The organism is Shinella sp. WSJ-2 (assembly GCF_003432075.1).
Taxonomy (GTDB): domain Bacteria; phylum Pseudomonadota; class Alphaproteobacteria; order Rhizobiales; family Rhizobiaceae; genus Shinella.
This window is the reverse complement of the sequence record NZ_QWBU01000001.1, coordinates 1-225,903: the sequence shown is the minus strand read 5'-3', so window position 1 is coordinate 225,903 and position 225,903 is coordinate 1. Positions and strand designations below refer to the sequence as shown.

The 225,903-nt window shown below is 62.4% G+C and carries 211 protein-coding genes, 6 tRNA genes and 2 riboswitches (1 of these 219 only partly in view); of the genes, 112 read left to right on the top strand and 105 right to left on the bottom strand.

The genetic code is table 11. The features are described 5' to 3' along the window. Positions 1-370, bottom strand: the start of a protein-coding gene (locus D0Y60_RS01075; RefSeq protein WP_117366288.1) for a methyltransferase. The gene continues 458 nt to the left of window position 1, outside the view; only the first 370 of its 828 coding nucleotides appear in the window; its start codon is at positions 368-370; the stop codon falls past the left edge of the window. Between the two features lie 152 nt (positions 371-522). Here D0Y60_RS01075 and D0Y60_RS01070 point away from each other — a divergent pair, with 152 nt between their 5' ends. Continuing rightward, positions 523-1,251: a DUF2270 domain-containing protein gene (locus D0Y60_RS01070; RefSeq protein ID WP_117366287.1), complete on the top strand. Its 729-nt coding sequence runs from the start codon at positions 523-525 to the stop codon at positions 1,249-1,251. 309 nt (positions 1,252-1,560) lie between these two features. Then, positions 1,561-2,916: a calcium-binding protein gene (locus D0Y60_RS01065; RefSeq protein ID WP_158565364.1), complete on the top strand. Its 1,356-nt coding sequence runs from the start codon at positions 1,561-1,563 to the stop codon at positions 2,914-2,916. Positions 2,917-2,940: 24 nt separating this feature from the next. Here D0Y60_RS01065 and D0Y60_RS01060 read toward each other — a convergent pair whose 3' ends face one another. From D0Y60_RS01060 to D0Y60_RS01045, 4 genes are all read right to left on the bottom strand, one after another. Further along, positions 2,941-3,207, bottom strand: coding sequence for an aspartate-semialdehyde dehydrogenase (locus D0Y60_RS01060; RefSeq protein ID WP_117366285.1), 267 nt, complete (start codon positions 3,205-3,207; stop codon positions 2,941-2,943). Positions 3,208-3,352: 145 nt separating this feature from the next. After that, on the bottom strand, positions 3,353-4,183 hold the full coding sequence (locus D0Y60_RS01055; protein WP_117366284.1) for an ABC transporter permease: 831 nt from the start codon (positions 4,181-4,183) through the stop codon (positions 3,353-3,355). Continuing rightward, positions 4,180-4,983: an ABC transporter permease gene (locus tag D0Y60_RS01050; RefSeq protein ID WP_117366283.1), complete on the bottom strand. Its 804-nt coding sequence runs from the start codon at positions 4,981-4,983 to the stop codon at positions 4,180-4,182. Before D0Y60_RS01050 ends, D0Y60_RS01055 begins: the two co-directional genes overlap by 4 nt. A 170-nt stretch (positions 4,984-5,153) precedes the next feature. Further along, positions 5,154-5,933 carry an ABC transporter substrate-binding protein gene (locus tag D0Y60_RS01045; RefSeq protein WP_117366282.1) on the bottom strand — a complete coding sequence of 260 codons (780 nt, stop codon included), beginning with the start codon at positions 5,931-5,933 and terminating at the stop codon, positions 5,154-5,156. A 336-nt stretch (positions 5,934-6,269) separates the two neighbouring features. Here D0Y60_RS01045 and D0Y60_RS01040 point away from each other — a divergent pair, with 336 nt between their 5' ends. Together D0Y60_RS01040 and D0Y60_RS01035 are read left to right on the top strand one after the other, a co-directional pair. After that, positions 6,270-8,372 (top strand): OmpA family protein, encoded by a 2,103-nt coding sequence (locus D0Y60_RS01040; RefSeq protein ID WP_117366281.1) that lies wholly within the window; start codon positions 6,270-6,272, stop codon positions 8,370-8,372. Positions 8,373-8,548: 176 nt separating this feature from the next. Further along, a complete protein-coding gene (locus D0Y60_RS01035) occupies positions 8,549-10,624 on the top strand; it encodes an OmpA family protein (protein WP_117366280.1) in 2,076 nt (691 codons plus the stop codon). Positions 10,625-10,705: 81 nt separating this feature from the next. Here the strand turns inward: D0Y60_RS01035 and D0Y60_RS01030 are convergent, their stop codons facing one another. The 4 genes from D0Y60_RS01030 to D0Y60_RS01015 form a co-directional block, all read right to left on the bottom strand. Then, positions 10,706-12,394 carry a sulfatase-like hydrolase/transferase gene (locus D0Y60_RS01030; RefSeq protein WP_117366279.1) on the bottom strand — a complete coding sequence of 563 codons (1,689 nt, stop codon included), beginning with the start codon at positions 12,392-12,394 and terminating at the stop codon, positions 10,706-10,708. A gap of 251 nt (positions 12,395-12,645) precedes the next feature. After that, positions 12,646-13,176 (bottom strand): molybdopterin-guanine dinucleotide biosynthesis protein B, encoded by a 531-nt coding sequence (gene mobB, locus D0Y60_RS01025; RefSeq protein WP_117366278.1) that lies wholly within the window; start codon positions 13,174-13,176, stop codon positions 12,646-12,648. Next, positions 13,173-13,808, bottom strand: a complete 636-nt coding sequence (mobA, locus tag D0Y60_RS01020) for a molybdenum cofactor guanylyltransferase MobA (RefSeq protein ID WP_117366277.1) — start codon at positions 13,806-13,808, stop codon at positions 13,173-13,175. Before mobA ends, mobB begins: the two co-directional genes overlap by 4 nt. 69 nt (positions 13,809-13,877) lie before the next feature. Next, on the bottom strand, positions 13,878-14,783 hold the full coding sequence (locus D0Y60_RS01015) for a DMT family transporter (protein WP_117367000.1): 906 nt from the start codon (positions 14,781-14,783) through the stop codon (positions 13,878-13,880). 385 nt (positions 14,784-15,168) lie between these two features. Here D0Y60_RS01015 and D0Y60_RS01010 point away from each other — a divergent pair, with 385 nt between their 5' ends. Then, positions 15,169-17,712 (top strand): HAMP domain-containing methyl-accepting chemotaxis protein, encoded by a 2,544-nt coding sequence (locus tag D0Y60_RS01010; RefSeq protein ID WP_117366276.1) that lies wholly within the window; start codon positions 15,169-15,171, stop codon positions 17,710-17,712. Between the two features lie 63 nt (positions 17,713-17,775). On the opposite strand, the gene moaA is transcribed toward D0Y60_RS01010, so the two are convergent. Next, on the bottom strand, positions 17,776-18,762 hold the full coding sequence (gene moaA, locus D0Y60_RS01005; RefSeq protein WP_117366997.1) for a GTP 3',8-cyclase MoaA: 987 nt from the start codon (positions 18,760-18,762) through the stop codon (positions 17,776-17,778). Between the two features lie 202 nt (positions 18,763-18,964). On the opposite strand from moaA, the gene D0Y60_RS01000 reads away from it, so the two are divergent. The 4 genes from D0Y60_RS01000 (at position 18,965) to D0Y60_RS00985 (ending at position 23,079) form a co-directional block, all read left to right on the top strand. Further along, positions 18,965-19,339, top strand: a complete 375-nt coding sequence (locus tag D0Y60_RS01000; RefSeq protein WP_117366995.1) for a DUF971 domain-containing protein — start codon at positions 18,965-18,967, stop codon at positions 19,337-19,339. A 49-nt stretch (positions 19,340-19,388) separates the two neighbouring features. Continuing rightward, on the top strand, positions 19,389-21,215 hold the full coding sequence (locus tag D0Y60_RS00995; protein WP_117366275.1) for a monovalent cation:proton antiporter-2 (CPA2) family protein: 1,827 nt from the start codon (positions 19,389-19,391) through the stop codon (positions 21,213-21,215). Between the two features lie 71 nt (positions 21,216-21,286). Continuing rightward, the gene (locus tag D0Y60_RS00990; RefSeq protein ID WP_117366274.1) at positions 21,287-21,871 is read left to right on the top strand and encodes a TMEM175 family protein; all 585 of its coding nucleotides are present in this window, start codon (positions 21,287-21,289) and stop codon (positions 21,869-21,871) included. After that, positions 21,868-23,079, top strand: coding sequence for a low temperature requirement protein A (locus D0Y60_RS00985; RefSeq protein WP_117366273.1), 1,212 nt, complete (start codon positions 21,868-21,870; stop codon positions 23,077-23,079). Before D0Y60_RS00990 ends, D0Y60_RS00985 begins: the two co-directional genes overlap by 4 nt. Here the strand turns inward: D0Y60_RS00985 and D0Y60_RS00980 are convergent. Beyond that, positions 23,076-23,555, bottom strand: coding sequence for a MarR family transcriptional regulator (locus D0Y60_RS00980; protein ID WP_117366272.1), 480 nt, complete (start codon positions 23,553-23,555; stop codon positions 23,076-23,078). The genes D0Y60_RS00985 and D0Y60_RS00980 overlap by 4 nt on opposite strands. Positions 23,556-23,603: 48 nt before the next feature. Between D0Y60_RS00980 and D0Y60_RS00975 the strand changes: the two genes are divergently transcribed. From D0Y60_RS00975 to D0Y60_RS00960, 4 genes are all read left to right on the top strand, one after another. After that, entirely contained in the window at positions 23,604-24,512 is a 909-nt protein-coding gene (locus tag D0Y60_RS00975) for an alpha/beta fold hydrolase (protein ID WP_117366271.1), read from the top strand. A 70-nt stretch (positions 24,513-24,582) separates the two neighbouring features. After that, the gene (locus D0Y60_RS00970) at positions 24,583-25,191 is read left to right on the top strand and encodes a pyridoxamine 5'-phosphate oxidase family protein (RefSeq protein WP_117366270.1); all 609 of its coding nucleotides are present in this window, start codon (positions 24,583-24,585) and stop codon (positions 25,189-25,191) included. Between the two features lie 74 nt (positions 25,192-25,265). Then, positions 25,266-25,652: a hypothetical protein gene (locus D0Y60_RS00965; protein ID WP_117366993.1), complete on the top strand. Its 387-nt coding sequence runs from the start codon at positions 25,266-25,268 to the stop codon at positions 25,650-25,652. Continuing rightward, on the top strand, positions 25,642-26,436 hold the full coding sequence (locus D0Y60_RS00960) for a M15 family metallopeptidase (RefSeq protein WP_117366269.1): 795 nt from the start codon (positions 25,642-25,644) through the stop codon (positions 26,434-26,436). Before D0Y60_RS00965 ends, D0Y60_RS00960 begins: the two co-directional genes overlap by 11 nt. 17 nt (positions 26,437-26,453) lie before the next feature. Here the strand turns inward: D0Y60_RS00960 and D0Y60_RS00955 are convergent, their stop codons facing one another. The 3 genes from D0Y60_RS00955 to fumC form a co-directional block, all read right to left on the bottom strand. Continuing rightward, positions 26,454-27,101 (bottom strand): L,D-transpeptidase, encoded by a 648-nt coding sequence (locus D0Y60_RS00955; RefSeq protein ID WP_117366268.1) that lies wholly within the window; start codon positions 27,099-27,101, stop codon positions 26,454-26,456. A 312-nt stretch (positions 27,102-27,413) separates the two neighbouring features. Further along, positions 27,414-28,484 carry a GGDEF domain-containing protein gene (locus D0Y60_RS00950; RefSeq protein ID WP_117366267.1) on the bottom strand — a complete coding sequence of 357 codons (1,071 nt, stop codon included), beginning with the start codon at positions 28,482-28,484 and terminating at the stop codon, positions 27,414-27,416. 162 nt (positions 28,485-28,646) lie between these two features. Then, on the bottom strand, positions 28,647-30,098 hold the full coding sequence (gene fumC, locus D0Y60_RS00945) for a class II fumarate hydratase (RefSeq protein ID WP_245409083.1): 1,452 nt from the start codon (positions 30,096-30,098) through the stop codon (positions 28,647-28,649). Between the two features lie 472 nt (positions 30,099-30,570). Between fumC and D0Y60_RS00940 the strand changes: the two genes are divergently transcribed. Beyond that, entirely contained in the window at positions 30,571-32,445 is a 1,875-nt protein-coding gene (locus D0Y60_RS00940) for a murein L,D-transpeptidase (RefSeq protein WP_117366265.1), read from the top strand. A 63-nt stretch (positions 32,446-32,508) separates the two neighbouring features. Here D0Y60_RS00940 and D0Y60_RS00935 read toward each other — a convergent pair whose 3' ends face one another. Continuing rightward, complete coding sequence (locus tag D0Y60_RS00935; RefSeq protein WP_117366264.1) at positions 32,509-33,183, bottom strand: HAD family hydrolase; 675 nt, start codon at positions 33,181-33,183, stop codon at positions 32,509-32,511. Between the two features lie 222 nt (positions 33,184-33,405). On the opposite strand from D0Y60_RS00935, the gene rpiA reads away from it, so the two are divergent. Continuing rightward, positions 33,406-34,104, top strand: coding sequence for a ribose-5-phosphate isomerase RpiA (rpiA, locus tag D0Y60_RS00930; RefSeq protein ID WP_117366263.1), 699 nt, complete (start codon positions 33,406-33,408; stop codon positions 34,102-34,104). Positions 34,105-34,122: 18 nt separating this feature from the next. Beyond that, entirely contained in the window at positions 34,123-34,668 is a 546-nt protein-coding gene (locus D0Y60_RS00925; RefSeq protein ID WP_117366262.1) for a DUF2059 domain-containing protein, read from the top strand. Between the two features lie 102 nt (positions 34,669-34,770). Here D0Y60_RS00925 and D0Y60_RS00920 read toward each other — a convergent pair whose 3' ends face one another. Further along, positions 34,771-35,106, bottom strand: coding sequence for a hypothetical protein (locus D0Y60_RS00920; protein WP_117366261.1), 336 nt, complete (start codon positions 35,104-35,106; stop codon positions 34,771-34,773). A 255-nt stretch (positions 35,107-35,361) separates the two neighbouring features. Between D0Y60_RS00920 and gor the strand changes: the two genes are divergently transcribed. After that, complete coding sequence (gene gor, locus D0Y60_RS00915; RefSeq protein WP_117366260.1) at positions 35,362-36,750, top strand: glutathione-disulfide reductase; 1,389 nt, start codon at positions 35,362-35,364, stop codon at positions 36,748-36,750. Here gor and D0Y60_RS00910 read toward each other — a convergent pair. Beyond that, entirely contained in the window at positions 36,728-37,633 is a 906-nt protein-coding gene (locus tag D0Y60_RS00910; RefSeq protein ID WP_117366259.1) for a LysR family transcriptional regulator, read from the bottom strand. The genes gor and D0Y60_RS00910 overlap by 23 nt on opposite strands. Before the next feature lie 549 nt (positions 37,634-38,182). Between D0Y60_RS00910 and D0Y60_RS00905 the strand changes: the two genes are divergently transcribed. Continuing rightward, entirely contained in the window at positions 38,183-39,556 is a 1,374-nt protein-coding gene (locus tag D0Y60_RS00905) for a 3-deoxy-7-phosphoheptulonate synthase class II (protein ID WP_117366258.1), read from the top strand. A 208-nt stretch (positions 39,557-39,764) separates the two neighbouring features. Further along, a complete protein-coding gene (locus tag D0Y60_RS00900) occupies positions 39,765-40,160 on the top strand; it encodes a GFA family protein (RefSeq protein WP_117366257.1) in 396 nt (131 codons plus the stop codon). A 15-nt stretch (positions 40,161-40,175) separates the two neighbouring features. Here D0Y60_RS00900 and D0Y60_RS00895 read toward each other — a convergent pair whose 3' ends face one another. The 4 genes from D0Y60_RS00895 to D0Y60_RS00880 form a co-directional block, all read right to left on the bottom strand. Next, positions 40,176-41,900 (bottom strand): pilus assembly protein TadG-related protein, encoded by a 1,725-nt coding sequence (locus D0Y60_RS00895; protein WP_117366256.1) that lies wholly within the window; start codon positions 41,898-41,900, stop codon positions 40,176-40,178. Next, on the bottom strand, positions 41,900-42,322 hold the full coding sequence (locus D0Y60_RS00890; RefSeq protein ID WP_117366255.1) for a TadE/TadG family type IV pilus assembly protein: 423 nt from the start codon (positions 42,320-42,322) through the stop codon (positions 41,900-41,902). The genes D0Y60_RS00895 and D0Y60_RS00890 overlap by 1 nt, the downstream gene beginning before the upstream one ends. A gap of 139 nt (positions 42,323-42,461) precedes the next feature. Further along, on the bottom strand, positions 42,462-42,992 hold the full coding sequence (locus tag D0Y60_RS00885; RefSeq protein ID WP_117366254.1) for a DUF1003 domain-containing protein: 531 nt from the start codon (positions 42,990-42,992) through the stop codon (positions 42,462-42,464). Positions 42,993-43,048: 56 nt separating this feature from the next. Beyond that, positions 43,049-44,947, bottom strand: coding sequence for an LTA synthase family protein (locus D0Y60_RS00880; RefSeq protein ID WP_117366253.1), 1,899 nt, complete (start codon positions 44,945-44,947; stop codon positions 43,049-43,051). Between the two features lie 316 nt (positions 44,948-45,263). Between D0Y60_RS00880 and D0Y60_RS00875 the strand changes: the two genes are divergently transcribed. The 5 genes from D0Y60_RS00875 to bluB all read left to right on the top strand — a co-directional run bounded on the left by D0Y60_RS00875 (position 45,264) and on the right by bluB (position 51,266). Continuing rightward, the gene (locus D0Y60_RS00875) at positions 45,264-46,943 is read left to right on the top strand and encodes an NAD+ synthase (protein ID WP_117366252.1); all 1,680 of its coding nucleotides are present in this window, start codon (positions 45,264-45,266) and stop codon (positions 46,941-46,943) included. Between the two features lie 95 nt (positions 46,944-47,038). Next, positions 47,039-47,752, top strand: a complete 714-nt coding sequence (locus D0Y60_RS00870) for an NYN domain-containing protein (protein ID WP_117366251.1) — start codon at positions 47,039-47,041, stop codon at positions 47,750-47,752. A 28-nt stretch (positions 47,753-47,780) separates the two neighbouring features. Then, entirely contained in the window at positions 47,781-48,605 is an 825-nt protein-coding gene (locus tag D0Y60_RS00865; protein WP_117366250.1) for a TolB family protein, read from the top strand. A 126-nt stretch (positions 48,606-48,731) separates the two neighbouring features. Next, a complete protein-coding gene (locus D0Y60_RS00860; RefSeq protein WP_117366249.1) occupies positions 48,732-50,243 on the top strand; it encodes a diguanylate cyclase in 1,512 nt (503 codons plus the stop codon). A gap of 68 nt (positions 50,244-50,311) precedes the next feature. Further along, positions 50,312-50,535: riboswitch (cobalamin riboswitch) on the top strand. 44 nt (positions 50,536-50,579) lie between these two features. After that, positions 50,580-51,266, top strand: a complete 687-nt coding sequence (gene bluB / locus D0Y60_RS00855) for a 5,6-dimethylbenzimidazole synthase (RefSeq protein WP_117366248.1) — start codon at positions 50,580-50,582, stop codon at positions 51,264-51,266. Positions 51,267-51,271: 5 nt separating this feature from the next. Here the strand turns inward: bluB and D0Y60_RS00850 are convergent, their stop codons facing one another. Next, positions 51,272-52,372 carry a DUF2865 domain-containing protein gene (locus D0Y60_RS00850; RefSeq protein ID WP_158565362.1) on the bottom strand — a complete coding sequence of 367 codons (1,101 nt, stop codon included), beginning with the start codon at positions 52,370-52,372 and terminating at the stop codon, positions 51,272-51,274. A gap of 270 nt (positions 52,373-52,642) precedes the next feature. Between D0Y60_RS00850 and D0Y60_RS00845 the strand changes: the two genes are divergently transcribed. After that, positions 52,643-53,704: a phytanoyl-CoA dioxygenase family protein gene (locus D0Y60_RS00845; protein WP_158565359.1), complete on the top strand. Its 1,062-nt coding sequence runs from the start codon at positions 52,643-52,645 to the stop codon at positions 53,702-53,704. A gap of 153 nt (positions 53,705-53,857) precedes the next feature. Next, positions 53,858-55,441 (top strand): ABC-F family ATP-binding cassette domain-containing protein, encoded by a 1,584-nt coding sequence (locus tag D0Y60_RS00840; RefSeq protein WP_117366245.1) that lies wholly within the window; start codon positions 53,858-53,860, stop codon positions 55,439-55,441. Between the two features lie 57 nt (positions 55,442-55,498). Here D0Y60_RS00840 and D0Y60_RS00835 read toward each other — a convergent pair whose 3' ends face one another. Beyond that, positions 55,499-57,811 (bottom strand): NADP-dependent malic enzyme, encoded by a 2,313-nt coding sequence (locus D0Y60_RS00835; protein WP_117366991.1) that lies wholly within the window; start codon positions 57,809-57,811, stop codon positions 55,499-55,501. A 233-nt stretch (positions 57,812-58,044) separates the two neighbouring features. Here D0Y60_RS00835 and D0Y60_RS00830 point away from each other — a divergent pair, with 233 nt between their 5' ends. Beyond that, positions 58,045-58,881, top strand: a complete 837-nt coding sequence (locus D0Y60_RS00830; RefSeq protein WP_117366244.1) for a UDP-2,3-diacylglucosamine diphosphatase — start codon at positions 58,045-58,047, stop codon at positions 58,879-58,881. A 108-nt stretch (positions 58,882-58,989) separates the two neighbouring features. Further along, positions 58,990-60,207 carry an MFS transporter gene (locus D0Y60_RS00825; RefSeq protein ID WP_117366243.1) on the top strand — a complete coding sequence of 406 codons (1,218 nt, stop codon included), beginning with the start codon at positions 58,990-58,992 and terminating at the stop codon, positions 60,205-60,207. Here D0Y60_RS00825 and dgcA read toward each other — a convergent pair. Further along, positions 60,177-61,160, bottom strand: a complete 984-nt coding sequence (gene dgcA / locus D0Y60_RS00820; RefSeq protein WP_117366242.1) for an N-acetyl-D-Glu racemase DgcA — start codon at positions 61,158-61,160, stop codon at positions 60,177-60,179. The genes D0Y60_RS00825 and dgcA overlap by 31 nt on opposite strands. Before the next feature lie 134 nt (positions 61,161-61,294). Here dgcA and D0Y60_RS00815 point away from each other — a divergent pair, with 134 nt between their 5' ends. The 4 genes from D0Y60_RS00815 (at position 61,295) to D0Y60_RS00800 (ending at position 65,419) form a co-directional block, all read left to right on the top strand. Continuing rightward, positions 61,295-62,449, top strand: a complete 1,155-nt coding sequence (locus D0Y60_RS00815) for an ABC transporter permease (protein ID WP_348627850.1) — start codon at positions 61,295-61,297, stop codon at positions 62,447-62,449. A gap of 8 nt (positions 62,450-62,457) precedes the next feature. Then, entirely contained in the window at positions 62,458-63,243 is a 786-nt protein-coding gene (locus D0Y60_RS00810) for an ABC transporter ATP-binding protein (RefSeq protein ID WP_117366240.1), read from the top strand. Positions 63,244-63,303: 60 nt separating this feature from the next. After that, positions 63,304-64,674 (top strand): MlaD family protein, encoded by a 1,371-nt coding sequence (locus D0Y60_RS00805; RefSeq protein ID WP_117366239.1) that lies wholly within the window; start codon positions 63,304-63,306, stop codon positions 64,672-64,674. Positions 64,675-64,801: 127 nt separating this feature from the next. Then, positions 64,802-65,419 (top strand): ABC-type transport auxiliary lipoprotein family protein, encoded by a 618-nt coding sequence (locus D0Y60_RS00800; RefSeq protein ID WP_117366238.1) that lies wholly within the window; start codon positions 64,802-64,804, stop codon positions 65,417-65,419. A 61-nt stretch (positions 65,420-65,480) separates the two neighbouring features. On the opposite strand, the gene D0Y60_RS00795 is transcribed toward D0Y60_RS00800, so the two are convergent. Further along, positions 65,481-66,458, bottom strand: a complete 978-nt coding sequence (locus D0Y60_RS00795; RefSeq protein WP_199564086.1) for a Tim44 domain-containing protein — start codon at positions 66,456-66,458, stop codon at positions 65,481-65,483. Between the two features lie 289 nt (positions 66,459-66,747). Further along, positions 66,748-72,729 (bottom strand): kinesin, encoded by a 5,982-nt coding sequence (locus D0Y60_RS00790; protein ID WP_117366237.1) that lies wholly within the window; start codon positions 72,727-72,729, stop codon positions 66,748-66,750. A 529-nt stretch (positions 72,730-73,258) separates the two neighbouring features. Here D0Y60_RS00790 and D0Y60_RS00785 point away from each other — a divergent pair. Together D0Y60_RS00785 and D0Y60_RS00780 are read left to right on the top strand one after the other, a co-directional pair. After that, a complete protein-coding gene (locus D0Y60_RS00785) occupies positions 73,259-73,627 on the top strand; it encodes an Hpt domain-containing protein (protein WP_117366236.1) in 369 nt (122 codons plus the stop codon). A gap of 205 nt (positions 73,628-73,832) precedes the next feature. Beyond that, on the top strand, positions 73,833-74,153 hold the full coding sequence (locus tag D0Y60_RS00780) for a 2Fe-2S iron-sulfur cluster-binding protein (RefSeq protein WP_023512203.1): 321 nt from the start codon (positions 73,833-73,835) through the stop codon (positions 74,151-74,153). Between the two features lie 469 nt (positions 74,154-74,622). Here D0Y60_RS00780 and D0Y60_RS00775 read toward each other — a convergent pair whose 3' ends face one another. After that, positions 74,623-75,234, bottom strand: a complete 612-nt coding sequence (locus D0Y60_RS00775; protein ID WP_245409051.1) for a DUF922 domain-containing protein — start codon at positions 75,232-75,234, stop codon at positions 74,623-74,625. Positions 75,235-75,391: 157 nt separating this feature from the next. On the opposite strand from D0Y60_RS00775, the gene folP reads away from it, so the two are divergent. The 3 genes from folP to folK are packed head-to-tail and all read left to right on the top strand — an operon-like array spanning position 75,392 to position 77,162. Next, positions 75,392-76,264: a dihydropteroate synthase gene (gene folP, locus D0Y60_RS00770; protein ID WP_117366235.1), complete on the top strand. Its 873-nt coding sequence runs from the start codon at positions 75,392-75,394 to the stop codon at positions 76,262-76,264. A 21-nt stretch (positions 76,265-76,285) separates the two neighbouring features. Beyond that, entirely contained in the window at positions 76,286-76,654 is a 369-nt protein-coding gene (gene folB / locus D0Y60_RS00765) for a dihydroneopterin aldolase (RefSeq protein WP_117366234.1), read from the top strand. Beyond that, positions 76,644-77,162: a 2-amino-4-hydroxy-6-hydroxymethyldihydropteridine diphosphokinase gene (gene folK / locus D0Y60_RS00760; protein WP_117366233.1), complete on the top strand. Its 519-nt coding sequence runs from the start codon at positions 76,644-76,646 to the stop codon at positions 77,160-77,162. The genes folB and folK overlap by 11 nt, the downstream gene beginning before the upstream one ends. On the opposite strand, the gene D0Y60_RS00755 is transcribed toward folK, so the two are convergent. The 5 genes from D0Y60_RS00755 to D0Y60_RS00735 form a co-directional block, all read right to left on the bottom strand. Continuing rightward, positions 77,155-77,703 (bottom strand): hypothetical protein, encoded by a 549-nt coding sequence (locus D0Y60_RS00755; RefSeq protein ID WP_117366985.1) that lies wholly within the window; start codon positions 77,701-77,703, stop codon positions 77,155-77,157. The two genes, folK and D0Y60_RS00755, sit on opposite strands and share 8 nt — an antisense overlap. Positions 77,704-77,850: 147 nt before the next feature. Beyond that, a complete protein-coding gene (locus tag D0Y60_RS00750) occupies positions 77,851-78,912 on the bottom strand; it encodes a TIGR01620 family protein (RefSeq protein WP_117366232.1) in 1,062 nt (353 codons plus the stop codon). Beyond that, entirely contained in the window at positions 78,909-80,372 is a 1,464-nt protein-coding gene (locus D0Y60_RS00745; RefSeq protein WP_117366231.1) for a YcjX family protein, read from the bottom strand. Before D0Y60_RS00745 ends, D0Y60_RS00750 begins: the two co-directional genes overlap by 4 nt. 67 nt (positions 80,373-80,439) lie before the next feature. Beyond that, a complete protein-coding gene (locus tag D0Y60_RS00740; RefSeq protein ID WP_158565357.1) occupies positions 80,440-80,964 on the bottom strand; it encodes a histidine phosphatase family protein in 525 nt (174 codons plus the stop codon). Between the two features lie 73 nt (positions 80,965-81,037). Then, positions 81,038-83,008 (bottom strand): EAL domain-containing protein, encoded by a 1,971-nt coding sequence (locus D0Y60_RS00735; protein ID WP_117366229.1) that lies wholly within the window; start codon positions 83,006-83,008, stop codon positions 81,038-81,040. Between the two features lie 375 nt (positions 83,009-83,383). Between D0Y60_RS00735 and dksA the strand changes: the two genes are divergently transcribed. Beyond that, positions 83,384-83,803: an RNA polymerase-binding protein DksA gene (dksA, locus tag D0Y60_RS00730; RefSeq protein WP_117366228.1), complete on the top strand. Its 420-nt coding sequence runs from the start codon at positions 83,384-83,386 to the stop codon at positions 83,801-83,803. Between the two features lie 201 nt (positions 83,804-84,004). On the opposite strand, the gene D0Y60_RS00725 is transcribed toward dksA, so the two are convergent. Next, the gene (locus D0Y60_RS00725; protein WP_117366227.1) at positions 84,005-85,000 is read right to left on the bottom strand and encodes a flagellar biosynthetic protein FliO; all 996 of its coding nucleotides are present in this window, start codon (positions 84,998-85,000) and stop codon (positions 84,005-84,007) included. Between the two features lie 310 nt (positions 85,001-85,310). Between D0Y60_RS00725 and D0Y60_RS00720 the strand changes: the two genes are divergently transcribed. Continuing rightward, positions 85,311-87,914: a PAS domain-containing sensor histidine kinase gene (locus D0Y60_RS00720; protein ID WP_117366226.1), complete on the top strand. Its 2,604-nt coding sequence runs from the start codon at positions 85,311-85,313 to the stop codon at positions 87,912-87,914. A gap of 273 nt (positions 87,915-88,187) precedes the next feature. On the opposite strand, the gene D0Y60_RS00715 is transcribed toward D0Y60_RS00720, so the two are convergent. Beyond that, complete coding sequence (locus tag D0Y60_RS00715) at positions 88,188-89,114, bottom strand: pseudouridine-5'-phosphate glycosidase (RefSeq protein ID WP_117366225.1); 927 nt, start codon at positions 89,112-89,114, stop codon at positions 88,188-88,190. Between the two features lie 46 nt (positions 89,115-89,160). Beyond that, the gene (locus D0Y60_RS00710) at positions 89,161-90,108 is read right to left on the bottom strand and encodes a carbohydrate kinase family protein (RefSeq protein WP_117366224.1); all 948 of its coding nucleotides are present in this window, start codon (positions 90,106-90,108) and stop codon (positions 89,161-89,163) included. A gap of 235 nt (positions 90,109-90,343) precedes the next feature. On the opposite strand from D0Y60_RS00710, the gene recA reads away from it, so the two are divergent. The 5 genes from recA to D0Y60_RS00690 all read left to right on the top strand — a co-directional run bounded on the left by recA (position 90,344) and on the right by D0Y60_RS00690 (position 97,216). Further along, complete coding sequence (recA, locus tag D0Y60_RS00705; RefSeq protein ID WP_117366223.1) at positions 90,344-91,429, top strand: recombinase RecA; 1,086 nt, start codon at positions 90,344-90,346, stop codon at positions 91,427-91,429. Between the two features lie 364 nt (positions 91,430-91,793). Then, entirely contained in the window at positions 91,794-94,454 is a 2,661-nt protein-coding gene (gene alaS, locus D0Y60_RS00700; RefSeq protein WP_117366222.1) for an alanine--tRNA ligase, read from the top strand. Positions 94,455-94,564: 110 nt separating this feature from the next. Further along, complete coding sequence (locus D0Y60_RS00695; RefSeq protein WP_147324478.1) at positions 94,565-95,797, top strand: GGDEF domain-containing protein; 1,233 nt, start codon at positions 94,565-94,567, stop codon at positions 95,795-95,797. Between the two features lie 11 nt (positions 95,798-95,808). Continuing rightward, positions 95,809-95,970, top strand: a complete 162-nt coding sequence (locus D0Y60_RS24665) for a hypothetical protein (RefSeq protein ID WP_158565355.1) — start codon at positions 95,809-95,811, stop codon at positions 95,968-95,970. Positions 95,971-96,343: 373 nt separating this feature from the next. Further along, positions 96,344-97,216 (top strand): GyrI-like domain-containing protein, encoded by an 873-nt coding sequence (locus D0Y60_RS00690; protein ID WP_117366220.1) that lies wholly within the window; start codon positions 96,344-96,346, stop codon positions 97,214-97,216. 121 nt (positions 97,217-97,337) lie between these two features. On the opposite strand, the gene D0Y60_RS00685 is transcribed toward D0Y60_RS00690, so the two are convergent. Continuing rightward, complete coding sequence (locus D0Y60_RS00685; protein WP_117366219.1) at positions 97,338-97,976, bottom strand: glutathione S-transferase family protein; 639 nt, start codon at positions 97,974-97,976, stop codon at positions 97,338-97,340. Positions 97,977-98,087: 111 nt separating this feature from the next. Continuing rightward, the gene (locus D0Y60_RS00680; RefSeq protein WP_117366218.1) at positions 98,088-99,302 is read right to left on the bottom strand and encodes an NADP-dependent isocitrate dehydrogenase; all 1,215 of its coding nucleotides are present in this window, start codon (positions 99,300-99,302) and stop codon (positions 98,088-98,090) included. A gap of 214 nt (positions 99,303-99,516) precedes the next feature. On the opposite strand from D0Y60_RS00680, the gene D0Y60_RS00675 reads away from it, so the two are divergent. The 8 genes from D0Y60_RS00675 to D0Y60_RS00640 all read left to right on the top strand — a co-directional run bounded on the left by D0Y60_RS00675 (position 99,517) and on the right by D0Y60_RS00640 (position 107,022). Beyond that, positions 99,517-100,092 (top strand): hypothetical protein, encoded by a 576-nt coding sequence (locus D0Y60_RS00675; protein ID WP_117366217.1) that lies wholly within the window; start codon positions 99,517-99,519, stop codon positions 100,090-100,092. Between the two features lie 67 nt (positions 100,093-100,159). Continuing rightward, positions 100,160-100,993, top strand: a complete 834-nt coding sequence (locus D0Y60_RS00670) for an RNA methyltransferase (RefSeq protein WP_117366216.1) — start codon at positions 100,160-100,162, stop codon at positions 100,991-100,993. Positions 100,994-101,039: 46 nt separating this feature from the next. Next, positions 101,040-101,828, top strand: a complete 789-nt coding sequence (gene murI / locus D0Y60_RS00665) for a glutamate racemase (RefSeq protein WP_117366215.1) — start codon at positions 101,040-101,042, stop codon at positions 101,826-101,828. A 120-nt stretch (positions 101,829-101,948) separates the two neighbouring features. Then, positions 101,949-103,460, top strand: a complete 1,512-nt coding sequence (locus D0Y60_RS00660) for an ATP-binding protein (protein ID WP_117366214.1) — start codon at positions 101,949-101,951, stop codon at positions 103,458-103,460. A 222-nt stretch (positions 103,461-103,682) separates the two neighbouring features. Continuing rightward, a complete protein-coding gene (gene rpsD, locus D0Y60_RS00655; protein WP_117366213.1) occupies positions 103,683-104,300 on the top strand; it encodes a 30S ribosomal protein S4 in 618 nt (205 codons plus the stop codon). 74 nt (positions 104,301-104,374) lie between these two features. Next, a complete protein-coding gene (locus D0Y60_RS00650) occupies positions 104,375-105,304 on the top strand; it encodes a glutaminase (protein WP_117366212.1) in 930 nt (309 codons plus the stop codon). A gap of 43 nt (positions 105,305-105,347) precedes the next feature. Continuing rightward, a complete protein-coding gene (ttcA, locus tag D0Y60_RS00645) occupies positions 105,348-106,214 on the top strand; it encodes a tRNA 2-thiocytidine(32) synthetase TtcA (RefSeq protein ID WP_117366211.1) in 867 nt (288 codons plus the stop codon). Continuing rightward, positions 106,204-107,022: an inositol monophosphatase gene (locus tag D0Y60_RS00640; RefSeq protein WP_117366210.1), complete on the top strand. Its 819-nt coding sequence runs from the start codon at positions 106,204-106,206 to the stop codon at positions 107,020-107,022. The genes ttcA and D0Y60_RS00640 overlap by 11 nt, the downstream gene beginning before the upstream one ends. Before the next feature lie 117 nt (positions 107,023-107,139). Here D0Y60_RS00640 and D0Y60_RS00635 read toward each other — a convergent pair whose 3' ends face one another. The 7 genes from D0Y60_RS00635 to D0Y60_RS00605 form a co-directional block, all read right to left on the bottom strand. Next, positions 107,140-108,345 carry a multidrug effflux MFS transporter gene (locus tag D0Y60_RS00635; protein ID WP_117366209.1) on the bottom strand — a complete coding sequence of 402 codons (1,206 nt, stop codon included), beginning with the start codon at positions 108,343-108,345 and terminating at the stop codon, positions 107,140-107,142. 125 nt (positions 108,346-108,470) lie between these two features. After that, the gene (gene grxD / locus D0Y60_RS00630) at positions 108,471-108,806 is read right to left on the bottom strand and encodes a Grx4 family monothiol glutaredoxin (RefSeq protein ID WP_117366208.1); all 336 of its coding nucleotides are present in this window, start codon (positions 108,804-108,806) and stop codon (positions 108,471-108,473) included. A gap of 151 nt (positions 108,807-108,957) precedes the next feature. After that, entirely contained in the window at positions 108,958-109,269 is a 312-nt protein-coding gene (locus D0Y60_RS00625) for a hypothetical protein (RefSeq protein WP_117366207.1), read from the bottom strand. 249 nt (positions 109,270-109,518) lie between these two features. Then, the gene (locus tag D0Y60_RS00620) at positions 109,519-109,761 is read right to left on the bottom strand and encodes a hypothetical protein (RefSeq protein ID WP_117366206.1); all 243 of its coding nucleotides are present in this window, start codon (positions 109,759-109,761) and stop codon (positions 109,519-109,521) included. A 6-nt stretch (positions 109,762-109,767) separates the two neighbouring features. Then, positions 109,768-110,001: a BolA family transcriptional regulator gene (locus tag D0Y60_RS00615; protein WP_117366205.1), complete on the bottom strand. Its 234-nt coding sequence runs from the start codon at positions 109,999-110,001 to the stop codon at positions 109,768-109,770. A gap of 16 nt (positions 110,002-110,017) precedes the next feature. Beyond that, the gene (gene purL, locus D0Y60_RS00610) at positions 110,018-112,255 is read right to left on the bottom strand and encodes a phosphoribosylformylglycinamidine synthase subunit PurL (RefSeq protein WP_117366204.1); all 2,238 of its coding nucleotides are present in this window, start codon (positions 112,253-112,255) and stop codon (positions 110,018-110,020) included. A 103-nt stretch (positions 112,256-112,358) separates the two neighbouring features. After that, positions 112,359-113,780 (bottom strand): PLP-dependent aminotransferase family protein, encoded by a 1,422-nt coding sequence (locus D0Y60_RS00605; protein WP_117366203.1) that lies wholly within the window; start codon positions 113,778-113,780, stop codon positions 112,359-112,361. A gap of 94 nt (positions 113,781-113,874) precedes the next feature. Between D0Y60_RS00605 and D0Y60_RS00600 the strand changes: the two genes are divergently transcribed. After that, positions 113,875-114,090 (top strand): DUF1127 domain-containing protein, encoded by a 216-nt coding sequence (locus D0Y60_RS00600; protein ID WP_117366202.1) that lies wholly within the window; start codon positions 113,875-113,877, stop codon positions 114,088-114,090. Between the two features lie 7 nt (positions 114,091-114,097). Here the strand turns inward: D0Y60_RS00600 and D0Y60_RS00595 are convergent, their stop codons facing one another. The 5 genes from D0Y60_RS00595 to purC are packed head-to-tail and all read right to left on the bottom strand — an operon-like array spanning position 114,098 to position 116,536. After that, complete coding sequence (locus D0Y60_RS00595; protein WP_117366201.1) at positions 114,098-114,490, bottom strand: hypothetical protein; 393 nt, start codon at positions 114,488-114,490, stop codon at positions 114,098-114,100. A 47-nt stretch (positions 114,491-114,537) separates the two neighbouring features. Next, positions 114,538-115,209, bottom strand: a complete 672-nt coding sequence (gene purQ, locus D0Y60_RS00590; RefSeq protein ID WP_117366200.1) for a phosphoribosylformylglycinamidine synthase subunit PurQ — start codon at positions 115,207-115,209, stop codon at positions 114,538-114,540. Beyond that, entirely contained in the window at positions 115,206-115,463 is a 258-nt protein-coding gene (locus tag D0Y60_RS00585; RefSeq protein ID WP_117366199.1) for a hypothetical protein, read from the bottom strand. The genes purQ and D0Y60_RS00585 overlap by 4 nt, the downstream gene beginning before the upstream one ends. A gap of 19 nt (positions 115,464-115,482) precedes the next feature. Beyond that, complete coding sequence (purS, locus tag D0Y60_RS00580) at positions 115,483-115,725, bottom strand: phosphoribosylformylglycinamidine synthase subunit PurS (protein ID WP_117366198.1); 243 nt, start codon at positions 115,723-115,725, stop codon at positions 115,483-115,485. A 46-nt stretch (positions 115,726-115,771) separates the two neighbouring features. Next, positions 115,772-116,536: a phosphoribosylaminoimidazolesuccinocarboxamide synthase gene (gene purC, locus D0Y60_RS00575; protein ID WP_117366197.1), complete on the bottom strand. Its 765-nt coding sequence runs from the start codon at positions 116,534-116,536 to the stop codon at positions 115,772-115,774. 224 nt (positions 116,537-116,760) lie between these two features. On the opposite strand from purC, the gene D0Y60_RS00570 reads away from it, so the two are divergent. Beyond that, positions 116,761-117,081: a DUF1476 domain-containing protein gene (locus D0Y60_RS00570; protein ID WP_117366196.1), complete on the top strand. Its 321-nt coding sequence runs from the start codon at positions 116,761-116,763 to the stop codon at positions 117,079-117,081. A gap of 69 nt (positions 117,082-117,150) precedes the next feature. Here D0Y60_RS00570 and D0Y60_RS00565 read toward each other — a convergent pair whose 3' ends face one another. Together D0Y60_RS00565 and D0Y60_RS00560 are read right to left on the bottom strand one after the other, a co-directional pair. Then, positions 117,151-119,739: an EAL domain-containing protein gene (locus D0Y60_RS00565; RefSeq protein WP_117366195.1), complete on the bottom strand. Its 2,589-nt coding sequence runs from the start codon at positions 119,737-119,739 to the stop codon at positions 117,151-117,153. A gap of 85 nt (positions 119,740-119,824) precedes the next feature. Beyond that, positions 119,825-120,385: an alpha/beta hydrolase gene (locus D0Y60_RS00560; RefSeq protein WP_117366194.1), complete on the bottom strand. Its 561-nt coding sequence runs from the start codon at positions 120,383-120,385 to the stop codon at positions 119,825-119,827. A gap of 168 nt (positions 120,386-120,553) precedes the next feature. Between D0Y60_RS00560 and D0Y60_RS00555 the strand changes: the two genes are divergently transcribed. Continuing rightward, positions 120,554-121,354: a DUF2189 domain-containing protein gene (locus D0Y60_RS00555; RefSeq protein ID WP_117366983.1), complete on the top strand. Its 801-nt coding sequence runs from the start codon at positions 120,554-120,556 to the stop codon at positions 121,352-121,354. Positions 121,355-121,452: 98 nt separating this feature from the next. Here D0Y60_RS00555 and purB read toward each other — a convergent pair whose 3' ends face one another. The 6 genes from purB to D0Y60_RS00525 form a co-directional block, all read right to left on the bottom strand. Further along, positions 121,453-122,760, bottom strand: a complete 1,308-nt coding sequence (gene purB, locus D0Y60_RS00550) for an adenylosuccinate lyase (protein ID WP_117366193.1) — start codon at positions 122,758-122,760, stop codon at positions 121,453-121,455. Positions 122,761-122,839: 79 nt separating this feature from the next. Further along, the gene (locus tag D0Y60_RS00545; protein WP_245409050.1) at positions 122,840-123,364 is read right to left on the bottom strand and encodes a hypothetical protein; all 525 of its coding nucleotides are present in this window, start codon (positions 123,362-123,364) and stop codon (positions 122,840-122,842) included. Position 123,365: 1 nt separating this feature from the next. Further along, positions 123,366-124,094: a DUF2259 domain-containing protein gene (locus D0Y60_RS00540; protein ID WP_117366192.1), complete on the bottom strand. Its 729-nt coding sequence runs from the start codon at positions 124,092-124,094 to the stop codon at positions 123,366-123,368. Positions 124,095-124,096: 2 nt separating this feature from the next. Next, positions 124,097-124,774, bottom strand: a complete 678-nt coding sequence (rpe, locus tag D0Y60_RS00535; RefSeq protein ID WP_117366191.1) for a ribulose-phosphate 3-epimerase — start codon at positions 124,772-124,774, stop codon at positions 124,097-124,099. A 68-nt stretch (positions 124,775-124,842) separates the two neighbouring features. Beyond that, the gene (locus tag D0Y60_RS00530) at positions 124,843-125,844 is read right to left on the bottom strand and encodes a P1 family peptidase (protein WP_117366979.1); all 1,002 of its coding nucleotides are present in this window, start codon (positions 125,842-125,844) and stop codon (positions 124,843-124,845) included. 2 nt (positions 125,845-125,846) lie between these two features. After that, complete coding sequence (locus tag D0Y60_RS00525) at positions 125,847-126,923, bottom strand: ABC transporter substrate-binding protein (RefSeq protein ID WP_117366190.1); 1,077 nt, start codon at positions 126,921-126,923, stop codon at positions 125,847-125,849. Positions 126,924-127,093: 170 nt separating this feature from the next. Here D0Y60_RS00525 and D0Y60_RS00520 point away from each other — a divergent pair, with 170 nt between their 5' ends. The 8 genes from D0Y60_RS00520 to D0Y60_RS00485 all read left to right on the top strand — a co-directional run bounded on the left by D0Y60_RS00520 (position 127,094) and on the right by D0Y60_RS00485 (position 134,967). Further along, positions 127,094-127,591, top strand: a complete 498-nt coding sequence (locus tag D0Y60_RS00520; protein ID WP_117366977.1) for a flavin reductase family protein — start codon at positions 127,094-127,096, stop codon at positions 127,589-127,591. A 78-nt stretch (positions 127,592-127,669) separates the two neighbouring features. After that, positions 127,670-128,545 (top strand): MoxR family ATPase, encoded by an 876-nt coding sequence (locus D0Y60_RS00515; RefSeq protein ID WP_117366975.1) that lies wholly within the window; start codon positions 127,670-127,672, stop codon positions 128,543-128,545. Positions 128,546-128,548: 3 nt separating this feature from the next. After that, entirely contained in the window at positions 128,549-129,790 is a 1,242-nt protein-coding gene (locus tag D0Y60_RS00510) for a VWA domain-containing protein (protein ID WP_117366189.1), read from the top strand. A gap of 10 nt (positions 129,791-129,800) precedes the next feature. After that, positions 129,801-130,127 (top strand): XdhC family protein, encoded by a 327-nt coding sequence (locus D0Y60_RS00505; protein WP_117366188.1) that lies wholly within the window; start codon positions 129,801-129,803, stop codon positions 130,125-130,127. Further along, entirely contained in the window at positions 130,127-130,825 is a 699-nt protein-coding gene (locus D0Y60_RS00500) for an XdhC family protein (protein ID WP_117366187.1), read from the top strand. The genes D0Y60_RS00505 and D0Y60_RS00500 overlap by 1 nt, the downstream gene beginning before the upstream one ends. Continuing rightward, on the top strand, positions 130,822-132,432 hold the full coding sequence (locus D0Y60_RS00495; protein WP_117366186.1) for a molybdopterin-binding/glycosyltransferase family 2 protein: 1,611 nt from the start codon (positions 130,822-130,824) through the stop codon (positions 132,430-132,432). Before D0Y60_RS00500 ends, D0Y60_RS00495 begins: the two co-directional genes overlap by 4 nt. Positions 132,433-132,435: 3 nt before the next feature. Next, a complete protein-coding gene (locus tag D0Y60_RS00490) occupies positions 132,436-132,756 on the top strand; it encodes a TfoX/Sxy family protein (protein ID WP_117366185.1) in 321 nt (106 codons plus the stop codon). Positions 132,757-132,858: 102 nt separating this feature from the next. Continuing rightward, complete coding sequence (locus D0Y60_RS00485; RefSeq protein ID WP_117366184.1) at positions 132,859-134,967, top strand: TonB-dependent receptor; 2,109 nt, start codon at positions 132,859-132,861, stop codon at positions 134,965-134,967. On the opposite strand, the gene D0Y60_RS00480 is transcribed toward D0Y60_RS00485, so the two are convergent. The 5 genes from D0Y60_RS00480 to D0Y60_RS00460 all read right to left on the bottom strand — a co-directional run bounded on the left by D0Y60_RS00480 (position 134,964) and on the right by D0Y60_RS00460 (position 139,779). After that, entirely contained in the window at positions 134,964-135,383 is a 420-nt protein-coding gene (locus tag D0Y60_RS00480; RefSeq protein WP_117366183.1) for an NUDIX domain-containing protein, read from the bottom strand. The two genes, D0Y60_RS00485 and D0Y60_RS00480, sit on opposite strands and share 4 nt — an antisense overlap. Positions 135,384-135,392: 9 nt before the next feature. Continuing rightward, a complete protein-coding gene (locus D0Y60_RS00475; RefSeq protein ID WP_117366182.1) occupies positions 135,393-136,898 on the bottom strand; it encodes a DEAD/DEAH box helicase in 1,506 nt (501 codons plus the stop codon). Between the two features lie 190 nt (positions 136,899-137,088). Next, a complete protein-coding gene (locus tag D0Y60_RS00470) occupies positions 137,089-138,366 on the bottom strand; it encodes a peptidoglycan DD-metalloendopeptidase family protein (protein WP_245409049.1) in 1,278 nt (425 codons plus the stop codon). Between the two features lie 97 nt (positions 138,367-138,463). Continuing rightward, positions 138,464-139,246, bottom strand: coding sequence for a ferritin-like domain-containing protein (locus D0Y60_RS00465; RefSeq protein ID WP_117366181.1), 783 nt, complete (start codon positions 139,244-139,246; stop codon positions 138,464-138,466). Between the two features lie 65 nt (positions 139,247-139,311). Continuing rightward, positions 139,312-139,779, bottom strand: a complete 468-nt coding sequence (locus D0Y60_RS00460) for a peroxiredoxin (RefSeq protein WP_117366180.1) — start codon at positions 139,777-139,779, stop codon at positions 139,312-139,314. Positions 139,780-139,943: 164 nt separating this feature from the next. Here D0Y60_RS00460 and D0Y60_RS00455 point away from each other — a divergent pair, with 164 nt between their 5' ends. After that, entirely contained in the window at positions 139,944-143,336 is a 3,393-nt protein-coding gene (locus D0Y60_RS00455; RefSeq protein ID WP_158565353.1) for a DUF3971 domain-containing protein, read from the top strand. Between the two features lie 46 nt (positions 143,337-143,382). Here the strand turns inward: D0Y60_RS00455 and tyrS are convergent, their stop codons facing one another. Further along, on the bottom strand, positions 143,383-144,636 hold the full coding sequence (tyrS, locus tag D0Y60_RS00450; protein WP_117366178.1) for a tyrosine--tRNA ligase: 1,254 nt from the start codon (positions 144,634-144,636) through the stop codon (positions 143,383-143,385). 90 nt (positions 144,637-144,726) lie between these two features. On the opposite strand from tyrS, the gene D0Y60_RS00445 reads away from it, so the two are divergent. Both D0Y60_RS00445 and D0Y60_RS00440 read left to right on the top strand, forming a co-directional pair. Beyond that, complete coding sequence (locus D0Y60_RS00445; protein ID WP_117366177.1) at positions 144,727-145,863, top strand: anhydro-N-acetylmuramic acid kinase; 1,137 nt, start codon at positions 144,727-144,729, stop codon at positions 145,861-145,863. 90 nt (positions 145,864-145,953) lie between these two features. Further along, on the top strand, positions 145,954-147,132 hold the full coding sequence (locus D0Y60_RS00440; protein ID WP_117366176.1) for a GGDEF domain-containing protein: 1,179 nt from the start codon (positions 145,954-145,956) through the stop codon (positions 147,130-147,132). Between the two features lie 58 nt (positions 147,133-147,190). Here the strand turns inward: D0Y60_RS00440 and D0Y60_RS00435 are convergent, their stop codons facing one another. After that, positions 147,191-147,868 carry an alpha/beta hydrolase gene (locus D0Y60_RS00435; protein WP_117366175.1) on the bottom strand — a complete coding sequence of 226 codons (678 nt, stop codon included), beginning with the start codon at positions 147,866-147,868 and terminating at the stop codon, positions 147,191-147,193. 213 nt (positions 147,869-148,081) lie between these two features. Here D0Y60_RS00435 and D0Y60_RS00430 point away from each other — a divergent pair, with 213 nt between their 5' ends. The 10 genes from D0Y60_RS00430 (at position 148,082) to D0Y60_RS00385 (ending at position 158,087) form a co-directional block, all read left to right on the top strand. Beyond that, positions 148,082-149,239, top strand: a complete 1,158-nt coding sequence (locus D0Y60_RS00430) for a cysteine desulfurase family protein (protein ID WP_117366174.1) — start codon at positions 148,082-148,084, stop codon at positions 149,237-149,239. Positions 149,240-149,377: 138 nt separating this feature from the next. Continuing rightward, on the top strand, positions 149,378-150,847 hold the full coding sequence (gene sufB / locus D0Y60_RS00425; protein WP_117366173.1) for a Fe-S cluster assembly protein SufB: 1,470 nt from the start codon (positions 149,378-149,380) through the stop codon (positions 150,845-150,847). Then, entirely contained in the window at positions 150,847-151,233 is a 387-nt protein-coding gene (locus tag D0Y60_RS00420; protein WP_117366172.1) for a hypothetical protein, read from the top strand. Before sufB ends, D0Y60_RS00420 begins: the two co-directional genes overlap by 1 nt. A 314-nt stretch (positions 151,234-151,547) precedes the next feature. Beyond that, the gene (gene sufC / locus D0Y60_RS00415) at positions 151,548-152,306 is read left to right on the top strand and encodes a Fe-S cluster assembly ATPase SufC (RefSeq protein WP_117366171.1); all 759 of its coding nucleotides are present in this window, start codon (positions 151,548-151,550) and stop codon (positions 152,304-152,306) included. Between the two features lie 22 nt (positions 152,307-152,328). Beyond that, positions 152,329-153,603, top strand: coding sequence for a Fe-S cluster assembly protein SufD (sufD, locus tag D0Y60_RS00410; protein ID WP_117366170.1), 1,275 nt, complete (start codon positions 152,329-152,331; stop codon positions 153,601-153,603). A gap of 15 nt (positions 153,604-153,618) precedes the next feature. Then, positions 153,619-154,857: a cysteine desulfurase gene (locus tag D0Y60_RS00405; RefSeq protein WP_117366169.1), complete on the top strand. Its 1,239-nt coding sequence runs from the start codon at positions 153,619-153,621 to the stop codon at positions 154,855-154,857. A gap of 11 nt (positions 154,858-154,868) precedes the next feature. Continuing rightward, positions 154,869-155,249, top strand: coding sequence for an SUF system Fe-S cluster assembly protein (locus D0Y60_RS00400; RefSeq protein ID WP_117366168.1), 381 nt, complete (start codon positions 154,869-154,871; stop codon positions 155,247-155,249). Positions 155,250-155,328: 79 nt separating this feature from the next. Beyond that, positions 155,329-155,718: a Fe-S cluster assembly scaffold SufA gene (sufA, locus tag D0Y60_RS00395; RefSeq protein WP_117366167.1), complete on the top strand. Its 390-nt coding sequence runs from the start codon at positions 155,329-155,331 to the stop codon at positions 155,716-155,718. Positions 155,719-155,833: 115 nt separating this feature from the next. Further along, positions 155,834-157,696 carry an ATP-binding protein gene (locus D0Y60_RS00390; RefSeq protein WP_117366166.1) on the top strand — a complete coding sequence of 621 codons (1,863 nt, stop codon included), beginning with the start codon at positions 155,834-155,836 and terminating at the stop codon, positions 157,694-157,696. Next, positions 157,680-158,087 carry a response regulator gene (locus tag D0Y60_RS00385; protein ID WP_147324477.1) on the top strand — a complete coding sequence of 136 codons (408 nt, stop codon included), beginning with the start codon at positions 157,680-157,682 and terminating at the stop codon, positions 158,085-158,087. The genes D0Y60_RS00390 and D0Y60_RS00385 overlap by 17 nt, the downstream gene beginning before the upstream one ends. Positions 158,088-158,159: 72 nt before the next feature. Here D0Y60_RS00385 and gcvP read toward each other — a convergent pair whose 3' ends face one another. From gcvP to D0Y60_RS00365, 4 genes are all read right to left on the bottom strand, one after another. After that, on the bottom strand, positions 158,160-161,021 hold the full coding sequence (gcvP, locus tag D0Y60_RS00380) for an aminomethyl-transferring glycine dehydrogenase (RefSeq protein ID WP_117366164.1): 2,862 nt from the start codon (positions 161,019-161,021) through the stop codon (positions 158,160-158,162). After that, positions 161,021-161,383: a glycine cleavage system protein GcvH gene (gene gcvH / locus D0Y60_RS00375; RefSeq protein ID WP_117366163.1), complete on the bottom strand. Its 363-nt coding sequence runs from the start codon at positions 161,381-161,383 to the stop codon at positions 161,021-161,023. Before gcvH ends, gcvP begins: the two co-directional genes overlap by 1 nt. 44 nt (positions 161,384-161,427) lie before the next feature. Continuing rightward, on the bottom strand, positions 161,428-162,567 hold the full coding sequence (gcvT, locus tag D0Y60_RS00370; protein ID WP_117366162.1) for a glycine cleavage system aminomethyltransferase GcvT: 1,140 nt from the start codon (positions 162,565-162,567) through the stop codon (positions 161,428-161,430). Positions 162,568-162,718: 151 nt separating this feature from the next. Continuing rightward, positions 162,719-162,821, bottom strand: a riboswitch (glycine riboswitch). Between the two features lie 157 nt (positions 162,822-162,978). After that, the gene (locus D0Y60_RS00365) at positions 162,979-163,260 is read right to left on the bottom strand and encodes a hypothetical protein (RefSeq protein WP_147324476.1); all 282 of its coding nucleotides are present in this window, start codon (positions 163,258-163,260) and stop codon (positions 162,979-162,981) included. Between the two features lie 226 nt (positions 163,261-163,486). Between D0Y60_RS00365 and D0Y60_RS00360 the strand changes: the two genes are divergently transcribed. From D0Y60_RS00360 to D0Y60_RS00335, 6 genes are all read left to right on the top strand, one after another. Continuing rightward, positions 163,487-163,723 carry an Lrp/AsnC ligand binding domain-containing protein gene (locus tag D0Y60_RS00360; protein ID WP_117366160.1) on the top strand — a complete coding sequence of 79 codons (237 nt, stop codon included), beginning with the start codon at positions 163,487-163,489 and terminating at the stop codon, positions 163,721-163,723. Positions 163,724-163,781: 58 nt separating this feature from the next. Next, entirely contained in the window at positions 163,782-164,768 is a 987-nt protein-coding gene (locus tag D0Y60_RS00355; protein ID WP_117366159.1) for an RluA family pseudouridine synthase, read from the top strand. Continuing rightward, positions 164,768-165,427, top strand: a complete 660-nt coding sequence (locus D0Y60_RS00350; RefSeq protein WP_117366158.1) for an HAD-IA family hydrolase — start codon at positions 164,768-164,770, stop codon at positions 165,425-165,427. Before D0Y60_RS00355 ends, D0Y60_RS00350 begins: the two co-directional genes overlap by 1 nt. Beyond that, a complete protein-coding gene (locus tag D0Y60_RS00345; RefSeq protein WP_117366157.1) occupies positions 165,427-166,212 on the top strand; it encodes an ATP12 family chaperone protein in 786 nt (261 codons plus the stop codon). Before D0Y60_RS00350 ends, D0Y60_RS00345 begins: the two co-directional genes overlap by 1 nt. A 74-nt stretch (positions 166,213-166,286) precedes the next feature. After that, entirely contained in the window at positions 166,287-166,940 is a 654-nt protein-coding gene (locus tag D0Y60_RS00340) for a hypothetical protein (RefSeq protein ID WP_117366156.1), read from the top strand. A 90-nt stretch (positions 166,941-167,030) separates the two neighbouring features. Beyond that, positions 167,031-167,420 carry a DoxX family protein gene (locus D0Y60_RS00335; RefSeq protein WP_117366155.1) on the top strand — a complete coding sequence of 130 codons (390 nt, stop codon included), beginning with the start codon at positions 167,031-167,033 and terminating at the stop codon, positions 167,418-167,420. On the opposite strand, the gene sugE is transcribed toward D0Y60_RS00335, so the two are convergent. The 7 genes from sugE to D0Y60_RS00300 all read right to left on the bottom strand — a co-directional run bounded on the left by sugE (position 167,417) and on the right by D0Y60_RS00300 (position 172,051). Beyond that, positions 167,417-167,731, bottom strand: a complete 315-nt coding sequence (gene sugE, locus D0Y60_RS00330; protein WP_117366154.1) for a quaternary ammonium compound efflux SMR transporter SugE — start codon at positions 167,729-167,731, stop codon at positions 167,417-167,419. The genes D0Y60_RS00335 and sugE overlap by 4 nt on opposite strands. Before the next feature lie 161 nt (positions 167,732-167,892). Beyond that, the gene (gene fghA / locus D0Y60_RS00325; protein WP_117366153.1) at positions 167,893-168,729 is read right to left on the bottom strand and encodes an S-formylglutathione hydrolase; all 837 of its coding nucleotides are present in this window, start codon (positions 168,727-168,729) and stop codon (positions 167,893-167,895) included. 18 nt (positions 168,730-168,747) lie between these two features. Next, on the bottom strand, positions 168,748-169,404 hold the full coding sequence (locus D0Y60_RS00320) for a DUF1345 domain-containing protein (RefSeq protein ID WP_117366152.1): 657 nt from the start codon (positions 169,402-169,404) through the stop codon (positions 168,748-168,750). Then, complete coding sequence (locus D0Y60_RS00315; RefSeq protein ID WP_117366151.1) at positions 169,401-169,874, bottom strand: YaiI/YqxD family protein; 474 nt, start codon at positions 169,872-169,874, stop codon at positions 169,401-169,403. The genes D0Y60_RS00320 and D0Y60_RS00315 overlap by 4 nt, the downstream gene beginning before the upstream one ends. A gap of 98 nt (positions 169,875-169,972) precedes the next feature. Further along, positions 169,973-170,440 (bottom strand): GNAT family N-acetyltransferase, encoded by a 468-nt coding sequence (locus tag D0Y60_RS00310; protein ID WP_245409048.1) that lies wholly within the window; start codon positions 170,438-170,440, stop codon positions 169,973-169,975. Beyond that, complete coding sequence (locus D0Y60_RS00305) at positions 170,437-171,564, bottom strand: S-(hydroxymethyl)glutathione dehydrogenase/class III alcohol dehydrogenase (protein WP_117366149.1); 1,128 nt, start codon at positions 171,562-171,564, stop codon at positions 170,437-170,439. The genes D0Y60_RS00310 and D0Y60_RS00305 overlap by 4 nt, the downstream gene beginning before the upstream one ends. 82 nt (positions 171,565-171,646) lie before the next feature. After that, the gene (locus D0Y60_RS00300) at positions 171,647-172,051 is read right to left on the bottom strand and encodes a helix-turn-helix domain-containing protein (protein WP_117366148.1); all 405 of its coding nucleotides are present in this window, start codon (positions 172,049-172,051) and stop codon (positions 171,647-171,649) included. Between the two features lie 201 nt (positions 172,052-172,252). Here D0Y60_RS00300 and D0Y60_RS00295 point away from each other — a divergent pair, with 201 nt between their 5' ends. Both D0Y60_RS00295 and D0Y60_RS00290 read left to right on the top strand, forming a co-directional pair. Further along, entirely contained in the window at positions 172,253-173,158 is a 906-nt protein-coding gene (locus tag D0Y60_RS00295) for a DMT family transporter (RefSeq protein WP_245409047.1), read from the top strand. Between the two features lie 103 nt (positions 173,159-173,261). Then, positions 173,262-174,500, top strand: a complete 1,239-nt coding sequence (locus tag D0Y60_RS00290) for a hypothetical protein (protein ID WP_117366969.1) — start codon at positions 173,262-173,264, stop codon at positions 174,498-174,500. Here the strand turns inward: D0Y60_RS00290 and lipB are convergent. Next, positions 174,473-175,219, bottom strand: coding sequence for a lipoyl(octanoyl) transferase LipB (lipB, locus tag D0Y60_RS00285; RefSeq protein WP_117366967.1), 747 nt, complete (start codon positions 175,217-175,219; stop codon positions 174,473-174,475). The genes D0Y60_RS00290 and lipB overlap by 28 nt on opposite strands. Before the next feature lie 195 nt (positions 175,220-175,414). Here lipB and D0Y60_RS00280 point away from each other — a divergent pair. Then, a tRNA-Leu gene (locus D0Y60_RS00280) sits at positions 175,415-175,499 on the top strand. Between the two features lie 51 nt (positions 175,500-175,550). On the opposite strand, the gene D0Y60_RS00275 is transcribed toward D0Y60_RS00280, so the two are convergent. Continuing rightward, positions 175,551-175,799: a DUF982 domain-containing protein gene (locus D0Y60_RS00275; protein WP_158565351.1), complete on the bottom strand. Its 249-nt coding sequence runs from the start codon at positions 175,797-175,799 to the stop codon at positions 175,551-175,553. A gap of 112 nt (positions 175,800-175,911) precedes the next feature. Further along, positions 175,912-176,406 (bottom strand): peptide deformylase, encoded by a 495-nt coding sequence (locus D0Y60_RS00270; protein ID WP_117366146.1) that lies wholly within the window; start codon positions 176,404-176,406, stop codon positions 175,912-175,914. Between the two features lie 299 nt (positions 176,407-176,705). Here D0Y60_RS00270 and mgtE point away from each other — a divergent pair, with 299 nt between their 5' ends. Next, complete coding sequence (gene mgtE, locus D0Y60_RS00265) at positions 176,706-178,142, top strand: magnesium transporter (protein WP_117366145.1); 1,437 nt, start codon at positions 176,706-176,708, stop codon at positions 178,140-178,142. 74 nt (positions 178,143-178,216) lie between these two features. Then, positions 178,217-178,603 carry a MerR family DNA-binding transcriptional regulator gene (locus D0Y60_RS00260; protein ID WP_117366965.1) on the top strand — a complete coding sequence of 129 codons (387 nt, stop codon included), beginning with the start codon at positions 178,217-178,219 and terminating at the stop codon, positions 178,601-178,603. Between the two features lie 61 nt (positions 178,604-178,664). On the opposite strand, the gene D0Y60_RS00255 is transcribed toward D0Y60_RS00260, so the two are convergent. The 3 genes from D0Y60_RS00255 to D0Y60_RS00245 form a co-directional block, all read right to left on the bottom strand. After that, positions 178,665-179,138, bottom strand: coding sequence for an isoprenylcysteine carboxylmethyltransferase family protein (locus D0Y60_RS00255; RefSeq protein ID WP_117366144.1), 474 nt, complete (start codon positions 179,136-179,138; stop codon positions 178,665-178,667). A gap of 5 nt (positions 179,139-179,143) precedes the next feature. Then, complete coding sequence (locus tag D0Y60_RS00250; RefSeq protein WP_117366143.1) at positions 179,144-180,163, bottom strand: DUF1624 domain-containing protein; 1,020 nt, start codon at positions 180,161-180,163, stop codon at positions 179,144-179,146. A 98-nt stretch (positions 180,164-180,261) separates the two neighbouring features. After that, on the bottom strand, positions 180,262-180,951 hold the full coding sequence (locus tag D0Y60_RS00245; protein WP_117366142.1) for a DUF599 family protein: 690 nt from the start codon (positions 180,949-180,951) through the stop codon (positions 180,262-180,264). A 573-nt stretch (positions 180,952-181,524) separates the two neighbouring features. Between D0Y60_RS00245 and D0Y60_RS00240 the strand changes: the two genes are divergently transcribed. Then, the gene (locus tag D0Y60_RS00240) at positions 181,525-182,925 is read left to right on the top strand and encodes an L-serine ammonia-lyase (protein ID WP_117366141.1); all 1,401 of its coding nucleotides are present in this window, start codon (positions 181,525-181,527) and stop codon (positions 182,923-182,925) included. A gap of 74 nt (positions 182,926-182,999) precedes the next feature. Further along, on the top strand, positions 183,000-183,437 hold the full coding sequence (locus tag D0Y60_RS00235) for a DUF1489 family protein (RefSeq protein ID WP_117366140.1): 438 nt from the start codon (positions 183,000-183,002) through the stop codon (positions 183,435-183,437). A gap of 10 nt (positions 183,438-183,447) precedes the next feature. Here the strand turns inward: D0Y60_RS00235 and D0Y60_RS00230 are convergent, their stop codons facing one another. From D0Y60_RS00230 to D0Y60_RS00205, 6 genes are all read right to left on the bottom strand, one after another. Next, positions 183,448-183,717 carry a hypothetical protein gene (locus D0Y60_RS00230; RefSeq protein WP_117366139.1) on the bottom strand — a complete coding sequence of 90 codons (270 nt, stop codon included), beginning with the start codon at positions 183,715-183,717 and terminating at the stop codon, positions 183,448-183,450. Positions 183,718-183,879: 162 nt separating this feature from the next. Further along, on the bottom strand, positions 183,880-185,358 hold the full coding sequence (locus D0Y60_RS00225; RefSeq protein ID WP_117366138.1) for a D-alanyl-D-alanine carboxypeptidase: 1,479 nt from the start codon (positions 185,356-185,358) through the stop codon (positions 183,880-183,882). A gap of 119 nt (positions 185,359-185,477) precedes the next feature. Next, positions 185,478-186,239, bottom strand: a complete 762-nt coding sequence (locus tag D0Y60_RS00220) for a hypothetical protein (protein WP_117366137.1) — start codon at positions 186,237-186,239, stop codon at positions 185,478-185,480. A gap of 261 nt (positions 186,240-186,500) precedes the next feature. Next, positions 186,501-187,100, bottom strand: a complete 600-nt coding sequence (locus tag D0Y60_RS00215) for a transglutaminase-like cysteine peptidase (protein WP_117366136.1) — start codon at positions 187,098-187,100, stop codon at positions 186,501-186,503. 481 nt (positions 187,101-187,581) lie between these two features. Then, the gene (locus tag D0Y60_RS00210) at positions 187,582-188,193 is read right to left on the bottom strand and encodes a PilZ domain-containing protein (protein WP_117366135.1); all 612 of its coding nucleotides are present in this window, start codon (positions 188,191-188,193) and stop codon (positions 187,582-187,584) included. 136 nt (positions 188,194-188,329) lie between these two features. Continuing rightward, positions 188,330-188,974 carry a PAS domain-containing protein gene (locus tag D0Y60_RS00205; RefSeq protein WP_158565349.1) on the bottom strand — a complete coding sequence of 215 codons (645 nt, stop codon included), beginning with the start codon at positions 188,972-188,974 and terminating at the stop codon, positions 188,330-188,332. Positions 188,975-189,269: 295 nt separating this feature from the next. Between D0Y60_RS00205 and D0Y60_RS00200 the strand changes: the two genes are divergently transcribed. Together D0Y60_RS00200 and D0Y60_RS00195 are read left to right on the top strand one after the other, a co-directional pair. Continuing rightward, a complete protein-coding gene (locus D0Y60_RS00200) occupies positions 189,270-190,010 on the top strand; it encodes a rhomboid family intramembrane serine protease (RefSeq protein WP_117366133.1) in 741 nt (246 codons plus the stop codon). Between the two features lie 181 nt (positions 190,011-190,191). Next, positions 190,192-190,620 carry a CBS domain-containing protein gene (locus D0Y60_RS00195; protein WP_117366132.1) on the top strand — a complete coding sequence of 143 codons (429 nt, stop codon included), beginning with the start codon at positions 190,192-190,194 and terminating at the stop codon, positions 190,618-190,620. Positions 190,621-190,695: 75 nt separating this feature from the next. Here the strand turns inward: D0Y60_RS00195 and D0Y60_RS00190 are convergent, their stop codons facing one another. The 3 genes from D0Y60_RS00190 to folE all read right to left on the bottom strand — a co-directional run bounded on the left by D0Y60_RS00190 (position 190,696) and on the right by folE (position 193,126). Beyond that, complete coding sequence (locus tag D0Y60_RS00190) at positions 190,696-191,661, bottom strand: patatin-like phospholipase family protein (RefSeq protein WP_117366131.1); 966 nt, start codon at positions 191,659-191,661, stop codon at positions 190,696-190,698. A 364-nt stretch (positions 191,662-192,025) separates the two neighbouring features. Then, positions 192,026-192,478 (bottom strand): phosphoribosyl-AMP cyclohydrolase, encoded by a 453-nt coding sequence (gene hisI, locus D0Y60_RS00185; RefSeq protein ID WP_117366963.1) that lies wholly within the window; start codon positions 192,476-192,478, stop codon positions 192,026-192,028. A 36-nt stretch (positions 192,479-192,514) separates the two neighbouring features. After that, positions 192,515-193,126 carry a GTP cyclohydrolase I FolE gene (gene folE, locus D0Y60_RS00180; protein ID WP_117366130.1) on the bottom strand — a complete coding sequence of 204 codons (612 nt, stop codon included), beginning with the start codon at positions 193,124-193,126 and terminating at the stop codon, positions 192,515-192,517. Between the two features lie 345 nt (positions 193,127-193,471). On the opposite strand from folE, the gene D0Y60_RS00175 reads away from it, so the two are divergent. The 4 genes from D0Y60_RS00175 (at position 193,472) to D0Y60_RS00160 (ending at position 196,266) form a co-directional block, all read left to right on the top strand. Continuing rightward, positions 193,472-193,918, top strand: coding sequence for an iron-sulfur cluster assembly scaffold protein (locus D0Y60_RS00175; protein ID WP_117366129.1), 447 nt, complete (start codon positions 193,472-193,474; stop codon positions 193,916-193,918). Between the two features lie 6 nt (positions 193,919-193,924). After that, positions 193,925-194,293, top strand: coding sequence for a membrane protein insertion efficiency factor YidD (gene yidD, locus D0Y60_RS00170; RefSeq protein WP_117366128.1), 369 nt, complete (start codon positions 193,925-193,927; stop codon positions 194,291-194,293). 3 nt (positions 194,294-194,296) lie between these two features. After that, on the top strand, positions 194,297-194,824 hold the full coding sequence (locus D0Y60_RS00165) for a DUF1697 domain-containing protein (RefSeq protein ID WP_117366127.1): 528 nt from the start codon (positions 194,297-194,299) through the stop codon (positions 194,822-194,824). Positions 194,825-195,015: 191 nt separating this feature from the next. Next, positions 195,016-196,266 carry a sensor domain-containing diguanylate cyclase gene (locus D0Y60_RS00160; protein WP_117366126.1) on the top strand — a complete coding sequence of 417 codons (1,251 nt, stop codon included), beginning with the start codon at positions 195,016-195,018 and terminating at the stop codon, positions 196,264-196,266. On the opposite strand, the gene D0Y60_RS00155 is transcribed toward D0Y60_RS00160, so the two are convergent. Then, the gene (locus D0Y60_RS00155; protein ID WP_245409081.1) at positions 196,263-197,135 is read right to left on the bottom strand and encodes a pseudouridine synthase; all 873 of its coding nucleotides are present in this window, start codon (positions 197,133-197,135) and stop codon (positions 196,263-196,265) included. The genes D0Y60_RS00160 and D0Y60_RS00155 overlap by 4 nt on opposite strands. A gap of 74 nt (positions 197,136-197,209) precedes the next feature. On the opposite strand from D0Y60_RS00155, the gene prmB reads away from it, so the two are divergent. From prmB to D0Y60_RS00135, 5 genes are all read left to right on the top strand, one after another. Beyond that, on the top strand, positions 197,210-198,127 hold the full coding sequence (gene prmB / locus D0Y60_RS00150; protein ID WP_117366124.1) for a 50S ribosomal protein L3 N(5)-glutamine methyltransferase: 918 nt from the start codon (positions 197,210-197,212) through the stop codon (positions 198,125-198,127). A 427-nt stretch (positions 198,128-198,554) separates the two neighbouring features. Continuing rightward, entirely contained in the window at positions 198,555-199,970 is a 1,416-nt protein-coding gene (locus tag D0Y60_RS00145; protein ID WP_117366123.1) for a M10 family metallopeptidase, read from the top strand. 598 nt (positions 199,971-200,568) lie between these two features. Next, positions 200,569-201,696 carry a hypothetical protein gene (locus D0Y60_RS24545; protein ID WP_147324475.1) on the top strand — a complete coding sequence of 376 codons (1,128 nt, stop codon included), beginning with the start codon at positions 200,569-200,571 and terminating at the stop codon, positions 201,694-201,696. 141 nt (positions 201,697-201,837) lie between these two features. Continuing rightward, a complete protein-coding gene (thrS, locus tag D0Y60_RS00140) occupies positions 201,838-203,811 on the top strand; it encodes a threonine--tRNA ligase (protein ID WP_117366122.1) in 1,974 nt (657 codons plus the stop codon). Between the two features lie 74 nt (positions 203,812-203,885). After that, the gene (locus D0Y60_RS00135; protein WP_117366961.1) at positions 203,886-204,722 is read left to right on the top strand and encodes a lysophospholipid acyltransferase family protein; all 837 of its coding nucleotides are present in this window, start codon (positions 203,886-203,888) and stop codon (positions 204,720-204,722) included. On the opposite strand, the gene D0Y60_RS00130 is transcribed toward D0Y60_RS00135, so the two are convergent. After that, entirely contained in the window at positions 204,719-205,714 is a 996-nt protein-coding gene (locus D0Y60_RS00130; protein WP_117366121.1) for a hypothetical protein, read from the bottom strand. The two genes, D0Y60_RS00135 and D0Y60_RS00130, sit on opposite strands and share 4 nt — an antisense overlap. Before the next feature lie 99 nt (positions 205,715-205,813). On the opposite strand from D0Y60_RS00130, the gene D0Y60_RS00125 reads away from it, so the two are divergent. Both D0Y60_RS00125 and D0Y60_RS00120 read left to right on the top strand, forming a co-directional pair. Beyond that, positions 205,814-206,398 (top strand): nitroreductase, encoded by a 585-nt coding sequence (locus D0Y60_RS00125; RefSeq protein ID WP_117366120.1) that lies wholly within the window; start codon positions 205,814-205,816, stop codon positions 206,396-206,398. A 4-nt stretch (positions 206,399-206,402) separates the two neighbouring features. Further along, positions 206,403-207,011 (top strand): flavin reductase family protein, encoded by a 609-nt coding sequence (locus D0Y60_RS00120; protein WP_117366959.1) that lies wholly within the window; start codon positions 206,403-206,405, stop codon positions 207,009-207,011. Between the two features lie 6 nt (positions 207,012-207,017). Here the strand turns inward: D0Y60_RS00120 and D0Y60_RS00115 are convergent, their stop codons facing one another. The 6 genes from D0Y60_RS00115 to phaC all read right to left on the bottom strand — a co-directional run bounded on the left by D0Y60_RS00115 (position 207,018) and on the right by phaC (position 213,669). After that, a complete protein-coding gene (locus D0Y60_RS00115; protein ID WP_117366119.1) occupies positions 207,018-207,821 on the bottom strand; it encodes an endonuclease/exonuclease/phosphatase family protein in 804 nt (267 codons plus the stop codon). A gap of 24 nt (positions 207,822-207,845) precedes the next feature. Next, positions 207,846-209,252 (bottom strand): Si-specific NAD(P)(+) transhydrogenase, encoded by a 1,407-nt coding sequence (sthA, locus tag D0Y60_RS00110; protein ID WP_117366118.1) that lies wholly within the window; start codon positions 209,250-209,252, stop codon positions 207,846-207,848. 138 nt (positions 209,253-209,390) lie between these two features. Further along, the gene (gene radC, locus D0Y60_RS00105) at positions 209,391-210,188 is read right to left on the bottom strand and encodes a DNA repair protein RadC (RefSeq protein ID WP_245409080.1); all 798 of its coding nucleotides are present in this window, start codon (positions 210,186-210,188) and stop codon (positions 209,391-209,393) included. A gap of 40 nt (positions 210,189-210,228) precedes the next feature. After that, a complete protein-coding gene (map, locus tag D0Y60_RS00100; protein ID WP_117366116.1) occupies positions 210,229-211,056 on the bottom strand; it encodes a type I methionyl aminopeptidase in 828 nt (275 codons plus the stop codon). 30 nt (positions 211,057-211,086) lie between these two features. Continuing rightward, complete coding sequence (gene sfsA, locus D0Y60_RS00095; RefSeq protein WP_117366115.1) at positions 211,087-211,806, bottom strand: DNA/RNA nuclease SfsA; 720 nt, start codon at positions 211,804-211,806, stop codon at positions 211,087-211,089. 6 nt (positions 211,807-211,812) lie between these two features. Beyond that, positions 211,813-213,669 carry a class I poly(R)-hydroxyalkanoic acid synthase gene (gene phaC / locus D0Y60_RS00090; RefSeq protein ID WP_117366114.1) on the bottom strand — a complete coding sequence of 619 codons (1,857 nt, stop codon included), beginning with the start codon at positions 213,667-213,669 and terminating at the stop codon, positions 211,813-211,815. 125 nt (positions 213,670-213,794) lie between these two features. Between phaC and D0Y60_RS00085 the strand changes: the two genes are divergently transcribed. From D0Y60_RS00085 to recJ, 4 genes are all read left to right on the top strand, one after another. Continuing rightward, positions 213,795-214,142, top strand: coding sequence for a hypothetical protein (locus D0Y60_RS00085; protein ID WP_117366113.1), 348 nt, complete (start codon positions 213,795-213,797; stop codon positions 214,140-214,142). A 174-nt stretch (positions 214,143-214,316) separates the two neighbouring features. After that, positions 214,317-215,537: an LL-diaminopimelate aminotransferase gene (locus tag D0Y60_RS00080; protein WP_117366112.1), complete on the top strand. Its 1,221-nt coding sequence runs from the start codon at positions 214,317-214,319 to the stop codon at positions 215,535-215,537. Positions 215,538-215,595: 58 nt separating this feature from the next. Further along, positions 215,596-216,918, top strand: a complete 1,323-nt coding sequence (locus tag D0Y60_RS00075) for a homoserine dehydrogenase (RefSeq protein WP_117366111.1) — start codon at positions 215,596-215,598, stop codon at positions 216,916-216,918. A gap of 90 nt (positions 216,919-217,008) precedes the next feature. Then, positions 217,009-218,817 (top strand): single-stranded-DNA-specific exonuclease RecJ, encoded by a 1,809-nt coding sequence (recJ, locus tag D0Y60_RS00070; RefSeq protein WP_117366110.1) that lies wholly within the window; start codon positions 217,009-217,011, stop codon positions 218,815-218,817. A gap of 35 nt (positions 218,818-218,852) precedes the next feature. Here the strand turns inward: recJ and D0Y60_RS00065 are convergent. The 5 genes from D0Y60_RS00065 to gloA form a co-directional block, all read right to left on the bottom strand. After that, positions 218,853-218,927 (bottom strand) — tRNA-Glu (locus tag D0Y60_RS00065). 140 nt (positions 218,928-219,067) lie between these two features. After that, positions 219,068-219,142, bottom strand: a tRNA-Glu gene (locus D0Y60_RS00060). A gap of 131 nt (positions 219,143-219,273) precedes the next feature. Then, positions 219,274-219,348 (bottom strand) — tRNA-Glu (locus D0Y60_RS00055). A 140-nt stretch (positions 219,349-219,488) separates the two neighbouring features. After that, positions 219,489-220,826, bottom strand: a complete 1,338-nt coding sequence (locus D0Y60_RS00050; protein ID WP_158565347.1) for a YcbK family protein — start codon at positions 220,824-220,826, stop codon at positions 219,489-219,491. 351 nt (positions 220,827-221,177) lie between these two features. Beyond that, positions 221,178-221,618, bottom strand: coding sequence for a lactoylglutathione lyase (gene gloA, locus D0Y60_RS00045; RefSeq protein ID WP_117366108.1), 441 nt, complete (start codon positions 221,616-221,618; stop codon positions 221,178-221,180). A gap of 196 nt (positions 221,619-221,814) precedes the next feature. On the opposite strand from gloA, the gene D0Y60_RS00040 reads away from it, so the two are divergent. From D0Y60_RS00040 to D0Y60_RS00020, 5 genes are all read left to right on the top strand, one after another. Further along, a complete protein-coding gene (locus D0Y60_RS00040) occupies positions 221,815-222,393 on the top strand; it encodes a cold-shock protein (protein ID WP_117366107.1) in 579 nt (192 codons plus the stop codon). Beyond that, positions 222,393-222,908 carry a DUF192 domain-containing protein gene (locus D0Y60_RS00035; protein WP_117366106.1) on the top strand — a complete coding sequence of 172 codons (516 nt, stop codon included), beginning with the start codon at positions 222,393-222,395 and terminating at the stop codon, positions 222,906-222,908. The genes D0Y60_RS00040 and D0Y60_RS00035 overlap by 1 nt, the downstream gene beginning before the upstream one ends. 92 nt (positions 222,909-223,000) lie before the next feature. Continuing rightward, positions 223,001-223,077 (top strand) — tRNA-Pro (locus tag D0Y60_RS00030). A gap of 128 nt (positions 223,078-223,205) precedes the next feature. After that, positions 223,206-223,511, top strand: a complete 306-nt coding sequence (locus D0Y60_RS00025) for an ETC complex I subunit (RefSeq protein ID WP_117366105.1) — start codon at positions 223,206-223,208, stop codon at positions 223,509-223,511. 9 nt (positions 223,512-223,520) lie between these two features. Next, positions 223,521-223,597, top strand: a tRNA-Arg gene (locus D0Y60_RS00020). Between the two features lie 59 nt (positions 223,598-223,656). Here the strand turns inward: D0Y60_RS00020 and D0Y60_RS00015 are convergent. Beyond that, on the bottom strand, positions 223,657-224,046 hold the full coding sequence (locus tag D0Y60_RS00015) for a BA14K family protein (protein ID WP_245409079.1): 390 nt from the start codon (positions 224,044-224,046) through the stop codon (positions 223,657-223,659). 330 nt (positions 224,047-224,376) lie between these two features. Between D0Y60_RS00015 and D0Y60_RS00010 the strand changes: the two genes are divergently transcribed. After that, the gene (locus D0Y60_RS00010) at positions 224,377-225,351 is read left to right on the top strand and encodes a GlxA family transcriptional regulator (RefSeq protein WP_117366103.1); all 975 of its coding nucleotides are present in this window, start codon (positions 224,377-224,379) and stop codon (positions 225,349-225,351) included. A 49-nt stretch (positions 225,352-225,400) separates the two neighbouring features. Here the strand turns inward: D0Y60_RS00010 and D0Y60_RS00005 are convergent. Next, positions 225,401-225,903, bottom strand: a 503-nt coding sequence (locus D0Y60_RS00005; RefSeq protein ID WP_147324474.1) for an amino acid ABC transporter ATP-binding protein, incomplete at its 5' end; no start/stop codon positions are given.

The following is a 225,903-nucleotide window of genomic DNA, read 5'->3' as shown; positions in this document are numbered from 1 at the left end:
CCGTCAGGCCCGTGCCGCAGCCGAGGTCGAGCACGCGCTGGAACGGACCCAGCTTGAGGTCCTGGAAGCGCTGGCGCACCAGAAGCGGCACGCAATAGCCGAGCTGTTCGACGAGCACGTCCTCGAACACTTCGGCATGCTGGTCGAAGAGGGTGGCGACATAGGCGTCGGGCGCCTTTTCCGGCGTCTCGCCGCGGCCCATCGAGGCCAGGCGCACGGCCGCGCCGCCATGGTCTTCCGGGTCGAGCGCCAGCACCTCCGCATAGGCTTTGGCGGCGGCATCGAAATCGCCGGATTTTTCCAGCGAAAGGGCGCGGTTATAGGCTTCCGCGAGCGCGTCTTCATCGATCTTTTTCATGCGGCGTCTCATACGGGCCGCCCGGCGTTTTGGCAATGGAGGCGGATGCGCGCAAACGGTCGCCCGAGATGGGGGCATTCGCCCCTAAGTGTAAATAAGCATTTATCAATTGGCGAAAGAGGCGCATGATCTTCCCAAGACCAAAAAGACAATTGGAGGAAAGAATGCCCGCCGATATGTCCCCCTTGTTGCTTTCCGCCGAGGCCAAGCGCACAGGCAGTCCCGCTCTGCCCGCGACGCCGATGGAAACGATTAACACCATGGTGCACTATTATCGCGGCGAGCTTGGCCGGATGGCCGGCTGGCGCGACCGGATCGACCGAACGTCGAACTGGGCGATCACGGTGGTGGCTGCGCTGCTTTCCGTGTCGCTTTCGACGCCGACCTCGCATCACGGCGTGCTGCTCTTCGCCATGCTGCTCGTCTCACTGCTCCTGATGATCGAGGCGCGGCGCTACCGATTCTTCGACGTCTATCGGGCGCGCGTGCGCCAGCTCGAGCGTTTCTATTTCGCCGAGATCCTCAATCCGCGCGCTGCGCTCGATCTCGACTGGGCCGCGCCGATTGCGAAAAGCCTGCGCAAGCCGGAATTCCTGATCAGCTACCGCGATGCGACCTGTCGGCGGCTCCGGCGGAACTATTGCTGGCTCTATCTCATCCTGCTGCTCGCCTGGGCGCTAAAGATCTCCTCCTCCATGATGCAGAAGCCGGCGACGGCCGGTCGCGACATGACGCTGGCCGTGGAGCACGTGGTGGCGAATGCCGCGCTTGGACCGATATCGGGCCTGGTGGTGATCGGCTTCGTCACGGCCTTCTACGCCGTCATCGCCTATTTCTCACTGAAGGTCGACATGTCAGACACCGAACTGGCCCATGGCTCGGTGCACGTTTAACTCGGGCCTTCTCGGCGGTCGCTGAGCGGAGAGAAGAGGCGGAGACCGTTCAAGCCCTCACGCGGGTATCCGGGTGAGCGCGTTTGCGGCTTCAGTTTGAGCTAACGCTGATATTGGATTCGTGCTTTAGTAGCGGCACAGATGGGTCCTGATGGCGCGGTTTTGCAATGCCTTCGAAACCTCTGCCAGATTCGCCATCCGGCTTCTTCCGCTTGATCAAAGACGGCGCTGCGTCAGCAGGCGCGCGCTGCCGGGCCGAAACAGTCGCCTCAAGCGGCTGTGCCCGAAGAGCCGATGGAGGAATGTGCAATGGCCTCTTATACCTACACAAGTGATTTCACCGTCACCGCGGCAAGCACGAATGCGATCAATATCGCTGCATATGATAATGTGTATATCGCGCAGGGTGCGACGATCTCGACGACGGGCAGTTTCAGTTCGTCGATCAGAGGCGATTCTCATGATCGGATTACGGTCGCAGGCGATATATTCTCCGATTATATAGGGATATATTTCGCGTCTTCGGACGGCGGGAGCAGAGTGACTGTGAATTCGACGGGCGGTGTCGCCGGAGGTTCCTATGGAATATACGCGGCAGGGTCGTTCAATACGATCGTGAATGCCGGAGCTATCTCCGCATATTGGGCCGTTACATCAAGTGGTGACAACAATTCGATTACCAATACGGGGCTTATTCAAGGTGATTCCATCGCGATCAATCTGGGAGGGCTCAGCGGCCAAACCAACAGGATCTTCAATACGGGCGAAATCATCTCGACGGCCTACGCCCTCAGTCTTGGTAATGCCTCCGATACCGTGATCAACAAAGGGTTCATCGGCGGAACGATGTCCCTTGGTGCCGGCAACGACGTTCTGGACAGCCATCTCGGCCTGCTCGACGGAGAAGTGCGTGGAGGAACGGGCAATGACAGCATTACCGGCGGCGCACTGAACGATCTGCTCTATGGCGAAGACGGAAACGACACGCTCGATGGGGGAGCCGGTGACGATCTGCTGGATGGGGGTGTCGGCACCGACAGCATGACGGGTGGCATAGGAAACGACCGGTACTACGTCGATACTGCCGCCGACCTGATCATTGAAGCCGTGGGGGGAGGCAAGGGCGACCGGCTTTTTGCTTCAGCGAGTTATACGCTGCGCAGCGGTATTGAGGTCGAACGTATGGAAACGACCAGCGCCAGCGGCACGACATCGATCAACCTGACGGGCAATGACTTTGCGCAAACGATATTCGGCAATGCCGGCGCCAATGTGCTCAAGGGCGGTGGCGGCAACGACGTCCTGCGTGGCTACGGCGGCAAGGATACACTGGTCGGCGGTGCCGGCAACGATACCTTCGTCTTCAACACGACGCTCAATGCAACGACCAATGTCGACACGATCAGCGATTTCAACGCCCCGGCCGATACGATCCAGATCGACAATGCGGTTTTCCTCGGGCTGGCGACGGGCGCCCTTGCGGCGAGTGCCTTCAAGGATCTCGTGGTCGGCACGAAGGACGCGAGCGACCGCATCCTCTATAATTCGAACACTGGCGACCTCTTCTTCGACCGCGACGGTTCGGCAACGACCTATGCGCCGATCAAGTTCGGTTTTCTGACGGGATCGCCGACGATCACCGCAGCGGATTTTTTCGTCATCTGAACAGCCCGCCGGAGCAGGGGCCCATCAGTTGATGATGAACTCGCCCTTCAGCGCGCGCCACTCCGTCGCCGAGATCAGGCGGCGGTGGATGTAGCGGACGGAGTGGATGGGGCCGTCGAGCTTTTCCTGCCAGAATTTCAGGAAACTCTTCATTTCCGGGAATTCAGGGGCGAGATCGTAGTGCTGCCAGATATAGGTCTGCAGGAACTGCTGGTGATCCGGCATGCGGTAGAGGATCTGGGCCGTGGTCATGCCGTAGCCCTTGAGCTGCATTGCCATGTCGTTCGTCATAGGGACCTCATCGCGTGATGAATGGTGGTCCCTATGATTGAGCGCCCGCAAGGTTAACGAGAGCTTAAAATGCCGTAGCGTGAACAAAGATTTCTTGCGAAATCAAGGTCTTGGCAGCACGCGTTTTGGAGTGCTGCCAAGAATGTCATCGCTTCAGGTGGCGCGTCAGGCGGGTTTCGAGCCATGCCCAGATGTTGCGCAGCAGTTCCACCATCAGCAGATACATCAGCGCGGCCCAGAGATAGGCCTGATAGTCGAAGGTGCGCGAGAAGGCGAGGCGGGTTTCGCCCATCAGGTCGAGAACGGTGACGATCGCGACGATCGCCGAGCCCTTGATCATCAGGATGATCTCGTTGCCATAGGGGCGCAGCGCCACGATAAGGGCCTGCGGCAGGATGACTTTGAAGAAGGCGACCTTCTTCGGCAGGCCGAGCGCATCCGCACCCTCATGCTGGCCGCGCGGCACGCTCTGGATGGCGCCGCGCAGGATTTCGGCCTGGTAGGCGGCGGTGTTGAGCGTGAAGGCGAGAAGCGCGCAGTTCCAGGCATCGCGGAAGAACCACCAGACGCCCATGGCCTTCAGCTCGGCGGAGAAGCTGCCTAGACCATAATAGACGAGGAAGAGCTGGGTGAGCAGCGGCGTGCCGCGGAAGAAATAGACATAGCCGTAGGCGATCCACGACAGGACCGGGTTCTTCGACATGCGCGCAAAGGCGAGCGGCAGCGAGATGAGACCGCCAAGTACGACCGAGCAGACGACCAGCAGCAGCGTGACGCCGAGACCGGAAAGGTAGTTCGGGCCGTATTTCGCGAATTTTTCCGGATCCCAGCCACCGACGATCATCATGAAGATGCCGATGGCGAGCGCCAGCCAGACGCCGAGGAAGGCATTCCCGAAGAAGCGGCCGGCGGTGAAGGCCTTTGGCGGCGCCGGCGGCGGAGCCTGCGGCTCGATCAGCGTGGTGACGAAGCTCATCGTGCGGCCTCCGAACGCTTGGCCCAGCCCTCGATGCCGGAGAAGACCAGCGAAGAGAGGAAGGCGAGGACAAGGAAGAGCACGCAGGCGATCATGTAGAACTCGAAGGCTTCCTTGGTGACGCGGGCGGCGACGCTCGTCTGGCGCAGGATATCCGGCAGGCCGACGACGGAGACGAGAGCGGTGTCCTTCAGCAGCGCCATCCACAGATTGCCGAGGCCGGGCAGGGCGACGCGGATGAGCTGTGGCAGGATGATGAGCTGCATGGTGCGGCCGTGATGCAAGCCGAGCGCATAGCCGGCCTCGTACTGGCCGCGCGGAATGGCCTTGAAGGCCGACAGCAGCACTTCCGAGCAATAGGCGGAAAACACCATGGCGAGCGCGATCATGCCGGCGAAGAAGGCGTTGATCTCGACCGTGCCCTCGTAGCCGATAGCGGTCATGAGGTTCTGCACGACGATCTGCAGGCCGTAATAGATGATGAAGAGCGTCAGAAGCTCCGGCAGCCCGCGGAAGAGCGTGGTGTAGATATTGGCCGAAAGCCGGAGCGACTTTTCTTCCGACTGCTTCGCCAGCGCGATGAAGAAACCCAGGAAAAGCCCGACGGGCAGCGTCGCGATGGCGAGGCTGGCCGTGACGAGGAAGCCGAAGGCGATCTCGTCGCCCCAGCCCGCGGCGCCGCAGGCGAGCAGCGTGTTGCTCGCGAAAAGATTGAAGATGCCGACCGGACCGCAGAGGGGATCGATGATCCCCAGAAATGCGGATACCGCCTCGACGATGGCGGTGAAGAACCCGCTCATGCCAGAATTACCCCCGATGCGCGTTTTACGCTTCTTGTTGCGGCGCTTTCCGCGCCCGTTTTCTTTATGTGCAACTTCTCAAACAAAAGGAGCGGGAGAGCAAGCCCTCCCGCCCGTGCATTCTGGTGATGGGGTCAGAAAAAACCCGCATAAGCCGGATGTGTCGTGCCTTACTCGCCGTAAACGTCGAAGGGGAAGTACTTGGCGTTGATTTCCTGGTACTTGCCGTTGGCGCGGATCGCTGCGATCGCCGCGGTGAACTTGTCGGCCAGCGGGTCGCCCTTGCGCACCGCGATGCCCGCGCCTTCGCCGTTGATGACCGGGTCGATCGGCAGCGTGCCGAGCAGCTTGCAGCAGGCGCCGGCGTCGGTCTTCAGCCATTCCGAGAGCACCACGACGTCGTCGATGGCGGCGTCGATGCGGCCGTTGGCGATGTCCAGCTTATACTCGTCCGAGGTGGGGTACATCTTGAGCTCGGCATCCTTCATATGCGCCTGGGCATAGTTGGAATGCGTCGTGGACCCCTGGGCGCCGAGCGCCTTGCCGGCGAGCGCCTCGGGGGTCGCTTCCTTGATGTCGGAATCCTTCGGCACGATGATGGCCGGCGGAGTGTTGTAGTACTTCTTGGAGAAGTCGACTTTTTCCTTGCGCTCGGCGGTGATCGACATGGATGCGACGATGGCGTCGAACTTCTTGGCGATGAGCGCCGGAATGATGCCATCCCAGTCCTGCGTCACGAAGGTGCATTCGGCCTTCATTTCCTCGCAGAGCGCCTTGGCGATATCGATGTCGAAGCCGGTCAGCGTGCCGTCGGCCTCGAGATTGTTGAAGGGCGGGTAGGCGCCTTCCGTGCCGATCACGATCTTTTCGCCTTCAGCCATCGCGGAGGTCGCGAAGAGGGCGATGACCGCAGCCGAGGCTGCGAGCGTGAAACGTTTGGAAATACGCATTGTGATCCTCTCTGTTGAAGGCTCTCGGGTTTTTCTTGTTGTCCGGGCCTTGAATGGAAGCGGGCAGGCCTGCCCGCTTGGGTTGGATAATCGAACTGTTTCTCATAAAAAATCAACTGCTTTTCCGTCGCGTCCGCGTCCCGTTTCCCAGACAATTTTATAGCCGCCACTGGTCTTGGCGACGGCGCGACCTATCTCGCCGATCGATCAGGTCGTTCAGGCGCGGTTCACACCTGGCTGACTAGGCCTGTACAGGAAACGGGCGTTGCCGGCCGGCCGCAAGAGCCGGAAAGCAGCGCTTCACAGAGATAGACGGGACACCGTGAGGACAGAACGATGACTTTCCGCTCCAGACTTTTCGCCACCGTGGCTCTGCCCCTGCTGTCAGCCTCGCTGATTGCAACGCCGACGCTGGCCGACGCGCTTGTGAAATCCTTCGACGTGGCCCAGGCCAGTGACGAGGGACAGCCGAGCGAGGAAGAGCTGCTGAAACAGCAGCAGGAAGAACAGCAGCGCGCCGAGCAGGAAGACCAGCAACGCCAGGCCGACGAGCAGAAGGCCGCTGAAGAAGAACAGCAGCGTCAGGCCGACGAGCAAAAGGCTGCCGAAGACCAGCAGAGGGCCGAGGAACAGCAGGCCAAGGAACAGAAGGCCGCTGAAGAAGAACAGCAGCGTCAGGCCGACGAGCAGAAGGCCGCTGAGGACCAGCAGCGGCAGGCCGAGGAACAGAAGGCGGCTGAAGAAGACCAGCAGCGCCAGGCTGATGAGCAGAAGGCTGCCGAGCGGAAGGCTGCTGAGGATCAGCAACGTGAAGCCGACGAGCAGAAGGCTGCCGAGGACCAGGAGCGGCAGGCCGAAGAACAGAAAGCCGCTGAAGAAGAGCAGCAGCGGCAGGCCGATGAGCAGAAAGCCGCTGAGGATCAGCAGCGTCAGTCTGATGAACAGAAGGCGGCTGAAGAAGACCAGCAGCGTCAGGCCGATGAGCAAAAAGCCGCCGAGGATCAGCAGCGTCAGGCCGACGAGCAGAAGGCCGCCGAGGAGCAGCAGCCTCAGACCGACGAGCAGAAGGCTGCCGAAGAGCAGCAATCCGAGCAGCCTGCCACCGAACAGAACCAGCAGGCCGGCGAAGAAACACCCGCCACCGAACCGGTGCCGGAGGTGGTCGACACGCTGACGGAAGAGCAGAAGCAGGAGATCGCCCAGGATCCCGCCAAGACCGATGAGACGGTGGTCTTGCCGGTCGAAAATGGTGCCGCCGTGCTCGATAGCGACAAGGACGCCGACAATGCGGGCGGCCAGAAGAGCCGCGACAACCGCCGCAAGCAGCGTGAGGAACAGCGCGCGCAGGAAGAAGAGGTGCCGGTTCCCGACACGGACGACAGCGCGCAGGCGGCGATTTCCGAAGAGGTGCGCGAGGCGGTGCCGGGCCGTATCGAGGCGGCTATCAAGGAGGAAGGCAAGCGCGTCGAGGAGGCGCCGGAGTTTGTAGTTCCCGAGACCACAAATATCGTCAACAACACGGTCATCAACAACACGACGATCGTCAACAACAACAATACGATCGACAACAGCGTCACGCAGGTCAATGTCATCGAGCGCGTCGAGAACCGCACGGTTCTGGAGGTAGGCGACCAGCTGATCGTGCGCGGCGACGATCGTCCGCGCCTGCGTCGTGATTCCGAGAACGTCTTCTACGACAACCTGGCGCGTGGTCGTGTGCGCGAAACGATCCAGCGCCCCGGCGGCATACGCATCGTGACGATCTACAATCGTTACGGCGATATCATCCAGCGCTCGCGTGTCGGTCGTGACGGGCGTGAATACATCCTCGTCTATGCGCCGGAACTTGAGGACGATGCGCCGCGTCCGGGTCTTGTCGATGTCGGCTACGAGCTGCCGCCGATGCGCCTGCGCATCCCCGTCAGCGACTACATCATCGACACCTCGAGCAATCCGGACCGTGACTATTACGAGTTCCTCTCCGAGCCGCCGGTCGAGCGCGTCGAGCGCGTCTATACGATCGACGAGGTGAAACATTCGGCACGTCTGCGTGACAAGGTGCGCCGCATCGATCTCGACACCATCACCTTCGCGACGGCAAGTGCCGAGGTGCCGATGTCGCAGGCCCGCACGCTGCGCAGCGTGGCCGATGCGATGCAGAAGGTCCTCGACAAGGATCCGGGTGAAACCTTCCTGATCGAAGGCCATACGGATGCCGTGGGATCTGACAAGTCGAACCTTGTGCTTTCCGACGAGCGCGCCGAATCGGTCGCCAGCCTGCTGACAGAGGTTTACGGCATCCCGCCGGAAAACCTGCAGACGCAGGGCTATGGTGAGCGCTTCCTGAAGGTGCGCACCGAAGCGGCCGAGCAGCAGAACCGCCGAGTCACCATCCGCCGCGTCACGACGCTGGTGCGCCCCATGGCGAAGGCGAACTGATCGCGCCTTCATGCGTTATCAAGAGCCGCCGGCGTCGTGTCGGCGGCTCTGTCGCATTCAGCGCGGATTCATGTGAGATGGTCTAACGTCGATTCCGACCGGGCGAATATGTGAAAACACGAATTTGCCTCAAACGATTGATCCATTGCCGGAAAATCGGCAAAAGAGGAAACGCCATGGGTAAGAGAACGACACTTCTGGCGACGGTGGCTTTGCCTATCGTCTCGCTTGTCTGGCAGCCGGTTCAGGCCGCGATGATCCGTCCTCCGGTCGTCGACAGCCGCATGCCCAATGTCATCACCGTGCAGGAGAGCGACGGCTCCGAGGAGGAGCGCAAGCCGCGCAAGAAGAAGGAACGTCAGGAAGACGGGGAACAGCAGGGCGAGCGTCGCAAGCCGAATCGCGACAATGCCGGCCTCGGTGATGGCGAGCAGCGACAGGAGCGCCGTAAACCCAACCGCGACAATGCGGGTCTAGGCGATGGCGACCAGCAGCAGCAGGAACGTCAGGAACGGCGCAAAAAGCGCGAATCCGCCGAGGGCGATGATCAGCAACAGCAGGACCGTCAGAAGGCTCGCGAGGAGCGCCGGAAACAGCGCGAAGCGGCCGAAGGTGACGATCAGCAGCAGCAGGATCGTCAGAAGGCCCGCGAGGAGCGCAAGAAGCAGCGCGAAGCGGCCGAAGGTGACGATCAGCAGCAGCAGGATCGTCAGAAGGCTCGCGAGGAGCGCAAGAAGCAGCGCGAAGCGGCTGAAGGTGACGATCAGCAGCAGCAGGACCGTCAGAAAGCCCGCGAGGAGCGTCGGAAACAGCGCGAAGCGGCTGAAGGTGACGATCAGCAGCAGCAGGATCGTCAGAAGGCCCGGGAGGAGCGGCGGAAACAGCGCGAAGCGGCTGAGGGCGACGATCAGCAGCAGCAGGACCGTCAGAAAGCCCGCGAGGAGCGCCGGAAACAGCGCGAAGCGGCCGAAGGTGACGATCAGCAGCAGCAGGATCGCCAGAATGCCCGCGAAGAGCGCAGGAAAAAACGCGAAGCGGCTGAAGAGCAGCAGCGCGAAGAGGACACCGCCGAGCGTCCGCGCCGCAAGCGTGACGAGGATCGCGAACGCATTGCCCGGGATCCTTCCAGGACGAATGAGACGATCGACCTGCCGTTCGTCGATGGCGCGGCCGTGCTCGACAGCGACAAGGATTTCGACAACCGCAAGGGTTCGGCGCGCGAGGAGCGTCGCCGCAAGCGAGCGGAAGAGCGTGAAAACGTCAAGATCCGGATTCCCGAATCCGACCGCGACGCGCAGGTCGGCTGGCAGGACGGCGACCGGGTGCGTTACGAATCCGGTGAGCGCGAGCGTGGCGAGCGCCGCGATCGCCGCCCGCGTTACGAGGAACGGGACGGCTGGCGCGTCGAACGCGAAGTAGATGACCGCGTGGTCATCAACTTCAACGACGGTATTATCGTGCGGTCGGATGACGGTCGCCGCCTGTCGCGCCGGGCAACGGAGACCTACTATGAGGACCTGCCGCATGGTCGCGTCCGCGAGGTCATCGTGCGCCCGAACGGCGACCGGGTGGTGACGATCCGCAGCCGTTACGGCGATGTCATCCAGCGCTCGCGCATCGATCGTTCGGGCAGTGAATATGTCATGTTCTACGCCCCGGAAATCGATCGCGATGCACGGCCGACCTTCGTGGATCCCGGTGAGCGCCTCCCGCCGATGCGCTTGACGGTGCCGCTCGACGACTACATCATTGATACGTCCTCTGATGACAGCCGTGACTACAGCGATTTCCTGGAACGGCCGCCGGTCGAGCCCGTCGAGCGCGTCTATACGCTGGACGAGGTGAAGTATTCGGCGCGTATCCGCGACAAGGTGCGCCGTATTGATCTCGATACGATCACCTTCGCCACGGGTTCCTCGGAGATTTCGATGAACCAGGCGTCGTCGCTGCGCAAGGTCGCCGAGGCGATGAACAAGGTGCTAGACAAGGATCCCGGCGAAACCTTCCTGATCGAAGGTCATACGGATGCCGTCGGCTCGGACGAATCGAACCTTGTGCTCTCGGACGAGCGAGCCGAGGCCGTCGCCAACGTCCTGACCGACGTCTACGACATCCCGCCGGAAAACCTGGCCACGCAGGGTTACGGCGAGCGGTTCCTTAAGATCGACACCGACGGGCCGGAACAGCTCAACCGTCGCGTCACGATCCGTCGCGTGACCCCGCTGGTCAAGCCGGTCGCGATGGCCGAGTGATCGGCGAGGCAAGGACGAAATATGAAGAAGGCCGCCGGAGCGATCCGGTGGCCTTTTTTCCTGGAGCCTATGACGTTGCGGTCAGTTCAGCTGAAGGATGCCGGCATCCATGCGCCGCCTAATATGGCGGTCGACTTCCGCCCTTTCCGGGCAGGTATGGAACTCGCCCCGGCACATGGTGCTGAGAGAGGCGAGATCGTCGAAAACCTCGGAGCTTGGCAAGTTAGTGGCCGCCAGGATGCGAGGGATGAGGAACGGCGCATCCAGCACCTCGAGCTTGCGATAATCGATCGGTGTCCCGAAGCCGTGGATTGAGTAGAAGGTCTCGTAGACGGGCGAGCGGAAGGTTGTAAACGGATTGTCGCCGGTCGCCCGCTCAAGGATATGGGGCTTCGTCGCGATCGACTGGTGATCGCCGAATTCGAGGAAGACGCTCCCCCGTGGGCCGGGATTTTCCTTGATCGTGTCGCGATAGGCTACCAGATCGTTGCGTGAAGCGGTCACGCGGCGCAGATATTCGTTGGCGCCGGCGTCGTTCGCATAGACATGTTCTCCCGCCACCCTCGGCTCGAGTGTGGTCTCGTAGGGCGAGTGTGTGAACATCGTTTGGACCAGCACGAAGAGCGGTCGCTTGTCTGTCTTGCGGTGCTGCGCAATCATGTGTTCGGCTTTTTCGAAATAGCGCGTATCGCGGATCCCCATGACTGGCAGGCCCATCTGGTCGGCGTCGTAGATTTCCTGGAAGCCCAGCGACTTTAGAAACGGGCCTTCATTGATCGAATTATACTGCATGGGCATGAACACGGCGGTGCGGTAGCCGCAATGGCCGAGGATGTCCGGCAGCGAGCCTTTTACCTTGTCCACCAGCAAGTGGTTCACATATGGGCCGAGCCAGCCGAAATCGGCGGTCGAAAGGCCTGTTAGCACTGAGAAATTCGTCATCCACGTCCCGCCGCCGAAAGTCTCCACGAACAGCGGGCGGATCGCGCCGTCGCCTGACTTGTAGGTTTCTGTGACGGCCTGCGGGATGGAAAGCTGCGGGAAGACGAGCGGAGAAGTTTGGCTCTCCGACAGGACCAAAAACAGGTCGGGCTGTTTTTCCGGGCTCGTGCAGAGCGAGCGGTTGACGAAGGGTCGCCCCGCCTCGCCGGGGTCGAGTGGTTGCGCGAACTGCATCGGTTTCATCAGGCCGGGAATGTGCCACAGCGATAGGAAGAAGGCAGACGCGTTGTAACCGCCTATGAACGGCACGAAATCGGCGTCGCGTGTCGTGGGGCGGTGGGCGACGACCGCGGCTACGAGGCTTGCCGCAACGATGCCACTGCGCACGCCGACATCCCATGAGATAGGGGCCTCCCGCCGGAACAGGATCGTCAGGAATGTGACTATGACCGCCAGTCCGATAGCGGCCACAGCGACGGCGGGCAGATAGTAGCGCACCAAGAAGGAGAGCGTCGAGACATCGGAGCCAATGAAGACGACGTCATAGACGTGCAACGCCAGCCCCTTGGAATGGAACTTCATCGCGGAAATGAAGGTGAAGAGGATCGCGACGAGCGTTGCGCCGTAGAGTGAGAAGAACGGGCGTCTGGAGAACAGGAATATGATCGCGGCGAGGCTCAGCGTCGCGGCAAAGTTATAGGGCAGATATCGCCATCGCGTGTCAAAATGTAGGACGAACACAAAGTATAGGACGGAACCCAGAGCAATTGCGTAGGGATTCGTGAATAGGCCGAAACGACCTTGGGATCGGTGTTTTGTGTAGGTCATGATAAAATTCTACGTTTCTACCCAATTAGACCTACCTACAAGGGTATTAAGTTGCAATAAAACCGTCACATAGATTAATTTTTAAGGTTAATTTAACCATGTTGTCGGGTGATTTTGCGCAATATGACGCATCGTGTTCTCAATTCTACACGATGTTGAACCAAAAAATGACGACACTCGATCTGGCCGAGGCATATACGGGATGCGAGGTCCCGCGCCGAAAACCTGCCGGACGAGTTGTGCAGCCTGCGTTAGCGAGGTGACAGCCGGGGCTCGCGAAGGCCCGTGATCGCTACGACGAAATCGGCGATGGCTGCGGTGTCGTCGAGGTCAAAGACGGGCAGGGTGCTGTCTGTGACCGTATGGTCGGCGGCGATGGCGGCGATATGCGGGTCTTCGGGAGCGAGCGGAATGCGGTTGGCGGATTCCAGGCGTCGCGCCTCGATCTTTGGGATCGGCTCGCGCTTGTAGCCCTCGATGAGCACGAGATCGCAGGGCGCGAGGCGGGCGAGGATGTCCTCGAAACTGGGCTCGGGTGCGCCGCGCAGCTCGTGCATGATGGCATAGCGCGTGCCCGAGACGATGGTCACTTCGTGCGCGCCGGCCTGGCGGTGGCGATAGCTGTCGGCCCCGACCTTGTCGATATCGAAATCGTGGTGCGCATGTTTGATGGTCGAGACACTGTAGCCGCGGGCGACGAGTTCGGTGACGAGGCGCACGGCGAGGCCGGTCTTGCCGGAATTCTTCCATCCGGCGATGCCGAAGATTTTGGGACGCGTCATCTCTCCAGCACCCAGAGCCAGTTTTCCGCCTTATCGAGATCGTCGGGCGTGTTGATGTTGAAAAACGGATCGAACTCGCCGCGCGCGGTCTCGATCAGCGGGAAGGTGATTTCGCGCGCCTGGTGGCGTTCGAGATAGCTGCGCACGCGCAGCGCCCCGCCGCCGGAAAGCCACGCGCCGAGATCGTCGGCCAGCGCCACCGGCCAGAGCGCGAAGACCGGGTGGAGGCCGCTGGCCGAGTGCGCGACGGCGATCCTGTCCGGCGTATCGATGACCTTGCCAAGCCGGCTGACGAGATCGGTCGGGAAAAATGGGCTGTCGGTCGGCACGGTCGCGACGTGGCTCGCTTCGGGATGGTGGCGCCTGACATGGTCGAGGGCGGCGAGCACGCCACCGAGCGGGCCGGCGCGGGCGGCGTCGAGATCGGCAAAGACGGGAAATTCCTCGCCGCGCTCGAAGAGCACGGGGCCGTTGGCATTCACAGCGACGGACGAGACCTGCGGCCGCAGCCGCCGTGCGGCGCGATCGATGAGGGCGGCACCGCCGAGACGGATGCGTGTCTTGTCCTGCCCCATCCGCGAGGACAGGCCGCCGGCCAGGATGACCCCGGGTATCGCTTCTGAGAGTGCCATCGTGCTCCCGTCGTGTTGGCTCCCCTTCGGTCTATTCGCTGCAAGGCGCGGTCGCAAGCCTCTGCGATGTCACGGCGATTCGGGCGTGGACTGCTGGGCGATGGGTTCCGCCCGGCGGCGGTTTTCTCGGTAGAAGGTGTAGAGGCCCGAGGCGATGACGATGACGGCGCCGACGGTCATCCAGAGATCGGGCAAGTCGCCGAAGAACAGGAAGCCGATCGCGATCGCCCAGAGGAGGCTCATGTAGCGGAAGGGCGCGACGAAGGAGATTTCGCCGACCCGCATGGCGTTGACGATCGTCTGATAACCGATGAGGAGCAGAATGCTCGCCGCAGCCAGACGCCCGATCACCGCCGGCGACATGGGCTGCCAGCCGCCCATCGGCACGATCAGCGCACCACCGACAAGCGTAATGACGACCGCGGTGATGACGCTGATGAACAGGGTGGAGACATCGCTGCGGATGCGCCGCGTGGCAAGGTCACGTGTCGCCGCGCCGATCATAGAGGCGATGGCGTAGATGGCGGCGAGCGAAAAGCCTTCCGGCCCAGGCCGGATGACGATGAGCACGCCGATGAAGCCGACGACGATGGCGAGCCAGCGCCGCCAGCCGACCTGTTCGCCCAGGAAGAGGGCCGCCCCCAGTGTCACGGCGAGCGGCAGCGACTGGAGAATGGCCGAGATGTTGGCGAGCGGCATGACGCCGAGGGCGGAAATGAAGGTGAGCGAGGCAAAGATCTCCGCCGCGAGCCGCAGGGCGACCGGCGGCTGAAGCAGGATGCGCCAGGAGCCGAGCGCGCCCATCCGCCAGGCGATGACCAGCACCAGCGCACTCGTCATCAGCCCGCGCACGAACAGGATCTGGCCCGTGTTCATCGCATGCGTGACGGATTTCACGAGGGCGTCGTTGCAGGTGAAGGCCGCCATGGCGATGGCCATGAACAGGGCGCCCCTGGCGTTTCCGGTAAGGTTCATCGGGTGTGATTCCGCGAGATTGGTCTTTCCCTCATAAGCCGAACGCGCGTGGCCTGCCATCATCCTCAAGGCTGGAACAAATAGGGTGATTGGCGAAAGAAGCGGCGATTGGGAGGATTTTGGGCAAAAACCGCGATCATTTCGGCGCAAAGCCTTGAGTTTCTGCCGGTTTCTCGAAGGCATTCATTAAGCTTCCCCACCTATCGTTGCGTCATCCCAAATGCGTGTTCGCATGATGCGACGGGTGAGGGCTGGCCGTCTGATGCAAGACAGGCCCAGTCCCTTGAGCAGTTTGCGGCCGCACTCCCCTTGGTCTCCAGAGTGGCCGTTTCGGCTTTAAAGCACCCGACGGGACATGGTCGTCATAAGAAACGTCGGGGAAACCATGTCCTTCATCGACCGCCTGCTCCAGCAGCGCCGTATCGTCACCAAGGTGTTGCTGTTCGTCATTCCGCTCGTCGCGCTCATCGCCGGCATCGGGCTCGTTGGTTATTTCACCGCGAGCACGCTGAACGGCCATATGACGGTCACCCGCGAGACGATCAACAGCCTGTCGCATTTCCAGAACCTGCGCACGGGCCTGCAGGATTTCGCCGACAAGCCGGGACAGGAGACGCGTGACGCACTCTTCGCCCGCATCGATGAGCAGGAGGCCGGCATCCGCGATCTCGACGCGCTGCTGCCCAATGCGGCGGAAAAGGCCAAGATCGCCTCCGTCGTCGCCCTTGCCGGCACGATGCGCGGCCAGACCGAGACACTCTGGTCGATCGATCAGGAGCGCAACGCCGTCACCGCCGGCCTCGAAAGCGCGCTGGCTGCGATGGCCAAGGATGGAGACTTTGCCGAAAAGCAGATTGCGGTCATCCGCACCGAATCGGGCGAGAAGGAAGCCTTCGCCAAGGCGCTGCTGTTCGATGCCGCGGCCTATCAGGGGCTGGCCGAACGGATCGGCAAATTCCGCAAGCCGGTCGCGCTTGCCATGAAGCCGGAAGACAAGGTGAAGGCGGCCGAGACCTATCTGCCGCAGCTCCTAAAGCAGCTTGCCGAATCCAAGGCGATCGCCTCGCCGAAGGCACTGGAACAGATCAAGCCGCTGGAGGCCGAAATCGCCGCCGTGCAGGCAATCCTTGCGGGTACTGATGATGCCGAAGGCAAGAAGGCGAAGTTCATTCCCGTTCTCACCAAGCTTTCCAAATTCGATGCCGATTTCCTGAAGGAGGCCGGCAAGAATTCCGATACCGCCGCCAAGCGCTTCGTTGGCATGGATGCGGAGATCGCGTTGCTCAAGACGCTGATCACGCTGATGGGCGATACGTTCAAGGGCATCGACCAGACCCGCCTGCATATCAGCGAGCTGCATCGCAAGCTCGACCAGTCGAGCCGCGACGCGGTTCTTGCCGACGTGAAGGCCGTTGCCGCCAGCGCCGCCGAGCTTGCTAAGCTCGGCGCGAAGAATGCCGCTCTGCGCGATCTCTCGCAGAAGCTGGAGCCTTCGCTCGCCAGCATCGAGAAGGGCACGCAGGACCTGATCGCCGTCGGTGAAAAGTGGCAGGCGGCACGTGTTGCCGCCTATGCCTCCGTCGCCGATGCCAGCCAGACGCTCGAGCAGTTCGTGTCGAGTGCTCAGGAGGCCGGCAAGCAGGATAGCCAGCGTTCAGCCAATGTCTCGATCATCGCCATGGTCGCCGGCACGCTGCTCGCCATTATCGGCGGCCTGATGCTGGTCGAAACCCTGCGTGGTCCGCTGAAGCGCGTCACCGAATCCATGGCGCGTCTCGCCAGCGGCGATCTGGAAATCAGCATAGACGGCCGCAACCGCGGCGACGAGATCGGCGACATGGTGCGCTCGGTCGCCGTCTTCCGCGATGCCGCCCGCGAAAACGTAAGGCTCGAGCAGGAGGCGGAAGCCCAACGTCAGCTGACGGCCGAGGAGCAGGCCCGCCGCGCCAGCGAGCGCGCCCGCATCGAGGCCGAGCAGACCGAGGCGCTGACGGCACTTTCCGACGTGCTCGGCCAGCTTGCCGCCGGCAATCTCGAAGAGAGCATGACGGAGGCGCTCGCCGCCGAATATGTCGCGATGGCCCGCACCTACAACAATGCCGTGGAGGCGCTGCGCCACACGCTGTCGGACGTCCGCGCGACGACAATGGAAATCAACGGCGGCACCGGCAACCTTGCCGCCTCCGCCGATGATCTCGCCCGCCGCACCGAACAGCAGGCGGCGGCCCTCGAGGAAAGCTCGCGGGCACTGCGCCAGCTGACCGACATCGTCCGCTCGACGGCGGAAAGCGCCCAGAAGACCGCCGTTTCTGTCGACGAGACGCACAGCTACGCCCAGCGCTCCGGCGAGGTCGTGGCCAAGGCCGTCACCGCCATGGGCGAGATCAACCGCTCCTCGGAGAAGATCAGCACGATCATCGGCGTCATCGACGAGATCGCCTTCCAGACGAACCTTCTGGCGCTCAACGCCGGTGTTGAAGCTGCCCGGGCCGGCGAGGCCGGCCGTGGCTTCGCTGTCGTCGCGCAGGAGGTTCGCGAGCTTGCCCAGCGCTGCGCCGGTGCCGCCCGCGAGATCAAGGGCCTCATCTCGGAAAGCTCCGCGCAGGTGCGCAACGGCGTTTCGCTGGTGACGGAGACGGGCGAGGCGCTCTCGGTGATCAACGACCACATCTCCTCGATCCATACGCTCGTCGGCAAGATCGAGGCGGCCGCCGCGGCCCAGTATCAGGGCATCAACGAGGTGAACCAAGCGGTGCACCAGGTCGAGCTCATCACCCAGCAGAATGCCGCGATGGTGGAGGAGAACACCGCCGAAATCCACGGCCTGCGCCGCCGGGTTCAGACCCTCAACGAGAAGATCGACCACTTCAAGACGCGCGATCTCGATACGCGTGTGGAGGATGGCTACGGCCGGCCCTACGCGGCTTGAGCTATCGTGGCGGACAAAACAAAACGGCCGGGCGAGAGCCCGGCCATTTTGTTTGAAGGGCTTTCAACCGCCCGTAACGCTCATATGCCGGGCGACCGCGGGGCGGTTGCGGCGGTCGATGATGAAGTCGTGGCCCTTGGGCTTGCGGCCGATGGCCTCGTCGATGGCCTGCGAAAGCAGGGCGTCGTCATCGGAGGCGCGCAGCGGCAGGCGCAGGTCCGCGGCGTCGTTCTGGCCCAGGCACATATAGAGCGTGCCGGTGCAGGTGAGGCGCACGCGGTTGCAGCTCTCGCAGAAATTATGCGTCATCGGCGTGATGAGGCCGAGCCGGCCGCCGGTTTCCTCGACCGTGACATAGCGGGCAGGTCCGCCGGTGCGGTAGGCGTTCTCGGTCAGCGTGAACTCTTCGGCGAGGCGGGCGCGCATTTCCGAGAGCGGCAGGTAGCGGTCGGTGCGGTCTTCCTCGATCTCGCCCATCGGCATGGTCTCGATGAGCGTCAAATCCATGCCGCGGCCGTGCGCCCAGCGCATCAGGTCGGGGATTTCCTGGTCGTTGAAATCCTTCAGGGCGACGGCGTTGATCTTGATCTTCAGGCCGGCGGCCTGTGCGGCGTCGATGCCTTCGATGACCTTGGAAAGCTCGCCCCAGCGGGTGATGGTCTTGAATTTTTCCGCGTCGAGCGTGTCGAGCGAGACATTGATGCGGCGCACGCCACAATCGGCGAGTTCTGCCGCGTGTTTGGCGAGCTGCGAGCCGTTCGTCGTCAGCGTCAGTTCGTCGAGCGTGCCGGCATGGACGTGGCGACCGAGTTCGCGCACGAGATGCATGATGTTCTTGCGCACAAGCGGCTCGCCGCCGGTCAGGCGCAGCTTGCGCACGCCCTTGGCGATGAAGGCGGAACAGAGCCGGTTCAGCTCTTCGAGGGTGAGCAGGTCCTTTTTCGGCAGGAAGGTCATGTTTTCCGCCATGCAATAGGTGCAGCGGAAATCGCAGCGGTCTGTCACGGAAACGCGCAGATAGGTGACCGCCCGCCCGAAGGGGTCGATCATCGGGGCTGCGGATTGCGCGACCGGGTCTGCGCCGTTCCAGGGGCCTGCATAGGAATTCAAAACACGTCCTCCATGACCGACATGTCGTGCGCGCGAGGCGCAGCGTCAAGGCGATGCGGCGATTATGACAGTATTTTCCGCCTTGCACATCCCCGGCTTGCGGCATAGTCCTTCGCGAAATCGAATAGGAAAGGGCATGGACATGAGCGATCTCTGGCCGACCGAACTGCGTGTCTCCAAGGACCGCCAGCGCCTCCTCGTCACCTTCAACGACGGCGCGAGCTTCGATCTTTCCGCCGAGATGCTGCGTGTCCTGTCTCCCTCGGCGGAAGTACAGGGCCATGGGCCGGGCCAGAAGGTGACCGTGCCGGGCAAGCGCAACGTCGCGATCATCGCCATGACGCCGACGGGCAATTATGCCGTACGCATCGGCTTCGACGACTTTCACGATACCGGCATCTTCACGTGGTCCTATCTCAGGGAACTCGGGGAAAAGGGCGAAACACTCTTCGCCGAATACGAGCGCGACCTTGCAGAGAAGGGCATGAGCCGCGATATGTCGGAAAAGCCGCGATAATTTCAGGACTGCCAAAGGGCGCGTCCACCGCAAACGAACGGAGAGCCCCTTGGCAGCAGAAGCGAACGCAAACGATCTCACCCAGGTTGTCGTGCTGCTGGCGGCCGGTGTCGCCGCCGTGCCGGTCTTCAAGAAGATCGGCCTTGGTTCGGTGCTCGGCTATCTCGCGGCCGGTCTTGCCATCGGTCCCTTCGGCCTCGGCTTCTTTGCCGATCCGCAGGCGATCATCCATGTCGCGGAACTCGGCGTGGTGATGTTCCTCTTCATCATCGGCCTGGAAATGCAGCCCTCGCGGCTCTGGGGCATGCGCAAGGATATTTTTGGTCTCGGCGCGGTGCAGGTCATGGGCGCCATGGCGGCACTCACCGGTATCGGGCTTTCCTTCGGCTTCCCGCTCATTCCCTCCTTCGTCGCCGGCACCGGCTTCGTTTTGACCTCCACCGCCATCGTCATGCAGATGCTGCAGGAGCGCGGCACGCTATCGACGCTGAAGGGCCAGCGCATCATCGCCATCCTGCTCTTCGAAGACCTCGCCATCGTGCCGCTGCTCGCCATCGTGGCACTTCTCGGCACCGGGGCCGCCGCGACGGATGCCTCGGACCGCTGGCTTTCCGTTGGTATCGCCATTGGAGCCATCGTCGCGCTGGTTCTGGCGGGGCGCTATCTGCTCAATCCGCTGTTTCGGGTGCTGGCCGCCTCCGGTGCGCGTGAGGTGATGACGGCGGCCGCACTGCTAGTGGTTCTGGGCTCGGCGCTCGCCATGCAGGTCTCCGGTCTCTCCATGGCGATGGGGGCGTTCCTCGCCGGCGTTCTGCTTTCCGAATCGGCGTTCCGCCACCAGCTGGAGGCCGATATCGAGCCGTTCCGCGGCATCCTGCTCGGCCTGTTCTTCCTCGGTGTCGGCATGGCGATCGATCTCTCGGTCATCGCCGCCAACTGGCAGCTCGTGGTGGCGAGCGTCATAGGCTACATGGTGGCGAAAACGCTGCTGATCTATGTCGTCGCGCGCCTGCTCGGCACCTGCCACAGCGAGAGCCTGGAGCGCGCGGTGCTTATGGCGCAGGGCGGCGAATTCGCCTTCGTGCTCTATGCCGCCGCCGTGGCCGCCGGCATTCTCAACGGTGAGGAAAACGCCATCCTGACGGCGACGATCATCATCTCGATGATCCTGACGCCGCTGATGGTCATCCTGCATGACCGCATCGTGCCGAAGCAGCAGCCCTCCACCGAGGGGCTGACGCTGCCGGAGAACGTCGAGGGCACGGTGCTGATGATCGGCTTCGGCCGTTTCGGCCAGATCGTCAGCCAGCCGTTGCTTGCGCGCGGCTACACGCTCTCGCTTATCGACAAGGATGCGGAATTCGTGCGCGACGCCTCGGATTTCGGCTTCAAGGTCTATTACGGCGATGGCTCGCGCATCGATATTCTGCATGCGGCCGGTGCCTCCACGGCGAAGGCGATCCTGATCTGCCTCGACGACAAGGAGGCCGCGGTGAAGATTGCCGAGATCGTCCGCGAGGAGTTCCCGCTCGTGCCGATCCTGGCGCGCGCCTACGACCGCGGTCATGCGCTGGATCTCATCCATGCCGGCGTCGACTTCCAGATTCGCGAGACTTTCGAATCGGCGATGATCTTCAGCCAGGAGACGCTGAAGGCACTCGGTGAGGACGAGGATCTGGCGGCGGAGGTAGTGGAGGAGTTCCGCGATGTCGATCGCCAGCGGTTGGAACTGGAAACCGTTGGGGGCATCTATGCCGGGCGTCAGCTCATCCGCGGCAACGCCTCGCCCGCCGACCTTGTCGCCGCACGCACGGGCCGGCAGCGCGCGGCAGCGGAAGAGGAGCGCCATCGCCACGAGGAAGAACAGGCGAGTTGACGTTACGCAATCTTTTGTAGCGACTCAGCGCAACATGCGTCATGTCTAATGAAAACGGACATGAGGTGCGTATGAACAAGGGCCGGCTCGAAGCCTTCAGCGATGGCGTGATCGCCATCATCATCACGATCATGGTGTTGCAGCTTGCTGTGCCGAAGGAGCCGACCTTCGCGGCGCTTTTGCCCATGCTGCCGATCTTCCTCGGCTATCTCCTGAGCTTCGTCTATGTGGCGATCTACTGGAACAACCATCACCATTTGCTGACGATCTGCGGCAATGCCAGCGGCGGCGTGCTCTGGGCGAACATGCATCTGTTGTTCTGGATGTCGCTCATTCCCTTCGCCACGGCCTGGATGGGCAACAATCCCTCGGATGCCCTGCCAACGGCGCTCTATGGCGTGATCCTGCTTTTGACGGCCATCGCCTATGAAATCCTGCAGATCCGTATCGTTGCCGTGCACCCGGATGCCGAGCGTGTGCGCAGCGCGCTCGGGCGGGATTTCAAGGGGCGCTTCTCGCCGGTCTTCTATCTCGCAGCGATCGGGCTTGCCTTTGTCTCGCCGGTGATTTCCCATGTGCTCTATGCGGCGGTAGCACTTCTCTGGATCGTTCCCGACCAGCGCCTGGAACAGCTCTATAAAAAGGATGCGCCATGACGGCGACAAATGACGAACGTTTTGCCACTTCCGCCTGTCTGCGTGCCCGGGGCACCGCCAAGGAAGGCAAGGTGGCCTTTGCCGAGCTTTTCTTCGATCTCATCTTCGTGCTGACGATCATCCAGCTTTCCCATTCGCTGGCCGCCCACTATTCGCCACTCGGCCTCGTCGAGGCCGCACTGTTGATGCTGGCGATCTGGTGGGTGTGGATCTACACGACATGGGCGACGAACTGGCTCGACCCGGAAAAGTCGCCGGTGCGCATCCTGCTCTTCGTGCTGATGTTCTTGGGGCTGATGCTGTCCATCGCCATCCCCACGGCCTTCGATGCGGGCGGGCTTCTCTTCGCAATCACCTATGTCGCCATGCAGACCGGTCGCTCGGCCTTCACCGCCTATGTCATGCGCCGCGACTGGCCGGAAAACAGCCTCAACTTCACGCGTATCACGGTCTGGACGCTGTTTTCGGCGGTGTTCTGGATCGGCGGCGCCTTCGTGGAACATGAGGCGCGCCTTGCGCTGTGGATCGTCGCGCTCGGCCTCGAATATGCCTCGCCAGCGCTCGGCTTTGCCGTGCCGGGGCTTGGACGCTCGACGGTCAGTGACTGGCAGGTTTCGGGCGAGCACATGGCGGAGCGCTGCGCGCTCTTCGTAATCATTTGCCTGGGCGAGACGATCCTCGTCACGGGCCGCACGGTCGCCGGCATGGAACTGCTCGACGGCTTCACCATCTTCATGTTGATGACCGCGTTCCTGTCGACCGCCACCATGTGGTGGATCTATTTCCGCTTCGGCCATGGCGAGGCGGCGCATCTCATCGAGCATTCGGCGACCCCAGGCCGCATCGCCCGCATGGCCTTCACCTATGCGCATATCCCGATTGTTGCCGGCATTATCCTGTCGGCGGTGGCGGAGGAGTTCGCGCTTGCCCATCCGCACGGCCATGTCGATGCCAAGACGGCGAGCGCCATTCTCGGCGGGCCGATCGTCTTCCTCCTCGGCAACATCTGGTTCAAGGCGGCTATCCGCGGTCGCTCTCCGCTGTCGCATATCGTCGGCATCGCTGCCCTTCTTGCGCTCTCGGTTCTGGTGCCCTTGGTCGAGCCCTATCAGCTCTTCATGGCGGCCGCCGCCGTGCTGTTCGGCGTGGCGCTCTGGGAATTCCAGTCGTTGAAGTCGACGCGGGCTGACGCGGTCGCGAAAGCCTAGCCTTCCTCTTCGTCATCCGCAGTCTCCAGTGTCTGGAGAATGCGGATGATGTCTTCCATGGCGTCCGCCACTTGAAGGCAGCGGTCTTCCGGCGTCTGCGACATGATGCGCTCGATGAGGCCGGTCTGGATGGACATGGCCTTTTCCGTCAGCGCCCTTCCGTCCGCGGTCAGCGACAGGCGCAGCACGCGCTTGTCCCTGGCATCGGGATTGCGCTCGATGAGGCCGCGCTTTTCGAGCTGCGGCAGAAGCATGCTCATATTCGAGCGGCCGACCAGCAGCTTGCGCGCCAGCTCCTGCTGGGAAATGCCCTGGAAACGATAGAGATTGACGAGAATGTCGAGATGCGGCGGCTTGATGCCGAGGTCCGCGATCGCCCGCGTCACCGCCTGCTGCATCAGCTGGCAGGCGCGCGCCACCCCGATCCAGCTGCGAAAGCGCGGATGATCCCAGGGGAAGGCTTGATTTTTGTTCATCGTTGTACTTTATTGTTCAGCATTGAACATTTTTGATGGATTCCCACTATGGCATCCTTTGGCTTGAAGGTCATCCGCCTCGTGCTTTCGGGCGTCGCCGCGGTGTCTCCCGATGCGGCCGGCCGCGCCGCGTTCCGCCTCTTTGCGACCACGCCGGGCCGCCGCCCGCGCACGGCAAAGGAGAGGGAGCTTTTTGCGCGCTCCGAGGGCTGGATGCGCCAGGCGCAGCGCGTGACGCTGGACTTCGCCGGCGGCACGGCGGTGGCCCATCGTTTCGCGGCGCGTCCGTGCGAAGCCTTCGCCGGTCGCGTGCTGGTCGTGCATGGCTGGGGCTCGCGCGCGGCCTACCTCTCGGCTTTGACGGAGGGGCTGGTGGCTGCGGGCCATGAGGTCGTGGCGCTCGACCTGCCGGGCCATGGCGCCTCACGCGGGCGCACGCTGACCTTGCCGATGGCCGTGCGCGCCATCGATGCGGCCTGGCAACGCTTCAGCGGCTTCGACTATTTCTGCGGCCATTCTTTCGGCGGTGCGTCGCTTGCCTGCGCGGCAAGCGGCCTCGTGCCCGCGGTGCCCGCACACCGGCCGCGCCGGCTCGTCACCATCGGTTCACCAAGCGAAATGGCGTGGCTGTTCAAGGATCTCGGACGCTACCTGAAGCTCGGTCCCAGAGCGCAGCTGGCGCTGGAAGCCCATGTCGAGCGCATTGCCGGCGCGCCGCTTTCGGCCTTCGATGCGGCGAGCGGGGCAGGGCGGCTCAGCACGCCGATGCTGGTCCTCCATGCCGAGGACGACAAGGAGGTGCCGGCCCATCACGCCCGGCGCTATGCCGCCTCCGGCCCCAATGTGACACTGGAATGGGCCAATGGCTTCGGCCATCGCCGTATCGTCTCCGCCGAGCCCGTGATCGACCGCATCGTCGGCTTCTTTGCTGAGGATGGGCGGCTTATCGCCGCGTGATCGCTTTCCGTCACGCTCCTGTCATGCAAGGGTGCGATGCGCCGCAAGGGTGCAGGCACAGGAGAGCAGCATGACGGTGGTCACGTCGGTCGAACAATTGAACGCACTTTACGGAACGCCGGGAGACGCCTCGCTCGTCAAGGTGACGGATTTTCTGCTACCGGAATACCGCACGATGATCGCGGCCTCCCCGTTCGTGGCGCTTGCCACGGTGGGGCCGGAAGGGCTCGACTGCTCGCCGCGCGGCGATGCAGGCGCGGTCATCCATATCGAGGACGAGCGCACGCTGATGCTGCCGGACTGGCGCGGCAACAACCGGATCGATTCGCTCTCCAACATCGTGCGCGATCCGCGCGTCGCCCTGATGTTCCTCATTCCCGGCTCCAACACGACAATGCGCCTCAACGGTCGCGCCGTGGTGCGCATCGATGATGCGATCACGCAGCGTTTCGTCATGGATGGAAAACATCCGCGCTCGGTCGTTGTCATCGCGATCGAGGAAGTCTATTCGCAATGCGCCCGCGCCGTCCTGCGCGCCGATCTCTGGAACCCGGAGAAGTTCCGCGACGTCGCCTGCCTGCCGACCGTCGGCCAGATGCTGGCTTCCGCCAAAAAGGGGTTCGACGGCGTGGCTTACGATAGGGAATGGCCGGGGCGCGCGGCAAAGACTCTATGGTAAGCGTGCGAATATCCCGCCTTCCCGAGCCGTCTTGTTCCTGGTTATGAATGGCTTTTGCCGAATTGGAGTTTGAGATGCGGACAAGACTTTTTGCGGCGGTTTTCGCCGGCATGCTGGTGGCCTCGACGGGCGCTGCCAAGGCAGACGAGCTTATCGAGAGCTATGGCGCCTATATCGGCCAGGACGATCTTTACAATTCCAACAATGAGCGCCTGACGCAGCCTTGGCAGGTCATCCGGCAGGATCGTGCCAATGTGCATCGCTTCGGCGTCAGCCAGCCCGGCGACGACACCGACAGTTTCTTCGCTTCCGCCCGCAACCGCGAACTTGCCGAGCGCATGATCAGCCATGGCCGCATCGAGCGCAGCGCCGCCCGCCGCCTGCTGCAGGGCGATGTGCGCATCCAGGTGGAAATCTGGCGCGGCGCGGATGGCGACTATATCAACATCAATGTCGATTAAGCCGCTTCTCGCGGGCGTTGCCGCAGTCTTCCTTGCGATGCCCGCGGCTCGCGCGGCGGAGCCCGATCTCGCGGCCCGCCTCAAGCTTTTGGTGGAAGCCTATCCGGAAAGCCTTTCCGGCGTCGAGGGCAACAGGCTGTTGTTCAAGGACGGCGGCCCGGCGCTCGATATCGATGACGGCAAGGCGAAGGATCACCAGGCGGCGCTCGCCTCTGGCGATGTCGAGGATAGCCTGCGGCAGATCTATCCGCTCGGTGCCTGCGAGAAGAAGCCGGAGGTCGATTTCGATCCCGGCCGCATTCGCAGCGATGCGTTGATGATGCGGCTCTATGGCGCCTCGGCGAAGGCTGTCGGGGACGATCTCGTGGCCGTCAAATGGTTCGGCGAGACCTTGCGCGTGACGAAGAGGCAGGGTGCTGCAGCCGCGCTGGAGAAGGTGCGGGATGCGCTTGCGGCGAAACCCGAATTGAAGCGTTACCTCAGCCCCTCGGCCGGCGTGTTCAACTGGCGCAAGGTTTCCGGCGCGAAGAACATGTCTGTGCACAGTTTTGGCGCGGCGGTCGACCTCAACACGAAATTTGCGGATTACTGGATCTGGTCGGGCGGCAAGCCGGGCAAGGTGCCGAAATACGCCAACAAATATCCGCTCGAGATCGTCGAGATTTTCGAGCGTTACGGCTTTATCTGGGGTGGGCGTTGGTATCACTACGACACCATGCATTTCGAATACCGCCCGGAACTCATTGCCATCGCAAAAGCGGCAGACGCTTCGGCCTGCCGCTGATCTTTCCGTCTGGTCGCTTAGTTGCGAACGATAACCGTCGTGCCGGCGGTGACCTGAGCGTAGAGGTGTTCGACGTCCTCGTTCGCCATGCGGATGCAGCCGGACGACTGCGCCTTGCCGAGTGAGGACGGCTGGTTGGTGCCGTGGATGCGGTAGACGGTGGAACCGAGGTAGATGGCGCGCGAACCGAGCGGGTTGTCGAGGCCGCCCTTCATCGAGACCGGCAGGATCTTGCCCTTCTTGGCTTCGCGCGCGCGCATGTCTTCCGGCGGCGTCCAGGTCGGCCATTCGGTCTTGCGTGTTACCTTTTCCGTGCCGGTCCAGATGAAGCCTTCGCGGCCGACGCTGACGGCATATTTCATGGCGAGGCCGGAGCCAAGCACGTGGTAGAGGCGGCGCTCGGAATTGTCGACGATGATCGTGCCGGGGGCGACGTCTTCGGTGAACGCAACGAGTTCACGGGCGATCGGGGCGCGGGAAACGGCGGCGATCTTCTTTTCCGACTTCATCGGCTTGCCGCCGGAGAGGACCTGCAGCCAGCCAACCTTCTGGGTGGATGAAGAGAGCGACGCGACTTCGATCGGGTCGATGGCATTGTCGGCGGCCGAAGCGACGCCGCAGGTAGAAAGAATGCCTGCGATAAGAGCGAGTGCGAACTTGTTCATAGTCTTGGTCCCTATCTGGAGCGCCGGTGGGGTTCGTGCCTGGCGTCGTGTTCTGATGGGGACGTTGTACGGTGTTGCCTGATCTAGCGATGTTCCGGCGGGAACAGGCCCTTAGAAGGGCTGGATCCAGACCAGGCTGCTCAGCATCAGGGCGGCAATCATGGTGATTTCGAGAAATCCGGTTTGCATGGCGTAGTCCTCCTGTGTGCCGCAAAAACGCGCCGGTGTCGCCGTGGTTCCGCCGGATTTCAAAAAACACTGTAAAAGCAAACGGCGCCCGAAGGCGCCGTCTCGAAGGGCATATCTCGAGGTCTATTTGCGATAAATCAGCCAGCTCTTGGAAAAGTCCTTCTTCATTCCATCCTCATAGGCCATGGTCCGGTTGCGGCCGCCATTTTTCGCGCAATAGAGGGCGATATCGGCCTTCGAATAGAGTTCGCCGGGGCCTTCCGCCCCGGAGGCCATGCAAAAGCCGAGCGAGATGGTGATTGGGCCGTAGTTGACGCCGGTCTTGGAGTTCTTGAAGGGCGTGTGCTCAAGGGCAGTGCGGATGCGCTCGGCAATCGCCATTGCCTCCTCCTCGGTGTTGCCCTCGACGATCATCGCGAACTCCTCGCCGCCGGTGCGGGCAACTAGGATGTCCTTGCGCACATTGGCGCGGATGAGGCTGCCGATCGAGGCGAGAATCTTGTCGCCGACGGGATGGCCGTAGGTGTCGTTGATCTTCTTGAAATGATCGATATCGGCGATGATCAGCGCCGTCACGTGGCGCGTCATCGTCGAATTGTAGATAGCGGAGAGCTTGTCGTCGAAGGCGCGGCGATTGGAAAGCTGCGTCAGCGAATCCGTGTTGGCGATGCGCTTGTATTCGTCGAGTTCCTTGCGCACATTGTCCATCTCGACGGACTTCTGTGCGACATTCTCCACCATCACCTTGCCCTGGTTGATGGTGTCGCCGGTCGCCTCCGTCAGGACGCCGATGACGCCTTTGATGATATCGACGCTAGCCGAATTCTTGTTGTTGATGCGCACGAAGGTTTCGTCGAGCAGCTTGTTGTAGCTTTCGAGCGAGGTCTGCTCCTGCTTCAGGAGGCGCAGCAGTCCTTCCAGCTCGCCGACGATCTTTGTATGGGCGCCATCGATGGCCGGCACACCATGATGGTGGCCGAAATACTGCATGCCGATTTCGTCGAGTTCTTCCTGCGATGCCTTGCTGCCGAGGGCGGCGAGTTCGCGCGTCAGCTTGGGGTTTGAGCCGATATAGGCCTCGTAGAACAACTCGTAGTTTCGAGGAATGGGCGATACACCCATTATGCGCATGGCATACGTCACCTGCGCCGCGATATCCGGCACCTGGACCTTTTGCGCAACTGCCGTGTTCATTTCGGCTGCTCCTGGCTCTTTCGTTAGCTCCCGCAAAATACTGCGAAAATGCTTTGCGAAGGATTAACGATTGTGTCTCCCGTTGCGTAAGTGGTGCGAGAAAAAAGGCCGTAAATCCGGGGATTTACGGCCTTCATCAATAGAGTATGAGGGATTTCTTCCTCAACCCGGCATAATCATTTTTTCCGGGCGTACAACTTCGTCGAACTCTTCGTTGGTGACGTAACCGCCACCGACGGCCTCTTCACGCAGCGTGGTGCCGTTCTTGTGGGCGGTCTTGGCGATCTTGGCGGCGTTGTCGTAGCCGATCTTCGGTGCAAGTGCCGTGACGAGCATCAGCGAGCGGTCGAGCGCCGCCTTGATGTTGTCCTCGCGCGCCTCGATGCCGACGACGCAATTGTCGGTGAAGGAGATCGCGGCATCCGACAGGAGCTGGACGGATTGCAGGAAGTTGTAGGCCATCAGCGGGTTGAAGACGTTCAGCTCGAAATGGCCCTGGCTGCCGGCGAAGGTCAGCGAAGCGTGGTTGCCGAACACCTGGGCGCAGACCTGGGTGAGGGCTTCGCACTGGGTGGGGTTGACCTTGCCGGGCATGATCGACGAGCCAGGTTCGTTTTCCGGCAGCGCCAGTTCGCCGAGGCCCGAGCGCGGGCCGGAGCCGAGGAAGCGGATGTCGTTGGCGATCTTGAAGAGCGCGGCGGCGGCCGAATTGATCGCGCCATGCGAAAAGACCATGGAATCGTGGGCTGCGAGCGCCTCGAACTTGTTCGGCGCGGTCTTGAAGGCGATGCCGGTGATCGAAGCGATGTGCTCGGCGACTTTTTCGGCAAAGCCGATCGGGGCGTTGAGACCCGTGCCGACGGCGGTGCCGCCCTGGGCGAGTTCGCACAGGCCCGGCAGCGTCATCTCGATGCGCTTGATGGAGGAGGCGACCTGCGCGGCATAGCCGGAGAATTCCTGGCCGAGCGTCAGCGGCGTTGCGTCCTGCGTATGCGTGCGGCCGATCTTGATGATGTGATCGAAGGCCTTGACCTTGGCTTCGAGCGCGGCGTGCAGGTGCTTAAGCGCCGGCAGAAGGTCATGGACGATACGCTCGGCGCAGGCGATGTGCATGGCCGTCGGATAGGTATCGTTCGACGACTGGCTCATGTTGACGTGGTCGTTCGGGTGCACCGGCTTCTTGGAGCCCATGACGCCGCCGAGCATTTCGATCGCCCGGTTGGAAATTACTTCATTGGCGTTCATGTTGGACTGCGTGCCCGATCCCGTCTGCCAGACGACGAGCGGAAAATGATCGTTCAACTTGCCGTCGATGACTTCCTGCGCGGCCTCCGTGATGGCCTTGGCAAGCGCCGGATCGAGGCGGCCGAGTTCGGCATTGGCGCGGGCGGCAGCCTGTTTGACGATGCCGAGCGCACGCACGACCGACAGCGGCTGCTTTTCCCAGCCGATCTTGAAGTTGCCGAGAGAGCGCTGGGCCTGCGCGCCCCAATAGCGGCTGTTGTCCACTTCGATGGGGCCGAATGTATCCGTTTCCGTGCGCGTCGATGTCATAATGCTTCCCGCTTCTCCGAGCCCATGCGTTACGGTGTGCCGCCGGCCTTGCCGCCGCATGGGACGCGGCAGGCCGGGCGAGCGCGGGCCGTTTGGAAGGCCGCGCTGGCGCGAAAAATCGCGCAAATCTCTGGCCTATCTGCGACCCGGTTGCAAGCGCGGAATGGCGGGAGAAGTCGAGACTTTCGGTTAAAATCGATTAGGCGGCGGACGGACCGGGACCACGCATAGGGCTGCTCGCAACGCTGTGCTTTTTCCATCACAATCGCCGGCTTGTTTTTTCGATGCCTTTCGGCAGACGGGCCGGAATTCTCACTTTCCGCGCGAAATTTCGCCGCCAATTCAAATTTTTACGCATGCTCGTCCGTCTGGTTTTCCAGGTGTCGGCGTCACGCAGACGTGAGGTTTTACAGGGCTGGCGGGAAGGGGCGTTTCCTTTTCATTCACCATCCTTTCCTATAACTTACCGGCCTGCTGGTTCGGGCGCCGCCAGAGACCGCGCGTTGCGGTTCATACGGGGAATGGATTACTTATGAAGCTGACAAAGACTGCCGTGCTGGCCGCCGCGCTGGCTCTTTCCTGCGCCACCATCACGCTCCACGCTGCGCCTGCCAACGCCCTGACGCTGTTCGATATCTTCCGCGGGAAGAAGAAGGAGCCCGTGCGCGAAGACTTGCCCGGTGTCACGACCGGGCTTCCTCTGCCGGCGGAAACGAAGCAGGCGGCTAAGCCGCTGCCGCGCGTTACCGGCCCGCGCTACTATACCTACAAGGCTGACGGCCTTAAGCGCGTCGCCGTCGAGAAGCTCGCCGACCCGGTCGTGACGAGCTCGATCACTGTCGATATTCCTGCGGCCGGGGATGCCGGCGTGCGCGCCGCCTTCGCCAATGTCAATGTGCGCACGACGCCCGACGCCGCCAAGGCGGTCGAAGCATTCTACGGCACACAGAAGAAATTCGTCTGGATCGACGGCACTGGCATCAACGAGAAGGCGAAGAGCGCGATTGCCGTCCTCGCCGATGCCGCGACCGTGGGCCTCGACCCTTGGGACTACGCAGTCAAGATCCCCGCCGACAGCTTCGACGCCGCCGACATGAACAAGCGTTATGACGAGCTTGCGACTTTCGAGATCGCGCTGTCGTCCGCTGTCGCCACCTATGTGCAGGACGCCGTGCGCGGCCGCATCGATCCGAACCGCATCTCCGGTTACCACGATTTCAAGCGCAAGGACGTCAATATCGTCGCGGCTCTGAAGAACGTGGCGATGAGCAGCAACGTCAAGGGCTATCTGGAAAGCCGCTCGCCGGCGAGTGCCGATTTCCAGGCGCTGAAGGCCGAGCTTGCCAAGCTGAAGGCCGAAAGCGGCGCGGACGATCGTGTCGTCATCGCCGATGGCACACTGTTGAAGCCCGGTCAGAGCAATCCCGAACTGGCGAACATCGTCAAGGGTATCGTCAAGCACGGCTCGGATGCGCTGAAGACCGAACATTCCCTCACGATTGCCGGCTACAAGGACACGCCGGAATACACGCCGGAACTGGTGTCGCTTGTCGAGGCGTTCCAGAAGGAAAACGGCCTGAAGCCAGACGGCGTGGTCGGGAAGGCTTCGATCCGCAAGATGGTTGGCGGCGACAGCTCTGCCGACAAGATCGCCAAGCTGGAAGTGGCGCTCGAACAGGCGCGCTGGCTGCCTGTCGATCTGGGCGCGCGCCACGTCTTTATCAACCAGCCGGCCTTCCAGGTCTATTACTACGAGGATGGTCAGGAAAAATTCTCGATGCGCACGGTCGTCGGCTCGAAGTCGAACCAGACCTATTTCTTCGAGGACCGCATCCAGACCGTAGAAGTGAACCCCTATTGGGGCGTGCCGCAGTCGATCATCATCAACGAGATGCTGCCCAAGCTGCGCAACGACCCGAATTATCTTGACCGCATGGGCTATGAAGTGGCCGTGGGTGGCAGGGCGGTTCCGTCGTCCTCCGTCAACTGGTATGGCTCGACATCGGGCATTTCCGTTCGCCAGCCGCCGAGTGGCGACAATGCGCTGGGCGAATTGAAGATACTCTTCCCCAACAGCCATGCCATCTACATGCATGACACGCCGTCGAAGAGCTTCTTCAAGAAGGACATGCGTGCTCTCAGCCACGGCTGCGTGCGCCTTGCCGAACCCCGCAAGATGGCTGCTGCCGTGCTCGGCGTGACGGAAGCCGACATCGCCAAGGAAATTGCAGGTGGCAAGAACAAGGGTATCAACGTCAAGGCCGATATCCCGATCTACGTCGCCTATTTCACGGCATGGCCGAACAAGGACGGCGCAGTCGAATATTTCGACGACGTCTATGGTCGCGACGACTATATGCGCAAGGCTTTCGCCGCAACGCAGAAGGCGCGGCAGGTTCAGGGCTGACAGCGTCCAGGGGCAACGAATATCGAAGGCGCCGTATCCTGAAGGACGCGGCGCCTTTTTTGATCAGCGTGCGAGCAGGCGTTCGATGAGGTCGGGCGTCAGTTCGTCGAAATGCGTGACGACATGGCTTGGCTTGAGTTCCGCGATCGGCACGTCGGAATAGCCGAAGGGTACGCCGACCGAGGGCACGCCGGCATTGCGGGCGACCAGGATGTCATTGAGGCTGTCGCCGACCATCACCGTGCGCTTCGGATCGGCTTGCGCCAGGCGGACGGTGCCGAGCAGGTGTTCGGCATCGGGCTTGCGGACAGCGAACGTGTCGCCGCCGGTGATCGCGGCAAAACGGGCGGTCAGGCCGAGGCCGTCGATCAGGCGGCGGGCAAGGCCCTCCATCTTGTTGGTGCAGACGGCAAGGCGGTAGCCGGCGTCCGCGAGGCGGTCCATTGCCTCGACGAGGCCCGGATAGGGCACGGAGACGCCCGGCATTGCTTCAGCATAGTGCTGGACGAAGACATCAAGCATCCGCTCCAGTTCGCCGTCGGTGATGTCACGGCCGCGCAGCGAGAAGGCGCGCTTGATCATGACCTGCCCGCCATGGCCGACGAGATAGGTGAGATCGCCATAGCCGACCGGATCGAGGCCTTCGAGACCGATCGTGTGGTTGAGGCTCGCCACGAGGTCGTGTGCGGTGTCGATGAGCGTACCGTCGAGATCGAAGACAACGAGAGAAGCGGACATGGGAAACCTTGCAGGAGAGATGGGAGGCGGGTTTCTCCGGTAGGCGATGGAGGCGGCATTTGCAATCGCCTTGTGCCGTTACCTTTTATCGACACCGTGAACCACCGGCTTCGCCGCGATTTTGGCTTTCGTTTGCCGGGCGGTGCGTGTAAGTGTCTCACCGGAATTTCCGGCCGCTTCGCGTGAAGGGCCGGCGGGTTGCTTTTAAGGAGTGCGTGGCGGATGGACGCCAGGGAAATGAAGATCAAGGCCGCGGAAGCCGCTCTTGCCCATGTGGAAGACGGCATGCGGCTCGGCATCGGCACCGGCTCGACGGCGGAAGAATTCGTCCGGCTTCTGGCGGAAAAGGTTGCTGGCGGCCTCAAGGTGGAGGGCGTGCCCACCTCCGAGCGCACGGCGCGGCTTTGCGTCGAACTCGGCGTGCCTCTGAAGTCGCTCGATGAACTGCCGGAACTCGACCTGACCATCGACGGCGCCGACGAGGTCGACGGCCAGCTGCGCCTCGTCAAGGGCGGCGGCGGCGCGCTCCTGCGCGAGAAGATCGTAGCGGCCGCCTCGGCCCGCATGATCGTGATCGCCGACGAGACCAAGGTGGTCGAGACGCTTGGCGCTTTCAAGCTACCGATCGAGGTCAATCCGTTCGGCCTCGTCTCCACGCGCATCGCCATCGAGAAAGCAGCCGCGCGCCTTGGGCTTTCCGGTCCGCTCACGCTGCGCGCCTCCGGTGACGGCACCTTCATGACGGATGGTGGACACTATATTCTCGACGCATCTTTTGGCCGCATTCCTGATGCAGATGCGCTCGCAAGCAGCCTCAATGACATACCCGGTGTCGTCGAACACGGACTCTTCATCAATATGGCGTCGCTTGCCATCATCGCCGGTCCGGCTGGTGCGCGCACGCTGACGGCGAAAGAATAGACAGGAGCATAGACCGACATGATCAACTTTGCTGGTTTCGGCCGGACCCTCGCGGTAACCCTCATCGTTTCGGCAAGCCTCGTCGGCGCCGCCAAGGCGCAGGAGGTCTCGGAAGAGCAGTTGAAGACCGCGCGCACCGCCATCGACGCCATCGCGGCGACTGCAGGCTTCGACAACATCCTGCCGAGCCTTGCCATGCGCGCCAAGGCGGCCCTCATTCAGGCTTCCCCGAACCATGAGGCGGAAATCAACGCGACCGTTGACGAGCAGGCGCTGGCACTTGCACCGCGCCGCGCCGATCTCGAAAAGGAAGCCGCGACGATCTACGCAAAGACCTTCACGCAGGACGAGCTGAAGGCGATCGCCGACTTCTACTCCTCGCCGGTCGGCAAGAAGCTCCTGTCGGACGGCCCGATCGCCACGCGCAGCCTGATGAAGGCCGCCGAAATCTGGGCTGCCGGCATCGGCCGCGACCTGCAGGTCGAAAGTGGCAAGAAGCTGCAGAACATTCTCGGCGCCCCGGCAACCGCCGAAGGTGGCGAAGCGAAGCAGCCGCAGCAGTAAGCGAACAAACATAAAGGCGGCCTCCGGGCCGCCTTTTCATATCCTTCGTGATGAAACGGGCCGCCTCTTTCAGAGACGGCCCGTTTTTCATTCTTCGCCGGCTTATTCGTGGATCGTGTATTCGCCGAGTTCGCAAAGGTTCTGCGTGTCCGTGGTCGTATCAAGATCGGACTCCTCGGCGAATTCGAAACGCATGTCGTAGTTACAGACGTCCCGACCGTCGGCGATCGTGATTTCGATCGTCTCGCCGGGGTTGAGGACCTGTTCGCCGAAGACGTCGTCTTCCCACTTATCGACGCCGACGGGCGAGGTGTGGAAACGGGTCAGGACGGAGTTGGTGCCATTCTTCAGCTGGAAGACGAGGTCTTCCGCGAGAGCCGGGCCTGCAAGCATGGCGAGTGCCAGTGCCGATGCTGCGAAAACTTTAGATTTAGCCATATCTATCATCCGGTTAGCCCACAATCGGGCGATCGATTCCTACGGTGCCTTTATCTCGCCGTAAATGGGATTCGCCTGCTTTTTTAGAAAAAACTGTTGGGCGTCGCGCTGCGTTCACGGTCCGCGGTGCAGATCGTTGCGCAACACTCTTTTCCTTTTGGTTGCGGCGTTCCTATATGAAGAAAACCGGTCGGTGGATTCGCGCCGCCGCATCCCTTTCGGCCGTCCGGCCAGCCTTGCCCGCAGGAGATCACAATGACGGCATTCGACTACGACCTCTTCGTCATCGGCGGAGGCTCCGGTGGCGTGCGCAGCGCGCGTTTGGCCGCCAGCATGGGCAAGAAGGTCGCGATAGCGGAAGAGTTTCGCTTTGGCGGTACCTGCGTCATCCGTGGCTGCGTGCCGAAGAAGCTCTATGTCTACGCCTCGCAGTTTCCTGAGCATTTCGAGGACGCGGCCGGTTTCGGCTGGACGGTCGGCGAGACCACCTTCGACTGGCAGGCGCTCGTCGCCGCCAAGGAGAAGGAGATCACCCGTCTCGAAGGCCTCTATCGCAAGGGTCTCGACAATGCGGCCGCGACCATTCTGGCGACCCGCGCCGTGCTGGTCGGCCCGAACACGCTTCGCCTAACGGCGACCGACGAACTGGTGACGGCCGAGCGCATCCTGATCGCCGTCGGGGGGCATCCGACGCCGCACCCCGACCTGCCGGGCCATGAGCTCTGCATCTCGTCCAACGAGGCCTTCGATCTGCCGGACATGCCGAAATCCATCGTCATCTCCGGCGGCGGCTATATCGCTGTCGAATTCGCCAACATCTTCCACGGTCTCGGCGTCGAGACGACGTTGATCTATCGCGGTAGGCAGATCCTTTCGCGCTTCGACCATGACATGCGCCAGGGCTTGCAGGCGGCGATGGTCGCCAAGGGCATCCGCGTTCTTTGCGAGGACCTCATTACCAGCGTTTCGGAGACGGCGGATGGCAAGCGGTCGGTCGCGACCAAAGGCGGCGAGACGCTGGTCGTCGATCAGGTCATGCTGGCGCTGGGCCGCGTGCCGAACACAGGCAGCCTCGGGCTGGAGACGGCTGGTGTGAAGACCAGCGAGCGTGGCGCCATTATCGTCGACGAGTTCTCGCGCACCAACGTGCCCGGTATCTTCGCGCTGGGCGACGTGACGGATCGTGTGCAGCTGACGCCGGTCGCCATCCATGAGGCTATGTGCTTCATCGAGACGGAATTCCGCGGCAATCCGGTCTCGCCGGATCATGACCTCATCGCCACCGCCGTCTTCTCGCAGCCGGAAATCGGTACGGTGGGCCTCAGCGAAGAGGATGCGGCGAAAAAGTTCGACGATCTCGAAATCTACCGTGCCGAATTCCGGCCGATGAAGGCGACGCTGTCGGGCCGGCAGGAAAAGACGATCATGAAGCTCGTCGTCAATGCGGCGGACCGCAAGGTGGTGGGCGCGCATATCCTCGGCCACGAAGCGGGCGAGATGGCGCAGCTGCTCGGCATTTCGCTGAAGGCCGGCGTCACCAAGGACGATTTCGACCGCACCATGGCGGTGCATCCGACGGCATCCGAAGAGCTGGTGACGATGTACCAGCCGAGCTACCGCATCAGGAACGGCCAGCGGCTCTAAGCGGCGGCGCCTTTGCCACCGCCGGACGGCGGCCGGCAAAACGGTCCTCGTGGCTCTTGAAGAGGGCGGCGAGGCGGTCGAGCGCGAGGCGCATTTCCGGCCGGTGCCGGTCGTCGTCGTTGACGGCGAGCCACAGCGGGTGGGTGAGGGCCTCGATCGGCTCGCCCTCGCGCATCAACCCCGGCATCGTGTCTCCCACGAAGGTCGGCAGCACGCCACGCCCCGCGCCGCCGGCGATCAGCCGGGCAAGGATGTCGGGTGCGTTGGTCCAGGTGTGGATCTGATTCTCGTGATGGCGGAAAACCCATTTTTCCGGCTCCGAGACCGCGACTTCCGTGCCGATAGACACCCAGGGCAGATCCGTTTCGAAAGCGTGGCCCGACGCGCGGTAGACGGCATAGGTCACGTCCACGGATTTGCGCACGGCGAGATTGCCGGTCTTCGGCGCGGCGTGGAGGAGGAAGATCATGCCGTGGCGATAGGCGAGGTCGTCGCCGGGCGGAAGCCGCTTGCAGCAGAGACGGAAACTGTCTTCCGCGCCGCGCAGCGCGCCCGTGTTATCGGCAACGAAACCCGTCAGCCAGATATCGCCGGCAATCGAGACGATGGGTAGCGCGAAGGCTTCGCCATGCCAGCGGGTGATATCTGCCGTCGTGCGGCGGATCGTCTGCACATGCTCGAACAGCACCATGCCGTCCGGTGCCAGCCGATAGCCCTGCTGGCTGCGGACGAAAAGCGTGCGGCCCATGGTGCGCTCCAGCGCCAGCATGCGGCGGCCGATCGTCGGCGCGCTGATGCCGGTGATGCTTGCCGCACCGGCAAGTCCGCCCTCGGCGGCGACATGGAAGAAAAGCTGCAGGTCGCTCCAGTCGACTTCCGACATATCCGGTCCCTCGTTTGGTCTCCTTTCATAGCGCAAAAGCCGCCGCCGGTATCGCTCACCGGTGAAACGGACGTTTCATTTCCGCATCTACGAAGACGACAGGACGGTGGCTACTTCCATGACGAACACCGCAAACGAGGAGTTTCGTCATGACCCCGGAATGGATGATTGCCTTCGACCGACAGAAGGCTGCAATGCGACGCTTACAACGCGATCCTTTCGCCGACCCGCTGGAGCGGGAGGAATGGCGCGGCCTGCAAGGGGTGAACACTCTGTTCAGCCGATGGCTGGGAAACGACAGGCCGCAACCGCGAAAGGCAAGGCAAAAGCCTGTTTCGAGCTGGATATTCGCATTCGGGACCGCATCGCGTCGCTCCCGGGCCTGATCGTCTGCCTGCCGCCTGTCACATGAAAACACCGGCGCCGCAATTGCCTCGGCGACCGCTGGAAGTTCGGCTATGCAAGAACCATCTAACGGTTTATAAGCCCGCATCTTCAAAACGGAGGGCGCCCGCAGGCTTTCGCGAGCGCTCAGGACAGGTGAGTATCATGGCACAGAATTGGACCCCGACCAGCTGGCGGCAGAAGCCCATCCAGCAGGTTCCGGAATATCCGGATCTCGCCGCATTGGCGGCGACTGAAGAGCGCCTTGCGAAGTTTCCGCCGCTCGTCTTCGCCGGTGAGGCCCGCCGCCTGAAGGCATCGCTTGCCAATGTCGCAGAAGGCAAGGGTTTTCTGCTGCAGGGCGGCGATTGCGCCGAGAGCTTCGCCGAACATGGCGCCGATACGATCCGCGACTTCTTCCGCGCCTTCCTCCAGATGGCCGTGGTCCTGACTTTTGGCGCCCAACAACCTGTTGTTAAGGTCGGTCGTATTGCCGGCCAGTTCGCCAAGCCGCGCTCCTCGAACATCGAGAAACAGGGTGATGTGTCGCTGCCGTCCTACCGTGGCGATATCATCAACGGCATCGAATTCACCGAGGAAGCCCGTATTCCGAACCCGGAACGCCAGATCATGGCCTACCGTCAGTCGGCCGCGACGCTGAACCTGCTGCGCGCCTTCGCGATGGGCGGTTACGCCAATCTCGACAACGTGCACCAGTGGATGCTCGGCTTCGTCAAGGATAGCCCGCAGGCCGAGCGCTACCGCAAGCTCGCCGACCGGATTTCCGAAACGATGGACTTCATGAAGGCCATCGGGATCACGCCGGAAACCAATCCGAACCTGCGCGAGACCGATTTCTTCACGAGCCATGAGGCATTGCTGCTCGGCTACGAGCAGGCGCTGACACGCGTCGATTCGACCTCGGGCGACTGGTATGCCACGTCCGGCCACATGATCTGGATCGGCGACCGCACGCGCCAGGCCCACCACGCGCATATCGAATATTGCCGCGGCATCAAGAACCCGCTCGGCCTGAAGTGCGGCCCGTCGCTCACCGGCGATGGCCTGCTTGAGCTGATCGATCTCCTGAACCCGAGCAACGAGGCCGGCCGCCTGACGCTGATCTGCCGTTTCGGCCACGACAAGGTCGCCGACAACCTGCCGAAGCTCATCCGCGCCGTCGAGCGCGAGGGCAAGAAGGTCGTCTGGTCCTGCGATCCGATGCACGGCAACACGATCACGCTCAACAACTACAAGACCCGTCCGTTCGAGCGGATCCTGTCGGAAGTCGAAAGCTTCTTCCAGATCCACCGCGCGGAAGGCACGCATCCGGGCGGCATCCATATCGAGATGACCGGCAACGATGTCACGGAATGCACGGGTGGCGCACGCGCGCTGTCGGGCGATGACCTCGCAGACCGCTACCACACCCATTGTGACCCGCGCCTCAATGCCGACCAGGCCCTCGAGCTCGCCTTCCTTCTTGCCGAGCGCATGAAGGGCGGCCGCGACGAAAAGCGGATGGTTGTGAACGGTTGATCCCTATCCGTTCACGCTTCGGTTCCGTAAATTAGCGGCGCTGATGCAAGCATTCAGGAATGTGAATTTGACAGGACCGGGCCCGCTGACAAAGCTGGCCCGGTTTTCGTTTGCTTGCCCGCGCCATGCCTTGCCGCGCGAAAGCGGCCCGGGTGGCGCATCACCACCTAAGATCATTGAATTCTGAACGGTTCTCGAAGGGGGAGACATGAGCGAGACGCATTCGGGACATTGCCTGTGCGGTGCGGTGCGGTTTCGCACGTCCGGCAAGCTGCGAGAGGTGACCGCCTGCCATTGCAGCCAGTGCCGCCGGCAGACGGGGCATTTTTATGCGGCGACCAATGTGCAGGATGACGGCTTGGCGGTGGAGGGGGCCGAGAGCGTCACCTGGTACCGCGCCAGCGAGACGGCAAGCCGCGGTTTCTGCCGCACCTGTGGTTCGGCCCTGTTCTGGAAGGGCGACGGATCGGATTATACCTCGATCATGGCTGGCGCCTTCGACCAGCCGACGGGGCTCAAGATCGGCGTGCACATCTTCTGTGCTGACAAGGGCGATTACTACGAGATTGCTGACGACGCGCCTCAATACGCTCAGGGCAGGTGAGGCGCGCTGCCGTCTTTATTGCACCAAAGCCGGGCGCTGGCAGCGCACACCAGTGACACGGATATCCGCTTCCCCGACCCGGACGCCGACGACCAGCAGCAGGTTATAGAGCAGCTCGTCGATAGGCGCCGTCACCATTGCCAAGGTGGAGGCAAGGGCGGATGTCACCGCTTTCGGGGTACCAAGCGTGAGGAACAGGATCTGGATGTCGAGATCGAGGTTCTGAAGCAGCGTCGTGACCGAGGAGGTCAGCGTGTGGCGTGTCGAGACCGTCTTGACCGTCCGCCCGGCGATTTCGGTCGGGGAGAAGGCGAGGCGGGTACGGCCGAGGTTTTTCGCCTCGACATGGGCGATGGCATCGATGCGTACGAGGCCGGAATCGAGGATACGCGCTTTCTGGACACGGGCGTCATCGGAAAAATCCGAGAGGACCGAGGGATCGACCTTGCCGAGCGCGATCTCAGCGACGCCCGGTACAGCATCGACCGAGACATTGGCATTCTCCGCCTTGCCGCCGAGGCAGCGGATGTCGGCGAGCTTGGCTTCCGACGCGGCGACCTCCACGTAGAGCGGTAGCTTGATGCGCAGGCCGGCGAGTGCCGCAAGCCCGTCGAAACTGACTTCCACCGCAAGCCGCGTCTGCGCGCTGCGGACGGCGCTGCCGGGTTCGCCCAGACGGTGGGCGGGCGTCTCAACCGGCGGCTCGCCAATGGCGAGGCGGACGGTGACTGCGGCAAGACCGGGCAGCGACGTGCCGAGATCAAGCGCTACCTGGTTCTTGCCATTGGCAAGGGCGGCTGCGGCCGAGATTATCTGCAGCGCGTTGACCGCCATCTGCCAATCGCCGCCGGTGGCGACGGCGAGGCCCTTCTTCGGATCGATGTTGAGAATGCGCGATAGCGGCAGTTTGACCTTGCTGCTCGCCGTTGCGTGCTCGATCAGCCGGAGCGCCGATTTGGTTGTGGCGGAAAGTCCATCGACGGCCCTCATGGAAGCGAGAAGTTGCGGCATGGTAATGCCAGCATTCAGCACGTCCTCATAGGTCGCTGCCGTAAGGTTGAGCTGCGTCGCAACGGCCTTGAGGAATGGATTGACGGCAATGTCGGTATCGACGAGCGCACGGTAGTCCATCACCTTCAGCGAAAGCTTGGTGCCCAGAAGCTGGCCGAGCAGCGCGTTGAGAATGCCGTCATTGAGGCTGGCAAGCCGGGTGCCCACCGAAAAGGCCGCGATCTTGTTGCGGGCGGCCGAGCCGACGGCCGACAGAACCGGCGGCTGGTGCGTGAAGATCGACGCGATGAAAAGATCAGCGGGTCGGGTGAGCGTTACACGTGCGGCGTCGGCATCGGTGCTGGCCGGCTTGAAGCGTGCTTCCGGGGTGATATCGGGATCGGCGCTATAGCGACCGCGCTCGATCTGTGCCGTCGCGAGCGTCCTCTTGGTGCCGGGCGGCAGCGCGATAGCCTGAATGACGGTATCACCATCCTTGTCGGTAACGGTGACAGGCATGCCGTTCAGCGCGAAATAGGCGGCCGCCGATTTCGCGGCCTCCCCGATATTGGCGGCCGCGGCGATGGCGGCGAGATCTGCGGAGGCCTGCAACTGGCGTTCTTGCACGGTGAGATAACCGAAGTCGACTCCGAGCGCGATGGAGAAGACCAACAGGGGCAGGCTGAGAGCGGCGAGTGTGCCGATATTGCCGGAGCGATCAGCAAGGACGGTGGAGGGGCGCTTCATCATCACATGCCCCCTACGCGCACAGTGGCATAGCGCTCGATCTTTTCCTGCGGCAGGGCGAAGGTGAACATCTTCCAGATCGGGAGGTCGCTGGAATCGTAGGAGATGGTCACCGTGAACTGATCCGGATTTCCGGGATCGTCGGCCACCTGCACGTTCATCTTCTGCCGGTTGAGGAAGGAGTAGTTGAAGCGCGAGGCATCGAGATAGTGATTGACCAGTGTGACGCGCTCGTTCGCGTTGAGGCCGGCAACCGCTGTGCGGGCGGCATCCGCCGCAATCTGCTGCACCGAATGGGTAACAGAAAGGTAGATGCCGTAAGCGATCAGCGTAAAGAGGACTAGGAAGAATAGAGGCGCGATGATCGCGAATTCCAGTGCCGATGTGCCGGCGCGATCCTTCGACAGGCGGGACAAAACGTACATGACATCTCCTCCTTGAGACTGTCTGACGACTTGGCATTCCCGCATCCGGAAGTGGATGCACGCTTATGATGCAATCTGAATCTTAATTTCTCCTATAGATTGGTAGGCTGGATTTATGCAACCACAACTGTGTCACGTATTACCCCTTGTCGCGCAGAACGTCATGCAACCGCAGCACCTCCATTTTCAAGGCGGCAATCTCGTCGAGAAAATGCGTGTCAATCTTGTGGTGAAGCGCCATGAGCTCGATCTCGGCCTTTAGGTTTACTTCATAATCCTTGGAAGCCTCGAAGCGGTCGCGGGCGGCTTGTCGGTTCTGCGACATCATGATGATCGGCGCCTGGAGGGCGGCGAGCATGGAAAGCACGAGATTGAGGAAGATGAAGGGGTAGGGGTCGAAGGCGTTCTTGCTCAGCAGGATGGTGTTGACCACCGTCCATGCAAGTAGGAAGACGAGGAAACCGATGATGAAAGCCCAGGAGCCGCCGATGCGGGCGATGGCATCGGCGACCCGCTCGCCGGTTGCCTGCTTCGACTGATAGGCGACATTCCTGTCTTCCGACAGGATGCGCCCCTCGCGGGAATGAAGCAGGACCTCGCGCTCGGTCTCATCGAGTTGGTCGGCGGGCTTGCCGAACAGAATCTGGGCGGCGTCGTCGAAAGGTTTCATGGCGGGGCTCCGCAAGAGAATCGGAGCCCCAGTCTAGCCTCGTTTTGTGGGCGGAATCAGTAGCCTGCGCTCATCAGTTCGGCATGGGAGTTGAAGAAGCGCTCCAGGCCATACTGCTTGCCGAACATGATGTCGTGCTGGAGGAAGCGGAAGTCGCGTACCAGCGGGTCGATTTTCTTCTTACGGGCCCAGTCCGGTGTGCCGTTGCCTTTGGCGTCGATCAGCATGTAGCGGTCGATGACGCGCAGCTTGTCATGCACGGCGCCGAGGAAACCCGTATAATAAGGATGCTCGAAACCGGCTTCCTTGAGGATGTAGTAGGAAAGGAAGGCCGGGCTGATCGTGCCGACATCCTTTTCCGCACCCGTCTTGTTCGACCAGATGACGAGCGGGGTTTCGTGTTCCTTCTTCATCTGCTCGGTCGAGCCCTTGCGCGAGGCGGTGATGCCCTTCATGTAGCCGGAATTCTGGTAGACCGTGTTGAGCGGTGGCAGGTGGTCGCCGAAGACGACGATGATCGTCTCGCGGTCACGCTCCTTGGCCCAGTCCATCAGCATCTTCAGGCTCTGGTCGGCTTCCTTGACGCCCTGTGCATAGCTTGCGAGCATGCGGTTGTCGCGCGCGTCCAGCTTACCTTCGGGTGTGATGTCCGTCTTCGTGTAGCGGCCGTCGTCATAGGGGCCATGGCCCTGTAGCGTCACGGTGAAGAAAAAGAACGGATCCTCCTGCAGATCGGCCTGACGGATGATCTCCTTGGTCAGCGCCTCGTCGGATGTGAAGTTGCCACGCTTGGCGAGCGGCGGCATCTTGTCCACGTCCTTGAAGGTCTCGAAGCCGAAGGCCTTGTAAACGCTCGAACGGTTCCAGAACCAGCCCGAGAACGGATGGATGGCGCGCGCTGTATAGCCTTCCGCGCGGAAGAACGTGGCCAGCGAGGGGATCGGCTTGCGGATATATTGCTGGTAGGGAATGCTGCCGGTCGGCAGGAAGGCGTTGGAGAAGCCCGTCAGCGCCTCGAATTCGATATTGGCCGTCAGGCCGCCGAATTCCGGCGAGAAAACGTTACCGCCCTCGTTTTCGCGGATGACCGGCATCGGATCCTGCGAAAGCTTGACGCTGTCGATACGCATCGGATCCCACAGCGATTCACTCATCACGACGATGACGTCGGGCTTGGAGCGATGCGTCGTTCCGAAAGGCAGCGGCTTGGAAGGAATCTTGTCGATCGCATCGACCATATAGCCCGAGGGTGCCTGAACATTGGCCATCGGCAGGTTGATGGCGAACGCCATGACGAAGCCGTTGTGGCGATAGTTCTCCGCCTGGTCCCACATGATCGGGAACACCTTGAGGCGGTCGCGAACCCAGGAGAAATCGTTGTAGTCCATGATGGAGGCGAAGCCCGCGAGCAGCGGCAGCGCGATCGCGAGGCGGGAAAGACGCTCCTTGCGCGTCAGCGGCCGAAATCGGCGCCAGGCGAACACCCAAAGGCTGACGAGGCCGACAATTGCGATGAGGATGGCCACGGCAAGGCCGGCAGCCGTCCAAGGGCGGTCCTGTACGAGAACCGGCATCAGTTCCATGATCTGGCGGCCGAACAAGAGGTCCGTCGGATAGAGCGGGTCCGTCAGGAAAACCTGCTTCTGCTGCGATATGACACCCATCAGCACGACAAGAGGGGCGACGAAAAGCACGCCCTTGTGCTGGCGGCCGATGATTGCATCCAGCGCGAGATAGGTCAGGAAGAAGACGCCCGTCGTGGTCCAAGCCGGCTGTTCGAGATTGGTGAAATAGATCCAGGTCTGCTCAAAGGAGCCGCGCGTGATAAGTTCGACGACGACAACCGTCAGCAGTGCCAGAAGGCCGGAAACGGCAAGCGAGCGCAGGACGGCAAGCGCCTTTGCATGGCGCGCAAGGAAGCCTGCCTCGACGACAAGTCCTTCTGTGGCATCCATTGCCACGGCTGCGGGAGTGAACAGGGCCAACGCCGTCTCCAAACTTCATGAAACTTTCGTGTATCTGTCATACGGATGTCATCTTGAACAGGACATGAACGGTTTCTGAAACGTTCTCAGCATGCTTTGGTTCCGCCTGTTGCATAGCCGCACCGGCGGCGGGAACCCGCTGAAAACAGGGCCTTGGCGCATGAGCGCCCGCAAAATCGTCCGGCTTTTCATTCCCAAAACGTGCATCATGCTCTAAACAGCTTCTCGACCGTTCGAGAGTGCGGCTGCGCAGGATCGGACACAATGCAAAGACGGGTCTGCAGATATGACTTCCGAGACTGAAAAGGCGACGCTCCGTATCGCGGTTGCGCAATTGAACCCTGTTGTCGGCGATGTCACCGGCAACCTCGCCAAGGCGCGCGCGGCCCGCGAGGATGCTGCACGGCAGGGTGCTGATCTGCTGCTGCTCACGGAACTCTTCATCTCCGGCTATCCGCCTGAGGATCTCGTGCTGAAGCCCGCCTTCCTGAAGGCCTGCCGTCGTGCCATCGACGAACTCGCCGCCGACACCGCAAACGGCGGACCCGGCGTCATCATCGGCTTTCCCCGCCAAGACGAGACCGGCCGCTTCAACGCCGTTGCCGTTATCGACGCCGGTAAGGTGATTGCCGTTCGGGACAAAGTGGATCTGCCGAACTATGGCGAATTCGACGAGAAGCGCGTCTTCGATCAGGGCGCGATGCCGGGTCCGGTGAACTTTCGCGGTGTACGGCTCGGCATTCCGATCTGCGAGGATATCTGGGGCGACCTCGGCGTTTGCGAGACGCTGGCAGAAAGCGGCGCGGAAATCCTGCTCTCGCCGAATGGCTCGCCCTATTATCGCGGCAAGGTCGATATCCGCCACCAGGTCGTGCTGAAGCAGGTCATCGAGACGGGCCTGCCGCTGCTCTATGCCAACCAGCTCGGCGGCCAGGACGAGCTGGTCTTCGACGGCGCGAGCTTCGCCTTCAATGCGGACAAGACGCTCGCCTTCCAGATGAGCCAGTTCGAGGAGACCGTCGCGCTGGTCACCTTCAAGAAGGACGGCGATGGCTGGGTCTGCGACGGCGGGCCGATGTCGCGCATTCCGGAAAAGGAGGAGGCCGATTACCGCGCCTGTCTGCTCGGCTTCCGCGATTACGTCAACAAGAACGGTTTCAAGAATGTCGTGCTGGGCCTTTCCGGCGGCATCGACTCGGCGATCTGTGCCGCAATCGCCGTCGATGCGCTGGGCGAGGAGCGGGTGCGCTGCATCATGCTGCCCTATCGCTATACCTCGCAGGATTCCCTCAAGGACGCCGCCGATTGCGCCAAGATGCTCGGCTGCCGCTACGATATCGTGCCGATCGAGGCGCCGGTGACCGGCTTCCTTTCCGCCTTGTCGGAGACTTTCGAGGGAACGGAAGAGGGCATCACAGAGGAAAACCTCCAGAGCCGCGCGCGCGGTACGATCCTGATGGCGATCTCAAACAAGTTCGGCTCTATGGTCGTGACGACCGGCAACAAGTCCGAAATGTCGGTGGGCTACGCCACGCTCTACGGCGACATGAACGGCGGCTTCAACCCGATAAAGGATCTGTACAAGATGCAGGTCTATGCGCTCTCGCGCTGGCGCAACACCCATCTGCCGCCAGGCGCGCTCGGCCCGACCGGCGAGGTCATTCCGAAGAACATCATCGACAAGGCGCCGTCCGCCGAGCTTCGGCCGAACCAGACCGACCAGGATTCCCTGCCGCCCTATCCGGTGCTTGACGACATCCTCGAATGCCTTGTCGAGATGGAGATGAGCACGGAGGACATCGTCGCGCGCGGCCATGACGTCAAAACCGTGCACCGCATCGAGCACCTGCTCTACATTGCCGAATACAAGCGCCGCCAGTCAGCGCCGGGCGTGAAGATCACCAAGAAGAATTTCGGCCGCGACCGCCGCTACCCGATAACCAACCGGTATCGTGACCGCGGGTAGTGCCGCGTTAACCGCACGCAAGCAAAAGGCGGCCCTTCGATTGCGACCTGGCCGCCGTTTGCTACTATTCCCATATGCTTGGGAGATGGTAGCGAATGGGCGAACAAAATACGGTGCTTTTCATCGACGCGGAAAACATGCCGCCGTCACTCGCCGCCGTCATTCTCGATGAGGCCAAGCAACAGGGTTTCCTGTTTCATCGTCGCGTTTACGGTGACTTTTCTAGGTCGGCTCTGGCCCCATGGCTGGAAATGGTCCCGCGTCACGCTCTGACGGTCTGCCAGACGGTTGCAGGTGCGGCGGGAAAGAACGGCGCCGACATCGCTCTTGTTATCGATGCGATGGACCTGCTTCACACCACCGATGCAACTGTGTTCTGCCTTGCCACGTGCGATGGTGATTTCACGCAATTGGCGATGCGGATAAGGCGGGGCGGCGGGACATTCGTCGGTATGGGCACGACGCATGCCTCTGCGCGCTTTCGAAGCGCCTGCGATGTCTTCAAGGTTGTCGATGCCCCGAAAAGCCAAGCCAGGCAAACGGCCCGGCAGATGAAACCGGCGCGTACCTTGGCGGCGGACGTGCTGCAACGGGCTTTCGTCGCCGCGCCGCCGCTTGATGACGAGTGGGTTGGCTTGCCTGATCTCATGAAAGCCCTGAAAGCCTGTCAGCCGGATTTCGAGGTGAAAGCTTACGGCCACAGCCAGCTTTGCAAGCTGCTGGCCGTCTCGGGTGTGGAGCTCGCCGACAAAAACAGGAAAGCGCGGTTGAGAAAGCCTATGTTGAAGAAGGTGGTCGATAACGGTTAACATTCCGATTCAATGGTTGGAGTGAGATATGCGCAGCTCGGTCGAGATCCACAACATCGTCACCGGCGAAACGCGTGTCGTCTGGCAGACCGGGCAGCTGGTGGAGGCGCCGAATTTTTCGCGGGACGGGCGTTTTCTCGTCATCAATGGCGATGGGCTGCTCTATCGGCTGGCGCTCGACGGCGGTGCGCCAGAACGGGTCGATACCGGCTTTGCCGTCTGTTGCAACAACGACCATGGGCTTTCGCCCGACGGACTTATGTTGGCGATCAGCGACAAGGTGGAGTTCGGCAAGTCGGCGATCTATGTGCTGCCGGCCGAGGGCGGTGTTCCCCAACTGGTGACGCCGAACCTGCCGTCCTATTGGCACGGCTGGTCGCCGGACGGGCAGACTTTGGCCTATTGCGGCATCCGCGACGATGTCTTCGATATCTACACCATTCCAGTCTCCGGCGGTGAGGAGAAGCGGCTGACCTTTGGGGAAGGGCGCAATGACGGGCCGGATTACTCGGCGGATGGGGAATGGCTCTATTTCAATTCCAGCCGCACCGGCCGCATGCAGATCTGGCGGGTGCGCCCTGACGGCTCCGAGCCGACACGCATCACCGACAGCCCCTATGGCGACTGGTTCCCGCATCCTTCGCCCGATGGAAAACACCTGCTCGTGCTTTCCTATGACGGCGATGTCTCCGATCATCCACGCGATCTAGACGTGCGGCTGCGCCTCATGGACACGGACGGCGGTAACGCGCGGATTCTGTTCGATCTTTTTGGTGGGCAGGGCACGATGAACGTGCCGAACTGGTCGCCCGACGGCAGCGAGTTTGCCTTTGTGCGTTATGCGCCGGCCTGATTCACAACTTACAGTGAACGTAAGTTAAGCTTTCGCTCACCAGGCTGTTTAAGCGATTTTTGCGGTCTGCCAATTAGCCTCTGTTCAACAATACCCGGAACCGGGTGGGGACAGGCAGGGTTGTCGATGACGGACAGGACGGACGAGAGGCCGCCGGGAAAACGGCGCGGGGTGGGTTTTGCGATCCGCGCTGCGGCTGTCATGATCGTCGGGCTTTTCGGTGCCGCCAACTTTTTCGTCCTCGACTACGCCATCGAACGCGCCGACAGCTTTGTCGCCGAGACCGAGCGCACGCTGGTCCGCAACGAATTCAGCCACCAGATCGATCAGGTGGTACAATACCAAAGCCAATTGTCCTTCTGGGACAAGAGTTTCGCAGCGCTTGCCCATGGCATGCCGGACGACAACTTCGTACGCGACCAGATGCGCGACTGGATGTGGTCCGATTTCGGCTTCTCCTGGATGATTCTGTCATCGCCGGACGGCGAAAAAATCCTCGGCGTGCATCGCGGCGAAAAGGTTTCCGACCGCAAGGCGCGCGAAAAACTGCAATGGATGAGCGATCTCACCCGCCGCGCCGAGCGGGCCTATCGCGAGGCGCTGTCACCGGATCGCGGTGGCTGGCAGGTGGCGCGCGCTAAGGAAGACCCGGATCTTCTCACCCCGGCGCTGCCGCAGATCCACGTTTCGGGCATGCGTCTTATTGACCGCGTCATGAGCATCGTCGTCGTGCAGGCCGTTGTTCCGAAATCGCTCTACATTCCCGCAAGCCGGCTGGAGCCGACGCTGCTCATCACAGTCAAGCCTGTATCGCAGAAGATGCTGTCCAATGCGGAGCGGCGGCTCGGCGTACACGATCTCGGATTCACTCCTATCGTCACCGAAGAGCCGGGCCTCGTGATGACGCCGGTCGGAGGCGACGCCTATAATCCGATGGTCGCCTCCTGGCGTCCCAACATGCCGGGATCCTTCGTGTGGCGCTCCGCCCTGCCGCAGATCGCCATTTTCGTGCTGGTCTTCGCCAGCGTCATGCTCTTCGTGACCTTGCGCTTTTCCGGGCTGGTCAAGGCGCTCCAACGCAGCGAGGAGAAGAATGCCTTCCTCGCCCGGCACGATCCTTTGACGGGATTGAAAAACCGCAGCGGCTTCGACGAGGAGGTCCGCCGCACCATCGTGAAAGCCAACGGCAAGCCCTTTGCGATCCTTGCGCTGGACCTCGACAAGTTCAAGGCTGTCAACGACCGCCATGGCCATGCGGCCGGCGATGTCGTGTTGCAGGCGGTCGCCCGGCGCTTTTCCGAGCGCGTCGGCACCCAGGGCTCGGTGGCGCGCCTCGGCGGCGACGAATTTTCCATTCTCCTGAATGGTGATTTTTCCCGCGAAGCCCTCGTGCAACTTGCCGAAGCTCTGGTGCTCGATGCGCAGATGCCGATCGCCTATGACGGCCAACTTCTGCTCATTGGCGGCAGCGCCGGCATCGCGCAGTTCCCCGATCATGGCGGCAGCCTGCACGACGTCATGGTTATGGCGGACGCCGCGCTCTATGCAGCCAAACATGCGGGCCGCAACCGCGCCGTTCATGCCGGCGATATCGACGCCGACGCGGTGGCTGAAGCGGGCGCGGCGCGCGCGGCTTAACGTTAGCCCTCAAGTCGTTATGAGACAGGCGTGCGACGCCGGCAGACTTGATCGCGCCGGAAAGCCATGCGCATATCCTCCTGTCAGGTGCCCGTTTTTAAACGGGAGAATCGGGAATCCGGTGCGGGCGCAATGCCCAGGTCCGGAACGTGCCCAACGCTGTAACGGGGATGGCTTGCGCCGTAAAAGCTTGAATCGATTCAGGCTTTTGCCACTGGTTCTTGAACCGGGAAGGCAGGCGCGGGCCGCGGGAACCGAAGTCAGAAGACCGGCCTGACGAGATAGACCGAACCGCGCGGACGGCGGCAGGTTGGACGCATTGTTGGGGAGAAAACGATGCGAACAGAACTCTCGGACGCGCTCGTCCGGGCGGATGCCTTTCCTTTTGAGGAGAGGCGAGCCGTCTATCGCGCCATCGAAACACGCCGCGACGTGCGCGACCAGTTTTTGCCCGACGCCTTGCCCGACGATCTCGTCGGCCGCCTGCTGCACGCCGCGCACAGCGCGCCGTCGGTCGGCTTCATGCAGCCGTGGAATTTCCTGCTGGTGCGTGGCGAGGAAACGCGCCGCGCCGTGCATGGCGCCTTCCTTAAGGCCAATGCCGAGGCGGCCGACATGTTTTCCGGCAAGCGACAGGCGCAGTACCGCGCGCTGAAGCTCGAGGGCATCCTGAAGGCGCCGCTGTCGATCTGCGTGACCTGCGATCCGACACGCGGGGGCTCGGTGGTGCTGGGCCGCACGCACAATCCGCGCATGGATGTCTATTCCACAGTCTGCGCCGTACAGAATCTCTGGCTCGCGGCGCGGGCAGAAGGGGTGGGCGTCGGTTGGGTCAGCATCTTCCACGACAGCGATATCCGCGCAATCCTCGGCATTCCCGCGCATGTCGAAATCGTTGCCTGGCTCTGTGTCGGCTTCGTCGATCAGCTCTATGCCGAACCGGAACTGGCGGTGAAGGGATGGCGGCAGCGCCTGCCGCTGGAAGAGCTGGTCTTTGAGGAGCGCTGGCCGGCGGCCGGATAAGCCGATCAGTTGACGCCGGCATCGGCCGGGCGGCCGAGATCGATGGCGGACTCATTTTCCGGCAGGAAGGCGGGACCGACGGTGCGAACCTTGTGGCGTGTCGGATCGTAGACGCGATCCTCGATCTGGGCAGGGGTCTTTATGGTTTCCTGCTTGTCCTGCCGGGTGGTGATCGTCGTGATCGAGCCGGTTTCCGGCAGAGCTTCCTCTGTTGTGGCCGCCGTCTCGCCCTTCATCGCCTTCTGGCGCTTGATCATTTCCTGATAATAGGCGGAGAGATTGCAGCCGCAGGTGCCGGCTTTCGAGAGGTCGCGCGTGCGGTAGCTGAAGGCATGTTCGAGATCGCGATAGGGACGGCCGGTGACGGTGGACGTCATCTGCTCGGTTTCCTGGCCCGGCGTCATCGACTGGTAGAAAAGCTGCGTTTCCGTCTGCGGGCACATCATCGCGCAGACCTTCTGGTCGCGGCGGAAATCAAGCGGTGTCGCGCCCGAGGAAATCGGGAAGAACCCGCCATCGCAGGTGCGCACGCAGACGGTGCGCAGATTGCCGTGGCCGGCGCTGCCCCCCAGCGAGCGCAGCTGTAGCCGGCCGCTGTCTTCAGGCATGATGCCAAGCGGGAGGGTGCGTGTGTCGTCCTGCAGGGTGCGCAGAGTCTCGGTCGCGGCGATCGGCATCACCTTGGCTTCTTCATTGCAGCCGTTCGTTTCCAGCGCGGCGAGCAGACGGTTGCGCGACCCTTGCGAGGATGTGCCGTCGGCGAATTCGCGGCGCTTGCGGTCGAGGATATAGAGATTACGCTCCATCTTGCCGATGACCGTTTCGAGCGTGTCGCAGGCCGCTTCGTTTTCGCCGCCGAAGACGGTGATGCTGCCGGACGAACAGCCGAGGCGGCGCTGGTCGCTTCTGGCTTTGCGCAGCTGGATGTTCTGGCGGGCGATGGCGCCGGCATATTTGCGTGCGCTCGTCGTGTCGACCACGACACGGGGAAGATTTGCCAGTTCCGCCTGGATGCGCTCGCATACGTCGGACGCCGACGCGACGCCCGAGACGAGCAGGGGCAGGCCGGTTGCGATCGCAAACAAGAAGCGGAGGCGTCCTTTCACGTCCTGATATCCTGCAAGAGAGACTGGAGGGCGGTCTGACGCCCGCCTTGAGCACATGCACCTATCATAAGCCTCTGCGCGCGCCGTGCAACGCGCTCCCGGATTTGTGATTAACGCCCGGAGAGATAATATGAATAACGTAATCACCTTTGCGCGAGCGGCGCAATTGATCTCGCGCGGGGCTTGGTGTAGCACTCTCGGCATATACAACAGTCGGTTATGGTGCGGATCGCCCAACCGGCGGCACATTCATCCCGCAGGCAGGTGACTATGAAGATATCGTCAGTCTTGTTGAGCCCGATCTACGCGCTCGCGCTCGCATCGGGCGCGAAGTCCTTTGCCGATAACCCTGTCATTGGCAGCAAGTGGCTCAACAAAAAGGGCCTGCATGAAAAGCGCGTTTCGCTGGCCATGCGTATGGCCGCCTGGCGCCGCAGGAAGCTGGAAAACCTCGTCGCGCCGGACCACCGCCGGCAATATGCCGAGACCGGCTTCGTCAAGATCGAGAACTTTTTGTCGCCGGAGGTCTTTGCCGCCGTTACGCGCGAGCTGGCCGAGCGGGATTTCGAGCGTTACGATATGAAGCAGGGCGCGACGGTCACCCGCCGCGCGATCATCGACGATAGTGATCTCGAAACGCTGCCGGGCTTCAAGGCCGCACGTAACGACCCGCGCCTTGCCAATCTGCTGCGCTACGTTTCGTCCCATGACGGCCAGCCGCTGCTGGTGGTACAGATCGTCATGGCCCTGCCGTCCGTCGTTGCTGCCGGTTCGACGGATCCGCAGACGGCGCTGCACAGCGATACGTTCCAGCCGACGGCGAAGGCTTGGCTGTTCCTGCGCGATGTCGGTGAGGAAGACGGCCCCTTCGCCTATGTGCCTGGTTCGCATGAAATGACGCCGCAGCGTCTCGCCTGGGAGCGCGGCATCAGCGAAAACGCCGATGCGATCGAAAACATCTATTCCGCCCGCGGCTCGCTGCGCATCATGCCGGACGAGCTTGGTGCGCTCGGTTATGGTCAGCCGGTAAAGATGACCGTTAAGGCCAACACGCTCATTGTCGCCGACACGCACGGCTTCCATGCCCGTAGCCCGAGCTACAAGACGACGACTCGCATCGAGATATACGGTTCGCTTCGCCGCAATCCGTTCCTGCCGTTCACCGGCCTTCACATCGCCTCGCTGCCGTTCATCGCATCCGGCATGAACCGCTGGATCATCTCGGGCATGCGACTGCGCAGCAAGCTCGGTATCAAGGGCTCGCCCTGGCGCGATGCCGGCCTTGGCAAGGCTGACGAATGGTCCAAGCGTCTCGACCAGCCTCCGGCCTGAGGTCTTCGAATAACCCGATCGGCGGGTTGCTCTTGCAACGCCGCCGATCGGGCTCTACATAGGCCCCGTCGTCAACGCCGACCGGATGGTGCAGCATGGATTTCAACCCGACCACAAATCGACTTCGTTTTGTCCTCGGGGAAATTCGTATCCATGCCGTCCATTACTCTCTCGAAAATTTCGTGGTCCACGCCTGACGGCCACGCGCTTCTCTCCAATCTCGATCTGAGCTTCGGTCGTGAACGCGTCGGCCTTGTCGGACGCAACGGCGTCGGCAAGACGACGCTGCTCAAGCTGATAACCGGCGATCTGCAACCGCTTTCCGGCACCCTGTCCGTCGATGGCTCGATCGGCATGCTGCGTCAGAGCGTGCAGGTCGGGGCAGAGGAAACGATTGCCAGCCTGTTCGGCATTGAAGAAGGGCTTGACCTAATGCGCCGTGCTGAGCGTGGCCAGGCGGAAGCCCAAGCATTGGCAGACGCCGACTGGACGCTGGAGACGCGTCTTGCTGCCGCCCTTGCTCATGTCGGGCTGGATGCCGTGGCCGACACCCACCTTGCGGCGCTGTCGGGCGGCCAGCGAACGCGCGCGGCGATTGCGGCTCTTCTTTTTTGCAAGCCTGATTTCCTGCTCCTCGACGAGCCGACCAACAATCTCGACCGGGAGGGACGGCAGGCCGTGATCGACATGCTTGCCGGTTGGCGGGCCGGTGCCGTGGTCGTCAGCCATGACCGCGAGCTGCTGGAAACGATGGATGCCATCGTCGAGCTCACCTCGCTCGGCGCCACGCGTTATGGCGGCAACTGGAGTGCCTATCGCGAGCGCAAGGCGCTGGAACTGGCCGCGGCGCAGCGGGAATTGTCCGATGCGGAGCGGCATGTGGCTGACCTCACACGCTCGGCGCAGGCCGTGGCCGAGCGCAAAGCGCGCAAGGATGGCGCCGGCAAGCGCAAGAAGGCGAAAGGCGACATTCCGCGCATTGTGCTCGGCGCCATGAAGGAGCGCAGCGAGGTGACCGGCGGCGTGCAGGCGCGCCTTGCCGAAAGCCGGCAGGCACAGGCGGCGGAGGCCGTGGCGAGCGCGCGGGGTCGCATCGAGGTTCTGCAACCGCTCACCGTTTCCGTGCCGCCGACCCATCTCGCCGCCGGCAAGACGGTGCTGAAGCTCAACGGCGTGACGGCCGGGTATCGCGCGGAATCTCCGGTCCTTCGGCGACTTTCTCTCACGGTCACCGGACCGGAACGCATTGCGGTGACCGGGCCGAACGGCTCCGGCAAGACGACGCTGCTCAACCTCTTGACGGGGCAATTGCAACCCTTCGAGGGGCGAGCACAGGTCTTCACCGATGTCGCCATGCTCGACCAGCGCGTCAGCCTGCTCGATGCCAGCCTCACCATCCGCGACAATTTTCGCAGGCTCAATCCAGAAGCCAGCGAGAATGCCTGTCGGGCAGCGCTGGCGCGATTCATGTTCCGGGCCGATGCGGCCTTGCAGATCGCTGGCAGCCTCAGCGGCGGGCAGTTGCTACGCGCCGGTCTTGCCTGCGTGCTTGGTGGCGGTGCACCACCGCCGCTGCTCATCCTCGACGAACCGAACAACCATCTCGACATCGATTCCATCGAGGCGGTGGAGGCAGGGCTTCGGGCCTATGACGGCGCATTGATTGTTGTCAGCCACGACGAGGCGTTCTTGCAGGCGATCGGCATCACGCGGCGGGTGGAGCTGCTCAAGCCCTAGAAAACGCAAACGGCCGCCGGAGAACCGGCGGCCGTCTTTCCAATCATTCCGTTGACTTCAAGCCGGGTAAGAGGCTTCCACAACGGCGAGTGCGGCCATATTGACCACGCCGCGCGACGTCGCGGACGGCGACAGGATGTGGGCGGGCAGGGCGGCACCCAGCAGGATCGGGCCGACATGCAGGCTGTCCGTCATCGTCTTGACGACGCCGAGCGTGATGTTGGCGGCATCGAGGTTCGGGAAGACCAGCAGGTTGGCTTCGCCCGTCAGTGTCGAGTCCGGCATGACGCGCAGGCGCAGCGCCTCGGAAATGGCGGCGTCGCCGTGCATTTCGCCATCGGCTTCGAGGTCCGGCGCCTGTTCCCGGACAAGCTCCATGGCGCGGCGCATCTTGAAGGCGCTGTCCGAGTCGCGCGAACCGAAGTTCGAATGGGAAACCAGAGCTGCGCGCGGCGTGATGCCGAAGCGGCGAATTTCCTGCGCGGCCATGATGGTCATCTCGGCCACTTCCTCGGCGGTCGGCTCCATCGTCACATAGGTGTCAGTGAAGAAGGTCGCGCCACGCTGCGAGATCAGCAGGCTGAGGCCCGAGAAATCGAGCACGCCGGGCTTCTTGCCGATAATCTGGCTGACATCTCGCAGGTGGCGGGCATAACGGCCTTCGACGCCGCAGATCAGGGCATCCGCATCGCCGCGTTTGACGGCCAATGCACCGATGACGGTTTGGTTGGTGCGTACGATGGTGCGGGCGGCTTCCGGGTTGACCCCCTTGCGGCCGACGAGGCGAAGATATTCGTCGACATAGTCGCGGTAGCGCGGATCGTCTTCCGGATTGACCACCTCGAAATCGACATTCGGACGCACGCGCAGGCCGTAGCGCTTGAGGCGCGTTTCGATGATCTGCGGGCGGCCGATGAGGATCGGCAGGGCGGTGTTTTCCTCCAGCAAGACCTGGGCGGCGCGCAACACGCGCTCGTCTTCGCCTTCGGCAAAGATAACGCGCTTCTTCTCGGCCTTCTTCGCGGCGGCGAAGATCGGCTTCATGATGAAGCCGGAGCGCCAGACGAAGCGGTTGAGCTGGTCGAGATAGGCGTCGAAATCAGTGATCGGACGGGATGCCACGCCGGTCTCTGCCGCCGCGCGGGCGACGGCCGGCGCGATGCGCAGGATGAGGCGCTGGTCGAAGGGCGAGGGGATCAGATAATTCGGGCCGAAGCTCGGCGTATCGCCGGAATAGGCGCGGGCGGCGACGTCGGAGACTTCCTCGCGGGCAAGGGCTGCGATGGCGCGCACGGCGGCCATCTTCATCTCTTCATTGATCGTGCGCGCGCCGCAATCGAGTGCGCCTCTGAAGATATAGGGGAAGCAGAGAACGTTGTTGACCTGGTTCGGGAAATCCGAGCGACCGGTACAGATCATGGCGTCCGGGCGTACGGCTCGGGCCTCTTCCGGCATGATTTCCGGCGTGGGATTGGCGAGCGCCATGATCAGCGGCTTTTCTGCCATGCGGGTCAAAAGTTCCGGCTTGAGCACACCGGCGGCGGAGAGGCCGAGGAAGACGTCGGCGCCGTCGATGCTCTCGGAAAGCGCCCGCTTGTCTGTCTCCTGCGCATAGACGGCCTTCCACTGGTCCATCAGGACCTCGCGGCCCTTATAGACGAGGCCTTCGAGGTCGTGCACCCAGATGTTTTCAACCTTCGCGCCGAGCGCCACGAGCTGGTTGAGGCAGGCGAGCGCCGCCGCACCCGCGCCGGAGGCAACGATCTTGGCCTCGCCGAGCGCCTTGCCGGCCAGCTCCAGGCCGTTCAAGACGGCGGCTGCGACGATGATGGCTGTGCCATGCTGGTCGTCGTGGAAGACGGGGATGTCCATCTTCTCGCGCAGCTGACGCTCGACTTCGAAACATTCCGGCGCCTTGATGTCTTCGAGGTTGATGCCGCCGAAGGTCGGCTCCAGTGCCGAGACGACATTGACCATCTCGTCGACGGTGGGGGCGTCGATTTCGATGTCGAAGACGTCGATGCCGGCGAATTTCTTGAAGAGGACGGCCTTGCCTTCCATGACCGGCTTGGAGGCCAAAGGACCGATGTTGCCGAGGCCGAGAACGGCCGTGCCGTTCGAGACGACGGCGACGAGATTGGCACGTGCCGTGTATTCGGCGGCCGTTTCCGGATTGTCGCGGATGGCAAGGCAGGGCGCGGCGACGCCGGGCGAATAGGCAAGCGCCAGGTCGCGCTGGTTGCCGAGCGGCTTGGTTGCGGTGATCTCGAGCTTGCCGGGGCGGGGATGGCGGTGGAAGAAGAGAGCCTGCTGGTCGATGTCGCCACTGACTGGGCCGTTCTGCGTCCTCGGTTTGTCACCCGTGCTCATGATGTTTCCTGCCATATGCTGTTTTCGTTGCGGCTTCACATGCCACGAACGCGTCGCGACGTGAAGTTCCCGTAACCTTCCATAAAGCCGCATTCGCCGGCCTGTGCAATGCCTATTTGAGGACGGAAAAGGCATAGGTGTGTCATCAATTTGAAACAGGAGTCTGGTTTCAACGGGACGAAAGCCGCCGCTCCCGAACGGAACGCGGCGGCCGGCCACCGGAGACGAATCACATGACCCCGACGCCTGCCGATCCCAATGTCCGCCACTTCCGCACACTCTTCATTTCGGATGTGCATCTGGGCTCGAAAGCGGCCAAGGCGGATTTTTTGATCGACTTCCTGCGCTATCACGAGGCCGAGACGATCGTGCTCGTTGGCGATATCGTCGACGGCTGGCGGCTGAAGCGCAACTGGTACTGGCCGCAGTCCTTCAACGACGTTACGCAGAAGATCCTGCGCAAGGCGCGCAAGGGCACGCGCATCATCTACATCCCCGGCAATCACGATGAATTCCTGCGTGATTTCCCCGGCACGCATTTCGGCGGCGTAGAAGTGGCCGAGCGCATGATCCACGAGGCGGCCGACGGCAAGCGCTATCTCGTGCTGCATGGCGACGAGTTCGACGTCGTGGTGCGCCATGCCCGTGTCGTCGCCTATCTCGGTGACTGGGCCTATGACGCGGCGATCGCCATCAATGTGGTTTTCGCCGCCATCCGCCGCCGCCTCGGGTTGCCATACTGGTCCTTCTCGTCCTGGGCCAAGCAGCAGGTGAAGACGGCGGTGAACTTCATCGGCGAGTTCCAGAAGGTGGTCGTCGAGGAAGCGCGCCGCAACGATGCCGACGGCGTCATCTGCGGCCATATCCACCATGCAGTCATCACCGAGATCGACGGCATCCGCTACATCAACAGCGGCGACTGGGTGGAAAGCTGCACGGCGATTGCCGAGCATCACGATGGCGAGATGGAGCTGATCACCTGGCAGACGCTGACGGCGGTGCCAGAGCCCGTGTCGATCGCCAGCCGGAGCCTTGGCGTGGTTGCAACAGCAGGGGCAGAGGCCGCCTGACACTTTGAGACGGGGGCGGTCGACACGAAATCACCCGGCAGAAATAGCGGATTGGCGTACGTACATCGGCGTGCTAGAGCGAGGATATTCCAAGACAGGTTCCCCGCTATGACCGCCCCTTCCGGGTTCACCGTGACATCAGGCGCGCCGCCGTTCTTCGTCGCGCGCATCGCCCTCGTTTTCAGCGCCCCGATGATGGTGAACGGCATCGCCTTGCCGTTCTTTCCCGTTTGGCTCGAAACGCTATCGATGAGCGATTTCCAGATCGGCATCATCCTGGCCGTGCCGATGTTTGTGCGCGTCTTCAGCGCGCCGGTGGCCGGGGTCATCGCCGACCGGATAGGCGAACGCTCGATCATGCTGGCCTGGTCGGCCGTTCTGTCGCTCATGACGGCAATCGCGCTCTTCGCGACGGGATCGTTCTGGCCGATACTGCTGCTCTACACGCTGCAAGGCGCGGTCTATTCGCCTTATGTGCCGATAACCGAGGCGATCATGCTGTCGGGCGTGCGGCGCTGGAATTTCGATTACGGCCGGATGCGCCTCTGGGGTTCGCTCGCCTTCATCGTCGCCACCATGATCGGCGGCTGGCTCGCCGGCCTCTATGGTGGCGCCATGGTGCTGCCGGCGATGGCGGTGGGCTTTGTTTTGACCATGCTCGGCGCGGTGATCGCACCGCGGGTCGGCAAGCCGCGCCGGCCATCGCCTATTTCGGCGATCGCCACCATGCCGACGAAAAGCACGCTCCGGCAGGCGGATGTGCAGTTCATGCTGATCGGCGTCGCGCTGGTGAATTCCAGCCATGCCATGCTCTTCGCTTTCTCGGCGATCTATTGGCAGAAGATGGGCTTCAGTGGCGTGGATGTCGGCATCCTCTGGAGCGCCGGGGTCATGGCCGAGATTCTGTTCTTCCTCTTCGCCGTCCAGCTCCGCCGACGCTTCAATCTGTGGTCCATGATGATCGCCGGCAGCAGCGTTGCCGTCCTGCGCTGGATCATCTTTCCGATGGACATGTCCTTCGCCGGCTATTTCGTGCTGCAGTGCCTGCACGCTTTCACCTATGCCATCATCCATATGAGCGTGCAGAGCCGCCTCGTGGATCGCGTGGCGGAAGAGCAGGAAGCCTCCGCGCAGGGGCTCTACTACTTCTACACTGGCATCTTCACGGCGATCGCGACCTTCCTGTCCGGCTATGCCTTCAACTGGTACGGCGTGCACGGCTTCTACCTGATGTCTTGCATCGCCGCGGCCGGTCTCGCCTGCGTCGTCGCCGGCCGGTTTTTTGCCGCGCGCCTTCAGCCCCAGAGTGCCGCTTCCGGCGGATAGACCGACGATCCTTCGTATTGCAGACCAGGCACTCGGTCGTGCGCCAGCAGCAGGGGGCCGTCGAGATCGACGAAATCGGCGCCCTGCGCCAAAAGTACCGCCGGCGCCATGCCAAGCGAGGTGCCGACCATACAGCCCACCATGATCTTCAGCCTGTGTTCGCGGGCGGCTTCGCGTAGCGCCAGCGCTTCCGTCAGGCCGCCGGCCTTGTCGAGCTTTATGTTGATCGCGTCGTAGCGGTCGACGAGCTTTGCCACATCCTCCGTGCGATGAACGCTCTCATCCGCGCAGACCGGGATCGGCCGCGCCTGGTCGGCAAGCGCCGCATCGTTTCCGGCCGGCAGCGGCTGTTCGACGAGCGCGATGCGGGCCTCCGCGCAGATCGCGAAGTGATAAGCGAGGTTTTCGGGCGTCCAGCCCTCGTTGGCGTCGAGGATGATCGCGCTGTCGGGCGCCCCGGCGCGCACGGCCCTGATGCGGGCGGCATCGTCGGCGGTGCCGACCTTCACCTTGAGCAAGGCGCGGCCGGCATGCTCGGCGGCCTGGCGCTGCATGGCCTCGGGCTCGCCGAGCGAGAGCGTGTAGGCGGTGACGAGCTTCCGCGGGGCGGCGGCATTGATGACCTGCCAGGTCGGCACGCCCGAAAGTTTCGCCTCGAGGTCCCAAAGGGCGCAGTCGATGGCATTGCGGGCGGCTCCAGCCGGCATGATGCGGGCAAGGGCCTCGCGGCCGATGCTGTCCTCGACGGCACCGCGCATCTCCTCGATTGCAGAGAGCACGCCGGGCACCGATTCGCCGTAGCGGGCATAGGGCACGCATTCGCCCCGGCCGACCTGCCCGGAGGCTTCGATTTCGCAGACGACGACGTCGGCCGTCGTCTTGGCGCCGCGGGAAATCGTGAAGGCTCCGGCAATCGGGAAGGTTTCGGCGGTTGCGCGCAATCTGCGGTGCATGGGGCGGGATCCTGGCTGGCCCCGAAAAATTCGAGGCGAAAACGGGCTTTTGCCGGTTCATTCGGTGACAGATGGCCGGCGAGCCGATAAGACAGGCGCATGTTGTGCCGCAAGCACGGAAAGATGCAAGAGACTTGACCACAGCCGCCAGCCCCTCAGCCGATATCGTGAGCGAAAGCCTGCCGGAGAATGGCGGGGAGGTTTGGCGCCTGTCCGGCCACTGGGTGAACACGACCGCCGTTACCGGTGCCAAGCGCCTTGCCGACTTGGCCGCGGGCAAGGGCGGTGCGCTGGAGGTCGATCTCAGTGAGGTCTCCGAAATGGATACGGCCGGCGCCTGGCTGCTGCGTCGCGCCATCACCGAGCGGCAATCCGGCGGCGCCGAGGTGCACCTCAGAGACGGCGAGGGCGAGCGTTATGCAGACCTCGTGTCCGCTCTGCCCGAAAAGCTTGCCGAGCCGCGCACGGAAAAGGCAAAGCGGGTCACGTTGTTCGAGCGGATCTTCTCGCCGGTCGGCCGCGTCATGGTGGATGCCTGGGAGGATATGGTCGCAGCCATGTTCATTCTCGGCTCGGCGGTGCGCGGCGCGCAGCTGAAGCTCGGCCGCCGGAGCGGGCTTTCACCGGCGGCGATCGTGCATCAGATCGACCATATGGGTGTGCGCGCCGTGCCGATCATCCTGCTGATGTCGTTTCTTATCGGCGCGATCATCGCCCAGCAGGGCGCATTCCAGCTGCGCTATTTCGGGGCGGAGGTCTTCGTCGTCGATCTCGTGGGCATCCTGCAGCTGCGCGAAATCGGTGTTCTCTTGACCGCGATCATGATTGCCGGCCGCTCCGGCAGCGCCATCACCGCCGAGATCGGCTCGATGAAGATGCGCGAGGAGATCGATGCGCTGAAGGTCATGGGCCTCAGCCCCGTCGGCGTGCTCGTCTTCCCAAGGCTCGTGGCGTTGACCGTCGCACTGCCGCTGCTCACCATCATTGCGAACTTCGCCGCGCTGTTTGGCGCGGCCTGCGTCGCCTGGGCCTATTCCGGCATAACCTTCGACACGTTCCTGTCGCGTCTGCGGGAAGCCATCGATCTCTCGACCGTGGTTTCCGGCATGATCAAGGCGCCCTTCATGGCGTTGATCATCGGTATCGTCGCCGCGGTGGAGGGCCTGAAAGTCGGCGGCAGCGCCGAATCGCTCGGACGCCATGTCACGGCGGCCGTGGTGAAGTCGATCTTCGTCGTCATCCTCGTCGACGGTCTCTTCGCCATGTTCTATGCAGCCATCGATTTCTAGGGGCACAGATGGATCAGGCTCCTGAAAAACAGGATAATGTCGTACTTTCGGTCAAGGATCTGACCGTGGGCTTCGGCAGCAATATCGTGCTCGATCGGCTGAACCTCGATATTTATCGCGGCGAAATTCTCGGCTTTGTCGGCGCCTCTGGCACCGGCAAGTCCGTGCTGATGCGCACGGTGCTGCGTCTCCTGCCGCGCCGTTCCGGCAATATCCGCATCTTCGGCACGGATTTCGACAAGGCGACGCAGGCCCAGCGCCTCGCGCTTGACATGAAGCTCGGCGTGCTCTTCCAGCACGGCGCCCTGTTCTCCTCGCTGACGGTGAAGGAGAACATCCAGGTGCCGATGCGCGAATATCTCGACCTGCCGCAGGCGATGATGGACGAGCTGGCCAAGCTGAAGATCGAGTTGGTCGGTCTTGCCCCGGAAGCCGCCGACAAATATCCGTCCGAACTCTCCGGCGGCATGATCAAGCGCGCGGCACTGGCGCGCGCGCTCGCGCTCGATCCGGCGCTGGTCTTTCTCGACGAGCCGACCTCAGGTCTCGACCCGATCGGTGCAGCCGAATTCGACGAGCTGATCGCCAAACTGCGCGACACTCTGGGATTGACCGTGTATATGGTGACTCACGACCTCGACAGCCTGTTTTCGGTTTGCGACCGCATCGCGGTGCTCGGGCAGAAGAAGGTCATGGTCGAAGGCACGATCGAGGACATGCTGGCCTTTGACGATGCGTGGGTGCAGTCCTATTTCAAGGGCAAACGTGCGCGCTCCATCGTTCGGAAGGCGTGAACAAGTGTCCGGGAGCCGCGATGCCCCGGAATAGGAACTGCGAGCGGGATAGCCTCAAGCATGGAAACGAAAGCCAATTACGCCATCGTCGGTTTCTTCACCGTGCTCGTGATGGCCGCCGCCTTCGGCTTCGTCTACTGGATGTCGCAATACGGCCGTAGCGGCGACATGGCGCAGCTCGCCATCCGCATTCCGGGCTCCGCCAACGGTCTCAGCATCGGCTCGCCGGTACGTTTCAACGGTATTCCGGTCGGCTCCGTCCGCAGCCTTGCCATCGATGCCGACGACCCGCGCTTTTCCGTCGCCATGACGGAGGTGGCGACGAGCGCGCCGGTCAAGCAATCGACCACCGCCGTGCTTGAAGTGCAGGGCCTGACGGGAGCCGCCTATATCGAGCTCTCCGGTGGCACCGCTGCCGATCCGAACATTCTCCAGAAGGCTTTCGACACCGAGACGGCCGCCGTGCTACAGGCCGAGCAGTCGAGCGTGACCAATATCCTGTCGACCGCCGACAAGATTCTGAAGCGCGCCGATGCCGCCATCACCGACATTCAGGGCTTTGTCGCAGATGCGCGCGGACCGCTGACCACGACGATCAACAATGCCGAACAGTTCTCCGATTCGCTTGCCCGCAACGGTAAGAACATCGATGAGTTCCTGAAGAGTGTCGGCGGTCTGTCGGAAACGTTCCGTAATCTTTCCGGCCGGCTGGATTCGACGCTTGCGTCGGTCGATTCCCTCATCAAGGCCGTCGATCCCAAGAAGGTCGAGGATTTCGTCGGCAATGTCGACAAGATCAGCAAGGATATTGCGGCTGCCTCCGGTGACGTGAAGACGACAGTTGAGGGCTTCCGCAAGACGGCCGAGACCTTCGATACGTTCGGCAAGAATGCCAATGCGGCGCTCGACAAGGTCGATACGCTGATCGCCGCCGTCGACACGCAGAAGGTCTCTGGCGCGATCGACAATATCTCGGTGGCAAGCGCCGATGCCCGTAAGGCTGTCGCCTCGGTGACAGGCGTCGCCAACCGTATCGGTGAGCGTCAGGGCGATATCGACCAGATCATCACCGATGTTAAGCAGATGACCAACAAGCTGAACGCCGCCTCCACGCGCGTCGATGGCGTGCTCGCCAAGCTCGACGGTTTCCTGGGCGAGGGAGATTCCGAATCGCTCTTTGCGGAGGCGAAGGCCACGCTGCAATCGATCAAGCAGGCCGCCGATACGCTGAATGGTCGCATCGGGCCGATCGCCGACGGCCTCCAGCGCTTCTCCGGCTCGGGTCTGCGCGATGTGGAAACGCTGGTGCAGGATACGCGCCGCACGATCCAGAACCTCGACAGCGCGATCTCGGGCTTTGAGCGCGATCCGCAGCGCCTGCTGTTCGGCGGCGAGACGGTGAAACAATATGACGGCCGCACGCGGCGCTGAGTTGCAGGTGTGGCTGTATTTCCACAATGGCGGCCGGGATGTTTCGGACGTGAATTTGTCCGGTATCGCAGCCGTGACTTGTTGGTGTACCGCTGCTAGACATTGAGTCTGTGGATTTGAGGACGAGATGACAGTACCGGGTATGGAGTTGTTGCGGAACGGAACGGCGGCGCGCGCTGCCCTGATCGCCGTTCTGGCGGCAACGCTTGCCGCGTGCGGTAGCAAGGCAGCGAACAACGATACGTTCAGTCTTTCTGCGCAGTCCTCCGTCGAAGGTCCGTCTGCCAAGAGCCGCCAGCTTCTCGTGCCGCAACCTTCGGCTCTGAAGGCGCTCGACAGCGAGCAGATCGTCATCCGCCCCACGCCGTCGGAAATCCAGTATCTCGCCAAGGCGCAATGGAGCGACAGCCTGAGCAAAATGGTGCAGGCCAAGCTCGTCCAGGCGTTTGAGAATACCGGTCGTCTCGGTGGAGTCGGCATGCCGGGGCAGGGCCTTGCAATCGATTACCAACTCGTCACCGACATAAGGTCCTTCGAGGTACAGGCGTCGGGTGCAGATACGGCCGTCGTGGAAATCTCGGCCAAGCTGCTCAATGATCGCAACGGCACGGTTCGCTCGCAAAAGGTTTTCCGCGCGACGGTACCGGTTAGCGGCGCAGGCAATCCAGCCTTTGTGAAGGCGCTCGACGCTGCCTTCGCGCGGGTGACCGCCGATATCGTCGGCTGGACGCTCTCCACTATCTAAATATGATTTTTCAAGGCGTTGGGAAACGGTGCGCAGTGTGGGCTGCGCACCGTTTTTGCATTCAGGCGTCGGCGACGCCCTGGATGGCAGAGACTTTCCACTCGCCGCCGTTGCGGCGCAGGAACGTCCAGATCTCGACGGCTTCCGTCAGATTGTCCGGGTCGCCGGAAACGAGGCGGCCGGTCGCACGGTCGCGCATCACGTCGATGCTTTCGTAACGCATCGCGACGGTCGCATATTCATCCGACCCTTCGCGCCAGGCTTCGGCCACGTCGCCTTGAACGAGGTGGATATCCCTGACCTCGTTCTTCAGACCTTGGGTAGCGTTGTCGCTCAGCTCCTCGGCGAGATAGGACATGGCTTCTGGCGTCGTGATCTGGCGCAGCGTGCGGAAGTCTTCGGCCGCATAGGCCGCTTGCAGTTCCTTCAGCATGCTTTCGAACTGTTCGAGATCCGCCTGCTGGACGCCGATTTCGTCATTGTTTTTCGGCTGAGCGGGTGCTGCCTGTCGGCTGCCGCCACCGATGCGCGGGATTTCGAAATCGGAGGCGCCGCCCTGATATGCGCTGCGGGCCTGGCCGCTGCCGGCATAGGCCGGCGCGTTGCGCTGCGCGAACATGCGCCGCAGGAAGAAGAACAGGCCGGCGATTAGCGCCACCTGCAGGATGAGGCCGAGAAAGCCGATGCCGCCGCCCAAGCCGGAGCCTAGCAGCATGCCGACAAGGCCGCCGAGCATCAGGCCGCCGAGCAGCCTGCCGCCAAAGCCGCCGAACAGGCCGGGGCGCGGGTTCGTTGCGGTCGTGGTGTTGCGGCCGGCGGAGGGCTGTGCCGACTGCTGGCGCGTCATGGTGCGGTCGATCGGCTGGGCTTCCGTCGGCGAGGTGCGCGTCGTCGACGGCGTCGAGAATGTCCGCGTGCCGCGGCTGCCGAAACCACCGCCGGCGCGGCGCGCTTCGGCGACGTCAACGACCGTGACGATCGTCATCAGCGCAATCGCCAGCGTTGCCAGCCCGCGTCCAAATCCCTGGATAAATATCATATTTCGTCTCTCTTCCCCTTGGCACCCTCAAGAGCATTTCCAGCCGAAGCGAATTCGCTTCGGCGTCGGACAATGCGATAAAACAAACCCTTGGAGCATTTCCGGCGAACCGCAGTTCGCCGGAAATGCTCTGGGTGCGTCGAGACGCATATAGAGGCAAGGCACGCGGATTATAAGGTTTCGGCGTGGGGAAACGGCGCGAAGGCCTCACATCTGCGTTATCGGCGCGTTATCAAAACAAAACGGCCGCCTGAGGGGCGGCCGTCGCTATTTTCGATCTCGATTGCTCTTAGCTGAAGCGGCCTGCCGCATGGGCCAGCATGGTATAGACCTTGCCGGTATCCGAGGTGAGGTAGGTCTGAGTCATCACCTTGTCGCGGTCGTTACGGGCGACGTCGGCAAGCAGCTTTTCGAAGTCCGAGATGTAACGGTCGACTGCAGTGCGGAATTCCGGCTCGCGCTCGTACTTGCGTTTGATTTCGTCGAAGGTCTGCTGGCCCTTTAGCGTGTAGAGGCGACGCGTGAAGACGTCGCGCTCGCCACGCTGGTAACGGCGCCACAGGTCGACCGAGGCATCGTGATCGATGGCGCGGGCAATGTCGACGGAAAGCGAGTTCAGCGATTCCACAACGTGGCGCGGGTTGCGCGTGTCGGCCGGGCGGGCGGCCTGGGCCTCGCCGCGCGGCTGGGCGAACTGCGCCTCCTCGCGTGAGACGGCGCCGCGCAGCAGGTCACGCATCCACCCACCTTCACCCGCTGCCTTGGGATCGGTCTCGGCGGGCAGGGGCTGTGCACGCTGCGGCACGGTGGTGCTGGCCGCACGTTCGAGGCCGAGGGTGCCACGCAGCTGGGCCGGCTCTTCGCGGCGCGGCTCGACGGCACGGGTTTCCTGCACCGGCTGCTGCTGCACCACGGGCTGCTGGACGGCCGGACGGGAGACTTCGAGCGCCGAGGAGGACTTGCCGATGATGTCGGACAGGTCCTGCAACGCCTTGATCTGCTCGCTGACGGCACGGCGCATCTGGGCGGCGTTTTCCTTGGCTTCTTCCGGAAGGTCGAAGGCGCCGCGCTTCAGTTCGCCACGGGTCTGGTCGAGTTCCTTGCGGATTTCGGAAGCAGCACGGCGGATTTCTTCGGTCGCACCGGAGAACTTGCCGATGGCCTCCTCGACGGCCTCGCGCATGGATTCGCGCATGACGGTCGTGGCGGCCTCGGACTTCTTGCCGGACTCCGAGAGCAGGCGGTCCACATCGGAAAGCGAGGCGCCGACGCTGCCGCGCAGGCGGTTTGCCACTTCCTTGGTCCGCTCCTCGGCGCGCACGAAGGCGCCCTCGACGGACTGGCCCGCCTCTTCGCCCGCCTTGACCAACGAGTCCCGCAGGGTGCTGGCCGCGGCTTCCGCGCGCTTCTCGGTTTCGCCGAGAATGCGACCCACTTCCGCAAACGAGCTCTGGATACCGCCGCGCAGATTGCCGGCGATCAGGTTGGAGCGTTCCTCGGCGCGGGTGAAGACACCCTCGACCATGCCTTCGAGCGACTGCATGGTCTTCTCGATCTCTTCCGAGCGCTGGACGAGGCCGATGGAGAGCGAACGCAGCGCGTCCTGGCGCTCTTCCAGCGTCGAGACGAGGTTCGACTGGGCGGCGGCGAGCAGGTCGGAGGCCTGCGACAGGATCTTCGAGTGATCCTCGAAGCGACCGACGATGCCGCCGATCTGCGAGAGCGTACCGGCCGAGATGTCGGACAGGCGATCGACCTTGCCCTCAAGCAGGCGCGAGGTGGTGGCGACCATGTCGGCGGCGCGTTCGGCGGAAGTGGTGAAGCGCTCCGATGTGCTAGTGAGGCGGCCGTCGATGGCGCCGAGCGTCTGGCTGGCGGCGTCAACGAGGCCGGCAATCGCGCCGTTGCTCTCGGAGAGGCGGGCGATCAGGCCTTCGACATTGGCGGCAAGGCCGTTCTCGATGTCGCGCATCGCGCCGGCCGCTTCTTCCGTTCTGCTGGAAATCGCAGCAAGCGTATCAGCCGTGCGGGCGGAGATCGCGTTGATCAGCGCGGCATTCTCGTTGCGCAGGCGCTCGGCGCTGTCGCGGGCGACGCCGCTGATGCTTTCGGCGGTCTCGCGACCCACGCCGGCCATCCGCTCGACGGCTTCGCGGCCTACGGCAGCATAGTTATCGATGACAGGACGGGCTTCCTCGTTGATGAGGCGCGACAGTTCTTCCGTGCGGCTCGCCAGCATAGAGTTGAGTTCACGCGTGCGGTCGTCAAGCGTGGAGCGAATGGAGGCACCGCGGGCTTCCAATGCCTTCTCTACGTCTCCGAGGCCTGTGCGAAGCGACTGCGTCTGGCTGGCGAGACGGTTTTCCGTTTCGGCAAAACGAGCGACGGCAGCGGACGTGGTCTCGTCGACCGCGCGCGTGAAGGCCTCGTTGCGAGCCGAGAGGTTTTCGGCAAACTCATCGCCCGTCTTGGCGATGGTTTCCGCGACACGCTGGGCTTCGACGCCCATTTCCTGGGCTGCACGGGAAACCGCGCCGCGCAGCGAACTCGACAAATGGGCGAATTCCTCGCCGGTCTTGGCAAGCGACTGGGCGGATCGGACGGCTTCCGCGTCCATGTCCTGGGCGGCTTGCGAGACGGCTTCGCGCAGCGTCTGGGCAAGGCCGGCGGCCTTGCCGTCGATCGTGCGGTTGACACCGTCGAGACCGATGGTGAGCGCCCGGTCCATCGTGCTGAGGCGTTCTTCGATACGGCCGGTTTTCTCGTCGATGGTCGCTGCAATGCGCTCGGAGGCTTCGGTGGAGACGCGTTCAATATCGCCGGCGCGCTGGGTGAGCGTGCCTTCGATCTTGTCTGTCGCCTCGCCGGTCACGCGGGCGATTTCGCTTGCGCGTTCGGCAAGCGTGCCTTCGAGCCGTGTTGCGGCATCACCGGTAATGCGTTCGATCTCGGCCGCGCGGCCGGAAAGCACATTCTCGATGCGCTCCGCGGTGTCGCCGCCAACACGCTCCAGGTCGGAGGTGCGGCTCGATAGCGTGAGATCAATGCGCTGGGCAACGTCGCCAGCAATGCGCTCGATTTCGGAAGCGCGCCCGGAAAGGGATGCGTCGATGCGCTGGGCGGCGTTTTCGGCGATCAGGTCGATTTCGAGCGCGCGGCCGGTCAGGGTGTTGTCGATGCGTTCGGCGGCTTCCGTCGTGACGCGTTCGATATCGCTGAGACGGCCAGAAAGGGCGCCTTCGATACGGCTGGCGGCATCGGCACTGACGCGCTCGATGTCGCCGACGCGGCCGGCCAGCGCTGCTGCGATGCGTGCCGTCGTTTCGTCGCCGATGCGATCGACTTCGGCGATCGGGCGGGACAGCGCGTCGGAGACGCGCAGCGACACGTCGCTGCCGACGCGATCGAGATCGACCAGACGCTCGGACAGCGTGTCGGAGATGCGGCTGGCTGCGGTATCGACGGTGCCCGAGACATGCTCGACGCTCTGTTCGATGCGCGCTTCCAGTTTGCCAAGGTTTTCTTCCAGGCGACTGCCCGTTGCATCGAAGCGGCTTGCGACGCTGTCGACCGTCGTCTCCATGCGGGCGCCAAAGGCGTCGGCGGCCTCGGCGATTTTTGCCGTGGTTTCGCCAAGGCGCTCGGCAACCGCACCGGCACTTTCGCGCACGCGGTGGTCGAGCAGGGCGGCGCTGCCGTCGATGGTACGGCGAAGCGTTTCCTCATGCTGCTCCAGCGACATTTCCAGCATGCCAGCCGAAGTGGCGATCGAAGTGCCGATATTGGTGGCCTGCTCGTTCAGCGTGTCAGCAAGCTGGTTCTTGCCGTCGGTGATAGCGACGTTTATCGCGTTGATTCGGTCGTCGAGCGTGGCGCGGATCTGCTCATGCGTGTTGACGAGCGAGCCGGCAAGCTGCGAGGCTCGGCCGGACAGGGCTTCGGCAATCTCCGCGGCGCGCCCGGAGAAAGCATCGGCAAATTCGGCAGCTTGGCCATGGAGGACGCCGCCAAGTTCGCGGCTGCCTTCGGTCAACACGGTCTCGACGCGGTTTGCAGCGGCGTCGATCGACGACTGCATGGCGCCCGCGCTGTTGGAGAGCACCGAGGCTAGGTTCGCTGTGCGGCCGGTGATGACCTCGTCGATCTGGCGGGCGGCACCCGTCAGCGCGTTTTCGACGCGGCCGGCGGCGGAGCCGACCGACTGCTCAAGCTGGCTGCCGGTTTCGTTCAGCATGGCCGACAGGGCAGCCGTGCGTTCGGTGAGCGCGCTGTCCAGGCGGTTGTGGCTGGCGGCGATCGTCGAGGTGATCTCGTCGGCGCGCGCGCCAAGTGCTTCTTCCATGCGCACCTGGGCGGCTTGGATGTCGGTGGCGATTGCCGTGCCGCGATTGTCGAGCGCTTCTGTCAGGCGGCGTTCGCTGCCCGAAATGCTTTCCGCCAGCGCATCCGCGCGGGCGCCAAAACCGCTCTCGATCCGGTTCTGCACATCGGAAAGACCGCCGAGCAGGGCCGCCGATTTTTCGGACAGAACCGCGGCGACGCGCTCATGCGCACCGGTAACGGCGCTGTTAATGGCGTCCGCATGGCCGGAAACGGCGCTTTCGAGCACTTCCTGGCTGGTGGCGAGCGTCGTCGCCAACGCAAAAGACTGGTCTGTCAGCGTGTTGCCGAGGCGATCGATCCCGGAGGTCAACAGGCCGTCGATCGCATCGCGACCGCTGGCGACCGTCTCGTTGATGCGGCCGAGGCTTTCCATAAGTTTCGAATCGAGCGAACCGGCGCGCTGGTCGAAGGCCTGGGCGAATTCCTCGACACGGTTGTCGAAAGCGCCAGCGATCTGGCCGACCGTCGCCTGCAGGCGCTCGTCGAAGAAGCCCGAGCGCAGGTCGAGATCCATTACCGTGTCGTCGGCGGCATTCTTGAGGCTCTGGCGGAATTGCGCGCCCTTTTCGTCGAGCGCGGCATTCATCGACTGGAGAACCTGGTCAAGACCATTGGTGACGGCATGCTGGCCGACGGACAGGCTTTCGCTGATCTCGCGGGTGCGGGCGATCAATGTCTCGTTAAGCTGCTTGGCGCGCTCGTTGAGGGCGGCGTTCAGCTTCTCGGTGTTGGTGTCGAGCGAGGAAGCGCGCGTTTCGAACTGCTGCAGCAGGTCGCGGCCGCGGGAATCGAGGTTCTTCGTCAGATGATCGAGGCGGGCGTCGAACTCGTTGGCGAGCGCCAGGCCCGAGGAGGAGAGGGTGGAGAGCAGACTGTCGGTGCGGGCCGAAAGCATGGCGCCGATCGTCTGCGTCGCGCTGTCGGACTTTTCCATCAGCATGGCGGCGCGGGTGTCGAGCATAGAGGCAAAGGCCTCGCCGGAGGTCGCAAGACGCTGGGTGATGTTGTCGCCGGCGCTGGCGAGCTCGTCCTTCAGCTGCTCATGCGCCCCCGAAATCGAGGAGCGGATGCGCTCGGCATGGCTGACGATGGCTTCGCGCTCGGAGCCAAGTTCCTGCACCAGCGTGCGCACACGCATTTCATTGTCGGTATAGCTGCGCTCCAGTGCATTCACTTCGGAATGTACGAGCGTTTCAAGCTCGGTGGCGCGCGCGATGGTGCGCTCGATGCCTTCGTTCATCGCCGAGACTTCGCGGCGAACGGCCTGGCCGACAGTCATAATGCGATCGGTGGCGACCGTTTCCGGTTCGGAAAGGCGCAAAGCCACTTCTGCCATGGAGCGGGCGGCGCTGCGCAGTTCATGGGCGCGCGAGATCATGATTGCAAAGGCGAAGAACAGCATGATCGGCATGACGATGGCGACGACCATGCCGATGGCGCCGGGAAGGGCGACGAGATCGGCGACCGAGCGGATCTCCCAGATCTTCGGCGCATAAAGCAGGTTGGCAACGCCGAGGCCGCCGACGACCCAAAGGATCGAGGCGACGACGGCGGTGCGGATCGACGAGCGGCTGGAGCGCACGTCCAGCGATTTCAGGATCGCGGCCGGCGATTTGCGCGAACCGTCATTGGCGGGCGTGAAGGCGGGGGTCTTGGGTGCGGGCTCGGGCGCCAGGTTGCGGGGCGTTTCGCCCGCTGCCGGGCGGCTTGCCGGCTTCTCCTGGGTCTTGGTCGAAACACGGCTTGCTGGTTCAGACACGCGCGCCTCCGAAGTATCCTTCTTCGAGGGCGTCTCCGGCGTCAGATCGTCGAAATCGATCTTCAACGCCTCTTCCAATGCCTGGAAAGCCTTTTCGTCGATCGTCTCGTTGGACTTGTTCGTCGCCATGCGGTTACGCCTCGTTACCATTCTCCGGGACGGGCCTCATACGCGCTGCCGCTGCTCAGGCGTCTTCGAACCGTCCGGTGGGTGGCCGGTCTTGCTGCTTACCCTCATGGCAAGCAGCGTCCAGGCCGCCGTTCATTCCAAATGCGCTCGATAAACCGAAATCGTGGCGTAAAGTATCTCCGCGCACGGCTTATCCACCGGGACTATCCCGGTCGTATCGTAGTGACACATTAGCCTGTATCACACAATTGATTGCCATCTCCCTTCGCTCGAAACTTAACAGGAAGTTAAAGTGGGCGGACTTTGTACCGCAATGGAATAACAGGGAAAACCGCAATTTTTCAGCCGTTAACCATAGTTTGCGATTCATGCCCATATTGCGCCCTCTTTTAATCGGATAGGCGCGCCGGCCCCGCAGAATGGTGTCCCATGACTTCCACCGGATCCCGGTACAGGTTCATGGCCGTATCCGGCTTCTGCGTGCATCACAACGAAACAAGCGTGCATCGCATATAAAGGAAATTAGCAAATGGCAGCGCTCAACATCGCCTTCGAGGCCCCCGACAATGCCGGCGGCATGGGGCCTTCGAACGGACGTCCGATCGATCTGGTACACCTGGCGCGCCAGACGATGGGCGACAAGGCCCTCGAACTGGAGGTGCTGCAGATGTTTGCGCGCCAGGCGCGCGAAAGCATGAAGGAACTGGCGACGAGCGAGGGGGCCGCGCGTGCCGCCGTGGCACACCGCCTCAAGGGCTCCGCCCAGTCCGTCGGTGCGGATGCCATTGCCAAGGCTGCCGCCGCGCTCGAGGACAATCCGGCCGATGCTATTTCCCTTGCCGGCGTGACGGCCGCCGTCGTCGAGGCGGAAAACTTCATCCTGAAACTCTGCCGCTGATCGTCGCAGACGGGCGCGTCGCTACCCGGCGCGGCGGGAAAACTCCATGGCGCGGCGGGACGGGCACGGCCTTGTCCGACGCGCGATGTTGACTGGAGAGGGGTTTTGTTGGAAACGTCCGGCGGAAAACCGGCGTTTCGGAAAACCCTTTCGCCGGTCGTCCCTTTGCCCGCTTCGGGCTGTTCTTGAGAATCCGGAAGCCATCATGAGCAAACTCACCATCGTCGCCTTCGACGGCACGCGCCACGAACTGGATGTCGCCAACGGCTCCACGGTCATGGAAAATGCCGTGCGCAACTCCGTGCCGGGCATCGAGGCGGAATGCGGCGGCGCCTGCGCCTGCGCCACCTGTCACGTCTATGTCGATGACGCGTGGAGCGCCACTGTCGGCCCGCCGGAAGCAATGGAAGAGGACATGCTGGATTTCGCCTACGAGGTGCGCCCCACCTCTCGGCTTTCCTGTCAGATCAAGATGTCGGATGCGCTCGACGGGCTCGTGGTTCACGTGCCGGAACGCCAGGCCTGACATCATCCCCCGACGCTGAGCTTGAGTGGCGGTACCGCGACGGCGCCGCCCTTTTTGCATGCATGCTTTTCTTCACAGTCGCGAGATATGTAGATGTCACGTGATCTTCTCTTCCACAAAGAAGAAATCATTCGTCTGAGTTTTCTTTAAGAATAGATGAGGAAAAAAAGAGCCTCGCCAGTCGATCAGGACGAGCGAGGCCAGTAGGGCGCATCGCAGCGAGGAGAGGGAGGAGACACCTGCTGCTGAGATAAGGACGCGCCAGGAGAACCTGTTACAAACCGTTTCATGCAACTGCGGGAAGGAAATGTCTTTTCCCGCTCACTGTTGATATGAAAGTACGGTGATTTGCGGAATTGCGCTATCGCTAAAACTAACCATTCATTTCATGGACAGAAGCGTGTCCGGCCTTGTGCCGGTCCAATTCCATTAAGTCTTTTTCAGGAAATACATGCGCGGCCTCGCGCGCTTATTCGGCCTGGCTCTTCAGTCGGTGCGTGAGGAGCCGCATCATGCGGTCATTGAAGCTTTTCGATTCGACTTTGTCGAAACGGGCCTGGTCGGCATCGTGTTTCGAGACCGCGTCCGCCGTTGCCCGGTCGACGCGGGCCTGCATGCGCTCGCAGTCGCTTTCCGGCCGCAGCGTCTTCAGCGTCTTTTCCAGCGCGCGGGCATGGGTGCGCGCGATTTCCGCGTGGCGTTCCTCATGGCGCTTGATGTCGGCCGAGAGCGTATCCCAGATTAAGGCCAGTGAGGCGGTGGCGCGCTTCCGGTTCTTCCACTTGGGCAGGATGATCTGGGTGGAGAGCGTCACCTTGACGTCACCGACCGCGCATTTGCCGCCGCGGCGCACATAGGTGACCGAACCGCCCCATTTGATGCGGGTGGCGCCGGGATGGCGCGAACCGGAATGCTTCATGACGGGACCGCGCTTTGACAGTTCCTCGTCCAGTTCGGCCGCCGTGCGCCCGCCGATCGAGAAATAGGCGAAGGATTTCGAGGTGATGGTCTCGGCGGCAGCGGGCTGGAAAGCGGCAGTGGCGAGAGCGGCAACGGCCATCAGGCGAGCGATGGTCTTCATTCTGATCAGCATTCCTTTCGCCATCGGGCTTTTGCAATCGACGGAGCCCGACGCAGTGCCGGCCAGAGGCCGGTTGAACTTCCCTTAAGCTTGGGGCATAGGCTCGGCGAGCGCAACACCCTTTCGGGAACGCTGGTTAATCGCGAAGGAAACCGCCATGGTCTCGCCGTTCGATCCCTTTCGCTGGGCGCTCGCCCATGGCCGGCATCTGGAGCTCGGCCCGCGCGGCGTCCTGATGGCGATCGTCAATGTCACGCCCGATTCCTTTTCGGACGGCGGGCAGTTCGACAGCGCGGATGCGGCGATCGCGCAGGCGATCCTCTGTCTGGAACAGGGGGCCGGGATCATCGATATCGGTGGCGAATCGACCCGGCCAGGCGCTGCCAGTGTCTCGGCGGCCGAGGAGCAGGAGCGTATCCTGCCCGTCATCGAAGCGCTCGTCGGCACGACGGATGCCATCATCTCCGTCGATACCTACCGCGCGGAGACCGCGCGTCTTGCCGTCGCTGCCGGCGCCCATATCGTCAATGACGTGCACGGCCTGCAGCGCGAGCCGGATATTGCCCGTGTCGCGGCCGAAACGGGGGCGGGGCTGTGCATCATGCATACCGGCCGCGACCGCGAAAAAAGACCCGATGTGGTCGAGGACCAATATCTCTTCCTCGGCCGCTCGCTGGAGATCGCCCGCGAGGCCGGTATTGCTCGCGATGCGATGGTGCTCGATCCCGGCTTCGGCTTTGCCAAGGATACGGAAGAGAATCTCGAGCTGATGGCCCGGTTCGGCGAGCTTTTCGGCTTCGGCCTGCCCATCCTCGCCGGCACCTCGCGCAAACGCTTCGTTGGCGCGGTGACGGGCCGCGAGGCGTTGGAGCGCGATGTCGGCACGGCCGCCACGACGGCGCTGCTGCGTGTCGCAGGTGCGGCGGTGTTTCGGGTGCACGATGTCGCAATCAACAGGGATGCGCTTGCCATGGCGGATGCTATGCTGGAGGCAAAGCGCACGGTGAAGGCCCGCGAAGAACGCGCCTAACCACAGCCAGACAGGAAAACCATGACCACCACCTACACGATCACGCTCAAGAACTGCGCCTTCTTCGCCCGCCATGGCCTGCATGATGCGGAAGAGTTCCTCGGCCAGCGCTTCTTCGTCGATGCGGAGCTCGAAGTCCGTCCCTCACAGCCGCTCTCCGACGATGCTATCGAATCGACCGTCGATTACGGCGTGGCCTTCCAGGAGATCGAGAAGATCGTCACTGGCCAGCGCCGTTATCTCATCGAGGCATTGGCGCAGGAGATCGCCACGGTGCTCTGTGCCCGCTTCCCGCAGATTTTCCGCGCGCGCATTACGGTGCGCAAGCCGAATGCGCCGGTGCCGGGCGTACTGGATTACGTTCAGGTGACCGTCGATCATGTCGTCTGAAATCTTCCGCCGGGCCTCGCTCGGCCTCGGCGGCAATATCGGTGATCCCGTGAAATCCATGGCTGAGGCGCTGCGCGCGCTGAACGCGCGGCCGGATTGCCGCGTCACGGCCGTCTCGCGGCTCTACCGCACACCGCCCTGGGGCAAGACCGATCAGGACTGGTTCTTCAACGCCTGTGCGCTGGTGGAGACGTCGCTTGCGCCCGAGGCATTGCTCGACACCTGCCTCGGCATCGAACGCGACATGAAGCGCGAGCGCAAGGAACGCTGGGGGCCGCGCACCATCGATATCGACGTTCTGACCTATGAGGGTGTGGCGCAGTCCGGCGGGCGGCTGGAATTGCCGCATCCGCGCATGACGGGGCGTGGCTTCGTGCTGATGCCGCTTTCGGATATTGCACGCGATCTGATCGTCGCGGGCCGCACGATCGGCGACTGGCTTCAGGATGCGGATGTCGCGGGCATCGAGCCGGCGAGTGCCGGCTCCGAATGGTGCCCGCTTACTTGATCGAGCCGACGGCGATGTCGTCGAGATTGCGGTCGAGTGCGACTCCGATGACCGGAACCATCTTCTCGCCGACCTTCACCGAGATGGTAATGGCGAGCTTGTTGTCGCTTTCGAGACGGGCGATCATCGCGCCGTTCAGCTTCTGGCGGTTGATACCGACGACGACCTTGTTACCGGCGACCTGGCCGGAGGTGATGTCGAGGCCCTTGCCGGCTGCGCCGTCGAGGAACTTGCCCTTGTAGGTTCCCGCCGTCTTGGTGATCAGCGCCGACATCGGCTGCTTGAAGACGCCGACGCGGCAGAAGCCGTCGAGCTGGATGCCGGCGCCCTTGGCGGGTGCGGTGTCGCCCGTCAGGTCGCAGGCGAACTTGGTGCCCTTGTACTTGCCGGCGACGATCTCGCCCTTGCCGGACCAGCTGCCGGTGACCTGCTCGAAGAAGGCCTTGTCACGCGTGCCGGCCGAGGCCGGAAGGACAAAAGTGGAGGCTGCAACGAAGGCCGCTACGGAAGCGCGGGCGATCAAAGAAGTGCGCGGGTACATGAACGATCCTTGATGGGCGACGGCCATTCGGCCTCATTTGGTGCGACGAGATTTGCGCGAAAATGGTTAATGGACGGTTTCCGGCGCCCTTGTCGTTCATCATTTGCTAGGATTGTCGCCCCGCAAAACCGGGATGTTGCAAGACGGTCACGTCTCGTCGCGCCGGCCGTTGCTTGAGCCCGGCGTCAGGTCACCGATGAAATCGCCGATACCGGGGCGTTTCAGCGCGCGAAACGGCATGGGGCGGCAGAGGTCCATGGCGGCGATGCCGATCCGGGCCGTCATCAGGCCGTTGATGACGCCTTCGCCGAGGCGGGCGGAGAGTTTCGAGGCGAGCCCATGGCCGAGCACCTGCTGCACTAAGCTATCGCCCATGGCGATCGAGCCGGTCACGGCGAGATGGGCGATGACGTCGCGCATCAGTCGGAGCATGCCGAGCTTGCCCGGCCGACCGCCATAGAGTTCCGCCATGCCGCGCACCAGCCGGCTGCTTTCGTAGATGACATAACCGAGATCGACCAGCGCGCGCGGACTGACGGCGGTGACGATGGAGACGCGTTTGGCCGACCCAAGGATGAGGGCGCGCGCCTCGCGGTCGAGCGGCGCCATCAGCTCGCGCTCCGCAAGGTCAACGAGATGGGCCGAATCGATGATCTCGCCTTCCGTTTCAGCGAGCCGCGTGCGGCCGCGCGCCGTCTGTGGGCGGGCGGAGAGGAGGGTGACGAGGCGGGCAACGATGGCGCGGCCTGCCGCCGGCTTCGGCGACGCGATGGCCTCAGCCACGTCGCGCTTCAGGTCCTGCACGGCGGCGAGGCGGCGCAGGCCCCAGGCCTCGCGCAGCACGACGCCGAGAAGGGCGAGCACGGTAACGACCGTCGCGCCGATGGCGAGATAGCCCAGCCAGTCGTTGCGGCTGAACAGGTCGCGGATCAGCGCATCGACCCAGAGGCCGACGGCCAGCGAGAGGAGTAGTCCAAGCGCACCGATGGCGATGCGGCCGAAGGTGAGGCGGCGGGGGCGCGGTGTGGCGACCGGCGGGGCGAGATCCGGCAGGTCCGTCGTCGTTGCGATGAAGGGATCATCGGCATCCGGCGTCAGGGTCACGGCATTGTCAAAGGCGGCCGGCTTGCGCGGCTCGCCGCGCACCGGCGGCGCGATGCTATCCGGTGGTAGCGAGAAGGCTGCGGGCTTGCGCGGGCGGTCGTTCATGCCAGCCGGTCTCCGATGAGATATTGCAGCGCGCGATCGAGCCTTATGTGCGGCACCGACAGTTTCAGGCCCCCGCCGGTCTCTTCGATATGCGGCGGGCGGAATCGCACGAAGTTGAGAAGACCTTCGGAATGCTGTTCAAGCGCTTCGAAAAGTGAATCCGGATTCTCCGGCAAATCACCTGGAAATATGGCGGTTTTCCTTTCGCCGTCGAAGATTTCGCCGTTGATTTTTTCGCCCTTCATCGGCACGCCGACGATCACAGGCAGCTCCTCGCCATTGTGTTTGACGGTCGCCTCGCGGGTAGCGCGCACGGAGGCGAGCGCCATGACCTCGATGCCGGCGCCGCTCATTCCGATGCGCTCGATGGCACGCTCCACCAGTCGCCGCGTGACGGCTTCGAGCCGCGCATGGCTCTCGTGGTGCAGGTGGTCCGCCTTGGTCGCGGCAATCACGATGCGGTCGATGCGGCGGGTGACGAAAGAGGACAGGAAACTGTTGGTGCCGGAGCGGAAGCAATCGAGTACGTCGCCCAGCGCCCGTTCCAGGTCATGCACCGCCTCCGCGCCGCGATTGATCGCCTGAAGCGCGTCGATCAGCACGATCTGCCGGTCGAGGCGGGCGAAGTGCTCGCGGAAGAACGGCCGCACCACATGGGTCTTGTAGGCCTCGTAGCGCCGCTCCATCATTGCTTGGAGCGAGCCCTTGGCAGGGGGGCCGTTTGCGAGGTTCGGCAGAGGGGCGAAGGTTAGCGCTGGCGATCCCTCGAGATCGCCGGGCATCAGGAAGCGGCCGGGCGGCAAGGTTGAGAGCGAACGCTCGTCGGATTTGCAGGCCTTCAGATAGGCGGTGAAACTTTCCGCCAGCGCCCGTGCCGTTGCTTCGGACGCCGCAGCAGTGGGATCGACGGTCCCGGAAAGCGCCAGCCAGTCGCGGGCAAGCTCGGCGCGAATGCCGGAGCCGGCGAGCGTTACCGTGTTTTGGCTAAAAGTACGGAAATCCTGCCCGAGCAGCGGCAGGTCGAGCAGCCATTCGCCAGGATAATCGACGATGTCGATGGAGAGTTTTCCGGGCGAGAACAGCCGACCCCAGCCGGAGGCGCTTTCATAATCGAGCGTGATGCGCAGCTGCGAAATGGCACGCGTCGAATCGGGCCAGAGGCGATCGGCGACGAGCGCGCGGATATGATCCTCGTACTGGAAGCGTGGCACGGCGTCGTCGGGCTGCGGCTCTAGCCGGATTTTCGAGACGCGGCCGGAGCGGCCTGCCTCGAACAGCGGTAGGCGGCCGCCGTTCAAGAGGTTATGCACCAGCGAGGAGATGAACACCGTCTTGCCTGCGCGCGACAGTCCCGTCACGCCAAGCCGGATCGACGGATGGACGAGATTGGCGGCGCGGCCGGTCAGCGCGTCGAGCGCGAGCAGGGCTTCATCGGTGAGATTGGTCAGGCTAGGGGGCAAGGTCTCTTTCCAGCATCGATCGCGATATAGGAACCGAAATCCGGCGAAAAAAGAGGCCGCCGTGTTCTCAGCGCGCGGGGCGCGGCGTCATGAACCCGGCAAGGCAGGCGCCGGTATAGTCGTCTTCCGTCGGCCGCTTGTCGAAATCGAGGATCGCTAAGCCGGCGGTGGGAAAGCCGAAGGGCGCCGCCGTCTCCGCGATCTCCTTGCCGACGAGGCGGTGGAAAAGCTCTTCGATCATCGGATTGTGGCCGACGATCATGATGGAAGTCTCCTGCCGCCCGGCGAAGGCGAGTTCGGCATAGGTATCGATCGTGCCTGAATAGAGCGAGTCGATATAGTCGATGGACAGTTCCTCGCTGACGGTGCGCTGGAACGGCTCGGTGGTTTGGCGGCAGCGCACGGCTGTGGATGACAGAATGAGATCGGGTTTGTAGCCTTGGTCGGCCGCTTCCTCGGCGATCACTTCGGCTTCGGCAAAACCGTCGTCGTCGAGCGTGCGGTCGAAATCCGTCTTGCCGGGTTCGGCCCAGGCTGCGCGTGCATGGCGGAGGAGATAAAGCCGGAAGGCCGGTGCGCCGAAAGATGCCAAGTCTGTCCTCCATCGCCTGCGGCCGGACATCTGCGCCGCGTCCAGACTTTCATGTCTTTCCTCGCGGCAAAGATCAACCGGTTTTGCGCAGGACCGGATTAAGGATCGTTTCGGCTGTCGCCCGATAGGCGAGCGTATCTTCCAGCTTCTGCGGCCGGGCGAAGTAGTAACCCTGCATCATGCGGCAGCCGAGCGCGCGCAGCGCCGCCACCTGCTCGGCCGTCTCCATGCCCTCGACCACGCAGACGCAGCCGACATTGCGCGAAAGGTCAACAATGGTCTTGACGATGCTGCGGCTGAGCTCGTTCGTCGCGATGTCGATGATGAAGCTGCGGTCGATCTTGATCTTGGTGAGCGGCAGCCGGTGCACGTAGCTGAGGCTGGAATGGCCCGTGCCGAAATCGTCAAGCGCGATGCCAATGCCCCGCTCGGCAAAGCGGCGGATGTTTTCGGCGGCGAGGGTGAAATTGCGCATGACGGCGGTCTCCGTCACCTCGATATCGAGGCGGGCCGGGTCGATTCCGCTTTCGGCAATGATGTCGAGCAGGGCATCGACCGTCTTGTTGGAAACGACGTCGCGCGTGGAGAGGTTGACGGAGAGGCGGATATGCTCGGGCCATGTCTTCGCCGCCTCCAGCGCTTTTTGCATCAGCACCTCGGTGAGCTTGCCGATGATGCCGGCGCGCTCGGCGGCGCGGATGAACACGCTGGGCGCAACGGTGCCGATGGTGGGGCTCTTCCAGCGGGCCAGCGCCTCATAGGCAGAGATACCGCTGGTATCGGCGTCCACCATCGGCTGGAAAGCGAGATACATTTCCGTTCTAAAATCCGCAGCGCGCAGCGCCTGCTGGATACGGCCAAGCTCGTTGATCTCTGCCTCGTGCTCGGCGGAGAACACGACGGTCGTGCCGCGAAAATTCTGCTTGGCGAGGTAAAGCGCGAAATCTGCACAATCGAAGAGGCGATCAGCGGTGGTGCCGGCGTCGCCGAGGATGGCGACGCCGAGCGAGCCGGAGACACGCGCCGTCTGGCCGCTGAAAATATAGGGTTCCTGCAAGGCCGCGCAGATCCTGTCGCCGAGCGCGTGCAGCTGATCCGGGCCGGGCTGCCCTTCGAATATGAGGCCGAACTCATCGCCGCCGAGGCGGGCCGGGAAAATGTTGTGATCGGCGAATGCGCTCAGTCTTTCGCCAACCTCGATCAGAAGCTTGTCGCCGATGCTATGGCCGAACGTATCGTTGACCGGCTTGAAGCCGTCTAGGTCAATGAGGCCGAGCGCGAGGCTTGTGCCGTTCTTCTCCGCAAGCGCCAGGCGTTTCTCGAGCTCGGCGCGGAACTGGCGACGGTTCGGCAGGTTGGTCAGGCTGTCGAGATTGGCGAGGCGATGGTTCTCGTCGCTGAGGCGCTGGGTTTCCGCCTGACGGGCGGTGAGCTCTTTCTGCGACTGGATGAGGGCGCGAAAATCCCGGTAATAGGTCAACAGTATGAACACCATGGCGATGGTGACGAGCGCGACATTGAGCGCCAATGCGGTGAAGACCGGATTGCCCGACGTGCCGAAAAAAATGGTAAAGGGGCCGAGCACGATGGCCGTCAGGGCCAGTGCTGCGGCGCGCAGATGCATAAGGCAGAAGATGCAACCGATCACCGTGTTGGCGATATAGAAGGCGACATGGGACTGCTGGTAGGCATCGCCATAGGGAAAGAGGCTGAGCGACCAGGCGCAGAACCCGGCGCCGAGCAAGGCTGTGAGGCGATAGGTCGAGCGCAGGCGACCGATTGCCTCCTCGTGCGTATAGTGCCGGTGACGGCTGAACCACCAGTGCACCAGCCGGAACAGGCTGACGGCATACAGCATGGAGGGGATATAGAGTGTCAGAAGCGCGGGTGCAGCCTGAAAGTGGGTCACCGTCAGCGCGACCGTGTTCGTCACCAGCATGAAATAGAGCAGCGGCACCTGCTTGGTAAAGGCGGCAAGCTGCGCCTGAACCAATTCTGGATCACTTGCCTCGATCGTCAGAAATGCCCTCGAATTGCGTAACATCAAAACGCGTCCCCCACCCCACGGCAAAGGGAAACACGACTTGCTAAAATAATTCTGAATCTGGCCGCTTGAACAGGCTCGGGAAAGAAAATGCGGGCATGATCCGTCTTAGGAACAAATATCCTGTGCCTGAATTGAGGGCAGATGGATGTGAAAGCCCATCGCGAAGGCAGCGTTCTCGAGGGTGGGCGGCCGCCGAATTGGAGCCTCTAACGGGTCGGTTTTGCCATCCCGTTGTAATCTTGATGAAATATTAGTCTGGCAAGGTTTAAATTAAGGCATGCGCGAAAACCGTGGGTAAGTCCCGACAGGCTTGAATCGCGTTACCCGTGGGGATATACAGCGCGCCTTGAGATGTTCTTCAGGAGAATCGCGTTGAGTGAGAAGATCGATCTTAGCAGTTTCGTCCTCGATGAGGGCGAAGAATTTATGAATGCACGCCAGCGCGCTTACTTCCGTGCGAAGTTGAACGCCTGGAAAAACGATATCCTGCGCGAAGCGCGCGAAACCCTCGATCATCTGGCGGAAGAAAGCGCCAACCACCCGGACCTCGCGGACCGGGCATCCTCGGAAACCGACCGTGCCATCGAGCTTCGCGCTCGCGACCGCCAGCGCAAACTGATCTCCAAGATCGACGCCGCGCTGCAGCGTCTCGACGAAGGCACCTACGGTTATTGCGAGGAAACCGGCGAACCGATCGGCCTCAAGCGTCTCGACGCTCGCCCGATCGCAACGCTGTCGATCGAGGCGCAGGAGCGCCATGAGCGTCGGGAGAAGGTGTATCGCGACGAGTAAGCGTTTTCAGCGGATCTGAGGAGGTCCGCGGCCTGCGTTGACTGGGATCGAACATCGGTTGCGTCCGGTGCAGCCAGGTTTAGGGCTGTGGTGCATCGTAAAAATCAAAAGCCGCTGGAAACACACCGTTTCCTGCGGCTTTTTCTTTGGGAGGAGAATGCCCGAGGGGCATTTCTCGAGGCTGTTAGACGAGCGCTGATATCAACTCTTACGGTTTGCCGCGATCTCGCCGAGCAGGCGCGCCATCTCCGCCTCTGTTTCCTCGCGGCTCTTGGCGACGGGCTGTGCCTGTACGCCTATCGGCGTAGCCTGGGTGGTAATGGCGGCAGTCTGCGTGGCAGGCGTTTGTGTGACGGGCCGGGCGCCGCCTGCTGTAGCCGCATTGTTAACCATTTCAGCCTCGAGGATTTTCTCGAACTCGCTGACCAGCGCCGCATTGTCGGCGGCTGTCGTCACCGGCCGGGTGACCGTGGCCGTCGTCACCGGACGCTGCGCGGGCTGGCTGGCCGCAGCCAGTGCCGTCGTGGTCTGTGCGGTCGTGGTGGGCTGCGTCGCGAGAACGCGCTGGCGGCTTTGCTCCAGCACGTCTTCGGCGCGTCGCTCCGGCGTGCGCTGCTGGGCGTTTACCGGGATTTGCTGCGGGGTGGTGACTGGCTGCGTCACCGGGCGGGCCTGCGGCGCGTGGACGGTTGCCTCGTCGTCGCCGGCATAAAGCACCTTGCTCATCGAAGAGACGCCATCCGGAACGGTAACGGGCCGGCGCTCACCGGCGCTTGCCGTCGTGGATGCTGCTGCACGGGAAACGGCTGCCGTCTCCTTGGCGCGCACCGGCGTTTCCTGCGATACCGGCGCTGGCTCGACGCGCTCGACTTTCTGAACAGGCTTTTCGGCCGGCTGCTCGACAGGAGCGCCTGCGCCGATACGTGTCTCGATGACGATGTCCGTCGGCCCGCCGATCATGATGAGATGCTCCACTTCGTCGCGACGCACGAGCACAAGGCGGCGGCGCGTATCGATGGCTGCGGCATCTAGCACGGCCAGGCGCGGCGTGCGGTTGCGCCCGCCACGGATGAACGGCGAGGAGGGGCGGCCGCGGATGATCCACAGAACCAGAGCGAGGCACAGCAGGCCGAGCAGCACCACGATGGCGGCGATGACGAACTTCGTGCCGTTCTCCGCAAGAATCTCCTGGAACATAACGCGCACTCCTTAATCGCTAGATGGGGTCGGCAGATCAACCTATCAGCTCGAAGGCTGCATTTGACGGCTTTTCGCAGGCACCTACAAGCGCTTGCTGCCGCTTGTCCAGCGCCCATTTCCCCGGCCACTGTCGCGAAAATAGCGCGGGATGCCGAAATTGCGATGGTTGGAGCGGCAATATTCCCTGTGAATTCGCGAGCTTGCTTTCCCTCGACGGCTTTTTGCGCTTCCCTCCAGCAGTTAAAAATGATTCTGGCATCAGATCTGGCGACAAACACTGCGCCGGACCGTTGCGAATGAGGGACTAATGACGATGAAGCGGCCTGGCGAGGACAACCTGCCGATCGTGGACCGCAATACGCGGCCGGCGGTGGCGCTGCGCGTCGTCGTACTCGCCATAGTGCTCGCGGCATCCGCCGGTGCCTTCATCGTCTTCAAGAACCAGCTCGACAATGAACTTGTGCTCGGTGTGCTTGGCGTCCTCGCAATGGCCGGTATCTTTTTCGTCGTCTCGGCGCTGATCGGCTTCATCGAGATCATGCCGCAGGCGGCGGGCTCCGACGAGCTTGCGCGCGCCTTCCTCGATTCCCATTCGGATGGCACCGTGGTCACGGACCGCAAGGGCCGCATCGTCTATGCCAACGCCGCCTACGGCGCGCTAACGGGCGCCTCGGGTGCCGCGGAGGTGCAGACGCTCGAAACTCTGCTGTCGCGCAACCGTGACGCAACCGAGGCCGTCTATCGCCTCACCAACGGCTTGCACGAGGGCAAAGAGGGCGCGGAGGAATTCCGGGTTCAGAAGGCGCTCAACCCGTCGTCGTCAAGCGGATCGGGCGCCCATTGGTATCGTCTGAAGGCGCGGGTCCTGCCGAACCGCGACAAGGCGAAACAGCCGCTCTACATCTGGCAGATTTCCAACATCACCTCGGAGCGGGACGACCAGGAACGTTTTTTCAAGGAATTGCAGAACGCGATCGACTATCTCGACCATGCGCCGGCCGGCTTCTTTTCCGCCGGCCGCAAAGGCGAGATCGTCTATCTCAATGCGACGCTCGCCGAATGGCTCGGCATCGATCTGGCAAAATTCCATCCGGGTTCGTTGTCTATTGCCGATATGGTGGCGGGCGAAGGGCTTGCGCTCATCCAGTCCGTTCAGGCCGAACCTGGTCACAAGCGGACAGAAACGCTGGATCTCGATCTTCGCAAGACCAGCGGCCAAAGCCTTCCCGTGCGCATCGTGCATCGGGTTTCCTCCACGCGTGACGGTGCACCCGGCGAAAGCCGCACCATCGTTCTCACGCGCGAGGGGGGTGGAGAAAGCGAGCAGTCCGCATCCGCGGCCTCCATGCGTTTCACGCGCTTCTTCAACAACACGCCGATGGCGATCGCTTCAGTCGATGGTAGCGGTCGTATCCTGCGCACCAATGCACCGTTCCTGAAACTGTTTTCCGGCGTCGTTTCGCGCGACGACATTGATCGGGGCGCCAAACTCGAGACCATCGTGCACGAGACGGATCGCCTGCGTCTGGAATCCGCGTTGGACGCCGCCAAGGACCGCCAGGGCGATATCCCGCCGCTCGATTCGCTGCATCCGGCCGACGACAGCAGGCATTTCCGCTTCTACATAAACGCTGTCATCGACCAGAGCGACGAGGCGCCCGAAGAGGCGGCCATCGTCTATGCTGTCGAGATCACCGAGCAGAAGGCGCTCGAGACACAGATGGCGCAGACGCAGAAGATGAATGCAGTCGGTACGCTGGCCGGCGGCATCGCGCACGATTTCAACAACGTGCTGACGGCGATCCTGCTCTCCTCCGATCACCTGCTGCTTTCCGCCCGCCCGGCGGATGCGAGCTTCGCCGACCTCATGGAGATCAAGCGGAACGCCAATCGCGCCGCCGTGTTGGTGCGTCAGCTGCTCGCCTTCTCGCGCAAGCAGACGATGCGTCCGACCGTCCTGAACATGACCGACGTCGTCGGCGACCTGCGCATGCTGGTCGACCGCATGACGGGCACCAACGTCAAGATCGACGTGGAGTACGGCCGCGATCTCTGGGCGGTCAAGACCGATCTCGGGCAGTTCGAACAGGTGCTGATCAACCTCGCCGTCAATGCGCGCGACGCGATGCCCGATGGGGGCACGATCACCTTCCGTACCCGCAACGTGCCGGCCGAGGAAGCCGCCGCGCGCAACCTGCGCGACCTGCCGCCGGGCGATTATGTCGAAGTCGATGTCGCCGACCAGGGAACGGGCATTCCGCCTGAAATCATCGACAAGATTTTCGAGCCCTTTTTCACGACGAAGGAAGTCGGCAAGGGCACCGGTCTCGGCCTTTCGATGGTCTACGGCATCGTCAAGCAGTCCGGCGGTTACATCTATCTCGATTCCGAAGTTGGTAAGGGCACCACCTTCCGCATCCTGATGCCGCGGCATATTGAGGACGTCGTCCCGGTCGAAGCCGCTGATTCAAGTAAAGCCGGGGTCCAGCAGCCGGTCGCGGTCGCCGCGACGCCTGAAAAGGAGCCGCGCGACCTCACCGGTGGTTCGGCCGTCGTGCTGCTGGTCGAGGATGAGGAGGCAGTGCGCCGTGGCGGTAAGCGCATGCTGGAAACCCGTGGCTACACGGTGCACGAGGCCGGATCCGGCGTCGAGGCGCTGGATATCATGGAAGAGCTGAACGGCGCCGTCGACATCGTCGTCTCCGACGTCGTGATGCCCGAAATGGACGGTCCGTCGCTGCTGCGCGAGCTACGCAAATCCTATCCCGACATGAAGTTCATCTTTGTCTCCGGCTACGCGGAAGACGCCTTTGCCCGCAACCTGCCCGCCGACGCCAAATTCGGCTTCCTTCCGAAACCGTTCTCGCTAAAGCAGCTGGCGGAAGCGGTGCGGGAGATGCTGGACGCTTGATGGTTGGCGGTCGTACGGACCGATCTGGACTTACGTTGAGGCGGGACGATAATGTTGGCCCCACCCATTTACGCTACGAAACGAGAGCGCCGGCCCCATACACTAACGTCATCCTCGGGCTTGACCCGAGGATCCATCCGCACGCACTGAGTTTGCCGCGTGGATCCTCGAGTCGAGCCCGAGGATGACCAAGGAGAGGTGGGTGGACGGCAGGAGGAATGCAGCTCCGATGGCGGAGCAGGGCGGCCGGCGCAAACCAGCCGCCCGATAGGATCAATCGACCAGCGCCACAGCGATCTCCGCCGCCAGCCGCGCATTGTTTTCGACGAGCGCGATGTTCGTCTTCAGGCTGCGGCCATCCGTCAGGTGGAACAGGTTGTCGAGCAGATAGGGCGTCACGGACTTGCCGGCGACTTCGTCGCGCTCGGCATTGTCGAGGGCGCGGGCGATGTAGATCTCCATCTCGTCGCGCGGAATCTCATCTTCCTCCGGCACGGGGTTGGCGATCAGCATGCCGCCGTCGATGCCGAGCTGGTCGCGCACCTTCTGGAAGTTGGCGATCGCCGCCGGGCTGTTCAGCGTCAGCGGGCTCTTCAAGCCCGAGTCGCGCGACCAGAAGGCCGGGAAGACGGGGCTGTCATAGGTGACTACGGGCACGCCACGGGTTTCCAGCACTTCCAGCGTCTTCGGTATATCGAGGATGGCCTTGGCGCCGGCACAGACGACGATGACGCCGGTGCGCGAGAGTTCATCGAGGTCGGCGGAGATGTCGAAGGTTTCTTCGGCCTTGCGGTGCACGCCGCCGATGCCGCCGGTCGCAAAGACCGTGATGCCGGCGCGCGCGGCACCGATCATGGTGGCGGCGACGGTGGTGGCGCCCGTGCGGCGCTCGGCGATCGCGAAGGCGAGGTCGGCGCGCGACAGCTTCATGGCGCCCTGCGTCTGGGCCAGCGCTTCCAGTTTTGCCTCGTCGAGGCCGATATGCAGCACGCCGTCGATGACCGCGATGGTCGCTGGCACGGCGCCCTGTTCGCGAATGATGCGCTCCACGCTGCGTGCCATCTCGAGATTGCCCGGATAGGGCATGCCATGGGTGATGATCGTCGATTCGAGGGCGACGATCGGGGCGCCGCGCGCCTTGGCGGCTGCGACTTCGTCGGAATACTGCATCGGCAGGAGGGGGGAAACGGGTCGGGTCATGCGATGTCCTTACAAAATCCTGGGAGGAAATTTGGGCAAAAAAGTCTCATGACAGGATTTCGGCCTGCGGCACAAGCGAAAGTGCGGCGGCAAGCGCCGCCTGCGACATTTCTTCGGCGACGGCGAACGGTGAGCGCACGGTGATGGTCGCCGCCGCCACACCGTGGCGAAGGGCCTCCGTGATACCTTTGCCGGCGCGCACGGCGTTGAGAAAGCCGGAGGCGAGCGAATCGCCCGCACCCGTGACATCGCCGAGTTCAGGAATTGCTGGCGGAACGACCGATACTGCCTGCGTTTTATCGAAGGCGATCACGCCGCATCCGCCGCGCGTTACGACACCGGCGGAAAGGCCGACGGCGCGCAGGATCTTTGGCCAGTCGGTCGGGTTTTGCGCTTCCTCTCCCGTCAGGGCGCGTGCTTCCGCCTCGTTCATGAAAAGCAAGGCGAGGGTATCGAGGCTTTCGCGGAAGCGCACCACCTTGGCCGGCGAAATGGCGATACCGGCGAGCGGTACGTTGGCGGCTTTGGTAATCTCGGACATCTTAGAGAGCGTGTCGGCAGGCAGGTTGGCGTCCGTCAGGATCAGTCCCGCAGCCGCCATCGCCTCGCGCACGGCGCGCTGCTGCAGCCGGCGCGGCGAAAACAGCCTGTAGAGCTCCATATCGGCTAGCGCGATGACGAGGTTGCCGTCCCGTTCGATGATGGCCGTATAGCTCGGCGTTGACCGATCGAGGAAGACGAAGGGCGTGTCTTCGACGCCTGCGGCCTCAGCGGCCGCCGACACGATATCGCCATCCGCGTCACCGCCGCGCGGCGAGATGAGCCGCACAGCATGGCCGAGCCGGGCTAGATTGCGCGCTGCATTGAACGCACCGCCGCCCGCCTCCACGAACCAGCTGCCGGGATTGCTCGCCCCGGGCGCCGTCTCGCCGTCAATGCGTCCGCGCCTGTCCACGTGGGCGCCGCCCATCACCAGAATCGTTTTGTCCGTCATCGTCTTCCTTCACATCCGGCAGGCCGATTCGCTGGGGTAGCGCTCCATCGAGTACCGGTTTGTTCCTTTTCCTGCGTCGGTCTTATCCACTTGAAACGAAAATAGAACACGCCCCCGATTCACGAAATCATTCAAATGGATGAATGCATCTTGCAAAATGAGAACAAAATGTGTACATACGGTTCATCGACGGCTTCGTTGCCTGTCTTGCTTCAATAACCTAAAGGTGGACCAAATGGCACAAAACACTTTGCGGCTCGTAGAGGAAAAATCAGTGGATAAAAGCAAGGCACTCGAAGCGGCTCTCTCCCAGATCGAGCGCTCGTTCGGCAAGGGCTCCATCATGAAGCTCGGCGGCAAGGACAGCGTCATCGAGGTCGAGACGGTTTCGACGGGCTCTCTCAGCCTCGACGTGGCGCTCGGCATCGGCGGCCTGCCCAAGGGGCGTATCATCGAAATCTACGGTCCGGAAAGCTCGGGCAAGACGACGCTGGCGCTGCAGACCATCGCTGAAGCCCAGAAGAAGGGCGGCATCTGCGCTTTCGTCGATGCCGAACATGCGCTCGATCCGATCTATGCCCGCAAACTCGGCGTCGATCTCGAAAACCTCCTGATCTCGCAGCCCGACACCGGAGAGCAGGCGCTTGAAATCACTGATACGCTGGTGCGTTCCGGCGCCATCGACGTGCTGGTCGTCGACTCGGTTGCGGCGCTGACGCCGCGCGCCGAAATCGAAGGCGAGATGGGCGAGAGCCTGCCGGGCCTCCAGGCCCGCCTGATGAGCCAGGCGCTGCGCAAGCTGACGGCCTCGATCTCCAAGTCGAACACCATGGTCATCTTCATCAACCAGATCCGCATGAAGATCGGTGTCGTGTACGGTTCGCCGGAAGTGACGACGGGTGGCAACGCCTTGAAGTTCTATGCTTCCGTCCGCCTCGACATTCGCCGTGTCGGCGCCGTAAAAGAGCGTGACGAGGTCATCGGCAACCAGACCCGCGTCAAGGTCGTCAAGAACAAGATGGCGCCGCCCTTCAAACAGGTCGAATTCGACATCATGTATGGCGAAGGCGTTTCCAAGACCGGCGAACTCGTCGATCTCGGCGTCAAGGCGGGCATCGTCGAGAAGTCGGGCGCCTGGTTCTCCTATAATAGTCAGCGCCTCGGCCAGGGCCGCGAAAACGCCAAGACGTTTCTGCGTGACAATCCTGACGTCGCTCGCGAGATCGAAACGACGCTGCGCCAGAATGCCGGTCTGATCGCCGACCGCTTCCTGGAAAACGGCGGGCCGGACCCGAACGACGGCGGCGACGGCGAGCCCTGATCGCGCCGCGGCGGCTGACCCGGCTGTCGCAAATGCGTGCCGCGGTTTCGTGAATGCGGCATGCGCGTAATGAAAACGTGGAAAACCGGCCTCTTCTTCGCGAAAGGCCGGTTTTTTGATGTCTGGACAGGGGCGGGGGCGGGCGATAAAAGCCTTCAGTTCTCGCGCGCGCCCGCGTTTTCGGCCTTTCCCCGGGAATGGCGGCAGGTGCGTGTAGTTTCGACGGAATTCGCGGATGGTGGCCTTTTAGGGGCCTCCGGCGGGCACTCCGGCCGGCGGAGCGGTTTCGCGTCTGCTGAACATGACTTTGGTGGATGGTGCGCCCGGCTTGGAGCGCAGACAATGGCAAGATGAAGGACGCGATATGAGCGGCGTGAATGAGATCCGGTCGACTTTCCTCGACTATTTCCGCAAGAATGACCACGAGGTCGTGTCCTCCAGTCCGCTCGTGCCGCGCAACGACCCGACGCTGATGTTCACCAATGCCGGCATGGTGCAGTTCAAGAACGTCTTCACCGGCTTGGAGCAGCGTCCCTATTCGCGTGCCGTGACCGCGCAGAAATGCGTGCGCGCCGGCGGCAAGCACAACGACCTCGACAATGTCGGCTACACCGCACGTCACCACACCTTCTTCGAGATGCTCGGCAACTTCTCCTTCGGCGACTACTTCAAGGAACGCGCCATCGAGCTCGCCTGGAACCTGATTACCAAGGAATTCGGCATCGACAAGAAGCGTCTTCTCGTCACCGTTTATCACACCGACGACCAGGCCTTCGACCTGTGGAAGAAGATCGCCGGTCTCACCGACGACCGCATCATCCGCATTCCGACGAGCGACAACTTCTGGGCGATGGGCGATACCGGCCCCTGCGGCCCGTGTTCTGAAATCTTCTACGATCACGGCGACCATATCTGGGGCGGCCCGCCCGGCTCGCCGGAAGAGGACGGCGACCGCTTCATCGAGATCTGGAACTTGGTCTTCATGCAGTTCGAGCAGGTGACGAAGGAGGAGCGCATCGACCTGCCGCGCCCGTCCATCGATACCGGCATGGGCCTAGAGCGCGTCGCGGCGCTACTCCAGGGCAAGCATGACAATTACGATATCGACCTCTTCCGCGCGCTGATCGACGCCTCCGTCGAGGCGACCGGTGTCAAGGCCGAGGGCGAGGCACGCGCCAGCCACCGCGTCATTGCCGATCACCTGCGTTCCTCGGCCTTCCTGATCGCCGATGGCGTTCTACCGGCCAAGGATGGCCGTGGCTACGTGCTGCGCCGCATCATGCGTCGCGCCATGCGCCATGCGCAGCTGCTCGGCGCCAAGGAGCCGCTGATGTGGAAGCTTCTGCCGACGCTGGTCGGCGAGATGGGCCGTGCCTATCCGGAACTGCAACGCGCCGAAGCGCTGATCTCCGAGACGCTGAAGCTTGAGGAGACGCGTTTCCGCACCACGCTTGAACGTGGCCTCAACCTTCTCTCCGACGCGACCGCGACCCTTCACAAGGGCGACATGCTGGATGGCGAGACCGCCTTCAAGCTCTATGATACCTACGGCTTCCCGCTCGACCTGACGCAGGACGCGCTGCGCGCCCGCGAAATCAACGTCGATCTCTCCGGTTTCACCGATGCCATGGAGCGCCAGAAGGCTGAGGCTCGCTCGCACTGGGCCGGCTCCGGTGACAAGGCGATGGAAACGATCTGGTTCGAGCTCAAGGAAAAGCACGGCGCGACGGAGTTTCTAGGCTATGATACCGAGACGGCCGAGGGCGTCGTCCAGGCGATCGTACGAGACGGCAAAGCAGTCGAGAGTGCCGCAGCCGGCGAAGAGGTGCAGATCGTCGTCAACCAGACGCCGTTCTACGGCGAATCCGGTGGCCAGATGGGCGATACCGGCATCATCTCGTCCGACAATGCCAAGCTCAGCGTTTCCGATACGCAGAAGAAGGGCGAGGGCGTCTTCGTCCACGTCGCGACCGTTGCCGAGGGCACGCTGAAGGTCGGCGATGCCGTGGCGCTGAATGTCGATCACGCCCGCCGTTCGCGCCTACGCGCCAACCACTCTGCGACGCACCTCCTCCATGAGGCGCTGCGCGAAGTGCTCGGCACCCACGTCGCCCAGAAGGGCTCGCTGGTTGCGCCCGAGCGCCTGCGCTTCGACGTCTCGCATCCCAAGCCGATGACGGCCGAAGAACTGCGCGTCATCGAGGACATGGCCAACGAGATCATCGTGCAGAATTCGCCCGTCACCACCCGCCTGATGACGGTCGACGATGCGATTGCCGAAGGCGCCATGGCGCTTTTCGGGGAGAAGTACGGCGATGAAGTGCGCGTCGTCTCGATGGGCACCGGCATTCGCGGCGCCAAGGCGAACCGCGCCTATTCGGTCGAACTGTGCGGCGGCACGCATGTCGCCTCTACCGGCGAAATAGGCCTCGTGCGCATCCTTTCCGACAGTGCGGTCGGTTCCGGCGTGCGCCGTCTGGAAGCGCTGACGGGGGAGGCGGCCCGCGCCTACCTCGCCGAGCAGGACGAACGCGTGAAGGCGCTGGCCGCGGCGCTCAAAGCCCAGCCGGGCGAAGTGCTCGCCCGCGTCGAGGCCCTGGTTGATGAGCGCCGCAAGCTTGAGCGCGAACTCACCGAAGCTAAGAAGAAGCTCGCGCTTTCCGGTGGCCCCTCGGGTGGTGACGATGGTGTTCGCGACGTTGCCGGTATCAAGTACCTCGGCAAGGTCGTCACCGGCGTCGAGCCGAAAGACCTGAAGAGCCTGGCGGACGAGGGAAAGAAGAGCCTCGGCTCCGGTGTCGTCACCTTCGTCGGCGTTTCACCGGATGGCAAGGCGAGCGCCGTCGTGGCCGTTACGGATGATCTGACCGGCCGCTTTAGCGCTGTGGACCTGGTGCGCCGCGCCTCAGAAGCGCTTGGCGGCAAGGGCGGCGGTGGCCGCCCTGATATGGCGCAGGCCGGCGGTCCAGACGGCTCCAAGGCTGCGGATGCCGTGGACGCGGTGGCTGCCGTCATCGCCGGCTGATCCAGCATAAACATCCTGTATCGCTATGACGGCGGGCTTCTGGCCCGCCGTTTTGTTTGCGAAGTCTTCAAGCTTTGCGCCTAGCATCTTCGTCGTGCGGAGAGCGTGTTTTGACTGAAGATATCATCAGTATTTCAACCTTGATGATCTGTACCTTTCTGTCGACCATGGTCGTCGGAATTTTCATGTTGCAGGTCTGGCTGACCGACAGGCGCCATGCGGCGGCGGGCTACTGGTGCCTGGCCATGTGGGTCGGCTCCGCCTGCACGTTGCTCTATGCGATGCGTCCCATAGGCTATCCCCTGCTGACAGTCGGCGCTGCCAACATGCTCACCGCATTGGGCTATGCCCTAATGTGGGCCGGCTTTCGCGTCTTCGAGCGGCGCCCGGTCTATATGATGGTCGTGGCGGCGGGGCCGGTGCTGTGGAGCCTTGGTTATCTCTTCGTGCCTGCGATCACCGAGAACGTGAACAACCGCATCATTCTCTCCTCGGTGATCATCACGGCCTATTCCGTGTGGATCGGTCTGGATCTCTGGCGCGGGCGTGGCGGCCAACGACTGCCAAGCCGCACCATGTCCGCCATCTTTTTCCTGTCGCATGGCATCATTTATTCGCTGCGCATCCCGATGGCCATCGTCTCGCCAGCTCCGCTCGGCAATGGCACTGCGCATTCCGCCTGGTTTGCGCTGTTTTCGCTGGAGCTCTTCGCCCATACGATCCTCGCCGCCATCGCCATGCTCGTTCTCATCAAGGAGCGCGGCGAGGCGCTCTATCGGCAGGCGTCGCGCACCGACGCGCTGACGGGCATCGCCAATCGCGGCTCGTTCTTCGAGGATACGCGTTTCCATCTTGCCGGCGGCAACGACGGTACGTTGATGATCTTCGACCTCGACCGCTTTAAGGCGATCAACGACACGCATGGTCATGTGGCGGGCGATACGGTTCTGAAGTGCTTCGCCGCGCGCATCTCGGCCTCGCTGGAGGAGGGCATGTTGTTCTGCCGCTTCGGCGGGGAGGAGTTCGCGCTTTTTGCGCCCCGGCACAACATTTCGCGGGCGGAGCTTTTCGCCGAACGGCTGCGGCAGGAGGTTGCGGCGCTCACTGTCCTGAGCGAAGGGCGTGAGATCGGCGTCTCCGTCAGCATCGGCCTTGCTGACGTCGCGACCTTCGGCACGGATTTCGACCGTCTGCATTCGGCCGCCGACGGTGCGCTCTATGCCGCGAAGGAGGCCGGACGCAACCGCGTCATGCGGGCGGCCCCTGCCGCCATGCTGTCCGGTTTTGCGGGGCGCATGTTCAAGCCCGCTGCCCATCCCAACGGGGTCGCGTTCGCCGGCTAGGTGTCAGCAATATGTTCGCGCATTCCCCACGCGCTGGTGAGGATGACGTGATCGCGCAGGCCGTGCACTTCCAGAAGACGGTGCATATCCGATTTCAGGCCGGCAATGTGGAGCTTGGCACCGAACCGATAGCTTTGCGCAACCACCCTTCGACGAATCTAGTGGCGGTGTAACCCATTAGAGGCATGTCGGTGCAATGGGTATGATTGCGGTGCAAAGACTGCGATCCGGGAGACGCCGTAGGCAATAGCGATGGCCACGGAGATCGGCAGCACCACATCGCTACCGTCCATCCCGGAAGTGCGCCGGATCGCAAACGCTCGGCACCGTAGCTCCGCGAAAAGGGTAGCGAGCTTTGGGTGTCGGCCATGGACGCCTCGAAAGGCTGTCGGGCGGAGAGGTCGGCGCAGCTATCTCATGCCTATTCCCTCGCTGATGCAATTGCCCGATCTCGAGCCTGTCGAAATGGTGGAATACGCAGAAGCGCAGGATTTGTGAAATCGCTCCGTGCTTGTTTGAATGCGTCCCGACGAGAAAGGAAACGGCATGAGCGAGAATGAGATATGGGCCGCCTACGAGAAGCGTCTGCTGCGCGTCTCCGCCTATATTTACGAGCATCTGGACGAGGATCTCGACCTCGACCGGCTCTCGGATATCGCCTGTCTTTCCGCCCATCACTGGCATCGTGTCTATCGGGCAGTGCACAACGAGACGCTGGCGATGACCGTCCGGCGGCTCAGGCTGCACCGCGCGGCGGGCGATCTGGTGAGAAGCGACCGCTCGGTCCGGGACATCGCCGCGCGCTGGGGTTATCCCAACCTGCAATCATTCACGCGAGCCTTCGCAGCGGCCTATGGCATGCCGCCGGCGCGCTACCGCAGGAATGGCCCCCATCGCGCTTTCGAACCCGAACACGGCAAGGAAACGTTCCGCATGTACGATATCGTTATTCGCACCATTCCCGAGCAGACGCTGCTCTCGGTTCCCCATACAGGGTCCTATATGGGCATCGGCAAAGCCTTCGAGGCGCTTTACGGCGCCTTGTATTCCCGCAACATTTTCACGCCCGACATGCGCATGATCGGCCTCTTCCTCGATGATCCCGATTTCGTGCCAGAGGACAAGCTCCGCTCCTATGCCTGCGTGACGGCGAATGCGGATGTCCCGGCGGACGCGCCGCTCGAACGCCGCATGCTGGCTGGTGGTGACTACGCCGTGCTGCGCCACAAGGGTCCCTATGCCGATATGGGGGCGGCCTATCGCTGGCTCTACGCCACCTGGCTGCCGGCCTCCGGCCGCTCGATCCGCGACGAGGTGATGCTCGAGGCCTATCTCAACAATCCGCGCGACGTGCCACCGAACGAGCTGATCACGGAAATCTGCCTGCCCTTGCAGCCGGCAAGGAAGGCCGAGGCCTGAGCTCGAGGTAGAGCATTGGGAGCCGTGACGCCGCTTGTCTCGGCTCGTCATCCCCATCGACGTCATCCTCGGGCTTGATCCGAGGATGACGAAGGAGAGCTGGAGAAGCAGTTGCACCTTCCTAACTGGCTTTCATCGCCGCAAGCTGGCGATGCATCTCCTCGTCGTCGATCGCCTTGGCCTTCAGATAGGCGGGGCGATCCTTCAGGCGGTCCCAATAGGCCTGATATTCCGGCCGGGCCTCCAGCGAACCGAATTGCAGGCCCCAGCTGATATGCGAGCCGACATAGACATCGGCGGCGGTAAAGGTATCACCCGTGATATAGGGTGTGCGGCTGACGGCATAGGACAGCGCGTTCAGCACCGATTCGTAGCTGCCGCAGCCGATGCTGCGCTCACGCTCCTTGGGCACGCTCAGCCCGAAGGCCTTGAGCGAGACCGCCATTTCCACCGGGCCGGCGGCGAAGAACATCCAGCGGTAGTAGTCCGCGCGCTGGCTTATGGGCGGGGCAAGTCCGGCTTCGGGGAAGGCGTCGGCCATATAGGCGCAGATGGCGGCGGCTTCGGTCACGACCACCTTGCCGTGGCGGATGGCCGGGACCTTGCCCATTGGGTTGACCGCGAGATAATCCGGCGCCTTCATCGAGCCTTCATAGGTCAGCCATTCGGTGCGGTAGGGCGCGCCGACCTCCTCCAGCATCCAACGGGCGATGCGCCCGCGCGACATCGGGTTGCTGTAGAAAACGAGCTCGTCGGCCATGGTGTCCTCCTCGAATGGCGAGGGGGAGAATAGAGCGCGGCGGGGCGGTCGCAAGCCTGCCCAAAAGAAAAAGCCCGGCGCGATGGCCGGGCTTTCTCGGTGTTTTAAGGCTCAGGCCGCCATGGCCTTGCGCAGGTTCTCGTCGATCTTGTCGAGGAAGCCCGTCGTGGAGAGCCACGGCTGGTCGGGACCGATGAGGAGCGCGAGGTCCTTGGTCATGAAGCCCGATTCGACGGTGTCGACGCAGACGCGTTCCAGCGTTTCGGAGAACTTGGCGAGCTCCGCATTGCCGTCCAGCTTGGCGCGGTGGGCGAGGCCACGGGTCCAGGCGAAGATCGAGGCGATCGAGTTGGTCGAGGTTTCCTCGCCCTTCTGGTGCTGGCGGTAGTGACGCGTCACCGTGCCGTGCGCGGCCTCGGCTTCGACGGTCTTGCCATCAGGCGTCATCAGAACCGAGGTCATCAAGCCGAGCGAGCCAAAGCCCTGGGCCACGATGTCGGACTGGACGTCGCCGTCATAGTTCTTGCAGGCCCAGACGTAACCACCGGACCACTTGAGCGCCGAGGCGACCATGTCGTCGATCAGGCGGTGTTCGTACCAGATCTTCAGTTCCTTGAACTTGTCGGCGAATTCGGCGTCGAAGACCTGCTGGAAGATATCCTTGAAGCGGCCGTCATAGACCTTGAGGATGGTGTTCTTGGTCGAGAGGTACACCGGTACCTTGCGCTGGATGCCGTAGTTGAACGAGGCGCGGGCGAATTCGGTGATCGAATCGTCGAGGTTGTACATGCCCATGGCGACACCGGCGGAGGGCGCATCGAACACGTCGTATTCGATTTCCTTGCCGTCTTCGCCGACGAACTTCATCGTCAGCTTGCCCTTGCCGGGGAACTTGAAGTCGGTGGCGCGGTACTGGTCGCCGAAGGCGTGGCGGCCGACGATGATCGGCTTGGTCCAGCCGGGAACGAGGCGCGGCACGTTCTTGCAGATGATCGGCTCGCGGAAGATGACGCCGCCGAGAATGTTGCGGATCGTGCCGTTCGGCGACTTCCACATCTTCTTCAGCTTGAATTCCTCGACGCGGGCCTCGTCCGGCGTGATCGTGGCGCACTTGACGCCGACGCCGTGCTTCTTGATGGCGTTGGCGGCGTCGATCGTCACCTGGTCGTCGGTGGCGTCGCGGTTCTCCATGCCGAGATCGTAGTATTCAAGGTCGATGTCCAGGTAGGGGTGGATCAGCTTGTCCTTGATGAACTGCCAGATGATGCGCGTCATCTCGTCGCCGTCGAGCTCGACGACGGGGTTGGCGACCTTGATCTTTGCCATGGGGAGCCTCGTGCTTGTAGGGGCGGAACGCCCCGGATCGTGGACTTTAAAGAACCGATTGGCCCTATAGCATCCGAGACCCGGAAGGCAAAGCCAACGAAGGAATGAGGCGGTTTATTTTCGTTGCGATGCGGAATAACTTTTGCCCAAATTCCGTTTCAGGAAGGTTCGCTCGCGGGGCCCGTCCGGGTGCCGCCATCCAATGGAGAATATCATGTCGCGTTTCGGTCTCGTGGCGCTCGCCGTCCTCTTTCCCATTGCCGCGCACGCCGCCGATTTCAAGGCGCCTGTGGCGGAGATCATGTCGGCGGCGACCAACAACTGGCAGGACATGGGCACCGACAGCGATACGCCGCCTGACTATGTCGATTACTTCAGCGAAGATTTTTTGAAGCGCCTCTACAGCAAGGATTTCGTCACGAAATACCGTGCGGCGGCGAAATTCCCCGCCTATGACGATGGCGGCTCGCCCTTCGACTACGACCCGATTATCGGCGGCCAGGATGGCTGCGCGCTGAAGGATGTGAAGACCACCGAGGGCCAGCCGGCCAATGGCGCTGAAGACGTGACCGTAACCTTCGATAACAGCCATTGTTTCGGCGAGCGCGCGCCCGACTGGAAGCCGGAGACGCTGGTCTTCAAGGTGATGGAAGAGGACGGCCATGCCGTCATCGATGATATCGAGCGCCCGAGCTTCGAGGAGGGCGCGTCCCTAAAGAAGGAAATGGTCGAGATCGCCGAAGCCGGCGCCAATGGCGGCAATGCGGAAAAGCCCGAAAGCGACGAATAGCAGCGGATGCTTTTCATTTCCGGCCGTTTATGCCAGTGAGGCGCCAACTTTCTAGGGAAAATTTGGCATGGCAGGCACGAACAGCGAACGCACGATGATCGCCGAAGGACCGGCGATCATCCTCGTTCATCCGCAACTCGGTGAAAATATCGGCATGGTGGCGCGCGCTATGGCGAATTTCGGCCTGGCCGAACTGCGCCTCGTCAATCCGCGCGACGGCTGGCCGAGCGAGAAGGCGATCTCCGCCGCCAGCAAGGCCGATCACGTCATCGAGGCGGCAAAGGTCTATGCCTCGCTGGAGGAGGCCGTCGCCGATCTCGAATTCGTCTATGCGACGACGGCACGCGACCGCTACGGCTACAAGGAAGTTCGCTCGCCGGTCGTGGCGGCGGACGATCTGCGTGTCCGCTTCCGGGCAGGAGAGAAGACCGGCATCCTCTTCGGCCGCGAGCGTACCGGCCTCACCAATGAGGAGATCGCGCTGGCCGACGAGTTGGTGACCTTCCCGGTCAACCCTGCCTTCGCCTCGCTAAACCTCGCCCAGGCCGTTCTGCTGATGAGTTACGAGTGGATGAAGAGCGGTCTCGCCTCCGTCGAGGACACACCATTCGACGCTCTGCCGCAGCGTCCGGCCAAGAAGGAGGAGTTGCAGGGTCTCTTCGACCATGTGGAAGAGACGCTCGATGCGCGCGGCTATTTCCGGCCTGCCGAAAAAAAGCCAAAACTGGTGGAGAACCTGCGCGCTATTCTGACGCGCCCCTCCTTCACCGGCACGGAGATCCAGGTCCTGCGCGGCATCATTTCCTGCCTCGATCGTTTCACGCGGGAATCGCCGCGTGGCGTGACCAATCCTAACCGCACCCGCAACCGCCGGCCGAAAGAGCCCCGTGACCTCGACTGAAACATTTCCAGAAAAAGTGGGAACCGGTTTTTCGTCCGGAAATGTGATGGAACAGACACCGAAGCCTATCTTGATGTTCGACAGCGGCATTGGTGGTCTCACCGTGCTGCGCGAGGCGCGTGTGCTGATGCCCGAGCGGCATTTCACCTACGTGGCCGACGATGCCGGCTTTCCCTATGGCGGCTGGGGAGAGCCGGCGCTGAAGGCGCATATCATCGCGCTCTTCGGAAAGCTCCTGAACGAGCACGACCCGGAAATTTGCGTCATCGCCTGCAACACGGCCTTTACGCTCGTCGGTAGCGATCTGCGCGCCGCATTCCCCCATATGCAATTCGTCGGCACCGTGCCGGCCATCAAGCCCGCCGCCGAGCGCACCAGCTCCGGCCTCGTCTCGGTGCTCGCCACCCCCGGCACGGTCAAGCGCGCCTATACGCGCGATCTCATCCAGTCCTTCGCCACGCAATGTGACGTGCGCCTCGTCGGTTCGGAAAACCTCGCCCGCATGGCCGAAGCCTATATCCGTGGCGAAACCCTGTCCGACGAGGCCGTGCGCGCCGAAATCATTCCATGCTTCGTCGACGAGATGGGCCGCAAGACCGATATCGTCGTGCTCGCCTGCACGCATTACCCGTTCGTCGCGAACCTCTTCCGCAAGCTCGCGCCGTGGCCCGTCGACTGGCTCGACCCCGCCGAAGCCATCGCCCGCCAGGCCCGCCGCCTCGTGCCGCCGCTGGAAACACTGGCACCGGGCGAAGACATCGCCGTCTTCACCTCGGGAAAGCCGGACTTTTCGACACGGCGCCTGATGCAGGGTTTTGGGTTGCGCGTCGTCTGACGTGGCTTTCCCTGTGGGTTTTTCAAAAGCCACGCGTGACGGCGGTCCGTTTCGTGTTAGGGCTTGCCGGATGTCCGGTGGCGGCCGGGCGAATCGCATATTTCAGGAACGAGGAACGGGATGAAGGTCGGCATCGACATGGGAACGGTGCAGGGCGGCGCACCGGCCAAGCTCGATATCGAGGAACTCTTGGCAACGCGCTTGCTGGTGCAGGGCAATTCGGGCTCGGGCAAGTCGCATCTTCTGCGCCGCCTGCTCGAACAGTCGGCACCCTGGGTGCAGCAGGTCATCATCGACCCCGAGGGCGACTTCGTCACGCTGTCCGATCGCTTCGGCCATGTGGTGGTGGATGGCCAACGCACGGAAGCCGAACTGGTCGGCATCGCGACCCGTATCCGCCAGCACCGCGTGTCCTGCGTGCTCTCGCTCGAAGGCCTCGAGGCAGATGAGCAGATGCGCGCAGCCGGCATTTTTCTCAACGCCATGTTCGATGCGGACCGGGACTACTGGTATCCGGTGCTCGTCGTGGTCGACGAGGCTCAGCTCTTTGCGCCCGCCGTCAGCGGTGAAGTCTCCGAGGAGGCAAGAAAACTTTCGCTTGGCGCTATGACCAATCTTATGTGCCGCGGCCGTAAACGCGGCCTTGCCGGCGTTATCGCCACGCAGCGCCTTGCCAAGCTTGCCAAGAACGTCGCGGCCGAGGCCTCTAACTTCCTGATGGGCCGCACCTTCCTCGATATCGACATGGCGCGCGCCGCCGATCTGCTCGGCCTCGACCGCCGGCAGGCGGAAATGTTCCGCGACCTGCCACGCGGCTCCTTCGTGGCGCTCGGCCCAGCACTTTCGCGTCGCCCGCTGCCTGTGACCATCGGCGCGGTGGAAACCTCCGCGCGCTCGACCAGCCCCAAGCTGATGCCGCTGCCGGATGCGCCGCAGGACGTCGAGGACCTGATCTTCACGCCCGATCCCGAAGAGTTTACCCGCCCGCTGGTGCGCCGCGCGCCGCCCGCGCCGCGCCCGACGACGGATATCCTTGCCGAATTGTCTCGCGCACGCCCAGAACCGGTCCAGACCGAAACCAAGGCACCTGCGCCAGAGATATCCGCCGAAGAACGCGAAAGCCTGCTCGATCAGGCCCTCGCAGAAATCCTCAGCAATCCGGAAGCGGCCTTCCGCGCCGATGCGGAGCTGTTCCAGGATTTTCTCGTGCGTTGCCGCATTCGGCGTGTGCCCGGCGCACCGCTCTCGCTGCCGGCCTTCCGCCGCAAGATGGCAGTGGCGCGCTCCGGCGTCGATGCCGAGACGGCGGCCACCGAGATCTGGGGCAGGGCGCTCGAACTGTCGCGCAATGTCACCGAGGACTTGCAGGGCGTGTTCCTGCTGGTTGCCCAGACGGCAGTACGCGGGCTTGCCTGCCCGTCGGACGCCCGCATTGCGCGCGCCTACGGCACGCATTCGGCTCGCCGGGCGCGGCGTCTGCTCGGCTATTTCGAGGAGCAGGGGCTGGTCGTCGTGCACAGCGATCTCGCTGGCCATCGCATTGTCGCCTTTCCGGATCTTGGCTGCGAGACACTGCCGGGCGACGCCAATGGGCCGGACCTTGTCGATTCCCACCGCGATGCGGCGGAATAGGCGGATTTTCCGGGCTTTGTTCGTTGACAGTTCTGTAAAACTCGCCTAATGACCCCGCCAACGCCGGGCAGAAATGTCCGGTGTTTCATTTGACATGTCCCGTGGATTCTCCGGTCGCGATCGTGAGAAGCCTGTCGGAACCTAAGACGGTTCAGAGGAGGGCGTGTTTCCTTCAGCCGGTCCGGCAACGGATTGGCGATAACAAGACTAAGAGGAAATGCGATGAGCAAGCGCGCTGCATCCAAGTACAAAATCGACCGCCGTATGGGCGAAAACATCTGGGGTCGTCCGAAGTCCCCGGTCAACCGCCGCGAATACGGCCCGGGCCAGCACGGCCAGCGCCGCAAGTCCAAGCTTTCGGACTTCGGTGTTCAGCTCCGCGCCAAGCAGAAGCTGAAGGGCTACTATGGCGATATCCGCGAGAAGCAGTTCCGCGCGATCTTCGCTGAAGCCGAACGCCGCAAGGGCGACACCCCGGAAAACCTGATCGGCCTGCTCGAATCGCGTCTGGACGCGATCGTCTACCGCGCCAAGTTCGTTCCGACGGTCTTCGCTGCCCGTCAGTTCGTCAACCACGGCCACGTCAAGGTCAACGGCGTCCGCGTCAACATCGGTTCCTACCGTTGCAAGCCGGGCGACGTCATCGAAGTCAAGGAAAAGTCCAAGCAGCTCGTCACGGTTCTCGAATCCGTTTCGCTGGCTGAACGCGACGTTCCGGACTACATCGAAGTCGATCACAACAAGATGGTTGCGACCTTCGTTCGCATCCCGGTTCTGTCCGACGTGCCTTACGCCGTTGTCATGGAACCGCACCTGGTCGTCGAATTCTACTCGCGTTAATTCGCGGTCGACACCTTGCTTAATCCGGAAAAGCCGCCAAGAAATTGGCGGCTTTTTCTTTTGGGGAAAATCGCATGACGGATTTGCAGGCCATCATTGAGGACATCCACGCCACGCTGTCGCCGCGGCGCGGCGAGGGCAAGGTGGCGAACTACATTCCCCAACTCGCCCATGTGGACCCCGAGAAATTCGGCATGGCCGTGGTGACGGTCGATGGCGACGTGCATCTCGTCGGCGATGCGGAAGAACCTTTCTCCATCCAGAGCATTTCTAAGGTTTTTACGCTGACGCTGGCGCTCGGCAAACACGGCGAATCGATCTGGAAGCGCGTCGGTCGCGAACCCTCCGGCTCGGCCTTCAACTCCATCGTCCAGCTCGAACAGGAAGGCGGCATCCCGCGCAATCCCTTCATCAATGCCGGCGCTATCGCCATCACCGATCTTGTACTGGCCGGCCACACGCCGAAGGAGGCAATCGGCGAGATCGTGCGCTTCCTGCGGTATCTCGCGGATGAAGAGGATATCATCATCGACCAGTCGGTGGCGCGTTCGGAACAGGCGACGGGCTTCCGCAACTATGCGCTCGCCAATTTCATGCGCTCGTTTGGCAAGCTCGACCATGCGGCTGAACTGGTGCTCGGCGTTTATTTCCACCAATGCGCGCTGGCCATGAGCTGCCGGCAGCTCGCCAAGGCAGGTCTGTTCCTCGCCAACAGCGGCACCAATCCGCTGACCGGCCATCGCGTCGTCTCGCATCTTCGGGCGCGGCGTATCAACGCACTGATGCTGACCTGCGGCCATTATGACGGCTCGGGCGATTTCGCCTATCGTGTCGGCCTGCCCGGCAAGAGCGGCGTCGGCGGCGGAATTCTGGCCGTGGCACCCGGAAAGGCGTCCGTTGCCGTCTGGTCGCCCGGTCTCAACGACAACGGCAATTCGCTCATCGGCTCGCTGGCGTTGGAAATGCTGGCGGCGCGCACCGGCTGGTCGGTCTTCGGGGCTTGATTGTGCCGCCGGTTCGGGGCATTGCAAACCCATGACGGCACCTATGACCCTGGCATTCGCTGACCCCGACGACGAAACACCGGACGAAGGCCGTCATCCGCTTTTTGCGGATGCGCCGTCCAGCGTCTCCTTCAACAAGCTGCGCAAGCGCCTGCTGCGGCGGGTCCGTCAGGCAATGGACGATTTTGCCATGCTTAAGGGTCAGAAGCGCTGGCTCGTCGGTCTCTCCGGCGGCAAGGACAGCTACGGCCTCCTCGCGCTGCTGATGGACCTGCAATGGCGCGGCCTGCTGCCGGTGGAGCTGATCGCCTGCAATCTCGACCAGGGGCAGCCAAATTTTCCAAAACATATCCTGCCGGAATATTTGAAATCGATCGGCATCAAACACCGCATCGAATACCGCGACACCTATTCCATCGTGAAGGAGAAGGTGCCGACGGGGGCGACATATTGCTCGCTGTGCTCGCGGCTGCGCCGCGGCAATCTTTATCGCGTGGCCCGGGAGGAGGGTTGCGATGCGCTGGTGCTGGGGCACCATCGCGAGGATATCCTCGAAACCTTCTTCATGAATTTCTTCCACGGCGGGCGGCTTGCCGCGATGCCGCCAAAACTTTTGAATGACGAAGGCGATCTCATGGTGCTGCGTCCGCTCGCCTATGCGGCTGAGGACGATCTGGCGAAATTCGCCACGGCCATGCAGTTCCCGATCATCCCCTGTGATCTCTGCGGTTCGCAGGACGGCCTTCAGCGCAACGCGATGAAGGCGATGCTGGCGGATATCGAAACGCGCATGCCCGGCCGCAAGGACGCCATGCTGCGCGCGCTCGGCCATACCAATCCCTCGCATCTTCTCGACCCCAAGCTTTTCGATTTCTCCTCCCTCGAAACGGTAAAAAGCAATGACGATTGATATCAATGCCCTGGCGCTTGTGCTTGCACACGCGGCCGAGACGGAAATCCGCCCGCGCTTCCGGGCGCTCGCCAAAGGCGACGTCCACACCAAGGCCGACGCGAACGATCTTGTGACGGTCGCCGACGAGGCGGCGGAACGCTTCATCAAGCGCGAGGTGGCCGCGCAGTTTCCGGGCGTGCTGTTCGTCGGCGAGGAATCGGTCGCGGCCGACCCGGCGCTTCTGTCGAAGCTAGGCAATGCCGAAACCGCTATCGTCGTCGATCCCATCGACGGCACCTTCAATTTCGCCTCCGGCGTACCGCTCTTTGGCGTGATGGCGGCGATCGTCTCCGGCGGTGAAACCGTCGGCGGCATCATCTACGACCCGATGGGCGATGATTTCGTCATGGCCGAAAAGGGCTCCGGCGCCTGGCAGACCGGCGATCACCGCCCGGCCGTGCGGCTGAAGGCCCGCGGCGGTGCCGCCCTTGAAGACCTGACCGGCATGGCCTCCACTAGCTTCGTCGACCGCGATCGCCGTGCGCGCATCCTGTCGAACCTCGCCAAGGTGGCCTTCGTCTCGAACTACCGTTGCGCCGCGCACGAATATCGCACCTTCGCCGGCGGCCACCTGCATTATCTCATGTACAACAAGCTGATGCCCTGGGATCACCTGGCCGGTACGCTGATCGCCCAGGAAGCCGGTGCCTATGCCGCCCGCTTCGATGGCTCGGCGTACCAGCCCCACCACACGGAAGGCGGCCTTCTGGTGGCGCCGGACAAGGACACCTGGGAATTGTTGCGCCGGGAAGTCTTCGTCGATTGAGGCTCTATTCCTAAAGCAAAAGACCCGGCTGCATCAGCAGCCGGGTCTTTTTTTGTCTAAAAATCTCTCTGTCATGCTCGGGGCAAGCCCGCGGATGACAGAGGAGTGGTCGTTTCCTTAAACCGGCTTGTTATGGGCCTGGAACAGCTTTCCGCGCTCGGCGATCAGCACGAAGATCAGGCCGATGATCGAGAGCGTGAAGAAGCCGGTGACGAGCGGCAGCGCCGTGCCGTTGAAGGACTGCCCGATGATCGCGCCGATCACCGTGCCGCCGGCCGTGCCCATGAAGCCGAGCACGGAGGAGGCGGTGCCGGCGACATGGCCGAGCGGCTCCATGGCGAGCGAGTTGAAGTTCGAGCCGATCCAGCCGAACTGGAACATCGCCAGCGCGAAGAGCACGATGAAGATCGGGAAGGGCACGTGACCCGGCCAGACCAGCGTGAGGGCAAGCCATAGCGTGTTGACCGTCAGGAAGCCCATGAGGGCGCCGTGCGACAGCTTGCGCATGCCGAACCGGCCGACCAGCTTGGCGTTGACGAAGGATGATAGCGCCATGAAAGCGGCGACGGCGGCAAAGGCGACTGGAAACCAGACGCCGAGGCCGTAGATGCCGACATAGATCTGCTGCGCGGAGTTGATGAAACCGAACAGCGCACCGAAGATGAACGTGCTCGCCAGCGTGTAACAGAGCGCCACGCGGTCCGTCAGAACGATGCGGAAGCCGCCGAGGATGGAGCGCACCGTGAAGGGACGTACGTCGTCGTCATGGAGCGTTTCCGGCAGGCGGAAATACATCCAGGACCAGACGATCATTGCGACGACCGCCATGAAGGCGAAGATCAGGTGCCAGTTGCCGAACAGCATGACGACCTGACCGATGCTCGGCGCCATGACGGGGATGACCATGAAGACCATCATGATCAGCGACATGACTTCCGCCATCGCGCGTCCGCCAAAAATGTCGCGGACGATCGAGACGGTGATGACACGCATCGCCGCCGAGCCGATGCCCTGGATGAAGCGCAGTGCCAGAAGGGCGGCAAAGCTCGGCACGAGGATCGCCATCAGCGACGAGACGACATAGATGCCCAGGCCAACGAACATCGGCATGCGGCGGCCGAAGCGGTCGGAAATCGGGCCGTAGAGCAACTGCGCGAAGGCGAAGCCGATCAGATAGGCCGAGATGACATATTGCCGGTGGTTTTCGTTCTCAACGCCGAGGCTCGCGCCGATCTCCTGGAGACCGGGCAGCATGATGTCAATGGCGAGCGCATTGAGCGCCATCAGGAACGCCATGAGCGCAATGAATTCTATCTTGCCCATGCCTTTGAGGCGCTGGGCCGATTCAGGGGAAAGTCCAGACATATCAATTCATTCCATAAAAGAGAGAAGGCGCCGCTGGGGTGCGGCGCCTTTGAAAAGCTTGCCGGCCGGAAGACCGTGAAGCGTCAGGCAGCGCCCTTGATCGAAATACCCTGTTCCTGAAGGTGAGACTGCAGCTCGCCCGACTGGAACATTTCACGCACGATGTCGCAACCGCCGATGAACTCACCCTTAACATAAAGCTGCGGGATGGTCGGCCAGTTGGAATAATCCTTGATGCCCTGGCGGATGTCGGCATCAGCGAGCACGTTGATGCCCTTGTAGTTCACGCCCACGTAATCGAGGATCTGCACGACCTGACCGGAGAAGCCACACTGCGGAAACTCTGGCGTGCCCTTCATGAAGAGCACGACGTCGTTGGTCTTCACTTCGTTGGCGATGAAATCTTGGATGCCGCTCATAGTCGTATTCCCTAGCAAATCGGCTTCAAGGGCCGATGCGATGAACCATGCGCCCTAGATAACAACCTCGGGTGACAAATGCCAGAAGGCCCTCTGGAAAAAGTAAGCGGGGTTGCCTTAGCAAATCCCGGGTGTTGCGCCGTTGCCGCGCCTATTGTGTGCCGTCGCAGCGGCTTGCGCCGGTGGTCGTCACGCTGCCATCGGCAAAATCCAGGGTCTTTTCGACCGTGATGACCGTGCCAAAGCCGTTTGCCTGAAACTCTGCGAAGCCGGGGCATGTGTCGGGCGTACCCTCGACCGTGCGCTCCCAGAAGACGAGCTTGCCGTTCTTAACCTCGAAGGCATCGGAGGGGGCGTCGAGCAGCACCGTGCCCTCGTCCAGATCGTGCACGACGACATCACCCTGCGGGCCGGTCGAGCGGCTCAGCACGAGGATATTGCCTTCCAGCGCATAGAACCACAAGGGATCGCCGGGTTCACCGATGACATCGTCCGCTTCATCTGGATCGAAGCGGCATTCCGACGCCGTGCCGGGCTCGATGGCCGTTACGGCGATCTGTGCGCCAGGCTCGTCGCCATAGCCTTTGACAGCGACGAGGTAGCTGTCGCTGGAATGGCACTCGACCTCCTGCGCCGCGCCACGGGCAAGGCAAGGAGAGACAGGCCAAGCGAGAGGATGGCAAGACGCATGGCGGGACCTGAGGCTGCGGAATCAGCGGCTGCGCTGGCGGGAGCGACTGGCCGCCGTGCGTCGGCGGCTCGTCTGTTTACGGGCCGGCTTGAACGCGGCCTCTAGGATATCGCCGAGGATGCCGCCGGAGGCCTTCGTGCGCGTTGTCGTCTTGCGGCGCGTGCGCTTGGTGGTCGTGGTCTTGCGCACGCCGGTCTTCTTCAGCACCTCTTTCAGGGCTGCGTCCACCACGCCGGAAACGAGTTCGTCGAGAAGGCCCGCCATGGCGGATCAGTCCGGAATGGAGGTTTGGAGGGCAAGCGCGTGCAACACGCCGCCCATATTGCCCTTCAATGCGTCGTAGACCATCTGGTGCTGCTGCACGCGGGTCTTGCCGCGGAAGGCTTCCGCGACGACCTCAGCTGCATAATGGTCGCCGTCGCCGGCAAGATCGCGGATGACCACCTTCGCTCCGGGAATGCCGGATTTGATGAGGTCTTCGATATCGCCGGGTGACATGGCCATGAAACTGCTCCCTTATTTATTCTGCGGCGGCAGCGGCGGTGCCGTTGCCATCCATGAAGTCAGGGAACCACGATTCATGGGTGTTGCGCAATTGCTCAATCGGCAGCGAGAACAGGCCATCCACGGCCAGCGCATCGCCGCCGACCGTGCCGAGGCGGCGGAACGGCACGCCGGCACCTTCCGCATTGGCTGAGATGAAGTTGGCGAGATCGGCCGGAACCGCAAGCACATAGCGGGCTTGGTCTTCCCCGAAGAGCAGCGCATGGGCCGGGCCGTGCGCCTCGGAGAGGTCGATCCTGGCACCCTTGCCGGAGGCCATGGCAATTTCAGCGAGTGCGATGACAAGGCCACCCGAGGAAATGTCGTGGCAGGCCGTGACCTGGCCGTTGCGGATGGCCGAGCGCACGAAGTCGCCGTTGCGGCGTTCGGCATGCAGGTCCACTTCCGGTGCCGGACCGTCGATCTTGCCGACGACATCGCGCAGATAGACGGACTGGCCGAGATGGCTGCCGTCGGTGCCGATGAGGATCAGGTGGTCGCCGTCCTTGGCGCCGCCGATCTTGGCCATGACGGACCAGTCGGGCAGCAGGCCGACACCGGCAATAGTCGGGGTCGGCAGGATCGCGATGCCGTTCGTCTCGTTGTAGAGGGAAACATTGCCGGAGACGATCGGGAAATCGAGCGCACGGCAGGCTTCGCCGATGCCCTGGATGGCCTTGACGAACTGGCCCATGATCTCCGGCTTTTCCGGGTTGCCGAAGTTCAGGTTGTCGGTGGAGGCGAGCGGCTCGGCGCCGGTCGCCGTGATGTTGCGCCAGCATTCGGCCACAGCCTGCTTGCCGCCTTCGAACGGATCGGCCTCGACATAACGCGGGGTGACGTCGGAGGAGAAGGCAAGCGCCTTGGAAGCGTGGCCTTCGACGCGCACCACGCCGGCATCGCCGCCGGGAATCTGCAGCGAATTACCCTGGATCAGCGTGTCATACTGCTCATAGACCCAGCGGCGGCTCGACTGGTTCGGAGAGCCGACGAGCTTCAGCACGGCCTCGCCGTAGTTGGCGGGCTCCTCTACGAGAGCGGCCGGCAGCGGCGCGGGCTTGCCCGGCTCGCGCCAGGGGCGGTCGTATTCCGGGGCCTCGTCGCCCAGTTCCTTGATCGGCAGGTTGGCGACTTCCTCGCCCTGATGCAGGATGCGGAAGCGCAGGTCATCCGTCGTGTAGCCGACGATGGCGAAGGCGAGACCCCACTTGATGAAAATCGCCTTGGCGATCTCTTCCTTGGCGGGCTCGAGAACCATGAGCATACGCTCCTGGCTTTCCGACAGCATCATCTCGTAAGCGGTCATCTGCTCTTCGCGAACAGGTACGAGATCGAGGTTAAGCTCGATGCCGAGGTCGCCCTTGGCGCCCATTTCGACGGCGGAGCAGGTGAGGCCGGCGGCACCCATGTCCTGGATGGCAATGACGGCGCCGGTCTGCATCAGCTCGAGGCAGGCTTCCAGCAGGCACTTCTCGGTGAAGGGGTCGCCAACCTGAACGGTGGGGCGCTTCTCTTCGATGGATTCGTCGAACTCGGCCGATGCCATGGTCGCGCCGCCCACGCCGTCACGGCCGGTCTTGGCGCCGAGATAGACGACCGGCAGGCCGACGCCCTTGGCTTCCGAGAGGAAGATGGCATTGGACTTGGCAAGGCCGGCGGCGAAGGCATTGACGAGGATGTTTCCGTTGTAGCGCGGGTCGAATTCGACCTCGCCGCCGACGGTCGGCACGCCGAAGGAGTTGCCGTAGCCGCCGACACCGGCGACGACGCCGGAAACGAGGTGGCGGGTCTTCGGATGGCTCGGCTCACCGAAACGCAGCGCGTTCATCGCCGCGACCGGGCGCGCGCCCATGGTGAAGACGTCGCGCAGGATGCCGCCGACGCCCGTCGCCGCACCCTGATAGGGCTCGATATAGGACGGATGGTTGTGGCTTTCCATCTTGAAGACGACGCAGTCGCCATCATCGATATCGACGACACCGGCATTTTCGCCCGGACCCTGGATGACGCGCGGACCCTTGGTCGGCAGCGTGCGCAGCCAGCGCTTGGAGGACTTGTACGAGCAGTGCTCGTTCCACATCGCCGAGAAAATGCCGAGTTCGGTGAAGGTCGGCTCGCGGCCGATCAGCGAGAGGATGCGGTCGTATTCATCCGGCTTCAGCCCGTGGGCGGCAATCAGCTCCGGGGTGATCGGGCGGGTGTTCGAAATGGTCATCGTCGCTCGTCTTGTCGTGGAGGGCAGGATTGCGGTCTCTTTACCCCATGCTGCCCTGCAGCGCGACAGGAAAATGACGGTGAAACACAGGCAAACGCGGCTTTCAGGCCGGGCTGTCATAGCCTGTCGGGCCGTTTTCCAAGAGCCGCCGAAGCCGCATCAGGCCGCCGACGACCGCCTCACGTTCTGTCGGTGAGGAGAGGCCGATGCGCACGCGATGAAAGGTCTTTTCCGAGCGGCCGGCTTTGAACTCATCCTCGTCGTCGATCAAGATGTCTTCGGCGAAGGCCGCCTGCCGGAATGTGCCCGACAGCCAGGGATCCGGCAGCTTCAGCCAGAGGAACGGCACGCGCGGATGCGAGTTGAAATCCAGCCCCTCGAAGATGTTGCGCGCATGCGCCTCGCGGATGCCGACCTCCTCGGAGACTTTCGCGCGGATGGCATCGGCCATGCCCGACAATACGAGGCGGGCAGCGAGCTCGGCGAGTAGGAAGGGCAGGCCGCCGCTTACCATCTTGTGGGCGATGCGCACGCGTTGCGCCAGATGCGGAGGGCAGGCGATCCAGCCGCCGCGCACGCCGGCCGCAACGCTTTTCGACAGGCCGCCGACGAGGAAGGTACGCTCGGGCGCGATTTCGGCCAGCAGCGGAATGTCGTCATTGGCCGTAGCGCCATAGAGATTGTCCTCCACCAGGAAGACATTGTGCCGCTTGGCAATGGCGGCAATCGCCCGGCGGCGTTCTTCCGGCATGGTGACGAGCGTTGGGTTCTGGGCGCCGGACATGAGGAAGGCGAGCTTGGGGTGCTGCTGTACGCAGATCCGCTCGAAATCCTCGGGGATGACGCCGTGGGCATCCGAATCGACCAGCGCGGTCTGGCGGCCGAGCAGGGCGGTGCCGCGGCTGACCTGCGAATAGGTGACATGTTCGAAAACGATGCGGTCGCCCGGCGCCGTGATGACAGAGACGGCGGCAATGACAGCGGCATGCGCCCCGAGCGTGGGGACAATGCTTTCCTGTGCCGGCTGCCAGTCGCCGCGCTTCAGCCATTGGCAACCGGCCTCCAGCCAGTGCGCCGGAAAATTCCGCGTGTAGCTCGAAATCTCGTTCGGCTGTTCGCGGCAGATGGCCGAGAGAATATCGGTGACAATGGCCGATTGTCCCACATCCGTGGCGGCCGTCGTGTCGAAACGCAGCTTCCCGGGCGGTGCATTGGTGGCGCGGGTGCCGACAAGGCGCGCGCTGATCGGGTCGATGCCCGAGGCCGTATCGTCATTGTCGGGCGAGCCCAGGACATAGGTGCCGCGCCCGACCTCGCCGCTGACGAGACCGCGCTCGCGCACCATGCTGTAGGCGCGGCTGACCGTGCCGATCGTCACGCCGATATCATAGGCAAGGTTGCGCTGCGGCGGCAGCTTGCTGCCGGAGGCGAGCGTGCCGGTGTTGATGGCCTGCTCGATCTGGTCGGCGATGCGGACATAGAGCGGGCCATCGGAGGCCTGAAGATTGGGGAGCCAATTTGTCATGGTGGCAATTCTTATATTGCACCGTTCGCGAAGTCAATTATCTCCTGAATGCACCGATTGTCACACTCCCAGTGACATTTCAGGAGAAAGTTTCATGGCAATTGATACAATTTTCGTGCAGGGCGACGTCGAGCGCCCGAGTTCCAGCCGGAAGTCGCTCTATCGCGCATGGCTTGCCGTGCGGGCATGGAGGCTGAAGCGCCGCACACGTCAGGACCTCATCGAGATGACGGAGGATCAGCTGCGCGATATCGGCATCACCCGCAGCGAGGCGCAGCGCGAAATCGGCAAGTCGTTCTATTGGGATTGACGGCTGCTCAGCAGCCCTTGCCGCCAGCGGCCCAGCGCTGAACGTCGGCCGCGATACGCGCGCCGACCGGTTCGGCCATCAGGGGACCGAAGGCATCGAGCTTGGCCGGGCTTCCCTCCGCCTGCACAACTAGCAACGGACGCGATTCCGGCGAGTTGCGATGGACGACGAGAATGCGCGGCCGGCCGGAGAAGGAGTTCAGCTCCGGCGCGAGGCGATAGGCCTTGAAGGCCGGATCACCCGATTTGAACCAGCAGCCGTTGGCGCCGAGCGCCACGCGTTCCATGGTCGCCAGCGCGCTGCCATTAGCCTTCGGCGGCGGCGTTTTCGTCTGACAAGCAGCCAGCGCCGCAACGGCAACGAGCAGCAGGAGAAGCTGGGCGGAGAGACGAGGGCGCATGGAAAGCCTTTCGGGTATGGATATGCACCCTTGATAGCAACGGCGGGTTAAGCAGCGATTACGTCGAGAACCGATGCGAAGAGACCGCGGCCATCGGAACCGCCATGGGCGGCCTCGATGAGGTTTTCCGGGTGCGGCATCAGGCCGAGCACATTGCCCTTGGCGTTCATCACGCCGGCAATGTCGTTGATCGAGCCGTTAGGATTGGTGCCTTCGGCATAGCGGAAGACGACCTGGCCGTTGCCTTCGATAGCGGCGAGCGTTTCGGCATCGGCGAAGAAGTTGCCGTCGTGGTGGGCGACGGGGCAGCGGATGATCTGGCCCTTGTCATAAGCGCGGGTGAAGTCCGTCTCGGCATTCGCCACTTCCAGCTTCACTTCACGGCAGACGAATTTCAGCGAGGCATTGCGCATCAGGGCGCCCGGCAGCAGGCCGGCTTCGAGCAGAATCTGGAAACCGTTGCACACGCCCAGAACCTTCACGCCGGCTTCCGCCTTGGCCTTGATCGCCTGCATGACCGGCATGCGGGCGGCAATCGCGCCGCAGCGCAGGTAATCGCCATAGGAGAAGCCGCCGGGAATGACGATGAGGTCGACATCCGGCAGGTCCGTTTCCGTCTGCCAGACGGTGACCGGCGCGGTGCCGGAAATCTTGGTCAGCGCCGCGATCATGTCGCGGTCACGGTTAAGGCCGGGGAGCTGGACGACGGCGGACTTCATGGGTGTGATTCAAACCTTGCCTTGGCCTCGGCGAGTTCATGCAGTTCGAGGCGGTTTTCGATACGGTCGAGACGCTGGTCCACGCGGTCCAAGCGCGAATAGATGTGGTGAACGTCTTGCTGGGCTGCAACAATCGCTCCTCGCGTCGTGATCATCTCACTGCGAAGATCGGAAAGTCCGATGTCGAATTTTTCCATCCGGGTATGGATGCTTTTCAGCACTTCGTACATCAGTTCGTTCGTGACACCTGCCATTGCCTATCTTTCGCAGCCGTCAGGCAAGAGCGATAGTGTAATTCTCGATTACCGTGTTGGCCAGAAGCTTCTCGCACATGGCCTTGAGGTCGGCTTCGGCCTTGGCGCGGTCGGCGGTGGCGAGTTCGAGGTCGAACACCTTGCCTTGGCGGATGCCGCCGACGCCGTCGAAACCGAGGCTGCCGAGCGCGCCTTCGATGGCCTTGCCCTGCGGGTCGAGAACGCCGTTCTTGAGCGTGACCGTTACGCGTGCCTTGATCATGTCTTCCTCTTCAAACCAAAACTCTGAAGCGCCGGGCAGGCGCCGATTATTTCACCAGAACCGGGCCGGTGCCGCGCGGCGGCTCGTTCTCGTTGATGATGCCGAGACGGCGGGCGACTTCCTGATAGGCTTCGAGAAGCCCGCCGAGATCGCGGCGGAAGCGGTCCTTGTCCATCTTCTCCTGGGTTGCGATGTCCCACAGGCGGCAGCTGTCGGGCGAGATCTCGTCGGCGATGATGATGCGCATCATGTCGCCTTCGAAGAGGCGGCCGCATTCGATCTTGAAGTCGACGAGCTGGATGCCGACGCCGAGGAACAGGCCGGAGAGGAAGTCGTTGACGCGGATGGCGAGCGCCATGATGTCGTCGAGTTCCTGCGGGCTTGCCCAACCGAAGGCCGTGATGTGCTCTTCGGAGACCATCGGGTCTTCGAGCGCATCGGCCTTGAAGTAGAATTCGATGATCGAGCGCGGCAGCACGGTGCCTTCCTCGATGCCGAGGCGCTTGGAGAGCGAGCCGGCGGCGACGTTGCGCACGACGACCTCGAGCGGGATGATCTCGACTTCTTTGATCAGCTGCTCGCGCATGTTCAGGCGGCGGATGAAATGGGTCGGAATGCCCATCTTGTTCAGCTGCGTGAAGAGATACTCGGAAATGCGGTTGTTCAGCACACCCTTGCCGTCGATGACATCGTGCTTCTTCTTGTTGAAGGCGGTCGCATCGTCCTTGAAGAACTGGATCAGCGTGCCCGGCTCGGGACCCTCATACAGGATCTTGGCCTTGCCCTCGTAGATACGGCGGCGACGGTTCATGGATTTGTCTCTGCTGTTGGCGCGCTTGGGCCCGCGCACATATCGGTCTTTTGCGCTCCCATAAACGAAATGCCGCAGTTTAACAATCGCCGTGAGGCCCGATCCCCCGTTTTCCGGCCTTCCGCCAAGTTTCAGTGGCGGCGAAAGTTCGCATTGCACTTTTGTCGTCGTTTTGATTTATGGGCGTGGAAGCCTAACGGTGACAGAATCTACGGGAGTCATAGATGACCAGCATGCAGGATCGGGAAAAGGCCTTCGAGGCCAAGTTCGCGCTGGACGAAGAACTGCGTTTCAAGGCCGAAGCACGCCGCAACAAGCTGGTCGGCCTGTGGGCTGCCGGCCTGCTCGGCAAGACCGGTGAAGAAGCGGACGCCTACGCCAAGGAGGTCGTTGCCGCTGATTTCGAAGAAGTCGGCCATGAGGACGTCGTGCGCAAGGTGAAGGCCGATCTCGACGCCGGCGGCGTTGCCCGCAGCGAAGACGAGATCCGCGTTCAGATGATCGAGCTTCTCGCCGTTGCGATCTCGCAGCTTGAAGCCAAGTAATCGCGTCTCATCATACTGGTTTGAAAAGCCGTCCGGTTCCGCCGGGCGGCTTTTTTGTTGCGTTGTATATCAGCGGTTGACGGCGCGGCGCACTCCGTTCTGAAGGTCGCGCACGTTGCCCACCTCAAGCCGCCATTCTTCGCGCCGCACGAAATCAGGAATGGCCTGTGCCGGCATGGGCCGGGCAAGCGCATAGCCCTGCAGGATATCGCAGCCGAGGTCGCGCATGATGGCGACATGGGCCGGCGTCTCGACGCCTTCCGCCACGACCTCGATATTGAGAGAACGGCCGATCTCGACGATGGTGCCCACCAGCTTGCGCTGGCCTGGCGAGCGGCTCACCGGCTTGACGAGCTGGCGGTCGATCTTCAGCCGGCGTGGGCTGAGCTTCATAAGGCTCACGATGGAGGCATGGCCGGTGCCGAAATCGTCGATTTCAATATCGATGCCTAGCTTGCGCATCTCTGCAAGGTTTTCCAGCACGGTGCGGTCGCAATCGTCGAGGAAGATCGATTCCAGGAGTTCGAAAGACAGCGATCGCGGCTTGATATCCAGCGTGCGCAGCGAACGGGCCAGTTCCGGATCGTGCAGGCGCTTGGACGAGACATTCGCCGAGATCTTGCCGATGCCCAGCCCGAGCGACTGCCATTCGCGGAAATCCGCGAGCGACTTTTCCAGCACGATCCGGTCGATCGTCGCGACGCAATCGAGATCCTCGGCGATCTTCAGGAAGGTGTCGGGGGTGAGGATGCCGCGTGTCGGATGGTCCCAGCGTGCCAAGGTCTCGACGCCGATGATATCGAGCGTACGCGCGCAGAACTGGGGCTGGTAATAGGGCAGGAAGCGGCTCTGTTCTATGCCGGACAGAATTTCGTCGGCAGTCTGCTTGTTGATGATGATCTGCGCCTGGAAATCACTGGTAAAGAATTCGTGCCGGCTGCGGCCGCGGTTCTTGGCGCGATAGAGCGCGAGATCGGCATTGACGAGCAGCTGCTTGGCGTCGATCGCCGCGCCCGACTGGCTGGCGATGCCGACGGAGGCGCCGAACCGGCAGATATGGCCGTTGAAGGTCACGGGTTTGCGCATCGCCTCGACGATCGCCTCGGCGAGTACCGCGAGATTGCGGCCGTTCGGACCAGAGGAAAGGAATACGAATTCGTCGCCGCCGATTCGCGCAACGAAGTCGCCATCCCCCTTTAGTTCACGGAGCACGCCGGCGGCATGGATCAGCATCTGGTCCCCGGCGAGGTGGCCAAGGGTGTCGTTGATTTCCTTGAATCGGTCGAGATCGATATGCAGAACGGCAAGGCGGCTGCCGGCCTGCCGCGCCTCGTTGGCGGCGTCGTCGATGGCGGCGTCGAGATAGCGACGGTTCGGCAGGCCGGTCAGATGATCGTGCAGTGCGGTATATTCGATGCGCGCCTTGGCGCTTTCAAGCTCGCCCGCGCGAGCCTCGGCCAGTTCCTTGGCGCGCGTCAGCTCTTCCTGCAGCAAGACGTCTTCGGTCACGTCCCAATTGGCGCCGATCAGTCGGGCCACGCCGGTCGTATCGACATAGGGGGCGGAACGGCCGCGCAGGTGTCGGATCTCGCCATCACCACGGATAATACGGAATTCGTTGGCGAAATCCCTGCCGTTGAAAATCCCATTCTGGACCTTTGCTGCCGCTTCGCGCTGGTCCAGCGGATGCAGCGCGCGTTCCCATGTCGTGGCATTGGGCTCTTCGGTCAGGCCGTACATCTCGATCATGCGGTCGTCCCATTGGACTTCGCTAGTCTTGAGATTGACCTCGAAGACGCCGATGCGCGAGACGTCTAGCGCCAGTTCGAGGCGGCGCGACATCTGGGCGAGTCGTTCTTCCGCCTCCTTGCGCTCGGTAATATCTGTGTCCGTGCCTGCGATGCGGCTCGGCTTGCCGTCCGCGCCATATTCCACGACGGCGCCGCGGCTTTCGACCCAGACCCAGTGACCTTCCTTATGTCGTTCGCGATAGGAAAAGACGCTGAACCCTGTCTGTCCGGTTTCCTGCTTCTTGATCTCCGCGATGACATGCGCCCGGTCGTCCGGATGCACGCTTTGAATCCAGCTTTCCAGCGAACTGTCGATCGCGTCGTCGGGCTGCAGTCCGCGTATGGCGCGCCACTGGCGGGAGTAGAAGAGATCGCCGCGAGAGAAATCGTGGTCCCAGACGCCTTGTCCTGCGGATTCCAGCGCGTTGTTCCAGCGCGCCTCGCGCTCGGCGAGTTCCAGCGCATTGCGCTTGCGTTCATCGATATCGATGATCTGCACGATGATCGCGGGCGGCGTGCCTTCGCCGGGAAGGGCAGGCGGCTCCATGAAAGAGGCGAGAACCCAAAACTCGCTGTTATCAGGTCTTTGAAGGCGGATTTCCCAAGGAGCCTGTTCTGCCGATTTGGGGCGCATTGCATAGGCGATGATCGAGCGGTCCTTGGCGGAGACGCAAGCGTCGAAACGCGGCAGATCTTCGAGTGCGCAAACGGCAAAGGAACGCAGCAGCGTGGCATTCGCCTCGATGATTCGGCCTTCCGTATCGAGTGCTGCGAAGCCGAAACCGGATCGCGCGAAAAGCTGGCGATACAGCGGTTCACGTTCCGTTTTTTCCACGGCAATGGAGGTCGAACCTGGCGGTTTGGCCATGAAACGCGGCGCCTGCAAAGAACTCAATCGGGGCAGCGTGCAGGATTTCTATGAAATTCCTCTTAATGGCGAATTGGACGCACCGTCAGGCCGGCGGCTTGAGCTTGCTCAGGAACTGCGCGAACACCATGGTTCCCTCAGGCCAGGGACCATGGCCGGACTGGGTGTTGATGTGCCCGGCCTCACCGGCATCGAGTAGCAGCGAACCCCAGGCGGCGGCGATGTCGTCGGCATGCTCATACGCCCCGAACGGATCGTTGCGGCTGGCGACGACAAGCGATGGGAAGACGAGCGGCTCGCGTGAATAGGGCCCAAAGGACGTCAGATGTGCGGGCTCGATATCCGGCTTGGTGAGATCCGGCGGCGCGACGAGGAACGCGCCCGCCACCTTGTTGCCGAGATGCGGCGCAGCATGGATGGCCGCCGCGACTCCCAGCGAATGCGCCACCAGCACGACGGGCTTGGAGGCCGCCGCGACTTCATCAACGATCCGCTGCACCCAGTCTTCGCGCACCGGCTTTTCCCATTCCGCTTGCTCGACGCGGCGCGCCGAGGCCAGCTTCGACTGCCAGCGGCTCTGCCAATGGTCGGGGCCGGAATTGGTGTGCCCGGGCACGATGAGAATGTCTGCTTCTGAGGCTTTCATGCGCCGGATGTGCGTTCACGAAGTGCTGAAGTCAAGAGGGTGGGACAAATCTGTTGGCGGGTGTATGATTCCGTTCTCAATGCCAATCACGGTTCACCGTGGTGGCGGACAATTGCCCTCCACACGTGCTGATGCCGTGACGGCTGAAAACCGGCAGGAGGAATGGTCATGACGACTTTTCATGTGATGGCGGGCGCCAGTGACATGGTGGCGCGTCCCGCCGTGCGGCGGATCGGATTGTCCGATATCGGCGACGCGCTGGCGCGCGGCTTCGACGACTTTCGCGCCAAACCGTCCCATTACGTTTTCCTGAGCCTTATCTATCCGATCTCGGGCGTCGTGCTCGTCACCTGGAGTTCGGGTGCGAACATGTTACCGCTGATCTTTCCGTTGATTGCGGGTTTCGCGCTGCTCGGTCCGTTTCTTGCGCTCGGTCTCTACGAGATCAGCCGGCGGCGCGAGCGGGGCATGGATACATCCTGGCGTCACGCGCTGGAGGTGCGCAACTCGCCGGCCCTGCCATCGATCCTCGTCGTCGGGGCCATGCTGGCGGTGTTGTTCGTGGCGTGGCTGGTCTTTGCCCAGATGCTCTATACCAGCCTGTTCGGACCGGAGCCGCCGCGGTCGCTGGCGCTTTTCCTCGCCTCCATCTTCAGCTCCGAAAACGGACTGCTCCTGATGCTGGCGGGCAATGCCATCGGCTTCTGCTTCGCGCTGGTCGTGCTCGCCACGACCGTCATCGCCTTTCCGCTGATGCTTGACCGGGATGTCGGCGCCGTCGCCGCCATCGAGACCTCGTTGCGCGCCACGCTGGTCAATCCGCTACCGATCGCCTGCTGGGGTCTCATCGTCGCGGCATTGCTGGTCGTCGGCACGATCCCGCTTTTCGTCGGGCTTGCCGTTATCATGCCGATCCTCGGTCACGCCACATGGCATCTGTACCGCAAGATCATCGTTGACGAGGGATAGTTCGGTTCCGGGGGCGGCGCCGTGAGGAGGAGAGCGGAGACCGCCCGCCAGAGGGGAGCGATGGCGCCGTTGGCGCCATCGCTACAATTCAGCCGTGATCAGACCGTGCCAAAAACGCGGCGGAAGATCGTGTCGACATGCTTGGTGTGGTAGCCGAGATCGAACTTTTCACGGATCTGCTCTTCGGTAAGGGCGGCGCGTACTTCGGCGTCGGCCAGCAGTTCTTCCAGGAAGTCCTTGCCCTGTTCCCAGACCTTCATCGCGTTGCGCTGTACGAGGCGGTAGGAATCCTCGCGCGAAACGCCGGCTTGGGTCAGGGCCAGCAGGACGCGTTGCGAATGGACGAGACCGCGGAACTTGTTGAGGTTCTTCAGCATGTTGTCCGGGTAGATCACCAGCTTCTCGATGACGCCGGCAAGCCGGTTCAGCGCGAAGTCGAGCGTGATGGTCGTGTCCGGGCCGATGCCGCGCTCAACGCTGGAATGCGAGATGTCGCGCTCGTGCCAGAGCGCCACGTTTTCCATGGCGGGCGTCACGGCCATGCGCACGAGGCGGGCGAGGCCCGTCAGGTTTTCCGTCAGCACCGGGTTGCGCTTGTGCGGCATGGCCGACGAACCCTTCTGGCCCGGCGAGAAGAACTCTTCGGCCTCCAGAACTTCCGTGCGCTGCATGTGGCGGATCTCGATCGCGACATTCTCGATCGATGAGGCAATGACGCCAAGCGTGGCGAAGAACATGGCGTGACGGTCGCGCGGGATGACCTGCGTGGAGACGGGCTCGGGCGTCAGGCCGAGCTTGGCGCAGACATGCTCTTCGACATACGGATCGATATTGGCGAAGGTGCCGACGGCGCCCGAGATCGCGCCGGTCGCGATCTCCGCGCGTGCAGCGACGAGGCGGGCGCGGTTGCGGTCCATCTCGGCATAGAAGCGGGCGAGCGTCAGGCCCATCGTCGTCGGCTCGGCATGGATGCCGTGGCTGCGGCCGATGCGGATCGTGTCCTTGTGCTCGAAGGCGCGGGCCTTCAGCGCGGCCAGCACGCGGTCCACGCCGGCAAGCAGGATATCGGCTGCGCGCACGAGCTGGATGTTGAAGGTCGTGTCCAGCACGTCGGACGAGGTCATGCCCTGGTGCACGAAGCGGCTGTCGGGGCCGACGAATTCCGAGAGATGCGTCAGGAAGGCGATGACATCATGCTTGGTGACGGCTTCGATCTCGTCGATGCGGGCGACGTCGAATTCGGCCTTGCCACCCTTTTCCCAGATCGTCTCGGCCGCCGATTTCGGGATGACGCCAAGTTCCGCCAGCGCGTCGCAGGCATAGGCTTCGATTTCGAACCAGATGCGGAACTTCGTTTCGGGCGACCAGATGGCGACCATGTCCGGTCGGGAATAGCGAGGGATCATCGGTTCTAGACTTTCCTTGGGAGGGTGGGAATTGCCGCCGCTTTAGCAAAGATGGCCGGCAAGCTCAACGCCGACAAACTCAACGCATGCGCCGGGGCATGGATAAGGCGAGCCAGAGGCTGGCGCCCGCCAGGATCGGCAGGCCGACCGGCAGGTAGAGACGCAGGCCCATGACAAAGAACTGGTAGGTGGCGCCGGCCGACGTGAAGAGGAACTGATAGACCCAGACGCGCGTGCCGAAGGGCTGGTGCCAGCGCGCATAGAACAGCCGGTAGTCCATCGCGAACCAAAAGGCCGTCAGGGCGACCGTCGCGAGGCTGAGCAGGGCGAAATGGGCAGCAAAGCGCGTCTCGGTGCCGCGCCTGCGCGTGAGAAAGCGGGCAAGCGGCAGGGCGATCAGCCAAGCGCAAAGCCCGCCCGCGAAATAGATGAGAAGCAGCTTTACGAGATGAAAATTCGCGTCGCGGCCTTCCATATGCAGGGAAAGAAACGCGCAGGCCACCATCAGCAGGCCCCAGGCGACCGCCCCACCGAGGCAGAGCGCAAGCGAGGGGAAGATGGGTACACGCCCGCCCAAGGGCGTATTGGATGCGGGTGCGCCCATGTCAGGGCCGGAAGGGTACGGCGACCCAGCGGCCGTCGGCACCTTCGAAGCCGAAGCTGCGGACGAGGACCAGCGCCACATGGACAGGCTCGGCGGCCAGCGGATGGAAGGTCATGGCGCCCGATATCTGGTAGGAGATCGGGCATGCGCGGCTTTCGGGCACGCGTGTGTCTTCGTGCAGCACCGTATCGGCCGCTTGGCCATCACGCTTGACGAGCTTCAGGCGAAAGCCCTTGCCGCCGTCGGGCGTGATGTCCTGACAGTTTTCCGACACCGGCAGCGGGATATCCTCGAGCGCCAGCGCATAGCTGCCGCCCGGCGTCGGCTCGACGGCATAGGGCAGGTATTTGATGCGATTGCGATCCGCGCCGACCTCGCCCATCGGGTTGAAGGCGGCGAGAACGCCGGGGGTGTCGAGCACCTTGTGTTCGGCAATCAGCGCCTTCGCCTTGTCGCGGCTTTCTGCCCGCGCCTTGCCAAGGCCCGCCGTCTCGTCGTCGATGCGCACGCGGATCGGCGTGCCCTTGAGATAGGCGTCTTTCTCGGTATCGATGAAATAGACGGTGGAATAGGGAAAGCCTGATCCGTCCTGTACGCCGAATTCCTCGAAGGCGAAGACCTTTCCATCCGGCGAAAAGCCGAGCGGCTGGAAGCTCGCGAAATCGCCGGCCGAGGCGGTGGCCGCCGTCAGCAGAGGCCCCAGCAGGATAGCCGCCGCTTTCCGCACCATCGTCACGCCCGCGCACCCTCCGCATTGCTGCGCAGAGTGTCGATGGTTTTGCGATAGGCGTCAACATGACCGCCCGAGAAGATCGCCGAGCCGGCGACGAAGACATTGGCGCCGGAGGCGGCCGGCAGGGCGATCGTATCGACAGCAATGCCGCCGTCGACCTGGATCTCGATCGGACGGTCGCCGACCATCTTCTTTACGCGACGCAGCTTTTCCTGCATGGCCGGAATGAATTTCTGGCCGCCGAAGCCGGGATTGACTGTCATGACGAGGATGAGGTCGATCTTGTCGAGCAGATAGTCCAGCACGCTTTCCGACGTGGCCGGATTGATGGCCACGCCGGCACGCTTGCCGAGCGCACGGATCGCCTGCAGCGACCGGTCGAGATGCGGGCCGGCCTCGGCATGCACGGTGATGCCGTCGCAGCCGGCCTTGGCGAAGGCTTCGAGATAGGGATCGGCGGGCGAGATCATCAGGTGGCAATCGAAGAAGGCGTCAGTGTGCGGGCGCAGCGACCTGATGACATCGGGGCCGAAGGAAATGTTCGGCACGAAATGGCCGTCCATAATGTCGAGATGGATCCAGTCCGCGCCGGCGGCGACGACATCGCGCACTTCCTGACCGAGCTTGGCGTAGTCGGCGGCGAGGATGGAAGGGGCGATCCGCATGGGAAGGGTCATGTCAGGCTCCGTGGCAGGAATTTTGCCGTCGCCATATCATTCCCGGCAGGGGGGAACAACGGGCGAATTCACCGCCCCGCCCAGCTTGGCAGCACATCGCCCTCCATCGGCGTCGCATCGTGCACGCCGCGGGCGATGGCGCGCGCCATGGTGGCGGCGGCGGCGGCGCAGAGCGCGATGAAATCCTCCGGTGCCGGCGTACGGCCGCTCTTGCCGGTGGCGAGCGCGAAGACGAGATCGCCGTCGAGCGGCGTATGCGCAGGCCAGAGCGCGCGGGCAAAACCGTCATGGGCGGCGATGGCAAGCCGCTTTGCCTCCGCCTTGGTCAGCACGGCATCGGTGGCGATAACGGCGATGGTGGTGTTTTCCGTGCCGCTCGGGCGGGCGGAGAGTTTTGTGCGCGGGAAACGGGCTTCGACCGGAAAGGGCGCGGGGAGGCCAAGGCCGCCGAATTCGCCGTCTTCCTCAAAGGGGGCCGCCCAGAAATGCCTGGTCTCGCCGACGGTCGCGGAGCCGAGCGCATTGACCGCGACGAGCGCGCCGACGGTGAAACCTTCCGTGAGCACGGTCGAGGCCGAGCCGAGGCCACCCTTGAAGGTGGCGGTGAGCGCCCCGGTGCCGGCGCCGACGCTGCCGGTCTCGAAATCGGTGCCGACATTTTCGAGTGCCGCATAACCGAGTTCGCGGTAGGGCGAATAGCGACCCCAGTCCTTGCCGCCGCCATTCATCAGGTCGAACAGGATGGCGGCAGGAACGATGGGCACGCGATGCGGGCCGACCGCAAAGCCGCGCCCCATCTCGCGCAGTCCCGCTTGCACGCCGGTTGCCGCATCGAGCCCGAAGGCCGAGCCGCCTGACAGCACGAGGGCATCCACCGTCTGCACGGTGTTGTGCGGTTCGAGGAGATCGGTCTCGCGTGTTCCGGGCGCACCGCCGAGCACCTGAACGGCCGCCGTCGCCGGTTCTTCGCAGAACACGACGGTCACGCCGGATTTCAGGGGATGATCCCCCGCATTGCCGACCTTCAGGCCCGCGACGTCAGTGATGAGGTTTCTCGCGCCCGGTCGCATCGTCATTCGCTTTCGGGCGTCGTGCCGGCAGGGACGAAGGCCCCATCCTTCCAGACGAGCAACTGATACGGATTGGCGCTCAGTTCGTGATCCGCGCCGAAAGCAAGGGGACCAACGGCGGTGTCGAACCGGCCGGCTGCGAGTTTTTCGGCGAGATCGCCGCCCTCGGCGGCGGCGGCCGCAAGCGCGATCACCGCGGCATGGGCGGGAAGCACATAACCTTCGGCGACGATATCGCGTGCCAGCATGGCCTTGGCCACCGGCTCGCCTGCTGGCAGGGATTGATAGTCCGGCAGCGCGATGGCCTCGACGCCATCCGTCATCGGCACGGTCGGATCGGCTCCAACCAGCGCCTCGCCGCCCAGCAAGGCGAGCGGTGCCTTCTCCGCCGCGGCGTCGCGGGCGATGACCGCCACATCCGTCCGGTCACCGCCGACGAATACATGGGTGACGCCGGTCTTGGCGAGCCGGCGCACGAGGGTGAGCTGCTGTTCCTGCGCCGGGCGGTACGTATCGACGAAGGCCGCCTTCATGCCGACCTCTTCCAGCCGCAGGCGAATGGCCTCGACGAGCTCGCGGGCATGGATCGTGCCGTCGTCGATCAGCGCGAAGGGCGCGGATTTCCAGTCGCGCGTGATGACCTCCACCGCCTTGTCGGCCTCCGCCTTGGGGCCGGGAGCCAGGCGAAAGAGCGGCCATTTCTTCTTCAGCGCATCTTCCATGAGAATGCCCGAGCGCACGGAAAGCGTGATGGCCGGCACCTTCGCCTCGGAAAGCGCGGGAAGCGCGGCGGAAAGACCCTCGGTGCAGAGGAAGCCGACGGCCGCGACGGCATTGGCCGAGAGGATCGCCTTGGCGATACCGTCGCCATCCTTCTCGTCGCAGCCCTCAGGGATTTCCACGATCGTATCGCCGTTCGCCTCGGCGGCGACGCGGGCGCCGTCGCGCACCTGCTGGCCGAGAATAGCAAGCGGTCCTGCATCTGGTGCAACCACCGCGATGGTGAGGCCGACTGCCGGGGCCGGGGAGGCGGCGAGGAGGGCGCTGCCGAAAAGGCTCGCAAGAAAAATGGTCTTCATTCTCAATCCATCGGTCGCGATATGCCCTTTGTACGGTCGGGGCCTGCAAGGTCAAAGGGAAATATGGATGCGATTTGCCGCTTGTCTCTGACAAGACAGGAAAATTCGACATCGGGGCTTACATTTTTCTTCACTTTCGCCATGTATCACTGACGATGAAGGAGAACGCCGTGTTGGACAGATTGATGCTGGATGCGTCGCTCTACCGCGATGCGATGAGCCGCTATGCCGGCCATGTGCAGATCGTGACGACGGCCCATGAGGGCGAGAAACGCGGCGTGACCATCACGGCCGCCTGCTCCATCTCGGACAACCCGGCCATGGTGCTCGCCTGCGTCAACGCCTCCAACGCGAAAAATGCGATATTCTCGAAAAGCGGCAATTTCGCGCTCAACACGCTTGCCGCCGACCAGATGCACCTCGCCAACGCCTTTTCCGGCCGCGATCCCGCGCTATCTGCCGAAGAGCGTTTCGCGATGGGCGAATGGGAGGAGCTAGTGACTGGCGCGCCGGTACTGAAGGGCACGCTTGCCTCCTTCGATTGCCGGCTGATCGAACTCAAGGTCATGGCGACCCACATGATGCTGATCGGCGAGGTGAAGGGCGTAACCTTCGGCGAGCACAAACCGGCGCTTGTCTATATGGACCGGGGCTACCACACGCTATAGTCTCCTCCTCCCGAATGGAGGAGTTGCGTGCCCTATCAGCCTGGACACATCCCGCAATCGATCGACGAAACCGTTGAAATGCTGGCCTCGGGCAATTATCTGGCCGGGCGATCGTTGGCGACGGTGTTGTTTCTGTCGCTGCGCATGAAGCGGCCGCTCTTTCTTGAGGGCGAGGCCGGTGTCGGCAAGACTGAGATCGCCAAGGTGCTGTCGGCAGCGCTCGACCGGCCGCTGATCCGTCTGCAATGTTACGAAGGCCTCGACATTTCCTCTGCTGTCTATGAGTGGAACTATCCGGCGCAGATGCTGGAAATCCGGCTTGCGGAAGCCTCCGGCACCACGGATCGCAGCCGCATCGAGGCCGATATCTTCTCCGAGCGCTACCTCATCCGCCGCCCCGTGCTGCAAGCCTTGTCCGTGCCGGACGGCCGGGCGCCGATCTTCCTCATCGATGAGCTGGACCGCACCGACGAGGCCTTTGAGGCCTTCCTCTTGGAAGTGCTCTCCGATTTTCAGGTGACCGTGCCGGAGCTCGGCACGATCCGCGCCGTCGAGCCGCCCATCGTCATTATCACGACGAACCGCACCCGCGAGGTGCATGACGCCCTGAAGCGACGCTGTCTCTATCATTGGGTGGACTATCCTGAAGCCGCGCAGGAGCTGGAGATCATCCGCCGCAAGGTGCCAGGCTGCAACGAAACCCTGTCCAGGCAGGTCGTTGCCTATGTGCAGAAACTGCGCGCGCTCGATCTCTTCAAGAACCCTGGTGTCGCCGAAACAATCGACTGGGCGACGGCGCTCACCGAACTCGACCGCGTGGCGCTCGATCCCGAAACCGTGTCCGACACGCTCGGCACGCTGCTCAAATATCAGGACGACATCGCGCGCATCGACGGTGCCGAAGGGCGCAAGCTGCTCGATGACGTCAAGGCCGGGCTGGCGGCGACGGGCTGAGCGATGGCGGCAAGGGCGGAAAACCAGGTTCTAGGCACCACAGCGGACGGCCGTCTCGCCGACAATATCGTGTTTTTCGCCCGCGTGCTGCGTAAGGCGGGGCTGCGGCTTGGCCCCGCGGCCGTGACCGATGCTATCGAGGCGGTGCAGGCGATCGGCATCGGCGAGCGGGAGGAATTCTACACGGCGCTGCATGCCACGCTCGTCAAGCGCCATGAGGACGATGCCGTTTTCGACGAGGCGTTCCGCCTGTTCTGGCGCTCGCGCGATCTTGTGGGAAAGATGATCGCGCTGATGTCGCCGGTCGTGACGCGGCAAGAGGAGCGGGAAAAGCGCAAGGCGGGCGAAACTCGGGTTTCCGATGCGCTGTTCGGCGGGCGTGAGAACGAGAAGCGTCAGCGCGACGAGCCGGATATCGAGATCGACTCACGCCTGACCGCCTCGGGCAGCGAAGTGCTGCGCCGCACCGATTTCGCCCAGATGTCCGCCACCGAGCTTGCTGCCGCCAAGCGGGCGATTTCCCGTCTCGTCCTGCGGATGGATGCCGTGCGCACACGCCGCTTCCGCCCGTCGACCCGGCCGGTCGCCGTGGATGCACGCGCCACGATGCGTCATGCCATGCGCACCGGCGGCGCGCTCATCCTGCCGCGCCACCGGGAGCACAGGACGGTGCATCCGCCGCTCGTCGTGCTCGCCGATATCTCGGGCTCGATGAGCCAGTACACCCGCATCTTCCTGCATTTCCTGCATGCGCTCGGCGAAAGCCGGCGGCGGGTGCATGCCTTCCTGTTCGGCACGCGGTTGACGAATGTCACTCGTCCGATGCGCAATCGCGATCCCGATGTTGCGGTGGAGGCCTGTAGCCAGACGGTCAGCGACTGGTCGGGTGGCACGCGCATCGGCGAGACGCTGAAGGAATTCAACCGGCTCTGGTCGCGCCGCGTGCTGGGGCAGGGGGCCGTGGTGCTCATCATCACCGACGGGCTGGAACGTGACGGCATCGATCTGCTCGAAAAGGAGATGGACCGGCTGCATCGTTCGTGCCGGCGGCTGGTCTGGCTCAATCCGCTGCTGCGCTTCGAGGGGTTCGAGGCGCGGGCACGCGGGGTGAGGGCAATGCTGCCACATGTCGACGAGTTGCGGCCGGTGCACAATCTGAACGCCATGGCCGATCTGGTGGCGGCACTCTCCGGTGCCGCGCCCCGCGGTGCGGGCGATCCCCGGCGTTTCCTGCCGGATGCGTGAGGAGGACAGGATGGACGCAAACGAAACGCTCGACCCGCTGACCATCGCCGAACGCTGGATGGACGACGGGCGCATGGTGGCGCTCGCCACCGTCGTGGAAACCTGGGGCTCGGCGCCGCGCCCGGTCGGCAGCCATCTGGTCATCGATGGCGAGGGCAATTTCCACGGCTCCGTCTCCGGCGGCTGTGTGGAAGGGGCCGTGATCGGCGAGGCGATGGAGGTGATTACCGACGGCGAGCCGCGTATGCTGGAATTCGGCGTGGCCGATGAGACCGCCTGGCGTGTCGGCCTGTCTTGCGGCGGGCGCATCCGGGTCTATGTGGAGCGTGTCGGCTGATGGATCCCTTTCTCCTGCGCAAGCTCAACACGGAGCGCGCCGCCCGTCACGCCGTCATCCATCTCACCGATCTCGGCGATGGCCGTGACCGGGTGATCCGCGAGGGCGATCCGGTAGCCGGACCGCTCGGCGAGGCGATTGCCGCCGCCTTCCGTTCCGGTAAATCCGGGCTGGTCGAGGCGGAGGCGCGACAATTCTTCCTCAACGTCCACCTGCCGCCCGCCCGCATCGTCATCATCGGCGCGGTGCATATCAGCCAGGCTCTGGCGAAAATGGCGGAGATCGCCGGCTTCGACGTCACGATCATCGACCCGCGCACCGCCTTTGCCACGGAAGAGCGTTTTGCCGGCATCGACCTTGTCGCGGATTGGCCGGAGGACGCGCTGAAGACGCGGCCGCTCGATGCCTATACGGCGCTCGTCGCGGTGACGCACGATCCGAAGATCGACGATGTTCCCTTGTCGCAGGCGCTGACTGCGGGCTGTTTCTATGTCGGTGCGCTCGGCAGCCGGAAAACCCACGCCAAGCGCGTCGAGCGCCTGACAGCGCTTGGGCATAGCGAAGCGGACATAGCGAAGATCTCTGCGCCCATCGGCCTCGATATCGGCGCCGCAAGTCCTGCCGAGATCGCTGTCGCGATCCTCGCCGACACTGTCGCGCATCTCCGCCGCCGGTCGCTGCGCGGTGCCGCGCCATGATCTTCGGTGAAATCGCGGTCGCCGACGCGGTTGGCACGCGGCTGGCGCATGGCGTGCGCACGGTCGGGTTGTCGCTTCACAAGGGCCATGTGGTGACGGCGCAGGATCGTGAAGCGCTTGTCGCTGAGGGCGTCGCAACCGTTATCGCTGTACGGCTGGAGCCTGACGATATCGGCGAAGACGAGGCGGCGTCGCTGATCGCGGCGGCCATTCCGCCGGATCATCTGCGGTTCACACCGTCTGCAACGGGGCGCATCAACCTGCATGCCACGGTGAACGGGCTTTTCGTCGCTGACCGGGCGGCCATCGATCGCTTCAATCGGGTGGACCCGGCGATCACCATCGCCACCCTGCCGGACCATGCGAGCCTGAATGCCGGCGACATGGTGGCGACGATCAAGATCATCCCGCTCGCCGTGCCCGGCAGTCTTGTGCGCAAGGCGGCCGGGGTGATGGCGTCGAGCCGGGCGCTGGAGGTCAAGCCCTTCGCGTCCTGTCGCGTCGGTCTCGTCGCTACGGAGCTGCCGACGCTCAAGCCGTCGGTGATGGACAAGACCCGCCGGCTCGTGGAACAGCGGCTGCGACCTTCCGGTAGCCGGCTGACGAATGAGGTGCGCGTGCCGCATCGAGCGCCGGAACTGTCTAAGGCCGTGGCCGAAGCGGCGCGGGACAACGATCTCGTCCTGGTGTTCGGCGCTTCGGCAGTGACGGATATCAACGATGTCATTCCCGCCGCCATTCGTGCGGCGGGAGGGGTTGTCGAGCATGTCGGTATGCCGGTCGATCCGGGCAACCTGCTGGTCCTCGGCCGCATCGGCACGGTGCCGGTGATCGGGGCGCCGGGTTGCGCGCGCAGCCCCAAGGAAAACGGTTTCGACTGGGTTCTCGCCCGCATCTTTGCCGGCGAAAATCCGGGATCAGAGGAGATTACCGGCATGGGCGTCGGCGGCTTATTGACGGAAATTCCAAGCCGGCCGCAGCCGCGCGATCTGCGCGCGGCGGAGCGGCCGCTCTCCGTTACTGCACTGGTGCTGGCCGCCGGCCGCGCCAGCCGCATGAACGGCAGCCACAAACTGCTGGCGGCCTTCGATGGTCAGGCGCTGGTGCGGCGTTCGGTGGAGGCGGCGCTTACCGCCGGACCGGCGCGTGTGCTGGTCGTGACGGGCCATCGGGCCGAGGAAATCGAGGCGGAACTGTCTGGGCTGGATGTGGACGTCATCCGCAATCCCGATCATGCGCAAGGCATGTCGACTTCGCTTCGCGCAGGGGTTTCGGCTCTTGGACCGGGCTGCGATGGTGTCGCGGTCATGCTTGCCGACATGCCGCATGTCACGGGCGCGGACGTGCGCCGGCTGCTGGACGTCTTTGCGGCCGCGGGCGGACAAGCTGTGGCGCGCGCGGTCTCGGGCGGCAAGCGCGGCAATCCCGTCGTCCTTCCGCGCGCAACATTTTCCGCGCTGCTCCAGCTTGAAGGCGATGTCGGTGCGCGGCATATCGTCGAAAGTGCCGGGCTCGACATCGTGGATGTCGAAATCGGCGAAGCGGCGCATGTCGATGTGGATACGCCAGAGGCGGTGCTCGCCGCCGGCGGCATTCTGAAGGGGTAGGACATGGACCGCGAGGCCATCGAGGAGATGTTTCAGGCGTTGGGGCCGGTGACCATCAAGCGTATGTTCGGTGGAAAGGGCATCTACCATGAGGGCCGCATCCTCGCGCTGGAGGTGCAGGGTGAAATCCTGTTGAAAGCGGATGCCCGGAGTGCGCCCGATTTCGAGGCCGCCGGCAGTCGGCAATGGGCCTATGACGGCAAGCAGACCGGCAAGCCGGTGAAAATGCCCTACTGGTCCATTCCCGATGCAGCGTTCGACGATCCGGACGAGATGGCGGTCTGGGTGGGCCGCGCTTACGAAGCGGCGCTCCGGGCGAAATAAGCGCCGGTATTTCGTCGCAATTAAACTTGACTTTATTTGTCATGTTGACCATTACCGAGGAGACCGCGCGTCGCGTGCGGCCTGCAGTCGGGTGAGGTTTCCATGCAATATAATCGTTTTCATGCGTCTACGCTTCTGGCGGGCACGGCCATGGCGCTCGCGCTTTTGGTTCTGGCCCCAGCCCATGCGCAGGATGCCGAAACGACGGTATTGCAGCAGATCAACGTCGAGGGGGACAGCGACGGCGACGGGATCGCCGATATCCCCGCTGCCGTTTCCAAGTCGGATCGCATCAAGGTGCAGGAGCAGTATGCCGGCGACGCGATGCAGGTTTTACGCTCCACACCGGGCACCTTCACTCGCGAGCCGGCCGACCAGCCGGGCATCACCGTCAACATTCGCGGCATGCAGGGCAATGGCCGCGTCAACAGCATGATCGACGGCGTGCCGCAGACCTTTAGCAATCTTTCCGGCCACGGCGGTACCTTCGACACGCTGCTCTATGTCGAGCAGAACATGCTTGTCGGAGTCGATGTCACACGCGGCGCCGTGTCCGGCGCCGAGGGCATGGGCACACTATCGGGATCCGCCAATTTCCGCACGCTCGATGTGGATGACGTGCTGCTGCCGGGCAAGGATGTCGGCGTGATGTCGAGCATACGCGCCGGCACCAACGGTTTCGACTATTCGCGGCTTCTCACCGGTGCGGCTCGTACGGAGCTCGGCGAAGGCGAGATGAGCGTCGTTGGCGCGATCAGCGACACCAAGAAGAGCCCATACGAGAACGGCGCCGGCATAATCTATCCCTTCGGCGGCGATCAGCATGCGAAATCCGGTCTGTTCAAGGTGAACCTGGCGCCGAACTCTGACCACAAGCTGCAGCTCGGCGGCATCTGGTACGGCAATGAATTTCTGCCCGGCACGTCCGGCTACAATTGGGTCGTCAACAACCAGACCTATACTGCGAAATATTCCTATTCGCCCGGTGACGATCTCTTCGATCTGCGCGCCAATGCCTATCTCAATATCACGGATATGGAATTCGATGGCACCAACGGCAATGTCAGTTCCTTCGACGGCCGCAAGGGTACAAACACGTCGACCGGCTTCGACATTTCCAACCGCATGCGTTTCGATCTCAATGACGAGACCGAGCTGAAACTCTACTACGGCGCCGCCTATAGCCGAGACCGTTACAAGGGCAATGCCAAGCGCGGTGCGAACCCTGACGGGACGCTGGTCAAGGCAGGCACATTTGCCGAGGCCACGATCAGTCGCGGTATCTTCGACGTAACCGGCGGCCTGCGCTATGATTACTGGTCGCTCGACGGCATCACCGGCTACCACGCGCCGGGGAGCAATGGTTGCCCAGGAGGAGGGGAGCCGTGCCCGATCGACACGCTGTCCCGCTCGGGCAGTGACCTCAACCCGAAGGTTACCATTTCCGCGCGCCCGTTCGACTGGCTGGAGCCCTACATCACCTATGCCCACACCTCGCGCCCGCCAACGGCGTCCGAGGTCTTCTATCCCGGCGGCCACAGCTTCGACGGCTCGTCCGATCCGATCAACAACAATCCGAACCTGCTGCCGGAAAAGAGCCGCGGCATCGATCTCGGCGTCAACCTCAAGGGCAGCGACCTCCTTACGAGCGGCGACGCGGGCTGGCTGAAGGTCGGTTATTTCCACAACCGCATCCGCGACTACATCACCTTCGATCTTGACACCGACGGCACGATGCGCTGGGTCAATGTTGACGGCACGACGATCATGAAGGGTGTGGAGATTGAGGGCGGCTACGACGCCGGACGCTACTTCGCCGGCTTCTCGGTGACGATTGCCGACACTGCCCAGCCGGAAGGCGTTGCCGCCGGCGTCGGCGATGTCGGCAAACTCCCGGACGATTTCGCAACGCTCGACGTCGGCATGCGCTTCTTCGACGAAGCGCTGACGGTCGGCGGGCGCATGCGTTACACCGGCAAGAGCAAGCAGGCCTATATCAACGAGGCCATGGCCTACAATCTGCCGAGCTACACACTGTTCGATGCAAATGCTTCGTGGCAGATCAACGAGAATGCAAAAGTGTTCGTCAATGTCGAGAACGTCTTCAACAAGGATTACATGAAGGCGAATTCCGGCCTGATGGACAATTACAACGGCATCAGGAACGGCCGCGGCCGCACTTTCATCCTGGGGGCAACCGCCCGGTTCTAAGCCTCGCGGGCGCGCAGTGCCGCCACGGCATCCGCCGCAAAGCGCGAAAGCGGCGCGGGGAGGGCATCGAGCGGGAACCAGCCGAATTCCGGGAGCTTTTCCGGCTCCACGACGCGCGCCTCACCGGAAAAATCCTCGCAGACATAGATGAGCGACAGCCAGTGCTGGCGCTCCTCCGTGATGATCTGTTCGGAGATGCAGAGGAAATCGGCGGCGCCGATGGTCAGGCCGGATTCCTCCTCGGCCTCGCGGCGTGCCGCGTCCACCGCCCGCTCCATATGATCGACCTTGCCGCCGACGATACTCCACGTGCCGGCTTCCGGCGCGCGTAGACGCCGGTAGAGCAGCAGCTTGCCCTCACGCAAAATGGCCAGGCCGCATCCGAGGCCTGGCACATCGATACCGGGTATTGGCATTCTCTCAGATCAGGCCTTGCCGGCGATCAGCATGAAGGCCGGAACGTCGTCGCCAAAGCCGAGCGGCGTCGGACCATCATCCTCGTCGCGGCGGTAGCGGTTGCGGCGGTCACGGCTGTCGTCGTTGGCCGGGCGCGGGGCGGCATGGTTTGCGGCCCGCGGGTTGCGAGCGGGATTGTTCTGCGGCCGCCCTTCCGCCTTGCGTTCAGCTTTCACGGCTTCAACCTTTTCTTCAATCTCAACGGTCTCGATACGGGGTTCCTGGACGCGGGCTTCGCCCTTGTTGCGTCCGCGGGAACGATCACGGTCGCGGTCACGACCACCGCGATCGCGCCCGTTGCGGGGCCGTTCGCGCTCCTCGCTCTCGGCAGCCGCCGGCAGGTCCTCGAGGCCGCCGTTCAGCCACTCGACCTTCTGGTCGATCAGCTTTTCGATGGCATCGACGAACTTTCCGTCGCGCTTGGAGACGAGGGTGAAGGCGGCGCCCGAGCGGCCGGCACGACCGGTGCGGCCAATGCGGTGGACATAGTCCTCGGCGTGGATCGGGACGTCGAAGTTGAAGACATGGCTCACATCAGGGATATCGAGGCCGCGCGCGGCGACGTCGGAGGCCACGAGAAGCGTGAGCTTGTTTTCCTTGAAATTGGCCAGCATCGTCGTGCGGGCACGCTGGTCCATGTCGCCATGCAGCGCGCCGACGGAGAAGCCATGGCGGTCGAGCGAGCGGAAGAGATCGGCGACATCGACCTTGCGGTTGCAGAAGATGATCGCGTTCTTGAGGTCTTCCTGAGCGCGAATGAGGTCGCGCAGCGTGGCGCGCTTCTCGTAATCCTTGCTGTGGGTGGCGACGAAGCGCTGCGTCACGGTCTTGGCCGTGGAGGACGGCGGCGCCACTTCGATCCGCTCCGGGTTCTGCAGGAAGCGGTCGGCCAGCTTCTGGATTTCCGGCGGCATGGTGGCCGAGAAGAACAGGGTCTGGCGTGTGAAGGGGATGAGCTTGGCGATGCGCTCGATATCGGGGATGAAGCCCATGTCGAGCATGCGGTCGGCTTCGTCGATGACGAGGATTTCGACGCCGGTCATCAGCAGCTTGCCGCGTTCGCAATGGTCGAGCAGGCGGCCGGGCGTGCAGATGAGGACGTCTGCGCCACGCTCCAGCTTGCGGTCCTGTTCATCGAAGGAGACGCCGCCGATGAGGAGGGCAACGTTGAGCTTGTGATTCTTGCCGTACTTTTCGAAGTTCTCCGCGACCTGTGCGGCGAGTTCTCGCGTCGGCTCGAGGATCAGCGTGCGGGGCATGCGGGCACGGGCGCGGCCCTTTTCGAGCAGCGTCAGCATCGGAAGAACGAAGGAGGCAGTCTTGCCGGTGCCCGTTTGGGCGATGCCGAGAATGTCGCGCCGCGCGAGCGCTGGCGGGATGGCGCCAGCTTGGATCGGGGTCGGGATTGTGTAGCCCGAGTCTATAACGGCGGACAGGACTTTCTGGCTCAGGCCAAGATCAGCAAAAGTGGTCAAAGGAAAAAGGTTTCCGTTCCGGTTCTTACGAACGCAATGGGTTGCAGCGGGCACATCGCCGCTAGGATGCAGCGCACTTAGGCCCAAAGCGCCGGAAAGTCAAGGAAATCAGCGAATTTGGTAAATCCGCAAGCAATTTGAACCCTCTGGCCATCGCTTTCGGCTTTAGAAGGTGGGCGGCTTGCGTCCGTCAATCCATATAAGTGGTCAGTTTCATGCCCGCCGTCAGGAAGCGCATAGGGTCGATTGCCTTGCCGTCGCGGCGGACCTCGTAGTGCAGATGCGGACCGGTGGATCGGCCTGTCGTGCCCGAGAGACCGACGGCGTCGGCGGCTTCGATATGGTCGCCGACCTTGACGAGGACGCGCGAGAGATGGGCGTAGCGGGTGGTCAGACCGTTGCCGTGGTCGATCTCGACCATATTGCCATAACCTCCGTTGCGGCCGGCGACGACAACCGTTCCGGCGCCTGTCGAATGCACTTCGCTGCCCGTGCTGACGCGGAAATCGATGCCGGCATGCAGCGCCAGTCGGCCGAGGAACGGGTCAGTGCGGTTGCCGAAACGGCTGGTGATGCCGGCGCCTGGCGAAGGGTTTCCGAAGGGCAGCTTGCGGGCCGAGCGGCGCGCGCTGTCAAGGCGATCCAGCGCGTCGTCGAGGTCGTTGATCGACGCCTCGAAAGGATCGGTGAAGGTTTCCGGCTCGACGAAGGGGCCGCCGATGCCGGTCTCGGCATCGTTTCCGGCCGTTTCCGCGACGTCGAAACCATTGCGCTGCAGGATCGTCTGGATGGCATTGGCTGTCTCGGACGCGCCCGCTGTCAGCGACTGGATGCGGCCAATCTGCTCGTGCTCCAAGTCCTTGAGGGAGAGTGTCACGCGGGAGAACAGCCGGTCGGCCCGGTCTGCGACCGATTCGCCCGTTGATGCATAGGCGAGCGCGGATGATTTTTGCGACGCCCCACCGGTCGAGCCCATGATGGCATCGATTGCACTGGAGGCATCGGCGCGGCGGCCGTCCGCTATGGGGTTTTCATCGGGCTGCGGCACGTCGCCAGAAGGGGTGCCGGTCTCAGCGCGATTGAGCAGGGCGTCGAGCTTGCCGTGGCGTTCGGACAGCGCCAATTGCTGCTGCATCAGCTTTTCAACCTTTTCTTCCACAACCTGCTGGTCAAGAAGCTGGCGGCTGGTGACGCGGTCGACCTGGGCGCGAAGAGCCGAGATGCGGTCTTCGTAATCGTGCTGCATGCGCGCTTGACGGGCCATGGTGGCACCGATCAGGTCGTCGCGCAGTACGAGATAGGAGGTAGCGGCAAGATAGCCGACGGTGAAAACGCCAGCAAAGCAAAAGGTGACGGCCGCCATCCAGGGACGGATCGTCATATGACGGATCTTGTCGCCGCTTGCCAGGATTACGACATGCTGCTTCGCGCGCTTTCCGAATACGCGGTTTTCAGGACGCTCCGCCACTACAAACTCCCCGACCGATTCCTTTGGTCTCGTGTGGGGAATTACACATTGTTAGGGTTAATAAAGCCTTTCGCCGGGTTGCCTTGGCGATGAAATATTAGCTCTGACTGACGGAAACCAGCGAGCGGTAGAATGAGGGCGTTAGGCCGGCTTCCGCGCGGGCGACATCGTTGAACGGCGGCTTGAGCGGTCCGCGGAAATTGCTGCGTACCAGCTCCCTGAAGGTTGCCGAAGGGTCTTTCTTCTCGCGGGCGCAGAGGAAGCGGAACCACTTCGCCCCCACAGCCACGTGACCCTTTTCGTCGTTGTAGATGATGTCGAGGATATCGGCGCTGGCATGGTCGCCGGTTTCGCGCATCTTCATCTGCAGCGTCGGCGTCACGTCTAGGCCGCGTGCCTCCAGGATGAGCGGCACGACGGCGAGGCGGGCGGTGAGGTCGTTGCGCGTGTCATGCGCAGCCTTCCACAGACCGTCATGCGCCGGCAGGTCACCATACTCAGCGCCGAGTTCGCGCAGCCGGTCGCGGATCAGCCTAAAATGTTTCGCCTCTTCGAAGGCCACCTGCATCCAGCCGTCGAAGAAGGAATGTGGTACGCGCTCCGTGGTGAAGCGTGCGACGATATCGAGCGCAAGGTCCACTGCGTTGAGCTCGATATGTGCGAGCGCATGGAGCAGTGCTATGCGGCCCTTTTCCGTGTGCAGGGAGCGCTTCTCCATGTGCTTTGGCGGAATAAGCTCGGGTTTCGTTGGCCGACCGGGCCGCACCGGAAGGGCGGGGTCGAGTGGTGACCGCATGGACAGCGTGCGGGCAAACCAGCGCCGCGCCGTCTCCTGCGTCAGGTCGGCCTTGAGGTCGAGATCGGCCGAGGCGATGGCCATGGTGGCGCCACCGCGCAGGCTTTCGATAGGAGGAAGGTCTGCCACGTGAAAACCCTGCCGGAAAACTAGAGTTTCTTGGCCGCGTCGAGAACTGCGTCGACGTGTCCCTTGACTTTCACCTTTGACCAGACCTCGGCGATCTTGCCCTTGGCGTCTATGAGAACCGTCGTGCGCTCTACACCCATATAGGTGCGACCATACATGCTCTTTTCTTTCCACACGCCATAGGCTTCGAGGGTCTCGAGGCTCTCATCGGAGGCGAGCGGTACGCCGAGCTCGTATTTCTTGACGAACTTGTCGTGCTTCTTCACCGGATCGGGCGAAAGACCGATGAGGGCGACGCCGGCTGCGTCGAAATCCGGCTTCGCGGCGGTGAAATCTTTGGCTTCCAGGGTGCAGGCCTCGGTGTCATCCTTCGGATAGAAGAACAGCACGACGGGCTTTCCCCTGAAGCCTGAGAGGGAAATCGTGCCGCCGCCATCGCGTGGAAGGGTGAAATCCGGCGCTTCGGCGCCCGGTACCAGTTCTGCCATGGGATTTCCTTTCTTTGGCCGGTTTTTTGAGTCAAGCAGCCGGCCTCCCGCATATATAGTGGCTGACAGAATCGTCCAGCGACGTCAGGGCGATGCGCGGCGATTCCGTGGGATAACGTTGCGACGGTGTGATGTTGCGACTTGGGAAAGGAAACCAGCGCGAGATGGACGAAGTCCGCGGCGAGAAAGTCGTGTTCCGCAGAAAGGACATCGTTCCGCTGCATGACCTGCCGTCCGCGCAGGCGCATGAGCCCATCGTGCTGCATGCGGTGGATGCGAGCCGCACCAATATCTGCATGCGGCTGGCAGCGGCGACCGTCACCCTCCTTCTGCTCATCGGCACCCTGATCGTCGGCTTGGTCGAGATGGGAACTTTCGACAGCACGCTGAACGCCCGTGCGGTCGCCGCGATCAACAAGGCGCTCGGACCGCGCTACCGCGCATCGGTCGATCACACCGTGGTGCGCCTTTCCGGGTTCGGCCGGCTCGCGCTGAAGGCCGAGGATGCCCGTATCATCGATGTCGAATCCGGCCAGGAGCTTGCCACGACCGCCTCGGTCGGCATGGTGCTCGATCCGACGGCGCTTTTGTCCGGCCGCGTCGCGGTGTCGAGCCTCGATGTAGACGGCGCCATGTTCAATGCCGCGCTCTTGCCGAAGAGCGCGCCGCTCGATCTCGCGGCGCTCCGCATCTCCGACATGCCCGACTATCTCGAGACCACCTTCGAGCGCCTAGACGGCATCAGCACGTTGATCGAGGCGAATGGCATGCAGACCATTCGCATTTCCGATCTTGGCGCGACGTTCCGCGGCCCGGACGGCAAGCCTGTCACGCTCGATGTCGCGAACCTGCAATTCACCCGTGAGGGTGGCCGGAGCATGTCGATCGACGGGCACTTCACCATCAATGGCGAGCAGGGCGAGATCGACCTCACCACGTCGGGCGCGGCCGGCGCCGTCCGCACGATCAACGGTGCGATCCGAAATGTCGATCTCGGCGACTTCATGCTGAGCTATGACCCGCAGGGTGCGGTGCATGCCGGTGTCGATACGGCTGCGGATGTCTCCGTCAGCGCCTCGCGCGAGGTGGAGGGGGCAAAGCCGTCTCTCAGCCTTGATGTCAAACTTTCCGCCGGTTCCGTCTATGGCGATGGCGTTGCTGCCGAGTTGCGCCCGTCGTCCGTGAAGGTCAGCTATAATTTCGACAAGGGCTCGATCGAGCTTGCCTCGACGGATGCCGGGGTGGGCCAGTCGATGTTTCCCTTCACCGGGGGGCTGATCGATCTGGACCGCGTTTCCGACAGGACGGAGAAGGGCTTTGCCATCGACCTCGTCTTCAGCAACGCGATCACCCGGCCTTCCGACACCGGCGAGGCGCCCATCCGTTTCGACGCGAAGGTGAACGGCTATTATCTCGCCAAGGCGAAGAGCCTGCGCTTCGAGGAAATGGCGGTGGCGAGCGACAAGGGCAGCATCGCCGGTTCGCTTGCCCTGCAATTCGGCGACAAGGAGCCTGAGGTCAGCTTCGTGATGATCGCCAGCGAACTGCAATCGGCCGCTGTCAAGCAGTTCTGGCCGTTCTGGATGGCCAAGACGGCGCGCAGCTGGGTGGCGAAGAACATTTTCGGCGGAACGGTCACCAATGGCCGCATCGAATTTTATCTCGCAGCCGGCCGCAAGCGCGAACCGGGCGTGCCGATGCATCTCACCGAAGACGAGCTGAAGATCGACTTCGACATCAAGGGTGCGCGTATGAACATCGCCGGCGATATCCCGCCGCTGCGCGACACATCCGGCACCTTCCGTCTGCGCGGGCCGCGCACCGAGATCGGCATCGCCGGCGGCACGGCCTATTTCCCGTCCGGCCGCTCTGTGGCGCTGACCGGCGGTACATTCGTGCTGCCCGACAACTATACCAAGCCGTTGATGGCCGACATGGACATTGATGTCGCCGGCAATGCTGATGCCATTGCCGAGCTTGTGACCTACCGGCCGATCCGCGCGCTTCCGGCGACCGGCTTTGCGCCGGAGGATTTCAGCGGTCAGGTCAAGGCCAAGGTCAAGGCGCATTTCGGCGTGATCTCCGCCCATAAGCCGCCGCCGCCGCAATGGACGGCAACGCTCGACCTCGACGATGTCGATGTGCGCAAACCGATTGCCGGCCGCGATGTGACGGCGCTGCACGGCGTGCTCACCATCGATCCGCAGCAGGCGAACCTCAAGGCGAAGGCCGATATCGACGGCGTGACGCTCGATCTGGCGCTGGTCGAACCCGTCAACAAGGCTGCCGGCATCACGCGCCAGACGGTGCTTTCGGCAACGCTGAGCAACAAGGACAGACGCAAGCTGCTGCCGGGTCTCGACGATGTCGTCGAAGGCGAGGTTTCCATCCGGATGGAGCAGGACGGCGACGGCCCCCGCACCGTGGAAGCCGACCTTGGAGCTGCCGCCGTCTCTGTGCCCTGGCTCGGCTGGACGAAGGGGGCGGGCATCGGCGGCAAGGTGACGCTGACGGCGGATACCAAGGACGGCACGACGCGCGTTTCCGATTTCCGTTTCGCCGGCGACGGTTTCAAGGTGGCGGGCGATCTTGTCTTTAACGGTTCGACGCTCGATTCGGCCAGTTTCTCCACGGTGCAGCTATCGGCGGACGATCGGTTCCGGCTGGTGGTGGATCGCACCAAGGCGGGCTATGCGGTCGCCGTGAACGGTGATTCGGCGGATGTGCGGGCCGTACTGGGACGTCTGAAGAATGCAAGCGGTGGCGGTGACGGCAAAGGCAAACAGGGAACGAGCATCAAGGCCAAGCTGGCGAGGGCCGTCGGTTTCAATGGAGAAAGCCTCAACAATGTGAGCCTCAGCTATGCGGCGACGGGAAGCCGCATCTCCGCCGTCGATCTTTCGGCCGTGACGGAAAACGGAGCACCGGTCGTCGGGCAGATGGTGCAGAGCGGTGGCTCGGATGCCATCCAGTTGACGAGCGGCGATGCCGGCTCCGTTGCGCGTTTTGCCGATATCTACCGCAACATGCGGGGCGGGCTCCTCAATGTACGCCTGCGCGAAACCACCGGCGGCGGCTGGCGCGGCTCCGTCGACATCCGCAATTTCGCGCTCGTCAACGAAGAGCGACTGCACTCGCTGGTCTCCACGCCGACTGGCGGCGACGGGCGGAGCCTCAATGATGCGGTGCGCAAGCAGATCGACGTCAGTGCCGTCAAGTTTTCGCGCGGTTTTGCCCAGGTGCGCGTCGGCGGCGGGACGCTGGCGCTGGAAAACGGCGTGGTGCGCGGCGAAACGGTCGGTGCGACCTTCCAAGGCGTCGTGCGCGATGCCAACGGCCAGACCGAGATGACCGGTACATTCATGCCAGCCTATGGGCTCAACCGACTGTTTGCCGAGTTGCCGCTGATCGGCATCATTCTCGGCAACGGCAACGACCGTGGGCTGATCGGCATCACCTTCAAACTGTCCGGTCCCTTCGACAAACCGCAGCTCAACATCAACCCGCTGTCGATCATCGCACCGGGCGTTTTCCGCAACATCTTCGAATTCCAATGAAAAAGGCCGCCCGGAGGCGGCCTTTTCGTCCGTGTTTTCGTCTGCCTCAGGCGGGACGCACGAGGATGTGCTTCTTTTTCCCCAGCGACAGCTTGATGACGCCGTCGGCCGAAACATCCGCAGTGCCGATCATTCGGCGCTCGTCGGAGATCGCGGTATCGTTGATGCGCACGGCACCGCCCTGAACATGGCGGCGGGCTTCGCCGTTCGAGGCGGCAAGGCCGGCCTTGACGATCAGCGAGAGCAGGCCGATGCCAGCCTCCAGTTCACCCGCGGCGACATCGACCGACGGCAGGTTTTCGGCGATCGCGCCTTCCTCGAACGTCTTGCGGGCGGTCTCGGCGGCCTGTTCGGCTGCGGCGCGGCCGTGCAGAACCGCCGTCACTTCGGTCGCGAGGATTTTCTTCACCTCATTGATCTCTGCACCGCCAAGCGCCGAAAGGCGGGCGATCTCGTCCATCGGCAGCGTCGTGTAGAGTTTGAGGAAGCGCGAGACGTCGGCGTCTTCCGTGTTGCGCCAGTACTGCCAGAAGTCATAGGCCGAGAGCATGTCCGGATTGAGCCAGACGGCGCCATTGACCGACTTGCCCATCTTTGCGCCGGACGAGGTGGTCAAGAGCGGCGAGGTCAGCGCATACAGCTGCGGCGTGCCCATGCGGTGGCCGAGGTCGATGCCGTTGATGATGTTGCCCCACTGGTCGGAGCCGCCCATCTGCAGACGCACATCGTAGCGTTTGTTGAGTTCGACGAAGTCGTAGGCCTGCAGGATCATGTAATTGAATTCGAGGAAGGACAGCGACTGCTCGCGGTCGAGGCGAGTCTTCACGCTGTCGAACGACAGCATCCGGTTGACCGAGAAGTGACGGCCGACATCGCGCAGGAATTCCAGGTAGTTGATGCCGAGCAGCCAGTCGGCATTGTTGATCATCAGCGCGTCCTTCGGACCCTCGCCATAGGTCAGGTAGTTGGCGAAGACCTTCTTGATGCTTGCAATGTTGTCGTTGATCGTCTGCGGCGTCATCAGCTGGCGCGCTTCGTCCTTGAACGAGGGGTCGCCGACCATGCCCGTGCCGCCGCCCATCAGCGAGACCGGGCGATGGCCGGTCTTCTGGAACCAGTGCAGCAGCATGATCTGGATGAGCCCGCCGGCATGGAGACTGGGCGCCGTCGGATCGAAGCCGATATAGGCCGTCACGGTTTCCTTGGCCAGGAGGTCGTCGAGGCCGGTTTCATCGGAAATCTGGTGGATGAAGCCGCGCTCTTTGAGCGTGCGAAGGAAATCGGATTTGAATTCGGACATGGCCTGTCTCTCTGGTGGGATTGTTTCGGGCGGGCATTTATCACCTTTAATGGGCATTATCACTTCAAAAGTGAGTCTGGAGCGAAGGGCATGACGGGAATGCGAACGGCGATCGGTCTGATGAGCGGCACAAGCCTCGATGGTATCGATGTCGCGCTGCTGCGCACGGATGGCGAGGCCATCGTGGAGCGCGGCCCCTCGCTTGGGCGTTCCTACGACGCGGCCTTCCGCCGCCGGCTGCAAGGTGCGCTGGAAACCGCCAAATCCATCAAGGACCGGAGGGAGCGCCCAGGCAATCTCAGGGAAATCGAAAGGGAACTGACCCTGCGCCACGCCGAAGCCGTGCGTGCCTTGCTGGCCGAAAACGACCTCAAGGCAGTCAACGTCGACGTCATCGGCTTTCACGGCCAGACGGTGCTGCACCGGCCGAACGACGGCCTGACGGTTCAACTGGGTGACGGCAGTCTGCTCGCAGACGAGACCGGCATCGACGTTGTCTATGACATGCGCGCCAACGACATGGTGCATGGCGGGCAGGGCGCGCCGCTCATCCCTGTCTATCACGCCGCGCTCGCCGCAAGCCTTTCCAGCGCCCGAGGCAAGGCCGTAGTCTTCGTGAATATCGGCGGCATTTCCAACCTCACCTTCGTCGGCCAAGGCGGCGAAACCATCGTCGCCTTCGACAGCGGGCCGGGCAATACGCTGATCGACCAATGGGTCGAGGCCCATGCCGGCATTCCCTATGATCAGGGCGGGATGATCGCCTCGGAAGGGCAGGTCGATGCTAATCTCGCTGCGCGCTATCTGGGCCATGCCTTCTTCACTGATCCGGTGCGCCGCTCGCTCGACCGTAACGATTTTCGCCCGCCGGAAGGCCGCGATGCGAGCTTGGAGGATGGTGCACGCACGCTGGCGCATGTCACTGCCGCCGCGATCCTGCGCTCGGCCCGTCATCTGCCGGAAAAGCCGAAGCTCTATGTCGTCTGCGGCGGCGGGCGGTTGAACCGGGTTATCATGGACGACCTTGCGGCGCTTGCGCAGATCGAGGGGGCCGAGGTCGTGGCGGCCGAGGCCGTCGATCTCAATGGGGACAGCATGGAGGCGGAGGCCTGGGCTTATCTGGCCGTGCGCTCGCTGCGTGGTCTGCCGCTGACATTTCCGGGAACCACTGGCGTCAAAGCACCGGTGACGGGCGGCCTGCTGAGGAAATCTGCCGTAGCCGGTTAACGCAATTTTTCCTGCCGGTCCCTAGCATCGTCATAGATCATTCCGGGCGTGACGCGCGGAATGGTTTTGGTGTTGTGCGTAAGGTGGCCAATGAGCGGCGCAGGCTTCCTGCTGGCGGTGAATTTTCTGATCGCCCAGTGTTTCTTCATGTTCTTCCTGGCGGTCTCCGCCCGGAGCCGCAATCGTGTTGCCGCCCGCTGGTTCGCCGGCAGTTTTGCGGTCGCTTCCTTGTCCGCTATCTTCGAATTCCTCATCGCCTATGTTCCGCCGGTAAGGCTCTGGGCGCTGCTTGCCTTCGCCTCGATGCTCGCCGGCATGTTCATGCTACGCGTCGGTATCGGTCATCTCTATAGCCTGAAGACCAATCGTACGGTTCTCGCCGGCATCTACCTCTGCTTCGTGGCGCTTGGTGCTTTCATCTATGACCTGCCGCGCGGCACACTTCAGCATGCGCTGCCCTATCAGACACCCTTTGCGATGGCGCTCGGCATGAGCGCCTGGGCCGCCTGGCGGGCGCCGGTGAAGTCCTTTGTGAATCGGGCGCTTGTCGTGCTCTTGGTCGCCACCAGCCTGCATTTCATCCTGAAAGGCTTTGCCGCCGTGATTGCCGGTGCAGGAGCTACGGCGAAGGACTATCTCGGCAGCCCGTTCGCACTCGTCTCGCAGAGCATGGGCGCCGTACTCATAGTCGCCGTCGGGTTGATGCTGCTCTGTGTGCTCGTGCTGGAAATCGTCGCCGACGAGAAGGTCAATGCCGAGGTCGACCCGCTTTCCGGCCTGCTCAATCGTCGCGGTTTTGACAATCGCGTCGACGCATTGATGGCGCAATCGGGGCCACACAGCATCTTGATCAGCGACTTGGACCGCTTCAAATCGGTCAACGATACCTACGGTCACCAGGGCGGCGACGCCGCGATTCGCGCATTTGGAGAGATGCTGAAGGCCACCGCTCCCGAAGGCGCCCTCGTCGCTCGTATCGGCGGCGAGGAATTTGTGCTTTTCCTGCCGCGCACCGGCAAGGAAGCTGCTTTGTTGTTTGCCCATGCGCTGCGGGCGACGCGTTCCGTCTCGCCGGTTCCCGGCCTGCCGTCAACCGTTCGTGTCACCGCAAGCTTCGGTGTTGCGGAAATCGGTCGCAACGAGCCGCTGCGTTTTGCCATGCGCCGCGCCGACGATGCGCTCTACGCCGCCAAGAATGCAGGGCGCGACTGCGTGCGCGAGGCCGAGGCACCGGCCGTGGTGCTCGAAGTCTTCAAACAGGCGAACTGATCACAAAAAAACCCGATGGCGTAACCATCGGGCTTTGTGTTTTCAGGCTGTCTGCCGGTCAGCGGATGCGCTTGGCGGCCGGTTCCGGCGTCAGTTCGCCGGCGAGGCGACGGTCGAGGTAGTCCTCGCATTCCGCCATCAATGTTTCCGTCTGGCCGTTGAAGAAGTGGTTGGCACCTGGCACGGTCTTGTGCGTGATGAGGATGCCCTTCTGGGTCTTCAGCTTTTCTACGAGGCCGTTGACGTCCTTCTCCGGGGCCACCTTGTCCGAGTCACCGTTGATGATGAGGCCGGAGGACGGGCAGGGGGCGAGGAACGAGAAGTCGTAGATGTTCGGCTGCGGCGCGATCGACATGAAGCCTTCGATCTCGGGGCGGCGCATCAGGAGCTGCATACCGATCCAGGCGCCGAAGGAATAGCCGGCGACCCAGCAGCTCTTGGAATCCGGATGCAGGCTCTGCACCCAGTCGAGCGCGGAGGCCGCATCCGACAGTTCGCCCGCGCCATGGTCGAATTCGCCCTGGCTGCGGCCGATGCCGCGGAAATTGAAGCGCAGCGTCGTAAAACCGCGCTTCTGGAACATGTAGAAGAGCTGGTAGACGATCTGGTTGTTCATCGTGCCGCCGAACTGCGGGTGCGGGTGCAGCACGATGGCGATCGGGGCATTCTTCTGCTTGGACGGCTGGTAACGGCCTTCAAGGCGACCGGCGGGTCCGTTGAAGATGATTTCGGGCATTCTTACTCCGGAAGCTCGGGTCCGAAAACGGATTCTTGTCAACTGAAGTCTTGACGAAAGCAGTCAGCTTTTCTAGAACCTAGTTTAGAACCATTCGAAACTGTATCGGCGCCCGGTTGGCGCCATGCGATTGGTGTCATAAGGCAAGCCCGACGGAAATTTCAAGGAAAATGCACGCCGCATAGAACTTGATTGCGCGGGTACGGATGAAGAATGGCCAAGACGGAGCGGACATATCTGGACTGGAACGCCACGGCACCACTGTTGCCGGCGGCGCGTGAAGCCGTTGTGTCCGCGCTCGATATGGTCGGCAACCCGTCCTCCGTGCATGGCGAGGGCCGGGCGCTGCGCATGCTGGTGGAGGCGGCCCGCCGTGACGTTGCCGCGCTCGTGAATGCCGCTCCGGCGCATGTCATCTTCACCAGCGGCGCGACGGAGGCGGCGAACCTCGCTTTGACGCCCAATTATCGTATGGGGCGCACGCCGCTCGCCATCGGCCATCTCTATGCCTCCGAAATCGAGCATCCCGCGATCCGCGAGGGTGGCCGGTTTGTGCGCGCGGATGTCACGACCATTCCCGTGACCCGCACCGGTCTCGTCGATCTCGAAGCGTTGGAAACGCTTCTGAACGATCACGACAAGGCCAAGGGCCTGCCGATGGTCGCCGTTATGCTCGCCAACAATGAGACGGGCATCGTCCAGCCGGTGAAAGCCGTCGCCGAGATCATCCGTCGCCATGGTGGCCTTCTCGTTGTCGATGCGGTGCAGGCCGTGGGCCGCGTTCCTGTCGATATCGAAGCGCTCGACGCGGATTTTCTGATCCTCTCGTCGCACAAGCTCGGTGGCCCGAAGGGTGCCGGTGCGCTCGTCTCGCGCGGCGAGGTCCTGATGCCGGCCGCGTTGATCCGCGGTGGCGGGCAGGAGAAGGGCCATCGCTCCGGCACTGAAAACCCGGCTGCTCTTGCCGGCTTTGCCGCTGCCGCTCGCAGTGCTGCCGCCGATCTTCCCGAACGCAATGCCCGGATCGCCGGCCTGCGCGATGGTCTCGAAACCGGCATGCGGCTGGCGACCAATGACGTGATCATTCACGGCGCGGATGTCGAGCGCGTCGCCAATACCTGCTTCTTCAGCTTGCCCGGCCTGAAATCCGAAACCGGCCAGATCGCCTTCGATCTCGAAGGCATCGCGCTGTCGGCGGGTTCGGCCTGCTCCTCGGGCAAGGTCGGCCAGAGCCATGTGCTCACTGCGATGGGTTTCGACGCGGCACTTGGTGGGCTTCGCGTCTCGCTCGGGGCGGGCTCGACGCAGGCGGACGTGGACCGTTTTCTGGCTGCGTTTTCGCGCGTTGTGTCGCGCCGGCGCGCGGCCTGAGGCAAATCTGGCGAAAACGCAAGTTTTCGCTTGCCAAAAGGTGGGAAAAGCCCCCTTTGGCGCTTACATAACCGGCGGAAGACCCGCCACACGTTGACAAACTGCCGGACCTTGGATCCGGCAAGATTGGAGAACGATATGCCTGCGGTGCAGGAAACGATCGATCAGGTCCGTCAGATTGACGTCGACCAGTACAAATACGGCTTCGAGACGACTATCGAAATGGAAAAGGCCCCGAAGGGTCTTTCCGAGGAGATCATCCGGTTCATCTCGGCCAAGAAGAACGAACCCGACTGGATGCTCGAATGGCGCCTTGAGGCTTACCGCCGCTGGCTGACGCTTGAGGAACCGACCTGGGCGCGTGTCGATTATCCGAAGATCGACTTCAACGACCTCTACTACTACGCCGCCCCGAAGAACCAGAGCGGCCCGAAGTCGATCGACGAGGTCGATCCCGAACTTCTGAAGATGTACGAGAAGCTCGGCATTCCCTTGCGCGAGCAGGAAATCCTGGCCGGCGTGCAGACCTCGAAGATCGCCGTCGATGCCGTCTTCGACTCGGTTTCGGTCGTCACGACCTTCAAGGAAGAGCTGAAGAAGGCCGGCGTGATCTTCATGTCGATCTCGGAAGCCATCCGCGAGCATCCCGAACTGGTGAAGAAGTATCTCGGCACCGTCGTCCCGACGACCGACAACTACTACGCCACGCTGAATTCCGCGGTCTTCACCGACGGTTCCTTCGTCTTCGTGCCGAAGGGCGTTCGCTGCCCAATGGAACTGTCGACCTATTTCCGTATCAACGAGAAGAACACCGGCCAGTTCGAGCGCACGCTGATCATCGCCGAGGACGGCGCCTATGTGTCCTACCTCGAAGGCTGCACCGCGCCGCAGCGTGACGAAAACCAGCTGCACGCTGCCGTCGTCGAGCTGGTCGCGCTCGACGATGCCGAGATCAAGTATTCCACGGTCCAGAACTGGTATCCGGGCGACAAGGACGGCAAAGGCGGCATCTACAACTTCGTCACCAAGCGTGGCGATTGCCGGGGCAAGAACTCCAAGATCTCCTGGACGCAGGTCGAGACCGGCTCCGCGATAACTTGGAAGTACCCGTCCTGCATCCTGCGCGGCGACGGTTCGCGCGGCGAGTTCTACTCGATTGCCGTTTCCAACGGCCATCAGCAGATCGACAGTGGCACGAAGATGATCCATCTCGGCAAGAACACGTCGAGCCGCATCGTCTCCAAGGGCATTTCCGCCGGCTTCTCCAACAACACCTATCGCGGCCAGGTCTCGGCCCACCGCAAGGCGGAGAACGCGCGCAACTTCACCCAGTGCGACTCGCTCCTGATCGGTGACAAATGCGGCGCGCATACCGTGCCCTATATCGAGGCGAAGAACGCAACGGCCCATTTCGAGCACGAGGCGACCACCTCGAAGATCTCGGAAGACCAGCTGTTCTATTGCCTGCAGCGCGGCATCCCGACGGAAGCGGCCATCGCCCTCATCGTCAACGGCTTCGTCAAGGAAGTCATCCAGGAACTGCCGATGGAATTCGCCGTCGAGGCGCAGAAGCTGATCGGCATCTCGCTGGAAGGTTCGGTCGGCTGATGCCGTCTGCGCGTACCATAACGCTTTTCCGGCCGGTCGGGCTTGAGGAGTTGAAGCTGATCGAGGCGGCGGAATGGAAGGGTTTTCCGCCTCGTCTGCCGGATCAACCGATCTTCTACCCGGTGACCAATGAAGGTTATGCGGCGCAGATCGCGCGTGACTGGAATACCAAAGTCGGATCGCGGCACGGCTATGTGACGCGCTTCGATGTCGATGCTGCTTATGTCGCACGCTTTGAGAAGCAGGTGGTTGGCGGTCGCGAGCATGAAGAGCTTTGGGTGCCGGCGGAGGAACTGGAAGAGTTCAACCGCCATATTGTTGGAGCCATCGAAGTGACGCAGGCATTCGTGCCCGGTGATGCTTCTTCGATCGGTTCCCTGGACTGAAAAGCCTGGCGGTTTGCCGCCGGGTGGTCGGACGGTCGGCGTCCAAATGAAATACGCTGCTTACGCGTTGTATTCGCAAGTGCGGATGCTCATTTGGAGGCAACGACATGGATCCGGCCAATCTGACGTATTACGCCGTGGTTTGCGGTGGACTGGCAGCGTGTGCCTAACGTTTGGAACGTGGTCATACGCACGGTGGTGGGGCTCAGCCTCGATGGCGTTGCTGCCATGATGCTCCGGTGGTCCATTTCTTCCTCGGCTTCTGAAACGAAGACGAGAGCGTTTGGGCGCTCTGAACGCAGGACCAAGACACCATGCTGGAAATCAAGAATCTGCACGCTCGTATCGCCGAAGACGGCACCGAGATCATCCGTGGCCTGAACCTCACCGTAAAAGCCGGCGAAGTCGCCGCCATCATGGGCCCGAACGGCTCCGGCAAGTCGACGCTCTCCTACATCCTGTCGGGCCGCGAGGACTATGAAGTCACCGAGGGCGAAATCCTCTACAACGGCGAGAGCATTCTGGAACTCGACCCGGCCGAGCGCGCCGCCAAGGGCATTTTCCTCGCCTTCCAGTATCCGGTCGAAATTCCGGGCGTCGCCACCATGCAGTTCCTCAAGGTCGCGATGAACGAGCAACGCAAGGCGCGCGGCGAAGCCGAACTGACGACGCCGGACTTCATGCGCCGCGTCAAGGAAGCCTCGGCCGAACTGAAGATCGCGCCGGAAATGCTGCGCCGTCCGCTGAATGTCGGTTTCTCCGGCGGTGAGAAGAAGCGCGCCGAAATCCTGCAGATGTCGCTGCTCGAGCCGAAGCTCTGCGTTCTCGACGAGACCGATTCCGGCCTCGACATCGATGCGCTGAAGATCGTCGCCGACGGTGTGAACGCGCTGCGTTCGCCCGATCGCGCCGTCATCGTCATCACCCACTACCAGCGCCTGCTCGACTATATCGTGCCGGACACCGTCCACGTCCTCTACAAGGGCCAGGTCATCAAGTCCGGCGACAAGACGCTGGCGCATGAGCTGGAAGCCAACGGCTATGCCGACATCATCGGTGCCGCTGCTGCCTGAAGCATCGTGAAGGAGTAATCTCATGAACATGCAGACAGGCATGAAGCTCTCGGTCGCCGAGACTGCGCTCTGCGAAGCCTATGACCACGCCATCGGCGATCTGCCGGGCGACGGCGCGGTGCTTGCCGCGCGCGACACGCTGATCAGCGATTTCAAGGATGCCGGCCTGCCGACGCGCCGCGTCGAGGCCTGGCACTATACCGACCTCAAGGCGCTGCTGCGCGCCGTGCCGGCCTTCGATCCGGCCGCCTCCGCCGCCAAGACCAGCCCGCTGGTCGAGGGATCGACGGTTCTGTCGGTCGTCAACGGCCTTGCCGATGCCCGCGCGACGGTCGAGGGCGTGACGGTCCGCACCTTCAAGGATGCGCTGGCCGATGGCACCGCCGCCGAGGGTCTTGCCGCTCGCGACGGTGACGATGCGATCGGTCGCATCAACGGCTCGTTCGTGCGCGACGGTTTCGTGCTCGACATCGCTGCCGGCACGGAACTCGCAGCCCCGCTGGAAATCCAGACGGTGCAGAATGCCGGCCAGACGCATACGCGCTTCCCGGTCGCTTTTGGTGCGAACACCAAGGGCACGCTCATCGAGCGCCACACGGCCGTCGGTGAGACTGCCGCTCTCGTCACCTCGATCAGCGATATCGCGCTGGGCGATGGTGCCGACATCACCTGGGTCATTCTGCAGACGCAGGGTGCAGCCGATACGCATCTCGGCCAGATCCGCATCACGCTCGGCGCCGATGCGCAGCTGCGTCTCTATGTGATCAATGCCGGCGGCAAGCTCGTGCGGCAGGAAATCCATGTCGTCGTCGCAGGCGAGGGTGCGGACCTGAAGCTGCGCGGCATCAACCTGCTGGGCGGCGAGACGCACAATGACGTGACCTTCACGGTCGGTCATGACGTGCCGAACACGACCTCGACGGAAGTTATCCGCAACGTGATCTTCGATCGCGCGCGCGGCGTCTTCCAGGGCCAAATCCGGGTCGCTCCGGATGCCCAGAAGACCGACGCCAAGATGTCGTGCAACACGCTGCTTCTGTCCGACGAAGCCGACTTCTCCGCCAAGCCGGAGCTGGAAATCTTCGCCGACGACGTGCAGTGCGGCCATGGCGCGACCGTGATCGACATCGACCATGTCCAGCTCTTCTATCTGATGGCGCGCGGCATTCCGGAAAACAAGGCGCGCGCCATGCTGGTCAACGCCTTCGTCGCCGAGATCGTCGAGGAACTGGAAGACGAGCCGCTGGTCGAGGCGCTGGAAGGCGTCATCGCCGCCTGGCTGGAAAAGCACGCCTGATAAAGGACTACCGAGATGGAACACGCTCCCGCAAAGGCCTATGACGTCGAGGCGATCCGCAAGGATTTCCCGATCCTGTCGAAGACGGTCTATGGCAAGCCGCTGGTCTATCTCGACAATGGCGCCTCGGCGCAGAAGCCGCAGTCGGTGATCGACGCGATCGCGCATGCCTATTCCAACGAATATGCCAATGTGCATCGCGGCCTTCACTTCCTGTCGAATGCTGCGACCGATGCCTATGAGGCGGCGCGCGAAAAGGTGCGCCGTTTCCTGAACGCTTCCTCGGTCGACGAGATCATCTTCACAAAGTCTTCCACCGAGGCGATCAACACCGTTGCTTACGGTTACGGCATGCCGACGCTGGGCGAGGGCGACGAGATCGTGCTGTCGATCATGGAGCACCACTCCAACATCGTGCCGTGGCATTTCATCCGCGAGCGGCAGGGCGCCAAGCTGGTCTGGGCGCCGGTGGACGAGACGGGCGCGTTCCACATCGAAGAGTTCGAGAAGTGCCTCACCGAGCGCACCAAGCTCATCGCCATCACGCATATGTCGAATGCGCTCGGCACCATCGTGCCGGTCAAGGAAGTCTGCCGCATCGCCCGTGAGCGTGGCATTCCGGTTCTGGTCGATGGCTCGCAGGGCGCCGTGCACATGCCCGTCGACGTGCGCGATATCGATTGCGACTGGTACGTGATGACCGGCCACAAGCTCTATGGCCCCTCGGGCATCGGCGTGCTCTACGGCAAGATGGATCGCCTGAAGGAGATGCGTCCTTTCCAGGGCGGCGGCGAGATGATCGTTGAGGTCACGGAGGATGTCGTCACCTACAACGATCCGCCGCACCGTTTCGAGGCCGGCACGCCGCCGATCGTGCAGGCGATCGGCCTTGGTCATGCGCTCGACTACATGGAAAAGATCGGCCGTGCGGCGATCTCGGCCCACGAGTCCGATCTACGCGACTATGCCCATGAGCGGCTGTCTTCGATCAATTCGCTGAAGATTTTCGGCACGGCGCCGGGCAAGGGCTCGATCTTCTCCTTCGAGCTGGAAGGTATCCATGCCCATGACGTATCGATGGTCATCGACCGGGCAGGGGTCGCGGTGCGTGCAGGCACCCATTGCGCGCAGCCGCTCTTGAAACGCTTCGGCGTCACCTCCACATGCCGGGCATCGTTCGGCCTCTACAACACGCGCGCCGAAGTCGATGCCTTGGCCGACGCGCTCGACCACGCCCGCAAGTTTTTCGCCTGAGGAGGTGAACCATGTCCCTCGATGCAACCCAAGAGAAGGTGGATGTCCGCGACGGCATCGTGCATTCGGCCATTCCCGCCGACGAACTGGCACGCCTCAGCGACGACATCATTTCCGCGCTGAAGACCGTTTATGACCCGGAAATCCCGGCCGATATCTTCGAGCTCGGCCTGATCTACAAGATCGATATCGAAGACGACCGCATGGTCAAGATCGACATGACGCTGACCGCCCCGGGCTGCCCCGTCGCCGGCGAAATGCCGGGCTGGGTGGAAAACGCCGTGAGCGCCGTGGAAGGCGTCTCGGGCGTCGAAGTCAAGATGACCTTCGATCCGCCGTGGACGCCGGACCGCATGTCGGAAGAGGCGCAGGTCGCCGTCGGCTGGTATTGATCCCTTAACGAGGGAACACTAAATTTGGATTCGGAAACCATCGGGCCTTGAACCCGACCGGTCGAAGGAGATGCGGCCCATGGCCTTTGCAGTGATGACACTTACCGATGCGGCCGCAAGCCGCGTCAAGGCGATCGTCGACAATGCCGGCGGCGACGCCAAGGGCATTCGCGTCGGCATCAAGAAGGGCGGCTGCGCCGGAATGGAATATTCCGTCGATCTCGTGACCGAGCCCAATGGCAAGGACGACCTGATCGAGCTAAACGGCGCCCGTGTCTGGGTCGCGCCGGAGGCGGTGCTCTATCTGCTCGGCACGCAAATGGATTTCGAAGTAACGACGCTGCGTTCCGGTTTCACCTTCCACAACCCGAACCAGACGTCTGCTTGCGGCTGTGGCGAATCGGTCGAGTTGAAGCCCGCCGACCTAGCGGCACTCGCCGCGGCGGGCCAACCGACGGTGCGCGCCTGATTTCCAGTCGCCGCGGGATAGCCATTCCTTGCGACTTTTCTTTGCGTAGGCTTTTGCCTAGTCTCCCTCCGCCGGCTTGCTATGCCGGCGGTGTCGCAACGGGAGGCGCGCGACGATGGACTTTGCCGCCGCACTTTATCAGAACTTGCCGTTTCCCGTGCTGATCGTCGATGCTACCGCGCATGTCGTGTCGCACAACGATGCGGCGGCACGAACCTTCGGCTGGAGCAAGGACCGCCAGATCCCTTCCGGGTCGCCTGTTATCGACGGAACCGACGTTGTTGGGCTGCTGGCCAGTCATGCCGCAACTGGTCGCGAGAACGCCTATCCATTCGTCTTTTGTCATGATAACGGCTCGCGCTTCGAGGCGACCGCCCATGTCATCCCCGTTCCGGACGAGACGGGCAATACCTGCTATGCGCTTCTCCTGCGCAGTCTCCTGAGCGGTGGCAGCCACGGCGAGCAAATCCTGCTCGGCCAACGTATTGCGTCGGCGCTCGACACGATGAAAGAAGGTTTCGCGATATTCGATCAGGAAGAGCGGCTGATCATGTTCAACCGCTCCTACAAGGAACGATGCGGTGCCGCGCGAGATGCGGTGCGTGTCGGCGCCACGCTGGAAAGCATTGCGCGCGCCAGCGTCCGTGCCGGCATGTTCCCCGGCGTGGTGGAGGGCACGCCCGCGGCCGAAGCGGTGGTGCGCGAACGTCTGGAAAGCCACCGCAAGACGGACAGCGGCGGCAGCGTCTTCGAATTCGGCAAGGATCGCTGGATCCGCGGCGAGAGCCATGTCGCAGAGACCGGCGACATCGTTGCGTTGCGCGTCGACATTTCGGAACTGAAGCGTACGGAAGCGGCGCTGGAGGAGAAGCGCCGCGACTATCTTTCGCTGCTGCAGATCCTGCCCGACATGATCCTGCGTTTCGACAGGAACCTCTCCATCCGCTTTGCCAACGACAAATACGCCGCCCATGTCGGTTCGACGACCGATGAGTTGCTCGGCCGCTACCTGCCGGATGTCGCATGCGCGCCCGAGCAGACGGCTGATCTCATGAACATCGCAAACTACACGCGCGATGCGCCGGTGCGTTCGCTCGAGGTCTGCGTCGAAGGGCGGGACGGTCAGGTGGAGTGGATGTTCTGGACGGCCGTGGCAATCTTTGACGACGATGGTGTCGCAGAGATTGTCAGTGTTGGTCGCGACATTACCGAGTCGAAGCGTCAACAGCAGCAGGTGGAAGCTCAGACGAACGAGTTGCGGCGTAAGAACGAGGCGCTCGACCAGTTTACCGCTACGGTATCCCACGATCTGAAAGCGCCGCTGCGACATCTCTCGATGTTTGCTGAGATGATTTCCGAGGATCTGCATCGCGGTGAACATGACGAACTGGCGCACTATGCCGACCATGTGCGCAAAAGCGCCGCGCGCATGCGACGCATCATCGACAGCCTGCTCGAATTTTCGCAGATCGCTTATCGCATCGCCACGCCGAAGCCGGTCGGTCTGTCTGATGTAGTGCGCGACGCGCTGGTGCTGCTCGAAACTCATATCCAAGAGGCGGGCGGTAAAGTCGATGTGGCCGCACTTCCAGAGATCATGGGCGATCAGGAGCTCCTGAAGCGCCTTGCGCAGAACCTGATCGGCAACGCGCTGAAATACCGTAAACCCGAGGAGGCACCCGTTGTGCGTGTCTATTGCCGGGAAACCGATGAGGCTGTCGATCTCATCGTGGAGGATGACGGCATCGGCATAGACCCCCAGCACGTCGGACGGATTTTCGAAGTTTTTCAGCGTCTTCACAGGGATGAGACGGTTTATCAGGGCACAGGCGTCGGTCTGGCACTGGCGCGTCGCATCGTTGAAAGTCACAACGGTGTGATCGCGCTTGACACGACCTATGGTCCGGGCGCACGCTTCATCGTAACGTTTCCGCAACCCGCAAAGTCAAGGGGGAGCGATCGTGGTAGGCTTGGCTAGGAAGCTGATCGTCGTCGATGACGATCCGGTGGATGTGCGCTTCGTGATGCGTGCCTTCAGTGATGCCGGCAGTGCCATCGAGATAACCCATGTCACCGATGCCGACATGGCAAGTGATCGCCTCGCGACGGAAGTCTTTGATTACATCCTGCTCGATATCAACATGCCCGGCACAAATGGCATGGAGCTTTTGAAGCGCCTGCGCGGCGATGCCCGCACGGCGGTGACGCCTGTCATCATGCTTTCGTCGTCGTCGAATACGGTTGACATCAACCGGGCTTACGAGAACGGCGCCAATGCCTACGCCGTGAAACCCTCGACGGTGAGCGGCTACCGCGATTTTGCCGTGGGCTTTACTCGCTTCTGGGTGGACGTCGCCGTTTCGCCCTAACCAGTCCCTGCCCGAAAATGAAAAGCCCCGGCCGATGGGATCGGCCGGGGCAAGCATTTTTACGCGCCGCGATTACTCGGCGGCGTCTGCATAGTCCTCAAGTGGCGGGCAGGAGCAGACGAGATTGCGGTCGCCGTAGACATTGTCGACGCGGTTGACCGGCGACCAGTATTTGTCGACGCGGAAGGCGCCCGGCGGGTAGCAAGCCTGTTCGCGCGAATAGGGACGATCCCATTCGCCGACCAGGTCTTCCACCGTGTGCGGGGCGTTCTTCAGCGGGTTGTTCACCCGGTCCATTCGGCCTTCCTCGATGGCGCGGGCTTCCTCACGGATCGACAGCATCGCATCGCAGAAGCGGTCGAGTTCCGCCTTGGTCTCGGATTCCGTCGGTTCGATCATCAGCGTGCCGGCGACCGGCCAGCTCATGGTCGGGGCGTGGAAGCCGCTGTCGATGAGGCGCTTGGCGACGTCGTCGACGGTCACGCCGGCACTGTCGACCAGCGGGCGCGTATCGATGATGCATTCATGCGCCACGCGGCCCTTGGCGGAGTTGTAGAGCACGTCATAGGCGCCCTTCAGGCGGGCAGCGATGTAGTTGGCGTTGAGGATCGCGACCTTCGTCGCCTGCGTCAGTCCCGCACCACCCATCATCAGGCAGTAGCTCCAGGAGATCGGCAGGATGGAGGCGGAGCCGAAGGGCGCGGCCGAAACCGCGCCGGCTTCGCCGGTCGTCGGGCTTGCCGGCAGGAAGGGCGCCAGATGCGCCTTGACGCCGATCGGGCCCATGCCGGGACCGCCGCCGCCATGCGGGATGCAGAAAGTCTTGTGCAGGTTGAGGTGGCTGACGTCGCCGCCGATGTCGCCGGGGCGGGCCAGACCCACCATGGCGTTCATATTGGCGCCGTCGATATAGACTTGGCCGCCGTGCTTGTGGACGATCTCACAAATCTCGCGCACGTTCTCTTCAAAGACGCCGTGCGTAGAGGGATAGGTGATCATGCAGCACGAGAGGGTTTCCGCATACTGCTCTGCTTTCGCACGAAAATCCTCCATGTCGATGTCGCCATTGTCCGACACCTTCACGACCACGACCTTCATGCCGACCATCTGGGCAGATGCCGGATTGGTGCCGTGTGCGGAGGTCGGGATGAGGCAGACGTCGCGATGCGTATCGCCATTGGCGAGATGATAGGCGCGGATGGTCAGGAGGCCGGCATATTCGCCCTGCGCACCGGAATTCGGCTGCATGGAGACGGCATCGTAGCCGGTGATGTCGCAGAGTTTCTGCGACAGGTCCTCGATCAGATGGCGATAACCCTGGGCCTGGTCGGCGGGAACGAAGGGGTGGATCTCCGAGAATTCCGGCCAGGTGATCGGCAGCATTTCCGCTGTCGCGTTGAGCTTCATCGTGCAGGAGCCAAGCGGGATCATCGAACGGTCGAGCGCGAGGTCGCGGTCGGAGAGACGACGGATGTAGCGCGTCATCTCGCTTTCTGCGCGGTTCATGTGGAAGATCGGATGCGTCAGGTATTCGCTGGTGCGCAGCAGGTCTTCCGGCAGGCGGTAGCCCGGCTCGAACTCCGCCACCTCGAAGTCGCCGCCGAAGGCGCGCCAGACGGCTTCCAGCGTGACGGGGCGCGAGCGCTCGTCGAGGCTGATGCCGATGCGGTCGTCGCCGATCTTGCGCAGGTTCACTTCTTCCGCGACGGCCGTCTTCAGGATGATGCCCTGCAGCTTGCCGACATGGACGGTGATCGTGTCGAAGAACACTTCAGGCTCGACGGTGTAGCCGAGCTTTTCAAGACCCATGGCAAGGCGCACGGTCTTCTGATGCACGCTCTGCGAGATAGCCTTAAGGCCCTGCGGACCGTGGAAGACGGCATACATCGAGGCCATGACGGCGAGCAGCACCTGCGCGGTGCAGATGTTCGACGTGGCCCTTTCGCGGCGGATGTGCTGTTCACGCGTCTGGAGCGAAAGGCGATAGGCGCGGTTGCCGCGCGCATCGATGGAGACGCCGACGAGGCGGCCCGGCATGGAGCGCTTATAGGCGTCCTTGACGGCCATATAGGCGGCATGCGGACCGCCGTAGCCGACCGGCACGCCAAAGCGCTGGGTGCAGCCGATGGCGATATCCGCGTTCATGTCGCCGGGCGACTTGAGCAGCGCCAGCGCCAGCGGGTCGGCTGCCATGACGGCAATCGCCCCGGTCTGGTGCAGACGGGCGATCAGGCCGGTGAAATCGCGCACATGGCCGTAGGTGCCGGGATACTGGAAGATCGCGCCAAAAACATCGACCGGGTCGAGCTCGGTGAAGGGATCGCCGACGACGATGCTCCAGCCGAGCGGCTCCGACCGGGTCTTCAGGAGCGCGATGGTCTGCGGATGGCAGTTCTCGTCGACGAAGAAGGTCGTCGCCTTGGACTTTGCGACACGCTGCGCCATGGCCATGGCTTCGGCGGCAGCCGTTGCCTCGTCCAGCAGCGAGGCGTTCGCCACGTCGAGGCCTGTCAGGTCGCAGACCATCGTCTGGTAGTTGAGCAGCGCTTCGAGGCGGCCCTGGCTGATTTCCGGCTGGTAGGGCGTATAGGCCGTGTACCAGGCGGGGTTCTCCAGGATGGTGCGCTGGATGACCGGCGGTGTGATCGTGCCGTAATAGCCCTGGCCGATCAGCGAGACGAGCTTTTTGTTGCGGCCGGCGGTTTCGCGCAGCTTGTCGAGCGCCTCGCGCTCTGTCATCGGCGCGCCCCATTCCAGCGGCTTTTCCTGGCGGATCGATTTCGGCACGGTGTCGTCGATCAACGCATCGAGGCTCGGATACCCGATCACCTTGAGCATGGCCTCCATCTCCTTCGGCGAGGGGCCGATATGGCGACGGTTGGCGAAGTCGTAGGGCTGGTAATCGGTAAAGGCAAAGTCCTTGGGGAGAGACATCAGCCGACAAGCTCCTTGTAGGCGGCTTCATCCATCAGGCCGTCGGCATCGGCCACGTTGGCAAGCTTCAGCTTGAAGAACCAGCCGGCGCCCTGCGGATCGCCGTTGACGAGGGAGGGATCGGCGGTGATCGCCTCGTTGACTTCGACGATCTCGCCGTCGAGCGGACAATAGACGTCGGAGGCCGCCTTCACGCTCTCGACGGTGGCCGCATCGCCGCCCTTCGAGAACGTCGCGCCGACCTCCGGCAGTTCGACGAAAACGAGGTCGCCGAGCTGTTCGGCCGCATGGACCGTGATGCCGACGGTCGCAACGCCGCCTTCGATCTTCAGCCACTCGTGTTCTTCAGTGAATTTCAGCATGTTTGTTCCTCTCTGGCGATGGGTGGGTGGCAGTCGCGCCTATCTCAGCGCTTGAAGGTGTTCTTGACGAAGGGCATGGCAGCGACGGTCACGGGCAGGAATTTGCCGCGCACGCCGGCATAGAGCTGGGTGCCCGGAGCGATCGCCGCCTTGGTCACGTAGCCCATGGCGACAGGGCCATCGATGTTGGGGCCGAAACCACCCGAGGTGACCGTGCCGACGACATTTTCGCCCTCGGGATCGGTGGCGAGCACGGCGCCGGCGCGCACGGGCGCACGGCCCTCGGCCCGAAGACCGACGCGGCGGCGGGCCGCACCGGTTTCAAGCTGGTCGAGGATGATAGCGGCGCCCGGAAAGCCGCCTTCGCGCTCGCCACCCTTGCGGCGAACCTTCTGGATGGCCCATTCCAGCGCGCCTTCAACCGGCGTGGTGCAAGTGTCGATATCGTTGCCATAGAGGCAGAGGCCGGCTTCAAGACGCAGTGAGTCGCGGGCGCCAAGACCGATCGGCAGCACGTCCGGATGGTCGAGCAGGCGGCGACAGACGGTTTCGGCGAGATGCGCGGGAATGGAGATCTCGAACCCGTCCTCGCCGGTATAGCCGGAGCGAGAGACGATGCAGTCGGCATCGTGCAGGTCGCAGGCGCGCACATCCATGAAGCGCATGGAGGAGACGTCGGCCCAGAGTTCGGCCAGCACGGATTCCGCCCGCGGTCCCTGAAGGGCAACCAGTGCACGGTCGTCATGCAGCGTCAGTTCGCAGACATCGCCGATCTTCGCCTGCATATGGGCGAAGTCCTGATCCTTGCAGGCGGCGTTGACGACGACATAGAAGTGATCGCCGCGGTTGGCGATCATCAGGTCGTCGAGGATGCCGCCTTCATCGTTGGTGAAGAGCGCATAGCGCTGGCGGCCTTCGCCGAGGTCGACGACATCCACCGGCACCAGTGTTTCCAGCGCGCGGGCGGCGTCCGCATTGTCGCCGGAGCGGGCGCGCACGGTGACCTGACCCATATGCGAGACGTCGAACAGGCCGGCGGCGGCGCGGGTGTGCAGATGTTCCTTCATCACGCCGGCGGTGTACTGCACCGGCATCTCATAGCCAGCAAACGGCACCATGCGACCGCCGAGCGATACGTTCAGCGCGTGAAGCGGTGTTTTCTTGAGTTCAGACGATCCGTCCAAAAGGCGCCCTCCAGTCCCTTGGCGCCCAGTTCAGGGGCGCCGGCTCACAATCCGGCGCAGCTGCGCCGTTCTCCTGAGCCCCCTCTGTCCCTTCGCCTGAGATTGTTATCCCTTCGGCGAGCGCTTTCGCGCTTCTCTCCAGAGTTCTGACGGCACCTTGCTGGTCCTTTTGCCTGAGAGTTTCCGGGGCGGTTGCTCCTTCGGCACCGGCGCTGCCCTGTCTCAAGGCGGCCGGTTTCTCCCAGCGAGGTTGGCTCCAGATAACGGCCTTGCCCATGTTTTGGCAAGAGGTGGCGTCGCTACCGAGCACATTTTTGTCGTTCAGGGAAAGGGGCAAAGAAAAGGCCCCATGAGGGGCCTTAGTCGGTTGGAGGACGGCTGTAGTTCTTTGAGGGTTCTTTGAGGGGAGGATCAGGCGGGTTCGGCTTCCTGTTGAACGGCAGTGCCATTCTCGTCGTAGAGGCGTTGCGCCTCCGCGACCGTCACCTGCGGTGACCTGCCGGGTGCGGTGATGAGGGCGAGCGCGAGCGCCGGCGGCTGGATGACGTTGAGCACCGCGACGGTGCGCGCATCCCCATGGATCTTCGCGTCCTCGCTCCAGGTGTGAATGCGCTGCTCGAACAGCGTGTTCGCGCGGGTCTGCATCTTCATGCCCTGGGCGGCATAGGCGGCGGTGGCGGGCGAAACTGTCACGATCTGAGTCATGGCGTTCAACGAGAGTTGGTTCAGCTACGTGCAATTTATCATTTGCGCCTTTCGCGTCTGTAAAACGCGACGGTTGCATTTTCATCGACTTTTAACGATCTGTGCGAATTTCGGTCGGACTTGCCTTTTCGACGCAATTTCCGTCATAAGAGGGTGGAAATGCCGCCGGAATCGGGCGGCTGAAGCAGATGCCGCCGATGGTGCGGGAGGACCGATGAAGCCGATTTTCGTGCAATTGCAATGTGCTCCAGGCAAGACCTACGAAGTCGCGGATGCACTTTACGCTACGGAACTCATTTCGGAGCTTTATTCGACCAGCGGCGAATACGATCTGCTCCTTAAGGTCTATGTCGATAGCGAAGAGGATATCGGCAAATTCATCAACGACCACGTCGCCTCCATCCCCGGCATCGTACGTTCGCTGACCACGCTGACCTTCCGCGCGTTCTAAGACTGTTCCCCTCCGCCGCTTCTTGCGCTAAAGCACGGCGCAACGAAAGAAGGCTGACATGGCAGGCATCGAACACAAGCAGGTAGAGAGCGACGAAGCGGGCATGCGCCTCGACCGGTGGTTCAAGGTTCATTATCCGGGCCTCGGCTTCGGCCCGCTCCAGAAATTGCTGCGCTCCGGCCAGGTGCGCATCGATGGCGGTCGCGTCAAGAGCGACACCCGCGTGCAGCCGGGACAGATGATCCGCATCCCTCCGATGGAGGTCGATGCCAAGAAGGCCGGGCCGATCGCCGGCCGCGAGCTGAAGCATTCCTCCGATCACGAACTGCTTTCCCGGATGCTGCTGCATGAGGACGAGAAGGTCATCGTGCTCAACAAGCCCGCCGGCATCGCCGTCCAGGGCGGTTCGGGCGTCAACCGCCATATCGACCAGATGCTCGAAGCCTGGACCAGCCCGAAGGGCGAGAAGCCGCGCCTCGTGCATCGGCTCGACCGCGATACGTCGGGCGTGCTGGTCATCGCCCGCACGCGCGGCGCAGCGCAGAAGCTGACCGCCGCCTTCCGCGAGCGCGACACCAAGAAGACCTACTGGTCGCTGGTGATGGGCGTGCCGAAGAAGCGTGAGGACAAGATCTCGACCTGGCTGGTGAAGGAGCAGACGCCGGATGGCGACCGCATGCGCATCGCCAAGCACGGCGAGGACGGCGCCGATCACGCGGTTTCCTTCTACCGGATCATCGAGCAGGCCGCGCAGAACTATGCGTGGCTGGAGATGGAGCCCTATACCGGCCGTACCCATCAGCTGCGCGTGCACGCCGCGCATATCGGTCACCCGATTATCGGCGATCCGAAATATTTCGAGGCCGACCTCAACTGGGCCTTTCCGGGTGGCGTGCAGAACCGCCTGCATCTCCATGCCCGCCGCATCGACATTCCGCACCCCAATGGCGGGCGCCTGCGCGTGACCGCGCCGCTGCCGCCGCATATGGTCCAGACCTGGAACCTCTTCGGCTTCGACCAGACCGCCGGCGACGAGGAAGACTGATGCGGCTTGCACTTTTCGATTGTGACGGCACGCTGGTCGACAGCGCGCGGCTGATCCATGAGGTCATGGCCCGCACCTTCGTCGATTTCGGCCATGCAAGGCCGGATATTTCGGAAACCAAGGCGATCATTGGCCTGACGCTCGACATCGCCATTGCCCGCATGCAGGGCAAGCCGCATGTCGATGAGGAAGCGCTGGCGATGACGGCGCATTACAAGGCTACCTATACCGGCGTGCGCGCCGAGCCCGGCTTCCAGGAGCCGCTGTTTGCCGGCATCGCCGAGATGATGGCGCAGCTGGAGCGCCAGGACGACCTGCTGATCGGCGCCGTCACGGGCAAATCCCGTCGCGGCCTCGATCTCATCCGCGCCGCCCATGGTTTCGAAAAAACCTTCTTCGTTTCGCGCACGGCGGACGATTGCCCGTCCAAGCCGCACCCTGCCATGGTGACGGAATGCTGCAGCGAGGCTGGTATCGATGCGGCCCGCACGGTTGTCATCGGCGATGCGATTTACGATATGCAGATGGCGAAGGCGGCCGGGGCGAAAGCCATCGGCGTTTCCTGGGGCTATGCCAGCGTGCCCGAACTGGTCGCGGCCGGCGCGGATCACATCCTGCGCACGCCCGCAGACCTTCTCGACTGGTTGGAGACTTTCTGATGCGTGACATCCTGAGCGATCTTTCCGATGCCATGAGCGATCCCGATCCGGTGCGCCGTGCGCAGATCCAGATGAAGCGGCCGCTGCCCAAGCGTTTCTATAAAGAGGTCTCGACAGACAAGGCGGAGGAGGGGTTCCGCATCCTGCTTGACGGCCGCCCGGTGCGCACGCCCGGCAAGAAGCTGTTGGCGGTGCCGACCCAGGCGATCGCCGATCGCCTGAAGGCGGAATGGGATGCGCAGGCCAAAGAAATCGACCCGGCGAAAATGCCGGTAACGCGCCTCGTCAACACGGCCGTTGACGGTGTTGCGGAAAATCTCGATGCGGTCTTCGACGAGATCGTGCGTTTCGCCGGCACGGACATGGTCTGCTACCGGGCGGATTCGCCCGAGGGTCTCGTCGCGCGCCAGCGCGATGGCTGGGATCCGGTGCTGCGCTGGGCGGCGGACGCCAAGGGCATCCGCTTCATCCTCGTCGAGGGCGTGATGCATCAGGAGCAGCCGGCACCCGCCATCGAGGCCTATGCCGCCGCACTTTCCGCCTGGCGCGACCCGCTGGCGCTCGCCTGTGTGCATACCGTCACGACGCTGACCGGCTCCGCACTGCTGGGCCTCGCCTTCGCAGAAGGCATCATCGATGCCGACGAGGCCTGGTCGCTCGCCCATATCGATGAGGACTGGCAGATCGAGCATTGGGGCACCGACGAGGAGGCGTTCCACCGTCGCGAAAAGCGCCGCGAGGAGCTGGATGTTGCCGCATCCGTGCTGTCCGAAATGCCGCGCTGACCAGACTTTCTTAAGATTTCCGCCGCATTTTGGCGCATCGTTCCCACAGCCAAAGCCGACCCGTACCGAGTCCCATGCAGTTCCTTCTCCGCGCCGCTCTTTCCGTCTGCCTCGCTCTTTCCGTGCCCTTCAGTGCCAATGCCGAGGGTTTTCCCGTTCGCGATATCCGCAAGGTCGTGGTGAGTGGCGACGGCAACGTGCCGTCCGTGGTTCTCAAGCGCACCGATGCCTATCTGAAGCGTGCCGCTAAGGCGACGCGTCGTGCGGTCGCGCTTGATCGCGCATCGATGGAGGTGCGCGTGACCGGCGTGACGCAATCGGCGAACGGGGCGAGTTCGGCAAAGGTCACGATCACGCTTTCCGACCTGAAGGGCGGCGTTTCCGCGCGCGATACGCTGACCGTCAACAGCTTCATGCCCTCCAGCAAGGGCCGAGACGCGGCACTCGGCGATGCGATCGCCAAACGTGTGGCGATCGCTTACCACCTCTCGCCGGTCGCGACCGGCAAGCTCAATGAGGGCAAGCGTCCTTCCAAGGGCCGCAAATATGCCGGCGGCAAGCGCAAACCGGCGGCACGCCAAAGCGTGACGACGCAGTCGCGGCGGGACAACCGCCCGCTGGTCATTCCGACCGAGGCGGCCCTGACTGTGCGCTCGCGTGCGCTCGCCGAGGGATCGACCGGCAAGATTGCCCCCTGCGTCGTGACCCAGTCGATCAGCTGCGACTGATCTTGCACGTCGTCAGCGACCTGTCTGGAAAATCTCCACAAAAACCATGATACCATTGCCTTCCGGGTGAAACGGAAGGGAGTGCCTGCCATGTTTGACCGCTTGTCCGCCTACCAGCCGCAGGTGCTTGCCGCCTTGCGCGTCATGTCCGCGCTGCTCCTCATCGAGCACGGCACGCAGAAATTCTTCAATTTCCCGCCGGCCGAACAGCCGTTCGGCGACCTGATGAACATTATCGGCGTTGCGGGCGTGCTGGAAGTGGTCGGCGGGATCTTGCTTTTGATCGGGCTCTTCACGAGGCCGGTGGCCTTCGTGCTCTGCGGCTTCATGGCTGTCGCCTATTTCATGGCGCATGCGCCGCAGAGCTTCTTTCCGGTCAACAATCGCGGTGATGCCGCGATCCTGTTCTGCTTCGTCTTCCTCTACTTGACGGCGGCTGGGCCGGGGGCTTTTGCCCTCGACAACAGCCGTAGACGTTAGGCGACGAACTTCAGGCCCAAAATGCCGGCCACGATGAGGGCGATGCAGCCGATGCGCATCGCGGTGACCGGTTCGGCGAAGAGCACGATGCCGAGAATGACCGTGCCGACCGTGCCGATACCGGTCCAGATCGCATAGGCCGTGCCCATGGGCAGCGTTTTCACGGCAAGACCGAGAAGCACGATGCTGACGACCATGGAGCCGGCGGTGAGGACGGTGGGAACCAGCTTAGTAAAGCCGTCGGTGTATTTCAGACCGATGGCCCAGCCGATTTCAAAGAGACCTGCGAGGGTGAGAAGAATCCAGGGCATTTGCCTACTCCGTTTCAAGGGAGCGAGGCCGTCCCCGCGATCGTGACCGGGATTGCCCCGGCGGTAGCCGTCTACCGGGTGGGACTATTGCCCAAGAGGAGCACAAGGGCAAGGGTAGGGGCGGCATGTCAGCCATGCGCCCCCGCCATAGCATTGCATTTTTAAACACCTAGGCGTTCGGCATGCCACTTCAGGTGCTCGTCCATGAAGGTCGAGATGAAGTAGTAGGAATGATCGTAGCGCTCGTGCATGCGCAGCGTCAGCTTGATGTCCGTATCCTTGATCGCGTCCTCGAACAGCCAGGGACGCAGGCCATTGTCCAGGAAGCCGTCGGCCTTGCCCTGGTCGATCAGGAATTCCGGGAAGCGGGCGCCGTCCTCGACGAGCGCGCAGGCATCGTATTCGCGCCAGGCCGCCTTGTCGGCGCCGAGATATTTTTCGAAGGCCGGGATGGACCAGTCGGCGCTGGAAGGCGCGACGATCGGCGCGAAGGCCGAGCAGCTCTTGAAACGGTCCGGGTGCTTCAGCGCGATGGTCATCGCGCCATGGCCGCCCATCGAATGGCCGAAAATGCCCTGGCGGTCCATATCCATGCGGAAATGCTGGCGCAGGAAGTTCGGCAGCTCCTCGGTGACGTAGCTGTACATCTGGTAGTGCTCGGCCCAGGGCGCTTCCGTGGCATCGAGATAGAAGCCCGCGCCCTTGCCCATCTGCCAGTTGGTCAGCTCGTCCGGCACATCATTGCCGCGCGGGCTGGTGTCCGGGCAGACGATGATCAGGCCGAGTTCGGCGGCCATGCGCCGGTACTCGCCCTTTTCCATGACATTGGCATGGGTGCAGGTGAGGCCGGAGAGATACCAGAGCACCGGGCGCGGCTCCTTGATCGCCTGCGGCGGCACGAAGACGGCGAAGGTCATCTCGGTCTTGCAGGCCTCGGACTCATGGGCGAAGACACCCTGCATGCCGCCGAAGGCGGTGTTCTGGGAAAGAACTTTCATCAAAAACTCCGATGGTTTTCAGGTCGCCAGCGACACCGCCGCATTGACCGCGGCGGCAACCAGCACCGTGTTGAAGAAGAAGGACGCGATCGCGTGCAGCAGATTAACCTTGCGCATCGCCGTGGAGGTGATCGCGACGTCTGAGGTCTGCGCCGTCATGCCGATCACGAAGGCGAAATAGAGAAAATCATAGACGCCGGGCGGAGCCTTGCCTGGAAAATCGAGGCTGCGGCCGGCATCTTCGCTCTCTTCCGTGCTGCCGGGGCGCCAGTAGAGATGGGCATAGTGCAGGGCGGCCATGGTGTGGATGGTCAGCCAGCCGAGCGCCACCGAGGCGAAGGCAAGCACGAATTCAAGGCCCGAGGCTTGGGGCTCGTTCAGCACGACGAAGAGCGAGCCGGTCGCGACGGCGGCAGCAAGAAAAGTGACGGCGAAGATGATCGCCACCGGCTCGTCGGCATCCGTCGCATAATGTTCGAGATAACCGGCCGTGAGATGCGGCAGCCGCACCGCCGTCAGCGCGAGGTAGCTGAGGAAGAAGGCGATTGCCCCGATGTCGATGGCGAAATCCGGCTTCAGCCAGAGGGCGGGAAGGCCGAGAAGCACAGCCGCGCCGATCCCCGCATAGAAGGGCACATGCCGGCCATAGACCTTGCGACCCGGCGCTTTCGTCATGCGCCGGCCCGCGCGCTTTTCGCCCGGCGGCAGAGCCGGTCGAGCGTTTCCAGGAAGGCAGAACGGTCACGCGGCGAGAAGGCGGCATTGTAGCCTTTGCTTTCGCCGGTCTCACGCAGATGCGCACCGAGATCGCGCATGGCGCTCGCCATGCCGATATTCGCCTGGTCGAACAGCCGCCCGGTCGGCCCGGTCACATGCGCGCCTTTGGCGACGCAGCGCACGGCCAGCGGCACATCCGCCGTGACCACGATATCGCCCTCGATCACATTGTCGGCGATCCAGTTGTCCGCCGCATCGAACGCGCCCGAAACGATGACGTTCTTCACCATCGGATCGCGCGAGGGCCGCAGGCCCGAATTGGCAACGAAGGTGACCGGCAGCGCATGGCGTTCCGCGACCTTGAGGATCTCCGGCTTCACCGGGCAGGCATCCGCGTCGACATAGAGGATTGGAGGCGTGTCAGTCATCGAGGTCTCAGAAGGGTTCTCTCCGCAGTCCCGTGGAGGTCTAGAGGTTTTCGGCGAGCAAAACCATATGCCTGACGTCGGTGATGGTCAGCCGATGCTCACTTGGTCCCGGCGGCCCGCACCATGTCGATATGCGGAATGCCGTCCTCGACATATTCCTCCGAGATCGGTGTGAAGCCGAGCGCCTTGTAGAAGCACTCCAGGTAGCTCTGCGCCGAGAGCTCGATCGCTGCGCCGGGGAAATGGGTTTCGCAGGCGCGGATGGCCTCGCGCATAATCGTTTCCCCCAGCCCCTTGCCGCGATGGCCGGGGGCGACGAGCACGCGGCCGATACGGGGTGCGCTGCCTTCTTCCGGCGGCAGCAGCCGGGCATAGGCGGCAGTATCGCCGTCGATCAAAAGCCGCAGATGCAGTGCGTCGACATCCTTGCCGTCCAGTTCCGGATAGGCGCAGGCCTGCTCGACCACGAAGACCGAAACACGCAAGGTCAGCAATGCATAAAGCTCGACGGCGGAGAATGTTTCCATCCTCCGCACATCGATGCTGTAGGGCGTCTGCGTGCTCAATAGATGACCACGCCGCGGATCGATTCACCCTTGTGCATGAGCTCGAAACCGTGGTTGATGTCTTCCAGCGGCATCGTATGCGTGATCATTGGGTCGATCTGGATTTTGCCATCCATGTACCAGTCGACGATCTTCGGAACATCCGTGCGGCCGCGCGCGCCGCCAAAGGCCGTGCCCATCCAGTTGCGGCCGGTTACCAGCTGGAACGGACGCGTCGAGATTTCCTGGCCCGCCCCGGCAACGCCGATGATGACAGACTTGCCCCAGCCGCGATGCGAGCTTTCCAGTGCCTGGCGCATCACCTTGGTGTTGCCCGTGCAGTCGAACGTGTAGTCTGCGCCGCCGATCAGGTCGTTGCCGCGCTTCGTCATGTTGACGAGATAGGGCACGATGTCGTCGCCCACTTCCTTTGGATTGACGAAATGCGTCATGCCGAATTTCTCGCCCCATGCCTTGCGGTCGGGGTTGATATCGACACCGATGATCATGTCAGCGCCGGCGAGACGCAGACCCTGCAGCACGTTGAGGCCGATGCCGCCGAGGCCGAAGACGATCGCCGTCGAGCCGATCTCGACCTTGGCCGTGTTGATGACGGCACCGATGCCGGTCGTCACGCCGCAGCCGATGTAGCAGACCTTGTCGAAGGGCGCGTCGGGGTTGATCTTGGCGAGCGCGATCTCCGGCAGCACGGTGAAGTTCGAGAAGGTCGAGCAGCCCATGTAATGGTGGATCTTGTCCTTGCCGATCGAGAAGCGCGAGGTGCCGTCGGGCATCAGGCCCTGGCCCTGGGTGGCGCGGATCGAGGTGCAGAGATTGGTCTTGCGGCTGGTGCAGGAATAACATTCGCGGCATTCCGGTGTGTAGAGCGGAATGACGTGGTCGCCCTTCTTTACGGAGGTGACGCCAGGGCCGACATCGACGACGATGCCGGCGCCCTCATGGCCGAGAATAGCTGGGAAAAGGCCTTCCGGGTCGGCGCCCGAGAGCGTGAAGTCGTCGGTGTGGCATATACCAGTCGCCTTCACCTCGACCAACACCTCTCCGGCGCGCGGGCCTTCCAACTGTACGGTCATGATTTCAAGCGGTTTTCCAGCCTGAACGGCAACGGCGGCGCGTACGTCCATGTTTGTCTCCCTATACGGATTCTGTGTTGGCCGGACCATTGCAGAGCCGGTCCGGCGTCTCAAGTACGTGACGTGGAAAAAATCAGTTTTGATCTGTTTTGATCAATTTGGCGACCTCTGCCTCCAGCGCGGCGATCGCCTTGCCTGTCTGGTCATGCAGCTGGTGAATCTCGCGGAGCTGCCGCAAAAGCGGGTGGAGATACTCGTCACCGGATGGGTCGGCTGGAGCCTCACCGATGCCCGCAATCAACCATGATGGCGACACAGAGAGCACACCGGCAAGCATGAACAGCGCCTTTGTATCGGGCTCGGCATGGTCGCGTTCCCAGCCGCTCACGGTCTCTTCGGGAAGGCCGAGCCGGGAGGCGAGATCAGAGAGTTCCAGGCCGAGCGCATCGCGGGCACGCCAGATGCGCCCGCCGAGCGTATCGCCGTCGGCGCGGCCGGATGGGAAGGGGATGGTGTTGCTCTCGCCGGGAAAGGTCATCGCGGCCTCCATTTCTTATTGGCGCCAGTCTACAGGCAAGCCGGTACCCGTTGCTACCTCAAATGCGCCGCGCTGCGCCGCCCGTACAGGACTGATTTCCAGCATTGCCAGCGGGCGCAAAAGGGCTATGCAGGAGGCGAACGAAGGAGAAGCCCAATGAAAGCCTTGCCCAGCGCAAGCGATAGTACTAGCGGAAGCACGATGCAGGGCGTTGCTTTGATGGCTATCGCCATGCTGCTCCTGCCGTGCATGGATGCGATTGCGAAATATATGGCGAACTTCGTCGGCATGTCGCCGGGGCAGGTGACGTTCTACCGTTTCTTCTTTCAGGTGCTCTGCACGGTTCCCTTGATCTTCACGGCTGCCGGCGCCGAAACGTTGCGGCCGAAGCGCCCTTGGCTCAACCTTTTGCGTGGTGCGATCCACGGCGCCGCGAGCCTGCTGTTCTTCGCGGCCGTCAAATACATGCCGCTTGCAGATGTTTTTGCGATCTATTTCGTCGAACCCTTCATCCTCACTGCGATGTCTGCCGCCTTCCTCGGCGACAAGGTCGGCTGGCGGCGTTGGCTGGCCATTATGGTCGGTTTCGGCGGAGCGCTTATCGTCATCCAGCCTAGCTTCGTTCTCTTCGGCTGGACGGCATTGCTGCCTGTCGCCTGCGCTTTCCTCTATTCTATCTATCTCTTCATGAACCGCGCCATCGGTGATGCCGATTCACCGCTGACCATGCAAACCATTGCCGGCTTCGGCGGTACAATCCTCATGGGCTTCGCGCTGTTCTTCGGAGACGCGGCCGACATCGCCGATTTCGCACCCTCGTTGCCGCCGTCCTTCTTCACACTCGTTCTGCTCATCATCCTCGGCGCACTTTCGGGTTATGCGCATATGCTGGTGGTTCGCGCGTTCCGCATGGCGCCGCTCTCGCTGCTTGCGCCGTTCCAGTATTTCGAAATCATCTCGGCCACCGTGCTTGGCTATGCCATCTTCGGCGATTTCCCGACCCCGTCGAAATGGCTCGGCATCGCGATCATCGTCGCTTCGGGTCTCTTTATCATCTGGCGCGAACACAAGGTCCGCAAGCTGACGGCGACGGCCGCCTTCGACTGACGATTTCGGTTAAATGTGAAGAGGCCGATCTACGATTCTTAACTTTTGTTAGGAGGTTGCCGGTAGCCTCGTGCTTCCTGTCATGAAGACCGGGAAGGACGACATGTCGACATCGCTTTCGATGTTCCTGCTGGTGGCGATCAATCTCGGCCTGATCTGGCTCCTTATCGCCGCGCCCGTCGGGCGCCGTACGTTGCACCTGACCCGCGTCTTCAAGGCTCCGCCCAGCCGCATCGCTGCCCTTGTAAGCCCGCTCGGCGAGGAAGCGGATTGGCATCCGTCGGTCGTCTCCACCGAAAAGCTTTCTGGCGACCGCGTCCGCCAGACACTCTCTCATCCCGATCGCCATGGCGTCCCGATCACGCGCACGCTCGAGGTCCACGAAGCGCAGGACGCGGACAATCTTGCTTGCGAGACGCGGGTGGTCGATGATAGCGCGCTTGATGCCTCTTTCTGGAAAAACTATGTCGAGCGGCGGTTCCTACGCCCCGTGCCGGGCGGCACGGCGCTCACCGTCGAACAGACCGATCGCTATCGTGGCGTCGCCTTCCTGCTTTTCCGCTATATCCAGCTGCGCCGCGAAATGAAGGCGCTCGACCAATGGCTGGCAACGGGCAAGGGGGACATGAGTGGCGTCCTCGAGAGCGGGTGGACGCAGGCGGGTCTTGCCGTGCTGTCCACGCTGCTGCTCTGGCCGTTCTTCGGGCTCAACATCCAAGGCCTGCTGCTGTCCACCATGTTGACGGTCGTCATCGTGCTGCACGAACTCGGCCACATGGCCGCGTATCGTGCCTTCGGCCATGGGCGGGTGCGCATGATCTTCGTGCCGTTGCTCGGCGGCATCGCCGTCGGCGGCAGACCCTACAACTCGCATTTCGAGGTTGCAGTCTGTGCGCTGATGGGGGCCGGCATGTCGGCCTTCCTCGTATCGCCGCTGATTGCGCTTTATGACGCTACCGCGATGGGTCCGAGTCTGCTGGTCTTTTTGCTCATTCTCGGGGCGTTCAACCTGCTGAACCTGCTGCCCATGCACCGCTTCGACGGTGGTCAGGTGCTGCGGCAGGTGTTTTCAACCCGCATCAGTCTGCTGATCGCGAGTTTTCTGGTCACGCTCTCGATCCTTTGGGTCGGCTGGCGCGTCGGCCTGCCAACGCAGATGCTGATCGCAGGGCTCGCCATCTTCACCGTGCTTAGCCTTCTCGGCGCCGGCAGTGTCAAGCCGCGCGCAGCGCTCGATCCGATGACGGCGCCGCAGCGACTGCTCGCCGGCTTCGGCCTTTATTCCGCGCTGGTGCTGCACGGCTATGCGATCGTCTATGCCTGCGACAGGCTTCTGGGCTGACAGTCGGCATCCGGAGTCGTCGGACCAAAGACCCGTTCGAATGAATCGCGGATGCGCATATCCACATCGCTCATCATGACCGGCAAACCGAGATCGACGAGGCTGGTCACGCCATAGTCGCGAATGCCGCAGGGCACGATGCCCGAAAAATGCTCAAGGTCTGGATCGACGTTGAGCGAGAAACCATGAAAACTCACCCAGCGGCGCAGGCGAATGCCGATCGCCGCGATCTTGTCCTCGGCCGGCGAGCCGTCCGGCAGTGGCGGCCGATCCGGCCGGCGCACCCACACGCCGACGCGGTCCTCGCGCCGTTCGCCGCGCACATTCATGGAATCGAGCACATCGATCACCACGGCTTCGAGCGCCGCCACGAAGGCACGCACGTCCTGCCGGCGGCGTTTCAGATCCAGCATGACATAGACGACCCGCTGGCCGGGGCCATGATAGGTGTATTCACCGCCGCGGCCTGTGGAAAACACCGGGAAGCGATCCGGCGCGACGAGGTCGGTTGGCACCGCACTCGTGCCGGCGGTGTAAAGCGGCGGATGTTCTACCAGCCAGACCAGCTCGTCGGCCTCGCCATTGGCGATCGCCGCCGCTTCGTTTTCCATGGTTTTGACCGCCTCGTCATAAGAAACAAGGTCCTGCGCGATGCGCCATCGCACCGGCGGCGAGCCGTCGATGGCGAGAAGGGATGTGGAGATGTCCTGACGCTGCATGATGGCCGTCCTTTCGGATTTCTTGTGCCAGATATAGGCGCGATCATGCAAGGATTTCAGGGGTTTCAGGGCATTCGTGCAGGGACTGTTGAAATTGTTTCGCTTTCCGTCATTTTTCTTTCTTATCGGCCTTGCACCCCCCAAATGCTTTTGCTACATGCACCTCCGTCGCCGCAAGGCAACGCCTACCACGATGCGGTCGTGGCGGAATTGGTAGACGCGCAGCGTTGAGGTCGCTGTGGGGCAACCCGTGGAAGTTCGAGTCTTCTCGACCGCACCAAAAAAGACCCGCCTTTCGGCGGGTCTTTTTGTTTGTGCACTTTCCTGCCCATCAAGCGACGACTTCTACGCGGGCTTCGCGCGCCGCCGCAATAAAAGCGAGCCGGGCGCGGGCTGCGCTCATTCGGCCTTCCAGCGCGCGGGCGCAGAAGGCGAGTGCGCGTTGATAGGCGCGGCCGTAGGTGACCGGCCAGAGTTCGGCGAGCAGATGCATGGCGGTCGCCACGTCGCGGACGAAGCGAGGGCGTGCAGCGCCCGGCAGCACGATGCCCAAAGTCTTTTCCCAGGATATGATTTTCATCGGTATTGTCCCTTGCATTCGCGCTCAGAAATGCGGGACGATTCCGTTTGTTCCGGCTTCACGGAGATTTTTTCCCCGGTGATTCTGCTGTGTTCTGAAAGGCTTGCGCGAATCAGCCTTTGAGTTTGCCGTATTTCTTGATGATGCGCTCGCGCTTCAGCCGTGAGAGCCGGTCGATCCAGAAGATACCGTCGAGCTGGTCGATTTCGTGCTGCAGGCAGACGGAGAGCAGGCCGTCGGCTTCCTCTGTCTTTGTCGCGCCGGAAAGATCCTGATAATTTAGGCGAATGCGGGCAGGGCGCTCCACCTCGTCGGTGACGCCGGGCATCGAGACACTGCCTTCCGTGTGGCGCCGCATCTCCGGCGAGACCCATTCGATGACGGGATTTACATAGACCCCGAGCGAGCCGGGACCGTCGAGTTCGATCACCGTCAGCCGTTCGAGAATGCCGACATGAGCCAAAGTGATGCCGATGCCAGGGGCGGCGCGCATGGTGGCGGCGAGATCATCCGCAAGGGCGGCCAGCTGTGTGTCGAATGTCTCGATTGGCTTGCAGGGCTGGCGCAGGCGCTGGTCAGGATAGCGCACGATGGGCAGGAGGGCCATGGTTTCTCCGATCGTCGATTTTTCCCTTCCTAGCCTGTTTGCGGCGGAGGGAAAATGCTGACCTTTTCCAGGTGTATCAAAACCTTCGATTTGCATGGTGTTGCAACAGCTTGCGAAAAAGTTTCGCCGCGCCGGCTTTTGCCGCTTTCGACGATGGACCGGGCGGGCGCTTTGGGTTAGCACGATGGCGTGAGGCACCCGTTTTCTGGCGCCTGCTAGGAACCCTGCACTGAAATCCCTGTCGTCTCCGCGCCGCCGACGTGGCCCTGCGGGACGATCCCGACGCAAGGAGCGGCCCGATGGACAACACCGGCGACGACGACCGCATCGAGCAGCAGGGCGCAACCTTAGAACACAGTACCGTCGACGGTGAGGACATCTATGCCGAGGACGGTTCGATCCGCTCGGATTTCCTCATGCATGTCGGGGCGGCGATTGCCGACCGCGACCTCCTGTTCCTGCGTCGTCATGTTGCGCGGCTACACGAATCGGAAATGGGCGACCTCCTCGAGGCGATCCAGCCCGAGCAGCGCCGCCAGCTTGTCTCACTGCTCGGCGCCGATTTCGACCTTGCGGCGCTCACCGAAGTTGACGAGGCGATCCGCCTCGATATCGTCGAGCATCTGCCGAACGAGCAGATCGCGGCGGCCATCGGCGAGATGGATTCGGACGACGCCGTCTATATTCTGGAAGACCTCGATCAGGAAGATCGGGAGGAAATCCTCTCCAAGCTGCCGTTCACCGAACGGATCCGCCTGCGCCGCTCGCTCGATTATCCCGAAAGCACCGCCGGCCGTCGTATGCAGACGGAATTCGTCGCCGTGCCGCCGTTCTGGACGATCGGTCAGACGATCGACTATCTGCGCGAGGATGCCGACCTGCCGGATAGCTTTTCACAAATCTTTGTCATCGATCCGACTTTCCGCCTGCTCGGCGTTGTCGATCTCGACCGTATCCTGCGCACGGCGCGGGGCACGAAGATCGAAACGGTCATGCGCGACACCAATCATCCGATCCCGGCCGACATGGACCAGGAGGAGGCCGCCCAGCTCTTCGAGCAATACGACCTTCTCTCTGCTGCCGTTGTCGACGAGAACGGCCGCCTCGTCGGGGTGCTGACCATCGACGACGTGGTCGACGTCATCCAGGAAGAGGCTGAAGAAGACTTGATGCGCCTCGGTGGCGTGGGCGACGAAGAGCTGTCGGATACGACCATCGAGACCGTGCGCTCGCGCGCACCTTGGCTTCTCGTCAATCTCTTGACTGCCTTTATCGCAGCGTCGGTCATCTCCCTTTTCGAGACGACGATCGAGGAGATCGTGGCGCTTGCGGTTCTCATGCCGATTGTCGCCGGCATGGGTGGCAATGCCGGATCGCAGACCATGACCGTGACGGTGCGTGCACTCGCAACGCGTGACCTCGACATCCACAATGCGTGGCGCGTCGTGCGACGTGAAGCGGGTGTCGGTCTGCTGCATGGCATGGCGTTCGGTGTAATGATCGGAGCCGTCGCAGGGTTCTGGTTTCACGACGTCAATATCGGCGGCGTCATCGCGACCGCCATGCTCATCAACATGTGCGCGGCTGCTTTGGCCGGTATCACGATCCCTATCCTGCTCGACAAGGCAGGAGCGGACCCGGCCGTATCCTCCAGTGTTTTCGTCACTGCGGTTACCGATATCGTCGGTTTCTTCGCGTTTCTGGGGCTTGCCACGTGGTGGTTCGCTGTTCGCTAGCGCAACTCAAGCCGGAAAATTGACTTATACGTAAAAGTCAATAAAATGCCCGCTCAGAAATGATCGGAGCAGGCGTGGACAAGTTTTATACCATAACCGAGCTGACGCGTGAATTCGGGGTTTCCACCCGTACCTTGCGCTTCTACGAGGATGAGGGGCTCATCAATCCCGAGCGCCGCGGTCGTACGCGTCTTTTCCGTCCGGCAGACCGCCGCCTGATCCTGGAAATCCTGCGCGGCCGGCGCATCGGGTTCACCATTGCCGAGATCCGCGACATCATCCGCGTCTACAAGGATCCACCGGGTGAAGTGGGGCAACTCGAAATGCTGATGACGAAGGTCAGCGAGAAGCGCGAAGAGCTGCGTCAGAAGCGCCGGGATATCGAGGAGACGCTGGCTGAACTCGACAATGTCGAGGAGGCCTGTTTGACCCGTCTCGCCGAAATCGGCGTCGGTACCTGATAAATCCGATTTTGAATGTAGCGTTTGGCGTTGGATAAGAAATCCGGCGCCATAGACGTTCTCAGATCCAGCGGGTCGTGCCGTTGCAGTAACGCTCGAAATCGATGCCGAAGCGCGAGAGCAGGTGAAGCTCCTCCCGTTTGATAGCGACGATGCTGGTCAGGCCGGAGGCGACGATCGCCGTCACCAGGCACCAAGGATTGAGCATCACGAGGCCGATGCCGGCGGTCGCCAGCGTATAGCCCAGATAGATCGGGTTACGGGTAAACCGATAGGGGCCTGACGTGACCAGACAGGTGGAGCAGCGGTTCGGCAGGATGGTCGTGTGGCAATCCAGGAGCGTGCGCATCGCCCAAACATCCAGCACGATCGCCGTGAGGATCAGCACGCTGCCGGCGACGGTGGCGATCAGGCTGTCGGTTTCGGATGCCGCGAGCGGGAAATAGGCCTGAAGCAGGAAGGCGACCGCAAGTGCTGCGCCGTAGATCAGCGGTGGCCAGGGGAAGGCGAGTGGCTTCATGCGATAGGCATTCATGATCCCTACTCCTTAAGGTCGGTTCCCGTCTCTGCTTTAGCCGTACATTGCGAGGAGATCGCGGCTATCCGCTCGTCCGTCGTGACATCGATCGCGCCGCGATTGAGATCGGCGAACAGGTTCTGCTCCTGCAATCCGGTCAGCGTGCAACTGCAAAAGCTCTGGCAGAAGCCGGCGCCGCGTTCGGGCTCGCAAGCGCGCATGCAGCTTTTGATGTAGCCGACGGCCGGATCGGGTGCTGGCGCCGGCATGACCAGAGAGAAGGCATATACCAGCGCGATCAGCACCGGCTGATGGATAAGATAGATGGCGAGACTGTGGCGGCCTGCGGCCTCCAGCAGGGTTTTCCACCGGACATTCGTTCGTCCGCCAAGACCGGCAAGCCGTTCGGGAAGCGCGCTCGCCACGAAAAGCCTGGCGAGGACGATGCCCAGGAGAACCGGTGCGATCCACGGCAGGAGCGGCACATAATCGTTCGAGCGCGGAATGTTGACCGAAAGCCCGACCCACCAGAGTGCGGGATGATCGAAGAGCGGTGACCGCAGATAGAGCGGTGCTGCGACCGCAGCCGCGGCCGCGAGCAGCGTGACGGCAATCGGCAGGCGCAGGAAGACAAGGCCGATCACGCTTGCGGCAGCAATGGCGTGCAGGATGCCGAAGAAGATGAACGTCTCGCGGAAGGCGAACCAGGTGGCGATGGTGATGAGGAGCGCCGCGCCGCCGATCTTGGCAAGCCGGGTGAAGAACGGCCTTGCCTGAAACCCCTTGCGTTGGCCGAGCACCAGGCTGAAACCGACGAGAAACAGGAAGCTGCCGGCGATCACCCGGGCAAAGATACGCCATCCGCCGGTCGTTGCCGTTTCCGGTTCGATATAGCCGAAGAAGCCGAGGTCCCAGGTGAAATGGTAGATCGCCATGGCGATCAGGGCCACGCCGCGCAACTGGTCGATCAGCGGGATGCGTGGAAGCCGGCGCGTTTGCTCCCCGTCCACTGTCCCATTGCCGTCAATCACCGTCGTCGTCATGTTTCGGGGTCGCCGCATTGCTTTGGTCCATAGGAATGTGTCACGCCAAGCTTGCGCCGGGCGGATGGCCGAAAGGTGGCCAGGGTCGTTGGGAGAGGTCAGTCGAGGCGCTCGAGCACGGCGAGGCGGGCTTCAGAATAGAACTGACGGCGCACGAGCACGATGATGATGCCGATGGTCGTGGCGATGAACAGGAACGGGCTGACGAACCAGCCGAGATAGCCGATCGATAAGAAGATCGCGCGCAGGCCCTTGTTGAAGTGCTTTGCGGCCAGGATGTTCATGCGGATCACCTTGTCGGCCGCGAGATCCGCACCGGCGGGGTCCTTGTGAATGTCACCGCTCATCGGCATGGCGCCGAGCAGGATCGTGCAATAATTGAACAGCCGGTAGGACCAGCCGAATTTGAAGAAGGCGTAGCCGAAGATGATGGCGAGGCCACCGACCTTCATTTCGAAGCCGGCGCGGCTGCCATGGAAGACGTAGGGCAAGTCGCTGAAGATTGCAAAAACCTGTTCTGTCGCCCCGAGCAGCGCAAAACAGCTGCCGAGCGCCAGCAGCGATGTCGAAGCGAAGAAGGCCGTTCCGTTCTGCAGTCCGGCCATGATCTGCGTATCGATCATGCGCAGGTCGCGGTGCATGGCGTTGCGGATCCAGACCGCGCGCTGCGAGCTCATGGCGCGCGTGAGGCTCACCCGGTCGAACAGTTTTGCCCGGTCCGTGATCCAGGAATAGCCGGCCCACAGGACGAGGAAGAGGGCGAGCGCGATGAGATCAGGGGTGTTCATGAGACGTCTTGTGCCACGGATTCGGTATTTTGCAAGCCGCGGGATGGCGCCTTCGCACGACGTTCAGATCTAGGACAAAACGAAGGCGCGGCGTGGGAACGGCAAAAGGATGCCCGACGCGCCCAACTCTCTGATTCTTCGACACGTCATGCATTGAGCGCGGGGCTCCCATGCCGACGACGCCTTGGTTTCGCCATTTTTCGCGATTGCGGTTTCATAAATTCTTCATTAAACAGAGCCCCATGCGGCGCTGATATCGGCGGCTCGCACGACACTTCCATTCGGGGAAATCATGGAAAGCACCGTTCAGAAATCCTGCTGGGGCGTTACCGCCCGTGCAGTCCTCGGTTTTGGCGCCATTCTGGTCATCGCCTATCTCTTCGGCGGCATCTGAAAATTTCAGGCCCAAGTCCCTACATGAACAGCGCGCTCTTCACCGAGACGCGCTGTTTTTGTTTTCGGCATGTCGCACTGGTAAAACCCGATGTCGGGAGATCGCCAAGAGTGCGCGCCATGATAACGTAGCTTCATCGGTCAAAGCATGAGCCGGCTGCGGCGAGGAGAAGTCAGGGAATGTTCCTTTCGGTTTTTGATGTCTTCAAGATCGGTATTGGGCCGTCGAGCTCCCACACGATGGGGCCGATGTCGGCGGCAAACCGCTTTCTTGACCTGATCCTCTCCGACGACTGGCCCCGCCCGTCGAATGCCCATGTCGCCGGTATCCGCATGAGCCTGCACGGCTCGCTCGCCTATACCGGCGTCGGCCATGGTTCCGACCGCGCCGTCATTCTAGGCCTGATGGGCGAGCGGCCGGATATGGTCGATCCGGACCAGATGGATGCGATCGTGGGCGAGGTCGAGCGCACCGGCCGCATCACACCGCCGGTCCATCCAAGCTATGCCTTCCAGCCGAAGACCGACCTGATCTTCGACAAGAAGAACCCGCTGCCCGGCCATGCCAATGGCATGACCTTTTCTGCCTATGACCGTGACGACCGTCTCCTCCTGAAGCGGATCTACTATTCCGTGGGTGGCGGCTTCGTCGTGACCGACACCGAATTGGAGCAGATGCGCGCCAGCAAGGCGAAGGCCGGCGGCGCGAAGGTGCCGTTCCCCTTCGCCTCCGCCAAGCAAATGCTGGAAATGGCCGAACGCTCGGGTATGACGATTGCCCAGATGAAGCGCGCCAACGAGGAAGCGACCATGTCGCGCGAGGAGTTGGATGCCGGGCTGGACCGCATCTGGGGCGCCATGAAGAGCTGTATCGACCGCGGCCTGAAGAACGAGGGTATCATGCCTGGCGGCCTCAAGGTGCGCCGCCGCGCCCGCTCGATCCACGACAAACTGCAGGAGGAATGGCGTTCCAACAAGGCGAACCCGCTGCTCGCCAATGACTGGCTGTCCGTCTATGCCATGGCTGTCAACGAGGAGAACGCCGCCGGCGGCCGCGTTGTGACTTCTCCGACCAACGGGGCGGCCGGTGTCGTGCCCGCCACGATCCGCTACTACCTGCATTTCCACGAGGATGCCGATCAGGAAGGTATTCGCGACTACCTGCTGACGGCGGCCGCCGTCGGCGGCATCATCAAGCACAATGCCTCGATATCAGGCGCCGAGGTCGGCTGTCAGGGCGAGGTGGGTTCCGCCTCCGCCATGGCCGCCGCCGGCCTTGCGGCTGTCATGGGCGGCACGCCGGAACAGGTGGAGAATGCCGCGGAAATCGCGCTGGAGCACCATCTCGGCATGACCTGCGATCCCATCGCCGGCCTTGTGCAGGTGCCGTGCATCGAGCGCAACGCGCTGGGCGCCGTCAAGGCGGTGACGGCGGCCTCGCTGTCACTGAAGGGCGATGGCCAGCACTTCGTGCCGCTTGACGCCTGCATCGAGACGATGCGCCAGACCGGTGTCGACATGAACGAGAAGTACAAGGAAACCTCCACCGGCGGCCTCGCCGTCAATGTGGTGGAGTGCTGATCGTCCACCTGTTCCTTGTGGAGTGCGACGCGGCGGCCTCTTGACCCGGCCGCCGCAAGGGCGTTCAAAGAACCATGGCCCTCCATCTCATCAAACTCTGTGTCGGCGCCGACAGTATCGAAGATCTGCGTGAATGGGTGTCCGAACGCTCGCTCATCGCGATTGCGGCGGGCATGGAGCCGCATTCCAGCCACATCACCCGGATGGTTCCGAAACGCGATCAGGAACTGCTCGACGGCGGTTCGCTCTATTGGGTAATCAAGGGGCAGGTACAAGCCCGCCAGCGGCTGCTCGGTCTGAAGAGCTTTACGGATGTCGACGGTATTTCCCGCTGCGAACTGATGCTCGGGCCGGAAGTCATCGAAACCGAATTTCAGCCGCGCCGTGCCTTCCAAGGCTGGCGCTACCTCACCGAGGACGACGCCCCGCGCGATCTCAAGAATATGGGTGAGGGGTTGGCCGATCTGCCGATGGAGCTTCGGCGCGAACTCGCCGAACTCGGCCTTCTCTAAAGGGTGAAAATCAGCGGATGCGCATGCGCACCGGATAGCGCCGTTCGCTGACGCCGACATGCAAATGGATCCCGGCGGCCGGCTGGCCAGAGCGCCAGGCGCGGGCGCCGTGGGCCAAAAGCATGCCCACGAGATCCTTCGTCTTGTTGCGCGAACGACCCAATCCGATATCCGCGATCCGCATCGCTGCTTCGTGCAGCGGGTGGAGCGTGCCCTTCAGCGGGCGGCGTTTTTCGTCGCGCGCTGCGGGAACATCGAAAAGGTTTTCGTTCATCGCCATGATCTGCCTCGTACGCAATACCTAACCGAGGGTGACAGAGCCGCTACATGCGGCATCCGCCTGTCTTTCCCCGCAGCCATCGGTACGCAATACCTGGCCGATGCCGTTGCGGGTTGAAGACGGTAGTTCGGGGACCGCGCCGCCAGGCGCGGTCGAAACTCGTTACTGCTGGCTGGCCCAGCAGGCAAAGCCCTTGCGCTTCAGGACCTTGCACGCTGCCGTCGCGCCGTTCTGGTTGTCGAAGCCGCCGAAGCGGGCGCGATAAAGCGAACCGCTGCCGCTGTTGACGGCAACCGTGAAGGGCGTTGCGCTGGACAGTGCCTTGCCGCCGGAGTTTTTCGCTTTGGAGAGCAGTTCCTGCGCCTGGCCCTTGTCCGGCGTCGCGCCGATCTGGATGACCCAGCCCGAGGGCGTGGATTCCGAGGCCATGGTGGCGGTGGTGGTCGAAGACGTGGTCAGCTTGTCGAGCGAGCCGCCAGTGTCGCCCTGTTCTGTCAGGTCTTCTGCCGGGACGGCGCTTTCACGCTGCAGCTTGAGCGTCGCGGCGAGCGCCCGCTTGCCGACGATCTCGTTTTCGCCCGATGTCGCGGCATAGGCAGTTTCGATGCGGGCTTCGTTGTAGCGGTAGGTCGGAACGGGGCCGTTTTCCGGCAGTTCCATGCCGCGATTGCTGAGCGTGCCGCTTGCCGACGCGGTGACCGTTTCGGTTGCAACATCCGCCGTCAGCGTCGGCGCATCCTTGGTTTCGGCGATCAAGTCGCCTCCGCCGCGGCGCGAGGCCTTCGGCATATAGGCGGCAATCAGCTTGCGCATCTGCTGGTCGCGGGCACCGCCCGAACGGCCGCCGAGCACGACACCGACGACGCTGCGGCCATCGGCCACGGCCGAGGTCACGAGATTGTAGCCGGAGGCGCGGGTATAGCCGGTCTTGATGCCGTCGACGCCGCGCACGCTGCCAAGCAGGCGGTTGTGGCCGTTGATGACCTGCTTGCCGAAGCGGAAGCTGCGAACCGAGAAATAATCGTAATATTGCGGAAAGTGCTGGCGCAGCGCGATGCCGAGGCGGGCCTGGTCACGGGCGGTCGTGACCTGTGCCGTGTTCGGCAAGCCGTTGGCGTTGCGATAGGTGGTGCGCGTCATGCCGAGCGCACGGGCCTTCTGCGTCATCATGCGGGCAAAGCGCTCTTCCGAGCCGCCGAGCATTTCGGCAAGCGCCGTAGAGGCGTCGTTCGCCGAACGGGTGATGAGGCCGAGCATGGCCTGTTCGACGGTGATCGAGTTGCCCGGGCGCACGCCCAGCTTGGTCGGCGGTTCGCTTGAGGCGTTCTTCGAGAAGGGCACGCGGGTATCGAGGCGGATCTTGCCGGCTTCGAGCGCCTCGAAGGTCAGATACAGCGTCATCATCTTGGTGAGCGACGCCGGATAGCGCAGTTCGTCGGCATCCTCGCTGTAGAGCACCTTGCCGGTCTTGGCGTCGATGACGATGCCGGCATATTTCGGGGAGGCTTCCGCGGGCGCCGCAAAGGCGACGGTACTGACCATTCCAACCATCACCAGACCTTGCGCCACGGTGGCAACTGCCTGACAGGAGCGGGGAAGGAAATCGAGGAATACGGAACGGGACACTACGTTACTCTTCATTCTCGGATTGCAGATGGTGTTCGGATGGGAGGTCCAGAACGACCGTTGGCAGCACACTAGCGAAACAGCGTTACCAATCGGTTTATGATGAATCATTGGTTTCTGAGATCGCCATTATTTTATCGGCCGCTGTTGACGGCGAGCGGGCGGCCGTTCCGGATGAGGGACTGGCCGAGATATTCGCGAACGCGTGCTTCCATGGCCTGCCACTGCGGCAAAAGTCTGCTCGAAAAGCGGTAAAGCACGGAAAGGTCGCTGCCGATGTGGATGTCGCGCTGGCAATCCGCGCTGGTCGATGGCGCGTCCTCTGCCGGCATCATGCAGCGCACCGCATAGTCCGAACCGTCGGGCAGCGTGCCGGTGAAGAACACTTCGTTGCCGTAGCCGGAATTGTCCTTGAGATGGCGCAAGGTGAGGGCGGCGGGGCCGAGCTCCGTGTGGCCGTCGAAGAGGTGGCTGTAGATCGGCTCCAGCCGACCGGACATGTCCTTCGACATGGTGCTTTGCGAAAGGCTTAAAAAAAGCAGGCTTTCCGGGCGGTTGGCATCATTGAACCGACTGCGTTCGGTGTTGGAGTAGCCCTGCATTTCCGGCCAGGTGAGATAGAGATCAACGCGCTCCGCGAGACCCGTCCGGCGTTGCTCTTCGAAGCGGATAACGTTGGCGGGAAGGCGAATCTGGTCTTGGCCGATCACGATGTCGACGGGATCCGCATTCTCCGTGTGGCCGGCCAGTGCGATGCGCTCTCCGAGCATGCGGCCGGTAATGCTGATGCCGATGGTGAGGCCTGCGAGGACGGCGACACCAATGGTCATCCGTGTCAGCAGGCGGGTGGATAGGAGCGGCGCGTGGCCGTCGTCACCTGTCGTCGCAATGGTCATCGCGCTCCTCGTCCACCGAGAGAAAATCGGGACTCAGGCGTGCCTGAATCTCTTGAGGCGAAGTTCCGCGAACGTGGTTAATTTTAAATGAATGCACAAAGGTTGAAAGGATCGAAAAGGGGGGGCGGCCGGTTCCGGGACAGCAGAACCGGCCGCAGGGCCATGGTCGGGACGGGGATTGGGGGACTGACCGGGCCCTTTTCTTACCCGGCGGGTGGCCAGGCGATTTCGTTATGCGGCGCCGGGTCGGCGTCAGCCTTGTTACTTGACGCTACCGACGGCGTCGGCACGGCCGTCCTGAAGCTTGACCCATTTGCCGGCATTGGCCGAGGACTGGCGCTTCAGGTAGCGGTATTCGGTTTCGGACCAGAGCAGGACCTTGTTGCGCATGTTGTCGAGCACGAAGTCGCCGCGATCGGTGCGCACGGTCAGCACGGCATGGCCTTCGCCATTCGGCTGGAGCACGACCGTGATCAGCAGGTTCGAGGGCGAGATGCCGGATTCGATCAGCCGCTTGCGCTTGAGCAGCACATAGTCTTCGCAGTCGCCCACCGCATCCGGATAGGCCCATTTTTCCTCGACGCCGTAAATCTCCATGTCGGTCATCGGCTGTACGTCGGTGTTGGCCGAATAGTTGACGTTGAGGATGGTCTTCCAGTTTTCCTGCGTCAGGACGAGCGGGCCGGTATCCTTGCCGTTCGAGCGGCATTCATCGGCATATTGCTTGCAGAATTCATAGTGGCCGATCGGCTGGTTGGTGGCGCCGGCGAGCGGAATGTTGGCCGGCAGAGCCATGGCGGCCTGCACGGCGGCCAGAGAGAAGAGAAACGCGAATGCCCCTGTCCTGAGTGTTTTTGTCATTGTTCTGTCCCCGTTTGATGATGGGACAATGACACGGACTTTTTGATCTTACGCGAAATTCGGAAGTATAAATTAGTTCAAATCTAGATCGCATAAGTATAAAATAAAAACAAAACTTGAATTGAATTTGAACGGTATTTGATGCGTTTTTGACTAAAATCTGAATCAAATTTGTCGGGCTGGCGATCAGTGAGCCAAACGTAACCAATTGATTTCTTATCGCTATTGCCGATATGTCGATTGCGATTTGTGCGAAGGCACCGCCATTCGTGCAGAAGTTCCGCCTTCATTCGACGGTTTCATCGATAGCGGAAGGGTCTCGGAATAGGCTGTTCGGCCAGTTGCGTTGCTTCGGAACGCTTTTGGCGGACAAAAAAAGATTCGAAATATTTTGCGGAATGTCGGTGTGCCAGGCTGAAACAGCAAAGGGCCCCGCAGGGCCCTTGTGACACAGTCCGACGTTTTGCGCCGTGCCGAAATGCTACAGGAACGAGGTCAGCGCTTCCTTGGACTGGACCGACGAGAATTCGATGGCCACGCCTTCCTGGAAGTGGCGCACGACGCGGCCCTTCATGTTGCCGAGCTGGACGGGCGTGCCGAGCGCCGGGCGCACGTCGATATCGACGGCGGCGCCCGAGAGTGAAAGGTCGATGATACGGCAGGGATAGCGCCGGCCGTCGTCGAGGGTGATCTCGGTGCGCGTGTTGCGCGGCGTCAGACGGTTGTGACGGCGATCTTCCGGCAGGCCGAGTTCGTGCTTGTTGGCAATCCAGGTCAGCTGCGCCGCGAGCTTTTCGCGCTTGCGGTCCGTGGCCGTGAGGGTGATCGCGAAGCCTTCGTCGTTGAGGGCAGCGACATTACCTTCGATTCGGCCCAGATGATCGACATAGGCGATGATGCGCTCGCCGATGCGCGGGCGGGCGGAGCAGACGAAGTTGGCGTCACCCGGCGACATGTCTATTACGGAGCAGTCGTATTCATCGTGATTGGGCAGCATCAGCCGGCCAGGCAGGTTCACCGAAACACGCTGGAAGCTCCGCTGGTCGGGCTGCGGTTTGCGGGCGGCGGGCGATGCTTGCTGAAATGAATACATGTTCGCGCGGGCCTGATGATCTTATGTCTTTCCAAGTCTTAAGCTTTCGCGGTTAACAGAAGGTTTGCCGCGCCCTTGAAAAGTGAAGGGGACCTTACGCTCCGGCAATTTTTACTTGCCGCAAGTTGCAAAAGCCTTAGCGCTCGCGCAGATCTTCAGTCTGCCGCCCGCCCTCGAATATCCGCAGGTGCAGGACCCGGCTGACCGTCTGGCCGAACGCGGGCGGACGCATCGCCATGATCGACGCCGGCATGGGGATCGCCGGCCGATTGCCGGTGGCCTCATGCGCGCGGCTTGCATCGATCACAGAGAGGGAGCCGAGCGTGGCGTAGCGGAAAGCGGAGAGCGGTGGGCGCTGGCCGGGCAGGGGGGCAAAGGCACCGATAATGCGGTCCGCCACGCGGGCCTTTGAAGCGAGCGGCAGAAGGACGATCTCGGCGTTGGTCGTTTCCAGCGCGCCGTCGACGAGCTGGACCTGCAGAATGGCGGGCGCACCATGCGCCATGACGTTTTCCGCAATGCGCGCGACCCGGTTTCGCTGGTCGGGCGCGAAAAGCATGTCGAAGGTTGTGCCTTTCAGCTCGCGGCCGAATTGGGCGCAGAAACGCGTGCCGGCGAGGCGAAAGCGTGGATCGGCAAACCTGATATGCTCAAGGATGAAGACGTCGGGCAGGATGGCGGCTATGTCCGCAGGCTCGATTACGCTGCGCAGGGGAAGAGGGCGTTCGCCACGCTTGTTCGTCCAATAATCGTAAAGCGCCGTTACGGCTTTCGTCTGCATGCTCATATCCATTCGATTCTGCACCGTTTCGGCACGCCAATGCGGGCGAAAGGGGCATTCAGGAAGAGCGGTGCGAGTTTCGTGCCACCTCTATATTAAGGTTAACAATTGGTTTCGATTGCGCAGCCGGACGGCTTTGGCCAAAGATCGGGACATTCCTCCACAAGGGAATGGTTTACTGCACATTCGATTTCAGCCCCGGGGATTGGGGCCACCGGCCGTCAGCGAGAGCTGCACGGCCTTTCTTTTGACTGTATAAGCGCGATTCGTATTTTGTGAATTTGGTGGATCAACCATGAGCAGTGACGGCGTAGAGATGCAGCGTGATGGCGCGGATACCCGTAAGCGGGAGCCCGCGTTCAACCTGCCCGGCGGGCTGGTGTTCATGCTGGCGTTGCTGATCGTCATCCATGTCGTGCGCACCTACTTCCTGTTGTCGGTGACCGATGAAAACGTCCTCCTGCAGTTCGCCTTCATCCCAGGCCGCTATACGATTCCCTTCGCGGAACAGGATCTCGGCTGGCTGTGGAGCCCGATTACCTATTCGCTGCTGCATGGCAGCTGGGAACACCTGATTTTCAACGCTTTCTGGATGGTCGCCTTCGGGGCGCCCGTCGTTCGGCGAATCGGGCTCACGCGTTTCTTCATCTTCTGGTGCCTGTCGGCGATCGCCGCCGTCACGTTTCACACGGCGCTGCACTGGGGTGCAATGATTCTCGTCGTCGGTGCGTCCGGTGTCGTCTCCGGCCTAATGGGGGCAGCCGCCCGTTTCGTCTTTTCGCCGAGCGGTCGCATCAGCCGGCAGTTCGCCCATCTCAACCGGCGTCTGACGGTCGCGGAAGCGCTCTCCAACCGCTCGGTGCTGGTGTTTTCCGGAATCTGGTTTCTCACCAACTTCCTGATCGGCTTCGGCCAAATCTTCGGCTCCGTCGCAGGCGGTGCTGTTGCCTGGGAGGCGCATATCGGCGGCTTCCTCTTCGGCTTCTTCTTTTTCCCGTTGTTCGACGTCGCCACGGCTGAAACCCGCCGGGATTAACGATAGTCCATTAGCGGTCTTGCAATCGCCTCCTTCGTGGCGCACCATGTTTTTGTTCCGGTTCGCACATGCACACCGGAACGGGGAACATCCAAGGAGGAAAGGATGTTCCTGGTACAGGCAGGGCATCCCTGCATGGGTGTCCCGCCTCTCTGCGTCATGATGCACACGGGAGGTACGCATGTATGTAAAGACGATACTGGACGAAAAAGGCCGCAACGTTGTCACCGGCGGCCCGCAGCTCACTGTCAGGCAGGCAGCCGTCTATCTCCATGAAAACCATATCGGTGCCATTGTGGTCGTTGATCGTAACGACCGTATCGCCGGCATCGTGACCGAGCGCGACATCGTGGCGGCGGTTGCGCGCAACGGTGCGGACTGCATGGACAAGCCCATTTCCTCCATCATGTGGGGCAACGTTTATCGTTGCGGCGAAACCGAGACCGTCGACGAACTCATGGAACGGATGAGCAAGCTGCGTGCACGACATATTCCAGTGGAGAAGGACGGACGGCTCGTCGGTATCATCTCGATCGGCGACGTGGTGAAGTCCCACATCCGCGCGATTAAGCACGAAGCCGACGCCATCAAGGCTTACATCGCCAGCTGACATTCATATTGAACGGTTTCGGGCGGAACGATCTTTGATCGTCCCGCCCGCCGTGTCTTCAAAGATGAGTTGTTCTTAGCGCGCGACCATCACCACTTCCTGCATACGCTTGATTTCGGAAATCCGCGCCTTGGCTTCGAGATAACCGCGGTCGATCGACTCGCCGGCGCGGTGAAATTCGGACAGGCCGATATCCGATAGTTTCGGATGCAGCGCCAGGTCCGGCGGATCTCCTGCGAGACGGGCGCGGGAAATGCGGTCCTGGATGATGTTGAATGACTGCACCATGACGCCGGTGAGGCCGAGGCGCGCGGCGCTGTTTTCCTGCCGATTTTCGTCGATCTTCTGCGGGCTCGCGCTGTGCTTGATGACGGCAGAGCGGCCGTAAAGGTCGTAGTTGAGATTAACAGCGACGACGAGCGGTTCCTCATGCGCGCGGCAGACCGAGACCGGCACCGGATTGACCAACGCGCCATCGACCAGGGTACGGTTGTTGCACTTGATCGGCTCGAAGATGCCGGGCAAGGCATAGGACGCGCGCAGTGCCGTGATCAGCGAGCCGCCATTGATCCAGACTTCGTGGCCGCTGTTGACTTCCGTTGCTACAGCGACGAAGGGACGGTCCAGATCCTCGATCGACAGATTTTCAAGATGCTCCTGCATGCGTTTGGTGAGCCGCATGCCGCCGAACAGGCCAGAGCCGCGAATGGTGAAATCAAGCAGGCTGGCAATGCGGCGCATGGTGAGCGAGCGGGCGAAGGCTTCCAGCTCATCCAGTTTGCCTGCCAGATAACAGCCGCCGACGAGGGCGCCGATTGAGGTGCCCGCGATCATGCCGATCTCGATGCCTTCCTCTTCGAGTGCCCTGAGCACGCCGATATGGGCCCAGCCGCGGGCAGCGCCGCCACCCAGCGCCAGCGCAATCTTGGATTTGCGCGGCGGGGCCGGCACGGGAATGATGGGCATGTTGTTCATGGAAGGTCCGCCCGGATCTGAAGCATCCGCCGTTACGAGACTACGATTAAAACTCCAGTTCAACATGCAGACCTCCGTACCCGAAAGGAATTCGCGGCGAAGCGATCAGTTCCAGCGTCTTGGCGTCGTTGGGAACACAATAAGTGACAGGGTATATGCAGTCTGTGACGCGGGGAACTTTCACGGCGAAGACAGGCCTGAAAACTCCGCTGGATGCGTCCGGTCGAGGCTGAAGCAGGGCAGTTGCCCGCGGGATCGTCACCCCTTTCGGGGTGGGTGCTGGAAACCGGTCGTGACGCATACGAGCGATGGTGTTCCATGTCCTGATCCGCATGGCGGGGATAGCAGCCGCCATGGGGAGGATTAGGCGTCCGGACCGGTTTCCAAAGGATGAATCCGTGCCGGAACGGTCCAGAACTTATGCAGATGCTTAATTTTTGTTGTAGACGGACGCCGGGTCGAATTGCGGGGCGCCGCCGGTAATGGTCAATACAGCACCATTTTCTCCGTTGGTAACAGTGCGATAGAAGCAAGAACGGCGACCGGTATGGCAGGTCGCGTCATGGCCGGCGACGGAAACCTTCAGCCAGATGGCATCCTGGTCGCAATCGGTGCGCATTTCCACGACGGTCTGGAGGTTGCCGGAAGTTTCGCCCTTCTTCCACAGCGATTTGCGCGAGCGGCTCCAGTAATGGGCGATACCGGTCTCGATGGTCAGGGCCAGCGACTCGGCGTTCATGTGGGCGACCATTAGCAGTTCGCCATCCTTCGCACCCGTCACCACGGCCGTCACCAGGCCGTGCTCGTCGAAACGCGGCGTGAAGGCCGGACCCGTTTCGAGTTCGGCCTTGTCCTTGGAGGGGGCGTCGAAGGTGATCGTCATGGCCATCCGGCTCCATCGTGTGGAGCCGGCATCTGCCTAGCTCCGGATCATCGTCATGAACCGGACCTGTTCGGTCGGTTCGGTCTTGAAGGCACCGGTAAAGGTGGTGGTGAGCGTTGTCGAGCCCTGTTTCTGGATGCCGCGCATCGCCATGCACATATGCTCGGCCTCTATCATGACGGCCACGCCACGCGGGTTCAGCGTCTCGTCGATCGATTTGGCGATCTGCGCCGTCATGGTCTCCTGCGTCTGCAGGCGGCGACCGAAGATTTCGACGACGCGCGCGATCTTGGAGAGACCGAGAACCCGGCCGTTCGGAAGATAGGCGACATGCGCCTTGCCGATGATCGGCACCATGTGGTGTTCGCAATGCGAGAAGAACGGAATGTCCTTCACCAGCACCATGTCGTCATAGCCTGCGACTTCTTCGAAGGTGCGGCCAAGCACATCCTCCGCGACGAGGTCGTAACCGGAAAACAGTTCGCGATAGGCTTTTGCCACCCGCTTGGGCGTATCGAGCAGGCCTTCGCGCTGCGGGTCGTCGCCCGCCCAGCGCAGCAGCACGCGGACGGCGTCCTCGGCTTCCTTCTGCGAAGGACGGTCCGACTGATCGTCGACACGCGGAAAATTGGTGACTATGGCGTCCATGGACCCATGACCTTTCTGCAGGTTAACTGACGTGTTTATCGGACTCGCCACTGGCCATTCGCCTAACCCTGCAGGCTTGGGTTCCGTTGGCGGGCTCCGGGGCTTTCGGGTCTCGGCTTATCAGTGCGCTCGACCGTCCGGCACGGTTTCCCAAACAACAGGTGATGTCCGCTTTCGGCTCTCCGGCTTCTTGCAAAACGCTCACCCCAATACGAGTTATCATATAGTATGGATCACTACGTGCGAAAGAGGCGGGAGGCGACACGCCGTGCTTTTTTCCCGCCGTGATCGGAATAATCTCCTCGGATCATTGAAGATTCCGCAAAAAACGCGGAAAACAGGGCCATGATGGACGATATTTATAACAGCCGCATCCTGGAATTCGCCGGCAACATTCCTCGTATAGGCACGCTGCCGGACGCGGATGCCGAGGCGAACGCTCATTCCAAGCTCTGCGGCTCGCGGGTGAAAGTGTATCTGAAGCTCGATGGCGACACGGTCAGCGACTTCGCCCATGAGGTGAAGGCCTGTGCGCTGGGCCAGGCGTCATCCTCGGTCATGGCGCGCCAGGTGATCGGCGCGACGGTTGCCGAAATCCGCCAGGCGCGGGAAGACATGCTCGCCATGCTGAAGGCGGACGGTGAGGGGCCGGGCGGGCGTTTCGAGGACATGCGTTTTCTCAAGCCCGTCAAAGACTACAAGGCCCGTCACGCCTCGATCATGCTGACCTTCGACGCCGTGGTGGATGCCATAGGCCAGATCGAGGCAAAGCGGCTCGTCAAGGTCGGGTGAGGAAGAATGTGTGACGCCCCGGATTGCCGGCACGACGCCCGGCGCTTGGCCTATAAGGGCCGCAACTGGCGGGGACCGTTTCGCAAAACGCCGGGGCGGCTTTTCGGCATGGGCTTCATCCGGCTCTACCAGCTGACGCTCTCTGGCTTTATCGGCAATTCCTGCCGTCACCTGCCAACCTGCTCGGAATACGGCTATGAGGCCGTCGCACGGCACGGGCTGTGGCGCGGCGGCTTCATGACGCTGTTTCGCGTCATGCGCTGCGGCCCCGGCGGCACGCATGGCTTCGATCCCGTGCCCGAAGGGCTGGAGAGCCGCTATTCGCGATGGGCACCTTGGCGACTGTGGCGCGTTTCCCGTGCCGGGAGAGACTGACCCGTGACCACCTATGTCGCGCTTCTTCATTCGATCATTCTCGGCCCCGGAAAGAGGCTCGTCATGACGGACCTCCGGGCCATGGCGGAAGAGCTCGGGTTTCGTGCACCGCGCACGCTGGTTGCCACGGGCAACCTGATCTTCGATGCAGACGAGGCGCCGCTTTCCGAAATCGAAGAGCGACTTGAGACGGCGTTTCAGGCGCGCTTCGGCAAACATGTCGATATTCTCCTGCGCTCCGCCGATGCTTGGAAACGCGTCGCCGCACAAAATCCCTTTCCCGGCTGCGGCGGGCAGAATGTCGTTATCCGTGTGATGCGAAAACCGCTCGGCCAGGATGTCCTGCCGAAACTCGAAGCGCTTTCCACGCCCGACATCCGCCTGGCTATCGTCGACGGTGATTTGTGGATCGATTTCGCTGGCAAGCCGAGTGATAGCCGGCTCTTATCGCACCTGACGACGAAGAAGCTGGGTATCGGCACGCTGCGCAACGCCAATACCGTCAACGGTCTTGCGAAAATGCTGGGCTGACCACGCCTCCTGGCACTCCTTCCGGTTGTCGGCTTGCGGGCCTGCTTTCGCTCCGATTATGGGGCGATCCGGTTTGGCGGGGAAAAGCGCAAAGCCCTTATTTGTGGCCGTTGCCCGCAGGGCATGCACATGTTCAAAAGACGCACCGGTTTTGTCCACAGGCAGGGTCGAGCCTAGAGGGGGAGTACGGCATGACAGCGAGGACATTCGGCAAGTCGTCGGCGGAAGCCATCAAGCGGGAGAGGGATCGCCTTGCCGCGCTCGACAATCTCGACCTTCTGAACAGTCCGCGCGACGAAGGGTTTGATCGCATCGTCCGATTGATCCAGCAGGTCTTCACCGTCGAAATAGGCCTTGTCTCGTTCATCGACGGTCATCGGCAATGGTACCAGGCCTGTTCGGGTCTTTCCGCTGACGAGGTGCCGGTCGAAGATACCTTCTGCCGCTATGTGCTGAACGATGATCAGCCGATGGTGGTGCAGGACGCGAGCAGGGATCCGCGATTCATTACGCATCCTGCCGTAACCGGGCCGGATCATGTGCGTTTCTATGCCGGCGTGCCGCTGAAAACGAAGGCTGGGCATACAATCGGCACCGTGTGTGCGATTGATCGGACACCGCGGTCTTTCAGCCGCAAGGATCTCGGTATCCTTGAGGAATTGGCCGGTGCCGCCATGGACCGGATCGAGCTTATGCAGACGGCCTCGACCGACAGCCTGACCGATGCTCTGACGCGCCGGGCCTTCAAGCGCGAGGCCGAGCAACTGATCGCGGCGGCGCTGCGCCACAAACACGACCTTGCCTGCCTCGTGCTGGATGTCGACCACTTCAAGAAGGTCAACGATACCTATGGTCATGCGGCTGGCGACGACGTGTTGAAGGCGGTGGCCGCCACGTGCCGGTCGAAGCTGCGGACCAGCGATTTGCTCGGCCGTCTCGGCGGCGAGGAATTTGCGATCCTGCTGTCGCATGTCGGGGCCGAGGAGGCGATGATTGCCGCTGAAAAGCTTCGGGCGGAAATTGCGGCGCGAGCCATCTCGGGCGAATTCGGAACGATCAATATCACCGCCAGTTTCGGCGCGTCGGCGCTTTCTATCGTCGGACGTGATATCGAGACGCTGCTCGCGCAGGCGGATGCGGCCATGTACCAGGCGAAGGGCGCGGGGCGGAATCGTTGCGTCGCCTACGCCTCCATGCAGAGCGCCGACGGTATGAGCGCGCGTCGCCGCGTTCTCAAGGCTGGCAACATCGTCTTCAACGAGCGTCGCTCGACGGTCGATTGTACCGTGAAAAGCCTCGGCGTGGATGGCGCCGGCATCACGGTCAGCAACACGGCCGGCATTCCGCCGGAATTCATGCTGACAATCAAGGCGGACGGGTTCGAGACAAACTGTTCGGTCATTTCGCGCGATCGGCAGAACCTTGAAGTCGCTTTCCGCTAGCCGCGCCGGATAAGACGGCGGAGATCCTTGATTTCCGCATCGGCAAGGGGGCGGACGGCGCCTTTTTCCAGCTTACCGAGTTGGAGACTGCCGATCGAGACGCGCAGTAGGCGCAGGCATTCGATGCCGAGCGCTTCCAGCATGCGGCGGATCTGGCGGTTGCGGCCCTCGTCGAGGGTGATTTCCAACCAGGAGTTCTTCTCGCCCTCGCGCAGCTTGCGCACGGCCCTGGCGCGCAGAAACTCGCCGTCGTGATGCACGCCGGCCTCAAGCGCCGCGAGCACCGTGTCGTCGGCGACGCGGTCCATTTGGACGTGATAGGTTTTGGCGACATGGGTCGCGGGGTCGAGCAGGGCGTTGGCGAATTCCGTGTCATTGGTGAAGAGCAGCAGGCCTTCGCTCGCCTTGTCGAGGCGGCCGACGGGGGAGATGTGGGCCTCGGAAAAATCCTTGAGGCAGTCGAACACCGTCGGACGGCCCTCCGGGTCGTGGCGGGTGGTGACGAGGCCGCGCGGCTTGTTCAGCATCAGGTAAAGGCGCGCCTCGGCGACGACGGAGTTTCCATCGACGGTGATGACGGCTTCGGCAAGGTCGATCCAGGTTTCCGGATCGGTAACGGTGCGGCCGGAGAGCGCGACGCGGCCTTCTGCGATCAGTGCCTCGGCCTGGGTGCGCGAGCAGAAGCCGAGTTTGGAGAGTGCGCGGGGCAGGGTAACGCGCTTGCCGTCCGGCGCCGTCTTCGGTTTTGCCACTGGGTGCAGCTTGGCGACGGAGGGGCGCGACGCCGCGCCTGCCTTGCGGGCGGCGGCCGGTTTCTGCCTGTTGCGCGTATCCTTCGCCATGCTGTCGCGGAAAGCCTCTATGGTTATGATTGACCGCTCCGCCCTTGCCATTCTAAAGCCGGGTCCGTCCAGCTAATATTCTATCGCACACGAGGCTACCGTTGACAGAGCAAGACATCACAACCGAACTCGTGACGCTGCGCGACTACTGGCGCTATGCGATCTCGCGCTTCAACGCCGCCGATCTCAGCTACGGCCACGGCACGACGACGGCAAGCGACGACGCTGCCTATCTGCTGCTCGACAGTCTGGAACTGCCGATCGATGCGCTCGATCCTTTCCTCGACGCCCGCCTGCTGCCGGAGGAGCGTCGCCTTCTCGCCGAGCGCATCGAGACGCGCGTGACGACCCGCAAGCCCTCGTCCTACATCACCGGCCGCGCCTATATCCAGGGCGTGCGCTTCCATGTTGACGAGCGGGTGATCGTGCCGCGCTCGCATATCGGCGAAATTCTGTTTGCCGAATATCTTGGTGAAAACGGGTCGTCCTTCCTGCCGGACCCGATGGCGGTGGAGCGCGCCGTCGATATCTGCACCGGCTCCGGCTGCCTTGCCGTGATCGCCGCAAAGTTCTTCCCGCAGGCGACGGTGGATGCGGTGGACCTCTCGGCCGATGCGCTGGAGGTGGCCAGGATCAATCTCGACGAACACGATGTCGAGGACCAGGTGACGCTGTTTCAGGGCGATCTCTTCGCCCCGCTCAAAGGCCGCACCTACGACCTCATCATCACCAATCCGCCCTATGTCGACCACGAGGCGCTGGACGGCTATCCGCCGGAATTCCGCGCCGAGCCTAAAATGGCCCACGACGGCGGCGTCGACGGGCTCGATCTCGTGCGCCGCATTCTCGAAGAAGTGCCCGCCTATCTCAATCCCGAAGGCGGCATGATCTGCGAAATCGGCTCCGGCCGGGAAATCCTGGAAGAGGAATTCCCGCATCTCGATTTCGTCTGGCTGGAAACAGCCGAATCGCAGGATGCGGTTTTCTGGATCTCGGCGGAAGCGCTCGGCGTGTCCTGAACGTCTGCCAATTCCCGCGATAGGTGAGCAGAGTTTCGGTGGTCGGCAACGGCCACCGAAATCGCTTAATTTGTGAAACGTCTTAACCACTGAAATTTGTAGTATTTATAAAAATATCTTAGTAAACTTTTGCAATTCTATCGATATAAAAATACGTATTTCCCGAAATTTTCCTTTTTTATAATGGTTTTTAGTTAAAATAAATTAATTTTATCAATTTTTCTCATTGCTTCGATGCATGCAGGAATTTTATCTGTGCACTGATGAGAATTTTGATTGAAGTATTTTCCGGATTTTATGAATTTATTCTTCTGTTCCATCTTGTAGGCGTTGCGCCAATAGATAGGACGCAGATTTCGGTATTCTCCATCTGGACGATTCGCCAATTCACCCGTAATGCTTGCGTAGAAAGTTCAGGGGGCGTTTTATGGCGAAAATTATTACTGCACCGAAGGTTAGCAGTTCTCTTCTCGATGCGATAACCGCGAATAAGGTCTGGGGGGAAGTCAACCTCCAGTATTATTTCGGAAACCAGAATAGCTTATCTCTAGATTCGGAATTCAAGTCCGCTTTCCTGGAAGAGTTCACCGGCAAGCCCGACGCGGTCTTCGCGTTCAAAAGCGTTGCACTGAAGGCCTACAATTCGCTTTCGGCGGTTACGGCGCTCAACCTTACGCAAACCACGGATACGACGAAGGCGGATCTTGTCCTTGTCAGCTCGTCGAATCCGATCGACAGCGATCTGGAAGGTTTCTTCCCATTCCCTGGCACGTCCCATCGTGCGGCCGGCGACAGCTGGCAGATGGGCGTCTTCAATTCGGGCGCGGAAGCACTGATGGCGACGGCTGAAAAGGGTGGCGGTCAGTATGCGAGCTGGACCGTTCTGCACGAAATCGGCCACTCCATGGGCCTGATGCACACGCATAACGAAGAGACGGGCGAACCGCTCACCGTCACGGGCGTGCTGGACAACGAGCGCTATTCGGTCATGTCCTACAATGCCGCAAGCGGCGGCGTGAAATACGGCCATGCCGTTACCTACATGGCGCTCGATATTGCTGCCTTGCAGGCGCTTTATGGCAAGGCTGACTACGCTGAAGGTACCTCCACCTATCGTTTGAATGTCGCCAAGAGCACATCGCTCGATCTTGGTGAAGGCCACATGTCAATCGGCCGCGCTTTTGCCTGCGTGTGGGATACGGGCGGTTCGGATACGATCAGCGTATCGGGCGGTGACTACAGCATCATCAATCTGTTCGATGCGACCCTAAACACGTCGGCCAACACCGGCGCGATGGCAAGAACGCTGGCCGCGCTGAAAACCACTGCTTTCTATGACGATCTTTCCAGCGGCATCCGCAAGGCGCTTGTCCTTGCCGAATACACGGCCGGTGGGTCGTTCAGCCAGATCCTGCAGGAGGGAACAAGCGGCCTGAAGGGGATCGGCGGCGGCTTTACCATCGCCAATGGCGCCGTGATCGAAAATGCCCGGGGCGGCGCGGGTGATGACCTGCTGATCGGTAACGAAGCCAAGAACTCCCTGTCGGGCGGCGGCGGCAACGACACCATCATGTCGTCCTCCGGAACTGACAAGATGACGGGGGGCTCCGGCTCCGATACCTTCGTTTTCGCTCGCGGCGATGGCCACGACACGATCATGGATTTCCAAGGCATCGATCTCATCAGCCTCGTCAACTTGAGTGGCGTGACGTCGCTGTCGTCGTTCAAGAGCCATGCGGTCGATACCGACAATGGCGTGCTCCTGACCGTGGGATCCGACACGTTGCTGCTCAAGGGCGTTCTTGAAAGCAGTCTGACAAAGGGCGATTTCCTGTTCGCCTAAAGAGACGCTGCTGGCCTGTCTATACGGAGCCCTTCTGACAAGGAGGGCTCCGTTTTCGCTTGGCCCCAGGCGTTCTTCGGAGGCGGTCTTGTCCTCCTTCAGGCATGGCAAGGCTTCGCTGCACATCGTCTTCGCATCGCCTGTCCAAAAACCGCTTGCGCAGGTTTCGGGGGCATGCGCGTCCATGCTTGCATGGCGGACCCAAACCGACCCCGCGACCCGGGGAAGGGGGAAGCCTCGCCCGCCGCGGCTTGCGCCGGCCCTATCCCTCACGGGAAAAGGCCTTTGCCCGCCACGACGCTCCACGCCTCTTTCGCCCCTGCCGTACGTTGCGGCAAACCACGAAAGCGCCTCCTCCCATTCGCATCGACACGTTACGCGATCCGTCCGGCGGCGGAAGGAGGTTTAGGATAGAGCGGGTTTTGGGGGCGGGGAAATTGGAGAGGATATTTCGTCAATGTACTTTGTATGCGAAAGTGGTCTGTCATCGGGGATATGAAGAACAAATGACCATGCCGTTCCAGCTTGAAAGCAGAAAGGCGCCTCTGCGTCGGCATGGCTTGGTAAGCATTTCGACTTATCTCCAGAGTAAAAAATTATGAAAATCGATATAATGAATGACCATCCCGAAGAAATTAATAATAGGGATTATCCTCGAATTTCGGAAAAAAACTGGGAAACGCTGTCTGTTTCTGCAGCAGTTTTTACGTTTGTTAGCTTTGTCGCTGCTGCAATTTGGCTTCTAGAAGGAGGAATTGAGGAGGGAGATTTATGGAAAATTCAGATTTTCACTCCATTCGGTGTTGCACTATTCGCTGGTGTTACTTACTGCACTGCTAATTGGCGGGGTAAAATTAATACGCGTCAAGCTGATTTAGCCGCAAGACAACTTCGCCTCTCCGAGCAAGAAGGCAAAGCGAAGCTTCTCCAGGAGGGCGCTAAATTGCTTGGAGAAGTCGGCAAGCCATCACATATATCAGCCGGAATTTCGACATTAGCTATATTGATTATGGGTGACGATGATGGGTTTGCAATCCAAGCAATGAATCTGATTGCGGATCTAATCCAGCGCGAGATGGGTAATAATCATAATCATATCCATCAGGTGGAAGCATTTCTTGCGCTTAAAAGAGGCGCAGACATCGGCCGTAAATCAGATCGAGAAGTTCGATTTGACGCAAACAACTCTGACACGCGATGGGAGGTGCTCTACGGCGTAAAAAACGCTTTGTATGTCGGTGGTTATTTTCTGGGGCTTGGTGGCGAGGTTGATTTGGTTTCCGAAAATGTTTATTTTAGTAATGTAAGATTTGAAGTCTGCAATAATATGATATTTAGCCATAAATTTAGTAACTGTAAATTAAAAGAGTGCGATATCTCTGTAGTTCAGAATTTTTGGTCGTCAGATGATCCTAAGATGTACCATGAATTTATAGATTGCGATTTTTCTGATGCAATTTTTGATGATTCTGATCATCTATTTAATAGGTATGATGTGTTGAGATTAATAAGAGGTAGAGATAATTATTTTGTAGATGGTCAACCGCCGCGCCTGTCTTCAGGAAGAGTAGTCAATTGGCTTGATCATTTTTCAGCTCAGCCGCATTCTCGAATGTCAATGCTTTTGGTTTTCTTATATATTTTTGAATTATCACGTTTTTCTGCCAAATTTCACCTAAATAATGTAGTATATATTTATGGGTGGAACTGTCGATTCTTGCGCTGATCAGGCCCATTCACAAGCTCTAACCCCTTTCAATCCTCTCCAAATCCCCGTATACCGCGCGACGCACGCGCTGGCGCATCCGGCCACTTACCCTCGCATACCACCCGCATTCGTTGGCGGGACTGGATAGGAGATTTTTTGATGTCTGCACCTGTTTCCCTGACTTTTCCCGATGGCTCCGTCCGCGACTATCCCGCGGGCTCGACGGGCCGTGATGTGGCTGAGGCGATTTCCAAGTCTTTGGCCAAGAAGGCGATCGCGATTGCGCTCGATGGTGAGCTGCGCGATCTCTCCGAAACCGTTTCCAACGGCCGGATCGAGATCGTCACCCGCGAGGACGATCGGGCGCTGGAGCTGATCCGCCACGATGCCGCCCACGTCATGGCCGAGGCCGTGCAGGAGCTTTGGCCCGGCACGCAGGTGACCATCGGCCCGGTCATCGACAACGGCTTCTACTACGATTTTGCCAAGAACGAGCCCTTCACGCCCGACGATCTGCCCAAGATCGAAAAGCGCATGAAGGAGATCATCCAGCGCAACAAGCCGTTCACGCGGGAAATCTGGTCGCGCGACAAGGCCAAAGAAGTCTTTGCCGCCAAGGGCGAGGCCTACAAGGTCGAGCTGGTCGATGCGATCCCGGCGGGGCAGGACCTGAAGATCTATTACCAGGGCGATTGGTTCGACCTGTGTCGCGGTCCGCACATGGCCTCGACCGGCCAGATCGGCACGGCCTTCAAGCTGATGAAGGTGGCCGGCGCCTATTGGCGTGGCGACAGCAACAATCCGATGCTGACGCGCATCTACGGCACCGCCTGGCGCACGCAGGAAGAGCTCGACACCTATCTCAACATCCTCGCCGAGGCCGAGAAGCGCGACCACCGTCGTCTCGGCCGCGAAATGGACCTGTTCCACTTCCAGGAGGAAGGGCCGGGCGTCGTGTTCTGGCACGGCAAGGGCTGGCGCATGTTCCAGACGCTCGTCGCCTATATGCGCCGTCGTCTGGCCGGCACCTATGAAGAGGTGAACGCGCCGCAGGTGCTCGACAAGTCGCTATGGGAAACCTCCGGCCACTGGGGCTGGTATCGCGACAACATGTTCAAGGTGACCGTTGCCGGCGACGAGACCGACGACGAGCGGGTCTTCGCGCTTAAGCCGATGAACTGCCCCGGCCATGTGCAGATCTTCAAGCATGGCTTGAAGTCCTATCGCGAACTGCCTGTTCGCCTTGCGGAATTCGGAAACGTGCATCGCTATGAGCCTTCAGGCGCGCTGCACGGGCTGATGCGCGTGCGCGGCTTTACGCAGGACGATGCGCATGTCTTCTGCACCGACGAGCAGATGGCGGCGGAATGCCTGCGCATCAACGACCTCATCCTCTCGGTCTACAAGGACTTCGGGTTTGACGAGGTCGTCGTGAAGCTCTCGACCCGTCCGGAAAAGCGCGTCGGTTCCGATGCGCTGTGGGATCGGGCGGAAAGCGTCATGATGGATGTGCTGAAGCAGATCGAGGCGCAGTCCGGCGGACGCATCAAGACCGGCATCCTGCCCGGCGAGGGTGCGTTCTACGGCCCAAAATTCGAATATACGCTGAAGGACGCCATCGGCCGCGAATGGCAGTGCGGCACGACGCAGGTCGACTTCAACCTGCCGGAACGGTTCGGCGCGTTCTATATCGACCAGAATTCCGACAAGAAGCAGCCGGTGATGATCCACCGCGCCATCTGCGGCTCGATGGAACGCTTCCTCGGCATCCTGATCGAGAACTTCGCCGGCCATATGCCGCTGTGGATCGCCCCGCAGCAGGTGGTGGTGGCGACCATCACCTCCGAGGCCGACGACTACGGCCGCGAGGTGGCGGAGAAGCTGCGCGACGCCGGCATGACCGTCGAGACCGATTTCCGCAACGAGAAGATCAACTACAAGGTCCGCGAGCATTCCGTGACCAAGGTTCCGGTCATCGTCGTCTGCGGCAAGCGGGAGGCGGAGGAGCGCACGGTTAACATCCGCCGTCTCGGTTCGCAGAACCAGACGTCGATGACGCTGGACGAGGCCATCGCCTCGCTGTCGCTGGAAGCCACGCCGCCGGATATCAAGCGCAAGCTCGGCAAGGCGTGATGGCGACAAGGCTTGTCTGAAAACCTTCATGATCCCGTGCTATCGAGTGCGGGATCATTTTTTTGGGGAATGCCGTGCGGTTCAAGGAACTGTCATACGCCAACGAGAACGATCCGCGCCTCAAACGATGGTTCATCCGCTCCATGGAAGGTCTGGCCGGGCGTAACCGCTATGCGCGGCTCTACAACATCTGGCGCACCTCCATCGTCGGAACCAGCGCGCGCGTCTTCGGCGACATGCTCGATCTCATCAATGTGCGGCTCAGCGTGCAGGGCGCCTGGCCGCCGGCGAACTTGCCGGAGGGACCAGTCGTCATCGTGGCGAACCATCCGTTCGGCATCGGCGACGGTATTGCCGTGCTGGCGCTGGCCGAGCAGCTAGGGCGTCCCTTCAAGGTCATGATCCATAACGATCTGCTCAAGGTGCCGGAAATGCAGCCCTATGCGCTTCCGGTGTCCTTCGAGGAAACGAAGGAAGCGCTCGCGCTTAACATGAAGACGCGGACGGAGGCTGTGCGGCTCCTGAAAGAGGGAACGACTGTCATTGTGTTTCCAGCGGGCGGTGTGGCGACGGCCAAGAAGGTGTTCGGACGTGCGGAAGATCTGCCGTGGAAAATGTTTCCGGCAAAGCTCATCCAGACCGCGCGGGCCAGCGTCATTCCAGTCTATTTCGAAGGGCAGAATGGCCGGCTCTTCCATCTCGCCAGCAAGGTTTCGCTGACGCTGCGGCTGTCACTGCTCATCCGCGAATTCCGTCGTCTATCAGGCTCGACCATCGGCGCGCACATCGGTGGCGTGCTGTCCTGGGCGGAGCTTGATTCGGGAGACCGCAAGACGCTGACTGCGCGGCTCTATGATGCGGTTTTTGCGATGGCACCGCGACCCAAACCGTTCCTGCGGCGGGCAGGTTAGTCGACGACATCCTCGGCGGCGGCCTTCTGGTCGTTCGCCTTTTCGTCGAGCAGCACCTCGACATCCGTGTTCACGCCGGCCTGCACGGTGAAATCGCGCTGGTAGATCTTGTTCTTGTTCCGCGCGACCGCAATGTAGCTGCCTTCGGCCAGCACGACGGTCGGGAAGGCACCGACGCTTTCGGAGACGGTGTCGCCTGAAGACGTCAGGATCGACCAGGCGGTATCGGCGATCGCCTCGCCACCGGCTTCCGAGACGAGTTTCAGCGTAAGTTTTGCGGCCCTGTGCTGGATGGTGGCGCGCGTCAGCTTGCCCGCTTCCACCTGGATATCGGCGCGAATGACGGCATTGACCGTGCCGTAATCGGAAACGACGTGATACGTGCCGGCGTTAAGACGGACAACGGAGTTCGGCTTGACGTCGTCCACGACGAGGTTGCGTTCGCCATCCTCGCGCACTTCGGCGGCGTAGATGGCGAAGCTCAGTTCCTTCGGCGGGATGCGCACGTCGGAGCCGGAGACGGCGTTCAGCATGATGCCGCCGGCATCGAGCACCATGACCTGTTTGTCGACGTTGCCCGTGTCGGGCACGACAAGCTTCTTGGTGGCTCCGGCGCGGCCGAAGGCGACGTTGACGAAATATTCGCCGGGCACCAGCTGGAAGGCGGCCGTGCCGCCCTCGGAGGTCGCCAGCAGCGGCAGCTTGCCATCGGCGCCGGGGATGGGCGAGAAGACACGCCAGGTCAGGCCATGCTGCATGGGGCTGCCATCCTTGGTCAGCAGCGCCTCGCAGGTGATGTCGCGCAGGTTCTTCGGTGTGGCTTCACCTGTGATGATCGGGTTGAACGAGGTTAGCTTGCCACCCTTCACCGGCGGGGTGGTGATCTGCGAAAAGCTCTCGACCGAATCCTGCGCGCGCACGGGAACGAGCGACGCAACAAGGCTCGCGACGGTAAGGCCCACGGCGACGACGGGATGGAGAGGCATGCGCATGGATGTGGTTGACTTCCTGACTGTAAGGCTCCACTTGAAGACGCGCCGAATGGCATTTTCAAGGCCGGCCCGCCGACACGATATTGGAACTCCCGCCCGATGAAAACCGAAATCAAGCTGATCGATTATCTTTCGACCCGCCGGTCTATTCCTGCCTTTCAGATGAGCGAGCCCGGCCCCTCCAAGGAGGAGGTCGGGGAGATGCTGACGCTCGCCTCGCGCGTGCCGGACCACGGCAAGCTCGCACCCTGGCGCTTCATCGTATATCGCGGCGAAGAACGCCGCCGCATCAGTGAGGAACTGGCGAAGATTGCGATCGGTGACAAGCCCGAGCTTTCCGAGGAGATGGTGAAGGTGGAGAACACGCGGCTGACGCGTGCGCCCGTCGTCGTCGCCGTGGTCAGCAAGGCAGCGCCGCATTTCAAGATCCCGGAATGGGAGCAGGTTATGTCGGCGGGCGCCGTTTGCCTGAACCTGGTCATGGCCGCCAATGCGCACGGCTTCGCCTCGAACTGGCTGACGGAATGGTATGCCTTCGACAGCCGCGCCTATCCGATCCTCGGTATCAACGAGGGTGAGAAGGTCGCGGGCTTCATTCATATCGGTACGCCGACCGTGCCGCCGACCGAGCGTCCGCGTCCGGAACTGGCCGAGATCGTTACATGGGTCGGCGATGACGCCTGACGCGTTGTTTTACGAGACGGCGGAAAACGCGCATGGCTTGAAGCACGATCCCTTCAAGGCCATCGTCGCGCCCAGGCCGATCGGCTGGATTGGCACCAAGGCAGCGGACGGGCGACGCAACCTCTCGCCCTATTCGTTCTTCAACGCGGTGAGCGATACACCCAAGCTGGTGATGTTTTCCTCGAGCGGCCACAAGGACAGTGTGACGAATATCGAGGAAACGGGTGTATTCACCTGCTCGCTGGCCAGCCGCCATCTCGCAGAAAAGATGAATGCAAGTTCTATTGTCGTGCCGCGCGGTGTCGACGAATTCGAACTTGCAGGGCTGACGCCGGTCACGGGGCGGCTTGTTGACGCGCCCTATGTCGGCGAGGCCTATGCGGTGCTGGAGTGCAGGACGACGCAGATCCTGCGGCCGGTTGATATCGAGGGGCGCGAATCCGACAATTGGGTCGTGTTCGGCCAGGTGCTCGGCATTCACATCAGCCCTGAAATCCTTCGGGATGGCCGCATTGACATGGCTGTTGCCCGTCCGCTCGGGCGCATGGGCTATATGGATTATACCGATGGCGGGGCGGAGGTCTTTGCCATGGCGCGGCCTAAAAGCGGCTGAACGCCATTATCCGATCGTCAGAAGCAGCGGCCGGTGGTCTGAAACCTCCGGCGTCTCGACGACGCTGAAGGTCTCGACGCGCAGGGCGTCGTTCACCAGCATGTAGTCCGCGTAGCGTCCCGACTTCGTGTAGACCGAGGTCCGCGTATCGGTGAAGCCACGGGTGGTAACCAGATCGGTCAGCCCGAGACGACCAAGTGTCGTGAAGGTGGCGCTATCGGGCAGTACGTTGAAATCACCACACAGGACAAGGCCTTCACCGTCGCGGTGCAGCCCGCCGATGAGCGAGGCGAGGGCGTCTGCCTGATAAGCGCGCGCCGGCGTGTCGCCCTTGCCATCGAGTTCGCGCAGGCCATGGAACTGCGCGACCGTCAGTGCGCGGTCCGCCTGGTAATCATAGAGGCGGAAGGCGTGGGCGTTTCGGGCGCGCGGATGGGCGCCGAAACCGTGCGGGGAGAAGGTGCCATGCACGAAATCCAGCGCCTGACCAATGACAGACATATCCTGTCGGATGAATGTGGCGAGGCCGAATTCCTGATGGCAGGGACGTTCACCGTCCATCAATTCGCCGCGCGCGGTCGGTGCGAAGAAACCGTCATGGCCGGATAAGATTTCGGCGATCTCACCATAGAGATTGGCGCGTTGCTGAAGCTCGACTGCGCCGTCGCGGTAAGTCAGCCAATCCGACCGCGAACCGATGGCACGCGGCACCTCCTGCAGGCAATAGACGTCTGCATCGGCCGTGGCGAGGTAATCGAGAAGCGGCGCATGCAGCATGCCGCCCCAGACATTCAGCGACAGGATTTTCATGCGCGGCTCCTTCGACCGGCGGGCTCAGCCCGCCTGAGAGAGGTCGCCCATTCGGTTCCAGGCGTCGAGGCCGGCGATCTTGTAGGCTTCGGCGAGTGTCGGATAGTTGAAGGTGTTTTCGACGAAATATTCGACGGTGCCCTTCAGGTTCAGCACGGCCTGGCCGATATGGACGAGCTCGGTCGCGCCTTCGCCGACGATGTGCACGCCAAGCAGGCGGCGGGTCTTCAGCGAGAAGATCATCTTCAGCAGGCCCGAGTTGAGGCCCATGATGTGGCCGCGCGAGGTCTCGCGAAAACGCGCCATGCCGCATTCATAGGGAATGCCGCGCTCCTTCACCTCTTCCTCGGTCAGGCCGCAGGTGGAAATTTCCGGCACGGCATAGATGCCGTAGGGGAAGTACTTCGGCGGCTCCTTGGCGATGGCGCCGACGGCGACGCGGGCGGCGATGCGGCCCTGTTCCATCGAGGTGGAGGCAAGCGCCGGGAAGCCGACAACGTCGCCGGCGGCGTAGATATGCGGCACCTCGGTCTGGAAGGTTTCCGGGTTCACGCTAAGGCGGCCGCGCTGATCGGCCGTCAGGCCGGCAGCGGCAAGGTTGAGACTATCCGTCGCGCCGACGCGGCCGGCGGCATAAAGCACCATGTCGCAGGTGACATGGCGGCCGTTGTCCAGCGTGATCTCGCATTTGCCGTTGGGCAGCTTCTCCACCTTGTCGGCCTTCTGGCCGAGGATCAGCTTCATGTTGCGGTCGCGCAGATCATGGATGAACTCCTCGATTATCTCCTTGTCGATGAAATCGAGGATGGTCGCCTTTGGATCAATGACCGTGACCTGCGTATCGAGTGCCGAGAAGATCGTGGCATATTCGATACCGATGACGCCGGCGCCGATGACGGCCATGGAGCGCGGCAGTTCCTGGATGTCGAGCAGTTCATCGCTATCGAGCACGCTGACGCCGTCAAAGGGGATGCTTTCCGGGCGATAGGGTTTTGTGCCGACGGCGAGCATGATGCTTTTTGCCTGTACATGGATGGTCTCGCCGTCGTCCTTGGCGATCTCCATCGTATCCGCCGTCACGAACTTCGCCTTGCCCCGGATATGCTGCACGCGGTTGCGGGCGAACTGGTGCTCCAGCACCTCGACCTCGTGATCGAGCGTGATGAGCAGGCGGCGGCGCAGATCGTCGGCGCTGATTTCCTGCTTCACACGATAGGCGCGGCCGTAAAAGCCGCGCTCGCGCCAGCCGGAAAGGTTCAGCGCGGTCTCGCGCAGCGTCTTCGACGGGATGGTTCCGGTGTGCACCGAAACGCCGCCGACGCGCTTGCCCTGTTCGATGACCAGAACCTTGCGGCCGAGCTTGGCCGCCTGGATGGCGCCGCGGCGGCCTGCGGGGCCGCTGCCCACGACGACGAGATCATATTCCTGCATGTGAGATGGCCCCAAATCCTGTGCGGGAAGAATCGTATTGCGTTGCAGCAATTGTCTTCGCCGGGCAAATTTCGTCAACCTGATGTGCCAGAAAACCGTTTCAATCGGATGAATGTTTCATCATCCGATCTCGGGATTTCACATAAGTCTCAAGCCCTTGAGGCTGGCATGCCCGTCCTTGCCGATGATGATGTGATCATGCACCGTAATACCAAGCGGGCGGGCGGTTTCCACGATCGTCTTCGTCATGTCTATGTCCGCCCGCGACGGGGTGGGATCACCGGAAGGGTGATTGTGCACGAGGATGATGGCGGTGGAGGAGAGTTCCAGCGCGCGGCGCACCACCTCGCGCGGATAAACCGGCGTGTGGTCTACAGTACCCCGACCCTGCACCTCGTCGGCGATCAGGGCGTTGCGCTTGTCAAGAAAGAGGATGCGGAACTGTTCGCGCGGTTCATGCGCCATGGCGGCATGGCAATACTGGATGACCGAGGACCAGGAGGCGAGCACCGTCTTGTTGCGGATCTCGCTTTTCAGCGTGCGCTGGGCGACGGCGGAGATGAGCTTCAGGTCGAGCGCGACGGCCTCGCCGATGCCCTTCACCTCCTGAAGAAGCGCCGGTGTGGCGCCGAAGACCCCGGACAGTGTGCCGAAGCGGTCGAGAAGGGCCTTCGCCACAGGCTTCGTGTCGCGGCGGGGAATGAGGCGAAAGAGCAGGAGTTCGAGGATTTCGTAGTCCGCGAGCGCGGTATCGCCCGCATCGCGAAAGCGGGTGCGAAGGCGATCGCGGTGGCCGTGATAATGTTTGTCTTCCGGAGCCGGAACGGCTTTTGCCGACGACGTACGGGCCGGGCGCTCGAAGAAATGGCCGCGCTCATCAGCCTCGTTGAAGAGATCGTCGGCGAGCGGCGCGGCGTCCTCCGCGGTTGCGGAGATGGGGTTTCCCGGGCGGCCGCGCGATCCCGTCATGGGCGGCCTATGCGGACAGGCCGGGGCGGTCGAGGCCGCCGGGCGACAGGGTGAAGATCTCGCAGCCATCGGCCGTGACGCCGACCGTGTGCTCGTATTGCGCCGAAAGCGAACGGTCGCGGGTGACGGCGGTCCAGCCGTCGGACAGCACCTTCACATGCGGGCGACCGAGATTGATCATCGGCTCGATGGTGAAGATCATGCCTTCCTTCATTTCCGGACCTTCGTTGGACCGGCCGTAATGCAGGATGTTCGGCGCGTCGTGGAACAGCCGGCCGACACCGTGGCCGCAGAAATCGCGCACCACCGAGCAGCGCTCGGCTTCCGCATAGGTCTGGATCGCCTCGCCAATGGCGCCGGTGCGCGCGCCGGGGCGGACAGCGGCGATGCCGCGCATCAGGCATTCGTGGGTCACTTCCAGCAGGCGCTCGGCAGCGCGCTTGATCTCGCCCACGGGGTACATGCGGCTCGAATCACCGTGCCAGCCGTCGAGGATGAAGGTGACGTCGATATTGACGACATCGCCTTCGCGCAGCGGCTTATCGTTGGGAATGCCGTGACAGACCACATGGTTGATCGAGGTGCAGGTCGATTTGGTGTAGCCGCGATAGTTCAGCGTGGCGGGCAGGGCGCCGTGATCCATGCCGAATTCGAAGACGAAGCGGTCGATGACATCGGTCGCGACGCCGGGCTTGACCAGCGGATAGAGCTCATCGAGGCAGCGCGCCGTCAGCTGGCAGGCCTTGCGCATGCCGTCGAAGGCGTCCGCGTCATAAAGGCGGATCACGCCCGTGTTCTTCAGCGGCGCCGAGGTCGCGTCGATATAGGTCACCATGGTCCAACTTTCGCTCGTCTTTCCTGACCGTCATAAAACAGCGGCACCGGGTTCGTCCATGGCGATCGCGGCCACGGGGCGGATTTGCTTGGATGTAACGGCACATTTCACCGCATAGGCCTCGACGCCGCGTGCCATGGCGCGCTGAAAACCCTTTGCATAAGTCGGGTCGAGATCGGCGCAGATACGGAATCGCTCGCAATCCTCCCGCTGGATCAGGTAGAACATGACGGCGCGAAAACCGGCCTCGGCCATGTCGCCCAGCTCTTCCAGATGTTTTGCGCCGCGCTCCGTCACCGTATCCGGGAATTCGGCGAGGTGAGGCGTGCGGCGGAAATGCACGTTCTTGACCTCGACGTAGGCGGGTGGTCGCGTGTCACCGGAGAGCAGGATGTCGATGCGGGAATTGCGGCCGTATTTCTTCTCGCGCTCCAGCAGCGGATAGGATCCGAGGTCGGAAACGAGGCCGGCGCGGATGGCTTCTTCCGCAAGACGGTTCGGCAGGCCGGTATTGATGCCGACGACTGTGTCATCGGCCTCGACCAGTTCGAGGCGATGGCGGTGCTTTCGGGTCGGGCTGTCGCTTTCGGACATCCAGATGCGCGAGCCCGGCGCGGTCAGGCCGCGCATCGAGCCGGTATTGGGGCATGAGCCCGTAATCGCCGAGCCGTCATCGAGGACGGCGTCGAACAGGAAGCGCTTGTAGCGCTGCACGAGGGTGCCGGAGACAAGCGGCGGATCGAACTTCATGCGATATCAGGCACGCACGCGAACATAGGAACCGGGCGCTTCCTCGATGGAGTTCATCGTGCCGCCGGTCTTGCGAGCGGGCACCATGCGGTCGTCCTCGGCCTTGATCCATTCATGCCAGTTCGGCCACCAGGAGCCGGGCGTCTCCTTGGCTTTCGCCACCCAGTCCTCGAATTCCCCCTTCACCGGGCCACCGGTCCAATACTGGTACTTCTTCTTGTCCGGCGGGTTGACGACGCCGGCGATATGGCCGGAGCCGGCCATTACATAGGTGACCTTGCCGCCGAAGAACTTGCTGCCGACGAAGACCGATTTCGCCGGTGCGATATGATCTTCCTTGGTGGCGAGATTGTAGATCGGGATCTTCACGTCCTTCAGGGACAATGTCTTGCCGCCAAGCGTCATCTCGCCCTTTGTGAGCGTATTATTTAGATAACAATTTCTCAGATAAAACGAATGGTTGGCGGCAGGCATTCGAGTAGAATCTGAATTCCAGTAGAGCAGGTCGAAGGGCATCGGATCCTGGCCCTTCAGGTAGTTGTTGACGAAATAGGGCCATATCAGCTCGGAGGCGCGTAGCATGTTGAAGGCGGTGGCCATCTTCGAGCCGTCGAGATAGCCGGTCGCCTTCATGCCGCGCTCGATGACGTCGATCTGATCCTCGTCGGCAAAGACCTTGAGGTCGCCGGCATAAGTGAAATCGACCTGCGTGGTGAAGAGCGTGGCGGTGCGGATGCGCTTGTCGCCCTCCTGACCATGCAAGGCGAGCGTGGCGGCCAGCAGCGTTCCGCCGACGCAGTAACCGATGGCATTGACCTCTTCCTCGCCGGTCGCCTGCTTGATCGTGTCGAGCGCAAAACCGATACCCTCGCGAGCGTAGGATTCCCAATCCTTGTCGGCATGGCGCTCGTCGGGGTTCACCCAGGAGATGACGAAGACCGTGTGCCCCTGGTCGACCGCCCATTTGATGAAGGACTTCGCCGGGTTGAGATCGAGGATGTAGAACTTATTGATCCAGGGCGGGCAGATGAGGAGCGGGCGCTTCAGCACGTTTTCCGTCGTTGCGTCATACTGGAGGACCTGGCAGACATCGCTCTGGGCAAGGACCTTGCCGGGCGTCAGCGCCATGTTTTCGCCGATGGCAAACTTGCTGGTGTCGGTCTGGCGCAGCTTCAGGTCGCCCTTGCCGGCGGCAATATCCTCCGCGAGCATCTTCATCCCGCGCACGAGATTGGCACCGTTCGAGGCGACGGTCTCGCGGTAGAGCTGCGGGTTCGTCGTGACGAAATTGGTCGGCGAAATCGCGCTTGCGATCTGCTTCACATAGAAGCCGGCCTTGTGGCGGGTGTGCTCGTCGAGCCCGTCGGCGTCGGCGACGAGCTTTTCGGCCCAGTCGGACGTCACGAAATAGGCCTGGCGCAGGAAATCGAAGAAAGGGTTTTTAACCCAGTCCTCGTCGGCGAAGCGCTTGTCTTTGGCGTGCGGATCGGGAGCCGCCTCGATTTCCTGGCCGCCGAGCTTGTTCAAAGTGCGCGACCAGATGTTGAAATAGCTGCCGAGCAGCATGGTCTGGGCTTCGAGCGTCCGGCGCGGATCGGCCAGCCAGTATTCGGAGACCTTCGAGAGCGTCTTGACCATATCGACCATCGGCTCGGCAACGGTGTCGACCTTCTCGCCGCTTTCCCGCGGCGCCAGCCACGCGGAAGCTGCCTTTCCGAGCTGTTCCACGGTGCGCGCGATGTTGACCGTCAGCGCTTCGGGGTCCTTGACGATGTAAGGTTCGATCACGGCCGGGTCGAACGCCTGAAAACCGGGCTTGTCTGTGGCCGCATCGCGTTCACCCGCTTTGCTGTCCTCGGCCATCTCTTTCTCCCGATTTTATTGTCTCTTTTGTATTTTTACATTCTGTCCGAAACAGATTACAAGGGCCTGACAGCCTTTCCCGGCAATATCCGGAACCGGTCGTTTCGACAGGAGCATACAGCCACATGGCGTTCGAAATCAGGCGCTTGAGCGCCGTCCTTCTCATGGCCGCCGTGCCGGCTGTTCTCTCGGCCTGCGCTTCCTCTACCTCGACGCAATCGGCTGCGACGGTGAATGCCGGCGCGAACCGCTCCGACGCCTATCCCGATATTACCGCCATTGTCAGCGCCGAGACACAACAGATGGGCGACGAGGAGGCATCCGCCATCAGCGCCCGTCTGACATCCCTGACGAATCGCCGTCACTCCGGCGCGATTTCCGAAGCAGAATACCGCCGCCAGCTTGCCGAATTGCAGGCCTTGCGCGACGGTCATGGCCGCGAGACACTTTCGGAAATCCAGAAGGCGAATTAGCACTTGCCTTTCTTGCCGTTTGGCAGCAAAGCGGAAGGCGGCCGATGGCCGCCGGTCAGGGCGGAGCGCCTTCATTTTGAACGCTTTCGCCCGTAATCGGCTACTTGAGTCGCGTGAAGTTTTGCGTCCTCCGGCAGGGCTGCCGAAGGGGCTTCACGCCTAACGGGGTTGAAGATGGAAGAGTTTCACAAGGTCCGGCGTCTGCCGCCGTATGTTTTCGAACAGGTCAACCGTTTGAAAGCAAGCGCGCGAGCGGGTGGTGCCGATATCATCGACCTTGGCATGGGCAACCCCGATCTGCCGACGCCCAAGGCGATCGTCGACAAGCTGTGCGAAGTGGTGCAGGACCCGCGCACGCACCGTTACTCCTCTTCCAAGGGCATTCCGGGCCTGCGCCGCGCCCAGGCCGCCTATTATGCCCGCCGCTTCGGCGTGAAGCTGAACCCGGAGACGCAGATCGTCGCGACGCTCGGCTCCAAGGAAGGCTTCGCCAACATGGCGCAGGCGATCACCGCGCCGGGCGACGTCATTCTCTGCCCGAACCCGACCTATCCGATCCATGCCTTCGGCTTCCTGATGGCGGGTGGCGTGATCCGCTCCATGTCCGTCGAACCGGATGAGAGCTTCTTCCCGCCGCTCGAGCGCGCCGTGCGCCACTCGATCCCGAAGCCGCTCGCACTGATCATCAACTATCCGTCGAACCCGACGGCGCATGTCGCCTCGCTCGATTTCTACAAGGACGTTATCGCGTTTGCGAAGAAGCACGACATCATCGTGCTCTCCGACCTTGCCTATTCGGAAATCTACTTCGACGAGGGCAACCCGCCGCCATCCGTTCTGGAAGTGCCCGGTGCCATCGACGTGGCGGTGGAGTTCACCTCCATGTCAAAAACCTTCTCCATGCCCGGCTGGCGCATGGGCTTCGCAGTCGGCAACGAGCGCCTGATCGCTGCGCTGACGCGCGTGAAATCCTACCTCGACTACGGCGCCTTCACGCCGATCCAGGTGGCGGCGACCCATGCGCTGAACGGCGACGGCTCCGACATCGCTGAAGTGCGCAATGTCTACAAGCGCCGCCGCGACGTGATGGTCGATACCTTCGGCAAGGCCGGCTTCGAGGTTCCGCCGCCGGCCGCGACCATGTTCGCTTGGGCGAAAATTCCGGAAAAGTTCCGTCACCTCGGTTCGTTGGAATTTTCCAAGCTGCTCGTCGAGAAGGCGGATGTGGCGGTTGCGCCTGGCGTCGGCTTCGGCGAGATGGGTGACGATTACGTCCGCCTCGCGCTCGTCGAGAACGAGCATCGCATCCGTCAGGCGGCGCGCAATATCAAGAAGTTCCTTTCCACGGCCGACGAGACGATGCACAACGTCATCTCGCTGAACGCCCATCGCTAAAACAATCCGCCCTGCGCGTTCCCAGCGCAGGGCCTTCTTCCAAACATAGGACATGACAATGGCTGATGCCCTGAAGATCGGCATTGCGGGCTTGGGGACCGTTGGTGCCTCGCTCGCGAAGATTCTCGTCGAACGCAGGGACATGCTCACGACGACCTGCGGCCGGCCGATCGAGATCGCCGCGATTACCGCGCGTTCCAAGGGGCGTGATCGTGGCGTCGATCTTTCTTCTGCCGAATGGTTCGATGACTCCGTCGCACTCGCCCGCGATGCGAAGATCGACGTCTTCGTCGAACTGATGGGCGGCTCGGGCGATCCGGCCTATTCGGCCGTCAAGGCGGCGCTGTCGCGCGGGGTGCATGTCGTGACTGCCAACAAGGCGCTGCTTGCCGCCCACGGCGTCGAACTTGCCGGCATTGCCGAACAGAACGGCTGCATCCTCAACTACGAGGCGGCGGTTGCCGGCGGCATCCCGGTTATCAAGGCGCTGCGCGAATCCCTGACCGGCAACACGATTTCGCGCGTCTATGGCATCATGAACGGCACCTGCAACTACATCCTGACCAAGATGGAGAAGGAGGGCCTGTCCTTCGAGGCCTGCCTGAAGGAAGCCCAGCGGCTCGGTTATGCCGAAGCCGACCCGGCCTTCGACATCGAGGGCAACGACACCGCGCACAAGCTGTCGATCCTCACGACGCTCGCCTTCGGCACGAAGATCGCGGCCGACGACATCTATCTCGAGGGGATCACCAATATCTCCATCGACGACATCCGCGCAGCGGCCGATCTCGGCTACCGCATCAAGCTGCTCGGCGTGGCGCAGAAGACCGATACCGGCGTCGAACAGCGCGTGCACCCGACCATGGTGCCGCTCGACAGCGTGATCGCGCAGGTCGATGGCGTCACGAACGCCGTGGCGATTGAATCGGACATTCTCGGCGAACTCCTGATGGTCGGCCCGGGGGCAGGCGGCAACGCCACGGCGTCGGCCGTTCTTGGCGATATCGCCGATATCGCCAAGAGCCGTCCGGGTGCGCAGACCGTGCCGGTGCTCGGCCGCCCCGCGGCGGCACTTCAGCCTTACAAGCGTGCCCAGATCCGCAAGCATCACGGCGGTTACTTCATTCGTCTCTCCGTGGAAGATCGCACGGGCGTCTTCGCCAGCATCGCCAAGCACATGGCGGAAAACGGCATCTCGCTCGAATCGATCGTGCAGCGCGCGCAGTCGACCACCGAATCGACCGACCCCAAGACAATCATCCTCGTCACCCACGCGACGATGGAGGACTCGGTCCGCAAAGCCGTCGCCTCCATCAAGGGCGAAGGCTATCTCGTCGGCGAACCGCAGGTGATCCGCATCGAGCGTCCGAAGACGGCTTGATCGGTCTCATCCCGTCGGAAAATCCCGTGCCCGCCTCCTGTCTTGCGCCGGAGCGCGGGCACTGGTCTTTTAAGGCCTGGAGGAGCGGCCATGAGCATGTTGGAAAACGCAGATCCCATCGTCAGGCCGTTTCTCGGTGTCGAGCGCTCGGCGACCGGGCAGCGCTGGGTGGCGCGGCTTGACCAGGCGGGGGAAAACCGCGCGTTGGCGATGAGCCAGAACCATGGCCTGCCGGACCTGATTTCGCGCGTGCTCGCCGGTCGGGGCGTGCCGTTCGACAATGCGCTCGAGTTCCTCGACCCGACGTTGCGCCGGCTGATGCCGGAACCCTATAGCCTGATGGATTGCCAGGTCGCGACGGAGCGGCTGGCGCGGGCTATTGAGCGGCGCGAGCGCGTGGCGATTTTTGGCGATTACGACGTGGATGGCGCGTCGTCCTCGGCGCTGCTCCATCGTTTTCTCACGCATTTCGGCATTGAAGCCGAAATCTACATTCCTGACCGTATCTTCGAAGGGTACGGGCCGAACCCCAATGCCATCGGGCAATTGATCGAACGCGGCGCGCAGTTGATCGTCACGGTGGACTGCGGCTCGACGAGCCACGACTCGCTCGCCGTTGCCCGCGAGCGCGGCATCGATGTCGTCGTCATCGACCACCATCAGGTCGGCGAGAATCTGCCGCCGGCGCATGCGCTGGTCAACCCGAACCGCGAGGATGATCTGTCGGGGCAGGGCCATCTCTCCGCCGCCGGCGTCGTCTTCCTTGTGCTAGTGGCGCTGCAGCGGCTTGTGCGCGAGCGCGGTGATGTGAGGGCGAAAACTCTTGATCTGCTCTCCATGCTCGATCTCGTGGCGCTGTCCACGGTCTGCGATGTGGTCCCGCTGAAGGGACTGAACCGCGCCTATGTGGTGAAGGGCCTCGTCGCCGCGCGCCATCTCGGCAATGCCGGGCTGACCGCGCTCCTGAAGCAGGCGGGCATTGGCGGGCCGGTGACGCCCTATCATCTCGGCTTCCTCGTCGGCCCGCGCATCAATGCCGGCGGGCGCATCGGCGATGCTGCGCTCGGCAGTCGACTGCTGACCATCGATGAGCCCGGCGAGGCCGAGCGGATCGCAAAACAGCTCGACGATCTCAACCGCGAGCGCCAGGCCATGGAGGCCGCCATGCTGGCCGAGGCCGAAGCCGAGGCGCAGGCGGAATACGGCACAGGCGAGGGCGCTTCGGTGATCCTGACGGCGCGCGAAGGCTGGCATCCCGGCGTTGTCGGCCTGCTCGCCTCGCGCCTGAAAGATCGTTTTCGCCGCCCGGCCTTCGCAATCGCCTTCGATCCCTCGGGAAAAGGCACCGGCTCCGGGCGCTCGATCAGCGGCTTCGATATGGGCCGCATGGTGCGTGCGGCGGTGGACGAGGGTATTCTGATCAAGGGGGGTGGTCACGCTATGGCGGCGGGCCTGACGGTCGAACGGGGAAAGCTCGGCCGCCTGCGCAGCTTCTTCGAGGAGAAGGCGGAGCGCACGGTGCGCGATCTCGTGGCAGTGGAGACGCTAAAGATCGACGGCGCGCTGAGCGCGACCGGTGCGACGCTTGCGCTTGCCGATCAACTCGAGCAGGCCGGCCCCTACGGCTCCGGCCATCCGCAGCCGATCTTCGCGCTGCCGGCGCACCGTATCCGCGACGTACGTCCCGTCGGCGTCAATCACCTGCGCGTCAGCCTGGAAGGGCCCGACGGCGGGCGCATCGACGCCATGGCGTTTCGCGCCGCCGATGCGGATCTCGGCATCTTCCTGATGAAGGAGCGTGGCCAGGCCGTACACGTCGCCGGCACGCTGTCCGCCGACAGCTGGCAGGGCAGCCGGCGCATACAGTTCCGCATGCTGGACGCGGCAAAGGCGTTCTAAGCGGGGCAATTTCAGCGATCAAAGGGAGGAAACCGTGGCACGCCCTAGGGGAGTCGAACCCCTCTTTCCAGGATGAAAACCTGGCGTCCTAACCGATAGACGAAGGGCGCGTGCGGTGGGCGTTATCTAGTCGGGCCGATGGATTCGCGCAAGCCCTAAATGCAGGAATTTTCGAGTTTTTTCGCGCGAAATCCAAGCGATGCCGCAATTGGCGAAAAGATGCAAATCGGGTGGTTTGGGGAGAAAACCGTGGCACGCCCTAGGGGAGTCGAACCCCTCTTTCCAGGATGAAAACCTGGCGTCCTAACCGATAGACGAAGGGCGCGTGCGGTGGGCGTCTTCTAGTCGGGCGCAGGCGGATGCGCAAGCCGAAAAATCGCGTTGGACGCAACTTTTTTAACGGCGCCAATGCGGCACTTTGCTTGGAAAGACAATGATTTCAAGGAGAGGGAACCGTGGCACGCCCTAGGGGAGTCGAACCCCTCTTTCCAGGATGAAAACCTGGCGTCCTAACCGATAGACGAAGGGCGCGTGCGGTGGGCGTCTTATAGAAGGGCGTTTTGCCTTCCGCAAGCGGGAAAAGACGCTTGTGACAAAAAAATGAAAAGCCGCCCGAAGGCGGCTTCAGAGGCGGGAAACCCGCCCGTTTCCAGAGGCTTAGCCCCTGTGGATCACTTGCGCCGGCGGCACCGCCAGTTCCAGTCGCGCTCCTCGCCGATGTCGATATGCACGGATTCGGTATGGCAATAGGTGCCGACGCCGCCGCGGCCGGGCATGCTGCGCAGATATTCCGCCAGCTCCCATTTCGAAACGCCCGCGATCTGGATATCCGCCGCCTCGCAACGCGTGTGCAGCGATTGCTTGGCGCGGTTGACTTTCACGTCGCGCAGGCCTGACGTGACGATGATCGGCTTGCCATAGTGCTTCTCGATGGTCTTGAGGACCTGCAGCAGCTCCGGCTTGAAGCAGCCCGTCTTGACCTTGTCGGTCTGCAGCCAGAGGCCGTTTGGCGCGAGCCGCGCGAGGCCGGCAAGCGAGGCGACTTCCTTGAACTGCGGCGCATCGTCCTCGACTTCGTCGGCCTCGGAGTGGTGCGTCGAGAACATCGCGCTGGCGGTGGAAACGCCGGGCAGGGTGCCAAGCGATGCCTTCTGCGTGCTGCCGGCCGTGTCGCGGTTCAGAACCCGGCGCGGCTGCTCGGAGAAACGTTCGCCGTCGAACTGCGGCTTGGCATCGCGCTTGCTGCTGAACAGCGAGGCGAGCGTCAGCGTCTTGCGCGGCTGGGTCTTCGTCTGTGTTTGGCTGAGGCTTGCCTGGGTGGCCGTTTTCGGCAGGGCGACGGCGTCACCGCCTTGCACCTCACTGGCAAGCGCCATGTCGGCCGCGTTCCCGCTTCCCGCCTCGTTGACGAGCGCCATGCGCGCCGTCTTGGGGATGGGGACATTTTCTGGCAGGATCGTGGACTGCTCGTCACCGAGGGTTTCGAGCTTATGTTGCTGTGCGGACGAATCGACCGGCGGCATATCCTCGACAGGCAGGCGGCCTGACTGGCCATCGCCCTGGTCTACGGCCTGCACACCTCCGGTATAGAGACTGTTGACGGCGGCATTCGTGCCGCCCGTCGTGGAATAGGCATTGCTGGTGGCAACCGCCTGCGTGCCATTGGAATAGATGCTCGACCGGCCGGCATTCAGCGTGGTCGATTGCATGACGATACCCGCCCGATCGCCTGTCACTTCGGCCTGCTGGCCGTTCATAGCGGCATCGCCGGCATTGGCGGTTGCAGTGGTGCCCTGCGCCGTGCCGCTTGCGGCCGAGGCTGTCGTGACCGGTGTCGTGGTCTCGTCCGTGCCGGCATCCGCGACGGTTTCATCACTTTCCTGCGCCGGCTTCATATCCGCGCGCATATCATTGGAGACTGCGGAAACACAGCCCGAGAGCGTGGCGACCGAAACGGCCAGCAGCAATCCATACCGCAGCGTTTTCAGGCCGAGCCACTTTCCTTGCATGTCCTGCAAAGGCTTTCCCCCGCTTTCGACGTTCGTACCCCCGGTCTTGCCGCCGGTCGGGTCATTTCTTCAAACAGTCGCAACCGCACGCACGAAGGGCCCAAGATGGACAAGGGATACAGGCTGCGGTTGCCGCGATGTTACAGGTCCGGCCTCTTCTGTAAAGGCCGGAGCGAGTGAAGCCGTGAAACGCAGAACGGAAGACAACCGGCTTGAAAACGGCCAGGACGCCCCCTCACGCTGGCGATTGACCGGAATAGCAAGAATCTTCCGGTCAAATACGGCGAAACGATGGTTCGTGAGTCTGAATATAGGGCGCAAGCTTTGCCCGGAGCTTGCGTCCGCGCGCACTCACCACGCGCCGGTATTGCCCATGGAGGCCCAAGGCTCGGCGGCGGGGAGATTCTCGCCCTTCTGAAGGATTTCGATCGAGATGCCATCCGGCGAGCGTACGAAGGCCATGTGGCCGTCGCGCGGCGGACGGTTGATCGTCACGCCATTGTCCATCAGCTTCTGGCAGAGCGCATAGATATCGTCGACCTCATAGGCGAGGTGGCCGAAATTGCGGCCGCCGGCATAATCCTCGGTGTCCCAGTTATAGGTGAGTTCCAGGCAAGGCGTCGCCTTTTCGCGGGCTGTCGCGACATCTTCCGCCGCGGCGAGGAAGATCAGGGTGAACCGGCCTTTTTCGTTCTCGTAGCGGCGGACTTCTTCCAGCCCGAAAAGCGTGCAGTAGAAATGCAGCGACTGGTCGATGTCTTTGACGCGGACCATCGTGTGGAGATAACGCATTGGAATATCCTCAAAATGTGGAATCGCCGGAAAGATGAGGGTTTTGTCAGCTTGAGGCAAGCCTTGAGGGCTACCAATGCAGCCAGCAAAACTTTCAAAGGGGCTTGCGCATTCGCATTGGGACAATGTTATTCTGAACCTCAAGAATCAGTTAACCGTAACTCAATGTGAAGCGTAATCGAGGGGCTGGTAGGTCATGGTGGACAGGGTGTCTTCAACGGAAATCACAGAGCGTGATGACCAGAGCAATGACGCCGTCGATTTGATCGAGATCACCGGTGTCATCAAGTGGTTCGATGTCGCCAAGGGGTTCGGTTTCATCGTGCCCGACAACGGCATGCAGGATGTGCTCCTGCACGTCACCTGCCTTCGTCGTGACGGCTACCAGACGGTGCTGGAGGGAACGCGTGTCGTCGCGATCATCCAGAAGCGCGACCGCGGTTATCAGGCCTTCCGCATTCTTTCCATGGATCAATCGACAGCGGTGCATCCGTCGCAGATGCCACCGGTCAAGACCCATGTTCAGGTCACGCCGTCCAGCGGTCTCGAACGCGTTCTCGTCAAGTGGTTCAACCGCACCAAGGGTTTTGGCTTCCTGACGCGCGGCGAGGGCACCGAGGACATTTTCATCCATATGGAAACGCTGCGCCGCTTCGGCCTGACGGAGCTTCGCCCCGGTCAGGTCGTTCTCGTGCGCTTCGGCGATGGCGACAAGGGGCTGATGGCTGCCGAGATCCATCCCGACATGCCGCTTCCCGGCAACAGGTCGCACTGATGCGGCGTTTCGCGCGGAATTTCTTTATCGCGCGCGCTTTCTGTGTCGCGCGTCTTGCAAGCGCCGCTCTGGCGCTTTTTCTCTGCCTGTCGTTCAGCGCCCTTGCCGAAGAAAAGTTCGATACTCAGCCGCTGACCATCATCACCAAGGGCGGCAAGAGCCACGCCTTCACGGTGGAACTCGCCTTGACGCCGCGCCAGCGCGAGCAGGGACTGATGAACCGTCGGGAAATGGCCGACGACAAGGGCATGCTCTTCGCCTTCGGCGAGACGCGCCAAGTCTTCATGTGGATGAAGAACACCTATATCCCGCTCGACATGCTGTTCATCGCCAGAGACGGCAAAGTGCGCGCAATCAAAGAGAATGCCGAGCCGCTCTCCGAGGCGATCATCGATTCGCAGGGGCCGATCGACTATGTGCTCGAGCTGAATGGCGGCACGGTGAAGCGCCTTGGTATCCACGTGGGCAACCGCATCGAAAACCAGCTTGTGAACGAGCTGCGCAAGGCGCCGTAAAAGCTGCATTATTCCTTCATGGCCTTGGAAAATCCGTCCTTTGCTGTTGCGGCAGCGGGCGGATGCGTGTATCTCCCCATCGCCGGGACGGACGGAGTGTAGCGCAGTCTGGTAGCGCATCTGGTTTGGGACCAGAGGGTCGGGAGTTCGAATCTCTCCACTCCGACCAGTCCGGCGGGCGTTTCGATGCCAAATGCTCTTCCGGTCATTCCCCCTTTACGGAATCTGGGTTATGCATTCTCGGACGCGCGCCGGCGGAACGGCGTGCCTTTATGCGAGAATTCTGGAGCCGCTTCGATGACCGCGAAGATCTATCGTCCCGCCAAGACCGCCATGCAGTCCGGCAAGGCCAAGTCCAACCTCTGGGTTCTGGAGTTCGACGCCGAAAAGCCGCGGACGATCGATCCGATCATGGGCTATACGAGTTCGGGCGACATGTACCAGCAGGTCAAGCTGTCCTTCGAGACCAGCGAAGAGGCGATTGCCTATGCCGAGCGCAACGGTATCGAATACCGTCTGATCGAGCCCAAGGACGCGACCCGCAAGCGTTGCGCCTATCCCGACAATTTCCGTTTCAACCGTATGCAGCCCTGGACCCACTGAGGTCCATCCGGCCCCTTAGCTCAGCTGGATAGAGCATCTGCCTTCTAAGCAGAATGTCGCAGGTTCGAGCCCTGCAGGGGTCGCCATGGCATAGAAAAGGGCAGCCAATCGGCTGCCCTTTGTCGTTTTCACTGATAATTCAGCCTCAATAGGGCGAGACGCACTGCTTACGCGGACCGTAATTCGGCTGGAACGTATTGTCATAGGCGCGATAAGAACGGTAGCGATTTGCGCACCACTGGGCATGCGAACCGCCAGCGGAAGGCTGGTTGGCGATCGCGCCGCCGATGGCTGCACCCAGACCGAAGGCTGCCAGCGGATACCAGAAGCCGTCCGAATGCCGGCGATAGCCCGGGCGGGCGTAACGATAGCCGTGATGACCATGCCAGCGGCGTTCGGCGCGGCGCTCGTGACGATCAGCACGACGTTCGCGGCGCTCATAGCGATACTGTACCTTTTCGACGGCTGTCGCTTCCGGAACGGGCACGCGGGCAAACGTGATTGCCTGCGCCGGGATCGCCGACGTCACAGCCATGATCAGGGAGAGGGCGCCAGCTGCAAGGCCTGTCTTGAACTTCAACATTGGAAAACCTTTCGTGTTGTTCGCGACTAGAACGCGTGAAACGGCACTCAGTTCCCACGCCGTTGCGAAAGGTTTGATTTCAAATCGGAAAAGGCAAAAAAAACGGGTTGGTCCGCCTGTCGGCTCGCCAACCCGTTCCGGTAAATTTGCGGATCAGGGTGTTCGGGGTACAGGGGCTCTCACCATGATCCGGCTGCATCTCCAGATCTCCTGTGCGGCTGATCATGCCCGAATGGTGTTTTCCCGATTGACAGAAGGCGCATCTTTTTTGACTATTTCCGCATGATCAAGGATGCGCTGAAACAGGGTCCCCTCGATGTCACGATCGTGCTTTTGCCGGAGTCGTCCATCATGTCGCTGGCCTCCGTGCTCGATCCGATGCGCGCTGCCAACCGCGTCGTGCCGGAGCCGGTGTTCCGCTGGCAGATACTCTCACCGCAGGGGCGGCCGGTGCTTCTCACCTGCGGTGTGGAGATCCGTGTCGACGGCGACTTTGCCGACGTGACGAGCGGCGATGCGCTGATGCTGATTGCCGGTTTCAACCAGGATCGCCATGCGGACCGTAGCTTCGTTGCCCGGTTGAAGAAGATCGCGCGCCGGTTTGGTGTAGTCGCCGGCATCGAATCGGGTTGCTGGCTTCTGGCGCGCTCCGGCCTGCTCGACGGGCGGGACGCGACGGCGCACTGGGAGGAGCTGGAGGATTTCGCCGCTGCCTTTCCCGCGCTCAACGTACGCGCCGATCGTTTCGTCACCGATGGACCGCTCTGGACCTCCGGCGGCGCGTCGCCGACCTTCGACATGATGCTGCATCTGGTGCGCGAGCGCTTCGGCTCTGCCGTGGCGCTCGATGTGGCGAGCGTCTTCGTTTACGACCAGACCCATGCGGCGACGGATGCCCAGCCGCTCGTCTCGCTCGGGCGCCTGGGTGAACACCAGCCGGAGCTTGCCTCCGCGATCCGTCTGATGGAGCGCACGATCGACCGGCCGCTGACCATCGCGGCCCTTGCCCGCCGGCTCGGCTTTTCGACGCGCAAGCTGGAGACGCTATTCACCAACGGACTTGGGACGGCACCGGGCAAATACTATCTGCGCCTCCGGCTAACGGCGGCCCAGCGTATGGTGCGCGACACGCCGCTCTCCATGCAGGAAGTGGCGCTGCGTTCGGGCTTCGACAGCCTCTCGGCGTTTTCCCGCGCTTTCCGCAACCATTTTGGCGCAAGCCCGTTGAAACTCAGGGCAGAGCTGCGGGAAAAATGAAAAAAGGCGGGCTCCGGCCCGCCTTTCCATGTCTCCGCGACGTCTGCGCTCAATGCAGGATCTGGCTGAGGAAGAGTTTCGTGCGCTCGTGCTGCGGGTTGTCGAAGAATTCGGCCGGCGAGTTCTGCTCGACGATCTGGCCCTGGTCCATGAAGATCACCCTGTTGGCGACCTGGCGGGCGAAGCCCATTTCGTGGGTCACGCACAGCATGGTCATGCCTTCCTCGGCCAGCGACACCATCGTGTCGAGCACTTCCTTGACCATTTCCGGGTCGAGTGCAGAAGTCGGCTCGTCGAACAGCATGATCTTCGGCTTCATGCACAGCGAGCGGGCGATCGCCACGCGCTGCTGCTGGCCGCCGGAGAGCTGGCCGGGATACTTGTTGGCCTGTTCCGGGATCTTGACGCGCTTCAGATAGTGCATTGCCACTTCCTCGGCGTCCTTCTTCGGCATCTTGCGCACCCAGATCGGCGCCAGCGTGCAGTTTTCCAGGATCGTCAGATGCGGGAAGAGGTTGAAGTGCTGGAACACCATGCCGACTTCGCGGCGCA

Bases quoted from the DNA above. Each gene is read 5' to 3' on its own strand.
- D0Y60_RS01070 (WP_117366287.1), top strand. From the start codon at position 523: ATGCCCGCCGATATGTCCCCCTTGTTGCTTTCCGCCGAGGCCAAGCGC.
- D0Y60_RS01065 (WP_158565364.1), top strand. From the start codon at position 1,561: ATGGCCTCTTATACCTACACAAGTGATTTCACCGTCACCGCGGCAAGC.
- D0Y60_RS01060 (WP_117366285.1), bottom strand. From the start codon at position 3,207: ATGACGAACGACATGGCAATGCAGCTCAAGGGCTACGGCATGACCACG.
- D0Y60_RS01055 (WP_117366284.1), bottom strand. From the start codon at position 4,183: ATGAGCTTCGTCACCACGCTGATCGAGCCGCAGGCTCCGCCGCCGGCG.
- D0Y60_RS01050 (WP_117366283.1), bottom strand. From the start codon at position 4,983: ATGAGCGGGTTCTTCACCGCCATCGTCGAGGCGGTATCCGCATTTCTG.
- D0Y60_RS01045 (WP_117366282.1), bottom strand. From the start codon at position 5,933: ATGCGTATTTCCAAACGTTTCACGCTCGCAGCCTCGGCTGCGGTCATC.
- D0Y60_RS01040 (WP_117366281.1), top strand. From the start codon at position 6,270: ATGACTTTCCGCTCCAGACTTTTCGCCACCGTGGCTCTGCCCCTGCTG.
- D0Y60_RS01035 (WP_117366280.1), top strand. From the start codon at position 8,549: ATGGGTAAGAGAACGACACTTCTGGCGACGGTGGCTTTGCCTATCGTC.
- D0Y60_RS01030 (WP_117366279.1), bottom strand. From the start codon at position 12,394: ATGACCTACACAAAACACCGATCCCAAGGTCGTTTCGGCCTATTCACG.
- mobB (WP_117366278.1), bottom strand. From the start codon at position 13,176: ATGACGCGTCCCAAAATCTTCGGCATCGCCGGATGGAAGAATTCCGGC.
- mobA (WP_117366277.1), bottom strand. From the start codon at position 13,808: ATGGCACTCTCAGAAGCGATACCCGGGGTCATCCTGGCCGGCGGCCTG.
- D0Y60_RS01015 (WP_117367000.1), bottom strand. From the start codon at position 14,783: ATGAACCTTACCGGAAACGCCAGGGGCGCCCTGTTCATGGCCATCGCC.
- D0Y60_RS01010 (WP_117366276.1), top strand. From the start codon at position 15,169: ATGTCCTTCATCGACCGCCTGCTCCAGCAGCGCCGTATCGTCACCAAG.
- moaA (WP_117366997.1), bottom strand. From the start codon at position 18,762: ATGATCGACCCCTTCGGGCGGGCGGTCACCTATCTGCGCGTTTCCGTG.
- D0Y60_RS01000 (WP_117366995.1), top strand. From the start codon at position 18,965: ATGAGCGATCTCTGGCCGACCGAACTGCGTGTCTCCAAGGACCGCCAG.
- D0Y60_RS00990 (WP_117366274.1), top strand. From the start codon at position 21,287: ATGAACAAGGGCCGGCTCGAAGCCTTCAGCGATGGCGTGATCGCCATC.
- D0Y60_RS00985 (WP_117366273.1), top strand. From the start codon at position 21,868: ATGACGGCGACAAATGACGAACGTTTTGCCACTTCCGCCTGTCTGCGT.
- D0Y60_RS00980 (WP_117366272.1), bottom strand. From the start codon at position 23,555: ATGAACAAAAATCAAGCCTTCCCCTGGGATCATCCGCGCTTTCGCAGC.
- D0Y60_RS00975 (WP_117366271.1), top strand. From the start codon at position 23,604: ATGGCATCCTTTGGCTTGAAGGTCATCCGCCTCGTGCTTTCGGGCGTC.
- D0Y60_RS00970 (WP_117366270.1), top strand. From the start codon at position 24,583: ATGACGGTGGTCACGTCGGTCGAACAATTGAACGCACTTTACGGAACG.
- D0Y60_RS00965 (WP_117366993.1), top strand. From the start codon at position 25,266: ATGCGGACAAGACTTTTTGCGGCGGTTTTCGCCGGCATGCTGGTGGCC.
- D0Y60_RS00960 (WP_117366269.1), top strand. From the start codon at position 25,642: ATGTCGATTAAGCCGCTTCTCGCGGGCGTTGCCGCAGTCTTCCTTGCG.
- D0Y60_RS00955 (WP_117366268.1), bottom strand. From the start codon at position 27,101: ATGAACAAGTTCGCACTCGCTCTTATCGCAGGCATTCTTTCTACCTGC.
- D0Y60_RS00950 (WP_117366267.1), bottom strand. From the start codon at position 28,484: ATGAACACGGCAGTTGCGCAAAAGGTCCAGGTGCCGGATATCGCGGCG.
- fumC (WP_245409083.1), bottom strand. From the start codon at position 30,098: ATGCGGCGGCAAGGCCGGCGGCACACCGTAACGCATGGGCTCGGAGAA.
- D0Y60_RS00940 (WP_117366265.1), top strand. From the start codon at position 30,571: ATGAAGCTGACAAAGACTGCCGTGCTGGCCGCCGCGCTGGCTCTTTCC.
- D0Y60_RS00935 (WP_117366264.1), bottom strand. From the start codon at position 33,183: ATGTCCGCTTCTCTCGTTGTCTTCGATCTCGACGGTACGCTCATCGAC.
- rpiA (WP_117366263.1), top strand. From the start codon at position 33,406: ATGGACGCCAGGGAAATGAAGATCAAGGCCGCGGAAGCCGCTCTTGCC.
- D0Y60_RS00925 (WP_117366262.1), top strand. From the start codon at position 34,123: ATGATCAACTTTGCTGGTTTCGGCCGGACCCTCGCGGTAACCCTCATC.
- D0Y60_RS00920 (WP_117366261.1), bottom strand. From the start codon at position 35,106: ATGGCTAAATCTAAAGTTTTCGCAGCATCGGCACTGGCACTCGCCATG.
- gor (WP_117366260.1), top strand. From the start codon at position 35,362: ATGACGGCATTCGACTACGACCTCTTCGTCATCGGCGGAGGCTCCGGT.
- D0Y60_RS00910 (WP_117366259.1), bottom strand. From the start codon at position 37,633: ATGTCGGAAGTCGACTGGAGCGACCTGCAGCTTTTCTTCCATGTCGCC.
- D0Y60_RS00905 (WP_117366258.1), top strand. From the start codon at position 38,183: ATGGCACAGAATTGGACCCCGACCAGCTGGCGGCAGAAGCCCATCCAG.
- D0Y60_RS00900 (WP_117366257.1), top strand. From the start codon at position 39,765: ATGAGCGAGACGCATTCGGGACATTGCCTGTGCGGTGCGGTGCGGTTT.
- D0Y60_RS00895 (WP_117366256.1), bottom strand. From the start codon at position 41,900: ATGATGAAGCGCCCCTCCACCGTCCTTGCTGATCGCTCCGGCAATATC.
- D0Y60_RS00890 (WP_117366255.1), bottom strand. From the start codon at position 42,322: ATGTACGTTTTGTCCCGCCTGTCGAAGGATCGCGCCGGCACATCGGCA.
- D0Y60_RS00885 (WP_117366254.1), bottom strand. From the start codon at position 42,992: ATGAAACCTTTCGACGACGCCGCCCAGATTCTGTTCGGCAAGCCCGCC.
- D0Y60_RS00880 (WP_117366253.1), bottom strand. From the start codon at position 44,947: ATGGATGCCACAGAAGGACTTGTCGTCGAGGCAGGCTTCCTTGCGCGC.
- D0Y60_RS00875 (WP_117366252.1), top strand. From the start codon at position 45,264: ATGACTTCCGAGACTGAAAAGGCGACGCTCCGTATCGCGGTTGCGCAA.
- D0Y60_RS00870 (WP_117366251.1), top strand. From the start codon at position 47,039: ATGGGCGAACAAAATACGGTGCTTTTCATCGACGCGGAAAACATGCCG.
- D0Y60_RS00865 (WP_117366250.1), top strand. From the start codon at position 47,781: ATGCGCAGCTCGGTCGAGATCCACAACATCGTCACCGGCGAAACGCGT.
- D0Y60_RS00860 (WP_117366249.1), top strand. From the start codon at position 48,732: ATGACGGACAGGACGGACGAGAGGCCGCCGGGAAAACGGCGCGGGGTG.
- bluB (WP_117366248.1), top strand. From the start codon at position 50,580: ATGCGAACAGAACTCTCGGACGCGCTCGTCCGGGCGGATGCCTTTCCT.
- D0Y60_RS00845 (WP_158565359.1), top strand. From the start codon at position 52,643: ATGAAGATATCGTCAGTCTTGTTGAGCCCGATCTACGCGCTCGCGCTC.
- D0Y60_RS00840 (WP_117366245.1), top strand. From the start codon at position 53,858: ATGCCGTCCATTACTCTCTCGAAAATTTCGTGGTCCACGCCTGACGGC.
- D0Y60_RS00835 (WP_117366991.1), bottom strand. From the start codon at position 57,811: ATGAGCACGGGTGACAAACCGAGGACGCAGAACGGCCCAGTCAGTGGC.
- D0Y60_RS00830 (WP_117366244.1), top strand. From the start codon at position 58,045: ATGACCCCGACGCCTGCCGATCCCAATGTCCGCCACTTCCGCACACTC.
- D0Y60_RS00825 (WP_117366243.1), top strand. From the start codon at position 58,990: ATGACCGCCCCTTCCGGGTTCACCGTGACATCAGGCGCGCCGCCGTTC.
- dgcA (WP_117366242.1), bottom strand. From the start codon at position 61,160: ATGCACCGCAGATTGCGCGCAACCGCCGAAACCTTCCCGATTGCCGGA.
- D0Y60_RS00810 (WP_117366240.1), top strand. From the start codon at position 62,458: ATGGATCAGGCTCCTGAAAAACAGGATAATGTCGTACTTTCGGTCAAG.
- D0Y60_RS00805 (WP_117366239.1), top strand. From the start codon at position 63,304: ATGGAAACGAAAGCCAATTACGCCATCGTCGGTTTCTTCACCGTGCTC.
- D0Y60_RS00800 (WP_117366238.1), top strand. From the start codon at position 64,802: ATGACAGTACCGGGTATGGAGTTGTTGCGGAACGGAACGGCGGCGCGC.
- D0Y60_RS00795 (WP_199564086.1), bottom strand. From the start codon at position 66,458: ATGATATTTATCCAGGGATTTGGACGCGGGCTGGCAACGCTGGCGATT.
- D0Y60_RS00790 (WP_117366237.1), bottom strand. From the start codon at position 72,729: ATGGCGACGAACAAGTCCAACGAGACGATCGACGAAAAGGCTTTCCAG.
- D0Y60_RS00785 (WP_117366236.1), top strand. From the start codon at position 73,259: ATGGCAGCGCTCAACATCGCCTTCGAGGCCCCCGACAATGCCGGCGGC.
- D0Y60_RS00780 (WP_023512203.1), top strand. From the start codon at position 73,833: ATGAGCAAACTCACCATCGTCGCCTTCGACGGCACGCGCCACGAACTG.
- D0Y60_RS00775 (WP_245409051.1), bottom strand. From the start codon at position 75,234: ATGAAGACCATCGCTCGCCTGATGGCCGTTGCCGCTCTCGCCACTGCC.
- folP (WP_117366235.1), top strand. From the start codon at position 75,392: ATGGTCTCGCCGTTCGATCCCTTTCGCTGGGCGCTCGCCCATGGCCGG.
- folB (WP_117366234.1), top strand. From the start codon at position 76,286: ATGACCACCACCTACACGATCACGCTCAAGAACTGCGCCTTCTTCGCC.
- folK (WP_117366233.1), top strand. From the start codon at position 76,644: ATGTCGTCTGAAATCTTCCGCCGGGCCTCGCTCGGCCTCGGCGGCAAT.
- D0Y60_RS00755 (WP_117366985.1), bottom strand. From the start codon at position 77,703: ATGTACCCGCGCACTTCTTTGATCGCCCGCGCTTCCGTAGCGGCCTTC.
- D0Y60_RS00750 (WP_117366232.1), bottom strand. From the start codon at position 78,912: ATGAACGACCGCCCGCGCAAGCCCGCAGCCTTCTCGCTACCACCGGAT.
- D0Y60_RS00735 (WP_117366229.1), bottom strand. From the start codon at position 83,008: ATGTTACGCAATTCGAGGGCATTTCTGACGATCGAGGCAAGTGATCCA.
- D0Y60_RS00725 (WP_117366227.1), bottom strand. From the start codon at position 85,000: ATGTTCCAGGAGATTCTTGCGGAGAACGGCACGAAGTTCGTCATCGCC.
- D0Y60_RS00720 (WP_117366226.1), top strand. From the start codon at position 85,311: ATGACGATGAAGCGGCCTGGCGAGGACAACCTGCCGATCGTGGACCGC.
- D0Y60_RS00715 (WP_117366225.1), bottom strand. From the start codon at position 89,114: ATGACCCGACCCGTTTCCCCCCTCCTGCCGATGCAGTATTCCGACGAA.
- D0Y60_RS00710 (WP_117366224.1), bottom strand. From the start codon at position 90,108: ATGACGGACAAAACGATTCTGGTGATGGGCGGCGCCCACGTGGACAGG.
- recA (WP_117366223.1), top strand. From the start codon at position 90,344: ATGGCACAAAACACTTTGCGGCTCGTAGAGGAAAAATCAGTGGATAAA.
- alaS (WP_117366222.1), top strand. From the start codon at position 91,794: ATGAGCGGCGTGAATGAGATCCGGTCGACTTTCCTCGACTATTTCCGC.
- D0Y60_RS24665 (WP_158565355.1), top strand. From the start codon at position 95,809: ATGTTCGCGCATTCCCCACGCGCTGGTGAGGATGACGTGATCGCGCAG.
- D0Y60_RS00690 (WP_117366220.1), top strand. From the start codon at position 96,344: ATGAGCGAGAATGAGATATGGGCCGCCTACGAGAAGCGTCTGCTGCGC.
- D0Y60_RS00685 (WP_117366219.1), bottom strand. From the start codon at position 97,976: ATGGCCGACGAGCTCGTTTTCTACAGCAACCCGATGTCGCGCGGGCGC.
- D0Y60_RS00680 (WP_117366218.1), bottom strand. From the start codon at position 99,302: ATGGCAAAGATCAAGGTCGCCAACCCCGTCGTCGAGCTCGACGGCGAC.
- D0Y60_RS00675 (WP_117366217.1), top strand. From the start codon at position 99,517: ATGTCGCGTTTCGGTCTCGTGGCGCTCGCCGTCCTCTTTCCCATTGCC.
- D0Y60_RS00670 (WP_117366216.1), top strand. From the start codon at position 100,160: ATGGCAGGCACGAACAGCGAACGCACGATGATCGCCGAAGGACCGGCG.
- murI (WP_117366215.1), top strand. From the start codon at position 101,040: ATGGAACAGACACCGAAGCCTATCTTGATGTTCGACAGCGGCATTGGT.
- D0Y60_RS00660 (WP_117366214.1), top strand. From the start codon at position 101,949: ATGAAGGTCGGCATCGACATGGGAACGGTGCAGGGCGGCGCACCGGCC.
- rpsD (WP_117366213.1), top strand. From the start codon at position 103,683: ATGAGCAAGCGCGCTGCATCCAAGTACAAAATCGACCGCCGTATGGGC.
- D0Y60_RS00650 (WP_117366212.1), top strand. From the start codon at position 104,375: ATGACGGATTTGCAGGCCATCATTGAGGACATCCACGCCACGCTGTCG.
- ttcA (WP_117366211.1), top strand. From the start codon at position 105,348: ATGACCCTGGCATTCGCTGACCCCGACGACGAAACACCGGACGAAGGC.
- D0Y60_RS00640 (WP_117366210.1), top strand. From the start codon at position 106,204: ATGACGATTGATATCAATGCCCTGGCGCTTGTGCTTGCACACGCGGCC.
- D0Y60_RS00635 (WP_117366209.1), bottom strand. From the start codon at position 108,345: ATGGGCAAGATAGAATTCATTGCGCTCATGGCGTTCCTGATGGCGCTC.
- grxD (WP_117366208.1), bottom strand. From the start codon at position 108,806: ATGAGCGGCATCCAAGATTTCATCGCCAACGAAGTGAAGACCAACGAC.
- D0Y60_RS00620 (WP_117366206.1), bottom strand. From the start codon at position 109,761: ATGGCGGGCCTTCTCGACGAACTCGTTTCCGGCGTGGTGGACGCAGCC.
- D0Y60_RS00615 (WP_117366205.1), bottom strand. From the start codon at position 110,001: ATGGCCATGTCACCCGGCGATATCGAAGACCTCATCAAATCCGGCATT.
- purL (WP_117366204.1), bottom strand. From the start codon at position 112,255: ATGACCATTTCGAACACCCGCCCGATCACCCCGGAGCTGATTGCCGCC.
- D0Y60_RS00605 (WP_117366203.1), bottom strand. From the start codon at position 113,780: ATGACAAATTGGCTCCCCAATCTTCAGGCCTCCGATGGCCCGCTCTAT.
- D0Y60_RS00600 (WP_117366202.1), top strand. From the start codon at position 113,875: ATGGCAATTGATACAATTTTCGTGCAGGGCGACGTCGAGCGCCCGAGT.
- D0Y60_RS00595 (WP_117366201.1), bottom strand. From the start codon at position 114,490: ATGCGCCCTCGTCTCTCCGCCCAGCTTCTCCTGCTGCTCGTTGCCGTT.
- purQ (WP_117366200.1), bottom strand. From the start codon at position 115,209: ATGAAGTCCGCCGTCGTCCAGCTCCCCGGCCTTAACCGTGACCGCGAC.
- D0Y60_RS00585 (WP_117366199.1), bottom strand. From the start codon at position 115,463: ATGGCAGGTGTCACGAACGAACTGATGTACGAAGTGCTGAAAAGCATC.
- purS (WP_117366198.1), bottom strand. From the start codon at position 115,725: ATGATCAAGGCACGCGTAACGGTCACGCTCAAGAACGGCGTTCTCGAC.
- purC (WP_117366197.1), bottom strand. From the start codon at position 116,536: ATGAACCGTCGCCGCCGTATCTACGAGGGCAAGGCCAAGATCCTGTAT.
- D0Y60_RS00570 (WP_117366196.1), top strand. From the start codon at position 116,761: ATGACCAGCATGCAGGATCGGGAAAAGGCCTTCGAGGCCAAGTTCGCG.
- D0Y60_RS00565 (WP_117366195.1), bottom strand. From the start codon at position 119,739: ATGGCCAAACCGCCAGGTTCGACCTCCATTGCCGTGGAAAAAACGGAA.
- D0Y60_RS00560 (WP_117366194.1), bottom strand. From the start codon at position 120,385: ATGAAAGCCTCAGAAGCAGACATTCTCATCGTGCCCGGGCACACCAAT.
- D0Y60_RS00555 (WP_117366983.1), top strand. From the start codon at position 120,554: ATGACGACTTTTCATGTGATGGCGGGCGCCAGTGACATGGTGGCGCGT.
- purB (WP_117366193.1), bottom strand. From the start codon at position 122,760: ATGATCCCTCGCTATTCCCGACCGGACATGGTCGCCATCTGGTCGCCC.
- D0Y60_RS00545 (WP_245409050.1), bottom strand. From the start codon at position 123,364: ATGGGCGCACCCGCATCCAATACGCCCTTGGGCGGGCGTGTACCCATC.
- D0Y60_RS00540 (WP_117366192.1), bottom strand. From the start codon at position 124,094: ATGGTGCGGAAAGCGGCGGCTATCCTGCTGGGGCCTCTGCTGACGGCG.
- rpe (WP_117366191.1), bottom strand. From the start codon at position 124,774: ATGACCCTTCCCATGCGGATCGCCCCTTCCATCCTCGCCGCCGACTAC.
- D0Y60_RS00530 (WP_117366979.1), bottom strand. From the start codon at position 125,844: ATGCGACCGGGCGCGAGAAACCTCATCACTGACGTCGCGGGCCTGAAG.
- D0Y60_RS00525 (WP_117366190.1), bottom strand. From the start codon at position 126,923: ATGAAGACCATTTTTCTTGCGAGCCTTTTCGGCAGCGCCCTCCTCGCC.
- D0Y60_RS00515 (WP_117366975.1), top strand. From the start codon at position 127,670: ATGCTGGCCTCGGGCAATTATCTGGCCGGGCGATCGTTGGCGACGGTG.
- D0Y60_RS00510 (WP_117366189.1), top strand. From the start codon at position 128,549: ATGGCGGCAAGGGCGGAAAACCAGGTTCTAGGCACCACAGCGGACGGC.
- D0Y60_RS00505 (WP_117366188.1), top strand. From the start codon at position 129,801: ATGGACGCAAACGAAACGCTCGACCCGCTGACCATCGCCGAACGCTGG.
- D0Y60_RS00500 (WP_117366187.1), top strand. From the start codon at position 130,127: ATGGATCCCTTTCTCCTGCGCAAGCTCAACACGGAGCGCGCCGCCCGT.
- D0Y60_RS00495 (WP_117366186.1), top strand. From the start codon at position 130,822: ATGATCTTCGGTGAAATCGCGGTCGCCGACGCGGTTGGCACGCGGCTG.
- D0Y60_RS00490 (WP_117366185.1), top strand. From the start codon at position 132,436: ATGGACCGCGAGGCCATCGAGGAGATGTTTCAGGCGTTGGGGCCGGTG.
- D0Y60_RS00485 (WP_117366184.1), top strand. From the start codon at position 132,859: ATGCAATATAATCGTTTTCATGCGTCTACGCTTCTGGCGGGCACGGCC.
- D0Y60_RS00480 (WP_117366183.1), bottom strand. From the start codon at position 135,383: ATGCCAATACCCGGTATCGATGTGCCAGGCCTCGGATGCGGCCTGGCC.
- D0Y60_RS00465 (WP_117366181.1), bottom strand. From the start codon at position 139,246: ATGGCCATCGCCTCGGCCGATCTCGACCTCAAGGCCGACCTGACGCAG.
- D0Y60_RS00460 (WP_117366180.1), bottom strand. From the start codon at position 139,779: ATGGCAGAACTGGTACCGGGCGCCGAAGCGCCGGATTTCACCCTTCCA.
- D0Y60_RS00455 (WP_158565353.1), top strand. From the start codon at position 139,944: ATGGACGAAGTCCGCGGCGAGAAAGTCGTGTTCCGCAGAAAGGACATC.
- tyrS (WP_117366178.1), bottom strand. From the start codon at position 144,636: ATGTCCGAATTCAAATCCGATTTCCTTCGCACGCTCAAAGAGCGCGGC.
- D0Y60_RS00445 (WP_117366177.1), top strand. From the start codon at position 144,727: ATGACGGGAATGCGAACGGCGATCGGTCTGATGAGCGGCACAAGCCTC.
- D0Y60_RS00440 (WP_117366176.1), top strand. From the start codon at position 145,954: ATGAGCGGCGCAGGCTTCCTGCTGGCGGTGAATTTTCTGATCGCCCAG.
- D0Y60_RS00435 (WP_117366175.1), bottom strand. From the start codon at position 147,868: ATGCCCGAAATCATCTTCAACGGACCCGCCGGTCGCCTTGAAGGCCGT.
- D0Y60_RS00430 (WP_117366174.1), top strand. From the start codon at position 148,082: ATGGCCAAGACGGAGCGGACATATCTGGACTGGAACGCCACGGCACCA.
- sufB (WP_117366173.1), top strand. From the start codon at position 149,378: ATGCCTGCGGTGCAGGAAACGATCGATCAGGTCCGTCAGATTGACGTC.
- D0Y60_RS00420 (WP_117366172.1), top strand. From the start codon at position 150,847: ATGCCGTCTGCGCGTACCATAACGCTTTTCCGGCCGGTCGGGCTTGAG.
- sufC (WP_117366171.1), top strand. From the start codon at position 151,548: ATGCTGGAAATCAAGAATCTGCACGCTCGTATCGCCGAAGACGGCACC.
- sufD (WP_117366170.1), top strand. From the start codon at position 152,329: ATGAACATGCAGACAGGCATGAAGCTCTCGGTCGCCGAGACTGCGCTC.
- D0Y60_RS00405 (WP_117366169.1), top strand. From the start codon at position 153,619: ATGGAACACGCTCCCGCAAAGGCCTATGACGTCGAGGCGATCCGCAAG.
- D0Y60_RS00400 (WP_117366168.1), top strand. From the start codon at position 154,869: ATGTCCCTCGATGCAACCCAAGAGAAGGTGGATGTCCGCGACGGCATC.
- sufA (WP_117366167.1), top strand. From the start codon at position 155,329: ATGGCCTTTGCAGTGATGACACTTACCGATGCGGCCGCAAGCCGCGTC.
- D0Y60_RS00390 (WP_117366166.1), top strand. From the start codon at position 155,834: ATGGACTTTGCCGCCGCACTTTATCAGAACTTGCCGTTTCCCGTGCTG.
- gcvP (WP_117366164.1), bottom strand. From the start codon at position 161,021: ATGTCTCTCCCCAAGGACTTTGCCTTTACCGATTACCAGCCCTACGAC.
- gcvH (WP_117366163.1), bottom strand. From the start codon at position 161,383: ATGCTGAAATTCACTGAAGAACACGAGTGGCTGAAGATCGAAGGCGGC.
- D0Y60_RS00360 (WP_117366160.1), top strand. From the start codon at position 163,487: ATGAAGCCGATTTTCGTGCAATTGCAATGTGCTCCAGGCAAGACCTAC.
- D0Y60_RS00355 (WP_117366159.1), top strand. From the start codon at position 163,782: ATGGCAGGCATCGAACACAAGCAGGTAGAGAGCGACGAAGCGGGCATG.
- D0Y60_RS00350 (WP_117366158.1), top strand. From the start codon at position 164,768: ATGCGGCTTGCACTTTTCGATTGTGACGGCACGCTGGTCGACAGCGCG.
- D0Y60_RS00345 (WP_117366157.1), top strand. From the start codon at position 165,427: ATGCGTGACATCCTGAGCGATCTTTCCGATGCCATGAGCGATCCCGAT.
- D0Y60_RS00340 (WP_117366156.1), top strand. From the start codon at position 166,287: ATGCAGTTCCTTCTCCGCGCCGCTCTTTCCGTCTGCCTCGCTCTTTCC.
- D0Y60_RS00335 (WP_117366155.1), top strand. From the start codon at position 167,031: ATGTTTGACCGCTTGTCCGCCTACCAGCCGCAGGTGCTTGCCGCCTTG.
- sugE (WP_117366154.1), bottom strand. From the start codon at position 167,731: ATGCCCTGGATTCTTCTCACCCTCGCAGGTCTCTTTGAAATCGGCTGG.
- fghA (WP_117366153.1), bottom strand. From the start codon at position 168,729: ATGAAAGTTCTTTCCCAGAACACCGCCTTCGGCGGCATGCAGGGTGTC.
- D0Y60_RS00320 (WP_117366152.1), bottom strand. From the start codon at position 169,404: ATGACGAAAGCGCCGGGTCGCAAGGTCTATGGCCGGCATGTGCCCTTC.
- D0Y60_RS00315 (WP_117366151.1), bottom strand. From the start codon at position 169,874: ATGACTGACACGCCTCCAATCCTCTATGTCGACGCGGATGCCTGCCCG.
- D0Y60_RS00305 (WP_117366149.1), bottom strand. From the start codon at position 171,564: ATGGACGTACGCGCCGCCGTTGCCGTTCAGGCTGGAAAACCGCTTGAA.
- D0Y60_RS00300 (WP_117366148.1), bottom strand. From the start codon at position 172,051: ATGACCTTTCCCGGCGAGAGCAACACCATCCCCTTCCCATCCGGCCGC.
- D0Y60_RS00295 (WP_245409047.1), top strand. From the start codon at position 172,253: ATGCAGGGCGTTGCTTTGATGGCTATCGCCATGCTGCTCCTGCCGTGC.
- D0Y60_RS00290 (WP_117366969.1), top strand. From the start codon at position 173,262: ATGTCGACATCGCTTTCGATGTTCCTGCTGGTGGCGATCAATCTCGGC.
- lipB (WP_117366967.1), bottom strand. From the start codon at position 175,219: ATGCAGCGTCAGGACATCTCCACATCCCTTCTCGCCATCGACGGCTCG.
- D0Y60_RS00275 (WP_158565351.1), bottom strand. From the start codon at position 175,799: ATGAAAATCATATCCTGGGAAAAGACTTTGGGCATCGTGCTGCCGGGC.
- D0Y60_RS00270 (WP_117366146.1), bottom strand. From the start codon at position 176,406: ATGGCCCTCCTGCCCATCGTGCGCTATCCTGACCAGCGCCTGCGCCAG.
- mgtE (WP_117366145.1), top strand. From the start codon at position 176,706: ATGGACAACACCGGCGACGACGACCGCATCGAGCAGCAGGGCGCAACC.
- D0Y60_RS00255 (WP_117366144.1), bottom strand. From the start codon at position 179,138: ATGAATGCCTATCGCATGAAGCCACTCGCCTTCCCCTGGCCACCGCTG.
- D0Y60_RS00250 (WP_117366143.1), bottom strand. From the start codon at position 180,163: ATGACGACGACGGTGATTGACGGCAATGGGACAGTGGACGGGGAGCAA.
- D0Y60_RS00245 (WP_117366142.1), bottom strand. From the start codon at position 180,951: ATGAACACCCCTGATCTCATCGCGCTCGCCCTCTTCCTCGTCCTGTGG.
- D0Y60_RS00240 (WP_117366141.1), top strand. From the start codon at position 181,525: ATGTTCCTTTCGGTTTTTGATGTCTTCAAGATCGGTATTGGGCCGTCG.
- D0Y60_RS00235 (WP_117366140.1), top strand. From the start codon at position 183,000: ATGGCCCTCCATCTCATCAAACTCTGTGTCGGCGCCGACAGTATCGAA.
- D0Y60_RS00230 (WP_117366139.1), bottom strand. From the start codon at position 183,717: ATGGCGATGAACGAAAACCTTTTCGATGTTCCCGCAGCGCGCGACGAA.
- D0Y60_RS00225 (WP_117366138.1), bottom strand. From the start codon at position 185,358: ATGAAGAGTAACGTAGTGTCCCGTTCCGTATTCCTCGATTTCCTTCCC.
- D0Y60_RS00220 (WP_117366137.1), bottom strand. From the start codon at position 186,239: ATGACCATTGCGACGACAGGTGACGACGGCCACGCGCCGCTCCTATCC.
- D0Y60_RS00215 (WP_117366136.1), bottom strand. From the start codon at position 187,100: ATGACAAAAACACTCAGGACAGGGGCATTCGCGTTTCTCTTCTCTCTG.
- D0Y60_RS00210 (WP_117366135.1), bottom strand. From the start codon at position 188,193: ATGTATTCATTTCAGCAAGCATCGCCCGCCGCCCGCAAACCGCAGCCC.
- D0Y60_RS00205 (WP_158565349.1), bottom strand. From the start codon at position 188,974: ATGCAGACGAAAGCCGTAACGGCGCTTTACGATTATTGGACGAACAAG.
- D0Y60_RS00200 (WP_117366133.1), top strand. From the start codon at position 189,270: ATGAGCAGTGACGGCGTAGAGATGCAGCGTGATGGCGCGGATACCCGT.
- D0Y60_RS00195 (WP_117366132.1), top strand. From the start codon at position 190,192: ATGTATGTAAAGACGATACTGGACGAAAAAGGCCGCAACGTTGTCACC.
- D0Y60_RS00190 (WP_117366131.1), bottom strand. From the start codon at position 191,661: ATGTTGAACTGGAGTTTTAATCGTAGTCTCGTAACGGCGGATGCTTCA.
- hisI (WP_117366963.1), bottom strand. From the start codon at position 192,478: ATGACGATCACCTTCGACGCCCCCTCCAAGGACAAGGCCGAACTCGAA.
- folE (WP_117366130.1), bottom strand. From the start codon at position 193,126: ATGGACGCCATAGTCACCAATTTTCCGCGTGTCGACGATCAGTCGGAC.
- D0Y60_RS00175 (WP_117366129.1), top strand. From the start codon at position 193,472: ATGATGGACGATATTTATAACAGCCGCATCCTGGAATTCGCCGGCAAC.
- yidD (WP_117366128.1), top strand. From the start codon at position 193,925: ATGTGTGACGCCCCGGATTGCCGGCACGACGCCCGGCGCTTGGCCTAT.
- D0Y60_RS00160 (WP_117366126.1), top strand. From the start codon at position 195,016: ATGACAGCGAGGACATTCGGCAAGTCGTCGGCGGAAGCCATCAAGCGG.
- D0Y60_RS00145 (WP_117366123.1), top strand. From the start codon at position 198,555: ATGGCGAAAATTATTACTGCACCGAAGGTTAGCAGTTCTCTTCTCGAT.
- D0Y60_RS24545 (WP_147324475.1), top strand. From the start codon at position 200,569: ATGAAAATCGATATAATGAATGACCATCCCGAAGAAATTAATAATAGG.
- thrS (WP_117366122.1), top strand. From the start codon at position 201,838: ATGTCTGCACCTGTTTCCCTGACTTTTCCCGATGGCTCCGTCCGCGAC.
- D0Y60_RS00130 (WP_117366121.1), bottom strand. From the start codon at position 205,714: ATGCGCATGCCTCTCCATCCCGTCGTCGCCGTGGGCCTTACCGTCGCG.
- D0Y60_RS00125 (WP_117366120.1), top strand. From the start codon at position 205,814: ATGAAAACCGAAATCAAGCTGATCGATTATCTTTCGACCCGCCGGTCT.
- D0Y60_RS00115 (WP_117366119.1), bottom strand. From the start codon at position 207,821: ATGAAAATCCTGTCGCTGAATGTCTGGGGCGGCATGCTGCATGCGCCG.
- sthA (WP_117366118.1), bottom strand. From the start codon at position 209,252: ATGCAGGAATATGATCTCGTCGTCGTGGGCAGCGGCCCCGCAGGCCGC.
- map (WP_117366116.1), bottom strand. From the start codon at position 211,056: ATGGTGACCTATATCGACGCGACCTCGGCGCCGCTGAAGAACACGGGC.
- sfsA (WP_117366115.1), bottom strand. From the start codon at position 211,806: ATGAAGTTCGATCCGCCGCTTGTCTCCGGCACCCTCGTGCAGCGCTAC.
- phaC (WP_117366114.1), bottom strand. From the start codon at position 213,669: ATGGCCGAGGACAGCAAAGCGGGTGAACGCGATGCGGCCACAGACAAG.
- D0Y60_RS00085 (WP_117366113.1), top strand. From the start codon at position 213,795: ATGGCGTTCGAAATCAGGCGCTTGAGCGCCGTCCTTCTCATGGCCGCC.
- D0Y60_RS00080 (WP_117366112.1), top strand. From the start codon at position 214,317: ATGGAAGAGTTTCACAAGGTCCGGCGTCTGCCGCCGTATGTTTTCGAA.
- D0Y60_RS00075 (WP_117366111.1), top strand. From the start codon at position 215,596: ATGGCTGATGCCCTGAAGATCGGCATTGCGGGCTTGGGGACCGTTGGT.
- recJ (WP_117366110.1), top strand. From the start codon at position 217,009: ATGAGCATGTTGGAAAACGCAGATCCCATCGTCAGGCCGTTTCTCGGT.
- D0Y60_RS00050 (WP_158565347.1), bottom strand. From the start codon at position 220,826: ATGCAAGGAAAGTGGCTCGGCCTGAAAACGCTGCGGTATGGATTGCTG.
- gloA (WP_117366108.1), bottom strand. From the start codon at position 221,618: ATGCGTTATCTCCACACGATGGTCCGCGTCAAAGACATCGACCAGTCG.
- D0Y60_RS00040 (WP_117366107.1), top strand. From the start codon at position 221,815: ATGGTGGACAGGGTGTCTTCAACGGAAATCACAGAGCGTGATGACCAG.
- D0Y60_RS00035 (WP_117366106.1), top strand. From the start codon at position 222,393: ATGCGGCGTTTCGCGCGGAATTTCTTTATCGCGCGCGCTTTCTGTGTC.
- D0Y60_RS00025 (WP_117366105.1), top strand. From the start codon at position 223,206: ATGACCGCGAAGATCTATCGTCCCGCCAAGACCGCCATGCAGTCCGGC.
- D0Y60_RS00015 (WP_245409079.1), bottom strand. From the start codon at position 224,046: ATGGCTGTGACGTCGGCGATCCCGGCGCAGGCAATCACGTTTGCCCGC.
- D0Y60_RS00010 (WP_117366103.1), top strand. From the start codon at position 224,377: ATGATCAAGGATGCGCTGAAACAGGGTCCCCTCGATGTCACGATCGTG.